Genomic DNA, 222,978 nt, shown 5'->3' on the forward strand with positions numbered 1-222,978 from the left:
GCCACTGGCCAGCGCGCACGCCAGCGCCAGGCCCCACCAGGCCCAGCGCCATCCGTGCAGGGCGCCCTGCGCCCACTCCAGCAGCCAGGGCACCAGGGCGGCCGACAGCACGATGCCCAGCCCCGTGCCGCCGTAGTACAGGCCAATCAGCAAGCCCCCGCGCGCCGGGTCCTGCGCGCCCAGGCGGGCCGCCAGCAGGCCACCGGCAATGAACACCAGCGCACTGGCCACGCCGGCCAGCAGGCGCTGCAGCAGCAGGGGCTCGGTGGCCGTGAAGAAGCCGCTCAAGGCCATGAAGACGCTGGCCAGCACGGCACCGCCCCACAGCAGGGTGGGCGCCCCCAGGCGCCGCATCAGCCAGGGCGTGGTCAGGGCACCCAGGAAATAGCCCATGGCATTGGCGGTGTTCATGGCGCCGGCCAGCGTGTACGACCAGCCCAGGTCGGTGCGCATGGCGGGCAGCAGCAGGCCGTAGGCAAACCGGGTAATGCCCAGGGACACGGCGGCCCCCAGTGAGAGCGCCAGGGCCAGCCCCCACAGATGTCGCAAAGGTGTCAAGAAACGCACTCCCGGCAAGATGAACGAGCTTGCATTTTGCGGCAGGGACACCAACTCCGGGCTACGCGGTGGACATACCCGTGCACCGCGCCCCCTTTTCATTCCCTTCACTGCAGCACTATCCCATGACCACTTTGTTCGATTCCCTCCAGACCGGCCAGCTATCCCTGGCCAACCGCGTCGTCATGGCGCCCCTCACCCGCAACCGCGCGCCCGGCGCCCTGCCCACCGCGCTGATGGCCACCTACTACACGCAGCGCGCCGACCCGCGCGACGGTGCCGGCCTGATCGTGACCGAGGCCGTGGCCATCAGCCACCAGGCCCAGGGCTACGCCGACGTGCCCGGCATCTGGAGTGAGGCCCAGGTGGCTGCCTGGAAGCCGGTCACGGCGGGCGTGCACGCCGCCGGCGGCAAGATCGTGATGCAGCTGTGGCACGTGGGCCGGGTCTCGCATGTGGACCTGCAGCCCGGTGGCCAGGCACCGGTGGCCCCGTCGGCCATCACCGCCAAGACCAAGACCGTGCTCATCAAGGACGGCGCGGCCCAGTTTGTGGACACTTCCGCCCCCCGCGCCCTGACACTGGACGAACTGCCCGGCATCGTGCAGGACTACCGCCGCGCCGCCCGCAACGCCATCGCCGCCGGATTTGACGGCGTGGAAGTGCACGGCGCCAACGGCTACCTGCTCGACCAGTTCCTGCGCAGCGGCTCCAACCACCGCACCGACGCCTACGGCGGCCCCATCGAGAACCGCGCCCGCCTGCTGCTGGAAGTGATGCGTGCCGTGTGCGAGGAAATCGGCGCCGGCAAGGTCGGGCTGCGCCTGTCACCCGTCACCCCGGCCAACGACGCCGCCGACCCCAACCCCACGCCCCTGTTCACCTACGTGGTGCAGCAGCTGGCACCGCTGCAGCTGGCCTACCTGCACCTGATCGAAGGCGCCACCGGGGGCCCGCGCGACTACCAGCAGGGCGATGCCCCGTTCGACTACGCCGCCCTGCGCCAGGCCTACCGCGCAGCCGGCGGCCAGGCCGCCTGGATGGTGAACAACGCCTACGACCGCGCGCTGGCCGACCAGGCGCTGGCCGCGGGCGCCGATCTGGTGGCCTTTGGCCGGCCCTTCATCGCCAACCCCGACCTGACCCGCCGCCTGCGCGAGGGGGCCGCGCTCACCGCGGGCGACCGCACGACCTACTACGGCGGCGGCGCCCAGGGCTACACCGACTACCCGGCGCTACCAAAGTAATAGCTGTTGACGCAGAAACCACGGGGGTTTACCCCCGATTTCACCCGCAAAAACGGAACCCTGCGCGGACGCGCCCGGCGCGAGCGGCCAGACTGCATACACTACGGGCTGGCCAGCTCACACAAGGACCTCTCATGCACAGCAACCGGCGTCGCGTCATCGGCATCATGGGCGCAGCAACCATGGCCCTCACCATGGCGTTTTCGGCCCAGGCCCAGTCGGGCCCGCCCCTGAAGATCGGTGTCATCGGCCCGCTCAGCGGCCCGTCGTCCGACTTCGGCACCCCCATGCTCGAAGGCGTGCAACTGGCCGTGGACGAGATCAACGCCGTGGGCGGCTACCTGGGGCGCCAGCTGACCCTGGTCATCAAGGACGACCAGGGCAACCCCGACGTGGGCCTCAAGGGTGCGCAGGAACTGGTGGCCGAGGGCGTTTCCGCCACCATCGGTTTCTGCAACACCGGCGTGGCGCAGAAGGCGCTGGACACCTTCCAGAACGCCAAGCTGCCGCTGATCATTCCCTGCGCCACCGGCACGCCGCTCACCACCAAGTTTGCGGCCCCCACCAGCTTCATCTTCCGCACTTCGGCGCGCGACGCCATCCAGGCCCCCTTCGTGGTGGATGACATCGTGGCACGTGGCTGGACCAAGGTAGCCATCTTTGCCGACACCACCGGCTACGGCGAGGCCGGCCTGAAGGACGTGGAGGCCGCGCTCGCCGCCAAGGGCCTGAAGGCCGTGCATGTGGCACGCTTCCCACTGGGCGTGAAGGACCTGCAAGGCGAGCTCAAGGCCGCGCGCGACGCCGGGGCCGACGTGGTGTTCAGCTACACCGTGGGTGTGGAAAACGCTGTCATCGCCAACGGCCGCAAGGAACTGAAGTGGAAAGTGCCGCAAGTGGGCGCCTGGACCCTGTCCTTCCCCTTCTTCATCAACGGCGCCCGGGACGCCGCCGAAGGCGCGCTGATGGCGCAGACCTTCATCGCCGAACCCAGCAACGAGCGCCGCGCCGCATTCCTGAGCGCCTACAAGCGAAAGTTCAACAAGGCCATGGCTGTGCCCATGTCGGCCGCCCAGGCCTACGACAGCACCTACCTGTTGACCTACGCGCTGCTGGGCATCCGTGACGGCAACGCGACCGGTCCGGCCATCAAGACGGCGCTCGAATCCATGTCCAAGGTGTACTACGGCATCGTGACCACCTACGACCACCCCTTCACCCGGGACGACAAGGACGCCATCTCGCAGAACATGCTGGTCATGGGCAAGGTCCGCAATGGCGCCGTCACCTTCGCCCACCCGGAAGACGCCCGGCGCAACCTGATCGTGCAGCGGAAAAAATAGCACTCGGCACCCGGTCGGGCCGGTTCAGGCCGCCCCGACCCCGATGGGCGCCGGCGCCTTCTGCACGATCCGCGTGAGCAGGCGCTCAAAGGCCGGGGGACCGGAAAACCGGCGAATCTGCTACGCTGTCTCCCCGATCCCTTTGTGTTGCGAAAGGTACGCCATGTCCACAGCCCAATCCGCCCCCCTGAGTTCCGAGGAAAAACTGGTGCACGACATCAAGTCCGTGATCGCCGACGCCGAAGACCTGCTCAACGCCACGGCCGACCAGACCGGTGACAAGATCGTCAGCCTGCGCGCGCGCATCCAGGAGCGCCTGAAAGACGCCCGCACCCGCCTGGTCGCCGCCGAAGCCGTGCTGCTGGAAAAGACCCGGGCCGCCGCCCGCGCCACCGACGCCTATGTGCACGAGTCGCCCTGGCAGGCCGTGGGCATCGGTGCCGGCATCGGCTTCCTGCTGGGCTTCATCCTGGGGCGCCGCTAGCCAGTGCCCGACCGCCCCACCATGAGCACCCCACCCGACACCAGCGCCTTCGAAACCGCCAAGGCCAAAGCCGCCACACTGCTGGCGCTGGGGCACACGCGGCTGGAACTGCTGGGCAACGAGCTGGAAATCGGCGGGCGCACCGCCCTGCGCCGGTTGATGCTGGCGCAAGCCCTGCTGTTCGGTGCCGGGCTGGCCATCGTGCTGACGGTGATTGCGCTGGCCCTGCTGTTCTGGGAGCAGCGCCTGCTGGTCGTGGTGCTGGCTGCCGGCCTGGCCTGGGCCCTGGCGGTCGGCTGCTACCTGGCCCTGCGCCAGGGCACCCGCAAGGCCGAACCCCTGTTTGCCGCCAGTCTGGCCGAACTGCAGGAAGACCTGCACCAACTCCGAGCCGCCACCGGCCATGGACCCCAGACTGACTGAGCTGTACGAGACCCGCGCCCGCCTGCGCGGGCGCATCGGCGCCCAGCGCGAGCAGCTGGCGCGTGACCTCGCGCCGCTGGCGCAGGCCCTGCACACCGTCGACCGCGCCCAGGGGCAGTACCGCAAGGCCCGGGACTGGCTGCGCGCGCACCCCGGCCTGGTCACGGCCGCCGTCGCGGCCCTGGCGGTGTGGCGCCCCCGCGGCGCCCTGCGCTCCATGCGCTGGGGCCTGACAGGCTGGCGGCAATGGCGGCGTGTGCAGGCGTGGGCCGGCACCGGCGCCAAGGCACCCTAGTTCAGTCCTGCGGCGGTACGCTGCTGGCCACCGGCGGCGTCCAGCGCTTGAGCAGCAGGGCGTTGCTCATCACACTCACCGAACTCAGGGCCATGGCGGCTCCGGCCACCACCGGGTTCAGGTAGCCCAGCGCCGCCAGCGGAATGCCCGCCACGTTGTAGGCAAAGGCCCAGAACAGGTTCTGCCGAATCTTGGCGACCGTGCGGTCCGAGATGTCGAGCGCCGCCGCCACCAGCGCCACCTCGCCGCGCATCAGCGTGATGCCCGCCGCGTGCATGGCCACATCCGTGCCGTTGCCCATGGCCAGGCCCACGTCGGCCGCCGCCAGCGCCGGCGCGTCGTTCACGCCGTCACCCACCATGGCCACCGTATGGGCGCCGCCCGCCTTCAGCTGCGTCACCTGCGCGGCCTTGTCGCCCGGCAGCACCTCGGCCAGCACTTCACCCTCTTCCGGCCGCAGTCCCAGGCGGCGCGCCATGGCTTCGGCGGCACCGCGGTTGTCGCCGGAAATCATCACGGTGCGGATGCCACGCGAGCGCAGCGCCGCCAGCGCCTCCTTGGCACCCGGCTTGGGTTCGTCGCCAAAGGCCATCAGGGCGCGCAATGTCAAGCCGGCAGTGGTGCGCTCGGCCATGGCCGACACCGTGGCGCCCTGGGCCTGCAAGGCCGCCGACCGCGCACCGAGGTCGCCCAGGGACACGCCCAGTTCCTCCATCCAGCGCAGGCTGCCGATGAGGTAGCTCTTCACCCCCACCTCGCCCTCGCTGCCGCGTCCGGGCACGGCACGCACGTTGTCCGGCGCCTCCACGGCCATGCCCTTTTCCGCCGCCGCTGCCAGCGTGGCGCGGGCCAGCGGGTGCTCGCTGCCGCTTTGCAGGCTGGCGGCCACGCGCAGGGCCTGCGCTTCATCCATGCCGCCGTCGGCACCGGGCGGCGCCACCACCAGGGCCGTCAGGCGCGGTTGGCCCACCGTCAGCGTGCCGGTCTTGTCAAAGGCCACCACGCCAACCTTGTGCGCCAGCTCCAGCGCCTGGGCGTCCTTGATCAGGATGCCGTGCTTGGCCGCCACGCCCGTGCCGGCCATGATGGCCGCCGGCGTGGCCAGCCCCAGCGCGCAGGGGCAGGCAATCACCAGTACCGCCACGGCGTTGATCACGGCGGCTTCGAACGCAGCGCCATGCCCCATCCAGCCCACCAGGGTGATGAGCGCCACCACCAGCACCACCGGCACGAACACCGCCGCCACCTGGTCCACCAGGCGCTGGATGGGCGCCTTGGCCGCTTGCGCGTCCTCCACCAGGCGGATGATGCGCGACAGCACCGTGTCCACGCCCACCGCCGTGACCTGCAGCACCACGCGGCCCTCGCCGTTGATGGAGCCGCCCGTCAGCTTGTCGCCCACGTCCTTGGCCACCGGCAGGGGCTCGCCGGTGAGCATGGACTCGTCCACCTGGGTGTGGCCTTCGCACAGCGTGCCGTCCACCGGGAAACGCTCGCCGGGCTTGACCACCAGGCGGTCCCCCACCAGCACCTCCATGACCGGCACGTCCACCTCGCCGTCGCCACCGATCCAGTGCGCCACATCGGGCCGCAGCGCGTGCAGGGCGCGGATGGCCGCCGTGGTCTGGCGCTTGGCGCGCGCTTCCAGCCACTTGCCCAGCAGCACCAGCGTCACCACCACCGCCGAGCCCTCGAAATACAGATGCACCATGGCGCCCGGCGCGGCGCTGAGCCACAGCCACACGGACAACGCCCAGCCGGCCGTGGTGCCAATGGCCACCAGCAGGTCCATGTTGCCGGTCAGGGCCTTGAGCGCGTGCCAGCCGGCCTTGTAGAAACGGGCGCCCAGGATGAACTGCACCGGCGTGGCCAGGGCGAACTGCATCCAGGCGCTGAGCATCCAGTGCTGGCCCAGCAGATCGCCCACCATGGGCAGCACCAACGGCGCCGACAGCAGCAGGCCCGCCGCCACCGGGCCAAAGCCGGCCCAGGGCGAGGCGTCGTCCACTGCGTCCATCTGCGCCGGCGTGCGCGGCTCGTAGCCGGCGTCCCGCACCGCGCGGCGCAGCCGGGCTTCCATCTGCTCGTCGCCCGAGAAGGTGATGCGCGCCGACTCGGTGGCCAGGTTCACGGTGGCGTCGGTCACGCCCGGCACCTTTTTCAGGGCCTTTTCCACCCGGGTCACACAGGAGGCGCAGGTCATGCCGCCGATGCCAATGTCGAGTTCGGGTTGCACAGCAGTCGTGGTGTTCATGGTGGGCTCGCAGTCAATTTGGGGCTAGCCTAAGGCTTGCCATGGTGGCAAGGTCAAGCCCGCTCGCTCCCGCAACCATACACCGGACAGGGTTGCTTGACTCTCCCATCATGGCAAGGTTCAGACTATGCTCCTGTACCACCCCATCAACAAGGATTTCCCATGAACCAGACTTTCACCGTTACCGGCATGACCTGCGGCCACTGCGAAAAGGCCGTTACCCGCGCCCTCAAGCAGGTGGACCCGCAGGCCGAGGTCCAGATCGACCGCGCGCAAAACCGCGTGCAGGTGCAGTCCACCCAGCCGCGCGAGGCCCTGGCGCACGCCATCGCCGAAGAAGGCTATGCCGTCGCGGACTGACACGCCGGACGCGCCGGTCGCCATCGGCGAGGCGGCTCGGCGCAGCGGCGTTTCGGCCAAGATGCTGCGCCACTACGAGTCGCTGGGGCTGCTGGGCCAGGTGCGCCGCACCGACAGCGGCTACCGCCAGTACAGCGCCGCCGACGTGCACACCCTGCGCTTCATCAAGCGCAGCCGCGACCTCGGTTTCTCCATGGCCGAGATCAGCGAACTCGTCAACCTGTGGCAAAACCGCCGCCGCGCCAGCGCCAGCGTCAAGCGCATCGCCCAGAAGCACCTGGACGACCTGGGGGCGCGCATCGAGTCCATGCAGGCGATGCAGCGCACGCTGCACCAGCTGCTGCACCACTGCCACGGCGATGAGCGCCCCGACTGCCCCATCCTGGACGACCTGGCCGGCACGCCATCCACCGGGGGCGCCACGGTCCCAAGTCCGCACCCGCAGTAGGGTTCATCAGGTTTGTAGCGCCTCCAGCGCGCCCCGATTGCTATTAATTCAGTAGCTATTCACGCATATTCCGCGGCGCATGGAGCCGGTTTTCATGCAAAAAACGGCGACTCCCTGCGTCCCGGAACCACCGGCCCGCCTCCGCGGCGCGGTTTGACAAACGCCGTGCGGGGTATAAGATTTATCTTAAATATATCTTTAACAAGGACACACACCATGGCCATCACCCTGACCGAAACCGCAGCCCGACAGATCAGCGCCCAGCTTGCCAAGCGCGGCAGCGGCCTGGGCCTGCGCGTAGGGGTCAAGCCCGTGGGCTGCTCGGGCCTGGCCTACACCTACGACATCGCCGACGCGCTGGAGGCCGGCGATCAGGTGTTTGAGCACTTCGGCGCCAAGCTGGTGGTCAATGCGCAAACCCTGGGAAGCCTGGACGGTTCCACGCTGGACTACGTGAGCGAAGGCATGAAGAAGACCTTCCAGTTCGACAACCCCAACGTCAGCAGCACCTGCGGCTGCGGCGAGAGCTTCAACCTGAAAAAGGCCGCACCATGAGCAGCACGCTGCAGGAGCTGGTCAACCAGCCCTACCCGTACGGTTTTGTCACCGACATCGCCTCGGATGTCGCCTCCAAGGGCCTGAACGAGGACACGGTGCGGCTGATCTCGGCCAAGAAGAACGAACCGCAGTGGCTGCTGGACTTCCGCCTGAAGGCGCTGCGCCACTGGCTCACCCTGCAGGAGCCGGACTGGGCCAACGTGAAACATCCGCCCATCGACTTCCAGGCCATCAGCTACTACGCCGCGCCCAAGCGCAAACCCAAGCTGGCCAGCATGGACGAGGTCGACCCCGAGCTGCTACGCACCTTCGAGAAGCTGGGCGTGCCGATGCACGAGCGTGCGGCGCTGGCCGGCGTGGCGGTGGACGTCATCTTCGACAGCGTCTCCGTCACCACCACCTACAAGGCCAAGCTGGCCGAGGTGGGCATCATCTTCGGCTCCATTTCCGAGGCCGTGCAGACCCACCCGGAGCTGGTGCAGAAATACCTGGGCACCGTCGTGCCACCGGGCGACAACTTCTACGCCGCGCTGAACTCGGCGGTGTTCACCGACGGCTCGTTCTGCTACATCCCCAAGGGCGTCAAATGTCCGATGGAGCTGTCCACCTATTTCCGCATCAACACCGAGGAAACCGGCCAGTTCGAGCGCACGCTGATCATTGCCGAGGAAGGGGCGTCGGTGTCGTACCTGGAAGGATGCACCGCGCCCAAGTTCGACACCAACCAGCTGCATGCCGCCGTGGTGGAGCTGGTGGCGCTGGACAACGCCGACATCAAGTACTCCACCGTGCAGAACTGGTACGCCGGCGACGAAGAAGGCCGCGGCGGCATCTACAACTTCGTCACCAAGCGCGGCCTGGCCAAGGGCGTCAACTCCCGCATCGCCTGGACCCAGGTCGAAACCGGCTCGGCCATCACCTGGAAGTACCCCTCCTGCGTGCTGGTGGGCGACAACTCGGTGGGCGAGTTCTACTCGGTGGCGGTGACCAACCACCACCAGCAGGCCGACACCGGCACCAAGATGATCCACATCGGCAAGAACACCCGCAGCACCATCGTCAGCAAAGGCATCTCGGCCGGGCAGTCCAACAACAGCTACCGCGGTCTGGTGAAGGTGCTGCCGACCGCCGCCAACGCCCGCAACCACTCGCAGTGCGACTCGCTGCTCATCGGGCAGCAGAGCGGCGCCCACACCTTCCCCTACATCCAGGTGCGCAACGCCAGCGCGACCGTGGAGCACGAGGCCTCCACCTCCAAGATCGGGGAAGACCAGCTGTTCTACCTGGCCCAGCGCGGCATCGCGCCGGAGGACGCCATCTCCATGATCATCAACGGCTTCTGCAAGGACGTGTTCCGCCAGCTGCCCATGGAATTCGCGGTCGAAGCGACCAAATTGCTGGGGTTCAAACTCGAAGGGAGCATCGGATGATTCTGCACAACAGCCCCACCCTGCTGGAGGTGCGCGACCTGCACACCAGCATCAGCGGCACCCCCATCCTCAAGGGCCTGGACCTCACCGTCAAGCGCGGCGAGGTGCACGCCATCATGGGACACAACGGCTCGGGCAAGAGCACCCTGGCCAAGGTACTGGCGGGCCACACGGCCTACACGGTCACGGCCGGAACGGTGCGCTTCGAAGACCGCGACCTGCTGGAACTGCCCCCCGAGCAGCGGGCGCGTGCCGGCGTGTTCCTGGGGTTCCAGTACCCCATCGAGATCCCCGGTGTGGCCAACAGCCAGTTCCTGCGTCTGGCCTACAACACGGTGCAGGCCGGACGCGGCAAGGAGGAACTCGACCCGCTGGAGTTTGACGACCTGGTGCGCGAAAAGATGCAGCTGCTGGAGATGAATCCCGACTTCCTGCAGCGCAGCGTGAACGAAGGTTTTTCCGGCGGCGAGAAGAAACGCAACGAGATCCTGCAGATGGCGCTGCTGGAACCCCGCCTGGCCATCCTGGATGAAACCGACTCCGGCCTGGACATCGACGCGCTGCGCGTGATCTCCCAGGGCATCAACCAGCTGGCCAACCCCGACAACGCGCTGGTACTGGTGACGCACTACCAGCGCCTGCTCAACTACATCGTGCCCGACTACGTGCACGTCATGGCCGATGGCCGCATCGTCAAGACCGGCGGCAAGGACCTGGCGCTGGAACTGGAGGAGCGGGGCTACGACTGGATCACCGCCGAAGCCCGGGCCGGGGGAGCGCTGGCATGAGCACCACCGCCACGTCCGCCTGGCTGGAGGCCCTGCTGCGCGACCAGCCCCCGTCCCCGGCCGCCTGGGACGCTGCGCTGGCCTGGCTGAAGCCGCTGCGTGCCCAGGCGCTGGAACGGGTCAACGCCCTGACGCTGCCCACCGTGCGCGAGGAAGCCTGGCGCTTCACCGATATCTCCCCGCTCACACGCCAGACCCTGCACCCGCTGCGCACGCCCACACCCCTGCGGGAAGCCGACATCGCACCGTTTCACATCCCCGAGGCCGGCACCCGCCTCGTCTTTGTCGACGGCGTCCACGCGCCCGCGCTTTCCTGCACGGCGCCGGACTCCGCCGCTACGGCAAGCACCCTGCAAACCGCACCGCCATCCCTCGCCGCCGGCCTGGCGCCACACCTCACCCGCCACGCCACCTTCCACAACGCCCTGTTCACGGCCTTGAACACGGCCTTCCTGCAAGACGCGGCCCTGCTCACCGTGCCGCGCAACACCGCGCTGGCAAGCCCGGTGCACCTGCTATACATCGCCACCCAGCCCGCGGTGGCCAGCCACCCGCGGCTGCTGCTGGTTGCCGCGCCGGGCAGCGCCGTGACCGTGGTGGAAGACTACGTCTCCCTGCACGCGGGCGCCGGCTTCACCAATGCCGTCGCCGAAATTGTGGTGGGGGCCAACGCCAAGGTAGAGCACATCCGCCTGCAGCGCGAAAGCCACCAGGCCATCCACATGGGACGCTGCGACGTGTCGCTGGCCCCGTCGGCCCGCTACCACGCCGTCAGCATTGCGCTGGGGGCGCACATTTCCCGCCAGGAACTCGCCGTGCAACAGACCGGCGAAGGCACCGAGTGCACCCTCGACGGTCTGGCCCTGCTCAGCGGCCAGCAACTCGCCGACACGCACACCTTCATCGACCACGCCCGCCCGCAGGGCCGCAGCCGCCAGCTGCACAAGACCATCGTCGACGGTACGGCGCACGCCGTGTTCAACGGCAAGGTCCGGGTGGCTCCGGGCGCCCAGGGCACCGACTCGGCCCAGACCAGTCGCAACCTGCTGCTGACCCCGCAGGCAGTGGTGGACACGCAGCCGCAGCTGGAAATTTTTGCCGATGACGTGAAATGCACGCACGGCGCCGCCGTCGGCCAGCTCGACAGTGAAGAAATCTTCTACCTGCAAAGCCGCGGCCTGTCCCGGGAAGCGGCGCGCAAGCTGCTGACCTACGCCTTCGCCGCCGACGTCATCGACCGCATTCCCGTGGCCTCCCTGCGCCAGCAGCTGGAAACCGCGGTGCTGGAACAAACCCGCCACCAGCCATGAACACCACCGCCCCCACCACGCCATCCACCCTCGACGTGGAACGCATCCGCGCCGACTTTCCCATCCTGCACCAGCGCGTGGCGGGCAAGCCGCTGGTGTACCTGGACAACGCGGCCTCCAGTCAGATGCCGCAGGCCGTCATCGACCGTCTGCTGCATTACCGCACGCACGAGCACGCCAACATCCACCGCGCGGTGCACACGCTGTCGGCGCGGGCCACCACCGCCTACGAGGGCGCGCGGCGCACGCTGCAGCACTTCCTCAATGCCCGCGAGGAGCGCGAGATCATCTTTACCAGCGGCACCACCGACAGCATCAACCTGGTGATGCAGGGCTGGGGACGCAAATTCATCGCCGCGGGCGACGAGATCATCCTGAGCGTGCTGGAACACCACTCCAACATCGTGCCGTGGCAGATGCTGGCCGCCGAAAAAGGCGCCACCCTGCGCGTGGTGCCCATGAACGACGCCGGGGAGCTGCTGCTGGACGACTACGCGGCGCTGTTCAACGCGCGCACACGCCTGGTCAGCGTGGGCCATGTCTCCAACGCACTGGGCAGCGTCAACCCGATCCAGCAGATGGTCGCCCTGGCGCATGCCCACGGTGTGCCGGTGCTGGTGGATGGGGCCCAGGCCGCGCCGCACCTCGCCGTGGACGTCCAGGCGCTGGACTGCGATTTCTATGCCTTCTCCGGCCACAAGATGTGCGGCCCCACCGGCATTGGCGTGCTCTATGGCCGCGCCGCTCTGCTGGAGCAGATGCAGCCGTTCAAGGGCGGTGGCGACATGATCCATACCGTCACGTTCGAAAAGACCACCTACAACACCATTCCGCACAAGTTTGAAGCCGGCACGCCACCCATTGCCGCGGCCATCGGTCTGGGGGCCGCGGTGGACTACCTGTCGGCCATCGGCATGCCGGCCATTGCGGCGCACGAGCATGCCCTGCTGCAGTACGCCACGCAGCAGCTGGGCGCGCTGCCTGGCGTGCGCCTGGTGGGTACGGCCGCGCAGAAGGCGGCAGTGCTGTCATTCACCGTGGCCGGCATCCATCCGCACGACGTGGGCACCCTGCTGAACCAGGAAGGCGTTGCCGTGCGCACCGGCCACCACTGTGCCCAGCCCCTGATGCAGCGGCTCGGCGTGGCCGCCACTTCGCGCGCCTCGTTTGCGTTCTACAACACGCAGGCCGAAGTCGACGCGCTGGCGGCAGGCATCCGCGCCGTCCAGAAAATCTTCGCCTAGGACCGCGCCATGAGCACCGACCCCAAAGCCCTGTACCAGGAAGTCATCCTGGACCACAACAAGAAGCCGCGCAACTACGGCGCGCTGGACCACGCCAGCCACCAGGCCGAAGGGCTCAACCCGCTGTGCGGCGACCACATCCACCTGGCGCTCCAGTTGGCAGGCGACACGGTGGCTGCCATTGCCTTCCACGGCGAGTCGTGCGCCATCTGCAAGGCGTCGGCCTCCATGATGACGGTGGCCGTCAAGGGCAAGCACCGCGACGAGGCACAGACCCTGATCCAGGAATTCGTCGACATGGCCACCGGCCGCCCCGACCCGGCCAGTGGCCAGGCCGTGGGTCCGCACATCGGCCGCCTGGCCGTGTTTTCCGGCATCAGCGAGCTGCCCATGCGCGTGAAGTGTGCCGTCCTGCCCTGGCACACGCTGCAGTCTGCGCTCAAGACCGGGGGCACAACGTCCACCGAAGCCGAAAACGACCCCATGCACACGCCGCTGGACGACGCCTGAGCCCGCACCCCATGCCGTGAGGAACCCGCCATGCCCAAGATCGCCGACATCGAGACCACGCCCAACCCCAACGCGGTGAAGTTCGTCCTGCGCGAGCCGCTCACCTGGGGCGTCACCCATTCGTACGAAAACGCCGAACAGGCGCAGGACGACGCGCTGGCGCGCGCGCTGTTCGCCATCCCGCATGTCACCAACGTCTTCTATGTGGACCGCTGGCTCACCGTCACCCAGGACGGTGCCGTGGAGTGGGAAGAGCTGGCGCGCGAAGTGGCCGTGCCGATACGTGCCGCGCCGGCCGCGGCCGACCAGTCAGCGGCGGCCGTGTTTGCCGCACGCGAAGCGTTCGATCACCTGAGCGCGGCCGACCAGCAACGCCTGGACGACATCAACCTGATGCTGGACCAGCAGATCCGCCCCTACCTGCAAAGCGATGGAGGCGACCTGCATGTGCTCAGTCTGGTGGGCAACCAGCTGGTCGTGCATTACCAGGGTGCCTGCGGCACCTGCCCGAGCTCCATATCGGGAACTCTGCAAAGCATCGAGAACCAGCTGCGCATGCTGGAACCCGATCTGGAAGTGATCGCGGCCTGAACATGACCCCCACGCTCACGCACTGCGTGTCGTTCGCTGCCCCCCAAAGGGGGCCGCGTTTCGCCTTGGGGCGGCCCGGCGGCGAAACCTAACCTAGCCGCCGCAGGCGCCGCAGCAATGGTCCACGCCGTGCTTGCCCTTGAGCTTGGTCACGGCAACGCGCCAGACCTCAGGGCCGCTTTCCAGGTATTCCCAGGAAAACAGGTTGGGCTTCTCCAGCTCGAACTGGCTGCGCAGCGTCAGGGGGTCATGGTCGCTGACCAACTCCATGGTCATGTCGACGCCGAGCTGCTCGAACGTCCAGAAGACCAGCGTGCGGCGGTCCTTGGCAGGCATGGGGCGGGTATCGACTTCAACAGCGTGGGTAACCTGGGTCATGGCAAGGGCTCCTTGAATAAATGGAAAACTTATTATAAGATGTATATAAAATGAATCTTATGAATATTTCCTGAAGCCACCATGCCAACACCGCCCATTCGCATCGCTGCCATCCCCTCGCCGCAAAAGCCTGCGCCCAAAGCCCCGGTCGCCCCCAGCATGAAGGCCTTTCTGGAACTGGCCTTCAGACCGCTGTACCTGGCAGGCGTCGCCTGGGCGTTGGTCGCCATCGCCTTGTGGATCTACGCACCCTCCGTGCTCACGGCTCCCTTGGGCGGCATTGCCTGGCACGCCCACGAGATGCTGTGGGGCTTCATCGCCACCATTGCTCTGGCGTTTCTGATGACCGCGGGCGCCAGCTGGACCGGCATCACCCCCATGACGGGCAAGGTGCTGGCGTTGGCGTGCGTGTTGTGGGCGGTGGCGCGCATAGGATTCCTGCTGCCGCTGGAGGCCGCCTTCTGGGTCGCCACCGTGTCGGAACTGGCGTTCTTCCTACTGGGCTCGGTGGCCATGCTGCGCGCCGTGGTGGTCTCCAAGAACAGCCGCAACTACGCCGTGCCGGGCCTGTTGGCGGGTCTGGGCGCCACCGACGGACTCTACCTGCTGACCGCGCGCGGCGGCGACTACCTGCTGCTGATGCAGCGCTTCAACGCCGGGCTGCTGGTCATGGCCCTGATTGCCTTGCTCATTGGCCGACGCGTGATCCCGTTCTTTGCCATGCGCGCGGTGCACGGCCTGAATATTCCCAAGCATCTGGAAACCGGCTGGGTGCAGCTGGGCGCGTGCGCGGTGGCCGTGGTGAGCCTGCTGGCGGGCGTGAACCTGCTCAGCGCCGCAGCGCTGGGACTGGCCGGTGTGCTGGCCCTGGTGCAGCTCATCAGCTGGAAGCCGCTGGCGGTGCGGGCCAACGCCCTCCTGTGGATTCTGTACGTGGGCTATGCCGCCATCGGCGCCGGCCTGCTGATGGCCGCCTTGCAATACGCCGGGGTGGACCTGCCGCGCGTCTTGCCGGTACACACCATCGCCATGGCGGGCTTCTCGGTCCTCATCATCGGCATGGTCACCCGCACCGCACTGGGCCACACCGGACGGCCGCTGGCCACGGACCGCACCATGCGCGCCAGCTACTGGCTCATGCTCATCGCCGTGGCGCTGCGCCTGGCCGCCATTGCCAGCACGCCCGCCACCGCCGCGCTGCTGCACATGGCCGGCGCTGCCTGGATTGCGTCGCTGGCGCTGTACCTGTGGCAGTTCACCCCTATCTTGATCCGCCCGCGGCAGTGAGCCACGGCCTGCCGCAGTAACTCGGAGTTCTCCATGCGCCTGACCACCATGACCGACTACGCCGTACGTCTGCTGATCTACGTGGCGCAGCAGCCGGACCGTCTGTGCACCATCGCCGAAGTGGCCAACGCCTATGCCATCTCGGAAGCACACCTGATGAAGATCACGCACCAGCTCAGCCTGTCGGGCTGGCTGGAAACGGTGCGCGGCAAAGGCGGCGGCATGCGGCTGGCGGCGGCGCCCTCAGCCATCAACCTGGGGGCGGTGGTGCGCAGCATGGAGCCCGACTTCTACCTCGTGGACTGTCTGGCCGGCAACACGGCCTGCACGCTCACGGGCAACTGCAAGCTCACCGGGATCATGAACGGGGCGCTGCAAAACCTCATGCAGTACTTCAACCGCTATACCCTGGCCGACCTGCTGCCCCAGGCGCCCCTCGGTGTCGTGGCCTGCGGCACCCTGCAGCCGCGCATGCCCATCACTCCATACGGACCCCTGCCATGACCCACCCCACGACCGACCGCCCCACGCCCAAGGCGGCTCTCAAAGCCGTGCTGCTCGAAGGCATTCACCCTTCGGCTGTGGACGCCTTGCACCACGCCGGCTACACCCAGGTCATCACCCACGCCAAGGCCCTGGCCGGCGACGCGCTGCAGGAGGCCCTGGCCGATGCGCACTTCGTGGGCATCCGCTCGCGCACCCAGCTCACCGCCGAGGTGCTGCAGCACGCACCGCAGCTCACCGCTATCGGCTGCTTCTGCATCGGCACCAACCAGGTGGACCTGAAAGCCGCCATGCGCCTGGGCATTCCGGTCTTCAACGCACCGTTTTCCAACACCCGCAGCGTGGCCGAACTGGTGCTGGCGCAGATCATCATGCTGATGCGCGGCATTCCGGAGAAAAATGCCGTCCTGCACCGGGGCGGCTGGGTCAAGAGCGCGGCGCATTCCTACGAAGTGCGCGGCAAGACGCTGGGCATCGTCGGCTACGGTCACATCGGCACCCAGATCGGCGTGCTGGCCGAGCAGCTGGGCATGCAGGTGCTCTTTCGCGACATCGAAGCCAAACTACCGCTGGGCAACGCGCGCGAAATGCCCAGCCTGGAAGCGCTGCTGGCCGCCGCCGACGTGGTCAGCCTGCATGTGCCCGAAACACCCCAGACGCAGAACCTGATGGGTGCCGCACAACTGGCTGCCATGAAGCCCGGCAGCCACCTGATCAATGCCTCACGCGGCACCGTGGTCGACATCGATGCGCTGGCCGCCGCCCTGGACCGCCACCACCTGCACGGCGCAGCCATCGACGTTTTCCCGGTCGAGCCGCAAGGCAACGACGCCGTCTTCACCTCGCCGCTCACGCGCTTTGACAACGTCATCCTGACGCCCCACATCGGCGGCTCCACGTCCGAGGCCCAGGTCAACATCGGCAAGGAGGTGGCGGCCAAGCTCATCCGCTACAGCAGCAACGGATCCACCACCTCGGCCGTCAACTTCCCGGAAGTGGCGCTGCCCGAACACACGGGCCGCAGCCGCCTGCTGCACATCCACAAGAACGTGCCCGGCGTGCTGGCCCACGTCAACGAGCGCCTGTCGGCCGCCGGCATCAACATTGCCGCGCAGTACCTGAGCACATCGGAAGAGGTGGGCTACGTGGTGATTGACGTCGACAGCGCCGCCAGCCAGTCGGCGCTGGCCGAACTGCGCGCCGTGCCGGCCACCATCCGCTGCCGCATCCTGTACTGACCCACCCCCCCATGCAACGCGCCGAAGCACTCCGCGACCTCTCGCGCGAGCACCATGAAGCCCTGGTGCTGGCGCGCCGTGCCCGCTCCACCGCCGTAGCCAGCGCAGAAGCGCACACGCAATGCGCCCACCTGCTGGAACGCTGGGCGGTGCAGTTCGAGCCGCACTTCGTGCGGGAAGAAAACACCCTGCTGCCGGCACTGGCCCAGGACGGGCAGACCGCACCCGTGGCCCTGGCACAGGAGCAGCACGCCACCCTGCGCGGCCTGGTGCAACGCCTGCGCAGCGGCGACCTGCAGGCCCTGGCGGCATGGGGCGACGCCATGGACGCCCACGTGCGCTTCGAGGAACGCACCCTGTTTCCCCTGGCCCAGACCGTACTCGACCCCTCTGTGCTGACCGACGTGATGAACCGGACAGCCCATAACCCTCCCTCATCTCCCAACCCAGAAAGGCAACAACCATGACCCAAGTCCACAACCACACCACGCCCGAAGCCATCTACCCGTTCGACGCTCGCGGCGTCGCCAAGCGCTTTCGCCACGCCGCCATCTTTGGCGCACTGGACGCGTTGACCCCCGGCGAAACCATGCGCTTCGTGAACGACCACGACCCGCTGCCCCTGCTGGGTCAGCTGCAGGCGCGCTACGGCGCCGCGGTGGACATCGAATACCGCCAGCGCGACCCCGGCGCAATCGTCATCGACTTCAGCAAGCGCTGAACGCGGCTGCCCGCGGTCCGACACCAGTCACCGACTCGGAGTAAGCTAGGGTGCCCTCGTGGCATCTTTGGCTTATTTCAGGAGGAACACCATGAAACTCAACGTTGGCGGCATGGACCGCGTCTTGCGCATCGTCGCCGGTCTGGTTTTGATCGGCTTGGCTGTTACCGGAACCATTGGCATGTGGGGCTGGTTGGGCATCGTGCCGCTCGCCACCGGCGCCATCGGCTGGTGCCCGGCCTATACCCTCTTCGGTTTCGGCACCTGTGCCGTCAAACCCAAGCCCTGAACGGCCACGTAACCCATAGCACCTGCCCCGCGGGTGCTACAAAATGATCCGCATGTAAGACCTTGTTACGGCGGTCGTCCCGGCACAGTAGGGACCGTTAAAGTCTGAGAAACCGCTACGTCTGGCGGTATGGGCTTTGACCCTCCCTACTGATGCAACCTACCCCTTTTTCCCAAAATGCATGCGCCACCCATACCGTGGCACGCTTGCGCGGGGGCGCCCTGGCGTCCCTGCTGGTCCTTTCTGCCTCCCTGCTGAGCCTGGCCCCCGCGGCCCGCGCCGATGACCTGGGAACCCTTCTGGGTGGCGGCGCCGGCGCGGCGGCCGGTGCCGTGCTGGGGCAATCCGTGGGTGGAAAGAACGGCTCCATCCTGGGTGGTGCCATTGGCGGCGCTACCGGCGCAGCAGTCAGCACCCGGGGTTCCGGGCAAAGCGGTGCCGTCATCGGCGGCGCGGTGGGCGGTGCTGCCGGCGCCGCGGTCGGCCACTCCATGGGGGGCTCCACCGGCGCCATCCTGGGCGCCGGAGCCGGAGGCGCCGCGGGCGCCAGCCTGGGCAAGGGCGTGTCGCAACGCCAGGGTCCGTATGCCGACAGACGCGGTCCCCGCTACGAAGCCAGCTACCGCCAACACGGACGCCACCATGGGCGCGAGCACTGGCGCGACGAGCGGGAGCACGACCGCGGTCACCACTACGGGCGGGATGACCGCCGGGACCGCGACTATGCCTACGGCCGCGGTGAATACCGGGACTAACACCCCACCCGGCACCGCAGCGTGCCGGTCAGGCTAGCGCTGCTTCACCTCCCAGGGCTTCCAGCAAGTCCGGAATCAGCTTTCGCAATTCGCCCGTGGCAATGGCCACGTCGGCGTCGAACGTGTCGTCCTTGCCGTCGCCCGGACTGGACGCTGCGTTCTCGAACACGGTGTCCAGAAAGGCCACTTTCTTCAGCTGCAGGGCCTCGGTCAGCACAAACGACACCCGGTCGTCCCAGGTCAGTGCCAGCCGCGTGGGCACCTTGCCCATGGCGATGTGCTGGCTCACTTCGTCGGTATCCAGGGCGTGGCGTGTGTAGCGCACCACGGCTTTCGACTCGTCTGCCGCCTTGAGCTCGCATTCCCGGTCCACGCTGAAGCCGGGAGGAGCCTCCTTGGTGGACAGCCACAGCGCCATGGCGGCGGCGGGCGAGGTCTCGGTGTTGATCAACTGCACCACCAGGCCGTCCATGGCCTTGATCAGGCAAGTCATCACCTCGTCGGCCTTGCCCTGGCTGCCGGCGTCGGTCACCAGCAGGCCGGAGGCCGGGTCCGCCCACACCAGCACGCTGGACTGTTTGGTAAACGCCATCGGCAACAGGGCCAGGCGGGCGTCGTCGCTGATCTCGCGCTTTTCCTTCTTGCCCGGCTTGCGGCCCGTGGTGGCCTCGATGTGGTCCAGTTGGTCCTGCACCTTGCGCTTGACCACGGACGACGGAATCACCTTCACTTCCATCATCAGCTTGAACAGCCACTGGCCGCCCACCACCTCCACCAGGGGGCCGTTGGCATGCCCGCGGGGCTCCAGCCAGCCGACCGACTTTTCCTGCGATGCGCCGCATTCCACAAAACGGTCCACTTCCAGCGCCTCTTCCACCGGGGCCACCGCAGCGGGCCAGCCGGACACAATGCGGTACATCATCAAATTCTTGAACACAAGCTACCTTTTTCCTGTTGAGGGTCTGTCATCGGAGGGCTATATTGTCAACGCAGTGTGTGCCCTCCTTCTTTCGCGTTACTTTACAAAGTCTTATCAGGGCGCAATGCGGCAGACACACGGGTACCCCACACTGGCTTCCAACCTGGCTGCGATTTCCGCGTCAGACCACTGAAAAAAAGGATGTCACCATGAAACCCGGAATCAAATCCCTTGTCGTCGCTGGCCTGCTGGCTTCTGCCGGTCTGGCCGCCTATTCGCAACCGGCCGACGCCGACTGCGGCTACCGCTCCATGATGGGCGGTGGCGGTTACGGCTCCATGATGGGTGGCTACGGCTATCAGCAGGGCGGCGGTCAATGGGGCCCGCGCGGTGGCCGGATGGACCCGGCGCGCATCGACGCCTATATGGCCCGACGCAATGCCGACCTGAAAACCAGGCTCAAGATCACGTCCGCCCAGGAAGGCGCCTGGACCGCCTACACCGCCGCCATGAAGCCGCCGGCCACCGCCTTCGACAAGCGCCCGGATCGTGCGGAGCTGGACAAACTCAGCACCCCCGAACGCATCGACAAGATGCACAGCCTGCGCACCCAGCAACTGGCCGACATGAATGCCGCCCTGGACCAGCGTGACGAGGCCACCAAGACCCTGTATGGAGCCCTGAGCGCCGAGCAGAAAAAGGTGTTTGACGCCGAGCACAACCGCATGGGGCGCCGCTTCAGCGAGCGCCGCGGACCGGCGCCTGATGCCGCCAGCGACAAGCCTGCCAAGAAATAGGCTCAGGCCAGCATCTTCCCGAGCTCGCCACTGGCAATCAGGGCCTCGACGTCGGTGGCTCCACCCACCAGGGTGCCCTTGACGAACACCATGGGAAATGTGGGCCAGCCGGTCCACATTTTCAGCGCGTTGCGCTTGCGCCAGGTGTTGAAATAGCTGCCGTATTCCAGGTAGGTGTAGGCCACGCCGGCTGCATCCAGCGCCTTGCGGGCGCGCTTGGGCATGGGGTTCATGGCCATGCCCACCACCACCACGGCATGGTTCGCCACCGCCGACTGCACCGCCTGCACGATGTCCTGGTGCAGCGTGGCGACCCGTTCACGGATGGCGGGGTGGATACTGGACTCGCTGAGAATGGGGCGCGGCATGGAAAGCTCCTGCGGGGTGGAAAGCGGCCATTATGCGCAGGCCCGGCCCAGGGTGCCTGACGGTCTACACTGTCACCCTCGCAACTGCCGCCAACCCATGTCTACAACCGCTGCTCCCCTCCCCCTGGTCCGCACCATCACCCCCATGCGCCCACTGGTCTGGCTGGTACTGGCGTGGCGCGACATGGCCCGTGTGGGCTGGATCAGTTTTGCCCACGGCCTGGCACTGGCGGTGTGCGGTGCCGTCATCGTCGCCATAGCGCACCAGCGTTTCTGGCTGCTGGCCGGCGCGCTGTCGGGTTTTCTGATCATTGCCCCGGTGCTGGCCACCAGCCTGTATGCCCTGAGCCGTGCCCTGGAGCGCCATGAACAGGCGAACGCCGGCGTCGTGTTCAAAACCTGGCTCAACTGGCAGAACAGCCACATCAACAAATGGGGCAACGACTACTGGTGCATGCTGCAGTTCGGTGGTCTGCTGGCACTGGCGGCCACGGGCTGGGTCGTTACTTCCGCCGCACTCATCACCCTGCTGGCACCGGCTCCCATCCAGACTCCGCTGGACTTTGTGCAGTATGTGGTGCTGGCACGGGACGGCTGGCTGTTCGAGTTGTGGCTGGCCCTGGGCGGGGTGCTGGCGGCACCGGTCTTCGCTTCCAGCGCAGTGGCCATTCCGCTGCTGCTGGACCGGCGCGTCACGCTGCTGCAGGCCGTGCTGACCAGCTGGCGCACGGTGCTGGCCAACCCGCTGACCATGGGGTTCTGGGCAGCCCTGATCATGGTCTTTACCCTGCTGGGCCTGGGTTCCTTGCTGATCGGACTGATTCCGGTGATTCCCATGCTGGGCCACGCCAGCTGGCATGCCTACCGCGATCTGGTGGACGCGTCGCAGTTGCCCGCACGCGAGCGGTCTGTCGCGCCTTCTGTTGAGCAGGGAGCACGCTGATGTTCGGCTACACGGAAGAACAGATTGCCGGTTTCGGCCTCACCTTCGGCGTGGGCGCCTTCATGCTCTACATGCTGTTCATCATTGGCCATCTGGCCTGGGAATCCAAGGCCGGCAAGTTCGGAACCTTCGTGATCTTCCTCGGTCTGGCCTTCGGCATGGTCGGCTTTGTCGCCAAGGGTATCATCCAGTGGTACATGACCCGCTGAGCCACTAACCCAGCGGCCGGATGCCGATGAGCCAGCCGTGCAGCACGAACGCAAAGGCCGCCCAGGCCACAAGCCCCACCACCAGGGTAAGAGTCGTGCCGGCACCCGTACCGCCGGGGTAGCGCGTGCCCGCCAGGCGGTCCCGCCGGCGTGCGGCCAGGAAACTCAGCACACCCCACAGCAGAAATGTCCCGAACAGCAGCACATGGGCCACGCTGCCCGTGGCCAGCAGATGGGCCAGGGCCCATGCCACGACGCCCAGCACCATGGGGTGATGCACGCGTGCCCGCACGGCATTGCGCGGCACATAGGCGGCCACTAATAGTACAAATGCCACCAGCGTCAGCAGGGACGCCGCATGGCGCATGCCCAGCGGGGGATTCCATAGCATCACCGGAGTCTCCCGCGCCACGCCAAAACCCCAGACGATGAGGGCAAAACCCAGCAAGGAAAGCACGGAATAGGTCGCCTTGTAGACGGCCTCGCCCACCCGCGCACGCACCTGGGTCCGCCAGGGATCGGCCACGATGCGCACCGAATGCACCCCCAGAAAAATGAACAACCCCAGAATCAGATAGCCCATGTTGCCACTCCCCAAAAAAAGTCCTCCGGGTGGCCCTGCGGCCATCAGGCCCCGATCACCCGGTTCTTGCCAGCCCGCTTGGCCAGGTACATGGCCTGGTCAGCCCGCTTGATGGCGGCTACACCGGTTTCATTGGCCGCCAGTTGCGCCACGCCGGCGCTGAAGGTGATCAGGATTTTTTCCGTTCCTGCCAGGAAAAACCGCTTGGTCAGTTCGCGCTGCAGACGGGTCATGGCCTCCACACCTTTGTCCAGCGGCGTGTCGGGCAACAAGATCACGAATTCCTCGCCACCGTAGCGGGCCAGGCTGTCCTGGGGCCGCATGCATTCGCGGGCAACAGTTGCCAGATGGGCCAGCGCCAGATCCCCGGTAGCGTGCCCCAGGGCATCGTTGAGCTTCTTGAAGTTGTCGATGTCCAGCAGGGCCATGCACAAGGGGGTGTCCTTGCGCCGCACGCTGGAGATTTCACGGTCAATGGCTTCGTCCAGCCCCTTGCGGTTGAGTGCGCCAGTCAGTGAATCGTGGCGTGCCTGGGCGCTGACGCGGTCCAGTTCCTGGTGCAGCTTGGCCAGCTCGGCATCGGTGTGGTTGGCGCGTTCGCGCATCTCCTGCAACTGGTCGCTGGCGGTCTTGCTCTCGCGGGCCATTTCGCGCGTGGCGCCCACCACTTCCTGCAGCACAGGCGCAATCTCGGCCAGGGACTTGGCCTGCTCGATCTGGCGCGCGTTTTCTTCCAGCTTTTCATGGAAATAACCGGTCGAGCGGGCCATTTCCGACAACCGGTCAATAAAGGTGGCCAGCATGCGGCGCATGTCGTCCTGCGCCTGCAGCGTGCGTTCCTTGGCGTCTTTCTGCTTGGCAATCACGTCCTTGAGCAATTGCTCCACATCATCCAGGCGCCGCAATGTCAAGGGAGGGCTGGCGGCGGCCATGAGCGCTTCCATCTGGCCCTTGAGCCACAGTTCGTCCTGGCTCAGCTCGGCAATATTTTCAAACACCAGGTGCAGCAGTTTGAGCAGGGTCTTCTTGATTTCCGCCTGGTCTTCCGCGGCAAAGGACAGGCGGTGGCTGTAGTGCACCAGCGCGGCCTTGATGGCCACCACGTCGGCCCCTGGTTCACGCATGGCGCTGAGCAGGGTCTGGGTTTGCTCGGCAAAGCGTGGGTCGTCATTGCCCAGTGCCGGCTGCGCGTATTCGATCAGACGGCCAATCTGCCCCAAAAACTCGGCCGTCAGGGCCGGTGCGGTCAGCGGCGCTGCGGGCACCGCCGCCTGAGGCGCCAGAACCGGGGGGCTGCTCTCGTTCCCCGGCGCCGGCACAAAACCACCGTACGCCACCAGAGCGGCTTTCACGCCATCCCAGTTCAGGCGGTCGATGGCGTACTCCAGCAAACCACGCTGTTTTTGCTGGCCCGGTGTCTTGGCAGGCAGCGCCTGGGCGATATCGCGCAGGGCATCCGCCGGAAACGGCGGCATCAACGGAATGCCAGCAATTTCGTTGTAAATCAGCTGGTAGTTGATAGGCGTCGGCGCCAGTTTGCGCAGCGTGAGTTGCTTGAGCGTTTCACGCGCAATTTCGAAAGGTTTTTTGTCGCTCATACGCCCTGCATTGCTATAAATTTAATAGCTATTCACGCATTATCTGCGGTGGCTACCACGCTATTTGACCACTAAAAAAGACCCGCACCCCAAATCCTCAATGCAGGGCCAGAAAGGTTTTCACGGCAGCAACCGTTTGCTGCGGGTCTTCTTCGTGGGGCACATGGCCCAGACCATCGAACACCACCAGCTGCGAGCCCGCAATATCAGATGCAAAGCGTCTGCCATTCTCCAGCGGAATCAGCCGGTCCTTGGCTCCCCAGAGAATGAGGGTGGGAAGCTTCAGCGCCGCAATCTGTTGCGCGTTTCCACTCAGATTGAGCGCCAACCGCTGGGCCAGGGCCTGGCGGTTACCCGCCCGCAGGGCCAGGTCGTAGTAGCGGTCCACCAAGGCCGGCGTTACCTTTACCGGGTCACCGTATACATTGCGCACGCTGCTTTCCACGATACCGCGCGGCAGCACATGCTCCATCAGCAGGCGCAACCCGGGCATGCGGGCCACCCGGAACCCCAGTGGCACCGATTCCGGGCGCATGGGGTACCCCGCCGCATCCACCAGTATCAGCTTGCCCACCCGTTGTGGCAGGGCCAGCGCCGTTTCCCAGGCAATCTGGCCACCCAGCGAATTGCCCGCCAGCACACAGGTTCGGACACCCAGAGCGTCCAGCATGGCCCCTACAAAACGCACATAGGCGCCAATGGAATAGTCGCCCTGCGGGTCGGGGCCCGTCAGGCCAAACCCGGGTAAATCGAACCGGATCACCCGTCGCTGGCCGCGCAGGCTCTGAACCCATCCGTCCCAGGTGTGCAGGCTGGCCGATGTGCCATGCAACAGCACAATGGGCATGGGGTCATCCCGCGGCCCTTCGTCGCGCACATGCACCTGCATGCCGTTGACCGCCAGGAATTGCGAGGGTGCCGTGGCCCAGCGGACGGATAAATCCTGCACCGACCGGTCCGGCGCCCAAGTCGCCAACACGCCAGCCAGGGCAAACACGCCGCACGCAACCAGCACCACACCGAGCAAACGCAAGATCAGTTTCATGGAGGAGAACTCTACACGTCTCTTTCACCATGCTGTCAAATAACAACCCTGTGCATAGTTTCTGCATAAAGCAGTGGTTATCCACAGCCTGGGCGCCACGGGCCAGGTTGTTCAGGAAACGGGTACAGCAACAAAGCGTGGTCACCCACAGGGGTCAAAACCCTGCAAGTCCTTGATCCCAAAGGATAAAAAGCCCTTATCCACAGTCCAGGGCGATCCTTATCTACTACTACTATCTTATAAATAAGAAAAGAGAGAGATAAAGGACAACCCCTGCGCCGCAAAATTTAGTTTTTCCCCATCTGTCGTCTTCGTGCACCCATTGGAAAAGAAGCCAGGACATTTGGACGTTTGCCGTGCGCAATCAAGTAAGATTTGCCGTCTTCGGAATCCGCGGTTGACCGCGTTGTCTTCTCTTTTCCAGCTTCCCATTTTCCATGTCCGTTTCGTCCGCAGGTAATCCAACTGGCCAAGGGCCTGCATCGTTTGAAATCAAGAGCGCCCAGTTGCCGCTGGTAGCCCTGTTGCTCAAAACCGCAGACTGGGACCTGCTGACGTCCGAATTGCTGCAGCAATTCGGCGCCAATGGAGAGAGCCCCGATTTTTTTGACCAGGATGCCCTGGTCATTGATTTTTCCCTTTTGCCGTCCGACCTGCCCGTGCAGGACCTGCTGCCCCTGATTGCCGCATTGCGCAACTGCCGTCTCATGCCGGTTGCGGTCCGCGGAGCCAATGCCGCCTGGGTGGAAGCAGCCCATGCGCTGGATCTGGCGCAGGCACCGGCCGAAGCACCCCGGGCGCGCCCGGCGGTGGCCGAGCCGGTTGCTACCGTGGTACAGGAAGTGGTGCGCGAGGTGGTACGGGAAGTGCCGGGCCCGGCCACCATGGTGGTGGACAAGCCCCTGCGGTCTGGGCAGAAAATCTATGCCCGGGGGGGGGATCTGGTGGTGCTGGCCATGGTCAACCAGGGGGCGGAAGTGGTGGCCGATGGCAATATCCACGTGTATGCACCTCTGCGCGGCAAGGCCATGGCGGGTGCGCGGGGCAACACCCAAGCCCGCATTTTTTCGCTGTGCCTGGAGCCCGAACTCATTTCCATTGCAGGTGTCTACCGCACCAGCGAAAACCCGCTCGCTCCCGATGTGCGCGGCAAACCGGCGCAGGTGCGCCTGAGCAACGATGGGCAGGACAAGCTGCTGATCGAAGCCCTGAAAAATTAACCAGAAAGACCTTTTACTATGGCAAAAATTGTTGTGGTTACCTCCGGCAAGGGCGGCGTGGGCAAGACGACCACCAGCGCCAGTTTTGCAACGGGTCTGGCCTTGCGCGGGCACAAGACGGCCGTCATCGACTTCGACGTCGGCCTGCGCAACCTGGACCTGATCATGGGTTGTGAACGCCGCGTGGTGTACGACCTGATCAACGTCATCCACGGTGAAGCCAACCTCAACCAGGCCCTCATCAAGGACAAGCAGTGCGACAACCTGTTCGTGCTGGCTGCCTCGCAGACCCGCGACAAGGACGCCCTGACACAGGAAGGCGTGGAAAAGGTCCTCAACGACCTGGCCGCCATGGATTTCGAATACATCGTGTGCGACTCTCCGGCCGGCATTGAAACCGGCGCCCTGATGGCCATGCATTTCGCCGATGAGGCTTTGGTGGTCACCAATCCCGAAGTGTCGTCCGTGCGGGACTCCGACCGCATCCTGGGCATGTTGGCCAGCAAGACCCGGCGGGCCATCGAGAAGCTCGAACCCATCAAGGAACACCTGCTGATCACCCGTTACAACCCGGCCCGGGTGGACCAGGGGCAGATGCTGTCACTGGAAGACATCCAGGACATCTTGCGCATCCCGCTCATTGGTGTGATTCCCGAGAGCGAATCGGTGCTGCAGGCGTCCAACCAGGGTGTGCCGGCGGTGCACATGCAGGGCAGTGATGTGTCCGAAGCCTACAAGGACGTGATTGACCGCTTTCTGGGTACCGAGAAGCCCATGCGTTTCATTGAAGCGCCAAAGCAGGGGCTTCTGAAGCGTATCTTTGGAGGGAAGTAAGACTATGTCCTTTCTCTCGTTTCTGATTGGCGAAAAAAAGAAGACCGCCAGTGTGGCCAAGGAACGGCTGCAGATCATCCTGGCGCACGAACGCAGTGGCCGCAACGCTGCAGAGCCCGATTACCTGCCGGCCTTGCAGGCCGAGCTGGTGGCCGTGATCAGCAAATACATCAAGATCAATCCCGCTGACATCAAGGTCAACCTGGAGCGCCAGGACAACCTGGAAGTGCTGGAAGTCAAGATCGAACTGCCCGACGCACGGTAAAGCCGTGCCCGCGTGCGCCTGCGGCGCTATCATCCGGTCATGTTGATAGAGACTCTGGGCGCGGCGCGCGACATGGGCCGCCTGCAGGAAATTGCAGGCGTTCTCATGCGCCATGGCTTTGGCGACAGCGTGCGTCGCCTGGGCCTGGCAGACCGGCTGGAACGGGCTGGCCGGGTTCTAAAATGGGAGCACGCGGCCGACCTGGCGCGCATCGAACCGCCCGAGCAGGTGCGCTTGGCCATGGAAGAGCTGGGCCCCACGTTTGTCAAACTGGGACAAATTCTGGCCGGCCGGGCCGACCTTTTCGGCCCGGAATGGATTGCCCAGTTCGAAAAACTCCACAGCCACGTGCCGGCCCTGCCCCTGGAGGTGCTGCGTCCGCAATTGCGCGAAGACCTGGGTGGCGAGCCTGAAGAAGTTTTTGCCCGGTTTGACGTGCAGCCCCTGGCAGGGGCGTCCATTGCCCAGGTGCACCGCGCACAACTGAAGGACGGCACCGAGGTCATCGTCAAGATTCGCCGGCCCGGCATCCGGGAGACGATTGAAGCGGACCTGCGCTTGCTGGGCCACCTGGCGGCTGTGGCGGAAGCGGAAATGCCGGTTCTCAAACCCTACCGTCCGCAGCAACTGGTGCGGGAGTTTGCCAAATCCCTGCGCCGGGAATTGGACCTGGCAACAGAATGCCACCACGCCGAACGCATTGCCGCCAACATGGCGCCGCTGCCGCACATCAGCATTCCGCGTGTCCACTGGGCCCATACGGGCGAGCGTGTGAACGTGCAGGACTACATCGACGGCATACCGGGTGGCCAGCTCGACCGCCTCACCCCACAGGCGGGGTTTGACCGGACCGTGCTGGCGCAGCGGGGCGCCCAGGCGGTGTTGAAGATGATTGTGGAAGACGGTTTCTTCCACGCCGATCCCCATCCGGGCAATGTGTTCTACCTGCCCGACAACCGGATTGCCTTTATTGATTTTGGCATGGTGGGTCGGCTCTCGGAGCGGCGGCGCGACGAATTGCTGCAGCTGTTGCTCGGTCTGGTGGAACGCCAGCCGCAGGCCGTGGCTGAAGTGCTGCTGGACTGGACGGGCGACGAGCAGGGTGTGAACCTGACGCAACTGGAAACCGAGATAGAGGCCTTTGTCGACCAGTACCACGGCACGCCGCTGGCACAACTCAGCCTGGGACAGATGCTGGCGGATGTCACCACCATCCTGCGCGAACACCACCTGGGCCTGCCGTCCGATCTGGCGTTGCTGATCAAGGCCTTTATCAGCCTGGAAGGCATGGGTCGGGGGCTGGACCCCGGCTTTCACATGGCGACGCAGGCTACGCCCATGCTGCACCAGGTGGTGCGGGCCCGTTACCAGCCCAAGGTGCTGGCAACCCGCGCATGGAAAACCCTGCGCCACGCCCTGGCGGTGGCGGAGCAGCTGCCGCACGATCTGTCCCTGCTGCTGCGCAACGCGCGCCGCGGGCGCGTGCATGTGGGCATCGAGCTGGCGCATCTCAAGCGCGTGGGGGACCAGATTGACCGCTCGGCCAACCGGCTGGCCATGGCGCTGGTGATTGCCGCGCTCATCATCGGTTCGTCCATCGTCATGACGGTGCAGGGTGGCCCCACTCTTCTGGGGCTGCCGACTTTCGGGCTGCTGGGCTTTGTGGGTGCGGTGCTGGGGGGCCTGTGGCTGGTGCGCGCCATCTGGCGCAGCAGCCGCGGACGCGGCGTGGACGGCGACGATTAAAACCGGAACGACTGCTGCGCCGTCGTCCGCAGGCCTGTGGCGTCAAAACTCTGCTCGGTGAATTCGGCGTGGTGCTGGTGGATCCGGACCACGCTGCTGGCCCGCGTGCCGTAACCGGGCGTGGCGATGAACGTGGCCGACAGGGCCCGCTCGAACTCCCGCGATACACCTGTTGCCGGCAGTGCGGCGTCGGGTGCCCGCGTCGGATCGTGCAGCAGGCCCAGCAGACGGGGGGTGTCGGTGGTGCCCTGCTCCATCTGCGCCTGCAGCCGGGTGGTGAGTTGGGTCAGCTTGGGCCAGGGGGTGTGGAAGTCGGCGTTGGACACGGCACCGATGCCGGCTTGCATGGGCACCAGGCGGGCGCTCCGGCTTTCCAGCCCGAGCAGCCGTTCACCATCAAATACCAGCAGGTTGAACGGGTTGTAGTCACCGGCGCGTTGTGCCAGGGCCTGCAGATAGGTTTCGGCGTCAGTCGCTTCTTCCAGGAAGGCCGCCACCAGCTCCCCGCGTGAAGGCGTGTCGGTGCGGGTGGGTTCGGGTGTGCGGTAGTTGGTGAGCGCAGCCAGCCGCCCGCTGCGGCTTACCCCCAGCCAGGTGCCACCGCCCTGCAGGTCTTTGCCGGCCAGAACCGTGGCGCGGTCTCGTGCAGGGTCATCGGCTTGCCACCAGTGCAGGGGTAGCGCCGGACGCGCGTAAAACTCGTCGCGGTTGGCCAGCAGCAACAGGGGTGTGTGGCTGGCGGGCTGCCAGTTCCAGGCGATCAGGCACATGCAGAGGGCTCCGGTTTCAGCGCACGGCCAGTGCGGTCTTGTCCACAACGCGGCGCAGCACAAAGCTGGAATGTACGCCGGTCACGCCCTCGATGCGGGTGAGTTTGTCGAGCAGCAGCGCCTGGTAGTGGTCCATGTCGCGCACCGCCACCTTGAGCTGGTAATCGGCGTCCTGCCCGGTGATCAACAGGCACTCCAGTACCTCGGGCAGCACGCCGACGGCCGCCTCAAAATTCGCAAACCGCTCGGGGGTGTGCAGGTCCATGGATATGTGGATCAACGCCCAGAGCGCGAGGCCCAGTTTCTTGGCGTCCAGCAAAGCGCGGTAGCCCACAATCAACCCCGACTCCTCCAGTGCCCGCACCCGCCGCAGGCAGGGCGACGGCGACAGGCCAATGCGGTCGGCCAGGTCCTGGTTGTTGATGCGGCCGTCGTGCTGCAGAATTTCGAGAATGTGCTGGTCGTAGCGGTCAAGCTGCATATATGTTCCGAGATTTGGAATAATTTTGGCAGTTTATGCCAAATAACAGCCATTCAAAGGTCATAACGCAATCGTCTGCCGGTGTGCAGGGCCTACACTGGAGCCATCTGTTACCCACAGACAACCGCAGCAAAAGCCACCCGCTTGCGCTGCGAAAGACCGGCTTCACAAGAGCCGGCGTTGCAAAACCAGGGCCCCGGGCAAACCATCTGTCTGGGGTCGCGTCTTTTCCATGCGCTCTGCGCGCAACACTTTGGCCGCATACTGCGTCCATGCCCGACGAACCCCACGAACCCCGCCTGACGCACGCCCTGCGTACCCTGTTGAGCACCCAGCGTATCGCCGCCCTAGGCACGTTGGGAGAGGACGGTGCACCCTTTGTTTCCATGGTGCCGTTTGCGGTGGAACCGGTTTCGGCTTCGCTGGTCATTCACGTCAGCGGTCTGGCGGCACACACCCGCAATTTGCAGGCCGCGCCCCGTGTATCCCTTCTGGTCATGCAGGCGGAGCGGGACGGGGAGCCGGTGCATGCCCTGCCCCGCGTCACGCTGGAAGGCCGGGCGGCCGTGCTGGCCGTGGACAGCGCGGCGTGGGTGGATGCCCGCCGGGTCTATCTGGCGCGCTTTCCCGAGGCTGAACCGATGACGCAACTGGGCGACTTCCGGTTTGTGGCGGTTGCGGTGCAGGGGGCCCGCCAGGTGGCCGGTTTTGGCGCGGCGCGCTCACTGGATGCCGATGCCGTGGCCCGGGCCCTGCGCCCGGCGGGCCAGGCGAGTGGCCGCTAGCCGCCTTCCAGGAACGCCACCACCATGCGGGCCACGTGCTCGCCTTCATGGCCCAGCGCCAGGCTTTCCATGCTGGAGGTGTACTGCTCTTCGCCCAGAAGATCGCGGCGCTTGTTGAGCAGGTAGGCGCTGACGTCCTCCTGGAACTCGGGGTGCGGTTGGATGCAAAACACCTCCTGCCCCACCGTGAAGGAGGCGACCGGGCAAAACGCGCTGCTGGCCACCAGCGCGGCACCGGGTGGCAGTTCAAACACCTGGTCCTGGTGGCTGGCCAGCAGGGAAATTTCGGTGCGGTCGGCACTGTGTGGCAGGTCGGGGCGATGCCAGTCGTAGGTCATGCGTCCGGCGCCCCAGCCCTGGGGAGCGCGCCCCACCGGGGCACCCAGGCACAGCGCGATCAGCTGGTGGCCAAAGCACACACCCACCATCTTCTTGCGCTGTTGCAGCAGCTGTGTCACCTGCCGGCGCAGCTCCACCACCCAGGGGTCGTCGGAGAACGAATCGGCCCGGCTGCCGGTGAGCAACACGGCGTCGTAGCCGTCGAACGAGGCCGGGTATTGACCCCGGGGCGTGCTGAAGACATCGGCGGTCCAGCGGGCTCCGACCCGTTCGAACAGGCGGATGAACATGACGCCAAAGCTGGCGTGCTGGTCTGCCAGGTGCCCTTCCAGGATGTCGTTGTCAAGAATGCAGAGCTTCATGGAAGGGTGGGACCGGGCCCGACGCCAAAGGTTCAAATTTTCGCGGCCCTGCGGGCCCGGACCGCCGCTGCCAGCTCCTGCAGCACAGGCACGGTTTGCACCATGCTGATGCAGGCATCGGTCACCGACACGCCGTGCTGCAGCGGAACGCCGGGCACGATGTCCTGGCGGCCTTCGTTCAGGTGGCTCTCGATCATGATGCCGGTGATGCGTGCGTCGCCCGCCGCAATCTGTGCGGCGACCTCGGAGGACACCACGATCTGGCGGGCGTGCTGCTTGCTGCTGTTGGCGTGGCTGACGTCGATCATCACCTGCTCGCGCAGGCCGGCGCCCTTGAGCAGCGCGCAGGCGGCGTCCACGTCGGCCTTGCTGTAGTTGGGCTGCTTGCCACCGCGCAGGATGACGTGGCAGTCGTCATTGCCGCGGGTCTCGAAAATGGCGGCCTGGCCCATCTTGGTCATGCCCATGAAAGCGTGCGCGGCCTGCGCGGCCTGGATGGCGTCGGTGGCGACCTTGATGCCGCCGTCGGTGCCGTTCTTGAAGCCCACCGGGCACGACAGGCCCGATGCCAGCTGCCGGTGGCTCTGGCTTTCGGTCGTGCGCGCGCCAATGGCCCCCCAGCTCACCAGTTCGCTGATGAATTGGGGCGACAGCAGGTCCAGGAATTCGGTGCCCACCGGCAAGCCCAGTGCCAGCACATCCAGCAGCAGGCGGCGTGCCATTTCCAGCCCTTCGTTGATGGCAAAGCTGCCGTCCAGGTGCGGGTCGTTGATGTAACCCTTCCAGCCCACCGTGGTGCGGGGTTTCTCGAAGTACACGCGCATCACCACCAGCAGGTCATCCTTCAGGGCGTCGGCCTGCACCTTGAGCTGCCGGGCGTATTCCATGGCCTGGTCGTGGTCGTGGATGGAGCACGGCCCCACCACCACGATCAAGCGGTCGTCCTGGCCATGCAGCACCCGGGAGATGGCGGCGCGGCTGCTCTCCACCAAAGCCAGTGCCGTATCGGGCACGGGCAGACGCTCTTCGAGCAGCGCAGGGGTGATCAGCGGACGCACGGCGCCGATGCGGGTGTCGTCAATGCGGGTGGTATCGAGGGTGGTGAGTTCGGTTTTCATTGCTATGAATTGTATAGCTGCTCGCGCAGCTTGTACGGGGGCCACATGCTAATCTGGCACTTTAAAAGCACGATCTCCTCGGGCGTGTTACATTAGCCCATCGCTTTTGGCGACTGGCCACGTTTTCGCAAGTATGCGTTGACGTACACGCTCCCGGCAGAGGAGCGGCCAGTCCGGCCCCTCAACGGCGCTCACGCTACCCATCTCACGGCGTAGTGGCTTTTCCCCTTCTGCTGACGACGCCCCTGCTATGGCGCGTACCCTGGTTGCCCGTCCGGTACGGACGGCTTGCCAGGAGGGTCAGATGGGTACCTCGGCATGAGGGCATGCCAACTTTGCTTTCGGGCGCCACGGACACACGGTTCTGCGCCCAGTTAATTTTTTGATGATTCTTACTACAACGACTCGAACGACCCCAATGCCCATTACCATGGGCAAATACCGGATTGCAGCCTGCCCCCGTCAACTTCCCTGTGGGCAGTATGCTGCGCAGGTTTCCATTGCCAGCGGCCGCGGCAGCGCGTCCACCGACCGCGTGATGCGGTTCCACGATGAATTTCCGTCGCATGACGCCGCTGCGCGTTATGCCATTGCGCAGGGTATTGACTGGGTGCGCGACGTCACGCGCCCCCACTGAAATTGTTTTTATAGGAGTACACCATGGCCAAAGAAGACCTGATTGAGATGATGGGTGTTGTCGATGAAGTGCTGCCCGACACGCGGTTTCGCGTGACGCTGGACAACGGCCATCAGTTGATTGCCTACTCCGCCGGCAAGATGCGCAAGAACCACATCCGCATTCTGGCCGGCGACAAGGTGTCGCTGGAACTCTCGCCGTACGACCTGAGCAAGGGTCGCATCAACTTCCGCCACATCGAAGGCCGCGGCCCGATGGTGCCACGCCGCACCAGCTAAGGCGCTGGCGCCTGCTCAGGCCTTCTTCAGGAAGCAGGCCTTGAGCATGAAACTGCCGGCGTCGAGCTTGCAGTCCACCTCATGGTCTCCTGCCCCTGCTGGCAGGCGGATGCTTTTGACCTTGGTGCCCTTCTTGAGCACGGTGGAAGAACCCTTGACCTTCAGGTCCTTGATCAGGATGACGGAGTCGCCTTCCGCCAGCGGATTGCCGTTGGCGTCGCGAATCACGCCATCGCCCGATCCCGCTTCGCCCTCGTCGGCTGTGGCCTGCATGGGCCACTCGAATCCGCAGTCCGGGCAGATGAAGTTGTCCCCATCGGGGTAGGTGTTCTCCAGGTTGCACTGGGGACAGGCGGGTACGGTTTGGGGCATGTGCAAGGGCTCGCTTGAAGAGAATAGGGGTAGGGTCTTTACAGCCAGACGCCGCTGTGGGGCATCTGGATGGTGGTTTCCGGGCTGCCACCGGCCACCCAGGCACCGATCACGATGCTGAGCAGGCTGATGAACATGCTGGCGAAGAATGCGGTCCAGAAACTCGACACCCTGAAACCTTTGACCAGCTTGGCCACCAGCTGCACCATCAGCGCATTGATGACCAGCACAAACAGGCCAAAGGTGAGCAGCGTTAGCGGCAGTGTCAGCAGGATCAGCAGCGGCTTGATGATGGCATTGACAAAGCCCAGCAGCAGCGCAGAAATGATGAGCGCAGCGGAGTTGTCAAACTTCAGCCCGCTGAAAATATGGCTGGCTACCCACAGGGAAACGGCCGTGATGGCCCAGTGCAGCAGAAAAGGTGGCAGATTGGCAAGCATGCCCGGATTCCTCACAATCGCGCTGGAGGTTATCACAGTGCCACGGCCTCGGAATAAAACGATATGCCGCGTGCGCGGCAACCGACGGCTGATCGCAACGCGCGTGCGCTGGGTTTGCAGGTTCAGGACGGCACGCGGGGTGCAGGCAAGGCCTTCGCTACGCCAAGGATTTCATCAGATTTCTTGATTTATGCAGTATGACTGTATATTATTTGGTGCGTGATCGGAGCTAAAGCCCGTGAACAACAACAGCGCAGCGGTTGTTCGGTGGCAGCTGAGCTGTACGAAACCGAAGCAGCCCACGCACCACTCCCAACACACCGAGATGAAGATATGCAAAAACGTTTATTTGTTCACGGATCCGCGGCGCTTGTCGCAGCCGTCGCCAGTCTGCCGGCGGCCTCCATTGCCGCCGTTGCCGAATCGACCCAGGCGGGCGCTGCTGGCAGCAGCGTTAGCAAATTGAAGGACCAAATGGAAACAGAAGCACTCAAAACCGTCGTACGGCGCTTCAACAAGGAAGTCATCGAGGGCGGCCGTCGCGCATCCTTTCAAGAACTGATGGATGACTCCTTCGTCAACCGTTCCGCTGCTGCTGGAGCTCCCAGCGGCCCCGAGAGCATGTGGAACACCTTTGAGAATGTGCTTCGCCCGGCACTGAGCGGGCTGAAGGTGGAAATCCACGATCAGCTCTGCGATGGCGACAAAGTGACGACCCGAAAGAGCATCACCGGTACGCACACCGGCACTCTCATGGGCATTGCAACGACTGGCAAGCCTGTGTCCATCGACGTGATTGATATCGTTCGCGTGCGCGCAGGGCGGTACGTCGAGCATTGGGGCATCAATACGCTTTCAGCGGTTCTGGCCCAGTTGCGGGCAGGGTGAAGCGAGGCCTGAGCGCGCTCGCAACCCACCATCCTGTCAGAAGAGGAGAGAGACAAATTGGCAAAACAGAGTCAGGCAGCCCGAGCCGCTTCAGAGGTCGAAGCCCTGGCGGACGACCTCCGCGACGTCATTGGAAAGTTTGTGCGGTCCGTGAGGGTCAAGGCGGGGACACCTTCGGATGCGCATGGGGAAACGCTGGCTTTTCTTGAGCGCGCAGGCCCCGTGAGCATTGCGGCACTTGCAGACGCTCGAGGCGTGAAGCACCAGAGCATGCGGCTGGTGACGGCGCGGCTGGAGGCAGAGGGATTGGTTGATCTCCTGCCCGACCCCAAGGACAAGCGGGGCTATCTCATTCATCTCACGAAAGCAGGGCTGCAGGAGACGGCTGCAGCCCGCAGGGCGAGGGCTCAGTGGATAGCAGAGGCATTGGCGACGACCCTAAGCGTGGACGAGATGGATATCCTCCGGCAAGCGGTTCCTCTGCTGAAGAAAATTGTTGAGCCACCATCACGCCCTGCCCCGCTTCCAGCAAGGGACAAGTCCTGACACGGAAAACCAAATTTCTCGAGCATCAGTCGCACTTGCTCTGACGCCCTACGTCCCCACGTCGCTCTGTAGGTTCTCAGATTTTCTGCAAAAGAAGTAGATGCGAAATCAACAACTTTTGCAGGAATTGTGCGAACGAAGAAATAGAACTTCTCAGAATCATTGAAAAAAACCTACCTTTTGCCACATTACCAAGCGTCGCCGAAACCGGAGAACTCAGAATTTGGATTTCCCGTGAAACGGGCCCCCTTTAGATCACCTTTCCCCACTACGAGAAGACTGCGTGGATCCCTCAACCCGGCGGCCACCTCTTCAGCGTCTTTACGCTGACGCTCCCTGAGCATCGGCAGGCCGCCGCCGTTGTCTGCTGCTACTCGCCCCAGGGCGACAGCAATGAACTTGTCAGCCCTAACACCATTGCCAAGTAAATCCATTGCCATGTTGGTCGAAATCCCAGCAGCATCAAGTGCGGCGCCCAATCTCGCCCAATATTCCATTTGCTGTGCAAGCGGACGCCCGAGCGCAAGGCTCACATTTTGAGCCATGGAGTACAGATCATCGGAGATGCGGATCGATTGGGCCATGCTTGATTGTATGTAGCAAAATGCCACATACAAGCGGTATTCTTCAGTAGTCAGATGGATATTCGCAACGAATCCACTACGTATTTGTATAACAAAGCCATCCGCATGCGGAAAGCCACTGTAATCTCCTCCGCTGTACTTGGCCCCGATGCTGCCGCAGTGCACAGCCCGCTCCATCTCGAGAAATAGCCTGAGCGGCCGGAACTGCAGGCCGCCTTCCAGCCGCTAGAGTGAAAGTCATCGCTGGATGCAAACGTGGTGGACGGCGGGCGATGCATCGAAGAATTCTCCTCGATATTGCATCGCTTATGAGCTTGGCGTCCGGGGCTAAACCGGTGAATTTGATATCAACAAAGAGGCGGTCCACTTATCGAATCCTCCTGATGGGTTCCATGAAGACCTTCCAAGCCCTGTAACCGGTCATCAGTCCCCGCGCATCAGCCAGTGCATGGTGGGGGGGCCAGTCATTGGAATACACGGTATTGAGCGCTTTTTCAAATACAGGATGAGTGATGGTGTGACTGGCAAGATGCAACTTGCCATCCACATTGGGTGGGGCTCGCCGATGGGATGCCCCCAACCAGGCGTCTGCCAATAGCAGCCAATCACCCTCAAAATCATAAATCAGCGTGGCGGGCGCAGGCAGGCACTCAAACCAGGTGCGCAGTCGTTTCGTCAATTCTGGTTGTGTGCACGCGGCACCGGGTACACGCCCCAGCAGCGGCAAAACTTCCTGGCGCACAAAGTCGCTGCAGTCCTCATGCCGGTAGTCGGTGCGCTCTGCATAGAACTCACACCCATCTTCTGCCACCAAGGCGAGGCTGATAAGGCCATGCTTCGCAAAGTCCGTGAACTCGGTGTCAAGGAAGACCAGCATTTTTAACCTTGGCTTACAGCGCCTGCCCTATAAGGGCATCTGTTGTGGAAGTTGTCCGTCAGGACGGTTCTTTCTTCAGATTTCCGATAAAGGGGAAGTCCAACGATCCGTCCTCATGGCCTTTGAGTATGAGCGTTCCCTCTGGGCGGATCAATTTGACGTCCTTTCCGTCAACCTCGTAAGGCCACTCAACAGCACCCAGATAGACCGCTTTGCCATCAGGCTTCAGGGTCAAGACAACTCCTTTCATACCGAGCGCGTCGCTGCGATAGGCGCCAGCTACATCACCTTTGCCGCAGGCGGTCAGGGCAAGTGCAAGTATTAGGGTCGATGCTGCAAAGATTCTCATGAGTCCTTCCTTTGGGTTGCGTTTTGGTGCCCGCCACATGGCGCCGTGGCTGCTGCAGTTAATTGTGCCTGCATTTTGTTATCTATAGACACGTGTCTTTAGACTACATAAAACAGATAGTGAAGGCGATGCGACCCAGCCGCAATGCACTTCTTCTACAGGCCTTGGGCACTACCCTCAAGGAGCGACGGGGCGAACTCAAGCTCACGCAGGAAGACGTGGCAGGCGCTGCGGAAATTGACCGCCCGTTCATTACGTTGATTGAGTCGGCCGCGAAGCAGCCGACCATTAGTGTGTTGTGGCGACTGGCGATGGCTGTGGAACTGACACCTGCAGAATTCATCGCCCGGGTGGATCAGCGATATCAGGACATCCGCGCGGTAGCCGTTTCGCCTGGTAAGGGTGCCCGCACAAAGAGCAACTGATCACCGCGTCGTGAACGCCAGTTGGGTTTTAGTGGGCAGGCCTGTCATTCTTCTATACCCTGGCGTCGCTGTTTGAAAGTCGTGAGTGTGTTTAGGCCACTCAGACAAGAGCTAGGTGAACAGCCGGATGCCGGTTCGTGTGAACCGAAATCTTCGACATCATGGGTGGCAATCCCTTTGCCGCATTTCAGATTTGCCACTTGTGTCAACAACTGGTTGGTCTATGACGAAAGTCTTACGGTCAATGTGATAGCTATAAAAGCACTCAGATTTGAATAAGATTTTCTGGTCACTAGCATTGACTGCCTCAATCTTCAGTACGTATTTGGGCTCGGATATGTAAGCTGCAGGGTGGGTGTTTACCGCGTCAGGGTGTGCTTCTAGCTTGAGCACGTGTCGATAAGCGCTTTTTCCGGCATCCAATTTACTCAAGCCAATAATTTGTGACCTGTACTCGCACGGATAGAACAGTGGGCGCTCACTTGTGCCGTTGATGCAACCAAGATTTGTGCTCGCCCGCAAAAAATATTGAAGATTGCTCTTACTAGTATTGAGAATTTCCAATTCGAATGAGGTTTGCCCTTCAGTTATTTCCAATACGGGCAAAGCACCTGGTTGAACCAGAACGGTCGGCTCGTAATCCACATTGCGTTGAGACCAAGAAAAAAAGAGTGAAACAGCGCTCATTGCGAGTGCCATCAGTGAGATCAGTGTTGTAACTACATTAAAAGCGCGCGTATTCATGGGTCAAATAGTTTCTTGATTTGGAAGGTTACCTGCACGCTAGCAGCTCAACGCCAGTTCCAGCATTTACTTCGTTTCCCGAATCAACGTGTTTGTCAAACCGGCGCCGGCGGTCTACACGGTGACAACAAATTTGATGTGCTGGTAGGTATAGGACAAGAAGTTTGGACGATCTGCACAACGCAGACCCAAATTTGTTGTCTAAGCTATTGATTGCGCAGGAGGTGTTGAGACAGCAACTTTAGATGCCTACATCGTTGGAATGATTCGGACGGAGCGGCGCTGCTGGCAAACGAAATCAGCGTGAGCAGGACACTAAAAACAACCGTTTATATCTTTTCATAGCACTTGATTCTGTCTCTTGATAATCAGGAAAACCTACGCCGTAGCAATATGCCACACCAAATCAAGATAGGGTTCAGTCAATCCGCATCTTTAATCATCTGCATTCCATGGCTTAGAGCACAAGTCTTGCGTTTGATCGTCCGCTTGCACAGCAAATAAGTATTGGCAAGATTGGGTGCCGCGCTTGATGCCGGTATGAAAGAGCCCGATCTTGTTAAGGGAGTCTGCCATCTCCGTCGCGCGCGACTCTCTGATATAAATAGAGCAAGCCTCTCGCTATGAATGACGGTCGTGATGGACTCGGCTCCCATACGCCTCAACGTATGGAGAGAACTGATGTCATCAAAGTTATGCGCATGCTGTGGATCACCTTTTCAGCCCGTGCCGCAGGTGCCGGATCAAACCTACTGTTCTGAACCCGCATGTCAGCGTGCACGGCGGCAACGCTGGTATCGACAAAAGCTTGAAAACGATCCGGACTACCGCGACAACAAACAACGCACGCAGCGTGGCTGGATGGACAGGAATCCCGGCTACTGGCGCCAGTACAGGGCGGACCATCCAGACTATGTGCAAGGAAATCGCCAACGAGCAAAGGGCCCTCCTACCAACCCAATCGTCCTTGCAAAGATAGACGAGTCAAATCGGCCACAGCTTCTCAAGGCCGGTATCTACCGAATTACCCCAGTTCAACCAGAAAGCGTTGGGAAATCTGGCACTTTGCTAGTGGAAATATTCCCCGTCTGTCTTGTCGGCAACTGCAATGGGGACTGCAAAGTTAACGCGTGCAAAGACAGGACGTGATAGTCAGCCAGTGTCACCCCCGTTACCGTCTATCCAACAAGCTCTCGGCTTTCTTCAATGGGATAACGCAGACGGTTTTGGGGAGTTCACCTGGATCGCCTGCGGTAAACGCATGCCAACTGTGGATGGAGTGAGAGTCCCCTAATCCTTCAACAGCGAGCGCGACCAGGGCCATGGCGAAAGAACAACCAGCGAACGAGATTTTTGATCCGCCCATTGCGTTGCGCGCCGCTGAATACGTCCGTATGTCGACGGAGCACCAGCAATATTCCACAGAGAACCAGGGTGACAAGATCCGGGAATATGCCGCTAAGCGTGGCATCCAGATAGTTCGCACCTATGCGGATGAGGGCAAGAGTGGGCTGAACATCGGCGGCCGGCTGTCCTTGCAGAAATTGATTAAGGATGTCGAGGCTGGTCCGGTGGACTTCCAGATGATCCTGGTCTATGACGTCAGCCGTTGGGGGCGCTTCCAGGATGCGGATGAAAGTGCCTATTACGAATACATCTGCCGGCGCGCAGGTATCCAGGTCACCTATTGCGCCGAGCAGTTCGAAAACGATGGTTCACCCGTCTCCACCATCGTCAAAGGCGTCAAGCGTGCCATGGCGGGCGAATACAGCCGGGAGCTGTCCGCCAAGGTGTTCGCAGGCCAGTGCCGCTTAATCGAACTGGGTTTTCGCCAAGGTGGCCCTGCAGGTTTCGGGCTGCGACGGGTCCTGATTGACCAGACTGGCTCCATAAAGAGTGAGCTGTCACGCGGTGAGCACAAGAGCCTGCAGACTGATCGCGTCATTCTGATGCCTGGGCCGGAGACGGAAGTCGCGATCGTGCACCAGATCTACGGATGGTTCATTGACGAGGGTCTTCCAGAGTCGGAAATCGCCACGCGACTTAACGACAAGGGTGTGCGCACCGATCTGGACCGCGACTGGACGCGGTCGACCGTGCGTGAGGTACTGACCAATGAGAAATACGTCGGCAACAACGTCTACAACCGGATTTCGTTCAAGCTCAAGAAGCATCGGATCATCAATCAGCCCGATATGTGGATCAAGAAAGAAGGCGCTTTCGAAGCACTGGTTTCTCCCGAGGTCTTCTATACGGCTCAGGGGATCATCCGGGCCAGGGCCTACCGATTCAGCAACGACGAACTGATCGAAAAGCTTCGCCACCTCTACCAGCACCGTGGCTTTCTGTCAGGGCTGGTCATCGACGAGGCGGACGGCATGCCGTCATCAGCGGCCTACATCCACCGCTTTGGCAGCTTGATCCGAGCCTACGAAGCCGTGGGCTTCACCCCGGACCGCGACTACCGGTTCCTGGAGGTCAACAAGTTCCTGCGCACATTGCACCCAGAAATCATCCGGCGCACTGAGCGTGAGATTGCCAACCTGGGCGGCATCGTCGAACGCGACCCAGCAACCGACCTGCTGCATATCAACCAGGAATTCAGTGTTTCCGTCGTTCTGGCGCGCTGCCAAACCCATGACAACGGCCGTCATCGCTGGAAAGTCCGCTTCGATACCGGTCTGGCACCGGATATCACGGTGGCTGTCCGACTGGATCAACCCAACCGGGAGCCACTGGATTACTACCTGTTGCCACGATTAGATTTCGGCGTTCCACGCATCAGTCTGGCAGAGCACAACGGCGTCGAATTAGAGAGTTTTCGGTTTGACAGCCTGGATTACCTCCATGGCATGGCAGAGCGCACCCGTGTCAGGAGGGCAGCATGAGCAAAGAGCACCCGGCCAGTGATTTGCAGATGATCCCAGTGGAGCTGATTGATGTTCTCAATCCGCGTGACCGCAATAGCCGCATTTTTAGCGACATCGTTGGCAATATCCAGAACATCGGTCTTAAAAAGCCGATCACCGTAACTCCACGCAAGGTTGCTGACGGACAGGAGCGGTATTTACTCATCTGCGGTGAGGGGCGGCTCCAAGCCTACAAGGCCTTGGCCGAAAAGACTATCCCCGCCATGGTTGTGCACGTCACAAATGAAGATGCCTTCATCATGAGCCTGGCGGAAAACATTGCACGTCGGCAGGCGCGCACCATGGAGCTGTTGGCGGGGATCGCCCAATTGCAGGACCAAGGCTATGACAAAAAAACCATTGCTAAAAAGACAGGACTGAGCCCTGAATACATCCACGGCATATTGCATCTCCTGAAAAACGGCGAGGAACGGCTGCTCATCGCGGTTGAGGGTGGTCGTATTCCTTTGAATGCTGCGTTGTCCATTGCAGGCGCCGGCAGCACCGATAAAGACGTTCAGGTCGCACTGCAGGAGGCCTATGAAAACGGCCAATTGCGTGGCAACCATCTGCTGAATGCCAGAAAGGTAATTGAAAAGCGTCGAACCTTGGGACGCTCGATCGCCAGAGGTGCACCGCGCAAGATCGCAGAGGTCACGTCGTCAAGCTTGATACGTACGTATCAAAACGAGGTCGGGCGACAAAAATTGATGGTCAAGAAGGCCGAGTTTGTGCAGCAGCGCCTGTTCTTTGTTGTGGAAGCGATGCGACAACTCCTTGCGGATGAGAATTTCACAAACCTGTTGCGAGCCGAAGGACTGGAGAGCCTGCCGAAGTACCTGGCCGATCGCATCGGCGCAGGGGGCCATGCGACATGAGTCAGTTGCCGTTGGGTTTTGTCCCAGAGCCCGTTACGATCACGTTCAACAAACTCTTGCCATCACGGAAACCACCCGACGGACTCGCGACATCCCGTAAGTTCAAGCAAATAGTGTCCTCTATTGGCGCGGTCGGACTGATTGAGCCTTTGACCATCAGCAAGGCAGACAAAGTCAGTGGTAAGCACCTCTTGCTTGATGGGCACCTTCGGATGATGGCGCTCCAGGAACTGGGATTCTCTGATGCGCCGTGCTTGACGGCTATCGATGATGAGACGTACACCTATAACAACCGGATCAATCGCCTGTCCACAATTCAGGAACATTTCATGATCCGCCGCGCGGTGGAGCGTGGAGTAACACCGGCCAAGCTGTCCAGCTCTCTCGACATTGATGTTGAGCACGTCATGAAGAAGCTCAATTTGCTGGCGGGAATCTGTGATGAAGCAGTCGGCCTTCTCAAGGACAAACACTTTTCTGCGAACCTCAGTCCCGTTCTTCGCAAGATGAAACCAACGCGCCAGGTTGAATGCGTCGAATTAATGCTGGCAACCAACAATGTCACCGTAGCCTATGCCAATGCGCTGCTTGCTGCAACTTCCACCACCATGCTTGTCGGTGAAGGGAAATCCAAAAAAATTCGTGGAGTAACGCCTGAGCAAATGGCCATCATGGAGCGCGAGATGTCCAATGTTGAAAATCAGTTCAAGCTGCTGGAGCAATCCTATGGTCAGGACATTCTGAACTTGGTGCTGGCCAAGGGCTATCTGACCAAGTTGATCGACAATGAGGCGGTGATCCGCTTCTTGACGCAGAAGCACGCAGATTTTCTGAATGAGTTTTCGAACATCGTCAATACGACGTCTTTAGACAAGTAAATGACATTCCGAATGGGGCTCACGCAGTGTCGTTGGAGCTCCAGTTCGACTTGGCACACCAAGCCCGTGAAGACGAAGATACTGGTCGACTGCATCTCGCTGAAAAACAATTTGTCTGCAATCGTCAACACCCGGACCTGCGACTGGCTGTACGCCGGAATCCTTCAAGAATTTGAGAATTGTGCGTGGAGAGCGCCCAAGTAGTCGCGCAATGTCTCGACCGAAGACGTACTGTTGAACGAATGCGTCAAGAATGGTCGCATTGACTCTTTGTTCCGAACGTCGGCCAACTTTGCGCACGACTGTTTGAAGCAGACCTGAACGCACAAGGGCATAAACGACTTCCTGCTTAACTCCAATATGAAGGGCCGTGTCGGGAAGGGTCCGCTCAGTGCACGGTACTTGCTGCTTTCCCGAAGACCATGCATTTAGTTGCGCAACGCAAAACACCAGGTCTCCAATACCATTGCCAGAACTATGAATGCCTGCAGGTTTCAACTCGCCATTCAAAATAGCCACCAGTAGCTGACCAATCTGTTCATTCGTCCAGGGCCAGTAGCGGATCAAGTGTCCCAGTGATACTGAATTGGTATTTGAGGCAAGGATCGGCGCCTGGGTTTGAACTAATACTTCCCAAAGACCTATCCAAGAGGCAGGTATCGCCCAAGGGTAACCATGCGCGCCAAGCTTCTTTGCTTGAGGGCAAATGATGGGAAGAAGGGCAAGCAGTCTTTGCTTCTTTAGTCCCAATCGGACGGATGCTTCTAAGAGAGGTATCCCATCGTCTAAGGTCAGAGCAATTTTTTCGACGTCTGAGCGCTTCACAACGGTAAATACCCGTTGAGTAGCTGTTCGTCGCTCCATACCTTGCATTCGTCCGTCTTCGATCAAACTGTTCAGGCGACGGCGAGAAATGTGAAGTGCACGGCAAGCATGGTTGGCAGGAATCCAGGTCATGGCCTTCAAAACTGCTTCATCGAGGCGCCGGTTACGTTTTCCAATCGCGCCTGTCCAATGTTCGACCAGATAGTTCTCGAAGGCAATTCGCAGAAAGTCAAATTCAAGATCCTTGAATCCTCTGTAAAGAGCGGAGTAAAAACCACGGAATGCCTTGGAGAGCTTTCCTGCGTCCGCATCACTGCCGTGCGTCCTCAAATCTTCGAGCAGCCGGGTGAATCCAACTGGCCAGGACGCAAGAATCTCTGCAGCCATGCTTGTAGTCGGCCAAGAGATCGCCAGCCGGTCGATGTCGTACATCTTTTGTGGCGAACCTTGACCATGGCTGTTTCCATATGTGCCCAACAGCCGGATCAGACGAACGCATTGACCCAGATTCAAACCTCGGAAAGCTGGGACTGCCATCGATTGCTCTCCCAGTGCGATGCTTTGCAAGGCTTGACTGAGATGGACAACGGAACTGGGCGCAGCGCTGGCATGCTCATTTGAGAAGCATTTTCCGCAGCTGCACCGCAGCAGATGACCGCGACTCCATGAGACTGCCGCCGAGCAACTACCGCATGTATCTACTAACCAGCACCCACACTCTGCACAGGCGTCTGCGAATTGGATTTCCCAACTAATCAGCCAGTATTGCCGGTTGCCTACACAATTTGGACAGAACCGCGACCACCTGCACACCCAAGGATTGAAGGTACCACCAGTGCGAAAGATGTGAACGGAGACATCATCAATGCCGGACGCGATCTCACTGCCAGTCTCAAGTTGTTCTAGATCACGAATGGACAGAAGATTCGCTGCTGCGAGACGAAAACGGAAACCCAGTGGACCCTCATCCGACACCCGCTCAGGGATAACAAGCAGTGTCATTGGCGCTTGTCATCGAACGCATGGGTGATGGCTGAGAGGAATGCGCTTGCCTGAAGCTCAAAATTATGCGATTCAGGCCGTTGCTCCCAGGGAACAAACCCGGGTCTGAGGCGCCTTCGTGAAACGACGTTATTCGGTTGCTTTTGATCCTGCTTTATCTCCATCAGACATTCATGAATAGAAATTTTTCTGAGGCATGGTTTGAAGAATTCAACCATCTCTTCACCCGAAACGTCAGATCGCAGTGTTCGCGCCAGTGTCATGGGGTCCTGAGCGGCGTGGAGAAAAATGACCTGACGCAGATGACGGCAGTACTCTTGATCACTTAACATTGCCAAGAGCAATCCAATGCAGTCACTCTCACTTCTTGGCTCTCGAATCCCAAGGTATTCTGCGTAGAAATTCGGTAGCAATACTGATTGGATGAAATTGCGAAAGATGTAAAACCAGTTGAGTGGCGTTAAAGCACCCGGTATGAACTCTCGCTCGTCCGATCGGGCCACCGTTTTAGACACCGCATCGGCAATGAGCCTGCAAAACAGCTTGCGGTTAGTGGAGGCGGCTTGCGTCTGTATGTCTGCAAATCGAACTCCACATGAGCAAACGCCAAAGGAGCTGCTCAGCCAACTGAGCGGACGATTACAACTATGGCAGTGACCCACTAAATGACATCCATGCGTATGGCATACGTCATAGTCGTGCAATTCCCAGCAGCAAGTTGATATGCCATCCTTCTTTTTTAGGCATAGCGGGCAGACCTTCCGAGACTGCATCCTGACTTGTTTAGTCGAGATAACACCACTACCGAAAACAACGCCAGCTCCCCCAACGATACAGCTTTGCGCATAGGAGCCGTGCTCTTGAAGAAGGTTGTCGTCGCATTCGGTCAACGCGGAGATCTCTGGAATCGCATGGGACGCGGTCTGCAGGGATTCGAGCATCGGCTTGAGAAGCGGTGATGAGCCGTTTCGGTCCGACACGCGTGAGATATAGCCACGCAAGCTTTCACCATCCAAATGTGTTGGGCGAATAAGTAGCTGCGTACCAATAGAGGCGTACTCATTCATACCGACACCCGCTTCGCTACTGTCTTACTGCGTCCAAACCGACCCAAGCTTTCAGCTTGCGTGTACTGTGTCACGTCATCCAAAATATCAAACGGCTCCAAAGTTTTGTTCAACAGACGCAGGGTTGCGTTTGGTGAGAAGGGATTTAGGTGGTTGGGGGCATTCAGCCAAACGGTTCGCCTGAACGCCGCTTCAAAAGATTCCTGCGTTAATTCCTCGCCATAGCCAGGCCGCGACACGGCGTCATCAATAATCTTGACCACGTAATCCAAGATGCCGTGACTTGCGTAGTAGAAACGCTGTGCCATATTGTTCTCGGATAGAGAAGTGCATGGCACAGGCAGGCGCGATTGAATGCCGTTCAAAACACCTCGAAACTCCAGCCGCTCATCCTGGTTGTCGAAGCCGAATGGCTGCATGTAGTGTGGGGCACCGAATCTGCGTCGCAATTGCGGATTGGCATTGACCACCGCGATCGAGCGCGGCAGTCCGGCAAGAATGACCGGAATTTGAACCTGATTGATTAAATTCTTTAACCAATCGGTGACCCGCCGTGATTCCGCCATGCGTCGGCCATCATTGAAATGTTGAAACTCATCAATGAACAGCAGCTCCACGCCACATTCTTTGAAGAAATGAATGATTCGGTTTGTTTTGGCAGAGGCGGTTCCCTTTGCCGCTGCAAGATCACCCATCGCAAAAAGAATAGCTTCGGCAAGCGTCTTCACGCTTGGATGCTCAGGGGTATCAACACGCAGCACCGGTATCCGTGTGCCCCCTTTAGACTGAATGCGTGGAAACCTACTCTCGTAGTATTTGAGTACCGTACTCTTTCCACTCCCTGTTTGCGCGATAAGTAGCATGCCTTCGGCTACTCCGGCCGCCTTGCCCCGTTCGTGCAGTCTTGCAATCTCCCTCACCGCAAGTGTGAACTTTGGATGTTCAATGATCTGCTTGCGTAAAGTGAAGTGCGAAAGAGACGCGGGCAGTTTGGGCGCGAATGTTGAGGCAGATTCCCCAGACAATCCGAGTTTCAGTAATTCATGTAGTGGATTTAACCTAGTCATGCGGTCACCTACATCTGAGCTGAAACAGTGAACGCAGGCAAATCGTCGCCATGTCCAGGGTCCAATGGCACAGGTGGCTTGGGGGCGGGATCCACGGATTTCCTGGCCGCATGTAGCGCCGCCTCTGGCTCTCCGTGAATCACTTGCTCGCTGTCGATCAGTGTTAGCGTGGCGACTTTTTTCCGCGTCTTTGTCTTCTTGGCTCGGATTGCCTCATCAACGATGGCTTGAATTTCTTCCTTTACAGACAGGAGTTGAGCGCGCGTCCAAGCGTCGGTGAACCGACGTCGCGTTTCCTCACACACGAGTCGATGAACATAGCGATTCATCCCGCAGGCATATTCTTGGTCGATGGCAGGTACGTCGATGAACTCCTTGAGATCAGGATGAAAGACGGCTATGTAACTAACATCGTGCTCAAAGGCACGGAGCTTTAGCCTCAGCTTCCCCTTGTATTTTTCGTTGAGAGTCTGGAGTTGGGGGGAGTTGTAATAAAGATTCTCATACTCCAAACCGTAGTGAAACAATGTGCGCGAGGCGTCAATGCCAACAATCGTGTCCAACTGTCGGGGGAAAGCAGGTAATTCGATGAGCGTGTTTTTTTCGCTCTCCTGCCATACCTGAAGAGGTGTCCGGCCCTTTAACCCTTTGTGCGGTTGCTTGTGATACTTGTCGACGATCCATTTCACCAAGAGGTGAGTAAGAACTTCAATATCAATGGCTGCGTGGGTCTCAGATTCGTAGTCACCACGCTGTTCTATATTTGAAAACGTGGTGCCTGGCAAGGTATGGATTAGCTGCCGGTTGACTGTCCCAATGAGTCGTTCAATTGCCCCTTTCATTTCTGGATCCGCCACCCCGCAGTAGTGAAAGCCAATCCCCATTTCAAGAGCGACGGACTCTACGGTATCACCATGCAACTCCATACCGTTGTCCGATACCACCGTGTCAGGCAGACCACGGGCAGGCCATGGGCCAATGACATCCGGGAACTTTGCAAGGATGTCGTCCTTGGGCATGATCATCATGCGCAAGGTGTACAGAACAGATGATTGGGATGGTGCATGGAAGCTGATGTAGAAGCCCACGACCATGCGGCTGAATCGATCGATAGCTAAAGTGATCCAAGGGCGACCCAGTATCAGTCGAGTTTCCTTGCAGATGACCATGATGTCGCATGGTGAATGGTCAATCTCGATGCGCTCAAGTATTTGGCTTACATTGACACTGCCAATAACACTGCGGAGCTCCCTGGCGGTAATAGTTTTTCCTTCACGGGCGTTCGAAACCACCTGGTGGTAGAGCTTATCTAGCCAACGGTAAATGCTGGCCACACTGGGCATACTGACCCGCTCTTTGTTTTCTGGGGATTGGTTGAAGCGAGCGACTTTTCTCTCTACTGCATCGATGACGGCTCTTCCTGGCCTCTTTTGTGGTGTCAAGAAAACCTCAGCAACAGCTTCATCAAAGATGCTGCGCTGAGTTGCATTAGTGCGGCGACCTGCGCGGTGATGCTGGGGGCATAGTTTGGTGATGCACTGGGTGCGTGAATATTTTCTCCACCAGCGCCACACAGTTTCAGGCGAGGGGGGATTCGTATCCTCTAATTCCAACGCAACGGCACTGATTTTTGGTTGCAGTTTTTCTGGTGTTGAAACGAATGTCGCTTGATCTGCGGCGAACAGCCCATTGATCCGTTTGAGGTATTCCATCCGTCGAATGGCGAGCTTCTGATCGCCTTCCGGTACCGTTCTGAGATCAGCAGGGGCGGTTAAGTAGAACGCGTTGCTTGACTGACCTAAGCTCTCTTCATCAATTTGCCATTCGCCTGTACTCCAATGGGTGTGTATTTCCGCTTCCGTGAGGTTGCATAGCTCACCAGCGTCATCCTCAAGTTGGAAGTTGCCGTTCGCAAGGCGGCGGAGCAGTGTGTAGGCCCGTGTTTTCTGCAAGAAGCGGAGACCCTTTTTAAATGCGAAACGAACCATGGGCTCCTCCTTCCGCAGTCGCAGAAAACACATCGCTGTCATCCGACATTTGTCTCTCAAGGTCCATGCGAAGATGGCCGGCCTGCACCAGGCGCATTACGTTGTTAATCCCCTTCAGTTGAGTGGAGAGATCTGACAGCTTCCATTGGGGGCCGCCGGTCAGTGTTTCGAAGAGTTGAGCGCAAGGCATTTTTTGCGCTGTGAGCTTGCTGCACGCATGGAGCGTTTTCAAATTGCTTAGCAGAGGTTGTCGACGGATGTCTCTTTCATCGATCACCCGGTACCGACGACCTTGCTCTTCGAATCGCTTCGCAATTGCGTCAAGCCGCTCGCGCACCTCTCTGGTAGCTAAATCGCGTGATGGCTTAACTTCCACGTACAGGTCGCTGTCGTTTTGAAAGGTCAACTTGAAATCGGGAAAGCACTTGTGCTGCTTGCCATATTTGTCGTAGTAAATCTCGACGGAAGGTTGCTCCTGGTAGCTGACCACAAAGGGGTGATATTCAAAGTGAAAGACTGCATCCCGCTCTAGGAGAGATTCCCACTCCACCATGCAATTACGCTTCAGAGACGGAAACTTGCCTCTGAATCGCTTGCCACTGCGCGTAACAACTTTTCTGACTCTCATGTGTGCATCACCTATCTCTTGGGGCACACAGGCGTAGGTAACCCTGGCCTGCGCGCCATTGTTTTGTTGCTTGAAATTGCCGATTTTTGGGTGTTAGAACACCCATCGCTTGAATTGAGTCAAGCGATCAGAGATGAAAATTGGTGGGGATTGTCTTGACCAGGGGATCGCATTGCGCGATACTGAATTTCTCAAGGTCAGTATCGATCGCTCTGGCGATCACGTAGACGGGACAAGCCGCAGGGTTTGTCCCGTTCTACATTGGAGTCTCCTGTTTGCTACGCCGTCTTAGGCGGGTTGGCTGATAGCGTGGGCGTTCCGCAACCTGATCCTCAACATTGAGCATCACGTGCATGGCATCTAGCAATGCGGGGTGTAGCCGTTCTAGCCTGTCCCACAGGTCGTTGCAGAACCTGTAAGTATTGGTTGATGATTCTGGCGGAAGCACAAACCGACGCCTGGATGCCTTTAGAGCAAGCTCCAGTTTCTGGCGATCATCGACGTTCAAATTCATCGCTATCACCAGCTTGTCCAAGAATTCACGGCTCGGACTTTTGATACCTAATTCGATTGATGAAACATATGCCTGCTCATACCCAATTGAATGCGCCAGATCTAGCTGCGTCATTCCCGCCTGCAGACGTAGGTCGCGCAAATAGATAGATACCGGGCTACTCATGGAGTGCTTGAAAAGGGAGTTAGAAGAGGGAGTTTTCGCCAGTGTAGATCGAGATGATCTTCTTGTCTTGATCATCATTTCATGCACTCGAAATTAATGCATCTCTCAATCATTCAACGATTTCTAAATCCCAAAAATTCGCGGAATTTCTTGGACAGATGACAACGCAATAACTGTCAATTTGATTCCAGCTAAGTCTCTGTACATGGCAACAAATTGGATGAAAAGGCGCGAGTTTTGCCGCAAAAGTTCCGTCCTGGCCACAAGAATGGTTCAACTCGTGACTCAGGCAATTTGAGTTGAGATGGTTTGACCGTCCGCTCAACTTGAATAGGGGCGTGGGGAAGCATGGCTGTCTGCCCATGTCGGTCACAACGTTCACAGTACCCGGGAAAGAACTCTTATCCCACCTAGAATGTGTTTCAGGGAACTGCGTGAGACAAGCAAGGTGAGGTTTGTTGCTTGCAATTAATGTTTTAAAAACCAACAACGCATATATGAATTCATCAATTGAGGTGAGTCAAAAACCATGTCTTCAACGACCAAGCGCAAGAGCTCGTCGCTTGCGGTCATTCAGTTCGGTGTCATACAACCAGCTATTGAGTCACAAATGTGTTGGTGTAAAGGTTGGATTGGATTCTCAAAAGGTGCGCTGCACTCTAGATTTCTACCGGGCGCATAGAACCACTTGTTCGGTTTCCAAGGGCGGTCAGGTCCGCCATTGCGACGCGTGCGTTGCAGCGAGAGGAAGAACGTGAGCCGAGAATCTATTTTCATTAGCCATGCAACGCCTGAAGACAACGGATTCGTCCGCTGGCTCGGCGCCCGCTTGGAACTCGCGGGCTACTCCGTCTGGCACGACCTCGGCCGGCTCAAGGGCGGCGACCAATTCTGGGACAAGATCGAAGGCGCAATCCGCAACGAGTCCTTCCGCTTCTTGGCCGTGGTGTCCACGGTCGCAGTGGACAAGCAGGGCGTCAAGGATGAATGGGCGGTTGCCCAGACCGTCGAGAAGTCCTTGCCGGGATTTGTGATCCCGCTGCGCTTGGACAAATACGATTTCTCGCTGCTGCCCATCGGCATTCATCGCAAGAACGTGATCGACTTCGCCAACGGCTGGCACGCGGGCTTGGCTGCGCTGCTCGACACCCTGACCGACGCCAATGCGCCCAAGGTCTCGGCTCCCGATCCACGCTCCGCCAGGCACTGGCTCGCCGAGATGAAGGAAGGCGCGATCCTACGCACCGAGACCAAGGAGTCGTTGGACTCGACATGGCTCAGCGTCGTCACGCTGCCGCCGATCGAGACCGCCCGCATCTTGGGAAGCGAGCGCGAGATCAAGGTTACCGACATCAACCGGCGCATGCCGTGGTTCGAGCACGAGGATCGCATCGTTGGATTTGCCAAGGCGCTCGATCTCGTTTCTCTGATGTCGAAGTCGGTCATGCTCAAAGCCTCCACTGGCGTGGACTCGACCATGTTCATTCAGAGCGGTGCCACCATCGGCGACAAGTACGTCGATGCGCGTGAGGCCCGCAAGCGCGTTGCCAATCTCGTGCGGCAGGCATGGGAGCTCGCGATGGAGGCCAAGGGCTTCGGCGTCTTCGAGCAGGCGGGTGGGCGCAAGGTCTTCTACGTCACGCCGGAGCTCACCAAGGGGCGCGGCGAGAAGGTCGTATTCATTGACGTCGATGGTCGGAAGCGCCGCAAAGGACTCAACGGCCGCAGCGAGAAGAAGAAGGCCAATTGGTGCTACGCCGTTGGCATGGTGCCCCAGTTCGACGAGCCGTGGCGGATCGAACTGCGCTCCACCATCGTCTTCACCGATGACGAAGGCAAGCCGTTCGACGTGCCGGCAAAGGCGCACCGCCTGCGCATGAGTTTTTGCCGCAGTTGGTGGAATGATCGTTGGCGTGGTTTCCTGCGGGCCTTCCTCGCCTTGGTCGCAGATGGCCAAGCGGAGATCAAGCTGCCGGTGGGTTCCCGGCGCGAGGTTGTCGTGTCCGCCACGCCGATCATTTTCAGCTCGCCAATGGGCCTTTCCGACTTGGCGCCATCAATCGATGACGATCCCGTCGATGAGCCCGACGACGATTTGGGCGAGATCGATGACTTTGACGACGAGGAGGTTTAGGCATGAGCCTCGAACTCAATCTGATCGAGATCGCCGAGCCCGAGCTGCTGTTCGGCTATGGGCAGTCCATGGAGCATCCCAAGGACGGCTTGCTGCTTTATGGCCCCAAGGAGAGCCCGCAGGCGGGATCGAAGCTGCGCATCGGCGTGGTCTCCACCAAGGAGGGCCTGCGCAGGTATTCGGCGTGCGTCGCCCGCTTGGCCAAGCCCATCGCCCCGGCGCTCGCCGACAACCCAAACCACACCCTGTTTCCGGGCTTCCAAGCCCTGTTCGGCGTGGAGTGGCCCGCTCAGCCCGCGACATGGCTGGAAATCGATGCTTCCGAGCTCGCCAACGCGATCCGCATCTCCGACCGTCATCAAGCGATCCACAAGGCCGTCTCGCTATATTCCGATGCCATCGCCAATCACTTGCGTGACGGCAGCGAATCGACCATCGACCTGTGGATGGCCGTGGTGCCCGAGGAGGTCCACAAGTATTGCCGCCCGCAGTCCAAGGTTGAGGCCAGCCAGAAGCAGCGCTCCGGCGTGTTGATGGATAAGGCGGCGGCGACCCGTCTGCTCAAGGCCCCGGGCCTTTTCGATGAAGACAACGTGTCGGCCGAGATTTACCTTTACGAACTCGACTTCCACAACCAACTCAAGGCGCGGCTGTTGGAGCACAAGGCGGCGGTGCAAGTGGTCCGCGAGACCACGCTCGCGCCCGAGGAGTTCGTCCGCGACAACGGCATGCCGGGCCGGGGCCTTCAAGACCCCGCCACGCTGGCGTGGAACCTCGCCACGACATGCTTCTTCAAGGCTGGCGGCAAGCCTTGGCAGCTCGCGGCTTCGCGCCCCGGCGTCTGCTATGTCGGCATTGTCTTCAAGAAGGATTCGTCGTCGGCCGAGCCGGGCAATGCCTGCTGCGGCGCTCAGATGTTCCTCGACTCCGGCGACGGAGTGGTGTTTCGCGGCGCGGTCGGCCCATGGCTCACCTCGACCAAGGACGACTTCCACCTCCCCAAGGAGAAGGCCAAGTCCCTGATGGCGATGGTCGTGGACGCGTATCGCAAGAACCACGGAGGCCTCGCCCCCAAGGAGCTCTTCATCCACGGCAAGACGCGCTTCTCGGCCGAAGAGTGGGAGGGCTTTAAGGAGACCGTGCCGCCCGAGACCAATGTGGTGTGCGTGCGCATCCGCCAGGACGCCGGGATGAAGCTCTACCGCCACGGCACGATGAACATCGCCCGTGGCGTGGGTTGGGTGAAGTCGCAGTGGATGGCGTATCTGTGGACCAAGGGCTTCGTGCCGAGGTTGCAGACTTATGCTGGCCGCGAGGTGCCCAATCCGCTCTCGATCGAGATATGCCGAGGGGTCGCGGACATCAAGCAAGTCATGGCCGACGTGCTTGCCCTGACCAAGCTCAACTACAACGCGTGCATCTTTGGAGATGGCGTCCCGGTGACGCTGCGCTTCGCCGACGCCGTGGGCGAAATATTGACGGCGGCGCCTCGCAAGAACGAGCTTCCACCTCTGCCGTTCCGCTACTACATATAACTCGAAGAAAACGAGACCGAGAATCAATGAACATCGCTGAAATCGAATCTGAATTGCGCGAGCTCGTCGAAAAGCCTTTCGATCCTCAAAGCTTTGCCTTCGAGTTCTTGCGCATTTATGACGCTCCAAAGGCGACCATCACCAAACTGCGACAGAGCCAAGCGGGCAACTTGCTGCAAAGCGGTGAGGTCATTTGGAAGAAGAAGCTCTGGTTCCAGCCGACGAACAAGGGGACGGCCGCAGCGATGATCGACGCCATGTCGGTCGATCCTGGCAAGCAGGCGCCGCGCTTCCTAATCGCCACCGATGGTGTCGAGTTCTACGCCCGCGACACCAAGTCCGACCTGAACATTGACACGGAGTTCGCCAAGCTCAACGACTCATTCGATTTCTTCCTTCCACTGGCTAACATCGAGCGCTATGAAGGGGTGGATGAGAACCCCGCCGACATCAAGGCGACCGCGCGGCTTGCCAAGCTCTATGACGCGATCTTGGAGGCCAACCCCGACTGGATCGGGGCCGACCGGACCCACGACCTCAACATCTTCATGACGCGGATGCTGTTTTGCTTCTTCGCGGAAGGCACATCCATTTTCGACAAGGGTTTGTTCACGTCTACGCTGATGAACGTCTCGCAAGAGGACGGATCAGACTTGGCGCACGTTCTCGGAACGCTTTTCGCAGCCATGAACGCAGACGGAAGCGACCGAGTAGGCATGCCCGAGTTCGCCAAACGCTTCCCGTACGTCAACGGAGGACTATTTCGCGACAAGACGCTGATCCCGACATTCAGCAAGCGCGCGCGCCGTCTGTTGCGCGAGTGCGGCGAGCTGGCGTGGAGCCACATTAATCCCGACATTTTCGGTTCGATGATTCAGGCGGTTGTCGAGCCGGGCATGCGCGGCGACATGGGCATGCACTACACGTCAGTGCCCAACATCATGAAGGTCTTGCAGCCGTTGTTCCTCCTGCCGCTTGAGGAGGAGTTCGAAGCGTCGCGGGACAGCGATGCCAAGCTCGTCAAGCTGCTGCGGCGCATCCAAAACATCCGCGTCTTCGACCCTGCGTGCGGTTCGGGAAACTTCCTGATCATTGCCTACCGCGAGCTGCGAAAGCTCGAAAACCGAATCTTCGAACGTCAGCGCGAGATCGGACAGCCGTCATTGCCGATGACTGGCGTCCACCTCTCGCAGTTCTTCGGCATCGAGCTGGCGGACTTCGCCGCCGAGACCGCCAAGCTGTCGCTGTGGATCGCTGAATACCAGATGAACGAGCAGTTCAAGGCCGAATTCGGAACTGCCCCACCCGCGCTGCCGCTGCGCGACAGCGGCAACATCGTCCACGCCAACGCCCTGCGCGCGAACTGGCTCAAAGTGTGCCCGCCCAAAGAAGGGGCGGAGACCTTCGTCGTCGGCAACCCGCCTTATCTTGGTAGCTCCAATCAGGACGAAGCGCAAAAATCAGACATGGACCGGATATTCGCGCCAGTGTCCAAGACATACAAAAATCTCGACTACGTGGCTGCCTGGTATCTCAAGGCCGCCGACTACGGTGCGACGGTGGAGTCCCAAGCTGCGTTTGTGGCAACCAATTCAATCTGCCAAGGCGAGCAGGTCGAGATGCTTTGGCCGTTGATCTATCAGCGAAACGCCGAGATCGGCTTCGCTCATCAATCGTTCAAGTGGCGCAACAACGCCGCGCATGTCGCTGGCGTCACTTGTGTGATCGTGGGCATCAGAAGGCGTGGACCTGGCCGTAAGACGCTCTATTCGGGCGACTTGGCCCGAACCGTTAAGAACATTGGCCCCTACCTGCTCGAAATGGACGACATCATCGTCAGCAAAGAGGCGTTTCCAGTCAACGGCTTGCCGAAGATGGATTGGGGCAACAAGCCAACCGACGATGGGCAGCTCATCTTGTCGCCCGAAGAGAGGGCCGAGCTCGTCATGAACTACCCGGAGGCATCCAAGCTTGTGCGGCGCTACTACGGCTCGCAAGAATTCATCAAGGGCATCGAGCGCTGGTGCCTTTGGATTTCCGATGATCAACGCGGTTTCGCAGAGTCCATCCCGCCGATCAAAGCTCGCATAGATGCGGTCGCGAAGTTTCGTTCTGAAAGCACAGCCGACAGCACAAGGGAATACGCGGCATGGCCGCACCGCTTCCGACAAATTCAAAACTTTGGCAGCGACGCCGTTTTGGTGCCAATCCACTTCTCGGAAGACCGCGAATACTTCACCATTGGTTTCTGCGAGGGCGAAACCTCAGTGGTCAGCAACGCCTGCTACGCCATCTACGACGCGCCGCCCCATGTGATGGCTATCCTGTCCACTAGGTTGCACGCGGTTTGGGTCTCAACGGTATGCGGTCAGCTCGAAACTCGAATCCGCTACTCGAACACGATGGGGTATCACACCTTCCCGGTGCCTGTGCTATCTGAGGAGCAGCGCCAAGAGCTCGAAGACCACGCGTGGACGATCATCGCCGCTCGCGAGGCTCATCCGGGGAAAACCATTGCGTGGCTCTATGACCCTGAGACCATGCCCGACAACATCTTGCAGGCGCATCGAGCCCTCGATGAGTCCTTGGAGCGGATTTGCATCGGCCGGCCCTTCAAGACCGACACCGAGCGTCTGGAACACCTGTTCAAACAGTATGCGGCGATGAAGAAGAAGGCCAAGGCCGGGGGCAATCGCGACCTGGCCTTCAAAGGGAGAAAGTAATGACTGATTTCGTGAAGGTGACATACGCCCAAACGGGGGCCAGCCAGAGCATTGACAAGCTGGGCATGCGGGCCATGCAGTCGCGCGCGTTTGGCGAACGCAATTCGCAGTTCTTGTTGGTCAAGGCGCCGCCAGCGTCGGGCAAATCGCGAGCGCTCATGTTCATCGCCCTCGACAAGCTTCTCAATCAAGGAATCAAGAAGGCGATTGTCGCCGTGCCCGAGCGTTCGATCGGCTCCTCTTTCCGCTCGACCGCTCTCACGGAAGGCGGCTTCTTCGCCGACTGGAAAGTGGATCCGCAGTGGAACTTGACCGATGCAGGTGGCGCTCAGAAAACGAAAGCCTTTGCTGATTTCATGGATTCGGCCGATCGGATCATGGTCTGCACGCATGCCACGCTGCGCTTCGCGTATGAGCAGCTCGGAACGCAGGCGTTTGACGAGTGCTTGGTGGCGATCGACGAGTTCCACCATGCCTCATCCGATGAAAACAGCCGGCTCGGTGAGCTCGTACGCGGGCTCATGGATCGTGGCCGCGTCCACTTGGTGGCCATGACGGGCTCTTTCTTTCGCGGCGATGCCGCTCCGGTGCTGCGACCTGAGGATGAAGCCCGTTTCAACCGCGTGACCTACACCTACTACGAGCAGCTCAACGGCTACAAGGACTTAAAGACGCTCGGCATCGGCTACCACTTCTACCGTGGTCGCTACGTCGAGGCGATCAAGGAAATCCTCGATCCCACACTCAAGACCATTCTGCATATCCCCAGCGTGCGCTCTACGGAGTCCACGACCGACAAATATAACGAGGTTGATCGCATCCTCGATCACTTGGGCACGGTTTTGGGCAAGGACCCACAAACCGGCTTCTACCGAGTGCAGCGAGCCGACGGCGTGGTGATCAAGGTGGCCGACCTCGTGGACGACGGGCCAGACCGCGAGACGGTGATGACTGCCTTGCGCGACATTAAGGGTCGCGATGACGTGGACATCATCATCGCCTTGGGCATGGCCAAGGAGGGCTTTGATTGGATTTGGTGCGAGCACGCCCTGACGGTTGGCTATCGGGGATCATTGACCGAGGTGATTCAGATCATCGGGCGGGCCACGCGGGACGCTCCCGGCAAGAGCCACGCTCAGTTCACCAACCTCATCGCCGAGCCAGACGCCACCGAAGATCGCGTGGTGGATGCGGTCAACAACATGCTCAAAGCGATCGCGTGCTCGCTGCTAATGGAGCAGGTCTTGGCGCCGAACTTCAAGTTCAAGACCAAGCCGGACGCCGACGAGCTCGACGGAACCCGTCGCGAATCGAGCATCGAATACACGGGCGAAGACACGGTCATCGCCATCAGGGGCTTCGCGGAGCCATCCACGGCGCGTTCGCGCCAGATCATCGAGACCGACATCGCAGATCTCACGGCGGCGATCTTCCAAGATGAGACGATCCTGCGCGCCAGCATGAGCCCGGAGGACTACGCCCCGGAGGTGGTTAGTCAAGTATTCATTCCCAAGGTCATCGCCACGAAGTATCCCGACCTGACCGACGAGGAGATCGAGGAGATTCGGCAGGCCGTCGTCGCTGGCGGCGCGTTCAAGAGCCCACAGATCAGTGTCGAGCAAGATGGGCGAGGCGACACCAAATTCCTGCGCATGGCGGAGAAGCTGATTAACATCGACGAGCTCACAATCGACCTCATCGACAGCATTAATCCGTTCCAACGCGCCTACGAGATCATGTCCAAGTCCGTGACGGCCGACGTGCTAAAAACCATCCATGGCGCCATCGCCTTGACGAAGGTGGCCATGTCCGAAGAGGAGGCCGTCGCTCTGTATCCGCGCATCAAGGCATTCAATGCTGAGCGTGGTCACGAGCCCAGCCTGACAAGCCCCAACCCGCTCGAGCGGCGCATGGGCGAGGCCTTGGCATGGCTGCGCGAAGCCAAGCGCAAGAAGATGGCCGGCCGGGAGTCCTGATGGCGACCAAGAAGACGCTCGCTGAACTCCTCGCCGAGGAGGACGACTCGGGCCTGCTCGACGTCAAGCCGCGCGCATCGACGACCATGACGGAGGATGCCCGGATCGTACAAGCCTTCGAGGAGATCAACGTCTTTTTCGATCGCATGGGCTTCGCGCCTGGGCAGGGGCCTAACGATAGAAAAATCGGCGTGTCCGAGCGAGCTTTGCAGTCTCGCATGAGGGCCTACTCGGACAATCCCGCGCTCGTTGAGGCGCTGCGCCCCCATGACCGCAATGGCATGTTGGCAGCGTCAGCGCCGTCAGCGCCAGCGAGCCTCGACGAACTGCTGGACTCCGATGACGATCTTTTAGTGGACCCCAACGAGTCCATCTTCGAAATGCGCATCGCCAAATCACCGGCGGCCAAGCCGGATATGGTCTCCGAACGTGTGCCATGTGCCGATTTCGAGAATTTCAAGCCACTGTTCGACAAGGCCGCTGCGGAGCTTGCAAGCGGCGAGCGAAAGAGCATGAAGTTCGCCAACGAGCAGGAGATCGAGGCTGGCGGTTTTTTCATCCTCAACGGTGTCACCGTCTACGTCGCCGAAGTGCGCGACCCCCACATCCGCAACGGCAAGCGCAACGCACGATTGCGTCTGATATTCGAGAATGGCACCGAGGGCCAAAATCTTCTGCGTTCGCTGGCCACGGAGCTTTACAAGGACCCCAACGGCCGCAGGCTTTCGGACCCGCATGCCGGCCCGCTCTTTGGCCCGTCCGCCACTGAGCTGGTGAGCGTGGCCTCCCAGATGGATCGTGTCACTGGATGCATTTACGTTGTGCGCAGCCTCTCGTCACTTCCCGACATCTCTCGCCTTGATGGCCAGCTCTTCAAGATTGGTTTCACCACAGGGACGCTGGAAGACCGCATTCGCGGCGCAGCAGACGATCCGACTTTCCTGATGGCTCCGGCGCGTCCCGTGCGCTCCTATGAAGCGATTAACCTCAATGCCAACAAGTTCGAGAACATCCTGCATCGCCTCTTCGCGGAGGCGCGCTTGGACATTGAGATCATGGATCGCTTTGGCAAGCCATTCCGGCCCCGCGAGTGGTTCCTGCTGCCGCTTCCCGTCATTGAGCAGGCCATCCCAATGATTCTCGACGGCTCGATCGTGCGCCATCGTTACGATCATCGCGCCTGCGCAATCGTCCCTGTATCAAACTAATGTAGCGAGCTATGCCGAACATCCGCTCCATCGATATGCTGTTTCTCGACCAGCTCTTTGATATGGGCGGCGGCTATGTCCTGAATTTCTCCGACCGGACTATGTCTCGGTTCTTCGCAGAGGAGCTCAACGTTGACATCGACGATCCCGTGTATGCCGAGCAAGGTGGCTCCAAGGGAAAGCGGCTGCGCTGCTTCCTCCAAAAGGTCGAAATCCAGACCGTGGTCAAGACGCTCAAGGCCCTATGGGAATACCGTGAAGCCATCAGGATGCGCGACGGGAAGGCGGAGGAGGTCGAGAACGCGCAAGGCCGGCTTCTGTCGCTGATCAATCGCCTTGAAGGCAAACCCGATGCCCCGTCTGCCGGGCAATCTCCCAAAGCCGCGTATGACCGTCCCAAGCTGCTTGCCTTGCGCACTGACCTCATCGCGTTCGCCCAACTTGCGCCGCAGGCGCGGGGCTATGCCTTCGAGACGCTGCTGCGCGAGCTCTTCAATGTCTTCGGGCTGCAAGCCCGCGAACCGTTTCGGCTCAAAGGTGAACAGATCGATGGGAGTTTTGTGCTCCAAGGCGAGACCTATTTGATCGAGGCCAAGTGGCAAGCGGCTCAGACGGGTGTGGCGGACCTGCACACATTCCACGGCAAGCTTGAACAGAAGGCCGCGTGGACGCGGGGCCTGTTCGTTAGCAACAGCGGCTTCACCGAGGACGGCCTCGCCGCCTTCGGCCGGGGCAAGCGTGTCATCTGCATGGATGGTCTCGACCTCTTCGACACGTTGAGCCGCGAGCTGCCGCTCAACCATGTCCTCGAAAGCAAGGTGCGCCGCGCCGCCGAGACCGGCTTGCCGTTCGCGCGTGTGCGAGATCTCTTTCCAACATAACAACCAAGGGTATCGACTATGGCCGAGCGGAAGGAGCGAGTTCAAGTGGAGCCAGAAGGTTCGATCCGTGTCGGGAGCGTTCGGACGTTCTTGACTGAGATGGAACGCTTCGAGCCGGAGAAGAGCTTCACGTATTTTTTTCGAGGACACTCACGGTTCAGCCATCGCCTTGTACCGAGTATCTACCGCGACCCCGGCTGGATCGCAAACGAGGATGTGCTCTTCAAGGAGTTAGTGCTCCGCTGTCCCAATGACTTCTCCGGCCAGGAATCAACATTCCAAGCTCTGGTGAAGATGCAGCACTATTCGCTGCCGACCCGCCTGCTCGATATCACCGCCAATCCCTTGGTCGCCCTCTATTTCGCCTGTGAGCACGAGGGACCGCAACGCGAGAGCGGCGAGGTTGTTGTATTCCGCATTCCCACCGCCGAGATCAAATACTTCGACAGCGATACGGTGAGCGTCATCGCCAACATCAGCAGGCGGCCTTCGAGCTTCGAGCTACCTGAAGAAGATCTCGAGCGTTTGGAGTTCAACGAGATCCCGCAAATCCACTACCTGCTGCATGAGGTGAAGAGGGAGAAGCCTTACTTCGAGCCATTTATCCTCCGACATCATTTGGAGTCTGTGGTGTGCGTCAAGCCCAAGCTCGACAACGCCCGCGTCATCAAACAGGACGGCGCGTTTCTCCTCTTCGGCATGAATGGGCGAAAGACTGAGCCGGCGACGGTTCCGGCCGGCTTTCTTGCGGCGGCGGCAGCGAAGCGATTGCTCGTCGAGCCAGGCAAGAAGGTCTTCATCCGAAAACAGTTGGAGTCGCTGGGGCTCACGCAAGCGTCGATCTTTCCAGAGATCGACAAGGTGGCCGAGTTCATCAAGCGGACATATGCCACTCCGACCTCAACGTCATCAGGTGAGGCGAAGCCTTGAGGGTATGAAACTAATGATCCACAAGACGTGAGTTAGGTGGACCACGTCAAAAGGCATGTACTGAGCGTTAGCCCGCTTTTACACGCAGATCGGAATACGTAAGTACCAAGGGAGTTTGCAACTATTGCAAGAAGCGGCAATTTGCATGATTTGAGAAAATTTGCAATCTTTCTGAGAACCTACACGCTCAAACGTCGATGTTGCCGGCGCGCAGTGCGTTGGTTTCGATGAAATCGCGGCGCGGCTCTACCTCATCGCCCATGAGCATGGTGAACACGCGGTCGGCTTCGATGGCATCGTCGATCTGCACGCGCAGCAGGCGGCGCACAGCGGGGTCCATGGTGGTTTCCCACAGTTGCTCGGGGTTCATCTCGCCCAGACCTTTGTAGCGCTGGCGGCTGGTGGAGTGCTCGGCCTGGGCAATCAGCCAGGCCATGGCTTCGCGGAAATCCGCCACTTTCTCTTCCTTGGCGCGCTCGCCTTCGCCGCGCATGACGCGGGCGCCTTCGCCGAGCAGACCCCGGAAGGTGTTGGCCGCCTCGGCCAGTGCGGCGTAGTCGGTGCCGTGCACAAAGTCTTGGGTGAGCACGCTGCTCTTGACGTTGCCGTGGTGGCGGCGGCTGATGCGCAAAATCGGCTTGTCGGTGCGCACGTCAAACTCGCCAGCCACTTCGGCATCGGGCAGCTTGGCTTGCAGGGCCGCGGCCGAGGCTTCGGCGTCGGCTACCGTGTCCAGGTTCAGCGCAACGCCATCGGCGACGGAGCGCAGGGCTTCGGCATCCATGAAGTTCGTCAGGCGGGCGATCACGCTTTGCGCGACCTGGTGCTTGCGTGCCAATTCGGCCAGGGTGTCGCCGGCAATGGTGGTGCCGTTGGGGCCGCCGGTGAACACCGACGCGTTGACCAGCGCGATGCGCATCAGGAAAGCGTCCAGTGCCGGTGCGTCTTTCAGGTACAACTCTTCCTTGCCGGCCTTGACCTTGTACAGCGGAGGCTGCGCAATGTAGATGTGGCCGCGCTCCACCAGCTCGGGCATCTGGCGGTAGAAGAAGGTCAGCAGCAGGGTGCGGATGTGGGCGCCGTCCACGTCGGCATCGGTCATGATGATGATGCGGTGGTAGCGCAGCTTGGCGACGTTGAAGTCGTCGTTGCCGGTGCTGCCGCCGGCCTTGCCGATGCCGGTGCCCAGGGCGGTGATCAGCGTCAGGATTTCGTTGCTGGTCAGCAGTTTTTCGTAGCGCGCCTTTTCCACGTTCAGGATCTTGCCGCGCAGGGGCAGGATGGCCTGGAACTTGCGGTCGCGGCCCTGCTTGGCGGAGCCGCCGGCGGAGTCACCCTCGACGATGTAGATTTCGCAACCGGCTGGGTCCTTCTCCTGGCAGTCGGCCAGCTTGCCGGGCAGGCCCATGCCGTCGAGCACGCCCTTGCGGCGCGTCATGTCGCGGGCCTTGCGCGCGGCTTCGCGGGCACGGGCGGCTTCGATGATCTTGCCGACGATGATCTTGGCGTCGTTGGGGCGCTCCTGCAGGTAGTCGGCCAGCAGTTTGCTCACGATGTCTTCCACCGGGCCGCGCACTTCGCTGGACACCAGCTTGTCCTTGGTCTGGCTGCTGAACTTGGGCTCGGGCACCTTTACGCTGAGCACGCAGGTCAGGCCTTCACGCATGTCGTCGCCGCTGACCTCGACCTTGGCTTTCTTCGCCAGCTCGGATTCGTCGATGTACTTGTTGATGACGCGGGTCATGGCCGCGCGCAGGCCGGTCAGGTGGGTGCCGCCGTCACGCTGGGGAATGTTGTTGGTGAAACAGAGGACCTGCTCGTTGTAGCCGCTGTTCCACTGCATGGCCACTTCCACGCCGATGTTGGTGCCCTGGTCGCTTTGGCGGTCACCCATGGCGTGGAACACGTTGGGGTGCAGAACGGTCTTGCCCTTGTTGATGAAGTTCACAAAACCCTGCACGCCACCGGCCCCGGCGAAGTCGTCTTCCTTGCCGCTGCGTTCGTCCTTCAGGCGGATGCGCACGCCGTTGTTCAGGAAACTGAGTTCGCGCAGGCGTTTGCTCAGGATTTCGTAGTGGAAATCGTTGTTTTCCTTGAAGATCTCGGTATCGGGCAGGAAGTGCACTTCGGTGCCGCGGCGCTCGGTTTCACCGATCACCTTCATGGGGGAAACCTCGACGCCGTCCACCTTCTCAATGATGCGATTCTGCACGAAGCCCTGGCTGAACTCCATCATGTGCACCTTGCCGTCGCGGCGGATGGTCAGGCGCAGCATCTTGGACAGTGCGTTCACGCAGCTCACACCCACGCCGTGCAGGCCGCCGGAAACCTTGTAGCTGTTCTGGTTGAATTTGCCGCCGGCGTGTAGTTCGGTGAGCGCAATCTCGGCCGCCGAGCGCTTGGGCTCGTGCTTGTCGTCCATCTTCACGCCGGTGGGGATGCCGCGGCCGTTGTCGACCACGCTGATGGAGTTGTCGGAGTGGATGGTGACCAGGATGTCGTCACAGTGGCCGGCCAGCGACTCGTCGATGGAGTTGTCCACCACCTCGAATACCAGGTGGTGCAGGCCGGTGCCGTCGGAGGTGTCGCCGATGTACATGCCGGGGCGTTTGCGCACGGCTTCCAGGCCTTCGAGAATCTGGATGGACCCTTCGCCATAGGCTTCGGTCGCGCCGGCCTGGTTGGTGTCGATGGTGGGCTGGAAGTTGGAGCTGTCCGCACTGCCCTCGCCGGTATGCACGGCTTCGCCGCTGGTTTCAGCGGACAGACTGGGTTTGTTGTCTTCGGTCATGGCTAACTTCTCTCACAAATTCGCAAAAAATATCAATCTCTGGAATGACCAAACCCCCGAAGGTCGGGGGTTTGCGTCATGCAGCGCGGCGGTCTGGCAGCCTTAAATTCGCATCGGCATCACCACGTATTTGAACGTGGCGTTGTCGGGGATGGTGAAGAGTGCCGAGCTGTTGCCGTCGGACAATTCCAGCTTCACCATTTCCTGGCTCATGTTGGCAAGCGCGTCGATCAGGTAGGTGACGTTGAACCCGATTTCGATGCTGTCACCGCTGTAGTCGATGTCGAGCTCGTCCACGGCCTCTTCCTGCTCGGCATTGTTGGATGCCACGCGCAGGCTGCCGGGATCGATGTTCAGGCGCACGCCCTTGAATTTGTCACTGGTCAGGATGGCGGTGCGCTGCAGCGTCTTGAGCAGGGCGTCGCGGCCCAGCGTGATGCTGTTCTTGTGGTTCTTGGGGATGACGCGGTTGTAGTCGGGGAATTTGCCCTCGACCAGCTTGGTCACGAATTCCATGCCGTCAAAAATGAATTTGGCCTGGTTGTTCGCAAACTGCATTTCAATGGCCCCTTCGGCGTCGCTCAGCAGGCGCTGTAGCTCGACCACGGTCTTGCGCGGCAGGATCACTTCCTGCTTGGGAACTTCCACGTCCAGTGTGGCAGAGGCGAAAGCCAGGCGGTGGCCGTCGGTAGCCACCAGGCTGAGCTGCTTGCCTTCGGCGACAAACAGGATGCCGTTGAGGTAGTAACGGATGTCGTGTACGGCCATGGCAAAGGACACCTGGTCGAGCAGGCCCTTGAGCGTCTTTTGCGGCACGCTGAAGGCGGGACCGAAATTGGCCGACTCCTGCACCAGCGGGAAGTCCTCTGCCGCCATGGTCTGCAGGGTGAACTTGCTCTTGCCGCCCTTGACGATGATCTTGCTCTGGCTGGACTCCAGTGACACGGTCTGGTCGGCAGGCATGGTGCGCAAGATGTCGATCAGCTTGCGCGCGCCAATGGTGGTGGTGAAGTTGCCCGTATCGCCACCCAGCTCGGCTGTGGTGCGGATCTGGATTTCAAGGTCGCTGGTGGTCACCTGCAGTGACGTTCCCGTTTTGCGCAGCAGTACGTTGGCCAGGATGGGCAGCGTGTGGCGGCGCTCAACAATACCGGCTACGGATTGCAGAACCGATAGGACTTTGTCTTGCGTTGCCTTCAATACGATCATGTCAACCTCTTCTTAAATAACTGTCGTTTCCCCCGGAAGTCGCCTCCCCCGGTCTTTTTCTAATAAATCCTGCCATTTTCCCTTTTTTTTATCGTGTACTTGGGGGCTCTGGCGTTTTATTCGCGGTCAGCCTTTCAGTGTCTGCTCCAGCACGTGCAACTGCTGGTTGAGTTCGGTCATCTGTTGGCGTTCGCCCCCGATTTTCCGCACGGCGTGCAACACGGTGGTGTGGTCGCGCCCGCCAAACAGTTCGCCAATTTCGGGCAGGCTCTTCTGGGTCAGCTCCTTGGCCAGGTACATGGCAATCTGGCGCGGCCGGGCAATGCTGGCCGGACGCTTCTTGCTGTACATGTCGGCGACCTTGATCTTGTAGTAGTCGGCCACCGTTTTCTGGATGTTTTCCACCGAAATCTGCCGGTTCTGGATGGACAGCAGGTCGCGCAGGGCTTCTCGGGCCAGCTGGATGGAGATCTCTTTCTGGTTGAAGCGGGAGTAGGCCAGGATCTTGCGCAGTGCGCCTTCCAGTTCCCGCACGTTGGAGCGCACGTTCTTGGCGACGAAGAAGGCCACCTCCTCGGGCATGTCGGAGCCCTCCATGCGCGCCTTGTTGATCAGGATGGCCACCCGCATCTCCAGTTCGGGCGGCTCGATGGCCACCGTCAGCCCGGAGTCGAAACGCGATACCAGGCGTTCGTGGATGTCGGTCAGCCCCTTGGGGTAGGTGTCGCTGGTCATCACAATGTGGGACTTCTTGGCCAGCAGCGCCTCAAAGGCGTTGAAGAACTCTTCCTGGGTACGGTCCTTGTTGGCAAAGAACTGCACATCGTCAATCAGCAGCAAATCCAGGGAGTGGTAGCGGTCCTTGAACTCGTCAAAAGTCTTGCGCTGGTAGGCCTTAACCACATCCGAGACAAACTGCTCGGCATGGATGTAGAGAACTTTGGCGTTGGGCTTGTCGGCCAGCAGCCGGTTGCCGATGGCGTGCATCAGGTGGGTCTTGCCCAGACCGACGCCACCGTAGATGAACAACGGGTTGTACAGATGCCCCGGCATGGAGGCCACGTGCATGGCTGCGGCACGCGCCATGCGGTTGGCAGTGCCTTCTACCAGGTTCTCAAAGGTCAGCATCCCATTGAGACGGTTCTTGGGCAGACCGGGGCTGGCGATTTCGCCGGGCACTGCGCTTTCTTCCACCGGGATCATTTCGGATGCCTGTTGCACAAAAGTAACCTTGGCGGCCGCATCACGCGGAGTGATTGCTAACTCCACTAATACTGGCTGGCCGTACAGCTTCTCCAGCATGGCCGCAATACGGCCGCTGTACTGGGCGCGTACCCAGTCGAGTTTGAAGCGGTTGGCAACAAAAATGGTGACCTTGGAGAAGTCGTCCAGTACCTGGGCGGTCAGGGGTTTGATCCAGGTGTTGAATTGCTGTTCGGGCAACTCCTGGGCCAGTTGGTCAACGCAGCTCTGCCACAGGCTCTGGCCGATATCGAGCCCCGCCGATGCGGCGGATTTGGATGGGTGTCCCTCTGGCATTATTCTTGTCAGCTTCTGTGGATAGTTATTAAATGCTGTGCCCCGAATTGTAATTTATCAAACTCTTATCCACAACCTGGCGGATTGCATGCGAGTTACAGCAGTACGCCGTGTTTCCGACGTAAGGTGTTGCCCTGCTTGAGAAAATTTGCGATAATCCGGGGTTCCCCTGATTGTGTTCGGGGCGATTTGACCGTGATCCGCCTTTTTGAAAGCTGTTGGATCGAAACTGAGCCTATTAGGAATTCCACATGAAACGCACATACCAGCCCTCCAAAATCCGTCGCGCACGCACCCATGGTTTCCTGGTGCGCATGAAGACCCGTGGCGGTCGCGCTGTCATCAACGCACGTCGCGCCAAGGGCCGCAAGCGTCTGGCTGTCTAAGCGCGGTCTGCGGGTAGCTTCCAGCACATGCCGATCCGTGCCCTGCCGGCTTGGTAGCCTAGGTGTGGTTCTGGCGTGCAACGACTGAAGACGCGGCCCCAGTTTCAGGCTGTTTTGGCTGGTAGTACACTCGCCCGAACGGCGCACTTCGCCTTGCATAGCTGTACTCTGGAGCAGCCCTCGGCGGCTCAGGGCTTGGTGTTGCCGGCCCTGTTCCCCGTGCGCGGGGTGTGGTTGGGTGCCATGGTGCCCAAGCGGTGGGCCAAGCGCGCCGTGACCCGCAATGCCATCAAACGCCAGATCTACCACGTGAGTGCTGAATTCGAATCGGTTTTGTCGGAACGTGCGCACCTCGTGAGGTTGCGTGCGGGGTTTGACCGTTCGCAATTCGTCAGTGCGACATCCGATGTGCTCAAGGCGGCTGTGCGCGCCGAGTTGCAGCAGCTGTTTGTCCGCGCCCAGTCGCCCCGGGCGGCGGCACCCTCGCCATGATGCGCCCTCTGCTCATCGGTATCGTCAAGGCCTACCGGTTGTTTCTCAGCCCGTGGCTGGGTTCGGCCTGCCGGTTTGAGCCGACCTGCTCAGCGTACGCCCTGCAGGCCCTGCAGATGCACGGTGCGGCGGCGGGCAGTTACCTGACGGCGTCCCGCATCCTGCGTTGCCACCCCTGGTGTGCGGGGGGGCACGACCCTGTTCCCGCAGAATCTCCCCGGCTGTTTACCCGGCTGCTCTCTTCTTCCTCTGAAAAGAAACCCTCATGAACGATATTCGCCGCACCATTTTGTGGGTGATCTTTGGTTTTTCCATGGTTTTGCTGTGGGACCAGTGGCAGGTGCATAACGGCAGGAAAGCCACGTTTTTCCCCAGCGCGACCCAGCAGACGGCGCCGGCGGCAGCCAACGCGCCCGAAACCAAGCCCGCCAGCGTGGAGGCGGGTGTGCCAGTTGCTGCCGGCCAGCCCGCAGTGGTGCCCGCTGCGCCGGTCTCGGCCCCCGCGGCGCCCAAGGAGCGCGTTGACGTGACGACGGATGTGTTGAAGCTGACGTTCGACACCGAGGGTGGTTCGCTGGTGCGCACCGAGTTCCTCAAGCATGCCGACATGGCCGACAAGTCTCGCAACTTTGTCCTGCTCGACGACACCAAGGACCGCGTCTACCTGGCGCAGACCGGTGTCATTGGCAGCAGCGCGGCCGCCGGGGCGTTCCCCACGCACAAGACGCCCATGTCGGTCACTGGTGAGCGCACCCTGAAAGACGGGCAGGACGAGCTGGTCATCAAGTTCACCTCGGCCGACGTCGGGGGCATCAAGCTGGTCAAGACCTACACCGTCCGCCGTGGCGCCTACGATATCGCCGTCAAGCATGAGCTGACCAACGTCTCGGCGGCGCCCATTGCCCCGCAGTTATACCTGCAGCTGGTGCGCGACGGCAACAAGCCGCCGGGTGAGTCGTCGTTCTATTCCACTTTCACCGGGCCCGCGGTGTACACCGACGCCAAGAAGTACCAGAAGGTTGAGTTCGCCAAGATCAAGAAGAACACCGCCGAGTACGAAAAGCAATCCAACAATGGCTACGTTGCCATGGTGCAGCACTATTTCGCCAGCGCCTGGATCTTGCCCGAAGGCGTGCAGCGCACCATTTCACTGGATGGCGTGGATATCGGGTCCCGGGTGGCCGACTGCTGCTACCGCGCCACCATGATGACGCCTGTGGAGTCCATTGCGCCGGGCGCCACCAAGGCGGTGGACGCCAAGTTCTTTGCCGGCCCGCAGGAAGAAAAAATGCTGGCGGCCCTGACCCCCGGCCTGGAGCTGGTCAAAGACTACGGCTGGCTGACCATTCTGGCCAAGCCGCTGTACTGGCTGCTCGACAAGCTGCACGGTTTCATCCAGAACTGGGGCTGGTCCATCGTGGCGCTGGTGGTGCTGCTCAAGGTGGCTTTCTACTGGCTCAATGCCAAGGCCTATGCCAGCATGGCCAAGATGAAGGCGGTCAACCCCAAGATCACGGAAATGCGCGCGCGCCTGAAGGACAACCCGCAGCAGATGCAGCAGGAGATGATGCGCATCTACCGGGAGGAGAAGGTCAACCCCATGGGAGGCTGCTTCCCCATCATGATCCAGATTCCGGTGTTCATTGCCTTGTACTGGGTGCTGCTCTCCAGCGTGGAGATGCGCAATACGCCCTGGATGCTGTGGATCAAGGATCTGTCCTCGCCGGACCCCTTCTACATCCTGCCGCTGATCATGACGGCCACCAGCCTGCTGCAGACGGCGCTGAACCCGACGCCACCGGACCCGATCCAGGCCAAGATGATGTGGTTCATGCCACTGATCTTCAGCGTGATGTTCTTCTTCTTCCCGGCAGGCCTGGTGCTGTACTGGATTACCAACAACACTTTGTCCATCCTGCAGCAGTGGGTCATCAACACCCGCATGGGTGTGCCGCCGCAGTTCAATCTGCCGAAGTTCCGCTAAACGAAACAAGGGCCGCTGATTGCGGCCCTTGACCTTTGGGCCTTGAACGCTTGCCATGCTGACCCGTAACAGCCAACCCATTGTGGCCATTGCCACCGCGCCGGGGCGCGGGGCGGTTGGCATGGTGCGCGTCAGCGGCAAGCGGCTGGACGCGCTGGTGCAGCAGCTGGTGGGCCGGGCGCTGCGGCCCCGTGAGGCCACCTACCTGCCTTTTTGTGACCGCGCCGGCGTTCCCATCGACCAGGGATTGGCGCTCTATTTCCCGGGGCCCCACTCCTTCACCGGGGAAGACGTGCTGGAGCTGCAGGCCCACGGCGGGCCGGTGGTGCTCCAGCTGCTGTTGGCGCGTTGCCTGGAAGCCGCAGCCCAGCCGGACCCGGCCACCGGGCTGGCCTGCCTGCCCGGCCTGCGCTTGGCCCAGCCGGGCGAGTTCACCGAGCGCGCGTTTCTGAACGACAAGATCGACCTGGCGCAGGCCGAAGCCATTGCCGACCTGATTGACGCCAGCACGGAGGCGGCGGCACGCAGCGCCACGCAGTCCTTGTCGGGGGCGTTCTCGCGCGAGATCCACGCCCTGCGGGATGCCCTCATCCACCTGCGCATGCTGGTCGAAGCCACGCTTGATTTTCCGGAGGAAGAAATCGACTTCCTGCAGCAATCGGACGCCTGGGGACAGCTGGACCGGCTGCAAGACCGTCTGCATGCGGTCATGCAAAAGGCTTCCCAGGGGGTGTTGCTGCGCGAGGGCATCAAAGTAGTGATTGCGGGCCAGCCCAATGCGGGCAAGTCGTCCCTGCTCAACGCGCTGGCCGGTGCCGAGCTGGCCATCGTGACGCCCATTGCCGGCACCACGCGCGACAAGGTGCAGGAAACCATCCAGATCGAAGGTGTGCCCATCCATATCGTGGACACGGCAGGGTTGCGTGAAAGCAACGATGCGGTGGAACAGATCGGTATTGCCCGTGCCTGGGAGGCCATCGAAGGTGCCGATGCCGTTGTCTTCCTGCACGATCTCACCCGTGCGAATGCTATCAATTACATAGCTGATGACGCAATCATTGCGGGCGTCCTGGCCGAAAAACTCCCTAAAAATGTGCCGGTCATCGATATCTGGAACAAGGCCGATGCCGTATCCGGCGCCGTGCCGGCGACGGGCCTGGCGCTGTCGGCCCGCACCGGTAGCGGGCTGGACGGGCTACGCCACCGTTTGCTGGAGGTCGCGGGTTGGCAGCAGGCGCCGGCGGGCGGGGTATTCATGGCCCGCGAGCGCCATTTGCAGGCCCTGCGCCGGGTGGATGCCCATCTGATGGAGGCGCAGGCGCACCTGGGCGCACAGGCCCAGGCACTGGATCTGCTGGCGGAAGAGCTGCGCCTGGCGCAGAACGCATTGAGTGAAATCACGGGCGAATTCACACCGGACGATTTGCTGGGCGTCATTTTTTCGAAATTCTGCATCGGCAAGTAAATCGCCTGCTTTACACTGTTTCCATCGTTGAATCAGGAAGTAAAGAACAATGGCGCTGATCCCGTGGTTTCGCAAGAAGGTGGAAGTCAAGCCGCACGATGGTGTCGACAGCTCGGGGCTGGGTCACACCGACGGGGTGCCGCCGTTTCATTCCTCATCCCGGGATCTGGCACATGGGGCGCAGCCGAGTGCCGCCGCCAGTCGCAAAAGCGAACGTCTGCAGCAGCGGGAGTTGCTGTACGCCGTGGTGCGCGACTCCATGACCAAGGCCGGAGTGTTGTCTTCGAGCTACAAATTCAAGGTGCTGTCGCTGGACTCGCGGGGACGCCAGTACATGATCATGATGGACCTCGCGGGCTCGCACGCCGGCGAGGTCAGCGGGCTGGCCGAAATGGAAGGGCTGATCGCCCAATACGCAAAAGCCCGCCACGACATTCTGGTCACGGCGGTGTACTGGCGCCTGAATCAGCAGGCCGCGGCGCCTGCGCGCGCAGCTGCGCCGGTGGCGTCTGATGCACATCCCAAGCCGGGCTACGAGCCGTTGCAGGCCGATGAGGTGGCGGCTTTCAAGCAGGCACTGGCTTCCGTTGCGCCTTCCGTGCCGCTGTCGGCTCCAGGTGAAATCATCCGCTCCAAGCGCCGCAATCCGGCACCCCAACCCGAGTTCCAGGAAACGCAGGTGGACGATCGCGCGTTGCCCCTGAGCAGCACCCAGTACGGCGACCTGAACTAGTCCGTCGGGGCGTTGCGGCCTGGCGGGGCTGCGTCAGTGGCCCTCGAAATCCACCAGGGTGAACAGGGGCAGCCCGCCGTCCCGGAGCTTTTGCGAGCCCCCCAGTTCGGGTAAATCCACAATGGCGGCGCCTTCCATTACATGGGCGCCCAGGCGCTCCAGCAGCTTCTTGCCGGCCATCATGGTGCCGCCGGTGGCAATCAGATCGTCAATCAGCAGGACCCGGTCACCGGCCTTGACGGCATCGGTGTGTAGTTCCACGGTGGCACTGCCGTATTCCAGCTCGTAGGTCTCCTCCACGGTGGTGAACGGCAGTTTGCCTTTCTTGCGGATGGGGACGAAGCCGATGTTGAGCTCGTAGGCCACGACGGCCCCAAGAATGAAGCCTCGGGCATCCAGACCGGCCACCACATCAGGGCGCCTGGCGGGGTCCATATACCGGTGCACAAAGGCATCTATCAGGACGCGGAACACCTTGGCATCCTGCAGCAGGGGCGTGATGTCGCGGAATTGCACGCCCGGCGTGGGCCAGTCCGGAACGGTGCGAATGTGGTCTCGTAGGTACTGATTAACGCTGAGGTGTTGCATGGGTCATCCGGAAAAAGTCGGCCACAAGGCCGCGCCCAGGCGCCATTGTGCCTCCACGGGATGGCCACACGCTGCCTAACTCCGGCCCAGATTCTGTTCGGCCACGGCCAGCGGCTCGGCCTTGCCGGAGAGCACCAGTGTGTCGCCTTCCTGCAGCACGGCGCTTTCCGGCGCAGCGACGGTCTTGCCATTGCTGCGCCGCAGGCTGATAACCCGCACTTCCAGGAGCTGCAGTTCCAGTTCCGCCAGGGTGCTGCCGATTGCCTGGGCGCCGGGCGTCAGCGTGACCGATGCCAGCCGTTCGTTCTGCAATTCGTCCAGGGAATTGTCATCGGCCCCGTGGAAGAAGCCCCGCAGCAGCTTGTAGCGGGCATCCCGCTGTTCCTGCACGATGCGGATCACCCGCCGCATGGGGACCCCGACCAGCGCCAGGGCGTGGCTGGCCAGCATCAGTGAACCTTCGATGGCTTCGGGAACGACCTCGGTGGCGCCCGCCGCCCGCAGGACCTTCAGACTGAAGTCGTCCTGCGTGCGCACGATCACCGGAACCTGGGGCGCGTGCGCGTGGGTGTGGCTCAGCACTTTCAGGGCACCCGGTACATCCAGGTAGGTGATGACCACCGCGCTGGCGCGCGCCAGGCCGGATGCCATCAGGGCCTGCAGGCGTGCGGCGTCGCCAAACACCACCGAATCGCCGGCGGCCGTGGCTTGGCGCACCCGGTCGGGGTCCAGGTCCAGCGCCATGTAGGGAATGCCTTCGCCCTCCAGCATGCGCGCCAGGTTTTGCCCGCAACGTCCGTAGCCACAGATGATGACGTGCCGGTTCGCGTTGATGGACTTGCGTGCGATGGTGGTCATCTGCAATGACTGTTGCAGCCATTCGCTGGCCACGAGTTTGAGGACGATGCGGTTGCTGTACATCACGATAAAAGGCGTGGCCAGCATGGACAGCACCATGCCCGCCAGAATGGGGTTCAACAACGCCGGCGGCAGCAGGGCATTTTCCTGGGCCAGCGTGAGCAGCACGAAACCGAACTCGCCGGCCTGCGCCAGGTACAGGCCGGTGCGCAGGGAGACGCCTGGACTGGCGCCCAGCACGCGGGAAAGCACGGCAATCAGCAGGCCCTTGAACAGGGTGGGCACCACCAGCAAGAGCAGCACCAGGGGCCAGTGCGCCAGCACCAGGCGCCAGTCCAGTAGCATGCCGATACTGATGAAAAAAAGGCCCAGCAGCACGTCATGGAACGGCCGGATGTCGGACTCCACCTGGTGCTTGTACTCGGTTTCCGAAATCAGCATGCCGGCAATGAAGGCGCCCAGCGCCAGGCTCAATCCCGCCAGTTCGGTCAGCCAGGCCAGTCCCAGGGTGATGAACAGCAGATTGAGCACAAACAGCTCTTCGCTCTTGCGCCGGGCCACCAGCGTCAGCCAGCGGCGCATCACGTGCTGCCCGCCCACCATCAGCACGGTAATGAGCACGACCGCCTTGAGCGCCGCCAGCGCCAGCGCGCCCACCAGCTGCTCGCCTGGCGCCCCCAAGGCCGGAATCAGCACCAGCAGCGGCACCACGGCCAGGTCCTGGAACAGCAAAATGCCCATGACCCGCTTGCCGTGCTCGGACTCCATTTCCAGCCGTTCCACCATGAGTTTGACCACGATGGCGGTGCTGCTCATGGCCAGGGCGGAAGACAGGGCCAGTGCAGCCTGCCAGGGCATGCCCCACTGCTGCGGCATCCAGACCGCCAGCCCCAGCGTGGCCAGGGTCGCTACCAGCATGGTCACAGAAACCTGCAGCAGGCCCAGCCCAAAGACGTGCCGGCGCATGGCCCGCAGCTTGGGCAGGTTGAATTCCAGGCCGATGACGAACATGAGAAACACCACGCCGAACTCACCCAGGTGCCGCACCCCCTCGGCGCTTTGGGACAGCGCAAGGGCATGCGGGCCGATGACGACGCCCACGGCCAGGTAACCCAGCATGGGCGGAAGCTTGAACGAGCGGCACACCACCACCCCCAGTACGGCGGCCAGCAGGTAGAGCAGTGTGATTTCGAGTCCGGTCATGGCACCATCCTAGCAAGACTTGCCGGGCTCTATAAAATGCACGGATGACCGATCACGTAGCGCAGCCTCCTGCATCACCGGCCCAGCGCGCCATTGCGCTGGCGCATGAAACCCTCGATATCGAGGCCGCCGCCGTCCTGGGCCTGAAGAGCCGGGTGGGCGCGGCGTTTGCGCAGGCCGTCGCCATGGTGCTTGCGGTGCAGGGGCGGGTCGTGGTCATGGGCATGGGCAAGAGCGGCCATGTGGGACGCAAGATCGCCGCCACACTGGCCTCTACCGGAACACCTGCCCTGTTTGTGCACCCGGCAGAAGCCAGCCACGGCGACCTGGGCATGATCACGGCCTCGGACCTGGTCTTGGCCATCTCCAACAGCGGCGAGTCCCAGGAAATGGCCGCCATCCTGCCGGTCCTCAAGCGCCTGGGGGCGCCGGTGGTGGCCATGACCGGGAATTCCCAGTCCACCATGGCCCGTCATGCCGATCTGTGGCTCGACAGTGCGGTTGACAAGGAAGCCTGTCCTCTGAATCTGGCCCCGACGGCCAGCACCACGGCGCAATTGGCCCTGGGAGATGCGCTGGCGGTGGCGTTGCTCGACGCACGAGGGTTTCGCGCCGAGGATTTCGCGCGCTCCCACCCCGGCGGTGCCCTGGGGCGCAAGTTGCTCACCCATGTGAACGATGTCATGCGCTCGGGTGGCGCGGTTCCCCGTGTGGCGCCCCAAGCCAGCTTCAGCGACCTGATGCGCGAGATGAGCGCCAAGGGGCTGGGGGCCACTGCCATCGTCGACGACGATGGCGCCGTGGTCGGTATCTTCACCGACGGTGATCTGCGTCGCCTGGTCGAGCAGGGCGTCGATCTGCGGGCCAAGACGGCGCAGGATGTGATGCACCGCTCGCCCTGCACGGTGGACGCACAGGCCCTGGCCGTGGATGCCGCCGACCTCATGGAACGCAAGCGCATCACCAGTGTGCTGGTGGTGGACCAAGAGGGGCGCCTGTGTGGCGCGCTCAACAGCAACGACCTGATGCGGGCGAAGGTCATCTGATGCGCCCCGCCATCCATTTCGATCCGGCGTTGCTGCTCAGGGCGCAGGGCGTGAAAGTGGCTTTCTTTGACGTGGACGGCGTGCTGACCGACGGCGGCCTGCTGTTTTCCGAAGCGGGCGAGGCCCTCAAGCGGTTCAACACGCTGGACGGCCACGGCCTGAAGATGCTGCAGCGGGCCGGCATTACGCCGGCGGTCATAACGGGGCGCGACTCGCCGGCGTTGCGGCTGCGGTTGCAGGCCCTGGGCGTTGTTCACGCCCATTTCGGGACGGAGGACAAGCGCCCGGCGGCAGAGCAGACGCTGGCGGCCCTGGGACTGGACTGGAGCCAGGCAGCCGCCATGGGTGATGACTGGCCGGATCTGGCGGTCATGCAGCGCAGCGGGTTTTCGTGCGCGCCGGCCAATGCACACGTGGAGGCCCGTGCCCTGGCGGACTATGTGACCGAGGCGCGGGGCGGCGATGGGGCCGCCCGGCAGTTCTGTGACCTGCTCATGGTGGCCAGTGGCCGTTATGTGGACTTGCTGGAACAGTACACACGGTGATTGCTGTACTCAAAGACGTCTGGGACCGGTTTTTGCTGTATTTGCCACTGGCATTCATGGCACTGCTGGCCTTGGGCACCTATTGGCTGGTCCGCAGCACGCCCCCTGTGGACGGCCCCGTGGTGCAGCGGGCCGCCGGCCATGATCCCGACTATTTCATGCAGGACTTTTCAGTCCGGACCTTTGACTCGGTGGGGCGCATCCGCACCGAAGTGCTGGGCGAGCAGGCGCGCCACTACCCCGATACGCTGTGGCTGGAGATCGACCGCATCCGCATCCGCTCCTTCGACGAAAAGGGCCGTCTGACGACTGCCACCGCCGCGCGTGGGTTGACCAACGAAGACAGCTCGGAAGTCCAGCTGCTGGGCAACGCAGTCGTGGTCCGTGAGGCGGAACCGGCTACCAAGGCGAACGCCGCCCCCCGCATGGAGTACCGCGGCGAGTTCCTGCACGCGTTCCTGAAAACGGAGCAGGTGAAGTCGCATAAACCGGTCGAGCTTCTGCGCGGCAACGACCGCTTCACGGCGAACAGTCTGGATTTCGACAACGTGGAACAGGTGCTGCAGCTGCACGGGCGTGTCCGGGGTACGCTGGTACCCGGCAACCCATAATCTTCCAGGGGAGACGATCCATGGCCAAGTTGGTCTTCATCACCGGTGCCTCCAGTGGTATCGGCCAGGCAATGGCGTGGCGCTTCTACCAGGCGGGATATTCCCTGGCACTGGTCGCCCGGCGCGCGCCGGAGATCCAGGCCTGGGCGGTCCAGCGCGGACTGGCCGCGGAGCGTTACCAGATCTATGGCGCGGATGTGGCGCAGACGGACAGCATTGTGGCCGCGGCACAGCAGTGCCTGCAGCGCCAGGGTGTGCCGGACGTGGTTGTTGCCAATGCCGGTATCAGCATCGGCGTGGATACGGCCGAGCGAAGCGACCTGGAGGTGATGGCCCGCACATTTGCCACCAACAACATTGGCATGGCCGCGACATTTCACGCATTCATCGAACCCATGGTGCAGCGGGGGGCGGGCGCACTGGTCGGAATCGGCAGCGTGGCGGGAATCCGTGGACTGCCGGGGCACGGCGCCTACTGCGCCAGCAAGGCGGCCGTCATCAGCTACTGCGAGAGTTTGCGGGGAGAACTGCGCTCCAGTGGTGTCCAGGTCGTCACCATTTGTCCGGGGTATATCGATACCCCGTTGACGCAAAAGAACCGGTACACCATGCCGTTCCTGATGACGGCTGAGGATTTTGCCGACCGGGCGTTCGCGGCCATCGAAGGCGGAGCCAGTTACCGTGTGATTCCCTGGCAGATGGGGTGGGTGGGCAAAGTGCTGCGCCTGTTGCCCAATGGGCTGTTTGACCGGGTCTTTGCTGGAAGGCCACGCAAGCACCGCAGCGGTGAAGGCGGATAACCGCTGAGCATTGCCCGCCCGCTTTCCGCGCCCGTTGCGGGCAACAAAAAAGGGCCTGACGGCCCTTTTTTGGAATGGGTTGATGAACCCGTTCTGTGCTTAGTAGCTGCTACGGCCACCGCCGTAACCGCCGCCGCCGCTACGGCCGCCGCCAGCGCCACCACCGTAGCCGCCGCCGCCGCTACGGCCACCGCCGAAGCCGCCGCCGCCAGTGCGGGGGGGACGTGCTTCCATGGGGCGTGCTTCGTTCACAACCAAACCGCGGCCGCCGAACTGCTGGCCATTCATGCCGTTGATCGCTGCTTGAGCTTCAGCATCGCTGCCCATTTCCACAAAGCCGAAGCCCTTGGAGCGGCCGGTGTCACGTTCCATCATGACCTTGGCGCTGGTAACGGTGCCGTGTGCGGAAAACGCTTGCTGCAGGTCTTCGTCACGGAAAGAATAGGGCAGGTTGCCCACGTAAAGTTTGTTGCCCATGTAAGGACTCCTCAAAATAACTCAAAACGCGATGGTGTCCAAAACCGCAATCAACAAACCAATGAAGACTTAAAGCAGACGCGAAACTGGTAAATCACCGCAAACTCGTACTGCCGGTTTTCCAGCAATACCGGGACATTATGGGGCCTTTTGAAAAAGTTGCCTAATTTTTGTTGGAGGGACCGGTTTCACCCCCCGATTTGTGGTTGAAACCCCTATTTGCGGCGGTACAGGTGCTCGATTTCGGCTGCAAAACGGGCCGCCAGGTTCTTGCGTTTGAGCTTGAGCGTCGGGGTCATCAGCGAGTTTTCGCTCGTCCATGGCTCCAGCGTCAGGGCGACCGCACGGGGCTGGGCATAGTAGGGAAACGCGTCGGTGAGGGTGCGGATGCGCTCCAGAACCGCCTCGCGTGCGCTGGGTGCCAGCAGGCTGTCTGCGGCATCCGCGTCCAGGTTCAGGCTGGGGGCCAGACGCGCCCAGCCGGAGCGGCTCAGCACCACAATGCAGCCGATGAAAGGCCGGTTGTCTCCGAAGGTGTAGGCCTGCTCAAACAGCGGGTCGCTGGTGATGGCGAGCTCCAGGTCGGCTGGTGCGATTTTTTCGCCGGTGGACGTCACAATGATCTCTTTCAGGCGGCCCAGGATGCGGATGCGCCCGTTCTCCAGGGCGGCCTGGTCTCCGGTATGCAGCCAGCCGTCGACGAAGGCTGCTGCCGTGTCGGCCTCGCGTTTCCAGTAACCGCGCATCACGCTGCGGCTGCGCACTTGCAGTTCCTGGTTTTCTCCGATGCGTACCTCCACTCCGGGCAATGGCCGCCCAATGGTGGCCGGGTCGTTGTCGTCCAGTCCGTTGGCCGCCACCACGGGGGACGTCTCCGTCATGCCATAGCCCTGCAGGATGGGCAGGCCCAGTCCGAGAAAACAGTGCGCAATGGGTTGCGACAGAGCCGCCCCGCCGCTCACCGCCACGCGCAGACGACCGCCGAACTGTGCCAGCAGCGGCTGGGCCACCAGCTTGTCCAGCATGGGCCATGCCAGCGCGTCCAGCGCTGCGGGCGTGCGGTCCGGCAGTGGCAGGTGTTGCGTGCGGCAAAAGCGCCGCCACCCCACCGTCTGCGCCCACTGGAACAGGCGCGACTTCAGCGCCGATCCAGCCAGTGTGCCCTTGACTACGGTGTACACCCGCTCATAGATGCGGGGCACCGAGATCAGGATGGTGGGCCGCACCGTCTTCATGTCCTCGGACAACAGGGCTACCGACCGTGCATGGGCCACGCAGCAGCCTGCGGCAATGGGCAGGTAGTAGCCGGCGGTGCGCTCAAACGTGTGGGAGAGCGGCAGGAACGAAAGGAATACGTCGTCCGGCGAAGGGACCACGCGCTGCAGCGTGGCCTTGACGTTCTCCAGGACGTTGTCGTGCGTGAGCATCACGCCCTTGGGCTTGCCCGTGGTGCCCGAGGTGTACACCAGGGTGGCCAGATCGCCGGGTTCGGGTGCATGCCGGGCCGGTTGGTCCGCAGAGGCGGCAGCCTGGGCCAGCCAGTCGCCAAGAGACACCACCAGGGGATCGCCGGGGGATGGGGGTTCGACAACGATGACCTGGCGCAGGGCAGGCAGCGCCACGCCGGTGGTGGCAATGGCCTGCCACTGGGCACCGGACTCCACCAGCAGTACCGACGCATCGCTGTCTGCCAGGATGTAGGCGATGCTGGCCGGGTTGTCCAGCGCGTGCAGCGGAACCGGGACACAGGCCAGGGCAAGCGCAGCCTGGTCGATGCAGACGGCGTCCAGCCCGTTGGGCAGCAGGGTTGCGATGCGGGCGCCGCGCGGCAGTGCCAGCCGGTCCAGCGCTGCGGCATAACGGGCCACCCGCTCGCCGGTGGCTTGCCAGGAGAGGGGGCGCCACTGGCGGGCGGTCCCGTCGTATTGCAGGTAGGCGGCTGCCTGGGGCGTTTGTGCCACGCGCCAGGCAAAGAGTTCTGCCAGTGTGCGAACCTGGTCCAGGGTCTGTGGCAGAGGGGAAAGCGGTAAAGAGTCCATAACGGGGCGCGATTCTGTTAGCTCGGAGAGGGGGCATATTGTCCCTCTTCCGCGCGCCCCATCAGCGGGCCGCGTCTTACCAGTTGGCTTCGCGCTCCGGCGAGGCGCTGATCTTGTGGATGGACAGGTCCGCGCCGTCGTATTCCTCTTCCTGGCTCAGGCGCAGGCCGGTGAGGCGTTTGAGCGTTCCGTACACCACGAATCCCCCCAGCGCCGCCCAGGCCACGCCCATGCCGGTGCCGATGAGTTGGGCGCCCAACGACACGCCGCCCAAACCGCCCAGCGCCTTGCTGCCGAAAATGCCGGCGGCCACACCGCCCAGGGTGCCGCACAGACCGTGCAGGGGCCACACGCCCAGCACGTCGTCGATCTTCCACTTGTTCTGCGTCAGCGTGAACATCACTACAAAAATGCTGCCCGCGGCCGCGCCCACCACCAAGGCACCCAGCGGGTGCATCAGGTCGGAGCCGGCACATACGGCCACCAGCCCGGCCAGCGGGCCGTTGTGCACAAAGCCGGGGTCGTTCTTGCCCGCCACCAGCGCCGCCAGCGTGCCGCCCACCATGGCCATCAGCGAGTTCACGGCTACCAGGCCCGAGATCTTGTCCAGGGTCTGCGCGCTCATGACGTTGAAGCCGAACCAGCCAACCGTCAAGATCCATGCACCTAGAGCCAGAAACGGGATGCTTGACGGCGGATGCGCGGAGATGGCTCCGTCTTTGCGGTAGCGGTTGCTGCGCGCACCAAGCAGGATGACGGCCGGCAGGGCGATCCAGCCGCCCACGGCGTGCACCACCACGGAGCCGGCAAAGTCGTGGAATTCCTCGCCGGTCAGTGCCTTGATCCAGGCCTGCACGCCAAAATGCTGGTTCCAGACAATGCCTTCATAAAAGGGGTACACAAAGCCGACGATGACGGCAGTAGCCATCAGTTGAGGCCAGAAACGGGCCCGTTCGGCAATTCCGCCGGAAATGATGGCGGGAATGGCGGCTGCAAAGGTGAGCAGGAAGAAGAACTTGACCAGTTCGTAGCCATTTTTCGCTGCCAAGACCTCGGCGCCCACGAAAAAGTGGGTTCCATACGCCACGCCGTAGCCGACGGCGAAGTACACCACGGTGGAGACGGAGAAATCCACCAGGATCTTCACCAGGGCGTTGACCTGGTTCTTGCGCCGTACGGTCCCCAGTTCCAAAAATGCAAAGCCGGCGTGCATGGCCAGCACCATGATGCCGCCAAGAAGAATGAACAAGGCATCTGCGCCCTGTTTGAGTGCTTCCATATAACCCTCTGTGTGTGAAACGCTGCGAAATGGTGCGTGTCGGGTGAAGTTTTAGCACCCGCACCAAAAATAAGCAATAAATGCGCCAGATGAGGGCGGAGCGAATGATGGGGCCCGAAACCGTGCACCCGGTACAATGGCGGCTGTCATTGGGGAGTAGCCGCCCTTCTTAGGTGAGAGGGGCTTGCGTCAACAGACTTGTCTTGCCAGCATGTGGCAGACATGGCGCAAGCGATGTCCATCCTGTGGACTTTGGCGAGACCTTTGGCTGCACGCCCCGTGTCAGGCCGGAGGTGTCGTGCAGTCATGGGTTCTTATCCGGCCGGAGACCACCATGGAAGCTTTCCTCGTTTCAACTGGCATCGTTGCCCTCGCGGAGATGGGTGACAAAACCCAGCTGCTCGCGCTCATTCTCGCCGCCCGTTTCCGCAAACCCTGGCCCATCGTGCTGGGCATCTTTGTCGCTACGGTGATCAACCACACGATTGCCGGCGCCATCGGCGCCTGGCTCACCAGCGTCGTCGGCCCGGACATGTTGCGCTGGGTGCTCGGCGGCTCCTTCATTGCCATGGCGGCATGGATGCTGGTCCCCGACACGGTGGACGACGAGGAAACGTCGGACGCACCGCGCTTTGGCGTGTTTGGCACCACCGTGGTGGCATTCTTTCTGGCGGAAATGGGTGACAAGACCCAGATTGCCACCGTCATGCTGGCGGCGCAGTACCACGCCTGGATCTGGGTGGTGGCCGGCACCACGACGGGCATGATGCTGGCCGATGCGCCGGTGGTCTGGCTGGGCGACAAAATCACCAAATTGGTGCCCATTCGCGTGGTCCACGTGGTCTCGGCGGCCATATTTGCCGTGCTGGGGGTGGTGGCGCTGTGGCCCCAGTCCTGACCGGCCCCACGCCTGCCGTGGCCATCGGATGGCCGGGCGCCCTGGCGGCCCGGTCCGTTGCTATACTTCCCCCAGCGCCAATTTGCTCCAGCTTGCGGGCGCTTAATAAATACAGCTAAAGACGGACCGATACCTGCACCCGGCCTCGTTTTTTGCGACGCCGGGTTTTTTATTGGGATTTGAGTTGGATATGACACTGATCGCGACGCCACAGTCACAGCATTTCTCGGAGGCCCTGCCGCTGCAAAGCGGCGCCGCGCTGCGCGACTACGCCCTGAGCTTTGAGACCTACGGCACCCTCAACGCCGAGCGCAGCAACGCCGTGCTGATCTGCCACGCGCTCAACGCCTCGCACCACGTGGCGGGCGTGTACGCCGGCCAGGACAAATCCGAAGGCTGGTGGGACAACATGATCGGCCCTGGCAAGCCGGTGGACACCAACCGCTTCTTCGTCATTGGCGTCAACAACCTGGGCTCCTGCTTCGGCTCCACCGGGCCGATGCACCCCAACCCGGACGCTGCCGATGGCCGCGTGTACGGTGCCGACTTTCCGGTGGTGACCGTGGAAGACTGGGTCAACGCCCAGGCCCGGCTGCTCGACACGCTGGGCATCCAGACACTGGCCGCCGTGATGGGAGGATCGCTGGGCGGCATGCAGGCCCTTTCCTGGACGCTGCAGTACCCGGACCGCGTGCGCCACGCCGTGGTGGTGGCCAGTGCCCCCAACCTCACGGCCGAGAACATTGCCTTCAATGAAGTGGCGCGCCGCGCCATCGTCACCGACCCCGACTTCCATGGCGGCCACTATTACGCCCACGGCACCGTGCCCAAGCGCGGCTTGCGCATCGCGCGCATGATTGGCCACATCACCTACCTCAGCGACGACGTCATGAACGAGAAGTTCGGTCGGCAACTGAAGGACGCGGTGCTGGGCAAAGACCCCTACCACTACACCACGCAGGATGTAGAGTTCCAGATCGAGAGCTACCTGCGCTACCAGGGCGACAAGTTCGCCGAGTACTTTGACGCCAACACCTACCTGCTGATCACCCGGGCGCTGGACTACTTCGACCCGGCGCTGGCCTTTGGCGGCGACCTCAGCCAGGCGCTGGCGCGGGCCCGCTGCAAGTTCCTGCTGGTGAGCTTCAGCACCGACTGGCGCTTCAGCCCCAAGCGCAGCCGCGAGATGGTGAAGGCGTTGCTCGACAACCGGCGCGACGTCAGCTACGCCGAAATCGATGCGCCCCATGGGCACGATGCCTTTTTGCTCGATGACCCCCGTTACATGGGCGTAGTCAGCTCTTATTTCGATAGCATTTCGCGTTCCCTGGAGGCCACAGCATGAGCGACACCACCACCATGGAAGCCCTGGCCCGGCTGGTGCCGCACGGCTCACGCGTGCTGGACCTGGGCTGCGGCGACGGCGCCATGCTGGCCCACCTGCAGGCCACGCGCGGCTGCACCGGCTACGGCGTGGAGATTGCCGACGCCAACGTGCTGGCGTGCGTGCAGCTTGGCGTCAACGTCATCCAGCTCAACCTCGACGAAGGGCTGGCCCTGTTCGACGACGCCAGCTTCGACGTGGTGCTGCAGATCGACACCCTGCAACACCTGCGCAACGCCGAAGTCATGTTGCGCGAGACCGCCCGCGTGGGCCGCATGGGCATCGTGGCTTTCCCCAATTTCGCCCACTGGCCCAACCGCCTGAGCGTGCTGCGGGGGCGCATGCCGGTGACCAAGCGCCTGCCCTACCAGTGGTACGACACGCCCAACATCCGCGTCGGCACCCACGCCGACCTGGCGACGCTGGCGCAGCGCAACGGCCTGCGCGTGCTCGACAGTTTCGGTCTGCAGAACGGCAAGACCGTGCGCTGGGCGCCCAACCTGCTGGCGGGCACGTCGGTGTACCAGCTGGCCAAGGGCGGATGAGCAACGGTTGACCTCGGTCAGACAAGACGCTCGTCCTAGGGAATAACCGCCGTATACAGGCGGTTGGACTGCCCCAACAATCAGCGATCGTTAAATCGAAATTCACCACCAAGGAGATGTGTGCGATGAAGCCCATGAGCATTGCATTGAAGATATGGATGCCCGCCATCCTTGTCAGTTTCGGACTGGTTGCCATGTCCATCGGCTCGGCGGTACGCACCGTCAAATCCCAGGCCGTCACGGCGGCTGAACAGTCGCAGCAGCAGAGCAAGCTGGAGTTGGCGGCACGCTGGAGCGGTCTGGGCGAGGCCCAGGCCCTGCGCGGCATTGGCAGCGCACTCAATGCCGATGCCGGCGCCACCCCGCTGCTGGAAGCCGGCCAGGCAGACGCGCAGCGCGAGATGGCCCGCATCGAGCAATCGCTGGAAGGCATGATGACGCAGGGTTCGGAGCAGACCGCCCTGCAGGCGGTCAAGGCCAAGGCACAAGGCCTGGCCGCCTCGCTGGACAAGGCCCAGAGCCTGAAGACGGCCGGTGACGCCGCCGCCGTGCAGGCGCACATCAAGACCGACACGCTGCCCCAGTTGGCCGCATTTCTGTCAGCCCAGCAGGGTCTGGTACACCTCGCGGAACAAGGTGCCACCGACCTGCGCGACAAGGCCGGGGCCGAACGCCTGAAAACCGTCTGGACCGTGGCCGGCATCATGGCGGTCATCATCGCGCTGGTGTGCATGGGCACGCGCGTGTTGCAGCGCAATGTGTGTGACCCGCTGAGCGACATCGTGCGGGTGACCCGCGCCATCGGGGACGGCGATCTGCGTGCGAGCACGCACAGCGATCGCCAGGACGAAATGGGCGACGTGCTGCGTGCATTGCAAAACATGACCCAGTCGCTGGCCAGCTTGCTGGGGCAGGTCCGCACGGCGGCCACCAGCATCGGTGCCGCCAGCACGGAAATCGCGCACGGCAACCACGACCTGTCCAACCGCACGGAACAGACCGCCGCCAACCTGCAGCGCGCAGCCGCCTCCATGGACAGCCTCAGCGGCTCCGTGCGCCAGTCTGCAGACGCCGCCCGCCAGGCCAATCAGCTGGCCGGCTCGGCCTTTACCGTGGCTGAAAGCGGTGGCCAGTCGGTCGCCAAGGTGGTGGAGACCATGCACCAGATTGATGGGTCGTCCAAGAAGATTGTGGACATCATCAGCGTGATCGACGGCATTGCCTTCCAGACCAACATCCTGGCCCTGAACGCGGCCGTGGAAGCGGCCCGTGCCGGCGAGCAGGGACGAGGTTTTGCCGTGGTGGCCAGCGAAGTGCGCAGTCTGGCCGGGCGTTCGGCCGCTGCGGCCAAGGAGGTCAAGGACTTGATCGGCGCCTCGGTTTCCAATGTGGAAGTGGGCACCCAACTGGTGGATCAGGCAGGCCAGACCATGCAGGACATCGTGCATTCGGTGCAGCGCGTGACCGGCATCATCGAACAGATCACGGCCACCAGTACCGCGCAAAGCAGCGACATGCACCAGGTGTCTGCCACCGTGGTCGAACTGGAGCAGATGACGCAGCAAAACGCCGCCCTGGTGGAGCAAAGCGCGGCCGCCGCATCGTCCATGCGGGAGCAGGCTGCGGTGCTGGAACAGCTGGTGGGCAGGTTCACCCTGCCGCCGTCCGCGGCGTTGACGCTGGCGCGCTGACCGGCGCCACGGGGTGGACGAGCCTGTGCGTGCGCAATCCGGCATGACCCACACCGTGTCCTTTGCCCAAGCCCTGCGCTTCTGGCTCAAGCTGGGCTTCATCAGCTTCGGCGGCCCGGCCGGGCAGATTGCCATCATGCACCGCGAACTGGTGGAGCAGCGGCGCTGGATTTCCGAGAGCCGTTTCCTGCACGCCCTGAACTACTGCATGTTGCTGCCAGGCCCCGAAGCGCAGCAGCTCGCCACCTACATCGGCTGGCTGATGCACCGCACCACCGGCGGCATCGTGGCCGGCGCACTGTTCGTGTTGCCCTCGCTGTTTCTACTGGTGGGGCTGAGCTGGGTGTATGTGGCGTTTGGCGCCGTCCCCTGGGTGGCCGCCGTGCTGTACGGCATCAAGCCGGCCGTGGCCGCGATCGTGCTGCAGGCGCTCCACCGCATCGGCTCCCGAACCCTGCGCAAACCCACGGATGCGCCCGTTTTGTGGGCCATTGCGGTGACCAGTTTCGTGGCCATCTATGTGCTGAACGTGCCGTTCCCGCTGATCGTGGCCGGCGCGGCGGTGGTGGGCTGGGGCGCCACCCGCCGGGTGCCGGCGCAGTTTGTCGGCCCTGCGGCCGGCCATGCCGCCACCGGGGCCACGCACCCGGGTGTGCCGCGCAGCGGGTACGTGATTGGCGACCACACGCCCCCGCCCGCACACGCCCGCTTCACTCCCGCCCGCCTGGCCCGGGTGCTGGGCGTGGGGCTGGCCCTGTGGCTGCTGCCCATGGGCGTGCTGATGGCCTGGCAGGGCTGGCACGGCGCGCTCACCCAAATGGGCTGGTTCTTCACCAAGGCCGCGCTGCTGACCTTTGGCGGCGCCTATGCCGTGCTGCCCTATGTCTACCAGGGCGCGGTGGAGCAGTTCCACTGGCTCACCGGGCTGCAGATGATCGACGGTCTGGCGCTGGGCGAGACCACGCCCGGGCCGCTGATCATGGTGGTGGCCTTCGTGGGGTTCGTCGGCGGCTGGACGCAGCGGGTGCTGGGGCCTGACGCCCTGTTCCTGGGGGCGGCGCTGGCGGCCGCCGTGGTGACCTGGTTCACGTTCCTGCCCTCGTTTGTCTTCATCCTGGCGGGCGGACCGCTGGTGGAGTCCACGCACGGCAAGCTGCAGTTCACGGCACCGCTGACGGCCATCACGGCCGCCGTGGTGGGCGTGATCGCCAGCCTCGCGCTGTTTTTCATGGCGCATATCGCCATCAGGACCGGGTCATCGGGCCCTTTTCTTGCCCGACTGGACCTGGTGGCCGTGGCGATTGCGGCCACCGCGGCCGTGGCCCTGATGCGTTACCGCCAGGGCGTGATTCCCGTGATCGCAGCGTGTGGGCTGGCCGGGCTGGTCGCCCACGTGCTGGGCTGGGCCTGAGGCGCAGAACCCCGCCTGCCCGGCTTGCACGTGCCGCCTACCAGGTGTCCACGCACCGCGTGCCCAGCGGCCCCACGCGGGCCGACGCCAGGCCGCGCGCGAGCCAGGCCCGCGTGTCGGCCGGGTCGATGACGGCATCGATCTCCAGCGTGGCGGCCATGTGCATGGCTTCGCCGTTGCGGTACTGCTGGGCCACGAGCTTCTTGAACAGCGCCTCGCGTTCGGGGCCATCGGCCACGGCCTCAAGCTCCTTGCGAAAGCCCAGGCGCACGGCGCCTTCGAGCCCCATGGCGCCGAATTCGCCGGTGGGCCAGGCAATGGTGAACACCGGCGCGTGCAGGCCGCCGGCGGCCATGCCCATGGCGCCCAGGCCGTAGCCCTTGCGCAGCACCACGCTGAAGTAGGGCACGCGCAGGCTGGCGGCGGTCACGAACAGGCGGCTGACATGGCGTACCTGCGCCTGTTCCTCCACGTCGGGGCCGACCATGAAGCCGGGAGTGTCGATCAGGCTGACCAGCGGCAGGCCGTGCGCGTTGCACAGCTGCATGAAGCGGGCGCCCTTGTCGGCGGCATCGGCGTCGATGGCGCCGCCCAGGTGCATGGGGTTGTTGGCCAGCACGCCCACGGGGCGGCCTTCGATGCGGGCCAGCGCCGTGTGGATGCCGCTGCCAAAGCCGGTGCGCAGCCACAGCACGCTGCCCTTGTCGAAGAGGCCGTCCACGGCCGCGCGCGTGTCGTACACGCGCAGGCGGTTTTCGGGGACCACGCTGCGCAGCGCCCGCGCATCGGGGGCGCTCCAGTCACGCGTGCGGCCCTGGAAGAACGACAGGTAATGGCGTGCCGCCGCCACGGCCTGGGCCTCGTCGTCAACCAGCACGTCGATCACGCCATTGGCGTGCTGCACGTGGCTGGGGCCGATCTGCTCGGGCTTGAACACGCCCAGCCCGCCGCCCTCCACCATGGCCGGGCCACCCATGCCGATGTTGCTGCGCCGGGTGGCGATGATCACGTCGCTGCAGCCCAGCAGCGCCGCGTTGCCGGCGAAGCAGCGCCCCGCCGCAATGCCCACCACCGGCACCTGGCCCGACAGCGCGGCGTAGCTGGCAAAGGTGTGCACATGCAGGCCGGCAACGATGGGCATGTCGGTGTCACCGGGGCGCCCGCCGCCGCCTTCGGCAAACAGCACCACCGGCAGCTGCTGCTCCAGGGCAATGCCCAGCATGCGGTCGGTCTTGGCGTGGTTGCGCATGCCCTGGGTGCCGGCCAGCACGGTGGCGTCGTAGGCCATGACCACGGTGCGGGCGTGTTCGGCGCCACACTGCGCGCCGTTGACGGCACCAATGCCGGTCACCATGCCGTCGGCCGGCGTGTTGGCTACCAAGTCTTCCAGCGTGCGCCTGCGCGCCTGCGCGGCCACGGCCAGCGCGCCGTATTCGATGAAGCTGTCCGCGTCGCACAGGTCGGCAATGTTTTCGCGCGCCGTGCGCTGGCCCTGCGCGTGGCGCTTGGCAACGGCGTCCGGGCGGCGGGTGTCCAGCGTGAAGGCGTGCCGGTCCAGCACGCGCTGCAGGTCGTCGCGGATGTGGTCCGGGTCCGTCGCCTGCGCCGCGGCGGCATCGGCCAGCTGGGCGTCGGCCACGGGCTCCAGCACCAGCAGCGCCTGCGCCTGTGCCATGTATTGCCCGGGGGCCACGGACAAGGCCCGCACGCGCCCGGCGTGGGGCGCCGCCAGCACATGCTCCATCTTCATGGATTCGAGCACGGCCAAGTCGGCGCCCGCGGCCACCACGTCGCCCACGGCGACGGTGAACTGCACCAGCCGCGCCGGCATGGGGGCGCACACGGCATGCGGGTCCACCGGGGCGTGGGCGGAGGGCGCATTTTCAGGGGCATTTGGGCTGTCAACCGGTGAAAAAACTGCGTCATCTGCTCTGTTTTTCATAGCATCGAGCAGTTCGGGCAGCGCCTGCTCCAGCCAGCGGGTGTGCACCTGCTGGCTGGCCATTTCGGGGCGCGCGGCCAGGGCGCGCAGCAGCGCCAGGTTGGTGGCGACGCCCGCGATGTGGCACTCGGCCAGCGCGCGCTGCGAGCGGCGCAGCACATCGGCAAAACGGGTGCTGCGCGAGGACACGATCAGCTTGGCCAGCAGCGTGTCGTAGTGCGGCGACGGCGCGGTGCCGGCCACCGCGTGCGTGTCCACCCGCACGCCGGGACCGGCGGGCAGGTCCAGGCGGCTGAGCGTGCCGCCGCCGGCGTGCGCGTTGCCCTGGGCATCCAGCGTTTCGGCGTTGATGCGCCACTGGATGGCAAAACCCTGTGGCCGCGGCGGCTGCGTGGCGTCCAGCCCCAGGTCGGCCAGCCGGCGCCCGCCGGCCACCTGGATCTGCAGTTGCACCAAGTCCAGCCCCGTCACCTCCTCGGTGACGGTGTGCTCCACCTGCAGACGGGGGTTGGCTTCGATGAAGACAAAGGGCAGGTCGTTGGAGGCCAGGTCGACCAGGAACTCGAAGGTGCCCAGGCCTTCGTAGCGCACCGCCTGCGCCATGCGCAGGGCGGCGTCGGTGAGCGCCTGGCGCAGCGCGTCGGGCAGCGACGGGCTGGGCGCGATCTCCACCAGTTTCTGGAAACGCCGCTGCAGCGTGCATTCCCGCTCGCCCAGCGCCACCACGGTGTGGCCGTCGCCCAGCACCTGCACCTCCACGTGGCGCGCGCCGGTCATCAGGCGCTCCACATACACGCCCTCCACGCCAAAGGCGGCCAGCGCCTCGGAGCGGCAGCGCGCATAGGCGGCCGGCAGGTCGGCGCTGGCGTGCACGGCCCGCATGCCGCGGCCGCCGCCGCCGCCAATGGCCTTGACCATCATGCCCGCACCGCCCTGCGCCGCCAGGAAGGCCTGCGCCTCCTCCAGCGTGACCGCGCCGGCGCTGCCGGGCATGAGCGGCACGCCGCACTGTTGCCCCAGCGCGCGGGCGCTGGCCTTGTCGCCAAAGCGCTGCAGCTGCTCGGGCGTGGGGCCAATGAAGCGCAGGCCCGCGGCGTGGCAGGCCTGGGCAAAGTCGGCGCGCTCGCTCAGGAAGCCGTAGCCCGGGTGCACCGCGTCGCAGCCGGTCTGGCGCGCAATGGCCAGCAACTGCGCGGCGTCCAGGTAGGCGGCGGGGCCACTGGCCGGCAGGGGCACGGCGGCATCGGCGGCGGCCACATGGGCCGACTGCGCGTCGTCCGGGGCGTACACGGCCACGCTGGCTATGCCCAGGTCGTGCAGTGCGCGCACGATGCGCAGCGCCACTTCGCCGCGGTTGGCGACCAGGACTTTGGTGAACAGGGAGGAGGAGGTCATGCCGTCGGTCTCTGCAAAAGGAAGAAGGGGTCGCTACAAAAGTCATAGCTGTCTGCGCAGGTAGTACCTGGGCAGACAGCTGTTCTCATTGCAATTTCAGTCGGCGTCGCGCAGCAGGCGGCGCAGCACCTTGCCGGCGCCGGTGGCCGGCAGCGCATCGATGACGCGCACCTCGCGCGGGGCCTTGTAGGGCGCCATGTTCTCGCGTGCCCACTGCACCAGCGCTTCGGGCGCCACGCTCTGGCCGGGTTTGCAGACGATGAAGGCGCGCACCACCTCGCCCTTGTCGGCATCGGGCACGCCGATCACTGCGGCCTGCGCCACGGCTGGGTGCTTGCACAGGATGCCTTCGACCTCTTCCGGGAACACGCTGTAGCCCGAGACTTTGATCATCTCCTTGAAGCGGCCGATGAAGCTCAGGTAGCCGTCGACGTCGACCTTGCCCATGTCGCCGGTGTGCACCCAGCCATTGCGCAGCGTCTGCGCGGTGGCCTCGGGCTTGTTCCAGTAGCCCTTGAAATTGCCGGGGCCCCGGATCGTGATTTCGCCGACCTCGCCCGCGGGCCGGGTGGCGCCGGTGTCGGGGTCGATGATGCGGATCTCGTTGCCGGGAACCGCCTTGCCCTGGGTGCCCCAGCGGATGGCGTCGTGCGGCATGTAGGTGTCTACCGTGTGCGTCTCCGACAGGCCGTAGGCCGCTTCGAAGCTGGTGCAGTGGGGCGCAAACGCGCGCCACTGCTGGGCCAGCGCCTCGGTCAGCGTGATGCCGAAGCTGGTGACCGGGTTCATGCGCAGGGCTGTGAGGTCCATCTCGCGCAGGCCGGGCACCTGCATCAGCGCCGCGTTCATGGGGGCGATGCTGTACCACCAGCTCACGCGGTGGCGCGCCAGCGCCTGCGCCACGCCCACGGGGTCGAAGCGGTACAGCAGTACGCCGGTGGCGCCGGTGAACACCGGCACGTTCACGCCCATCACCATGCCGGCGATGTGGTACAGCGGCGCCACGCTCAGCAGCACGTCGTTGCTGCGCACACCGTTGCACTGCGCCGCGGCGGCGGTCTTGAACAGGGCATTGCCGTAGCTCAGCATGGCGCCCTTGGGCAGGCCGGTCGTGCCGGAGGTGTAGGTCATCAGCGCCACGTCATCCAGCGACACGGCAACCGGAGCCGGGGTGCCGCCGGCGCACACGGTGGCCCAGAAGTCCTCGCAGTTCGCGGGCAGCGGTGCAGCGCTGGCGCGCAGGGCCAACAGTTCGGGCGGCACATCGATGCTGGGCGCTTCGGGCAGCAGCTCGCCGTAGCGCGCCACAAAGACGTGCTGCAGTGCGGTGCTGGCGCGTACCTTGTCCACCACGGGCAGCAGGGTGTCGGCAGTCACGATCACGCGCGCCTGCAGGTCGCCCAGCTGGTATTGCAGTTCGTGCTCCTTGTTCAGCGGGCCGCAGGGGCAGACGATGCCGCCCATCTTCTGGATGCCGTAGTGCGCCACCAGGTACTGCGGGCAGTTGTTCAGGAACAGCGCCACCGGGTCGCCCTTTTGCACGCCCAGTGCCTGCAGGCGGGCGGCGAAGGCATCGCTGGTGCGGTCCAGTTCTGCCCAGGTGATGGCGCGCCCGTACCATAGGCAGGCCACGTCGTTGGGGCGTGTGCGCGCATGCGCGCGCAGGGTTTCGTGCAGGGGTTGGGGCGCGGGCGCGGCGGCGTCCGCAGGGGTGGCGTGGGCCATGGACTTGTCTCCTGAGTGTCTTGAACCGCTGGTTCTCAGGGTTTGCGATAGGCATTTCCCCGTGCCAGCGTCTTGCCAATATATACCCGTCGGTAGAATAATGCTACCCATGGGTATAACCAAAGTGACACCACTGCCAAAGCAACCCCGCCAGCGCGCGGTGGCGGCGCCGGTCGCGGCGCGCGGCCGGCAGAAGGCCAGCACCGCCGCCACCGACGAGAAGCGCGAGCGCATCCTGCGGGCGGCACAGGAGCTGTTCGACCAGCAGGGCTACGCCAACACCACGATGGAACAGATCGTGCAGACGCTGGGCGTAACCAAGCCCTACGTCTACTACTACTTTCACAACAAGCAGGAAATCTTCGAGACGCTGTCATGGCGCCCCACCGTGGCCTGCTTCACGGCGATGGACTTTGCCCCCGACGATGCCCGCCCGGCGCACGAGAAAGTGACCGAGGGCATGGAGCGCCTGATCCGCGCCACCATCGCGCACTATCCGGCCAGTTGCTTTCCCTACCGGGAGCCGCAGGTGTACCGCCCTGAATACGTGGCGGCGCAGAAAGAACTGGCCAACCATTTCTACGCGCAGCTGTGCGCCTTGCTGGAGGTGGGGCGGCGCGACGGCATGTTCGACTTCAACGACACCCGCATCACCGCGCAGGCCGCATGCAGCCTGCCGGGCTTCCTCTACGCCTGGTACCGTCCGGATGGCCGTCTCTCGGCCGAGGCGGTGACGGCCGAGCTGGCGCAGCTGGCCTGGCGGGTGCTGGGCCTGCGCCGCACCCGCCGCCGGGCGTAGGCGCCTTACTGCGGCTGGAAGCCGCTGGACTTGATGATGCGCGCCCAGGTCTGGCTGTAGGCGTGCTCGCGGGCGGTGAGCTGCTGCGGCGTCATGTAAGCCACGGTCAGGCCCATGGCGGTGAGGCGTTCGCGCACATCGGGCAGGGCCACCACCTTGGCCAGGGCGGCCGAGAGGCGGTCGATAGCGGCCTGTGGCGTGCCGGCCGGGGCAAAGATGCCGTAGTAGGGCAGGTCTTCAAAGCCGGCCAGCCCCAGTTCGGCAAAGGTGGGCACGTCGGGCAGCAGGGCCTGGCGGGTCTTGCCCATGACCGCGACAACGCGGATCTTGCCGGCCTTCTGGTTCTCGATGAAATCGGGAATGGAGCCGGTGCCGGCGGCAATCTGGTTGCCCAGCATGTCGCCCATCATGGGGGCGCTGCCACGGTAGGGGGCCGATTGCAGGTCCAGCTTGTATTTCTCGCCGATCACCTTGACCAGGAACTCGGGCACCGAGGCCGGCGCCGGCACGCCCACGGTGCCTTTGCCCTTGCCCTGGGTCCGCACCCAGTTGACGTACTCGTTCAGCGATTTGGCCGGTGTGCCGCCGGAGACGGCCAGCGCGTTCACGAAGGTGGCAAAACCGCCGACCGCGACAAAGTCCCGCGCCGGATCAAAACCCGGGTTCTTCACCACCAGCGGCAGGATGGAGATGGTGTGGTCGTGCGACAGGAACAGCGTCATGCCGTCGGCGGGCGCAGCCTTCAAGGTCTGCGCCGCAATCTGGCCGCCGGCGCCGGCCCGGTTTTCCACGATCACGGGGGTGCCCAGCTGGTCCTTGAGCTTGTCGGCCAGGGTGCGGGCGATGGCGTCGGTGCCGCCACCGGCGGGAAAGCCCACCAGCAGCCGGACGGTGCCGCTCTGTGCCTGGGCCAGGCTGCACAGGGTGAGCGCACCCAGGGCCAAGGTGCCGATCAGGGCGCGGCGCAGGGGCGCGCGCAGGGAAACAGGAGAAGTCATGGTGAAATCCGTTGAATGAAAGTACAGTCGGGAACACCCTGCACTGTAGCAATCTATTCCATGCCCCAATTCGCCGCCAACCTGTCCATGCTGTACCCCGAGTACGCCTTTCTGGATCGCTTTGAGGCCGCCGCCCGCGACGGCTTCCGGGCCGTGGAATTCCTGTTCCCCTACGAATACCCCGCCGCCGAGATCCGCGCGCGGCTGGACGCCAACGGGCTGCAGCAGGTGCTGTTCAACGCCCCGCCGGCCGGACTGGATGCGCCGTCCATGGCCCAGGCCTGGGCGGGCGGGGCCCGTGGCACGGCCTGCCTGCCGGGACGCGAGGCGGAGTTTCTGCGCGGCATCGCGCAGGCCATCGACTATGCCGTGGCGCTGGCCTGCCCGCGCATCCATGTGATGGCGGGGCTGGCCCCCGCCGGCGTGGCGCCGCAGCGCCTGCAGGACACCTACGAAGACAACCTGCGCGCCGCCGCCACGCTGGCGGCCAAGGCCGGGTTGCAGCTGCTGATCGAGCCCATCAACACCCGGGACATGCCCGCCTACTACCTGAACCGGCAGGACCATGCGCACGCCACGGTGCTGGCCGTGGGGGCGGCCAACCTCCAGGTGCAGATGGACCTGTACCACTGCCAGATCATGGAGGGGGACCTGGCCACCAAGCTGCGCCACTACCTGCCGACCGGCCGCGTGGGGCACATCCAGATTGCCGGCGTGCCCGACCGCCACGAGCCCGACGCAGGCGAGCTGTATTACCCCTATCTGTTCGGCGTGCTGGACGCACTGGGCTACACCGGCTGGGTGGGGTGTGAATACCGCCCCCGCCGGGGCAGCCAACCCGGCGGCACGCGGGAGGGGCTGGCCTGGATGCGTCCCCGCGGCTGACGGGCGTTTTTTAGGCGTGGCATGATGCGCGATTGCCAGCTGCCGTGCAGCGCCAGGAGACCCGCGTGAATGCCCGTATCCCCCCCTCTGTGCTGAATGCGGCACAGACCCTCGACCAGGTCAGCGCCCTGTGGGACGACCAGATCGTCCCCTGCTTGGAAGACTACATCCGCATCCCGGCCAAGTCCCCCATGTTCGATGCCGACTGGGAGGCCCATGGCTACATCGAGACCGTGGTGCGCAGCACCGCCGCCTGGATTGCGGCCCAGAATGTTGCCGGCCTGACACTGGAAATCGTGCGCCTGCCCGGGCGCACGCCGGTGCTGTTCTTTGAGGTGGCGGCCACCCGGGCCGAGTCCACCCAGACCGTGCTGGTGTACGGCCATCTGGACAAGCAGCCCGAATTCTCCGGCTGGCGCAGCGACCTGGGCCCCTGGACCCCGCACTTGGAAGACGGCCGGCTGTATGGCCGCGGCGGCGCCGACGACGGCTACGCGGCCTACGCCGCCATTGCCGCCATCCAGGCGCTCAAGACCCAGAACGCGCCGCACCCCCGCATCGTGGGCCTGATCGAGACCTGCGAGGAAAGCGGCTCCTACGATCTGCTGCCGTACATCGACCTGCTGAAGCCCCGGCTGGGCGATGTGGGGCTGGTGGTGTGCCTGGATTCCGGCGCTGGCAACTACGACCAACTGTGGATCACCAGCAGCCTGCGCGGCATGGCCAGCGGTGTGCTGAAAGTGGAAGTCTTGACCGAGGGCGTGCACTCCGGTGACGCCAGCGGCCTGGTGCCCTCGAGCTTTCGCATCCTGCGCCAGGTGCTGGACCGCCTGGAAGACAGCGCCACCGGCCGCCTGCTGCCGGCCAGCTTCCACTGCGAAGTTCCGGCCGACCGCATGCAGCAGGCGCGGGCCACCGCCGGCATTCTGGGTGACGAGCTGTACAAGCGGTTTCCCTGGGCCCACTACGACTGCGGCGGTGCCACGGCCTTTACCCTGCCCACCACCACCGACCCGCTGCAGGCCCTGCTCAACCGCACCTGGAAACCCACGCTCAGCGTCACCGGGGCCGAGGGCTTTCCGGACCTGAACAACGCCGGCAACGTGCTGCGCCCCCACACCGCCTTCAAGCTCAGCCTGCGCCTGCCGCCGCTGGTGGAGGCCGACGTGGCGGTGCAGCAACTCAAGGCCCTGCTGGAAGACAACGCGCCCTATCAGGCGCGCGTCACCTTTGAAGGCGCCGCCGGCGCCACCGGATGGAACGCCCCCAGCACGGCGCCCTGGCTGGAAAGCGCCCTGCAGGCGGCCTCCCAGGCCCATTTCGGCGCCCCCTGCGGCTACATCGGCCAGGGCGGCACCATTCCGCTGATGGGCATGCTGGCCAGGGGTTTCCCGGCGGCACAGATGATGGTGTGCGGCGTGCTGGGACCCAAGAGCAACGCCCACGGCCCCAACGAGTTCCTGCATGTGCCCTACGCCAAGAAGCTGACGGCGGCCGTGGCCCATGTTATTTCCCAGTGCCCCTGACCGCGAGCGCCCGCACCATGACCGCTGAAACCACGCTTTCCACATTCACCGCCAAAGACGGCGACAACCTGGTGATACAGGACTGGCCGCTGGAGCCCGGCGTGGCCGCGCGCGGCACCGTGATCCTGGTGCACGGGCTGGGGGAGCATGCGGGACGCTACGAGCATGTGGCCCGCCAGCTCAACACCTGGGGCTTTGCGGTGCGGGGCTACGACCAGTGCGGCCACGGCGAATCGGGCGGTGCCCGCGGCAGCCTGCCCAGCGATACCCGCCTGCTTGACGACCTGGCCGACATCGTGGACAGCACCCGCCTGCGCATGGCTCCCGGCACCCCCCTGATCCTGCTGGGCCACAGCATGGGCGGGCTGGTGGTGGGGCGGTTTGTCTCGCTGGCCCTGCGGCCGGTGGATGGCCTGATCATGTCCTCCCCGGCGCTGGACCCGGGGCTCAGTGCTTTCCAGAAACTGCTGGTCGCGGTGCTGCCCGCGCTCGCCCCGAACTTGCGGGTTGGCAACGGCCTGAACCCCCAGCTCATCTCGCACGATCCAAAAGTGGTTGCCGCCTACCTGGGCGACCGCCTGGTACATGACCGCATCTCGGCCCGCCTGGCGCGCTTCATTGCCACGGCCGGCCCGGCCACCGTGGCGCTGGCCAGCCAGTGGACGGTGCCCACCCTGCTGATGTACGCGGGCGATGACCGGCTGCTCAACCCCGAGGGCAGCCGCCGCTTTGCGGCCGCCGCACCCCGGGCGGTGGTGCGCGCCGTGTGCTTCGACACGCTGTACCACGAGATCTTCAACGAGCTGGATGCCACGCCGGTGTTCGCCACCCTGCAGCAGTGGCTGGACACGAAGTTCTGAAGCCTAAGCCGCGGAGCGCCGCGCGCGCTGGTTGAGGCCCAGCCAGGCCAGCGCGGCGGCAGTCAGGCCCACGGGCCCCAGCGAACCCCAATTCAGCATGCTCCAGCCCTGTGTGGTGATGAGGGCGCCGGACGCGAACGAGGTCAGGGCCATGACGGCAAACACGCAGAAGTTGATGGCCGCCTGCGCCCGGTCTTTTTCCTCCGGCCGGTAGGCACCCAGCGACAGGGTGGTGCTGCCGGTGAACAGGAAATTCCAGCCCACGCCCAGCAGGAACAGCGCCAGGGCAAACTGGTGCAGCTCTACCCCCGACAGCGCGATGGCAATGCAGGCGCCGTTGAGCGCCACACCCGCGCCCATGACGGGCAGGGTGCCAAAGCGCTTGATCAGGTTGCCGGTGAAGAAGCCGGGCGCAAACATGCCGATGACGTGCCATTCCAGCACCAGGGCCGCGTCGTCGAAGGACAGGCCGCATTGCTGCATGGCCAGGGGGGTGGCGGCCATCAGCAGGTTCATCACGCCATAGCCCAGCGCGGCGCTGGCGCAGGCCACCATGAAGACGGGCTGGCGCAGGATCTGCCACAGGGGCCGGCCTTGGTGGCTGCCGCGTGGCGCCACTGTGTGTGGGGGAAACTGAATGAACGCCATCAGGACCATGGCCACCAGCGCCACCACGGCCAGTGCCACGTAGGCGCCGGCAAAGGGAATCTCCAGCAGGCCGCGGGAACGGGCTGCCAGATTAGGGCCGGCGATGGCGCCAATCAGGCCGCCCGCCAGCACCAGGGAGACGGCCTTTTCGCGGTAGGCGGGCTCGGCCAGCTCGGCGGCGGCAAAGCGGTACAGCTGCCCGTTGGCGCTGTAGTAGCCCGCCACCACCGTGGCGCCCACCAGCAGCCAGAAGTTGTGGCTCACCACGGCCCAGGCGCCGATGCCGGCCGAGACCAGCGCCACCGCCAGGCCGATCTGGAAGGACAGGCGCCGCCCGAAGCGCGACTGGGTCCGGGCCACCAGCGGCGTGCTCAGGGCGCCGCCCACCACGTAGCCCATGACCGGCAGGGTGGCCATCCAGCCGAAGGGCGCCAGGCTCAGGCCCACCAGGCCGTTGATGGCGATGAAGGTGACGTTGTTGGTGAGGAACAGTCCCTGGCACAGGGCCAGCAGCCAGAGGTTGCGTTTCATGCCAGCAGTGTAAGGGCGGCCAGCGCGGCGGTCTCGGCGCGCAGGACCCGCTGGCCCAGCGACACGGGGACAAAGCCGCGGGCCAGTGCGGCGTCTTCTTCGGCGGCGCTCAGGCCGCCCTCCGGTCCGGACAGAAAGGTGACCGGCTGGCCGGCACCAGACACCGCCGCGGGCAGCAGCGTGCGCAGGGGCCGTGAAGTCCCGCGCAGCGACAGCAGCATGCGTGCGGGCAGCGCGGGGTCCGCGTTCCCGCCCGGTGCCGGTGGAACGGCCTGTGGGTTGGAGGCGAGCCATTGCGCCAGGCCCATGACCGGGTGGACCACGGGCACCCGGTTGCCGCCGCACTGCTCGCAGGCTGCGACGGCCACACTGTGCCAGTGCGCCACTTTTTTCTCAGCCCGCTCGCCGGCCAGACGCAGCACGCTGCGCTCGGTCATCAATGGCTGGATGCTGGCCACGCCCAGCTCGGTGGCTTTTTCCACCAGCCAGTCCATGCGGTCGTTGGCGGGCATGCCCACCGCCAGATGCACGGGCCGGGCAGCCTCGCGTTCCACGGGGTGGTGGGCGCCGACCTGCACCCGCACGTCGCCGCGGCCCATGTGGGTGACGGTGGCCTCGAACTCGCCGCCGTCGTGGAACAGCGTGATGGCGTCGCCGGGTTGCAGGCGCAGCACCTGCACGTGGCGCGCGGCGCCCGCCGGCAGGTCCAGCAGGGCGCCGGTGGCCAGGGGCGCGGAGCAGTAGAAGCGGGGCATGGCAGTTTTGCTATTAAATCAGGAGCTATCTGCGCAATGTGGATGCCGTTTTGCGCAGGATTTTTGCCTCAAACGCGGCCAAATGCGTAGGCGTTGGGTATGGCGATGCCTTCCACGTTTTCGATCAGACGCAGCAGCGGCTTGAGTTCCATGTAGCGGCTGCAGGTGGCGCGCATGTAGGCAATGAAGCGGGGCGTGTCCGCCAGATACTGGGGCTTGCCGTCGCGCAGGGTGAGCCGCGCAAAGATGCCGGCCACCTTGAGGTGGCGCTGCAGGCCCATCCACTCCACGGCCTTGTAGAACGCGCCAAAGTCGTCACCGACCGGCAGGCCGGCCTTGCGGGCTTTTTCCCAGTAACGGATGGTCACGTCCAGGCAGAAATCCTCGTCCCAGCTCAGGAACGCGTCGCGCATCAGGCTGGCGATGTCGTAGGTGATGGGGCCGTAGACGGCGTCCTGGAAGTCCAGCACGCCCAGTTTCTCGTCGTGGACGCGGGCCACGCCGCCGGGACCGACCATCAGGTTGCGCGGCATGAAATCGCGGTGCACGTACACGCTGGGCCACGCCAGGTTGTTTTTGATGATGGCCGCAAAGGCGTCGTCGAGCACCTTGCGCTGGGCGGCATCCAGCGTGACCTGGCGGTATTGGCCGATGTACCAGTCGGGAAACAGCTGCAGCTCGCGCTGCAGCAATGCCTGGTCGTAGGGAGGCAGCACGCCCGGGCGCGAGGCGAGTTGCCACTGGACGAGGGTGTCCACCGCCTCCAGGTACAGCGGCAGCGGCGGCGGTGCGGCCGGGTCGATCACCTGCATCAGGGTTTGCGCCCCCAGGTCGGTCAGGAGCATGAAACCGTTGGCTTCGTCCCAGTCCAGGACTTCGGGGACCTTGAGGCCGGCGTCGGCCATCAGCCGGGCCACCTGCACAAAGGGGCGGCAGTTTTCCTTGTCGGGCGGCGCGTCCATGATGACCAGGCTGCGCGTGGGACTGTCCACGCGCAAATAACGGCGGAAACTGGCGTCGGCGGAGGCCAGGCGCAGGGAGGCAGCAGTGAGCTGGTGCGTACCCTGCACGCGGGCGAACCACGCGTCAAACAGGGCCTGGCGCCGGGGATCGGCCCACGGTACGGGGGGCACTGTGGGTAACGGGGCGGGGGTGGGGGTGAGGCTCATGGATAATCCATTCTACAAAGCCCCGTGACACCCTATTGGTGCGCGGCCTTCTTCCACCGTCCTTCAGCGCAGAACCGCCTTCCCTTGCCGACCTCGCCTTTCGCCCCTTGCGTGTTCCGATGCATGATGACCTGACCTTCCGGCCGCCCCGCTCTCGCGCTGTCCTGCCCGGCCTGACGCTGCTGGCCTGTGTGGTGGGGACGGTGACGCCGGTGTGCGCGCAAACGGCGCCGCCTGCGGCGGATCTGCCGGTGCCGGACGCCCTGGTCCTCCAGGCCAGCCCGATGCTGCAGGACCGCATTACCCCGGCCCAGCTGGAGCAGGCACCGGTGTTTCTGCAGGGCGACCGCATCTCCGGCCGCCCGGATCTGGAAACGGTGATCGAGGGCGACGCCGTGATGCGCAAGCCCGGCACCGTCATCCGGGCGGACCGCCTGGAGTATTTCCAGCCCACCGACCAGGCCAAGGCCACCGGCCATGTCCGCATCAACCGCGCCGGCAACATCTACGAGGGCCCGCTGCTGGAGCTGAAGGTGGAGGCGTTCGAGGGGTTCTTCAACGAGCCCCGTTACCAGTTCCTGCAGAACGATGCCCACGGCCAGGCGGACCGGGCCGACTTTCTGGACGAGGCGCATACCGTCGTCCACAACGCCACCTACACCACCTGCCGGCGCAAGCCCGGCCCCGACTGGTTGCCGGACTGGATTTTGCGGGCCACGACGATCAGTCTGGACAACGACGAGGAAGAAGGCATTGCGCACGGTGCCGTGCTGAGCTTCAAGGGTGTTCCCATCCTGCCGGTTCCGGCCATCAGCTTTCCGCTGACCGACAAGCGCAAGTCCGGCGTGCTGCCGCCCACGCTGGGTTTTGACAGCGTCAACGGCTCCCAGGTCACCGTGCCCTACTACTGGAACATCGCACCCAACCGCGATGCCACCATCACCCCGACGTTGATGACCGCCCGCGGGGTGGATGTGGGGGGCGAATTCCGCTACCTGGAGCCGTCCTATTCCGGTGTGCTGCGCGCCGACTACATGGCTGGCGACAAGCTGCGCGACGCGGACCGCTGGGGCCTGGCCTATACCCATACTGGCAGCATCGCGACGGGCGTGCCCCAGGTCGGCAGTGTGGCGGTGGCCGCCAACATCAACCGGGTCAGCGACGACAATTACTGGCGCGATTTCACTAGCGTCAACTATAGCGGCACGCTCATCCAGCGCCTGCTGCCCAGCACGGTGGGGGCGACCTGGGCGCGCGGGCCTTTCTCCAGCAGCCTGCAGGTGCTCAAATGGCAGACCCTGCAGGATGTCACGGCGCCCATCGCCCCGCCGTACGACCGGGCGCCCCAACTGACGGCGCGCTACGCGCTGAGCAATGTGGGGGGCTTTGACTGGTCGGTGGATGGCGACTTCACCCGGTTCGAGTCGGATTGGTCGCGCTCAACGCTGGTCAACCCGGACCCCAACGCCCAGCGCGCAGTGGCCCTGCTGCAGGTCAGCCGGCCCTGGCTGGCGCCGGCCGGTTTCATCACCCCCAAGCTGCAACTGCACGCCACCGGCTACCAGTTCGACGCGGCGCTGTCCAACGGCGCCCGCTCGGCCGACAGCGTCGTGCCCACGTTCAGCCTGGACAGCGGGTTGGTGTTCGAGCGGGAAACCAGCATGCTGGGGCACGGCCTGACGCAGACTCTGGAGCCGCGGGCGTTTTACGTCTATACGCCCTACCGCAACCAGAATCTGTTGCCCAACTACGACACGGGCGCCAACGATTTCAACTTCGCCACCATCTACACCGAAAACGCCTATGTGGGGCACGACAAGATTGCCGACAACAACCTGCTGACCCTGGGGTTGACCACGCGCTTTCTGGATGCCGACAGCGGTGCGCAACTGGCCCGCTTTGGCATCGCGCAGCGTCTGCGCTTCGAGGACCAACTGGTGACCCTGAACTCCAGCACGGCACCGGCGCAGGCCGGCGTCAGCGATGTGCTGCTGGGGGCCTCGCTCAACGTGCTGGAGCGCTGGGCGCTGGACTCCACGGTGCAGTACAACGCGGCGACCGAGAAGTCGATGCGCTCCACCATCGGGGCGCGCTACAGCCCGGGGCCCTACCGGGTCTTCAATGCGGCGTACCGTTTCCAGCGGGACGTCAGCGAGCTGATCGACGTCAGCTGGCAGTGGCCGCTGAACAACCCGTTTGACGGCACCGATTCGAACCCGGGGGCCGGCCGCGGACTGGGCGAAGGCCGCTATTACGGCGTGGGGCGCCTGAACTACAGCCTCAACGAACAGCGCTTGGTCGACACGATTCTGGGGGTCGAGTACGATGCGGGCTGCTGGTTGGGCCGCGTGGTGTTGCAGCGGATACAGACCAGTACCTCGACGGCGACGCAGAGCCTGATGTTCCAGCTGGAGTTCGTGGGCTTTACCCGCCTGGGCGTCAGCCCCCTGTCCACCTTGAAGCAGAATATTTCGCGTTACCAGAACTTGCGTGAATCCGGCACGGCCAATAGCCGCTTCAGCAACTACGATTGACAGACCATGAATTTTCGCGTGCGGGCCTTGGCCCTTGCCTGTTCTTGCAGCTTTCTGGTGGCCGGAGCCCTGGCCCAGACCGCGCGGCAGGCGGACTACATCGTGGCGGTGGTGAATTCCGAGCCGATCACGAACAACGAAGTGCGGGCCGAAGTGGCGCGCATGAATCAGGAGTTGGCGCGCATGAACCAGGCCGCGCCGGCACCGGACGAATTGCGCCGTCAGGTGCTCGAGCGTCTGATCAATGAGCGGGCTCAGTTGCAGATGGCGCGCGAGACCGGCATCCGTGTCGACGACGCGGCAATCGATTTGGCCGAGCAGGCCATTGCCCGCCAGAACCAGGTGGATGTGGCCGGGTTGCGCGCACGCATGGCCAAGGACGGCGTGGACGCGGTCCGTTTTCGCAGCCAGCTGCGCGACCAGATCCTGCTGTCGCGCCTGCACGAGCGGGAGATCGAGTCCCGCATCCGCGTGTCCGACACCGATGTGGACCATGCGCTGGAGGAACAGCAGGCCAACAACACCGATCCCTTTGCGCAGGAGATCAACCTGGCCAACCTGTTGGTGGCCGTGCCGGAGAAAGCCAGCGCCGAGCAGGTGAAGGAGCGCCAGCAGCAGGCGCAGCAGGTACTGGCCCGTATCCGCGGCGGGGAAGATTTCGCCCGGCTGGTGCAGGAAGTGTCGGCGGCAGACCGCAGCAAGGGCGGAGAACTGGGCCTGCGCCGTGCAGACCGCTACCCGCCCTCTTTCGTGCTGGCGACCCAGAACCTGGCCGTGGGCCAGGTGTCGGACATCGTGCGGTCCGGCGCCGGGTTTCACATCCTGAAGGTGATCGAAAAACGGGCACCGGCAACGCTCATCAAGACGGTGGTGCAAACCCATGCCCGGCACATCCTGCTGCGGACGGACGCCCAGCTGACGCAGGCCGCGGCCATTGCCCGCCTGGCGGAGTTCAAGAAACGCATCCAGGATGGCAAGGCCACCTTCCAGGAGCTGGCACGCCAGTACTCGCAGGATGGCAGCGCGACCCAGGGCGGTGACCTGGGTTGGGCCAACCCCGGCATGTTCGTGCCGGAATTTGAAGAACCCATGACCCGTCTGGCCGAGGGCCAGATCAGCGATCCGGTGGTCTCGCGCTTTGGGGTGCACCTGATCCAGATGATCGAGCGCCGCCGCGTGGACCTGAGCCCGCGCGAAGTCCGTGAACTGGTGCGCAACCAGCTGCGCGCGACGCGGGCCGAGGAAGCGTATGCCACCTGGGTCCGGGACGTGCGCGCCCGCTCCTTTGTGGAACTGCGCGAGCCGCCCCAATGAAGCACATCGCCCGCAAGCGCTTCGGGCAGCATTTCCTGACGGACGGCGGCATCATCGACGCCATCGTGCGGGCGATTGACCCCAAGCCCGGACAGCGCGTGGTGGAAATCGGGCCGGGCCTGGCGGCGCTGACGCAGCCGCTGGTGGAGCGCCTGGGCCGTCTCACGGTCATCGAACTCGACCGCGACCTGGCCCAGCGCCTGCGCGGCCATGGGCAGCTCATGGTGGTCGAATCCGATGTGCTGAAAGTGGATTTCACCCAGCTGCAGTCTGCGTGGAATGCTATAAATTCAATAGCGCCAGATGTACCGGCCAGCAAGCTGCGCGTGGTGGGCAACCTGCCCTACAACATTTCGACGCCCATCCTGTTTCACCTGCTGGGCCATGTGGACGCCATCGAAGACCAGCACTTCATGCTGCAGAAAGAGGTGATCGACCGCATGGTGGCGCAGCCCGCCACGTCCGATTACGGGCGCTTGAGCGTGATGCTGCAGTGGCGCTACGCCATGGAAAACGTGCTGTTCGTGCCGCCCGAGAGTTTCGATCCGCCCCCGCGTGTGGACAGCGCGGTGGTGCGCATGGTGCCACTGGCCCAGCCGCCGCGCCTGGCTGTCAGGCTGCTGGAGGAGCTGGTGCAGGTGGCGTTCAGCCAGCGCCGCAAGCTGCTGCGCCACACCCTGGGCCGCTGGCTCGAAGAGAAGGGCTTTGCCGGCACGTTTGACGTGCAGCGCCGGGCCGAAGAGGTGCCGGTTGCTGCCTATGTCGACCTGGCGCAGCAGCTTCAGCCACTGCCCTGACCCGCCGGCCGGCGCCGGCTGGCTTCAGATCAGCTTGGAGTAGGTCGAGGTCGTCGGCTGACCAAGGTAGCTGTCGAACACCATGCCGCTGGCCCGCACGAACAGGCGCCCTTTGGGCGTGATGCGGATGGCCGTGGGGTCGATGGTGATCAGGCCCGCATCCTCGTAGGGCTTGAGTCGTGCCAGTTCTGGCGCGAAGTAGGTGTTGAAATCAATGCCGTATTTGGCGTTGACCGCCGCCACCTCGACCGGTGCGCTGCACATCAGGGTCATGATGATGTCGCGGCGCAGCACGTCGTCCTGGCTCAGCTCAAACCCTTTCTCGATCGGCAGCATGCCCGCATCCAGATGCTGGTAGTAGGCATTGACGGTGCGCACCGCCTGGCTGTAAGAGTCGCCGACCTTGCTGATGGCCGAGACGCCAAAGCCGATCAGGTCGCACTCGGCGCGGGTGGTGTAGCCCTGGAAATTGCGGTGCAGGCTCTTGTCCAGCCGGGCCTTGTTGAGTTCGTCGTCGGGCTTGGAGAAGTGGTCCAGTCCGATGTACACGTAGCCGGCATCGAGCAGGCGGCGCATGGACATCAGGAAGATCTGCAGGCGTGCTTCGGCCGAGGGCAGGTCGCTGGCCACGATCAGGCGCTGCGCCTTGAAGCGCTGCGGCAGGTGGGCGTAGTTGTACAGTGCGATGCGGTCCGGCGACAGCGCAATGAGGCTGTCGAGCGTGCGGCCAAAGCTCTCCAGCGTCTGCTTGGGCAGGCCGTAAATCAGGTCGGCGTTGATGGACTGGAAGCCTGCCTTGCGGCTTTCCTGTACGGCCCGCTCCACCATGTCCAGCGGCTGGATGCGGTTGACGGCCTGCTGCACGGCCGGATCGAAGTCCTGCACGCCGAAGCTGTTGCGGTTAAAGCCCAGGCCGGCCAGCATGGTCAGGGTGCCGGGGTGGACGGTGCGCGGGTCGATCTCCACGCCCAGCTCGGCGTCCGGGGTGAAATCAAAGTGCCTGCGCAGCATGGCCATCAGTTGGCCCAGCTCGTCGGCATTGAAGAAGGTGGGTGTGCCGCCGCCCAGGTGCAGCTGCACCGTCTTGCGGTCCGTGCCCAGGCGGGACGCCACCAGGGCCATTTCCTTGTCGAGGTAGCGCAGGTACTCGGCGACCCGGGCATGGTCCTTGGTGATGATCTTGTTGCAGGCGCAGAAGTAGCACAGCGATTCGCAGAAGGGCAGGTGCACGTAGAGCGACAGCGGTGGGTTGCTGCTGTGGCCTGCGCGTTGCTCCAGGTAGCCCCGGTAGGTCTGCTCGGTAAACGCCGCGTGGAAACGGTCCGCTGTGGGGTACGAGGTGTAGCGTGGGCCGAGCTTGTCGAACTTGCGGACCAGTTCTTCGGAGATTTCGATATCGGTGGTGGGAGCGTTCATGGTCAATCCAGAGGGAAGTGTCGATTGTGCCGCGGGCGGTGCCGCGCTGCTGGGGTCGGGTGGATAGGGCGGTGCCGCGGCGGCGCTTTCAGCCGTCCATCAACGCGGGTTGGACCTGGCTGCTGCGTTCGGGTGCCGTGCGGGGAAGGTTCAGGATGAAGGTGGCCCCCTGGCCGGGCAGGCTGCGGGCTTCGATCTGGCCGCCCAGCACACCGGTCACGATGTTGTGCACGATGTGCAGGCCCAGGCCGGAGCCACCCTGGCCCAGGCGGGTGGTGAAAAACGGTTCAAAGACGTGGAGCAGGTCCTGGGCCTGGATGCCGCGGCCGCTGTCGCTGACCTGCACCACGATCCGGTCGGCATCCAGCGCCTGCGCGCCCAGCGTGATGGTGCCGGCCTCGCCGGGGCCGAAGCCGTGCACGATGGCGTTGTTGATCAGGTTGGTGAGCACCTGCCCCAACGGGCCGGGATAGCTGTCCAGCGACAGGCTGGCGTCGATGTCGGTGGTGACCACGCAGGCCGACGCACGGATCGCCGGACTGAGGGTGACCAGGATCTCCGAGACCACGGCGCTGAGCGAAAAGCGCCGGCGCTGCGAGCTGGTCTGGTCGATGGCGACCTGCTTGAAGCTGGCCACCAGCGCGCCGGCCCGCGTGAGGTTGCGCACCAGGATGTCGGCCGCCAGCCGTGCGTCGTCCACGAAGGTCTGCAGGTCGGAACGCTTCATCCCCGCGTCGAGCAGGGGCGCGAACTGCTGGACCCGGTGCTCCAGGGCGCTGGCCACGGTCAGGCCGTTGCCGATGGGTGTGTTCAGCTCGTGCGCCACGCCGGCGACCAAGGCGCCCAGGGCGGCCAGTTTCTCGGATTGCACCAGCTGGTTTTGGGCCATGCCCAAGGTTGCCAGCGTGTGCGAGAGCTCCTGATTGGAGTTCTGCAGTTCGGTGGTGCGCTGGGCCACCCGGGCTTCCAGCTGGGTGTTGAGCTCCAGGATTTCCTGCTGCGCGCGCCGGCGCTCCGTGATGTCGAAGTAGGTGAACAGAACCAGCGTGCGCTGCTGCTCCACCAGCGTGCGGCTGGACAGGGAGACCCAGCGCAAGGTGCCGTCCGCCCGCCGGAGCTGCAGTTCGGTGTCGGTGGTGTTCTTACCGGCGATCGCGTTGTCCAGCCAGTTGACGCGGTCTTGCGCCTGGACCCAGATGCCCAACTCCAGCCCGGGCTTGCCCTGCGAGGTTTCGGGGTCAAACCCAAACAGGTCGAACCACGCCTGGTTCCAGTGGACGGTCGCGAAGTTGTCGCTGTCGCTGGCGTAGCTCATGGGGATGGGCGACTGATCGAACAGGCTGGAAAAGCGGGCCTCGCTCTCCTGCAGAGCCCGAGCCGCGGCGCGGGCGTCGGTGACGTCGCGCAGCAGCGCGATCATGTAAGGCTCTCCGCGCGATTCGAAGATGGCCGCGTTGACCAGCGATTCGCGGACCTGCCCGTTGCGGCCGTTGGTTCGGATGCTGTAGCCACTGATGGTGCCGGCGGCCATGATCGCTTGTACCAGCGCATCGCGTTCCTGGGGATCGTGCCAGACGCCCACTTCGGTGGCTGTCTTGCCAATCACCTGGTCGCGGCTGAGGCCAGTCAGGCGTTCGAAGGCGGCATTGACTTCCACATACCGGCCATCGCGCAAGCGGGAGATCGACATGAAGTCCGGGGTCAGCTGAAAAGCGGCCTTGAACTGTTCGTTCAGCGCATTCTGGTCGGTGACGTCGCGGGAAACCCAGACGACGTGGGAGGCTGCCTCGCCCGGCCGGGCCAGCAGTGTGGCGTTGAGCACGCAATCGCGGATGCTTCCGTCACGGCGGCGCGCCTGCACCAGCGTGTCGCGGACGAAACCGGTGCGTTTCAGTTCTTCCACGATGCGGGCGCGCTGCTCGGGGTGCGCCCACACCTGGAAATCGGCCATGCGGCGTCCGATTACCTCTGAGGGGCTGTAGCCGCTGATGGTCTGGAAGCCCTGGTTGGCTTCCACGATCAGGCTGTCCTCCAGGCGGGTGATGACAATCCAGTCCGGGCTGGTGTGGAACACGCGCGCGAACCAGTCCTCGCTGGCACCCCCCAGGGATGTCAGTAGCCAGCGCCGTAGCGCCGTGGGTAAGAGCTTAGCCAGTGTGCCCATGCCAGCAGGGTGTCATTGAGGTGTGGGCATGATAGTACAGCGCGCGCCACAGGACCGCCTGCGCGGGGCGGTCTGTGGCAGGCTGTGGCGCAAAGCGTGAGGGGCCTTGCGCAGGGGGATCAGGCGGCTGCCAGCCAGTATCCTGCGTTGAAAGGACTGCTCATGCGCAGTGCCAGCGGGGACACGTCCAGGAGCTTGTCGGTCGGCATCTTCTCGCCGGTTTCCGTCACCATCTCGACGCCTGCGGGGGCTTCGCTGGGTGCGGATGTGTTGTTGGCCTCGTTCGCCCGTTCTGCTTGGCTGGTTTGTGCAGAACGGGCTACAGAAAAGAATAGAAGCACCGGAACGGTATTTTCCGGTCCCCCCAGTAGTCGGCGGTGTCGCGGAAGATGTCGAGCAGCTGCTCACGCGCTTCCTTGTCGAATTTCACGTTGGCCGGGATGTGCTCCAGCACGGCAATGAAGCCGGGCTGGGGGCCGGACTTGTGAACCGGATCGGTCAGGCTGTCGTACAGCGCGTCAAAGTTCTTGCCCACGTGGGCTGGCAGCATGAACTGCTGGCCAATCATGTCCAGCACATCCTGCTTGGTCTGTGCATTGGCCAGGTTGGCGTACAGGAAGTGGTGGCCCAGACCCTGGGCGGCCTCCTGCAGATCCGACACCCGGAAGGCGCGAATCGACTGAACGATATTCGTTCTGACTGTTCGAAGTGGCATATCCATTTCCGCTTCTCTTTCTTAAAGAATACAAATCCAAGTCACGGAACGATCTTGCGAAAACTCGCATAGTGATCGTCTGTGTAATAACAGGCATCCGGTGTGGTGGCCGGGCCACCACACACAATGCGCCGGGTTCCCCGGTCCCTAGCGGTGGGCGTCTTCACGGTGTACTCGTGGTAGTAACCCCGCTTGTGCGCTGGAAGCAGGCGCTCCCGGTTGGCAAACACCACGCCGTCTTTCTCATAGGGGAACGGCCCGCCCCGGCGAATCAACTGGTAGGTCTCAAGACCCTGTGGGGGCAAGCGATTCACAGCCACGGTCGCACCGGTTGTGGAACCGGTTTCCTCGCGGGCAGCGACTCCGCCACATGCAAGGGCAATGGACAAAATCGCGCCAGTGAGCGCTAACTTGAAGACACCACTCCGCACCATGAAACCTCTCAAGTCACCTAGGGTAAACCCGAAACTCAAGCGCTAGAGTGTCGCGTATCTGGCCAAAAAAAGCAAGGCCTTGCCTAAATTTTAGGCAAGGCCTTGCGGGTCTTTTTGTGAAGAAGTGTGTACTAACTGTGTTCAGCGGCTGACGTTCGCATCGGCCACGGTCAGTGCGGTCATGTTCACAATGCGGCGGACCGTGGTGCTGGCTGTCAGCACGTGCACCGGTTTTGCGGCACCCAGCAGGACCGGGCCAATGGCAATGTTGCCGCCGGCGGCGGTCTTGAGCAGGTTGTAGGCGATGTTGGCTGCGTCGATGTTGGGCAGCACCAGCAGGTTGGCGTCACCGTGCAGGGTGCCGTTGGGCATCAGGGCCTTGCGCGCGGCCCCGTCCAGCGCCACGTCGCCGTGCATTTCGCCATCCACTTCCAGCCAGGGAGCCTGCTGCTGCAGCAGTGCCAGGGTCTGGCGCATCTTGACCGCGCTGGGTTCGTTGCTGCTGCCGAAGTTGGAATGGCTCAGCAGGGCGGCCTTGGGTTTCAGGCCAAAGCGCACCATTTCCTCCGCAGCCATGATGGTGATCTTGGCCAGCTCGGCGGCGCTGGGGTCGTAGTTGACGTGGGTGTCGACCAGGAACACCTGGCGTCCCGGCAGCATCAGGCCATTCATGCAGGCATAGACTGCCACGTCTTGCATCGCCGGGGAGCCGACGGACGGGCGTCGGCCAATCACCTGGTCGATGTACTGCAGGTGCAGTGACGTGGTGCCCCAGGTGCCGCAGATCAGGCCGTCCACATCCCCCTTGTGCAGCAGCATGGAACCAATCAGCGTGAGCCGGCGGCGCATCTCGATCTTGGCCACGGGCACGGTCACGCCCTTGCGCTCGGTCATGCGGTGGTAGGTCTGCCAGAAGTCGCGGTAGCGGTGGTCCTGTTCCACGTTGACCACGTTGTAGTCCACGCCCTCCTTCAGGCGCAGGCCGAATTTCTCGATCCGTTCGGCGATGACCTTGGGCCGGCCGATGAGGGTGGGCAGGGCCAGGCGCTCGTCGACCACTATCTGCGCGGCGCGCAGCACGCGCTCGTCTTCGCCCTCCGCATAGGCCACGCGCTTCTTGAGCGCCTTCTTGGCCGCCGTGAAGATGGGCTTCATGGTGGTGCCGGAGGCGTACACAAAGCTCTGCAGGGTTTCGCGGTAGGCGTCCATGTCGGCAATGGGGCGCAGGGCCACGCCGCTGTCGAACGCGGCCTGGGCCACGGCCGGCGCGATCTTCATCATCAGCCGGGGGTCGAACGGCTTGGGAATCAGGTACTCCGGGCCAAAAGCGAGCTGTTCTCCGACATAGGCCGCGGCCACCACCTCGCTTTGCTCGGCCTGGGCCAGTTCGGCAATGGCGTGCACGGCGGCAATTTCCATCTCCAGCGTGATGGTGGACGCCCCGGCATCCAGCGCACCGCGGAAGATGTAGGGGAAGCACAGGACGTTGTTGACCTGGTTGGGGTAGTCGGTGCGGCCGGTGGCCATGATGGCGTCGTCGCGCACCGCGTGCACCTGCTCGGGCAGGATTTCCGGCGTGGGGTTGGCCAGGGCGAAGACCAGGGGCTTGGCCGCCATGGACTGCACCATCTCGGGCTTGAGCACGCCGCCGGCGGACAGCCCCAGGAAGATGTCGGCGCCCACAATGGCCTCGCGCAGGGTGCGCAGGTCCGTCTTCTGGGCGAACTGCGCCTTGTCATCGTCCATCAGCTCGGTGCGGCCTTCGTAGACCAGACCGGCCAGGTCGGTGACCCAGATGTTTTCGCGGGGAATGCCCAGCTTCACCAGCAGTCCCAGGCAGGCCAGCGCGGCCGCGCCGGCACCCGAGGTCACCAGCTTGACCTTCTTGGGGTCCTTGCCGGCCACTTTCAGGCCGTTGAGGATGGCCGCGCCAACGACGATGGCCGTGCCGTGCTGGTCGTCGTGGAAGACCGGGATCTTCATGCGCTCGCGCAGCTTGCGCTCCACGTAGAAGCAGTCAGGCGCCTTGATGTCTTCCAGGTTGATGCCGCCAAAGGTCGGCTCCATGGCCGCGATGATGTCGACCAGCTTGTCCAGGTCGTGCTTCTCGTTGATCTCGATGTCAAACACGTCGATGCCGGCAAACTTCTTGAACAGGACGCCCTTGCCTTCCATCACGGGCTTGGCGGCCAGCGGGCCGATGTCGCCCAGGCCCAGCACCGCGGTGCCGTTGGTGATGACGGCCACCAGGTTGCCGCGGCTGGTGTATTTGTAGGCGTTGTTCGGGTCCTTGACGATTTCTTCGCAGGGCGCGGCTACGCCGGGCGAGTAGGCCAGGGCCAAGTCGTGCTGGTTGACGAGCTGCTTGGTGGCGACAACGGCAATCTTGCCGGGGGTGGGGAACTCGTGGTACTCCAGCGCGGCGGTGCGCAACTGGGCCTGCTTTTCAGCAGAATTGGAAACGGGGGGCTTGGGGGTAAGGGGGGGCTGAATCGGCATCGTGCATCCTTGTCGGCGTTGGACCTGTTCGAAGGAGCATGGCCCATTGACCTGTCATGGGTCTTGCATTGTAGACCTCGCCTGCCGAGGGGGCCGGGCGCAGGCCGCGCACATTATGCGGATCCGGCATCACCGTATTCACGGCGCAGTGGCCTTCGAAAACGCTGCCCGCTGCGCCGTGTGCGGGCCGGTCAGCACAAAGCCGCGCTGCGTGCCGACGGTGTCCAGGAAGCGCCAGACGCCGTCGTCGCACCCAGGGTCGGCGACCCACTGGCCGGCCTGCGACGGGTGCGCAGCGGCCACCACGACGGGCAGTGCCGGCGTCTTGACGGACACCGGCATGAGCGCAAACACCAGCGGCGTGGGGGTGCCGGCCAGCGTTGCCGCCAGTGCCCGGGCGGCGGCCATGATGGGCATCACAAACGGCAGGGTGCGCCCGCCGGCCGAGGCGTACTGCGCGCAGTCGCCCAGGGCGTAGACATGGGGCGTAGAGGTCTGCAGCGTGGCATCCACCACAATGCCGCGCTCGCACGCCAACCCCGCCGCGTGGGCCAGGGTGGTGTCGGCCCGCAGGCCGATGGCGCTGAGCACCGCATCGGCGGCCAGTGTGCTGCCGTCGGCCAGGCGCACGCGCAGGGGCTGTGCTTCGGCGGGTGCGGGTGCCGCGGCGTCCACGGCCTGCACCGTGGTGCCCAGGTGCCAGTGCACCCCGGCCGCAGCCAGGGCCGCGCGCAGTTGCAGGCTGGCCGCCTCCGGCAGCAGCGCGGCCAGCGGGCGCTGTGCCGGGTCGGCTACGTGCACCTGGTGTCCGGCCAGCGCCAGGTCGTTGGCAAACTCGCAGCCAATCAGGCCCGCCCCCAGGATGACCACGGTTTTGCTATTGTTTTCGGAGCTGTCTGCGCTTGTTGCATGCGGGTTCAGGGCTGCATGGAAGCGTGAAAAGTCGGCCAGCGAGTTGACGGACTGCACCTGGTCGGCCGCATCCCCCTGCAGCGGCACGCGGATGGGTTGCGCGCCGGTGGCCAGCACCAGGCGGTGGTAGGCCAGCGTGTGCGTGGTGCCGTCCTGCGTGAATTGCATGGTGCGCCCGGCCACGTCCAGCGCGTCCACCCGGCTGTGGGCCATCAGCGTCAGGTTCAGGTTCTGCGCCAGGGTGGCGGCCGGGGTGCTGATGAGTTGCGCGGGCGTGCGGCGCTGCGCGAAGGCGTTGGACAGCGAAGGCTTGGCATAGAAGTCGCCGCTGTCGGCGGTGATGAGGACGACGGGCGTGCTGGCGTCGAGCTTGCGGAACTCGCGGGCCGTGGTCCAGCCCGCCAGCCCGGCGCCAATGATGATGAGAGGGTTCATGGGGTTCGTCCTTCGGTAGGGGCGCGCAGCGCAGCACGCGCCGTGGCGGGTGGGTTAAATCTCCACCGCTTCAAAGTCGGCCTTGGCCACGCCGCAGTCCGGGCAGGCCCAGCTGTCGGGCACGTCGGCCCAGCGGGTGCCAGGGGCAATGCCGTCTTCCGGGCGGCCGGCCGCCTCGTCGTAGATGAAGCCGCAAACGATGCAGAGGTAGGTTTTCATGGTGGTGTCCTTGTTCAAATAAATGGGGGTAGTGCGGGGCCGGACTCAGCCGGCAATCTTGGCCAGCTGGGCCTGGTAGTGGTTGGCGTGGCGCTCTTCCACCTTGGCCAGGGCGGCAAAGCGCTTCTGGGCCTTTTCCAGCGTGGCGCGGAACTGCGCCGCGTGCACCTTGCTCTCCTCAATCTGCTCGTCCATTTCGGCGACGGCGGCAGCATGGCCTTCGGCTTCGGCGGTAGCGCGAAAGCCGGGGTACATCTCGCTGTACTCGTAGGTCTCGCCGTCAATCGCAATCTGCAGGGCCTTGGCCGGCGTCATGGTGGCCTTGGGGTAGAGCAGGTCCAGGTGGCCAAAGGCGTGCATCACTTCCTGGTCGGCGGTGGCCTCGAAGGTGCGGGCGGTTTCCTCGTCGCCCATTTCGCGGGCCAGCTTGGCGAAGTAGCGGTACTTGATGTGGGCCATGGACTCGCCGGCGAAGGCGGCTTCCAGGTTGGCCAGGGTCTTGATCTCGGGGCGTTGCAGTGCGGGCATGGTGGACTCCTGTGGGTTAGAAAAATAGGTTGAATCAATCAACATGAGATGAATGATAAATACTATTAACTACTAATCCCAATTGGAAAAATCTAAACAAGGGATAGCCCACGCCCGCTGTATGCGCGCCATCTGGCGCTTGTTCAGATGATTTGGTTATTTGAAACTGAAAACTCAGTAGTTCCAGTTTTAACAAGCCGCTTCCAGAATCCATTGCATCGCCGTTCAACGGGATTTACCAAGGAAGCACACCATGACGCAACGCCGCCCCCTCATTCAACTGGCACTGGCCGCCGGGCTCGCCGGGCTGGGCCTGCTGGCCCAGGCCCAACCCGCCCTCACCCTGCTCAACGTGTCGTACGACCCGACGCGCGAGCTGTACGTCGAATACAACCAGGCCTTCGCCAAGCACTGGAAAGCCAAGACCGGCCAGGACGTGACCATCAAGCAGTCGCATGGCGGCTCGGGCAAGCAGGCCCGCTCCATCATCGACGGGCTGGACGCTGACGTAGCCACGCTGGCCCTGGCCGGCGATACCGATGCGCTGGTCAAGAACGGTGGCTGGCTGGCTGCGGACTGGCAAAAGCGCCTGCCGCACAACGCCTCGCCCTATACCTCCACCATCGTGCTGGTGGTGCGCCAGGGCAACCCCAAGGGCATCAAGGACTGGGATGATCTGGTCAGACCCGACGTCAAGGTCATCACCCCCAACCCCAAGACCTCGGGCGGCGCGCGCTGGAACTACCTGGCCGCGTGGGAGTTCGCCTTGCGCAAATACGGCGGCCCCAACAAAGACGCCAGCAAGGCCAAGGAATTCGTGGCCAAGCTCTACGGCAACGTGCCCGTGCTCGACACCGGTGCGCGCGGCTCCACCATCACCTTTGCCCAGCGCGGCCAGGGCGATGTGCTGGTGGCGTGGGAAAACGAGGCCTACTTGCTGGAAAAGGAATTCGGTGCCAAGTTCGACGTGGTGGCGCCGTCCCTGAGCATCCTGGCCGAGCCGGCCGTGGCCGTGGTGGACAAGAACGTGGACCGCAAGGGCACCCGCGCCGTGGCCGAGGAGTATCTGAAGTACCTGTATTCCGAAGAAGGCCAGGACATTGCGGGCAAGAACTTCTACCGCCCGGCCGTGTCGCAGAAGGCCCAGGCCAAGTACGCCAAGCAGTTCGCCAAGCTCAACCTGTTCACCATCGACCAGGCCTTCGGCGGCTGGGACAAGGCGGCCAAGGAACACTTCGCCGATGGCGCCGCCTTCGACCAGATCTACGCCAAGAAATAAGCCACGCTGTCACACACACCACTGACGCACCACGCCATCGGGGAGACACGGACCGTGCAACCCCCGGGCGCGGTCACAGGTCAACCGGCACGCCCCGCCGCCCACGGGTTTATCTATGCGTTGTGTTCGCTATTGATTTCATAGCTGCATGCGCAAGGACTACGGCGTCTGAAGGTCATTTATGCACAAAAAATACACCGCCACTTCGTGTCGCCAACGCCGGGCCTTGCGCAGCCATTCGGCTTCATATATTCAGAAAACCGCATAAATAAAGAGAAAAACAGTTGTTTGAGTTTGAAGCGTTGCTTCTGACAATGCAGCCGTATACGATTCAAAGGGAAGCCATGACAACGCTCATCATCGTGCCGGGCTGGCGCGACTCCGGTCCCGGCCATTGGCAAAGCCTGTGGGCCGACAGCCTGCCGGGTGCGCGCCGTGTGGTGCAGGACGACTGGATCACGCCCACGCGCCAGGCCTGGGTGGGGTCTCTGGCGCGCCAGATTCTGGCCGTCGACGGCCCGGTGGTGGTGGCCGCGCACAGCCTGGGTTGCATTGCCACGGTCCACCTGCCGCCGGAGGCGGCCGCGCGCATCCAGGGCGCGTTGCTGGTGGCGCCGGCCGACCCCGAGCGGCGTGGCGTGCTGGCGGACTTTGCGCCCGTGCCCTACCAGGTGCTGCCGTACCGCAGCGTGCTGGTGGCCAGCAGCAACGACCCCTACTGCCCGGTGCGCACGGCCGGGGCCTACGCCCGGGCCTGGGGCAGCGAGTTCGTGCGCCTGCAGAACGCCGGGCACATCAATGTGGAAGCAGGGTTTGGCCCATGGCCTCTGGGGCTGGCGCTGCTGCAGTCGTTTGGCGGGGCGGCCTTGGCCCTCCCCGTTGCGCAAGCGGCTTAAACTGCGGGGGATGGGGTGGCCGCGCGCCCGCTGACGCGCACGTCCAGACCGCCCAGTTCGGCCGCACGGGCCACCTGCAGCTCCAGCCGGTGCACGGCGGCAATGCGTTGCACGATGGACCAGCCCAGGCCGCTGCCGGTTTCGGCGTTGCCCGGTACCCGGAAAAACCGCTCGCCCAGCCGGTGTCGTTCACTGTCCGTCATGCCCGGCCCGCTGTCTTCCACGTGCAGCACCACCTGCCCGTCCTGGTGGCGCACGGTCACGCGCACCTGGGCCGAGGGCGGGCTGTAGCGCACCGCGTTGTCCACCAGGTTGCGCACCAGAACCGCCAGCAGAGTTTCGTTGCCGGGAATGGGACAGGGCTCGGAGGCCTCGAACTCCAGTGTCTGGCGTTTGCCAATGGCCTTGGGCGCCAGTTCGGCCACCACCCGCTGGCCCAGCGCGGCCAGGTCCACGGCGGCCATGGCAGGGACTGCCGTGGCCTCCAGCCGGGACAGGGTCAGCAGCTGTTCGACCAGGCGCACTGCACGGTCGCATCCTTCCAAGGTGGCGTTCAGCGCATGGCGGCGCTGGGCATCGTCGGTTTCCATCAACGCCACCTGGGCCTGCGCCCGGATGGCGGCAATGGGGGTGCGCAGTTCGTGGGCGGCGTCCGCCGTGAAGCGTCGCTCGGACTCCAACAGCGTGCCCATGCGCGCAAACAGGTCGTTCAGGGCCGTCACCATGGGCGCCATTTCACTGGGCAAGCCGTCTGGCACGATGGGGTCGAGTGCCTGCGGCTGACGCAAGGCCAGCGTGCGCCCGAGCTGGCGCAGGGGCAGCAGCCCACGGGACACGGCCCACCACATGGCCAGCGCCAGCAGGGGCAGCGCCACGGCCGTCGGCAACAGGGTGCTGCGCAGCACGGCCCACAGGATGGCCGCACGGGAATGGATTTCTTCGCCGACATAGACCTGCACGTCGGGCGCGGCACCGTGGGCGGCAAAGACCCGCCATTTGTCGCCGGCGACCAGGACCGTATCAAAGCCGGGCTTGAACGCCTGGCGTGCGCCCACCATGGGTTCCAGCGGCGCCGTGGCCGAGCGCAGCACAAGGTGCCCCTCGTGGAAGACCTGGAAGGCCACCTTGGGCGCGTAGCGGTGCAAGGTGGGGGCGTCGGCGCCGGTTTCGTCCCCATCGCCCATCTCCGGGGCCTGCTGGACGACCAGCACCGCCGCGGCCTGCGCCAGGTGGCCGTCGAGCAGTTCATCGAGCTCGTGGCGCACGTCCACCCAGGTCATGGCGGCCGTGCCCAGCCACACGCCCACCACCACGGTCAGCACCCATGCCATCAATCGGCCTTGCAGGGAGCGTGGCAGTCCGTTCATGGGGCGGTTGCCTCGCGCGGCAGCATGTAGCCGACGCCGCGCACGGTGTGAATCACGGTGGCCCCCAGCTTGCGTCGCAGGTTGTGGATGTGTACCTCGATGGCGTTGCTGTCGACCTCCTGGCCCCAGCTGTAGAGCTGCTGCTCCAGTTGTTCCCGCGACAGCACGCGGCCGGCGTTGAGCATGAAGGCCTGCAGCAGGTCGAACTCCCGCGTGGACAGGGCCACGGGTGCGCCCGCCTGCTGCACGGTGCGGGCGGCCGGGTCGAGCAGCACATCCTGTGCGGTCAGGGACTCCTGTGGCTGACCGTGGGCGCGGCGCACCAGCGCACGCAGGCGCGCGGCCAGCTCGTGCAGGTCCACAGGCTTGACCACGTAGTCGTCGGCGCCGGTGTCGAGTCCGCGGATGCGGTCGGGAACGGTATCGCGTGCGGTCAGGACCAGGATGGGCGTGGAAAGCCCCGAGCGGCGCAGGGCCGCCAGCACGTCCATGCCGTCCTTGCGGGGCAGGCCCAGGTCGAGCACGGCGGCGGTGTACGGCTGCGCGCGCAGCTCGCGCTCGGCGGCTTCGCCGTCGCGCACCCAGTCCACCTGGAAGCCCAACTGGCGCAGGCCGGCCCGCAGGCCATCACCAAGTAGCGGGTCGTCTTCGGCAAGCAGGATGCGCATGGCGGCAATTGTCGTATGAATCGGCGCTCAGTCGGTATCGCCGTCGTTACCGTGCTTCTGAGCGGCGACCGTGTCGGGGCTGGTCGTGCCGCCCGTGGGCGCGCCCTGCCATTGCAGCCACCAGAATCCCAGTACGCCGGCCAGCAACAGGACGGCCACGGTCCGCCAGGCGCTACGCACGCCGTCGGCGGGCAAACCGGGCTTGCGGCCGGTAACCATGGCGCGCACCAGATTCTCGCGGTGCAGCCAGCTGGCCACCACCACGCCGGCAATGTGCACGCCCACGACCAGCAGCATCAGGTTGGCAGCCACCTCGTGGGCCTCTGCCACCCATTCGCCGGCGAGGTCGTTGTACGTGGTCCAGCCCGATGCCGCGATGGCCACCGTCAGCCCCAGCAGGGCCAGGATGGCCAGCGCACCGGCCGGGTTGTGGCCGGTGTGGTGTTCTGGTTCGCCCCGCAGCATGGCGCCCACGTAGCGGGCAACGGCCCGGGGGCCGCGCACGAAGGTCGAGAAGCGCGCATAGCGCGTACCCAGCACGCCCCAGACGATGCGAAAGGCCACCAGGCCGGCCATGGTGTAGCCCAGGGTGACGTGCAGCAGGCGCCAGCGCTCGCTTTCGGCGCTCAGGTAGGCGCCGGCAAAGCTCAGCACCATGAGCCAGTGGAAGACGCGCACCGGCGCGTCCCAGACCAGGATCGGGCGGGTACCCGTCGCAGCTTCAGCGGGGGACACGGCGTTCTCAACGGGGGATGCGGACATTGTCTTCATTGAAGTCTCCCTTGTCGGCCGTGGTGTGGCAGGCGATGCAGTTCGAGGCGCTCTTGATGGAGGCACGCTTCCAGGTGGCGGCCGATACCTCGTCATGCTTGCGGATGAACCAGGCGGTGCGGGTGATGCGGTCCTCTGGCGGTTCTTCGCGCACGCGCTTGTAGGTTCCGGCGTGGGCGTTGATCCAACCCGACAGCTCCTTGACCGTGGCCGGGTCCAGCGAGGCGTCCGTGCCGAAGTGGTTGGGCAGGTTGTTCATGATCCGGTTCCATGACGCCGCCGGCATGAGGCTGGGCGGGTAGGCCACGTGGCAGGCCGAGCATTCTTCCTTGTACTTGGGTGTCAGCAGCACCATGCGGCCGTTGCCGTCCGCCAGGGCGGGCAGGGCAAAGCTGCTGGCGGCGACCAGCCCCAGGGCAAGTCGGCCCAGCCGGGTGGGTAGTGGGTGTGGCATGGGAAATCCTCCGTGCAGTGAATGGAAAGGCGGGTCTTCAGGGCTTGAGCGTCATCAGCCAGCTCAGCACGTCGGCTTTTTCGCCGGCGGTGCATTCACGGCTCAGCACGTCCTTGCAGTTGCGGCGGAACCATTTCTCGGTCTTGGCGGGATCGGTAAAGCGCTCCGGGTTGAAGGCCGGCGCCATGGCGCCGATGACCTTGCCGGTGGAAGCGTGCTTGCCGGCCTGGGTGGGGACGGCACCGTGGCACGAGGAGCAGCTCCATTCGCCGCCGTGCTTGTTGGTGAACAGCTGTTGCCCGCGGGCGGGCGAGGCGGGAGCCCCGGCCTGGGCGGTATAGGCGGCCAATTGCTCGGCCGGCGTGGCGGCGTGGGCGGTGGGCGCGAGGGCGGCAACGCCGAGCGTCAGGGCCGCGATCCAGCGCGGGGCAGTGGCGGACAGAGAGAACAGGTTCATGGCAACTCCTTTGTTTTGCCAATGGTGCCGCCGGGTTCTTAGGGTTTTCTTAAGCAACCCACAGCCTCCTCAGCGGCACTTAAGCCAGGAGGTCCACCATGCAGGCACTCACCCTCAACTTCAAGGAACGGAACATGCACCCTACCCTTCACCGCTTCATCCGCCAATATTTCAACGTCGTCTGCGCTGCGCTGGCGCCCGTGGTTCTCACGGCATTCCTGGCGATTCCGGTCAGCCTGGGCGGCCACCCGGACGCGTTTCCGGTGGCAGCCGCGCAGGGTGATCGCCACATGAGCTGATCGGCGACGTTGCGTCGCCACGCCCGCATGGCCGCGCCTTCATTTCTCTTTAAGATCGGGGGCGTAAGCTCGGCGGCCCGACCCGAGCAGCACTCCAACGCCTATTTTCTTGCCATGAATTTCATCGAACTTGCCGACGATCCCGAAGACACGCAACACAGCACCGCGGAGCGTATGGCCGCGGCCTCGCGCAGTACCTGGGTCAGTGTCGGTGTGAATCTGGTGTTGACCACCACGCAGATCGTGGTGGGCGTGTTCGCCAAGTCACAGGGTCTGATCGCCGACGGCATCCATTCGCTGTCCGACCTGGTGGCGGACTTCGTCGTGCTGTTTGCCGGGCACCACAGCAAGAAGGACGCCGACGAGGACCACCCCTACGGTCACCAGCGGTTTGAAACTGCCGCCTCGCTGGTGCTGGGCAGTCTGCTGCTGGCCGTGGGCGTGGGCATGCTGTGGTCGGCCTTCCGCAAGCTGGAGGCGCCAGAGACCGTGCAGCAGGTGCATATGGTCGCCCTGTGGGTGGCCGGCGGCGCCCTGGTGGCGAAGGAAACCCTGTTTCGCTACATGCTGGCCGTGGCCAAGCGGGTCAAGTCCAGCATGCTGGTGGCCAATGCGTGGCACGCTCGCTCCGACGCAGCCTCTTCACTGGTGGTGGGCGTGGGTATCGCCGGCAATCTGGCCGGCTACCCGATTCTGGACCCCATTGCGGCCCTGATCGTGGGCTTCATGGTGACCAAGATGGGTTGGGAGTTCGCCTGGGATGCTTTGCATGACCTGATGGACCGGGCGGTGGACGAGCAGGAAGTGCAGGCCATTCGCCAGACGCTGCTGGAGACCCCCGGGGTCAGTGGCGTGCACGATGTGCGCACCCGCAAGATGGGCGACATGATTGTGGTGGATGCCCACCTGGAGGTGGAGGCGTCCATCTCGGTCGAGGCCGGTCACGACATCGCGGTGGAGGCTCGCCAACGGGTGTTGCAGCGCCACCGGGTTCTCAACCTGATGACCCACGTGGACCCGTGGAAGCGTCCCGACCTGGACCACGCGGCGACAGCCCGCGCCCCGCAGTAGCCCGCGTCAGGGCTTGCGCTGGGGGTGAAAGCGGATCACCTGCGGAGCGGGTTGCGCCTGCAGGTCCACCACCTTGTCGCAGCCGCTGCAGTCGCACCCCGAGGGCTGCTTCACGGCACGCAGGAAGACGGCGGCCCACGCAGCGGGAAGCGGAAGCCGCAGCATCCGCTGGGCGATGAAGCGGCGCGCCACGGCGGGCATCAGCGTCCACAGGGCATACAGGCTGCAGCCCAGTACCAGCAGGACCACGATCAGGGATTGCGTTGCCATGGTGAATCAGCCTCCCAGCCAGAGTGTCAGGCGGTAGGTCGCAAATGATGCCAGATAGGCCAGGGCGAACATGTAGGCAGCCATCAGGATGGGGTAGCGCCAGGAGTTGGTCTCGCGCTTGACCACGGCCAGCGTGGAAATGCATTGGGGTGCGAACACGTACCAGGCCAGCAGGGAGAACGCGGTCGCCAGCGACCAGCCCTGGGCAATGACCGGTGCCAGCGAATCGGCGACCGAATCCCCGGCGGCCGAGAGCGAATACACGGTTCCCAGCGCGCCCACGGCAACCTCGCGGGCCGCCAGGCCGGGGACCAGTGCAATGGAAATCTGCCAGTTGAAACCGATGGGTGCGAACACGTGTTCCAACGCCTGCCCCAGCATGCCAGCCAGGCTGTACTGGATGGCCGGGCCGGTGGCGCCATCGGGCGGTCCGGGGTAGGTCGAGAGGAACCACAGCACCACCATCAGGGCAAAGATGATCGTGCCCACGCGCTGCAGGAAGATGCGCGCGCGCTCCCACAGGCCCAGCACCAGGTTGCGCAGGCCCGGGATGCGGTAAGGGGGCAGTTCCAGCATCAGCGGCTGGTAGCGGCTTTTCATCCACACCCGCTTGAAGACCCAGGCCACCCCCATGGCCGACACCACGCCGGCCACGTACAGGCCAAAGAGCGTGAGCCCGCGCAGGTTGAAGAAACCGATGCTGCGGTCCGGCACAAAGGCGCCGATCAGCAGGGCATACACCGGCAGGCGCGCCGAGCACGTCATGAGCGGCGCCACCATGATGGTGGCCAGCCGGTCCTGCCAGTTGGCGATGGTGCGGGTGGCCATGATGCCGGGAATGGCGCAGGCAAAGCTCGACAGCAGCGGAATGAAGGCACGGCCCGACAGGCCCACCTTGCCCATCAGGGTGTCGAGCAAAAACGCCGCACGGGGCAGGTAGCCCGAGTCTTCCAGCACCAGGATGAAGAAGAAGAGGATCAGGATCTGCGGCAGAAACACCACCACGCCGCCGGCCCCGGCAATCACGCCGTCGACCAGCAGGCTGCGCAGGGGACCTTCGGCCATGTGGGCGGTGGTCCATTCGGCCAGGAACGCCATGCCTTCCTTGATGGCGTCCATGGGCAGGTTGGCCCAGGAAAAGACGGCCTGGAACACCAGGAACAGCACAGCGGCCAGAATCACCAGGCCCCACACCGGATGCATGGTCCAGGCGTCTACGCGGTGGTGAAAGCGCTGGAACTGCGTGGCGTTGGGTGCCGCAATGGCGAGGATGCGCCGGACTTCCTGCTGCACCTCGGCGCTGCTGCGGGGCACCGGGCGGACGGCGCCGGCCGGCTTGGGCTGGGCCATGGCCGCCTGTGCCGCCAGGGAGTGCTCGATCTGCGCCAGCAGTTGCTGGTGACCGTTGTGCTGCACCGCGACCGTCTCGACCACCGGGCAGCCCAGTTCGGCGGCCAGTTGGGCGACGTCAATGGAGAGGCCGCGCGCGCGCGCCACGTCGGCCATGTTGAGCGCCACGATGACCGGGCGTCCCAGGCGTTGCAGCTCCAGCACCAAGCGCAGGTTCATGCGCAGGTTGGTGGCATCAACCACCGCCACGATGGCGTCCACGGCCGCTTCGCCGGTGCGGCGGCCCTCGATCACTTCCAGCGTGACCTCTTCGTCAGGCGTGGCCGGCTTCAGGCTGTAGACGCCGGGCAGGTCGATGACCGAGATGGCCTGGCCGCTGGCCAGGCGCAGGATGCCGATCTTGCGTTCCACGGTGACGCCGGCGTAGTTGGCCACCTTTTGGCGGGCACCGGTCAGCAGGTTGAACAGGGCGGTCTTGCCGCAGTTGGGGTTGCCCACCAGGGCCACGTTCCAGGCCTGGGAGAGTGTGGTGCTGGCGTTCATGCGGCGGCAACCTCAATACAGTGGGCCTCGACCCAGCGCAAGGCAAGCATGGTTTCACCCACCATCACCGCCAGCGGCTCGCGTCCGCCGGGTCCGCGGCGCAGCAATTGGACGGGCTCGCCGGGGATGAAGCCCAACTCTCCCAGGCGGTCCAGCGTGGCGGGATCGGTCTGGGGTGATCCTTCGGTCACGCGGGTGACCGTCGCGTGGGCGCCGTTGGGCAGGGTGGTTAATCGCATGGTGGCTTCCAGGATGGGTTGATCCAAATGATAGTGTATCTCATTTAGATTTGCATGAAAAGAGCCAAAATGCATAATGGTTTATCTGATTGAAGACTGGCTTCAAAGGAACTACACCATGGCTTTGAAACACGCACAACCTCTGGACGTCATTGACGTCGCGCCCCTGGGAGACCGGCTGCACGCCAGCGTGACCAGCAGCCTGCTGAAAACCGGTGCCCTGCAGCTGATGCGCGTGGTGCTGCTGGCCGGGCATGGCCTGCCCCAGCACCATGTGGCCGGTGAAATGACGGTGCAGTGCCTGGAAGGCGAAGCGGTCGTCACCACGCCGCACCGGACCTGCACGCTGAAGGCCGGCCAGCTGCTGACCCTGCCGGGTGGTGAGCCCCATGCGGTCACGGCACTTACCGACACCTCGCTGCTGGTGATGGTCCTGCTCACAGGGCAAGCATGACCCTGGCCGAGTGGTACCCACAGGTCCGCTGGACCCATATCAGCCTGGTGCTGACCAGCGGCGCCCTGTTTGCGGCGCGCGGCGTGGCGGTGCTCACGGGCGCGCAGTGGGCCATGCAGCCGGCCGTGCGCCGTCTGAGTTACACCATCGACACCGGCCTGCTGAGTGCGGCGCTGCTGTTGCTGCACATCCTTCAGCTCAACCCGTTCGCCGTGCCGTGGCTGAGCACCAAGATCGGCCTGCTGCTGCTGTACATCGTGCTCGGCACGCTGGCGCTCAAGCGGGCGCCCACCCCGCGTGCGCGCCTGGTGTTTTTTGTGGCCTCGCTGGCGTGCTACGGTTTCATGCTGACGGTTGCGCTGGCACACCACCCGCTGGGTTTCCTGGCGGCGCGCCTGGGCACGTAAGCCGGGCGGCGGCGGCTCTCGGCGCTGCAGGGCGCGTTGCCGGTCTGTATAGTGGAAACCATGCATTCCAGCCATACCCATCAGCGCTCCGACCTCGTACGCATCGCCAACAACGCCATGGCCGAACGCGGGCTTGAGCCCGAGTTTTCGTCCCGTGTCCAGCAGCAGCTGGCAGACATCACCGGGCCGGGTCGTGAATCCGACCCCGACATCCACGACCTCACCGCCCTGCTCTGGTGTTCCATCGACAACGATGATTCGCTGGACCTGGACCAGCTCACCGTCTGCGAGGCCCTGCCCGGTGGCGCCTTGCGGCTGTGGGTGGCCATTGCCGATGTGGACTGCCTGGTCCGCAAGGATTCCCCCATCGACAACCATGCCCTCATCAACACGACGTCCATCTACACCTCGGCGCGCATCTATCCGATGCTGCCCGAGCGCCTGTCCACGGATCTGACCTCGCTCAACCCGGGCGAAGACCGGTTGGCGCTGGTGACCGAAATGGTTTTCAACGCCGACGCCACGCTGGCCGGCTCGACGGTCTACCGGGCACAGGTGCGCAACCAGGCCAAGCTGGCGTACGACGCCGTGTCGGCCTGGATCGATGGCGAGGGCTCCTTGCCGACGGCTGCGGCGGCCGTCCCGGGCATGGAGGCGCAGCTGCGCATGCAAGACGCCATGGCGCAGCAACTGCGGGCGCGCCGACATGCAGAGGGTTCGCTGGAGTTTGAAACCTTCCAGCCGCGCGCCGTGTTTGACGGTGAAAAGGTGGTGGACATCCGCCAGCAGGTGCAGAACCGCGCACGTCAGCTGATCGAGGAAGTGATGATTGCCACCAACGGCTGCACGGCGCGTTACCTGACCGGGCGGGGTGGCGCATCGCTGCGCCGTGTGGTGCGTTCACCCGAGCGCTGGTTGCGCATCGTGGGCGTGGCCAAGGAATACGGCGAAACCCTGCCGGCCGAGCCCGATTCCCAGGCCCTGGCGGCCTTTCTGGCCAAACGCCACCGGGCCGATCCGCTGCGCTTTCCCGATCTGTCGCTGGTCATCGTCAAGCTGATGGGCTCGGGTGAGTATGTGGTGGAAACACCCGGCGGGCCGCCCATCGGCCACTTCGGCCTGGCCGTGCGCGATTACACCCATTCGACGGCGCCCAACCGGCGCTTCCCCGACCTCATCACCTCGCGGCTGCTCAAGGCGGCGCTGGCGGGCAAGGATGCGCCCTATTCCAACGAAGAGCTGGACGCACTGGCCCAGCACTGCACACACCAGGAGGACGCGGCCCAGAAGGTGGAGCGGCGCATGCGCAAGTCCGAGGCCGCCTTGCTGTTGGAGTCGCGTATCGGCGAGCGTTTCGATGCCGTTGTCACCGGCAGCGCGGCCGAAGGCGTGTGGGTGCGCATCTTCACGCCGCCCGCCGAGGGCAAGCTGGTGGGCGGCAATGGCAGCCTGAAGGTGGGCGACAAGGTCCGCGTCAAGCTGGTATTCACCAACGTGGAGCGCGGATTCATCGACTTTGTGGTCAAGGACTGAACGCGCACCGTACCGGCAGCGCAAACCTGGACAGGACATTCCCATGACGGTTCCCTCGAAAGCTGACGTAGCGGTAGCGGCCCCGGCCTCGCGCTGGCGCAAGCTGCACCCGGACATCCTCAAACTGGGAGTGGTCAGCTTTCTGACCGACCTCAGTTCCGAGATGATCTTCTCGGTGTTCGCGGTTTTCTTCACCACGGTCGCGGGGGCTTCGGCCTCGCTGCTGGGGCTGGTGGAAGGGCTGGCGGACTTTTCGGCCTCGTCCCTCAACTACCTGGCCGGCTGGCTGTCGGACCGCAGCGGCCGGCGCAAGTCGTTTGCCATCGCCGGTTACGGTTTCTCGACGCTGGCCAAGACCATTCTGCTGGTGAGTAATTCCATCATCGGCCTGGGCCTGTTTCGCGTCATCGAGCGGCTGGGCAAGGGTTTCCGCGGGCCGCCGCGTGACGCCTGGCTGTCGTCCATTGCCGACGCGAAAACGCGCGGCTTCTCCTTTGGCGTGCACAAGGCGCTGGACAAGTCGGGCGCCGTGCTGGGGCCGCTGGCCGCCTATGGCCTGCTGTCGTGGTTGGGAGAGTCCGCGCAGACCTACCAGACCCTGTTCTGGGTGGCCTTTGTTCCGGCCGTGCTCAGCGTGCTGGTGCTGGCGCGGATCGCGGACCAGCCGGGCGTGCCCCACGCACGCGAGAGCGTGGGGCAGAACTGGCGGCTGCTCAGTCCGGGGTTCAAGCGCTTCCTGGTTCCGGCCGGGGTCTTTGCCCTGGCCTATTTCAGCCTGGGCTTCCTGCTGCTCAAGGCGCACAGCGTGGGCTTCAGCGTGGCGGACATCGTGCTGCTCTACGCCCTGTTCAACATCACCTGCGTGATTGCGGCGCCGCTGGTGGGCCACCGGGGCGATACCGTGGGGCGCAGCCGCATCGTCGTGCTGGGCTACGCCCTGTACGGGGTGATCAGCCTCTGGCTGGTGTTTGCCAGCACGCGCTGGGAGATCATCCTGGCCTTTGTGTTCTATGGCGTGTTCTATGCGGTGGAAGAATCGCAAAGCAAGGCCTTCATTGCCGACCTGGAGCCCGAGCGCCGTGCCACCGCGGTGGGGGTCTACAACTTTGTCACCGGGGTGCTCTACCTGCCGGCGTCCCTGGTGGCGGGCGCCCTGTGGGCCATCTCGCCCCCGTGGGCCTTCGCCCTGTCGGCCTTCCTGTCGCTGGCGGCCATCGTGACCTTTTGGGTGCTGCGCCCGGCGTCGCACCGTTAAACCATGTGTTCGGGCCGCACCCAGTCGTCAAACTGGGCGGCGGTGACAAACCCCAGCGCCAGCGCGGCTTCGCGTAGGGAGAGCCCGGCGGTGTGCGCGTGCTTGGCAATGGTGGCGGCGCGGTCGTAGCCGATGTGGGGACTGAGCGCGGTGACCAGCATCAGTGAGTGTGCCAGCAGTGCCGCAATGCGCGTGCGGTCGGGTGCCATGCCGCGGGCGCAGTGCACATCAAAACTGGCGATGGCGTCGCCGAGCAGGCGGACACTTTGCAGGAAGTTGTGGGCGATAAGCGGCTTGAAGACGTTGAGCTCAAAGTTGCCCATGGCGCCCCCCACCCCCAACGCCACGTCGTTGCCCAGCACCTGGCAGCACACCATGGTGAGGGCCTCGCACTGCGTGGGGTTGACCTTGCCCGGCATGATGGAACTGCCGGGTTCGTTTTCCGGCAGTTGCAGCTCGCCCAGCCCGCAGCGCGGGCCCGATGCCAGCCAGCGCACGTCGTTGGCGATCTTCATCAGGGCCACCGCCAGGGTCTTGAGCGCGCCGTGTGACGCCACCAGCGCGTCGTGCGCGGCCAGTGCGGCAAAGCGGTTGCTGGCGCAGCGAAAAGGCTGGCCCGTCTCCTGCGCCAGCCGTGCGGCAACCCGGTCCCCAAACTGCGGATGCGTGTTGAGCCCGGTGCCCACCGCCGTGCCGCCCACGGCAAGCGCATGCAGTGCGTCCAGGCTGGCGGTGACCGTCTGCTCGGCGTGCTGGAGCTGGGCGACCCACCCTGAGATCTCCTGGCCCAGGGTCAGCGGCGTGGCGTCCTGCAGATGGGTGCGGCCGATTTTCACGATGTTGGCGAACGCGGCCGCCTTGTCGGCCAGCGTGGTGCGCAGCGTGCGCAGGGCGGGCAGCAGGTTCTGGCTGAGGCTGACGGCGGCGGCCACGTGCATGGCCGTTGGAAAGATGTCGTTGGACGACTGGCCCAGGTTGACGTGATCGTTGGGGTGCACCCGGCGCGCCGTGCCGCGCGCACCGCCCAGCAGTTCGGACGCGCGGTTGGCCAGCACCTCGTTCATGTTCATGTTGCTCTGCGTGCCCGAGCCGGTCTGCCACACGGCCAGGGGAAAGGCGTCCGGGTGGACGCCGGCCAGCACTTCGTTGGCGGCCTGCGCAATGGCCCCTGCCAGTGCGGGCTCCAGCAGGCCAAGCTCCGCGTTGACCTCGGCGGCGATGCGCTTGGTGCGCGCCAGTGCCATCAGCAGCGCCTCGGGCATGCGCTCGGTGGAAATGGCGAAGTGCAGCAGCGATCGCTGCGTCTGGGCGCCCCAGAGCGCATCAGCGGGGACGGCAATGTCGCCGAAGGAATCGTGTTCCAGGCGGAAGGCAGTGGTCATGGCAATACTCCTGCGTTGCTCGCTGCATTGTGCGCCTGGGCGCCATCGCCTGCACCGCGCCGGGTTGGCGGTGGGGTGCTACTCGTACCAGCCCTGCAGTGCGTCGGCATGCAGGCGCGCACGCGTGTCGGACGTGGGGGTCCAGCGTGCGTGGCTGCCGGCGGCGCGCGCCAGGAAGTCCAGCAGCGACAGGTGGCGGCGCAGCACGCGGTGCTGGCGGTGCGCAATCAGGGGGTTGAAGATGCCCTTGAGCGAAAACAGCTGACGCGGGTTCTTCTTGATCCACAGCCAGGAGCCCATCTCCAGCGTCAGCGGCAGAAAGACACGGTCTGCCTGCTGGCAGGCCTGCACGTACAGGTGGTCCCACACGTCGCCGTGCGCCAGGTACTGCAGGCTCTGCGGTTCGAAGACGTACGGGTGGTGGCTGTACGTCTGGAGGAACACTTCCTTGAGCGCTTGCATCTCCGCCAGGTGGGCAATGGGCTTGCGGGTGTGGGCGTAGGGAAACCACAGGCGGTCGCTCACGCCAAAGCCGGAGTGGCAATCCAGCGCCATGCTGAACGGACGCGTCAGCAGTTCGGACGCCACCACGCTGCACAGGGCCTGGTTCTCGGCCTCCATGGGCGCGCCGGATTTGCCGCGGTACCAGGGCAGTCCCGCGCTGATGCGCTGGCCACCCACCAGGAACGGCACCTGGTCGGTGGCTTCGATGGGCGCGTTGCGCATCAGGTCCACCCCGCCGGGGTTGGCGCGGGTGCCCAGCAGCATGCCGCCGGGGTTGACGATGGGCATGAAGACCAGGCGCATGGATTCGAGCTGGCGGTGCAAGGTGGCATCCCACTGCAGCCGCATGGCGGTGCTGTGCAGAAATGCAATCACCACCTCGGCGCCGATGCGCTCCAGGCCATGCACTCCGCCAAAGAAGCCGATGGCCGGAACCTCCGGGCTGGGGTTGCCCAGGCCGATGGTGTAGACGGGCAGGGCAGAGGCGCCGGCCGCGGCCACCTGGTGCACCACGGTGACGTCCAGATGTGCAGCGCCCAGGTCGAGGATGCGTTCCAGGGCGTCGAGCTCTGGCAGATGTTTTTCCTGCATGGCGGCGGTGGGGGCGGGCTGAGGGTGCGGGTAGTTGGTCAGCATAGCGTCGAAGGCGCCGCGCGGCGCCAATCCGCAGCGCGCGCCAGGGGTATCGGCCGTTGACGCGAAACTGTCACATCGGCGCGCTAGCCTGTGGGTTCATTTCACAACCAGGTGGGAGCGCGCCATGATCTGGAAACTCTTGGGCTTGCAGAAAATGCTGGATTCGCTGTTTGACGACGGCTGGCTCAGCCTGGGTCTGCCCCATGAATCGGCCCCCTGCCAGCCGCAGGACTGAGGCCATGCGGCATGTGTATGTGGTGAGCAGCGTGCTCTGGGGCGTGGTGGAGTTCGTGGCCCTGCAGCGTTCGCGCTACCAGGCCCGGCGCATCCGCGGCTAGGGGCAAGTCCGGGCCACGCGGCGTTCAGCCGCGCATCAGCGCCTCGATCTCGTCGGCGTTGACCGGCACGCCGCGCGAGATCAGCTCGCAGCCGGTCGGGGTGACGATGGCGTCGTCCTCGATGCGGATGCCGATGTTCCAGAACTCCTTGGGGATGTGGTCGCTCGGGCGCACGTACAGGCCGGGCTCGATGGTGAGCACCATGCCAGGGCGCAGGATGCGGCTGGGCCGGTTCTGGATGGTTTCTCCCGACAGCGGGTCCGTGCGCTCGCTGACCTGGCCCACCTCGGAGGGTTCGACATAGCTGCCGCAGTCGTGCACGTCCATGCCCAGCCAGTGGCTGGTGCGGTGCATGTAGTGGGCAAAGTAGTGGCGGTGGTGGATGGCGTCGTCCAGCGTGCCGACCTGGTCCTTGTCCAGCAGTTTCAAATCCAGCATGCCCTGGGTCAGCACCTTGACCGTGGCCTCGTGCGGATCGGTGAAGCGTGCGCCGGGTTGCGTGGCGGCAATGGCCGCCTCCTGGCTGGCCAGCACCAGGTCGTAGAGCGCGCGCTGCGGCCCGGTGAATTTTCCATTGGCGGGAAAGGTGCGGGTGATGTCGCTGGCGTAGCCGTCGAGCTCGCAACCGGCGTCAATCAGCACCAGCTCGCCATTGCGGATGGGGGCGTTGTCGGCCCGGTAATGCAGCACGCAGGCGTTCGCCCCGGCGGCCACGATGGAGCCGTAGGCCGGGTACTGTGAGCCGTGCTGGCGGAACTCGTGCAACAGCTCCGCGTCCAGGTGGTATTCGCGCACGTCCTGGCCCTGGCGCAGCATCTGGGCCGAGCGGCGCATGGCGCGGATGTGGGCGCCGGCGCTGATTTGCGCGGCGCGGCGCATGGTGGCCTGCTCCTGCGCGTCCTTGACCAGGCGCATCTCGTCCAGCGGGCCGCACAGGTCGCGCAGCTGGTCGGGGCACTGGGCGCCGAACCGCACGCGGGCGCGCACGGTCTGCAGCCAGCCGTCGACGCGGGTTTCCAGCGCCTTGTGGGTGGCAAAGGGGAACCAGACCACGGCCCGGTTCTCCAGCATCCGGGGCAGGCGGGTGTCGAGTTCGCTGACCGCATGGGCAGCGTCCACGCCCAGTGCGGCCGGTGCGGCGTCGGGCCCCAGGCGAAAACCGTCCCAGATTTCGCGCTCCAGGTCCTTGGGCTGGCAAAACAGGGTCGACTGGCCGTCGCCCGTGATCACCAACCAGGCGTGGGGCTCGGCAAAGCCGCACAGGTAGAAGAAGTAGCTGTCGGGGCGGAACAGGAAATCGTTGTCGCGGTTGCGCTGCTGCTCGGGTGCCGTGGGGATGATGGCAATGCCGTCTTTGCCCAGGGTGGCGGCCAGTGCGGCGCGGCGTTGCGCGTAAAGGGTGGTGTTCATGGCGGGGAGTGTGTTCAGGCGTTGAGCTGTGCCAGCCGTTGCGGGGTGCCCACATCGGTCCAGCGGCCAGTGTAAATCTCGGCGCTGATGCGCGCTTGCGCCATGGCCGCGCGCAGCAGCGGCGCCAGGGCGGCCGACGTGCCCTGCGGGTTGCCGGCGGGAATGTCGCACCAGGGCGGCGCAAACAGCGCCTTTCGGTACAGGCCGATGGTGCTGTAGGTGTAGCGGGGGCGCGGGTCGTCGGCCGGCAGGCTCAGGGCCAGGCCGGTGCCGTCGGCGTCCAGAGGGCCCAGGCCGAAGTCGCCGCGCGGGTTGTGCTCGGGGTTGGGCACCAGCCACAGATGGGCCAGTTTGCCGCTGGCCACAAAGCGCGCCACGGCGTCCTGGCGGAAGCTGAAGTCGGGGGCGAACACGTCGCCGGCCAGCACCCAGAACACCTCGGCCGCCGCGCCCGTGGCGTGGGGTGGGCACAACAGGGGCAGGGCCCGCGCAATGCCGCCGGCGGTTTCCAGCGCGCTGCCGAAATCGCGCCCCTCGTGCGAGTAGTGCAGGCGCAGGGAAGGGGTGGATTGCTCCTGATTTGATAGCTGCTCACGCAGATTGGATGGGCGTTCGGTGGCAAAAACGTTGCCAAATTGCGCGCTGATCTGCGCGCCCAGCCAGGCTGTGTTCACCACCACGTCCTGAAAGCCGCCCTGCGCCAGGGCTTCCAGGGGCCACTGCATCAGGGGCTTGCCCTGCACGGTGAGCAGCGGTTTGGGTGTGGTGTCGGTCAGCGGGCGCATGCGCTCGCCGCGGCCGGCGGCCAGCAGCATGGCGGCAATGGGAGATGGGTTCATGGAGGTCCGTGGTGTCGTGCGGGGGTGTCTACGCCAGGCGGCACCGGTACAGGGCCTGGCACAAGGCCAGCGCCCGCGGGGAGCGGATGCGCCAGTCGCAGCGGTTCAGGGTGTAGGCAAAGGCCAGTTGCGCGCTGGGGTCGCACCAGCCGAGCGCGCCGCCCATGCCGGGGTGGCCAAAGGAGGCGCGGTTGGGGGAAAACACGCCGTCGTCCTCCTTCAGGAATCCCTGTGCCCAGCCCAACGGCTTGCCCAGCACCAGATCCTGCGCGCTCCAGCCCTGGCGTTGCAGGAGGGGGGCAATGGTCTGCTCCGCCACGTAGCGCCGCCCCTGCCAGACACCGCCCAGCGACCAGGGCACGTAGGCGCGGGCCAGCCCGCGTGCCGTGGCCGTGGCCGAGGCCCAGGCCAGGTTGTGGCGGCGCACCGGGGGCTGGTTGTAGATGCCCATGCCGCCGGGGGTAGGCGGGTTCATGAATGCCTGCTTGGCGTGGCTGCCGCGCAGGAAGGAGCGCGCCACGCGGGCCTCGGTGCTGCCCCCGCGCAGGGCAGACCACAGCATCCGCCCCACGCGGCCGGCGGTGGAGCCGGGGTACAGCGTGGCGATGCGGTGGTCCTGCTCGGGCGGCGTGCCTAGGAATACGTCTGCCTCCAGCGGGTCCAGGTATTCGCGGTGCAGAAAGGTGTGCAGGGGTTCGCCGCAGGCCTGCTCGAAGAAGGCGCTGGCATACATGCCGTAGCTCAGGCCGTGGTAGCCCTGCTGGGTGTCGGCGTGCCAGGCCGGGGCCTGGGTTTCCAGGGCAGTGCGCACAGTGGCTGCCTGGGCGGGATCGCACAACTGCGCCAGTGTCAGCGGCATGCCGATGCCTGCCAGGCCGGCGCGGTGGTTGAATAGCTGGCGCACCGTGATGTGCGCCTTGCCCGCCTGACCAAATGCCGGCCAGTAGCGCGCCACCGGGGCATCCCAGTCAAAGGCGCCGCGCTCGGCAGCCAGGTTCAGCGCCATGGCAGCCAGGCCCTTGGTGACCGAGAACACCACCACCAGGCTGTCGGCCGTCCAGGGGGTGCGGGTGGCCGTGTCGGCCAGGCCACCCCACAGGTCCACCACCCGCTCGCCGCGGTAGTACACGCACAGGCTGGCGCCAATTTCCTCGCCGCGGGCAAACGCCTGGGCGAACTGCTGCGCCAGCGGCTCAAAGCCGGGGGCGACCTGGCCTTGCACGGCGGGACTCATCGCATGCCGACAGAGACTTTGCCGAACACCGCCTGGGCGTCGCGCGGCAGGCAGCGCCAGTAGGCTGGGTGGCCCTGCACGGTGCCACCCAGCGCGGCGGCGGCATGCCAGCCCCAGCGCGGCTCGTACAGGAAGGCGCGGGCCAGCGCAACCAGGTCGGCATCGCCGGCCTGCACAATGGCTTCGGCCTGCTGGGGCTGGGTGATCAGGCCCACGGCCATGGTGGGCAGGCCGCTGGCCTGGCGCACGGCGCGCGCGAACGGCACCTGGTAGTCGGGGCCCAGGGCAATCTTCTGTGCCGGCGAGACACCGCCGGACGAGACGTGGATGAAGTCGCAGCCCAGGGCCTTGAGTTGCCGGGCCATCTCGGCGCTTTGCGTCACGTCCCAGCCGCCGTCCACCCAGTCGCTGGCCGAAATGCGGATGCCCAGCACCCCCGGGTAGGCGGCGCGCAGGGCGGCAAACACCTCCAGCGGGAAACGGATGCGGTTCTCGAAACTGCCGCCATAGGCGTCGCTGCGCTGGTTGGCCAGGGGCGAGACGAATTCGTGCAGCAGGTAGCCGTGTGCGGCGTGCAGCTCGATGGCGTCCACCCCCGCGCGCTGGGCACGCTGCGCGGCGGCCACAAAGGCGTCGCGCACCCGGTCCATGTCAGCCCGAGTCATGGCGGTGGGGGGCGCTTCGCTGGGCAAGTGGGGCAGCGCCGAAGGGCCGAAGGTTTCCCAGCCGCCCTGCGCGGGGGACAGCAGCTGCGCGCCTTCCCAGGGCAGCGCGCTGGAGGCCTTGCGCCCGGCGTGGGCGAGCTGGATGCTCACGGCCGTGTGGGGCGCCAGCTGGCGGGCGCGTTGCAGGGTGTCGGTGAGCGCGGCTTCGGTGCGCGCGTCCCACAGGCCCAGGCAGGCCGGGGTGATACGGCCTTCGGGCAGCACGGCTGTGGCCTCGATGGTGAACAGGGCCGCGCCGCTGTTGAGCAGGCTGCCCCAGTGCATGAGATGCCAGTCGGTGGCGCAGCCGTCTCGGGCGGCGTACTGGCACATGGGCGCGACCACGATGCGGTTGGGCAGCGTCAAACCGCCGCGGGGCGATGGCAGGTGAAAGGGCGAGAAGAGTGGGCTCATGGGAGTTAGCATAGCCCAAGCCATGCCGGGGGCTATGACTACACTCTGGCTATCCCCCCAACCACCACGACCGCGCTGCACCATGCAAATTCTTGTCCTGCTGATCCTGTTCGCCGTGGGGGCCTACCTGCTCAAATCCCGGGACGAAAGGCAGCGCATTGCCTTGCTGGGCAGCCACCTGGGGCAGTACCAGATCGAGAAGCTGATGGAGAACCTGACCGAAGGCTACCTGCGGGCGCTGGGCGAGGAAGACCCGCAGCGCCGCGAACAGATCTGGAACCTGCTGCACATCTCGGAAGTGCAGCTGGCCGAACAGTTCACCCGGTTTGCCGCCGAATTCGCCACCGTGGACGCTGCGCAGGCCCGCGTGAGCACGCTGGCCATCGGCCTGCCCTACGCGGCGCAGTGGTTTCCGGCGGCCACGTTTGACCTGCGCAAGGTTCTGAGCGTGCACGCCAACGGGATTGCCAATGTGGTGGCCAACCGCGCGCAGCGTTCGATCAAGGACAAGGCCTTTACCCTGACCGCCGAGCTGTACCTGATGCAGCACAGCTGCCACTGGTTCTGCAAGTCCCGGGCCCTGGCCTCGGCCCGTCTGCTGGCGCGGCACAAGACGGCGTACGAGCAGGTTCTGGCCGCCGTCTCGCCGCAGACGCGCCAGGCCTACGGCACGCTGGTCGGGGTCTGATGGCGGGGCGCCGGCGCGCGCCTTTGCCAGGTGGGGATTGCGGGGTATTTGGCCCCCGCAGCGCGCGCCGGTAAAATACCGGGTTTACCCCCAGCCCCACCCTATTCCGGAGTCGCCCCTTCATGGCCAACACACAACAGATGGCAAGCGCAATTCGCGCGCTTGCGATGGACGCAGTTCAAGCAGCCAACTCCGGACACCCCGGCGCCCCCATGGGCATGGCCGACATGGCGGTCGCCCTGTGGGGCCAGCACCTGAGCCACAACCCGGCCAACCCCAACTGGCTCAACCGCGACCGTTTCGTGCTGTCCAACGGCCACGGCTCCATGCTGATCTACGCGCTGCTGCACCTCACCGGCTACAAGCTGCCCATGAGCGAGCTCAAGGCCTTCCGCCAGCTGCACAGCAAGACCGCCGGCCACCCCGAAGTCGGGCACACCCCCGGCGTGGAAACCACCACCGGCCCGCTGGGCCAGGGCATCACCAATGCCGTGGGCATGGCGCTGGCTGAGAAGCTGCTCGCTTCCGAGTTCAACCGCGAAGGCCATGCCGTCGTGGACCACCATACCTATGTGTTCATGGGTGACGGTTGCCTGATGGAAGGCATCAGCCACGAAGCAGCCGCCCTGGCCGGCGCCTGGAAGCTCAACAAGCTGATCGCGCTGTACGACGACAACGGCATCTCCATCGACGGCCAGGTGGCGCCCTGGTTCATCGACAACACCGCGCAGCGTTTCGTGGCCTACGGCTGGAACGTGATCGGCCCGGTCAACGGCAACGACGCTGCCGCGGTTTCGGCTGCCATTGCCGAGGCCAAGAAGTCTGCCGACCGCCCCACGCTGGTGATCTGCAAGACCGCCATCGGCTTTGGTTCCCCCAACCGCGCCAACACCGCCAAGGCGCACGGCGAGCCGCTGGGTGCCGAGGAAATCGCGCTCACCCGCGCCGCCATCGGCTGGAACCATGCCCCCTTCGTGGTGCCCAAGGAGGTCTATGCCGACTGGGACGCCAAGGCTGCGGGCGCCGCTGCCGAAAAGGCCTGGGATGACCGGTTTGCCGCCTACAAGGCCGCCTACCCCGAACTGGCCAAGGAATTGCTGCGCCGCATGAAGGGCGACCTGCCCAAGCACTTTGTGCAGACCGCCGTCGACACCGTCATCGCCGCCCATACCAAGGCCGAGACGGTCGCTTCGCGCAAGGCCTCGCAGCTGGCGCTGGAATCGTTCACGGCCGCCCTGCCCGAACTGCTGGGCGGTTCGGCCGACCTGACCGGCTCCAACCTCACCAACACCAAGAGCACGCCCAACCTGCGCTTTGACATGCACGGTGCCGTGGTCAAGACGGCCGAAGGCCAGGGCGGACGCCACATCAACTACGGCGTGCGCGAGTTCGGCATGGCCGCCATCATGAACGGCGTGGCGCTACATGGCGGCTTCATTCCCTACGGTGGCACCTTCCTCACCTTCAGCGACTACAGCCGCAACGCCGTGCGCATGGCGGCCCTGATGAAGCAGCGCGTGATCCATGTCTTCACCCACGACTCCATCGGCCTGGGTGAAGACGGCCCCACGCACCAGTCCATCGAGCACGCGGCCTCCCTACGCCTGATCCCCAACCTGGACGTGTGGCGCCCGGGCGATACGGCCGAGACCGCCGTGGCCTGGACCGTGGCCCTGCAAAACAGGACCAAGCCGACGGCGCTGCTGCTGTCGCGCCAGAACATCAGCTACGCCCCCAAGGCCGAATCGGCTGCTGCGCCCGAGGCCTGTGGCCTGGACGCCATCAGCAAGGGTGCCTACGTGCTGGCTGAGCCGGCGCAAGTGGGCCTGAAGAAGAAGGCCCAGGCCGTTCTCATCGCCACCGGTTCCGAAGTGCAACTGGCGCTCAAGGCCCAGGAGCTGCTGGCCCAGCGCAAGATTGCCGTGCGCGTGGTCTCCATGCCCTCGAACACCACGTTTGACACGCAGAGCGCTGCCTACAAGGCGGCCGTGCTGCCCGCCGGAATCCCCCGCGTGGCGGTGGAAATGGGCGTGAGCGACGGCTGGTGGAAATACGGCGTGGCGGCGGTGGTCGGTATCGACACCTACGGCGAATCCGCCCCCGCACCGGTGCTGTTCAAGCACTTTGGTTTCACGCCCGAGAATGTGGCCGATACGGTGCAGACCGTGCTGGCGAAGAAGTAATCCGTTCAGTTTTTTTATAGGAAATCACCATGACTATCAAAATCGGCATCAACGGCTTCGGCCGCATCGGACGCAACGTCCTGCGCTCGGCACTGCAGAATTTCAGCGACATCGAAGTCGTTGGCATCAACGACCTGCTGGAGCCGGAGTACCTGGCCTACATGCTGCAGTACGACAGCGTGCACGGCCGCTTCAAGGGCGAAGTCTCGGTCGAGGGCAACACCCTGGTCATCAACGGCAAGAAGATCCGCCTGACGCAGGAGCGCGATCCCGCCAACCTGAAGTGGAACGAAGTCGGCGCCGACGTCGTGATCGAATCCACCGGCCTGTTCCTGGACAAGGCTTCGGCCCAGAAACACATTGACGCAGGCGCCAAGAAGGTCATCATGTCGGCCCCCTCCAAGGACGACACCCCCATGTTCGTGTTCGGTGTGAACCACGCGAAGTACCAGGGCGAGGCCATCATCTCCAACGCCTCCTGCACCACCAACTGCCTGGCTCCCCTGGCCATGGTGGTCCACAACAAGTGGGGCATCAAGCGCGGCCTGATGACCACCGTGCACGCGGCCACCGCCACGCAGAAGACCGTGGACGGCCCCTCCAACAAGGACTGGCGCGGCGGCCGCGGCATCCTGGAAAACATCATTCCGTCGAGCACCGGTGCTGCCAAGGCCGTGGGTGTGGTCATTCCCGAGCTGAACAAGAAGCTTACCGGCATGTCCTTCCGCGTGCCGACCTCCGACGTGTCGGTGGTGGACCTGACCGTGGAACTGAACAAGGAAGCCACCCTGAAGGACATCTGCGCCGAGATCAAGGCCCAGTCCGAAGGCGCGCTGAAAGGCATCCTGGGCTATACCGAAGACAAGGTGGTGGCCACTGACTTCCGTGGCGACACCCGCACGTCCATCTTCGACGCCGATGCCTCCATCGCCCTGGATGGCACCTTCCTCAAGCTGGTGAGCTGGTACGACAACGAGTGGGGCTACTCCAACAAGTGCCTGGAAATGGTGCGCGTGGTCGCCAAGTAAAGGCCGCAACCACTTCGCCAAGAAGCGCCTTCGGGCGCTTTTTTCATGTCTTCAGATGTGTGGGCCGCGGCACGATGTCCTGCGGCAGTGCCGCCCGCATGATCTCGACAAAGCGCCGCAGCTTGGCGGGGTAGTAGTGGGCGTAGGGGTACAGCAGGTAGATGGGCAGAGGTGCGGCGTGCCATTCGGGCAGCAGGTGGATGAGCTTGCCCTGGGCCACATCGTCCGTCACCGCCCAGGCTGACACCACTCCGACGCCCAGGCCCAGCAGCGCCGCATTGCGCAGCGCAAACAAACTGTCGGTGCTCATTCTGGGCTGCAGTGCCAGATTGTGCTGCTCTCCTTGGGTGTGAATCAGCGTGATGTCGTTGCGGTAGAACGTGCGCAATGCCAGCCAAGGCAGCGGGGCCAAGTCGGCGGGCTGCCGTGGCAACGGGGTCTGCGCCAGCAGCGCGGGCGAGGCCACCACGATGCGCGGTATCTCGGCAATCTTGAGTGCCACCACCGATGGATCTTCTACGGGTCCCACGTGGATGGCGCAGTCGACGCCATCGGTAATGAATTCCGGTGTCCGGTCATGCAGCAGCCATTCCACGGACACGCGCGGGTGGCGTTGCAGGTATTCGGCCAGTTGCACCACCAGTTCCTGCTGGCCGATGGCATGCGGCACAACGACCCGCAGCGTGCCTTTGGGAACCTCCGCGCTGCCGCGCAGATCGGCTTCAAACTCGTCCCAATTGCCCAGCAGTTCCTTGGCGCGGGCAAAGCAGCGCTCACCCTCTTCGGTCAGCTTCATGGCGTGGGTAGAGCGCTGCAGCAGGCGCAGGCCCAGCGAGCGCTCCAGCGCCTGCAGGCGCCGGCTCACCGTGGGCTGGGTGGCGCCCATTTGCAGCGCCGCCGCCGACAGGCTGCCCGCCTCCACAATGCGCACAAAAGTCTGCATGAGTTCGATACGGTCGGGCGCAGTTTTCATGCGCTTAGCGTATAACAATTCTGCCTAAAGCGGGCCTTCTCAGGAGATTTCGTCTGAAAGACACTTGCGCATCGCCCAAAAACAGGAGTTTTTCATGTCTTCCGTATCCATTGCGCATAAACCAGTACAGACCGGCATTCCCGCCATCCTGGTGCTCTTGCTGGCCACCGGTGCCGGCCTGGGCGCCGCCACGCTGTACTACGCCCAGCCCATGCTGGGCGTGCTGGGTAGTGAATTTCAGGCCACACCCGGTGCGATCGGTCTGGTGCCCACGCTGACCCAACTGGGTTACGCGCTGGGCATTCTGCTGCTGGCGCCACTGGGCGACCGCTATGACCGCCGCCGCATCATCCTGGGCAAGGCCGTTGCGCTGACAACGGCCCTCCTGGCGGCCGCTGCGGCACCGAGCTTGGGCGTTCTGCTGGCCGCCAGTCTGGCCATTGGCCTGGCCGCTACCTTGGCACAGGACATCGTGCCCGCCATGGCGACACTGGCGCCCGACGCCCACCGCGGCAAGATGGTCGGCACGGTCATGACCGGGCTGCTCCTCGGTATCCTGCTGTCACGCGTGGTCAGTGGCTGGGTGGCCGAGCAGTGGGGTTGGCGCACCATGTTTGTGGCGGCGGCCACCAGCATTGCGCTGCTGGGTGTGGCGGTGTGGTACCGGTTGCCCCGTTTTGTGCCCACCACCACCATGCGCTATGGGGCCTTGCTGGGTTCGCTGGTGACCTTGTGGCGCCGCCATGCAGAACTGCGCCGTGCTGCCGTGGCACAGGGCCTGCTGAGTGTGGGCTTCAGCGCCTTCTGGTCCACGCTGGCGGTGATGTTGCACGCCGCGCCGTTTCATTTGGGCAGTGGCGCAGCGGGTGCCTTTGGTCTGGCCGGTGCTGCGGGCGCTTTGGCCGCGCCGCTGGCAGGTCGCATGGCCGACCGCAAAGGCCCCGAGCGGGTCACCCGCATCGGTGCGGTACTGGTGGCTGCCGCGTTTCTGGCCATGGCGCTGGGTACCGACCGGCTGTGGCTGATTGCGGTCGGTGCCGTGGTGTTCGACCTGGGTGCGCAGGCCGCGCTGATTGCGCACCAGTCCATCGTCTACAGCATCGAGCCCGACGCGCGCAGCCGTTTGAACGCGGTGCTGTTTGTCGGCATGTTCACCGGCATGTCCAGTGGCGCGTTCTTGGGCAGTGTGGCGCTTGGCCAGTGGGGGTGGATAGGGGTGTGCATCCTGGCGATGGGCTCCGCGCTTGCGGCGTTGGCGGTGCGTTTGCGCTGGTTGTTTTAGACAGGGGACGCACGCAGCGCTGTCACGCCCGGTACCCGCAGACCAACGCGGGGAAGGGCCGCCGGGTAAGCTCACTACCCATCTGCTCTCCCTCTGTTTATCGCCCACCATGAATCCTGGCATTTTTTACGCGGCTCTGGCCTACACGGCCTGGGGACTGTTCCCCTTGTTCTTCAAGCAACTGCTGGGAGTGAACGCCCTGGAGGTGGTGATGCACCGCACCGTGTGGTCGCTGGTGTTCGTGCTCTGCCTGCTGCTGGTGCTGCGCCGCTGGGCCTGGTTGCGTCTGCTGCGACAACAGCCCCGGGTGCTGGGCGCGTTCGCGCTGTCGGCCACGCTGCTGGTGGCCAACTGGACGGTGTATGTCTGGGCGGTGCAGAACGACCATGTGCTCGATGCCAGCCTGGGTTACTTCATCCTGCCGCTGGTCAACGTGGCGCTGGGTTTTGTGTTCCTGCACGAGCGCCCGCGTCCGGGCCAGTGGGTGGCCGTGGCCGTGGCGGCGGCCGGTGTGCTGTGGCTTACCGTGCAGGCCGGCCGCCTGCCCTGGGTGGCGGTGCTGCTGGCGCTGACCTTCGGCTTTTACGGCCTGCTGCGCAAGGTGGCGCCGCTGGGCGCGCTGGAGGGTCTGGCGCTGGAGACCCTGCTGCTGGCCCCCTTTGCGGCCGGCCTGCTGGCCTGGTGGGCCTGGCAGGGCCAGGGCGCCCTGGTGCAGGGCGACGCCGCCACACTGGGCTGGCTGGTGCTGGCCGGGCCCATTACCGCCATTCCCTTGCTGCTGTTTGCCGCCGGTGCGCGCCGGGTTTCCATGGCCACGCTGGGGTTGCTGCAGTACATCGCACCCAGCATGCTGCTGCTGCTGGGCGTGTGGCTGTATGGCGAGGCCTTTGATGCCCGCCGTGCCGTGGGGTTTGTGCTGATCTGGGTGGCGCTGCTGGTGTACAGCGCCGAGGGCTGGTGGGCCAGCACGCAGCGTCGGTAACCACAAGAAACAAACCGTACTATTCAGCTATGAATTCAAGTGAATCTGCACGCTACAGCCCGCGCACAGCGATTGAGTGGGTGTCTGTAATTCTTGTTCTTTTTGCCCTCGCGCTATTACTGGGCCAGCACTGGGGAATGATGCTATCCAATTCCGATGACCCGTGGATCATTCGATCTACATGGGATATGAATTTACAAACCGCATCAGCCCAAGGACGATTTTGGCTGATTCCGATTAACACTTTGGCAACCATTCCGTATCGCTTGGGTAGCTGGGAAGCTGCCAATGTCATCAAAATTTTGGTGAATGGAAGCGTGTTCCTGTCGTTCGTATTCTTTTGCGTCTGTCTGGTCAATTTACCGACAGGCTTGTTTGCGGGCTTGGTGTGGCTGGCTTTAATCGATGTAAGCCCTGGTTATTACAGTCCATTTCACGGTTATTTGATGATGTTCAATCTGCAGTTTGCAGTGATGTTCATGAGCTTTGTCTGGTACCTGAAAATCCTTGATGGTGATCGATCCAAGCGGACCATCATTGGCCCATATGTGCTATTTGCTTTCTCGCTATTGGCGTACGAGCCCATGCTGTTTTACGCGGGTGTGTATCCGGCGCTGTTTTTATTTCGGTATTTTTCTGAGTCACGCAGTCATTTGCAGCTGAGAGATTGGTGGCAATTGCTATTGTTGTTTCTGCGACGCAATTGGATGCTTCTCGTGGTCGTCGCGGCTTACATAGTGACGTACTTTATCTATCGACGTTCTCAGCCAACCTCCGGACGCGGGTTGGATAGTTCAGGGAGCGCTATTGATATCGCAATTACAGTCTATAAATTTTCCGTTAATGGGTTCCACTTCCAGATTAAAGCGTTAACCAATTATTTCGAAGGTATTTCTGCCCCTCATAATTTGGTGTTGGCGCTCGTCTATGCGACCTGCATTTTTGTTGCAAGCTTTTTGCTCCTGCCAGCTATTCGAGACAAAAAATATCCAAATCTTCTCTACAGGAAGTGGAGCCTGACAGTTTTAATTTTCTATGTTTTTTGTCCGAATTTGTTGCATGGTTTCGTGGAAGGATACCGGCAGTGGGCAGCCGAAGATCCTCATTACGTCGGTAACTATTTCAGCGCGTTTCCTTTAGCAATTGTCGTGAGTTTGGGTGTGCTATCTTTGGTGGGTGGTCGCAAGGCTATGCAAGAAAAAGCATTGTTCTTTTTGGTGCTTTCGGTACTCGCTACGTCGGCGTGTGATAACTACCTTCGCTGGGGAAATCTGGCCGAAACTAATCGGTTAGACAGCAAGTTGTGGGTTCAGGCGATTGCTGATTTGCACAAGCAACCGATGGGTGTAAGCGGAACAACGGTTGTGTGCGGTGTACATGCTCCCGAAAAAGTTTCCGGGGATGAGGGGTACTGGTCAGGGTATCTGAGTGAGTTGTTGGGCAAGTCCATCACCTACCGCTATAAGAATCTCAGTTCCGTTCCCTGTGATATCCGTTTGGATTTCAACCAGTATCGATTTACAGTGACGCAGTCTTAAGCTGCTCGCGCTTATTCTTTTGCTGTTAACTTGGCCAGGCGGTCTTTGTAGCGTTTGAGCACAGTCGCATCAGCATTGTGCATTTCGAGCAAGCCGATAGCCAGTCGCATTTCTCGGATGGCAAAATCGTAGCGTTTTTCGTTTTCCCAAATCTCGCTAACCATGTAGAGACCTTCGGGATTCTGAATAAATGAAAGCAGAAATAGCTGATTGACGGGGGTATCAAAGCGCTTCAAACCGTCTGTGTTCGGTGTCAGAAAAGAGACCAAGGCGCCAATGGCAACAACCACGACGATAACTTTGGTTACAAAACTCGTTTCCACGCGTGCTGGATCACTCATGATTTATTATCTGTTGATGGATTGAGGTGTCGTCGTAAGCGACTCGGTAAGTCCAGAAATTGTGCAGAACGAAGTTTACAGGTGGCAGTAAACATACTACGGCAGCAATCCCATACACGTAACTATATCCGAGCCAGTCCACTACCGCAGCGATGCCCGCTGACAGCGGAAGTCCAAGTAGTGCAACGACAAAGAACCTAATAAAAACGACCCTATCTAAGGGCTGCGAAAAGCTCCAAAGTGTATTGACAGTGAATGAAAATAGGGTGGCAACCGTGAAAGCTACGCCATTGGCGACGCTGGAGTTGGGGTGCACCGCATGAATCCACAGACTGGCTGTGACAGCGTGTACGACCGTATTCAAAATACCCGTCAGGCCGAAACGTATTGCACGCCTAGTGATCATTTTTACTCTAGGTGCTGAACTGGTTCACGATACGTCTTGCGTACAATGTAAAGCGGACGTTGTTTGCTCTCCATATATATGCGACCAACGTACTCCCCTAGCATGCCAATACCCAAGAGTTGCACGCTGCCAAAGAAGATAACTGAAACTAACAATGAAGCATAACCCGGTAGGTCAATGCCGTGTATTAGCGTGCGTGCCACAATAAACAACGCATAAACCAAACTGCAGAGTGCACCTAGACCGCCCAAATAGGACCAAATTTTGAGCGGTGAGGTGCTGAAACTGGTAATGCCTTCTAAAGCAAAATTCCACAGCTTCCATCCTGAAAATTTGGAATTCCCTGCAGACCGTGCCTCGCGAATGTAATCAAGTGTGACCGTTTTAAATCCTACCCATGCGAACAGTCCCTTCATAAACCGTTGCCGCTCTGGCAAGCGCTGCAGGGCCTGCACTACTGTTCGATCTATTAAACGAAAGTCCCCTACATTAGCTGGAATTTTGACGCTGGAGAAGTGATTGTGAATTTTGTAGAAAAATTCGGCACTTTTGCGTTTAAGAAAAGTATCCGAGCTGCGGTCCACCCGTCGAGCCAATACTACTTCCGCGCCTTTTGCCCACGCTTCAAGCATTTGCTTAATCAGTTCAGGAGGATCTTGCAGGTCAGCGTCGATCGGAATAACCGCGTCGCCCGTTGCTGCATCAAGGCCAGCTGTTAGTGCAGCCTCTTTCCCGAAATTTCTTGTTAATTCCACCACGCGAATACGGCTGTCAATAGCAGCATGCTGTATTAACAATGACAACGTAGCGTCGTCACTGCCGTCGTCAACGCACACAAATTCAAAATTGAAATCTATCAAACTCTTTACGACGTTATCAAGTCGAGAAAAGTACAGTCCAACTCCTTCTGCCTCGTTGAAGAATGGGGCAACGATCGAGACAAGTTTTTTCATTTTTTAAAATACACGAATGTCATCATTTTGGGCACTCAGCCCAGGTGCTTGCCGGCCAGGCCGGCGAGTTCAAACATGGTGACCTGCGGCTTGCCAAACACGGCCAGCAGCTTGGCATCGGCGTTGATGGCGCGCTTGTTGGTGGCGTCCTGCAGGCCGTTGGCCTTGATGTAGTCCCACAACTTCTTGATGACCTGGGTGCGGGCCACCGGTTCGTTGCCAATGACCGCTGCCAGCGCCGCGCTGGGTTGCAGGCCGGCGGCGGTGCTGGCCTTGCGCGGGGCCTTGGGTTTGGCCGTCTTGGCAGCGGCCGCCTTGGTTCCTGCTGTCTTCTTTGCAGGTGCTTTCTTGGCTGCAGCGCCCGTCTTTGCTGCGCGTGCAGCTCCTGTTTTGGTAGCGGTTGCCGGCTTGCCGGCTGTCTTGCGAGGCGGGAACTTGGAGGGTGCGAACTCGAAATTCACCTTGCCAGCCTCCGCGTCCCACGCCAGCATGGCCTTGAAGGCGCGCCGGGTGCGCATGGAGACAAACTTGTCCAGCAGATCGGTCTTGCCGGTGGCCAGCAGCTTTTGCATCTGCGCGCGTTCAATGGGTTGCTGCAGGATGATCTGGCCGCTCTTGAAGTCACAGGTGGGCGTGGGGTGGGCATGGGTGGGCACCGAACGGTCGCAAACGTAGTTCTTGCCGTGCTCGAACACCGAGCCGCCGCACTTGGGGCAGGTACCCAGGGATTCCTGGCCCGAGAAGTCGATGATCTCGCCGCTGTCCTCGCCGGCCTTGTCGTCGCCGAAGTCGAATTCGAGCTTGTAGTTCTTGGTCTCGTCGTCGTACTTGATGACCATCTCGGCCACGAAGGGCCAGCCGGCCTTGGAGCGGAAGCCGTCCAGCGGTCCGATGTGCTTGTCGCGCAGGAACTGCTCGACCTCGGCCACCTCGAAGGTGCGCCCGGCGGGGGACTTGCCGAAGGAGAAGCCGCAACCCTCGGTGTCACCGCTCTTGCCAGTGCAGGTGTAGCGGCGGTAGTTTTCCTTGACCACGCCGCCGCAGTTGGGGCAGGGGGCGGTCAGGGTGGCGTAGTCGCCGGGGATGGTGTCGCGGTCGTATTCCTTGGCCTTCTTCACCATGCGCTCGGTCATGGAGGCGATCTCGGCCATGAAGGCTGCGCGGCTCATCTTGCCGTGCTCCATCTGGGCCAGCTTGTATTCCCATTCGCCGGTGAGTTCGGCCTTGGAGAGTTCTTCCACACCCAGGCCCCGCAGCAGCGTCATGAGCTGGAAGGCCTTGGCGGTGGGAATCAGCTCGCGGCCTTCGCGCAGCATGTACTTCTCGGCGATCAGACCTTCAATGATGGAAGAGCGCGTGGCTGGCGTGCCCAGGCCTTTTTCCTGCATGGCTTCGCGCAGCTCGTCGTCTTCCACGGTCTTGCCCGCGCCTTCCATGGCGCCCAGCAAGGTGGCTTCGGAGTAGCGTGCGGGGGGGCGGGTCTTGAGGCCCTTGGGGTCCACCGGGTCGCCCTTGACCTTTTCACCGGGTGCCACGGGCACCAGGTTCTGGCCCTTGTCGCCTTCCTTGGCGTCCTCCACCTCTTCAGCCGCTTCCCTGCCGTAGATGGCCAGCCAGCCCGGCTTGACCAGCACCTTGCCTTCGGTCCTGAAGGCGTGGCTGGCGGCGGTCGTGATGCGCGTCGTCACCTGGTATTCGGCACTGGGGAAGAAGATGGCCATGAAGCGGCGCACCACCAGGTCGTAAATCTTCTGCTCGGCTTCCGACAGGCCGCTGGGCGCCTGCAGCGTGGGGATGATGGCAAAGTGATCCGACACCTTGGCGTTGTCGAAAATACGCTTGCTGGGTTTGACGTAGCTGCCCTTGACGGCCTGGGCGGCGAACGGGGCCAGGTGCTTCATGCCGCTGTCGGCCAGCATGGCAAACGTGTCCTTGACCACCGGCACATAGTCTTCGGGCAGGTGGCGTGAGTCGGTACGCGGGTAGGTCAGCGCCTTGTGGCGCTCGTACAGGCTTTGCGCGATGGACAGCGTGGTCTTGGCCGAGTAGCCAAACTTGCCATTGGCCTCGCGCTGCAGGCTGGTCAGGTCGAACAGCATGGGGCTGGCTTGCGTGGTGGGCTTGCTCTCTTCGGTGACGGTGGCCGGCTGGCCGCGCACGGCGTCGGCAATGGCCTGGGCTTCGTGCTGGGACCAGACTCGGTCGGCTTTTTTCTCGGCGTCGTCGGCGTCTTTCTTGTGCGCGGGGTTGAACCACTTGGCGGGGTATTCGCCGGCAGCCGCGTGGAAGCTGGCATGGATTTCCCAGTAGTCACGGCTGATGAACTTGCGGATTTGCTCTTCGCGTTCCACCACCACCGACAGCGTGGGCGTCTGCACCCGGCCCACCGTCGTCAGGAAGAAGCCGCCATCGCGCGAGTTGAACGCGGTCATGGCGCGCGTGCCGTTGATGCCCACCAGCCAGTCGGCCTCGGAGCGGCAACGGGCGGCATCGGCCAGCGGCTGCATCTGCTCGTTGCTGCGCAGGTTCTCGAAACCGTCGCGGATGGCCTGTGGTGTCATGGACTGCAGCCACAGGCGGCTGACCGGCTTGCCCAGGGGTTTTGCACCACCGGCGTACTGCTCGATCAGGCGGAAGATCAGCTCCCCTTCGCGGCCCGCGTCGCAGGCGTTCACCAGCTGGCCCACGTCCTTGCGCTTGGCCAGCTTCACCACGGCGTTCAGGCGCGTCTTGGTCTTGTCCACCGGCTTCAGGTCAAAGTGCGGGGGAATCACCGGCAGGTTGGCAAAACTCCACTTGCCGCGCTTGACGTCAAATTCCTCGGGGGCCTGGATCTCCACCAGGTGGCCCACGGCGCTGGAGACCACGTAGGTGTCGCTCTCGAAATATTCGTCGTGCTTCTCGAATTTGCCAGCGGTGGGTGTGAGCGCCCGCACGATGTCTTGGGCGACCGATGGCTTTTCTGCAATGACCAATGTTTTCATCTGACTACAATCCAGTTCTCGCGTGCGCGCAGGTGCGCGCCCACACACGCAGGCGCGCCCATGCGCGCCCATACGATTCACCATACCAAATTTTTGAGCCGTGGCAAAAAAACCCGAGATTTCCGCCAGCCCCTCTTCCAACCGCCGCATCCAGGCCCGGCGCTCTGGTGTGCATGGCAAGGGGGTGTTTGCCGTGCAGGACATTGCCGAAGGCGAAACCATCATCGAGTACGTGGGCGAGGTCATCAGCTGGGAGGAAGCCCAGCACCGCCATCCGCATGACCCCAAGGACCCCAACCACACGTTCTACTTTTCCCTGGAAAACGGCGATGTCATCGACGCGCTGTATGGCGGCAACTCCTCGCGCTGGATCAACCATTCCTGCGACGGCAACTGTGAGGCCGACGAGGTCGACGGCCGCGTCTTCATCAAGGCGTTGCGCAACATCCGGGCCGGTGAGGAGCTGAACTACGACTACGGCCTGATCATCGACGAGCGCTACACCCCCAAGCTCAAGGCAGAGTACCCCTGCTGGTGCGGCTCTAAGAACTGCCGCGGCACGCTGCTGGCGCCCAAGCGGCGCGCCAAGGACTGAGCCAGGATGAGCACCGCAGGGTCGTCCCAAGGTGCGAAGGCCCCCCCGGGGGGCAGCGCCGCACGCGCGGCGACAGGCGTGGGGACTGTCTGGCCTGCCGAGGCGATCTGGGAGGCCGTGGAGCCCCGGCTGCCAGGCTTCACCGTGGAGGTGCTGCCCGAGATCGATTCGACCAACACCGAGCTGATGCGCCGTGCCCGTGCCGGCCGGCTGGAGCCGATCCTGCTGGTGGCCGAGCGCCAGAGCGCGGGCCGGGGGCGCCTGGGGCGCACCTGGGTCAGCGGCGAGGCTGCCTCCGGGGCACTACCGTCCCTGACCTTCTCGCTGGGCTTGCCGCTCGCGCCGACGGACTGGTCCGGCCTATCGCTGGCCGTCGGGCTGGCGGTGGTGGAAAGCCTGCACCCGGCGCTGCAGCTCAAGTGGCCCAACGACGTGTGGCTGCAGGACCGCAAGCTGGCCGGCATCCTGATCGAGACCGCCAGTGTGGGCGACGCGCGGTATGCCGTCATCGGTGTGGGCATCAACATCGCCGCACGGGACGCCGAGGGCTTGCGAACGCCGCCGGCCGCACTGACCGAGGTGCTGCCCGGGGTGGATGCGCCGGCTGCGCTGGAGCGCGTGGCAGCGCCCCTGGTGCGCGCGATCCAGCGTTTCGCGGCCCAGGGCTTTGCGCCGCTGCGCCCGGCGTACCACGCACGCGACCTGCTCTACGGTCGTGAGGTGGAATGCAGCGACGGCCTGACCGGCACGGCGCGCGGCGTGGATGCCAGTGGCGCCCTGCTGGTGCACACTGCGGCCGGGCTGAAGAAAATCACCAGTGCGGAGGTCAGCGTGCGTCCTGCCGCCCCACCCACCGCCTCCGCGCCTTGAACCTATGCTGCGACTGCTTGTACTGGCCCTGATCCTTGCCAACGGTGCGTACTTCGCCTGGAGCGGGGGCTGGATGCGCGCCTACGGGTTTGCGCCGACCCAGCAACGGGAACCGCAGCGCCTAGCGCAGCAGATCAAGCCCGACGCGCTGCGGGTGCTGTCCGCCACAGAGTCCAAGCGGGCGGAAGTCCAGGCGCAGGCCGATCTGGCGCCCCGGGAGTGCTGGCAGGCCGGTCCCTTTGACGAGGAGCAGACCGCGACCCTGCGCCGCGCGCTGGAGTCCACGCTGGCGCCCGGTGCCTGGCAGTTTGACCCGGTGGTGGAGCCGGCCCGCTGGATTGTGTACATGGGCAAGTTTCCCCAGGCGGAGGCACTGGCCAAAAAACGCAACGAGCTGACGGGTCTAGGCCTCAAGCCGCAGCCCCTGCTCAACCCGGCGCTGGAGCCGGGCCTGTCGCTGGGCAATTTCTCCACCCAGGCGGCGGCGACGGCCGAGCTCGGCCGGCTGGGCAAGCGCGGCATCCGCACGGCGCGGGTGGTGCAGGAGCGTGCGGAAGGCCGGGCCAATCAGCTCCGCTTGCCCGCGCTGACCGAGGCCATGAAGACGCGGCTGGGTGACATCAAGCCCGCGCTGGCAGGCAAGTCGCTGCACAGCTGCAACGGCTAGCGCCGCTGGGCGTCAGGCCGATTCCAGCGCTTGCGCAAAGCGCACCGTGAAACAGGTGCCCGGCGGCGACTGACCGGGGCGGCTGTCTTCCACGGTCACCGTGGCCCGGTGCTGGCGCGCGATTTCCAGCACGATGGGCAGGCCCAGCCCTGAGCCATCCGCCTCGGTGCCCAGCACCCGGTAGAAGGGCTGGAAAATCAGTTCCCGCTCCGCCGCCGGTATGCCGGGGCCGGAGTCTTCCACCTGGAGCACCAGCACCTTGCTGAAGGGGTCGGTCAGCACGCGGGCCGTGATCATGCCGGGCCGGCCGGCGTTGGACGGCGTGTAGTTGATGGCGTTGTCCATCAGGTTGCGCACCATTTCCTTGAGCAGGGTGGGGTTGCCCGGCAGGGTGACCCCCTCGCTGCCGGGCTGGGCCCCTTCGTAGCCCACGTCGATGTGTTTCTCCATGGCGCGGGGGACGCAGTCGCGCACCACCTCCATGGTCAGCCGCGCCAGGTCGCAGGGCTGTTGGCTCATCACCGTGCCGCTGCTTTCCGCCCGGGCCAGGGCCAGCAGCTGGTTGACGGTGTGGGTGGCACGGATGCTGGAGCGGCCAATCTGGCGCAGGGACAGTTTCAGGTCCTCGGCGTTGGCGCCTTCGCGCTGGGCCAGGTCGGCCTGCATGCGCAGCCCGGCCAGCGGGGTCTTGAGCTGGTGCGCGGCGTCCGCCAGAAAACGCTTTTGCGTGGAAATGGATTCCTTCAGGCGCATCAGCAGATCGTTGACGGCCGAGACCAGCGGCGCCACTTCGAGCGGAACTGCTTCCACGTCCAGCGGGCTCAGGTCGTCGGGGCTGCGTGCGCGGATGCGCTCCTCCAGGCGGTTGAGCGGCTTGATGGCCTGCACCAGCGCCAGCCAGACCAGCAGCACCGCCAGCGGCAGAATGACAAACTGCGGCAGCATCACACCCTTGACGATCTCGGTCGCCAGCATGGAGCGCTTGTCCATGGTCTCGGCCACCTGCACCAGTGCCGGGCGGCTGCCCGGCAGGTCCAGCTTGACCCACATGTAGGCGACCTTGAGGTCGGTGCCGCGGAACTGGTCGTCGCGCATGCGCATTTCGCCCACCGTCACTTTCTCGTCTTCCGGGGGCAGGGGCAGGTTCTTTTCGCCGCTTAGGTGCTCGCCGGAGGGGCCCAGCACCTGGTAGTACACGGTGTCGTTGTCGTCGGCCCGCAGCAGTTCGCGCACGGGCAGCGGCAGCACGAAGCGGGGGTGGTTGTGGTCGATGGTGATGAGCTGCGCCAGGGCCTCGACGTTGTACTCCAACGCCCGGTCAAAGGGCTTGCCGGCAATGCTTTGCGCCACCAGCCAGGTCAGCACCAGGCTCACCGGCCACAGCAGGAGCAGGGGCGTGAGCATCCAGTCCAGAATTTCTCCGAACAGGGACCGTTGCTCGCGTTGGAAGATATTCACGTTGCCGGGCCGTCCCAATGCATGCAAGCCCCTCCGGGGGAAAGCGCCTTACACGCCATGACACGCGTGGGGGCCATATTCAGGGAACGATTTTTTCCAGGCAATAGCCCAGGCCGCGCACGGTAGCAATGCGGATGGGCCCCTTCTCGATCTTCTTGCGCAGCCGGTGGATGTAGACCTCGATGGCGTTGTTGCTCACCTCTTCGCCCCACTCGCACAGGCGCTCGACCAGCTGGTCCTTGCTCACCAGGCGACCGGCGCGCTGCAGTAGCACTTCCAGCAGGCCCAGTTCGCGCGCCGACAGCTCCACCATCTTGCCGTCGATGGTGGCTACGCGCCCGGCCTGGTCGTACACCAGCGGGCCGTGCTTGATGCTGCTGGTGGTGGCGCCCATGCCGCGGCGCACCAGGGCGCGCACGCGGGCTTCGAGTTCCTGCAGGCTGAAAGGCTTGGCCATGTAGTCGTCGGCGCCGTAGTCCAGCCCCTTGACGCGCTCGTCCACGGCGTCGGCGGCCGTCAGGATCAGCACGGGCAGCGAGGAGCCACGCCCGCGCAGCTTCTTGAGCACTTCCAGGCCGTGCATTTTCGGCAGACCCAGGTCGAGGATGAGCAGGTCAAACTCGGTGTTGGTCATCAGGGCCGCATCGGCCTCGGTACCGCTGGCCACGTGGTCGACGGCGGCCCCGGCACTGCGCAGGGCGCGCAACAATCCATCGGCCAGTACCTGGTCGTCTTCCGCGATCAAAATCCGCATGTCTGTCTCCTCGTTGAACGCAACCCCTGTCTCGGCCGGACTTGTGGGAGGGGCACCGGATGCCATTCTAGGCGGGACCCATCGCGGGCAGGAGCCGGGCTGCCCGCGGCACCGGGGTATTTACTGCCCACTGTAGACCTCCAGTCCGATGGCCACGACGGTGGCCACCTCGGGGCCGACGGCCTGGCGCATTTCGGCTTCGGCCTGGACGGCGGCCTCCTGGTAGGCGTCCAGCCAGGCTCGCCCGGTGGCGGTGAAGCAGACCCGCCGGGCCCGCGCGTCGGTGGGATCGCTCTCGCGGGTCACCATGCCCCAAGCCTCACACTGGTTGACCAACGTGCCCATGGCCTGCTTGCTCATGCCGGCACGCTGGGCCAGATCGGTCAGGCGGGAGCCTTCCAGTGCCAGGTGGCGGGTGATGTGCAGATGCGCCGCGCCGACCTGGCCGCGCTCCGCGAGGTTGGACAGGCCCAGCGGTACGCCCGGGTGGCGGGCCATCAGCGCCATGACCCGCGCATCGAACCGCTCCAGCGCCAGGCGCAACCAGTGCCCTACGTGGGTGGTGCGCCAGTGGTCGGCGGAAGGGAGGGGGACCATGGCGCAGATGGTAATGCAAACTGACTAAAAAATGTATTTACGGATTCTGGCGCGTGCCGCTAAACTACTGTTCAAGCATCCAGCCTGTAATTAATACCACTGACTGTTTTGCACCCCTTATCCGATTTTTTTAGGAGACTTCCATGGACGCACCCGTCAAGAGCCCCGCCGCCAACAGCGAAAAAGCCAAAGCCCTGCAAGTGGCCCTGGCCCAGATTGAAAAGCAGTTTGGCAAGGGCACTATCATGCGCTTGGGCGAGGGTGAGGTGATCGAGGACATCCAGGTGGTCTCCACCGGCTCCCTGGGGCTGGACATCGCCCTGGGCGTAGGCGGCCTGCCGCGCGGCCGGGTGGTCGAAATCTATGGCCCTGAGTCGTCTGGCAAGACCACGCTGACGCTGCAGGTGATTGCCGAGATGCAAAAACAGGGCGGTCAATGCGCCTTTGTCGATGCCGAGCACGCGCTGGACATCCAGTACGCGCAGAAGTTGGGCGTCAACCTGCAGGACCTGCTGATCAGCCAGCCCGACACCGGCGAGCAGGCGCTGGAAATCGTCGACAGCCTGGTGCGCTCCGGTGCGGTCGATCTGATCGTGGTCGACTCGGTGGCGGCGCTCACACCCAAGGCCGAACTGGAAGGCGAAATGGGCGACTCCCTGCCCGGCCTGCAGGCCCGTCTGATGAGCCAGGCCCTGCGCAAGCTCACCGCCCACATCAAGAAGACCAACTGCATGGTCATCTTCATCAACCAGATCCGCATGAAGATCGGCGTGATGTTCGGCTCGCCCGAAACCACCACCGGCGGCAATGCGCTCAAGTTCTACGCCTCGGTGCGCCTGGACATCCGTCGCACGGGCACCATCAAGAAGGGCGACGAGGCCATCGGCAACGAGACCAAGGTCAAGGTGGTCAAGAACAAGGTCAGCCCCCCGTTCAAGACGGCCGAATTCGACATCCTGTTCGGCGAAGGCATCAGCCGCCAGGGCGAGATCATCGACATGGGTGTCAACGCCAACATCCTGGACAAATCCGGTGCCTGGTACGCCTACAACGGTGAAAAGATTGGCCAGGGCCGTGACAACGCCCGTGAATTCCTGCGCGAAAACCCGGCGCTGTCCGCCGAGATTGAAAACAAGGTGCGTGCATCGCTGGGCATTCCTCTGCTGCCAGGCGCGGCAGAACCCGAAGGGAAGGCGAAATCGGCATCCAAGAAGGCTGCAAACCCCGCAGACATTGCGTAAACAGCTATACAAACAATAGCAAAAACACGCTCGCATCCGGTTCTGGCGCATGGCGACCTCCCCCATTTCCCTCAAAGGCCGGGCCTTGCGCCTGCTCAGCAGCCGGGAGCATTCCCGGGCTGAGCTGGAGCGCAAGCTGGCCCGTTACGAGGAGGTGGCGGGGACGCTGGCGCAGGCGCTGGACGAGCTGCAGGCCAAGGACTTCATCAACGAGCAGCGGGTGGTGGAGTCCGTGGTCCACCGCCGGGCGGGCAAGCTGGGGAGCGCGCGCATTCGCCAGGAGTTGAACGACAAGGGGCTGGACCCGGAAGCGGTGGCGCACGCCGTGGAACAGCTGCGGGCCACCGAGGTGGAGCGGGCCCGTGCCATCTGGCGCAAGAAGTTTGCAGCGCCGCCGGCCGATGCGGCCGAGCGGGGCAAGCAGATGCGGTTTCTGGCCAGCAGGGGGTTTGGCGGTGACGCCATCCGCCGCGTGGTGGCCGGCGCCGCGGATGATGAATAGTGCCGCCAGATGCCGCAGAATCTGCGTAGACAGCTATTAAAACAGTAGCGCGTTCAAAGCCCCAGCATCAGTTTGAGATTTTGCACGGCCGCGCCGGAGGCGCCCTTGCCCAGGTTGTCCAGCCGCGCCACCAGCACCGCATGGGCGAAGCCGTCCTGGGCAGCGTCGTTGGCAAACACGCGCAACTCCATCTTGTTGGTGTTGGCCAGCGCCACGGCGTCGAGCTTCTGGTCGGGCGTCGCCGGCTCCACGGTCACCCATTCGCTGCCGGCGTAGTGCCGCTGCAAGGCGGCATGCAAGTCCTGCGCGGTGGGCTTGCCGGGCAGGGTGTCCAGGTGCAGGGGCAGTTGCACCAACATGCCCTGGCGGAAGTTGCCGACCGACGGAACGAACAAGGGGCGGCGGCGCAGGCCGGTGTAGCGCATGATTTCCGGGATGTGCTTGTGCTTGAGGCCCAGCGCATACAGCTCCATGGCGGGGGCTGTGCCGGCCTCGTACGCCTCGATCATGCTGCGTCCGCCGCCGGAATAGCCGCTGATGGATGGCAGACAGACCGGAAAGTCGGTGGGCAGCAGGCCCGCGTCCACCAGCGGGCGTATCAGGGCAATGGCACCGGTGGCATAACAGCCGGGGTTGGCCACGCGGCGTGCCTGGGCCACGGCGGCACGTTGCTCCGCGGCCAGCTCCGGAAAGCCGTAGACCCAGTCGGGGGCGGTGCGGTGGGCGGTGGAGGCGTCAATGATGCGCGGCCCGGGGCGGCCGGTTTCCCGCTCGATGGCGTCCACCATGGCGACCGATTCGATGGCCGCGTCGTCGTGCAAGCACAGGATCACCAGATCGGCCTGCGCCATCAGGGCCTGCTTGGCGCGGATGTCCTTGCGCAGGGCGGGGTCTATGCTCAGGAGCGTAATGCCGGGCATGGTCTGCAGGCGTTCGCGGATTTGCAGACCGGTGGTGCCGGCTTCGCCGTCGATAAAAATCTTCTTCATGGGACAGGGCGCTTCTAGCGGTCTTTGGCTGGGGGGATGAAAGCGGTCAATTTACCGTTGTAAGTTAGTCACAAGTTTGACGCGTTGCAACATGATACATTTCGAAATTGATGTGTCCAGTGCCATGGGCTGCGCAAATACGTGTGGTCGCATGGCGAATCCTTCCCAGCTCCACGAGAGACGTCATGAAAATTCACGAATACCAAGGCAAGGAAATCTTGCGCCAATTCGGTGTGCCGGTGCCCCGCGGCATCCCCGCCTTTACCGTTCAAGAGGCTGTTGAAGCCGCGCAGAAGCTGGGCGGCCCAGTCTGGGTGGTCAAGGCCCAGATTCACGCCGGTGGTCGCGGCAAGGGCGGCGGCGTCAAGGTGGCCAAGTCCATTGACGACGTGAAGCGTCTGGCAGGCGAGATCCTGGGCATGCAGCTCAAGACCCACCAGACCGGCCCCGAAGGCCAGAAGGTGCGTCGCCTCTACATCGAAGACGGCGCCGACATCAAGAACGAACTGTATGTATCGCTGGTGACCGACCGCGCGACGCAGAAGGTGGCCCTGATCGCTTCGAGCGAAGGCGGCATGGACATCGAGGAAGTGGCCCACTCCACGCCCGAGAAGATCGTCACCGAAATGATTGATCCCCTGACCGGCATCACCGCCGAGCAGAGCAAGAAGGTTGCCGCAGCCATCGGCCTGACCGGCGCCTCCATTGACCAGGCCGTAGACATCTTCTCCAAGATCTACAAGTGCTACATGGACACGGATGCCTCGCTGGTTGAAATCAACCCGCTGAACTGCGACTCCAAGGGCAACCTCATCGCCCTGGACGCCAAGTTCAACTTCGACGCCAACGCCCTGTTCCGCCATCCCGAAATCGTGGCCTACCGCGATCTGGACGAAGAAGATCCGGCCGAAGTGGAAGCCTCCAAGTTCGACCTGGCCTACATCAGCCTGGACGGCAACATCGGCTGCCTGGTCAACGGTGCCGGTCTGGCCATGGCCACCATGGACACCATCAAGCTGTTCGGCGGCGAGCCGGCCAACTTCCTGGACGTGGGCGGCGGTGCCACCCCCGAGAAGGTGACCGAAGCCTTCAAGATCATGCTCAAGAACCCCAAGGTCAAGGGCATTCTGGTCAACATCTTCGGCGGCATCATGAAGTGCGACACCATTGCCACCGGTGTGATCACCGCCTGCAAGGCCGTGAACCTGTCCGTGCCGCTGGTCGTGCGCATGAAGGGCACCAATGAAGACCTCGGCAAGAAGATGCTTGCCGAGAGCGGACTGCCCATCATCTCGGCCGCCACCATGGCCGAAGCTGCGACCAAGATCGTGGCTGCCGTCAAGTAAGAAGCCCGGAGAAGAACCATGTCTATCTACATCAACAAAGACACCAAAGTCATCACCCAGGGCATTACCGGCAAGACCGGTCAGTTCCACACCGAGAAGTGCCAGGAATACGCCAACGGCAAGAACTGCTTCGTCGCCGGCGTGAACCCCAAGAAGGCGGGCGAGTCCATCTTCAACATCCCGATCTACGCCTCCGTCAAGGAAGCTGCCCACCAGACCGGCGCGACCGTGAGCGTGATCTACGTGCCGCCGGCGGGTGCTGCCGACGCCATCTGGGAAGCCGTCGAGGCCGACCTGGATCTGGCGATCTGCATTACCGAAGGCATCCCGGTGCGCGATATGCTGATGGTGCGCAACAAGATGAAGGCCAAGGAACTGGCCGGCGGCAAGAAAACCCTGCTGCTGGGCCCCAACTGCCCAGGCCTGATCACGCCCGACGAGATCAAGATCGGCATCATGCCCGGCCACATCCACCGCAAGGGCCGCATCGGCGTGGTGAGCCGTTCCGGCACGCTGACGTACGAAGCTGTGGCTATGCTGACCGAAGTCGGCCTGGGCCAGTCGTCTGCCGTGGGCATTGGTGGCGACCCCATCAACGGCCTCAAGCACATCGACGTGATGCAGGCTTTCAATGACGATCCCGACACCGACGCCGTCATCATGATCGGTGAAATTGGCGGACCGGACGAAGCCGAAGCGGCCCGCTGGTGCAAGGCCAACATGAAGAAGCCCATTGTTGGTTTCATCGCCGGCGTGACCGCTCCTCCCGGAAAGCGCATGGGCCACGCAGGTGCCCTGATTTCTGGCGGTGCTGACACGGCTGATGCCAAGCTGGCCGTAATGGAGGAGTGTGGTTTCACCATCACTCGCAACCCGTCCGAACTGGGCAAGCTGCTCAAGTCCCTGCTGTAAGGCCTGACCTTTCCCTTGGGCGGCCTTTCGGGGCCCCCGTACGCAAAAACCGGATTTCCTGAGGGACAATCCGGTTTTTGTTTTTGGCGCGACGCCATTGCACCGCATCGCGACCTTTTGAAAGACCCGCATGGAAGAATTGCTCACGACCCATTTCTGGGTGGCAGTTGGCCAGATCATCATGATTGACATCCTGCTGGGTGGGGACAACGCCGTGGTGATCGCGCTGGCGTGCCGGCAGTTGCCGGCGCATTTGCGCACCAAGGGGATCTTGTGGGGAACGGCGGGTGCCATCGTGCTGCGGGTCATCCTGATAGCGTTTGCGCTGACCTTGCTGCAGGTGCCGTTCCTCAAGCTGGTGGGCGCCGCCCTGCTGCTGTGGATCGGGGTCAAGCTGCTGGCACCACAGGACGAAGAGGACCACGCCCATATCCAGGGCAGCGACAAGTTGTGGGCCGCGGTCAAGACCGTGATCGTTGCGGATCTGGTCATGAGTATTGACAACGTCATTGCCATCGCCGGCGCGGCCACGGGTGCGGGCGGCGGGCGGCACCAGCTGCCGCTGGTGGTGTTCGGCCTGCTGGTCAGCATCCCCATCATCATCTGGGGCAGTCAACTGGTGCTCAAGCTGATGGACCGCTTTCCGGTGATCATCACGCTGGGCGGGATGCTGCTGGGTTGGATTGCCGGAAGCATGGCGCACAGCGATCCGGCGGTGCAGGGCTGGCTTCCGCAGACGCCCGCCTGGAGTTATGGCTTGGGCGTGGCGGGTGCGCTGGTGGTGCTGGCCATGGGCATGCTTATCCGGGGACGATCGCCGCCCGCGGTTTGATGCCCTCCGGCCGGTGTGCGGCGTGAAAGTCAGCGTTTGTGAGAACAAGTGCCTGGTGGGGTGTGGTTACATCTGCTAACGTGCCCATAGCGTCCGGTCTGTCCGGATCGGGTATGGTTGCACGTGAACGCTGCCTCTAGCATGCAGCGGCACAGAGGGACGGGATCGTTCGGTGGCGAAATCTTTTGTATCTAAATCGGTCGCCGTCTGGCGAGCCGATTGGTTCGCCGGACTGGTGGTGGTGATCGCCGTCATTGGACTTCACCTGGCAAGCGGCGCCATCGACAGACTGGAGCGTCGCTACTACGACTTCGTCAGCGCCCACACCACGCACCAGCCTTCCGAACGCATTGGCGTTATTGTCATTGATGAGCAGAGCGTGGTCCAATTGGGCCGCTGGCCCTGGTCCGGCGACATCCATGCCCGTCTGATTGATCAGCTGGCGGCGGCCAAGGCCAAGACACTGGTGTACGCCGTTCCCTTCTTTGAACCCAGGTCCGACCCCGGCCTGGGAGTTATCCGCAAGATGAAGGCGGCGCTGGAGACGTTACCCGACACTGCGCTACCCCATCCGCAGTGGCGGCAGATGCTGGCAGAGGCGGAGCTGGCGCTGGACACGGATGCGGTGCTGGCAACCAGCATAAAAAACGCCGGCAACGTGTTGCTGCCGTCCGTCTATACCTTGGGTGCGTTACAGGGCGAGGCTGATCGCTCCCTGCCACCGTATGCCCTGAAAAGTGCTATCGACGACCCCACCGGGTTTTCCATGCCGGCGTCGCACGGGCAGCCGCCCATCGAATCCATCGGCCGCGCGGCGGCTGGCCTAGGACACATGCAATGGCTCCCGGATGCCGGGGGCTCGCCGCGCCGGGAGCTCTTGCTGCTGCACGCCGGTGAGAAAGCCGTGCCTTCCATGGCCCTGCTGGCAGCGGCCCACAGCCTGGGCCTGAAGGCAACCGATATCCGTCTCCAGGCGGGCGACGCGGTGCAACTGGGTTCACTGCGCATTCCGACTGACGGTGCGGCGCGCATGTTGCCCCAGTTCTATCCGGGGCGGGACGGCAAGCCGGCATTTGCGTCGGATTCGTTTTATGACGTGCTGAGCGGGAAGATTCCTGCCGCCCGCTATGCGGGCAAGATCGTCATCATTGGCGTGACGGCGCAGGGTGCAGGAGGGTCACCCGGAGTGCCCGGCACGTTGGCGCTGTCTCCGGCGGAGCGGATTGCCCACGCCACCTCCAGCATTCTCAACGGACATGCCATCACCCAGCCGCGATGGGGCGGGTGGGTGACGTGGGGTCTGTGCTTGCTGATGGCCGTCTGCGTGGCAGGGGTGTTGCCCCGGCTGGCGACGGGCGTGGCGGCTGTTGCCGCGCTGGTGCTCTTGGCAGCCTTGCTGGCGCTGGAGTGGGGCGGGCTGGTGCTGGCTGCGACCTGGCTTGCGCTGGTGCTGCCGGCCACGGTGCTGTTGCTGGGGTCTCTGGCCGTCATCGGCCGGCGGTTGCTGAAGGTGGGCAACGCTGACGCCGGGGTGCCCGAGTCCCATCACATGATGGGTCTGGCTTTGCAGGGGCAGGGGCAGCTTGACATGGCATTTGACCGCTTGCGCCGCGTGCCCTTGACGGACGCGGTGATGGGGGACTTGTACAGCCTGGCGACCGACTTTGAACACAAGCACCAACCGGGAAAAGCACGCGCCGTTTACGCGTACATGGCGGCTTTTGATGGCACATACAAAGATATCCAGTCCAAACTGGACCGTGCCGCAAGTCCTGCAGCGGCGGCCAGACCAGGTGATCCTTTGGACGGAATGTCGCCGCCGCAGGGTGGCGTGGAGAGGCCCATGCTGGGGCGTTACCAGATCGAGCGGGAACTGGGTAAAGGGGCTATGGGTGTGGTGTACCAGGGGCGGGACCCAAAGATCGGACGGATGGTGGCGATCAAGACTCTGGCATTGAGCCAAGAGTTTGGAGGTGATGACCTGGTGGATGCCCGCGCCCGCTTTTTCCGGGAAGCCGAGACGGCGGGGCGCTTGCAGCACCCGCATATCGTGACCATTTTTGATGCCGGGGAAGAACACGACCTGGCCTACATCGCCATGGAGTTCCTCAAGGGGCGGGACCTTGCAGCGTATTGCAAGGCGGGACAGCTGCTTGCGGTTCCGGTGGTGCTGGGCATTGTGGCGCGCGTGGCCGAAGCGTTGGCCTATGCCCACGAACACCATGTGGTGCACCGCGACATCAAGCCGGCCAACATCATGTACGAGCCGGAAAGTGACACGGTCAAGGTAACCGACTTCGGCATTGCGCGCATTACCGGCTTGAACAAGACCCGGACCGGACTGGTATTGGGAACCCCCAGTTTCATGTCGCCCGAGCAGTTGGCCGGGAAGCAGGTGGATGGGCGCACCGACCTTTACTCGCTGGGGGTCATGCTGTTCCAGATGCTGACAGGCGAGTTGCCGTTTCGGGGTGACTCGATGGGGAGCTTGATGTACGCCATTGCCAATGCAGAGGCTCCGGACGTGCGCCAGATGCGGCCGGAACTGCCGCCGGCGCTGGCCGACGTGGTGGCACGGGCGCTGGGTAAACGCCCCGAAACGCGCTACCAGAACGGCCGCCAGTTTGCAGCGGATTTGCGCAGCGTGATGGGACAAATTCCGGGCAGCATGGTGCCGTTGGCGGCAACGCAGGCGGTCACCACGGAGCCTGTCCGTGACGAGGTGGTGGCATTTGCGGCGACGATCCCGGCAACGCAGGTCGCATTCGAGAAAACGGTTATTCAAACAGCCGCCCGGTCGGACCCCGCTTCGGGCGGAGATACCGCGAAGGCGGGGCACTAAACTTCCATGATGTATCAATTTTGCGCAAAGACGGATGCCGGTCGCGTCCGGGAGAACAACGAAGATTCGGTGGCTTTTGACGAGGCCACCAACCTGGCGGTGCTGGCAGATGGCATGGGGGGGTACAACGCGGGCGAGATTGCCAGCGGCATGGCCACAGTGTTCATCAAAACCGAGCTGGGTCGCTGGCTGTCCGAAGCCGGTCAGGATGCGCGGGCCCGGGAGGTGCGCCGGGCCATGGAAATCTGCGTGGACAACGCCAACCTAGCCATCTTCAATGCGGCCAGTTCCAATGCACACTATGCCGGGATGGGCACCACCCTGGTGGTGGGGGTTTTCCGGGAAGATACGCTGCTGGTCGGCCATATCGGCGATTCGCGCTGCTACCGCCTGCGGGGCGGTGTGCTGGAGCAAATTACCCGGGACCACTCCCTGTTGCAGGAGCAGATCGATGCCGGTTTGATCAGTCCCGAGCAGGCGATGACCTCGTCCATCCGGAATCTGGTGACGCGCGCGCTGGGCGTAGACGATACGGTGCTGCTGGATATCCATGAACATTTGGTGGCGGCCGGGGATATCTACCTGATGTGTTCTGACGGCCTCTCCGACATGGTGGACGACGCGGCAATCGCTAGAATTGTTGCGGCTCCGATGGAGCTAGATCAAAAGGCCAGCCAGTTGATCGACGCGGCCAATGAAAACGGGGGCCGCGACAATATTTCCGTGCTGATGGTAGAAGTGGGCGAGTCAGCGGAAAAGCGGGGTTTAATCGCAAGATTGCTCGGGAAGTAGGGCGTGGACGCGTTGTCCAGAAACAAATTACAGGAAAAGGAGTCGATCATGCCGAAAATGATCGTTTCGATCGATGAGGTCGTGATCAAGGAAGTCCAGCTCACCAAGGACCGTACCACCTTGGGGCGCAGGCCGTACAACGATATCGTGATTGACAATCTGGCCGTGAGCGGGGAGCACGCGGTGCTGCAGATGAATGGTGACGAGGTGATTCTGGAAGACCTCAACAGCACCAATGGCACGTACGTGAACGGCAAGGCGATCAAGAAACAGCAGCTGCACAACGGCGATGGTATTGAGATCGGGAAGTACAAAATCAAGTTTGTGGGCGACGGTGCGGCAGACAATTTTGACAAGACCATGGTGTTCAAGCCGCAACCCGCAGCGGCAGCCACCCCTTCGGGTTTTCCCACGGTAGCCGGAGATTCCACGGGCCTGGGGGCGTTTCAGGCTGCGATCAAGGTGCTGTCGGGCGCGGCGTCTGGTCGGGAAGTTCCGCTGACCAAGGTGGTGACCACGATCGGGAAACCGGGTGTCGCGGTGGCGGCCATCACGCGCCGCCACCACGGGTTTGTGGTCCACCATGTGGAGGGCGCTGGCAACCCCACGCTCAACGGCTCCCCGATCAGGTCGGAACCGGTGGCCCTGAAAAACGGAGACCTGATCGAATTGGCGGGCACGCAGATGCAGTTCGTGCAACACTGATTGCCGCTGGCGCGCATGGCAGGAGTTTGAAATATGAATGCAGTCACCTCTGCCGGATCTGCGGAAAAATCTGCGGAGCAGGCGTTTTTCGAGTCGCAGAAGCTGCCGTCCCAGAAGCGGGGCATGACGTTTGAAGCGCTTTTTTATCGGCAGTTGCACCAGGTCACGGCGCGCATTCATGCCACCGAGAACCTGGAGCAGATCATGCTCGAGGCCAGCCAGGACATTTGCAAGCTCCTCAATGCCGACCGGCTGACCTTGTACGCCGTGACGGAAGACCAGACGGCGATCATCTCCAAGATCAAAACCGGATTGAACAGCAGCCGCGATCTCAAGCTGCCGATTTCGCCGCAGAGCATTGCAGGATATGCCGCCTTCAGCAAGAAGCCGTTGAACCTGGCGGACGTGTATGACGATGACGCCTTGAAGCGCATCCACCCGGCCTTGACCTTTCTGAAGGAGGTGGACAAGCGCTCGGGCTACCGGACCCGTCAAATGCTGGTGGCCCCTATTCTGGAAGGCGACACCTTGCACGGGGTGCTGCAGGTGATCAACAACAAGAGCGATGAGCCCTTTGGCGAACTGGAAGTGGACGGGGTCAACGAGCTCTGCAAGACGCTGGCGACCGCCATCCGCCAGCGCGTCAAGGAAGCCAGTACCACGCCGCGCAAGAAGGCGACCAAGTACGATGCGCTGGTCGCCGATGGGCTGTTGACGGACGACGAACTGAACCAGTGTATTCTGGATGCACGCAATGACGGGCAATCGGTTGAGCATTTGCTCATGGCCCAATACAAGATCAAGCCGGCGCAAATCGGCCCTTCGTTGTCGAAGTTTTTCGGTGTGCCCTACGAGGCGTTCAATCCTGGGCGCATTCGTTCCGAAATGCTGCACGGTGCCCTCAAGCGCGAGTTCATCGGGGAGCAAGGCTGGATTCCGCTGGAGGAGTCTCCCGAGGGGCTGGTCATCATGTGCATGGACCCGGAAGCCGTGCGCGGTTCGCGGGTGGTGCCGCAGGTGTTTCCCCGCATCAGCAAGTTCGCGTACCGGGTCACCACACAAACCGAATTCCAGGAGACACTGGCGCAGTTGTTTGGTACGGCGGCCGATACCAGCACCATTGACCAGTTGCTGGCCGACATGGATGGGGGCCCCATTGATGATGGCACCAATGACGACTCGTTGGAGTCTGCTGCCGCCGACAACGAACTGGTGAAGTTCGTCAACAAGGTCATCATCGATGCCTACAACCAGAAGGTATCGGACATCCACATCGAGCCTATGCCGGGCAAGTTCAAGACGGGTATCCGGTTTCGCATCGATGGCAGTCTGGTTCCCTACGTGGAAGTGCCGGCGCATTTCCGGCAAGCCATGGTCACGCGACTCAAGATCATGTGCGACCTGGATATTTCAGAACGCCGCAAGCCGCAGGACGGCAAGATTAAGTTCAAGAAGTACGGGCCGCTGGACATCGAACTGCGGGTGGCGACCATTCCGTCGGCTGGCGGAGTGGAAGACGTGGTCATGCGGATTCTGGCTGCCGGGGAGCCCATTCCGCTGGAAAAGCTGGGCCTGACGCCCAGCAACAAGACCCGGCTGGAAGCTACGGTCAGCAAACCCTATGGCCTGTTTTACGTCTGCGGCCCCACCGGCTCGGGCAAGACGACCACGTTGCATTCCATTCTCAAGTTCCTGAATACGCCGGATACCAAGATCTGGACGGCAGAAGATCCGGTTGAAATTACCCAAAAGGGCCTGCGGCAGGTGCAGATCAACCGCAAGGCGGGGATCGACTTTGCCCTCATCATGCGTGCCTTCCTGCGTGCGGACCCCGACATCATCATGGTGGGGGAGTCGCGCGACAAAGAGACCGTGTCCATGGGCGTGGAAGCGTCACTGACGGGCCACCTGGTGTTTTCCACGCTGCACACCAACTCCGCACCTGAGTCCATCACCCGTTTGATGGACATGGGCATGGACCCATTCAACTTTGCGGACGCGTTGTTGGGGATTCTGGCGCAGCGGTTGGCCAAGAAATTGTGCGATTGCAAGGTTGCCTATGTGCCCGACGCGGAGGAGCTCCGCTTGTTTGTGGCGGAATATGCCGAGGAATTGCGCCACTCGAAAGCCTGGAAGGAAGACTATGCCGGCGAAAGCAAGAAATTGCTGGACAGCTGGTTGGAAACCTACGGTGAAGACGGGCACATCAAGCTGTACAAAGCGGTAGGCTGCGATAAATGCAACAAGACCGGCTACAAAGGCCGGGTCGGTTTGCATGAATTGCTGGTTGCCGATGACAGTGTCAAGAAGCTCATCCAGGAACGCGCCCGGGTTGCCGAGCTCTTTGCCACGGCCGTTGAAGGGGGCATGCGGACCCTGAAGATGGACGGCATGGAGAAGGTCATGATGGGGTTGACCGATTTGAAGATGGTTCGGTCGGTGTGTATCAAGTGACGAGAGATGTGACAAAAATGTCGTGCAGAAGCTCTTATGTCAAAAAAAGGCAGTGAACTTGCCAGCGCATGTCAGGAAATGGCCGGTTAGGTGCTCTTTTCGTTGTTTTTTGGATGAGAAGACGCTGGCACGGAACCTGCTGATTATTGGGGTCTAGTTTTTTAACCAAGGAGTTTCAAATGAAGCGTTCTATGCAAAAGGGTTTTACCCTGATCGAATTGATGATCGTCGTGGCGATCATCGGCATTTTGGCTGCGGTGGCATTGCCTGCGTACCAAGACTACACGCTCCGCGCGAAGATGTCTGAAGTGGTTTTGGCTGCTTCCGCCTGCCGTACCAGCGTTACTGAATCCTACCAGAGCAATAATGCGGCATCCGTGCCCGCTGCAGGCGCTTGGGGCTGTGAGGTTTCGGGCACCGGTTCTACGAAGTACGTTCAGTTGGTCTCCACCAATCAAGCGGGCGCCATCCAAGTTACCGCGCAAGGTACGGGCAACCTAAAGATCGACCAGAAAACCGTGCTTTTGGCCCCTGTGCTCGTAAATGGCCAAGTTACTCAATGGCTCTGCGGACCTGGCACGATCGATCCTAAGTACCTGCCCGGATCGTGCCGCGACCCTGTTGCTGCAACGACCCCTAGTACCGTGGCAGGAGCTTTCCAGCCGTGATGGTTGCGAATGTTGTATCTCCCTTATGAAAGGGATACACGCAGCAAAAGAAACGCCCGGAAACGGGCGTTTCTTTTATGCATTGTCCGTTTTTGCAAGCCTGACTTTACTTGGTGCGGGCTGGTTATTGCCGTTGCATTTCCCGCCTTGGTTAAGCTGGCATAGCGAAACACTGGCGTTTGCCGCAGTGCTGATGCTGTCGGGCACGCTGCTAATTAAAAATTACTGCGGTGATGGTCGCCGTCCAGTTCTCATTCCAAGGATGGGGTGGCCCATAGGCTTGCTGTGTGTGGTCGTTGCAATACAGACCATGACCGGAGATATCGAGTTCAAAGGCGATGCGGTAATACTGTTCTTTTATTTGTGGCTGTGCGTACTTGCGTTGACCATAGGCTACTCGTTTGCGGTTGAAAAAGCACAAGAACCCACGTCGACCGCTCAGTTTAGTGAGCAATTAGCCGTGTTGCTCGTGTTGGGTGGGCTGCTTTCGGTCATTGTGGCGCTGGTGCAAGCTTTAGACATTTGGGATTCGGTGAGTTGGGTTGCCCGTCCGTACCTGTTGCGTCGACCCGGAGGTAATCTGAGCCAACCCAATCAGCTGGCCACATTGGTATTGTTCTCTCTTGCCAGTGTCATCTATCTATTTGAATCTCGACGTATGCGAGTGGCTACGGCGTTGCCTACAGTCGCGATATTGGTACTGGGTTTGGCTATAACGGAGTCGCGCACCGGCGCTTTGGGGTTGCTATTAATGGCGCTATGGTGGATGGTGAAGCGTCGCAGAGTAGGTTTTTTCCTGTCTGCTCGTGCCATAATTTTCTGGCTTGTTTTTTTTGTGTGTTGTTTCGTATTTTGGCCTGTGTGTTTCAACTTCATCCAGGACAGTGGGTGGGCTGAAGCTAAGGTGGCGCAAGTAAATACCAGCGCTGGAACCCGTTTTGTAGTTTGGCCCCAGCTCTGGCAGGCGGTATCAATGCGCCCCTGGTTTGGTTGGGGATTGCGCGAAGTGTCCACCGCACATAACGCGGTCTTGGGCGCCTACACGGAGAGCGAGGCCTTCACCTATGCGCACAATATTGTTCTGGATTTAGCGGTAGGTGTTGGATTACCGTTGACGCTTTTGCTAGTAGGCGTCACCGCAGTATGGCTATGGCGCAGGTCACGCGCGGTGGATGACCTGCTGACTTGGTATTGCTTGGCCGTCGCGCTGCCCTTTGGAGTGCATTCCATGCTGGAATATCCCTTCGCGTACGCCTACCTTTTGGTGCCGACCATGTTCTTATTAGGCACTTTGGAGGCCCGTACGACTCTTGGGGGGGGGGTGCGCATACCGTGGAGCGCGGCTGCAATTGCATGGATGTTTGTTTCCGCGGCAATGGTATGGAGCGCTGTCGAATATATAAAAATTGAAGAAGATTTTCGCATCGCCCGGTTTGAGGCAATGAGGATGGGTCAAACGCCGAGTGATTATGAGCGCCCTCATATTGTTCTGTTGACACAGTTAGACGCCCTTTTGGAAGGGGCACGGATTACTCCAGCACCCAATATGACACCTGAGCGCATTGAACTCGCCCGAAAGGTGGCCATGCGTTTCCCGTGGCCAGCAACACAAAATCGTTATGCCCTTTCGCTGGCCTTGAATGGCAACTCCGAAGAAGCCATCCGGCAACTCAAGGTCATGCGCGCCATGCACGGTGAAAAGACCTACGCAGGCATACGCGCCAGTTGGGAAGCGTTGGCAGAAAGCAAATACCCAGAACTGAGCAAGCTGAAGTTGCCATGAAACCTGCGGGTCCATTGGCGGGCTGCATGGGGCTATTGGCGATATTGGTCCTGCCCTGGCTGACCCCCTTCACCAACGGCCCAACTCCGTCCGTAATCCCCTGGCTGGTAGCTGCTGCGTGTGCCATCCTCGTGTGGCTACTTAGATCGCAGCTAACGGCCAAAATGATCGCTGCAGGCTGGCTGATGGCAGCATTGGTTAGCGCTGGGATGGCGCTGCTGCAATACTTTGATCTAGCAGCAGCGTTCAACCCCTGGGTGAACAACGCGGGCGTGGGCGAAGCGTTTGCCAACCTGCGCCAACGCAACCAGTTTGCTACGCTCACCAGCATTGGGTTGCTGGCCCTGCTCTGGCAGGCGGCGCAGTGGCAGTTGCCATTTCGGCAGGGAACGCAATCTGTGCAATGGTCCTTTCTGAGTGTCGGAGCATGTGCTGTGCTGCTGGCGCTGGGTAACGCGGCTAGCGGCTCCCGCACCGGCTTGTTGCAATGGCTGTTGGTGTTTGCGCTGATGGTCGTTTGGCGTTCGAGAGGGCAATGGCGCCTGGTCGTGGTGAGTGCGGGGGCATTGCTTGCATACCTTGTTGCCGCGCTGGCGTTACCCCGGTTGCTGGAATTGACAACCGGTGTCGACAGTGGCGGCTTGCTCGGACGCTTCACCGAAGAAGCGGGTTGCGGCAGCCGACGGGTGCTGTGGTCCAACGTGCTGTATTTGATCGCCCAAAAACCCTGGACTGGCTGGGGCTGGGGGGAGTTGGGCTACGCCCATTTTGTAACGCTGTACCCTGGCGCGCGCTTTTGCGACATTTTGGACAATGCGCACAATCTGCCCTTGCACTTGGCGGTGGAGCTGGGTGTGCCACTGGCGTTGACCGTGTGTGGCGTGGGGCTTTGGTGGGTATGGCGAGCCCGGCCCTGGAGCGAGCAGGACGCCACACGCCAACTGGCATGGGGGGTACTGGCGGTCATTGTGCTGCACAGCATGTTGGAGTATCCATTGTGGTACGGACCGTTTCAGATGGCGACAGGCTTGAGTATCTGGATGCTGTGGCGCGCGCCAGAATCGATGCGTTTGAAGGCCTTCGGCCGTACCGCATCTGCGTGTGTTGCTATGCTGTTTGTAGCGACAATAGGCTTTTCCTCCTGGGATTACTGGCGCATCAGCCAGTTGTACCTGCCTGTGGCCGAGCGGACCAGCGCCTACCAGGAGGGTACGCTGGAAAAGGTCCGGAATTCCTGGCTATTCCGGGATCAGGTGCGTTTTGCGGAACTCACCACCACACCCCTCACGCCGGACACCGCGGTGCAGATCAACACCCTGGCGCACCAGTTGCTGCATTTTTCGGCCGAGCCGCGCGTGATTGAAAAACTGGTTGAGAGCGCCGTAATGCTGGGGCGCGATGAGGAGGCGCTGTATTTTCTGCAGCGCTTCAAGGCGGCATTCCCCGAAGCGCAGGCCCGCTGGGCGGCGGCATCAACGGGCGATAAAGCTCCCTGACTTGCCACCATGCTTTTCCCGCAGCTTCACGTCGGTGATGGTCATGCCGCGGTCCACGGCCTTGCACATGTCGTAGATGGTGAGCAGTGCCACCTGGACAGCGGTCAGGGCTTCCATTTCCACGCCGGTGGGGCCTACGGTTTCCGCTGTAGCTTGGCACAGCACATGGGCCGTCTGCGTGGGGCTGGCGGGCACCACCTGAAAGTCCAGGGCCACGCGGGTCAGGGCAAGAGGGTGGCACAGCGGGATCAGGTCGCCCGTTTTCTTGGCACCCTGGATGCCGGCAATGCGCGCGATCCCCAGCACATCGCCTTTCTTGGCGTTGCCGGCCTCAACCATGGCCAACGTGGCGGGAAGCATTTCAATGCGGCCACTGGCGATGGCGATACGATGGGTTGCAGGCTTGGCGGCCACGTCTACCATATGGGCTTGGCCTTGGGCGTCAAAATGGGTGAGGGTGTTCATATTGCTAGACTTTACCTGACCTTCATCTGGGCGGCTCCCTCTGCGATTACCCTGAAGCAACTACGAATATGGTTCTGATTACTTCCGCATTCTGGCGTGACCGGCTTAAAGCCAGCGCCATCCATCTGGGCCTGAGCCTGGCCATCGCCGCCCTGGCGGCATTCCTGGTTTTTGGTATCTGGTACCCCTATCCCTACCGCGAGCTGTCGGGGGGGCGCGAGCTGTTTCTGTTGGTGGTGACGGTGGATGTCATTTTGGGACCGCTGATCACGCTGGCGGTTTTCAACCGGGCCAAACCCCTGCCTGAATTACGTCGGGATCTGGTGACCGTGGTGCTGATCCAGCTGGCGGCCCTGGGATACGGGTTGTGGACGGTGAGTGCCGCGCGTCCGGTGCACCTGGTGTTTGAATACGACCGCTTCCGCGTGGCCCACGCTATCGACGTGCCCCCGGAACTGCTGGACAAGACCCCGCCCGGCATAGAGGCGTTGCCCTGGACGGGCCCGACCCTGCTGGCCTTGCGCGAATTCAAGGATGGTCGGGAAAAAACGGATGCCACCCTGGCCGCCATGCAAGGCGTCTCGCTGTCGTCCCGTCCGGACCTGTGGCGTCCCTATGCCCCAGCCGTCCCCGACATCCTCCTGGCGGCCCGACCCGTACCCGAACTCCAGGCCCGGTTCCCGGCCCGGGCACAGGAGATCAACCAGCTGCTGGCGGCCACCGGGCGCAACCCGCAAACGCTGCGCTACCTTCCCCTGGTGGGGCGCAAGGAATTCTGGACCGTGTTTCTGGACCCGGTGACGGCCGAAATCGTGGCGACCCTGCCATTGGATCCTTATTGAACGCGGATGTTTCCAAACAAAGCGATAACTTCTGTGGAGTCATAGTGCGGTTAGCCATTATTTGTATCGCATGCAGTGTGCTGCTGGGCGCGGGCGTGCCGACGGCGGGCGCCCAGGGGGTCTCTGCCAGCGCGGCATTGCCCAATCTGGGTGATGGCAGCGACATGACACCCAGCGCCGAGCGGCGTCTGGGCGACCGCATTGCCCGCGAGCTCTACCGCGATCCGGACTATGTGGACGACCCCGTCACCATGGAATTTGTGCAGGGTATCTGGCAACCGCTGCTGGCGGCTGCCCGCTTGCGCGGAGACTTGCCGCCCGAACTGGATGCGGCCTATGCGTGGGAGATCCTGTTGGGGCGTGACCGCACGATGAATGCCTTTGCCCTGCCCGGCGCCTATTTGGGCCTGCACCTGGGGCTGGTGGGTGCCGTGGCCAGCCGGGGTGAACTGGCTTCGGTTCTGGCGCACGAACTCAGCCACGTGACGCAGCGGCATGTGGCCCGTATGCTCACCCGGCAAAGCGGGCAGGCCCCCTGGATTCTGGGGGCCATGATTCTGGGTGCGCTGGCGGCCAGCAAGGACACGAATGCGGCCAATGCCATGATCGTCGGCGGCCAGGCGGTGTCAGCGCAAACCCAGCTCAATTTTTCACGCGACATGGAGCGCGAGGCTGACCGCATGGGGTTTGGTGTGATGACCCAGGCGGGCTATGCGCCCCAGGGTTTTGTGTCGATGTTTGAGAAGCTGCAGCAGGCAGCCCGTCTGAACGATTCGGGCAGCTACCCCTATCTGCGCAGCCATCCGCTCACCACCGAGCGCATGGCCGACATGCAGGCCCGCATCCCGCGGCCAGAAGTCGGCGCGCCGGTTGCAGCGCCCGAGTGGGACCAGGCCATGGTTGCCGCCCGTGCCCGGGTGTTGTCCAATTCGGCGGTGGATGCCCTACGCACCTGGTCGGTTGAAACGCAGGCCACCACGCTGGCGCGCCTGGCGCCGGCGCAGCAGGCTGGCGCCCTGTACGGCGCCACGCTGGCCGCCATCAAGCTGCGCGAATTCGCCGCGGCCCAGGCCCTGTGGGTGCGCTTGACGGAGCGGACGCGGGGCGATGCCGCCGCTGCCCGTCTGGCCCGTCTGCTGGGGGTCGAGATGTGGCTGGCCCAAGGGGATGGCAGCCGTGCGCTCAGCCTGCTGCAGGCCTCCGCCGGGAAACCTGCAGCGCCCAGCCGGGCCGAACTGTTCCTCGCTGCCCAGGCGGCGGTGCTGGCCAAGCAGCCAGCACCGCTGGCCCAGTCCACGCAAGCGCTGCAGACCTGGGTGGCCGGGCACCCGCGGGACGCCCAGGCCTGGCAATTGCTGGCCAGTGTGGATACCGCCCAGGGCCGCACGCTGGGTGCCATCCGGGCCCAGGCAGAAGTCAGCGCCGCCCAACTCGACTTCCCGGCTGCGCTCACCCGCTTCAAGGTTGCGCAGGACTGGGCCCGCAAAGGGGGGGCGGGGTCGGATTACATCGAGGCATCCATTGTCGACACCCGCACGCGCCAGATGGAATCAGTGGTTCGGGAACAGGCGCTGGAGCGCTGAGTCAATGACGATGCCCAGTGCCGAGTAAATCAGCGAGCCGATCAATGCGGCGCCAAAGCCCTGCACGTGAAAGCCGTCCAGGATGCTGGCCGCGGACCAGAACATCAGGGCATTGATCACGAAGAGGAACAGGCCCACGGTCAGCACCGTCACCGGCAGCGTCAGCACCACCAGGATAGGGCGCAGGACGGCGTTGAACAGCCCAATGACAAAGGCGGCAATCATGGCCGCCGAAAAGCTCTTGATTTCCACACCGCTGTACAGGTAGGCGACAGCCAGCAGGGCGGTGGCACTGAGCAACCATTTGGCAAGGAGTTTCATGCCCACAGAATAGCACTTTGCACGGGTCACCTGCCGGGTGGCGGGCTATGATGCCTCTTCCCACCGCAACCGACCGGCAGACGCATTTGGCAGGTATCCACATCACCGACATTGAATCGGCCATCAACTACTGGCGCGCGCACGAACCCTCGCCCGACGGCATTGCCCTGCCGGCCCGCACCCGGGCGCTGGCGGAGGTGTACGCGCAGATGGTGTACGCGCACGCCGTGTTGCTGGAAGAGAGCGCGTTTCCGCCCGAGGCCTACGCAGCCTGGCTGGGTTGGTATGCCAGCACACCCGATACGCCCTGCATTGCCATCTGTTCCACCAGCCAGGGGGATGCCTGGTGCAAAGGGTGCGGCCGCAGTTTTGACGAAGTTCAGCGGTGGCCCGCCATGAGCGCCGCCGAGAAGCGGCTGATCTGGCAGCGCATCACGGCGCAGGGCACGGCTTGGCGGTTCAACAAGTATGCCGAGCGGGCGGCTGAGAATTCCGCATCATTGCTACCAAATTCATAGCTGTCTGCGCAGGTTTTCCGGTGCTCTGGGGCTGATTCGAGCCTTATTTCCAGCGCAGGGGTTCAATATCGACGTTGTGCTTGCCGTCGCCCAGCATCAGTGCGCCTTCCTGGATCGTGGCCTGCAACTGCATGCTGCGCTGGGCCAACTGGGCCAGTGCCTGCGAACTCTCGGTGGGCACGCGCCACACCTGAAGCTTGTCGAGCCGGGTCAGTTTGTTTTCAATGCCCTTCCACCAGACCTCGGCCGCGTGGTGAAAGGCGTAGACCACGACAGCGTCCGCCTTCTGGCAGGCTTTGGTCAGCGGCTTGTCTTCGGGCTGACCGACCTCGATCCACAGGCGCTTGTGGCCGGTGAAGTCGGTGAGCGACACGTCCGGGTTGTCCGGGTCGGACAGCCCGGCACCAAAGGCCAGGGTGCCGTCACCGGCGCAGACGTCTTGCAGTTGGTGCGCCTGCAGCGCCAGGGCGACCAGCCGCACCATCATCCGCTCATCGGTCTCGCTGGGGTGACGGGCCAGGGTGAGCGTGTGGTCGGCGTAATAGCCGTGGTCGATGTCCGCAATTTGCAGACTGGCCTTGAAGATGGTGGCTTTGAGTGCCATCAGACCCGCTTGGCCAGTTCAGCCGCCTTGCCGGTGTAGCTGGCTGGCGTCATGGCCAGCAGGCGCTGCTTGTCCTCTTCGGGAATCTCCAGCTTGGCGATGAAGCCTTGCATCAGCTCGCGGGTCATGGGCTCACCGCGGGTGAACTTCTTGAGCTGCTCGTACGGCTGGGGCAGGCCGTAGCGGCGCATCACGGTCTGGATGGGTTCGGCCAGCACTTCCCAGGAGGCGTCAAGATCGGCTGCAATCGCGGCTTCGTTGAGTTCCAGCTTGCCCAGACCCGTACTCAGCGACTGGTAGGCCAGCACGGCGTAGCCCAGTGCTACGCCCATGTTGCGCAGCACGGTGGAGTCGGTCAGGTCGCGCTGCCAGCGGCTGATGGGCAGCTTCTCGCTCAGGTGCTTGAGCAGGGCGTTGGCCAGACCCAGATTGCCTTCGGCGTTCTCGAAGTCGATCGGGTTGACCTTGTGCGGCATGGTGGAAGAACCCACTTCGCCGTCCTTGAGCTTCTGCTTGAAATAGCCCAGCGACACGTATCCCCAGACATCGCGCGACCAGTCGATCAGGATGGCATTGGTGCGGGCCACCGCGTCGAAGAACTCGGCCATGTAGTCATGGGGCTCGATCTGGATGCTGTAGGGCTGGAAGGTCAGGCCCAGGCCCAGGGGCTCGGGTGTTTCCACCACGGTGCGGCTGAAGGCTTCCCAGTCGAAGTCGGGCCAGGCGGACAGGTGGGCGTTGTAGTTGCCTACGGCACCATTCATCTTGGCCATGATGGGAATGGCGGCAATTTTCTCCCGGGCGGTGCTCAGGCGCATGACCACATTGGCGATTTCCTTGCCCACGGTGGTGGGGCTGGCAGTCTGGCCGTGGGTGCGGCTGAGCATGGACACGTCGGAAAAAGCGTGGGCCATGCTGCGCAGCTTGGCAATCACGGCGTCCAGTGTCGGCAGCACCACCAGGTCGCGTGCACCCTTGAGCTGCAGCGCGTGGCTGGTGTTGTTGATGTCCTCGCTGGTGCAGGCAAAGTGCACGAACTCTTGCGCGGCCAGCAGCTCGGGGCGGGCTTCGAATTTGGATTTGATCCAGTATTCCACCGCCTTCACGTCGTGGTTGGTGGTTTTCTCGATGGCCTTGATCGCCTCGCCATCGGCGACGGAGAAGTTCTTGACCAACCCGAGTAAGTAAGTGCGTGCTCCGGGGGTGAGTGGCTTGAATTCGGCAAAACCGGCATCGCTCAGGCGAATGAACCAGGCCACTTCCACCTGCACCCGGCGGTGCATGTAGCCCTGTTCACTCATCAGGGGACGCAGGGTGGCCAGCTTGGCGGCGTAGCGGCCGTCCAGGGGAGAGAGTGCGGAAATAGTGGAGAAAGTCATAGGTCGATTGTAGGTTGAGTGCCATGATTCGCCTATCGACGGACCCGGGAAATCCCCTACTGGATAGAATCATCCCTCCTGTAACAGTAAAGCATCCATGAAATTACTCGGCTCCACCTCCAGCCCCTATGTCCGCAAAGTGCGCATTGTGATGGCAGAGAAAAAATTGGATTACGCCTTTGTGATCGAGGATGTCTGGGCGGCAGACACCCGGATTGCCGAGGCCAATCCTCTGGGAAAAATTCCCTGTCTGATCATGGAAGGGGCCGAAGCCCTGTTCGATTCGCGCGTGATTGTGGAATACCTCGATACCCTGTCCCCCGTCGGCAAGCTGATTCCCGCCGTGGGCCGTGAACGGGCCGAGACCAAGACCTGGGAAGCACTGGCCGACGGCCTGCTCGATGCCTCCGTCTTGGCGCGGCTGGAAGCCACCTGGCCTGGGCGTACCAAGGCCCAGCGCAGCCAGGCCTGGATTGACCGCCAGCTGAGCAAAGTGCAAGCGACCGTAACCGCCATGAGCCGCGGCCTGGGTGAGAAGCCGTTTTGCGGTGGTATCCACCTGAGCCTTGCCGATATTGCCGTGGGCTGTGCCTTGGGCTATCTGGACTTCCGCTTTCCGCAATTGGACTGGCGCACCGACAACCCCAACCTGGTTCGCCTGTACGACAAGCTGATGCAACGCCCCAGCTTTGCCGACACCATGCCGCACTGAACCCGTCTGGGATTTATTACCAGCCTTCGTACGGTCTGGGGGCTGTTGTTACATCGGTTTACATATTTTTTTGCCCTGGATGCGACGCCTGCCATTAGAGTGTGCGCACGATGGCTACGTACAAAACGATCTACAAATGCCGCGAATGCGGCGCCACCAGCTACCAGCGGGTTATTGACCGTACAGAAAGTGGCACGCTGGAGCCCACGGGGCAGTACCGTTGCACGGGTTGCCGCAACGTGTTCGCCAATGTGCAGGCGTGGTGCGAACCCCGCCGCACGATAGATTCCCAGCCCAGCCCCTTGTCCGCGTGATGTTCGCGTGACGCGCGGCGGTCCTGCCCGTCCGTATCACGGGAACCGATTGGTCGCGGGTGCAGCGGTCAGCGGCAGCAACCGCTCCAGGTTGATCTGAACCTTGACGTCGCGGTGGGCCACACTGGCCACAATTCGGTATTCCGGCAGGCTGGTGTCGCGCACCGTAGGCTCCACCGTGGGAATGCCCTGGCGGTTGATCAGCACGGCCACGCGCGGCGTCGTGGTGTTAGTACCCCGTTTGACAACGATGGCCACCTCGTCGGTTGCCAGGCGCACAAAGGCCCCCGGCTGGTAAATGCCCACGGCCTTGATCAGTGCCGCGCCCGCCTCGTCAATTTGGCGGTTTTCATCGAAATAACAGGCCTGCATGGCCGCAGCCGGAGCGGTGGGGACCCGTGAGGCGCGGGGGGCCAGCCGGGCGCCAAACATGTCCGCCCGCTGGATCAGCCGGGCAATCCGTTGCGCTGGCGTCTTGTTCTGCAGGGAGCCGGGTTCCGGGTTGTGGTGTTCGTGCACGGCCTGCAGCCAGATGGGGTCGGTGACACCCATGGCGACGAGCATGTCGACCGAGCGGGCCGCGTGGGCCTTGATGGCTGCGCGCTGCTCGGCCGAGGGCGCCTCGATCTGGCGGGCCAGCCGGTCCTGCAAATCGGTCATGCCCAGGTTCATGGTCAGTGCGGCCTTGCACAGCTGTGTTTCCATCTCGATGGGCCAGTTCAGGACTTCCCGGGCCGCCAGCTCGCAGATCACGCGGACCAGCATGGCGTGCGTGGCGCTGTAGAGCTGGATTTCGCTGGCCGAGAGGTGAATCAGCGCGAACAGCGTGCCGTCCGGGTTGCGCTGGCAAAGCTGGCTCAGCTGCCCGTTCAGGCGTTCCAGCCGATCCATGAACAGCGCCGGGGTTTTTTCCCGCAGCAAGGCGTTGCTTTGCACCTGCAGGTCCAGCCAGTCGGGTGCCTTGTGGTCCTGGACGCTGCGCGCGCCCGGGGCGCTGGCAGAGAGTTGGGTGCTGGCGATTTCCCCCAGTGACTTCTCGTCGCGCACCAGCCCGTGCAGGCGTTCCACATAGGCCCGGTGGTGGACGTCCGAGTCCGCCACGTCGATGAACAGGCCGCCGCCCCGCTCGGCGATTTCCACCAGGTCTTCCCGCGACTCGATGACAAAATCCTTTTTGGCCAGCAGCACACCGTCCTTGTCCATCAAAGGAAAAGGCAGGGGTTGGCGAACGCGGATGGAATCTACGCTGACGGGAACGAGCTGCATGGGGTGGAGGGGGATTATGCATGTCATATCGGCCAAAACGGGCCCGTCTTGAGCCGGCTGCCACACTGCTAGCATTCCGGTCATGCATTCCCAAGACCTGCCTCCCGCGTTTTTGTCCAAGATTTGCGCCCGCACCGACCTGGCGCGCCAGCTGGACCGGTTGCCCCGGCCCTGGGTGTTCACGAACGGCGTGTTCGATGTGCTGCACCGGGGCCATGTGATGTACCTGGCCCATGCGCGCGACCTTGGGGGGAGCCTGATCGTGGCCCTCAACACCGATGCCTCGGTACGCCGCCTGGGCAAGGGTGACGACCGGCCACTCAACAACGAAGCCGACCGGGCCGTGGTCATGGCCAGCCAGCAGGCGGTCAGTCTGGTCACCTGGTTTGACGAAGACACGCCCGTGCAGCTGATTGCCGAAATCCGCCCCGACATCCTGGTCAAGGGCGGCGACTACGACATGGCCAAACTGCCGGAAACGGCCCTGGTGCAGTCCTGGGGCGGGCGGGCCCTGGCCTTGCCGTTTGTGCAGGGCTACTCCACGACGCGTCTACTGGAGCGCATCCGCGCCGGCTAAGACCGGTTCCGGGTTGGCGAACACCGCCGTCCACAGGGCCAGGCCGGCTGCACGCTCCTGCTGCGCGTGCTCCATGCTGACCTGGGTGGGCTCTTCGTTCAAGCGCGCGCGGTGCTGGATCTGGCGCAGTGTGCGGTAGGCGCGTGCAGCGTCTTCCCCCACCTGGCCCGGCAGCAGCCCGCACGCCTGGGCGCGCAGCAGCAGTGCAATATTGCCCACGTTGGCCAGCAACTCCGGGTGGCGGCAACCCTGCGACAACACCAGGAACTGCACGGCGAACTCGATGTCGACCATGCCTCCCGGGCTGTGCTTGACGTCAAATTGCTCGCCTTTCACCGGGTGGCTCGCGCGCACCCGTTCGCGCATGGTGCCAATTTCGGCGCGCAGGCCAGCACTGTCCCGCTCCGCCCCGATAACGGCCTCGCGCACGGCATCGAAACGCGCAGGCAGGGGCGCGACACCCAGCACGCAGCGCGCGCGGGTCATGGCCTGGTGCTCCCAGGTCCAGGCGGTGTTGCTGCCGCGCTGTTGCTGGTAGTTGGCGTAGGACTCGAAGCTGGTGATCAGCAGCCCCGAGTTGCCGTTGGGTCGCAGGGCGGTGTCGATTTCGTACAGGTCGCCCTCGCCGGTCTTCACGGTCAGCCAGTTGATGAGCTTGCGCACCAGTGCACCGTAGACCTCGGGGGCGCGTTCGTCATCATCGTCGTACACGAAGACGATGTCCAGATCGCTGCCATAGCCCAGTTCCTTGCCGCCCAGTTTGCCGTAGGCAATGATGCCCAGGCGGTGCTCTGCGCGGTGCCGGTTCTTCAACCGGTCCCAGCACCAGCGGGTGGTGATGCGCAGCACGGCTTCGGCCAGCGCACTCAGGTCATCCGCCACCTGCTCCACGGTCAGCCGGCCTTCCACGTCGCGCGCCAGGATGCGAAATACCTCCGCATGGTGGGCGCGGCGCAGCAGGTTCAGCAGGGTCTCGTCGTCGTCCTCGGCGCTGCCTTGCAGGGCGGTGCGCCGGCGTTCCAGTTCCTGCTCGAAGTCGGCAGGGTCAAAGCGCTCTTCCAGCATGGCATTGCCCGCCAGTTCGTCAATCACACCGGGGTGTTTGAGCAGGTAGCGCGCCGGCCAGCGTGCGGCCCCCAGCATGTGCAGCAGGCGTTCGTGCACATTAGGGCGCTCCAGCAGCAGGGCCAGGTAGCTTTCGCGCCGCAGCAGCGGCTCGATCCAGTCGGCCAGCCGTACCGCGGCCTCTTCGTCCACCTTGCCCTGGGCCACCCACTGCCCAGTGCGCCGTATCAGCCGCACCAGCCGCTCGCGGGAGGCCTCACGCAGTGCCAGCACGCGGGGGTGCTCACGCCAGCTGGCCACCCGTTCACGGAAGCGGCCGTTGAGCTGGGTCAGCAGTTCGTCGAAGTCGGTGGTTTCCGGTCCGTTGCCCGAGGAGCCGCAGCCCTTGCATTCCTTGCCGGAGCCGCCCAGCAGGGCGTCGAATTCCTGGGCCACCAGTTCCCGGTGGGTATCGAGCTCGCCCAGGAAGGCGCCGCTGTCGGCAAACCCCAGGGTCTGGGCAATCCAGTGCAGGTCGGCATCCGTGGTCGGCAGCACATGGGTCTGCTGGTCATCCAGGTACTGGATGCGGTGCTCCACCTGGCGCAAGAACACATAGGCCCGCGCCAGCGCTTCGGCCGTGGCCGGGGGCATCAGCCCCGCGGTGGCCAGCCGTTGCAGGGCGCTGAGTGTGGGTCGGGTGCGCAGTTCGGGGAACTGGCCGCCGCGCACCACCTGCAGCAACTGCACGGTGAATTCGATCTCCCGGATGCCGCCGCGCGAGAGCTTGACGTCGTTGCTGCGCTCCGGTTTGCCGGCGCTGCGTTTGGTGGCGTGGTCACGGATCTGGCGGTGCAGGACCCGCAGGGAGTCGAACACGTTGTAGTCCAGGTAGCGCCGGAACACGAACGGCACGACCAGGCTGCGCAGGGTCTGCGCGCAGGGGGAGCCAATGGCCTGCGCGGGGGCCACCACCCGGCTCTTGAGCCAGGCAAAACGCTCCCATTCCCGACCCTGCACGTGGAAGTATTCCTCCAGGCCGCCCAGCGACACCGCGGGGGGGCCGGAGTTGCCGTTGGGGCGCAACGCCAAATCCACCCGGAACACGAAACCGTGTTCCGTGGTGTCGCCCACCAGCGCGTAGATGGCACGCACCATCTTGCCGAAATACTCCTGGTTGGAAATGCGTCCCCGCCCGTCGGCGTCACCCGCCGTTTCCCCGTCCTGGTCGTAGACGTAGATCAGGTCGATGTCGCTGGAGACGTTGAGTTCGCGGGCCCCCAGCTTGCCCATGCCCACCACGCACAGCTCGGCGCGCGTTCCCTGCGGCGTCCGGGGCGCACCGTGCATCTGGTCCAGCGCCTGCGCGCTTTCCCGGCAGGCGACATCGAGCGCAAATTCGGCCAGCTCCGTCATGGTGGCGGTGACGGCTTGCAGGCTGGCTTGCTGCTGGCAGTCCAGCGTCACCAGCCGCTCCAGCACCAGCTGGCGGGTGGTGCGCAGGGCGTGGGCCGTGTCCATAGGCGTGGCACGCAGGGCGTCAAAGAGCTGTTCGATGGTGGACCGTGTGGGGGCCCCTGGCGGGAGCAGCGGCAACTGCTGGGCATAACGACGCCGGATTCGCTGGCCGAAGCGGGAGCCCTCGGACAGGTCTGGGAGGCCATTGGAGGTCATAATTCCTGACATGGTTTCACTATCGCGATGACTGAATTTCCGCCCATTCCCCCGTTCTGGATCAAGGCCGGAGCCACTGCTGTGCGGGTGGCCTTGTGGCTGCTCGTTTCAGCGTGGGTGGTACTGGCCATGGTCTGGGGCGGGCTGCATTTTCTGATTGTGCCGCGAATCGCGGAGTTCCGCCCGCTGCTGGAGCAGCAGGCATCGAGCCGGCTGGGCGTGACGGTGCAGGTCGGGGCCATCACGGCCCGCTCCAATGGACTGATTCCGGCGTTTGAACTGCATGATGTGCGCCTGCTGAACGCCCAGGGCCAGGAGGCTTTGCGCCTGCCATCCGTGCTGGCCGCCCTGTCGCCGCGTTCGGTGCTGGGCTTGGGGTTTGAGCAGCTGTACATCGACAGCCCGGTGCTGGACGTGCGGCGCGACGCCAGCGGACAGATCTGGATTGCCGGCTTTGCGCTGCCCAGCGGGGACACGGGCGACAGCGCGGGTGCGGATTGGGTGTTCTCGCAAGCCGAGCTGGTCATCCGCCACGGCACCGTGAGCTGGACCGATGCATTGCGCGGCGCCCCGCCTCTGGACTTGACCGCGGTGGACGTGGTGCTGCGCAACCAGCACCGCAGCCATGCCCTGCGGGTGGATGCCACACCGCCAGCCGAATGGGGTACGCGGTTTAGCGTGTCGGGTGTTTTCAAGCAGCCCTTGCTGTCCCGCCGCGCCGGCGCGTGGCGTGCCTGGGAAGGTCAGCTTTTCGCCGATTTTTCCCAGGTGGATCTGGCGCAAATGCGCCGCCATGCCGATCTGGGCGTGGATGTCACGCGCGGTGCAGGCGCCGTGCGGGCCTGGGTCGACGTGGACCGCGGTGCGCTGACCGGCGTAACCACCGACCTCGCGCTCAACGGGGTCCACGTCACCGTCAGTCCCCGCCTGGAGGCGCTGGCCTTGCGCTCGGTGACGGGACGTCTGGGCGCCCGGATGGTGGACGGTGGCCAGGAATTTGCCACCCAGGCGCTGCAGTTCGACACCGAGGATGGCTTGCACTGGCCGGGCGGCAATGTCCGCGTGGGCGTGTTTCCGGGTGATGCCCGTACGCCTGCCCACGGGGAGCTGCTGGCCGACCGGCTGGACCTGGCCGCCATGGCGCAGATTGCCGATCGTCTGCCCCTGGGGGACGGTGTGCATGCCACGCTGGCCGGGCTGGCGCCCCGGGGGCTGGTCGAGCAGGTGCAAGGCAGCTGGCAAGGGCCCGTGGAAGCCCCCACCCGCTTTGCCGCCAAGGGCCGCGTGAGCGGGCTGGCACTGGCGGCACAGACCGTGGAGCAGGGCACCCGTCCGGGCGTCCGGGGGGCGGACATCGATTTTGACCTCACCCAGTCGGGGGGCAAGGCAACCCTGGCCCTGCGCGATGGTGGCATCGACTTGCCGGGCCTGTTTGAGGACCCGGCGCTCCATTTCGACCAGCTCGGCGCGGAGGTGCAATGGAAACACGAGGGCGCGTACACCAGCCTGAACGTGTCCAGCCTGCGCTTCAGCAATGCCGATGCCCAGGGGGAAGCCCAGGTCAAGTGGCAGACCGCCGACACCGGCCCCGGCTTTCCTGGAGTACTCGATCTGCAGGGCAGCATGAGCCGGGCGGCCGGGACTCAGGTGCACCGCTACCTGCCGCTGGCCCTGCCGCAGGACGTGCGCAACTACGTGCGCGATGCCGTGGTGGCCGGCACCGCATCGGACGTGAAATTCAAGGTCAAGGGCAATCTGCAGGACTTCCCCTTTACCACCGCCAAGCAGGGCGACTTCCGCATCTCGGCCAACGTCGCGGATGCCACCTACGCCTACGCGCCGGCGGGTTTGTTGCCCAAGGACAGCCTGCCCTGGCCGGCGCTGACCCGGCTTTCGGGCGAGCTGGTGATCGACCGCGCCACGTTGCAGGTCAAGGGCGCGCATGGCGCGCTGACGGGGGCTGCCGGTTTGCGCATCACCAAGGTCGACGGTGTGGTGGACCACCTGTACGGCGGGGCAACCGTGGCGGTGACGGCGGAAGTGCAGGGCCCGCTGGGGGATGTGCTGGGCGTGGTCAACGCCTCTCCGCTGGGAACGATGACCGGCAAGGCGCTGGCGCGGGCGACCGCAGGTGGCAACGCCGACTACCGTTTCAAGCTCGGCTTTCCCATTGCCGCCGTGGAGCGCGCCACCGTGCAGGGCACGATTGCGCTGGCCGGCAATGAGCTGCAGATGAGCCCGGACACGCCGCGCCTGACCCGCGCCCGCGGCACGGTGGCGTTTTCCGAAACCGGTTTTTCGGTCACCGGCGGGCAAGCCCGCGCACTGGGCGGCGACGTGCGGATCGAGGGGGGCCTGAGCACCCGCAGCGACGCGACCCCCATCGTCGCAGGCAAGGCCGCGCCCCAGGTGCTGCGCCTGCAGGGCACGGCCACGGCCGAAGGGCTGCGCCAGGCCCGCGAGCTGGGGTTTGCGGCCCGGCTGGCCCAGTACGCCAGCGGTTCTGCGGCGTATACCGCGGTGCTGGGTCTGCGCGGCGGCGTGTCCGAGCTGGCCATTGCCAGCAACCTGACCGGCCTGGCCCTGAAGCTGCCGGCACCGTTTGCCAAGACAGCCGACGCCCCCCTGCCCCTGCGGCTGGAAACGTCGGCCGTGCGCACGGCACTGCCCGCCAGCACGGCCGGCGGGGCCAAGCTGCAGGACCAGCTGCAGCTGGACGTGGGGCGCCTGGCCCGCATCGTGTACGTGCGCGATGTGTCCGGGCCCGACGCCCGGGTGTTGCGGGGTTCCATTGGGGTGGGGCTGGCGGCCGACGAAACCGCCCCCCTGCCCGCCGAGGGGGTGGTGGCCAACGTGAACATGGCCAGCGCGGACCTGGATGCCTGGAGCGAGGTGTTGTCGCGGGCGTCCGGGGTGGACCTGTCGGTCGGTACCCTGGCGGCGCAGGGCAGCAACGTCGGCATGGGCTACCTGCCCACCAGCCTGGCGGTGCGTGCCCGCGAGCTCACCCTGGCCGGGCACAAGCTCAACAACGTGGTGGTGGGGGCCGGACGCGAGGGCCTGCTGTGGCGGGCCAACCTGGATGCCTCCGAACTCAATGGCTATGTCGAGTACCGCCAGTCGTCCGGGCCGGCGGCAGGGCGGCTGTACGGTCGGCTGTCGCGGCTGGCCATCGGCCCGAGCACGGCGCAGGACGTGGAGAGCCTGCTCGACCAGCAACCCACCAGCATTCCTGCGCTGGATGTGGTGGTGGAAAACTTCGAGCTCAAAGGCAAGAAACTCGGTCGCGTCGAGATTGACGCCGTCAACCTGGGCGCAGGCACGGCCGGTGCGGCGCGCGACGCCGCCCGCGAGTGGCGCCTGAACCGGTTCAACATCATCACGCCCGAGGCCGTGCTCACCGCCAGCGGTAACTGGACCAACATCAATGCCCAGGGCGCACCGGCTGCCGGGCGTAGCATCAAGGAGCGGCGGCGCACGGTGATGAATTTCAAGCTCGACCTCAATGATGCGGGCGAGTTGCTGCAGCGCTTTGGCATGATCGGCGTGGTGCGCAAGGGGCGCGGAAAAATCGAAGGCCAGGTGGCCTGGCTGGGGTCGCCCATCACGCTGGACTATCCCAGCCTGAGCGGCAACCTCAACGTGAACGTGGAGAACGGCCAGTTCCTCAAGGCCGATCCCGGCATTGCGAAGCTGCTGGGCGTGCTCAGCCTGCAGTCCCTGCCGCGGCGCCTCACGCTCGACTTCCGCGATGTGTTCAGTGAGGGTTTCGCCTTTGACTTCCTGCGTGGCGACGCCACCATTGCCCAGGGCATCGCCCGCACCAACAACCTGCAGATGAAGGGCGTCAATGCCGCCGTGCTGATGGAAGGGCAAGCCGACATCGCCAAGGAAACCCAGAACCTCAAGGTCGTGGTGGTACCGGAAATCAACGCCGGCAGCGCCTCGCTGATTGCCACCTACATCAACCCGGTCGTCGGGCTGAGCACCTTTCTGGCCCAGCTGCTGCTGCGCAAACCCTTGATCGAGGCCGCCACGCAGGAGTTCCTGGTGGACGGCACCTGGGTCGACCCCCGCGTCACCCGGGTCGAACACCGTTCCGGCACCGCCGTCAAACCCGAGGAGTCCAAATGAAGGTCGCAGCCATCCAGATGGTGTCCACCGCCAGCGTGGCCCACAACCTGCAGCAGGCCCGCACGCTGCTGGAGCAGGCCGCACAGGCCGGGGCCGAGCTGGCCGTGCTGCCGGAGTATTTCTGCCTGATCGGCCAGCACGATGCCGACAAGCTGGCCATCCGCGAGGCCTATGGCAGCGGCCCCCTGCAGGCCTTTCTGGCAGCTGCCGCCCGCGAACTGGGCCTGTGGCTGGTGGGAGGCACCTTGCCGCTGGCCGCGCCCGAGCCCGACCGGGTCTACAACAGCTCCCTGGTCTACAACCCGCAGGGCGACTGCGTGGCGCGCTACGACAAGATCCACCTGTTCCGTTTTGACAATGGCGTCGAGTCGTATGACGAATCGCGGGTGCTGAGCCGCGGCTCCCTGCCCACCCGGTTCGAGTTGCCGTCCCGCGACGGCCACCGCTGGCAGGTGGGCTTGAGCGTGTGCTACGACCTGCGTTTTCCCGAGCTGTACCGCAGCTATGCCCAGCAGGGTGTGGACCTGATCCTGGTGCCCAGCGCCTTCACCCACACCACTGGCCAGGCGCACTGGGAGGTGCTGCTGCGGGCCCGCGCCATCGAAAACCTGGCCTTTGTGGCCGCCGCCGCGCAGGGCGGCGTGCACCCCAACGGGCGCCACACCTGGGGCCAGTCCCTGCTGATCGACCCCTGGGGTCAGGTGCTGGCGCAGCAGGCGCAGGAGGCCGGCGTGGTCTGCGCCGAACTCCGTCCGGACACCCTGGCGCAGCGGCGGGCCCAGTTGCCCGCCCTGCAGCACCGGGTGCTGTGACCGGCAAGGTGCCGTCGGGTATTTTTTTGCTATGAATTCAGAAGCTATCCGCGCAGGTTTCACAATGGCCGGAGCCATTATTTGTTCTGATTTTCCCCCGCCGGCCGTGTGGCCGCGTCGTCCTGCGTGTGTGGCAACTCGCCATTTTTACGGCCCGAGAACATGGTCCACCAAATGATTCCAATGAGTATCAACCCTGCGCCCAGGGCTTCCAGAAATAGCAATGTCATGAACCGGCTCCTGGCCTGTGGATGGATGGCCCTGATTGTAGGAACGCTGGCCGCCTGCGGCAGCGCGCCGCGCCTATCGCCCCCGCGGGTTGAGGGGGTACGTGCCGCGCCGCCGCTGGAGGTGCCGGGCACCGTCAGCCAGGCCCGCAGCCGTTGGGTCCCGGTGCCCTGGAGCGATCTGCCGGGCTTTGCCGACGACACGCTGTTTGAAGCCTGGAATGCCTGGCTCAAGGGCTGCGAGCGCCCGGTGGCGCCGCAGGCGGCCCTGTGCGGCGAGGTGCGCCGGCTGAGCATCGGCAGCGCCGACGAGCAGCGTGCCTGGATGCAGCAGCGCCTGCGCCCCTACCGGGTGGAATCCACGCAGGGCGATGCCAATGGCCTGCTCACCGCCTATTACGAACCGGTGCTGGAAGCCAGCCGGGAACCTAGCGCCCGCTTCAGCGTGCCCCTGTACCAGCCCCCTGCCGGCCTGCTCCAGCGCAAGCCCTGGTTCACACGGCAGGAAATGGACACCTTGCCCGAGGCCCAGGCCGCCCTTAGGGGCCGGGTGATTGCCTACCTGGCCGACCCGATCGATGCCCTGGTGCTGCAGATCCAGGGCTCCGGGCGCCTGCGCGTGACGCAGCCCGACGGCAGCCAGCACTGGGTGCGGCTGGCGTATGCCGGCACCAACGACCACCCCTACCGCAGTGTGGGGCGCTGGCTGGTGGACCAAGGGCTGGTCAAGGATGCCTCCTGGCCCGGCATCAAGGCCTGGCTGGCACAGAACCCGCAGCGCCAGCAGGAGCTGCTGTGGAGCAACCCGCGCATGACCTTCTTCAAGGAGGAGCCCCTGGCCGACATGGACGCCGCCGGCGGCCCGCGGGGTGCTCAGGGCGTGGCACTCACGCCGGGGCGCTCGATCGCCGTGGACCCCGGCAGCATTCCCTACGGCACCCCGGTGTGGCTGGCGTCCCAGGGCGCGCAGGTGAACCTGCAAAAGCTGGTGCTGGCGCAGGACACGGGCAGTGCCATCACCGGCGCGGTGCGCGCCGACTACTTTGCCGGCTGGGGCGCCGAGGCCGGGGAACTGGCCGGGCGGCTGCGCCAACCCCTGCAGCTGTGGGCGTTGTGGCCAAAGTAGACCAGACCACGTTACTATCGGGGTTTTGGGGGTTGCAGCCCCTTCACGGCGCCAATAACGGGAAAAGCCCATGAACACATCCATACGGGACATTGACGAGCGGACCAACCTGGCGGGCAACAGCATGTTCGAGCTGTTGCTGTTCCGTCTGGGCGAAGCCCCCGGTACCGAGCGGCGGGAGCTGTTCGGCATCAACGTGTTCAAGGTGCGCGAGATCCTGGTCATGCCCGAGATCACCGCCATGGTCAACATGCCGCCCACCGTCATGGGCGTGGCCAACATCCGCGGCCAGATGATTCCCGTGATCAACCTGCCCGCCGTGGTGGGTTGCAAGCCCACCAAGGGCCTGGGCATCTTGCTGGTGACCGAGTTCGCCCGCACCACCCAGGCGTTTGCGGTGGAAGAGGTGAATGAAATCGTGCGCCTGGAATGGAAGCACGTGCTGTCCGCCGAGGGCAGCGGCGGCGGCTTGGTGACCAGCATTGCGCGGTTGGACGGCGCTGCCGAGAACACCCGCCTGGCGCAGGTGCTCGATGTGGAGCAAATCCTGCGCGACGTGATGCCGCAGGAACCCAAGGCGAGCGCCAGCAACCACGACATGGCACCGGTGCGCCTGCCACCCGGCACCGTGGTGCTGGCGGCCGACGACTCGGCCGTGGCCCGCATGATGGTCGAGCAGGGCCTGCAGGCCATGGGCGTGCCCTACATCATGACCAAGACCGGCAAGGAAGCCTGGGACATGCTGGAGTCCATTGCCGCCAAGGCGGCGGCCGAAGGCAAGACCGCCCACGACAAGGTGGCCGTAGTGCTGACCGATTTGGAAATGCCGGTGATGGATGGCTTCACCCTGACGCGCAATATCAAGCAGGATCCGCGTTTCAACACCATTCCGGTCATCATCCACTCGTCGTTGACGGGCACTGCCAACGAAGGCCATGTGAAGAGCGTGGGCGCCGACGCCTACATTGCCAAGTTTGTGGCGGAAGAGCTGGGCACCACGATTCGCCAGGTGCTGGCGCGCTAGCGCGGTCGCTTACCTAGCGCACCGTCAGTCGCACCTGCAGCGCGCTGGCGCGCTGATCCGTCTCGCTGGCGCTGCCGCCCAGGCTGGAGCCGGTACTGCGGCTGTCCTGGTCGGACTCGGCCACCGTCACCCATTCACCCAAGGGCAGTACCAGTGTGCTGGCCGCGCTGGACACCGGGGTGGCGCCTGCGGGCATGCCGGGGGTGGGCGGCGTCGCCTGGCTGGCGGCCAGTTCCAGTTCGGCCTGGTTGGAGCCGTCCCAGCGTGGGGTGGCCAGAAAGCCGGTGGTGGCGTCCAGCAGCACGGTGCCGCGGGTGACGATGCGCGTGCCGTTGCGCACCAGGGTCTGCACCACGCGCAGGGGGGTGCTGGTGCGCAGGGCAATGCGGGCGCTACGGCCGTTGAGCACCATAACCTGCTGGCTGGCGGTGGCCGATTGCTGCGTCTGCTGCTGGCGCAGCTGCAGACGGGCCTGCGCGTCCAGTTGGCCGTCGCTCCCCAGCTGCAGGGCGCCGCGGGTCTGCACATCGGCCTGCTGGCGGTCGTTGCGCAGCACCTGGCGCACTTCAATCTGGATATTGCGCATCGGCAGCCCACTGGTGTTTGCTATTGAATTAATAGCAGTCTGCGCAATGCCTGCGGGCGCTGCAAGCCAAAAAAAGGTCAAAAGTGCGGCGGCGGCATGTGCGCGCCGGCTCCGGTGCGGGGTGGGCTGGGCGGTGGTCATGGGCATCGGGTTTCGCAGGCGACAGGGGGTGCGCACATTGTGACGCAATCACCACTACACTTTGTGTCTGGTTGCGTTGCTTGTCCTACCCGGATGGGTGCGCCGAGTCGCCGCCCACAAGGCGGCAGTTAAACCCACAGGAGACTTCAAACAATGAACGCCCCGCTGAACCCCCAGGTTCTACACGATCTGCCCGAGCCCGCCCGCCCCGACCCGCAGGCCGTCACGCTCGACGACAAATATGCCCTCGACCACGGCCACGCCTTCATGAGCGGTGTGCAGGCCCTGGTGAAGCTGCCCATGTTGCAGCGTGTGCGCGACCTGCGTGTGGGCAAGAACACCGCCGGCTTCATCAGCGGCTACCGCGGCTCGCCCCTGGGCACCTACGACCAGTCGCTGCAGAAGGCCGAGAAATACCTCAAGGCCCACCACGTGGTGTTCCAGCCCGGCGTGAACGAAGAGCTGGCGGCCACCGCCTTGTGGGGCACCCAGCAACTGGGTTTTGCGCCGCCCGGCAGCAACAAGTACGACGGCGTGTTCGGCATCTGGTACGGCAAGGGTCCCGGCGTGGACCGCTGCTCCGACGTGTTCAAGCATGCCAACATGGCGGGCACCACGCCCTGGGGGGGCGTGATTGCCGTGGCGGGGGACGACCACGTGGCTAAGAGCTCGACCGCCGCGCACCAGAGCGACCATATCTTCAAGGCCTGCGGCACGCCGGTGTTCTTTCCGGCTAACGTGCAGGAAATCCTGGACCTGGGCATCCATGCCTTTGCCATGAGCCGCTTCTCCGGCGTGTGGGCCGGCATGAAGACGATTCAGGAAATCGTGGAGTCCAGCGCCACGGCCATCATCGATCCGGACCGCGTGCAGATCGTCACGCCGACCGACTTCGTGATGCCGCCCGGTGGCGTGCACATCCGCTGGCCCGATGCCGCGCTGGAGCAGGAGGCGCGCCTGTTTGACACCAAGTGGTACGCCGCGCTGGCCTACATCCGCGCCAACCGCCTGAACTACAACGTGATCGAGGGACCGAACGACCGCTTCGGCATCATTGCCAGCGGCAAGGCCTACAACGACACGCGCCAGGCCCTGCTCGACCTGGGGCTGGACGACGCGACCTGCCGGCGCATCGGCATCCGCCTGCACAAGGTGGGCGTGGTGTGGCCGCTGGAGGCGCAGCTCACGCGCGAGTTCGCCACCGGCTTGCAGGAGATTCTGGTGGTGGAGGAGAAACGCCAGGTCATCGAATACCAGCTCAAAGAAGAGCTGTACAACTGGCGCGCCGATGTGCGGCCCACCGTGCTGGGCAAGTTCAACGAGGTGGAGACCGCCGACCACTACGGCGGTGGCGGCGAGTGGTCCATGCCCAACCCGAGTGCCAACACCCTGTTGCGCGCCAACGCCGACCTGTCGCCGGCCATCATCGCCCGGGCCATTGCCCAGCGCATCAAGAAGCTGGGGGTCGATGGCGACACCGCCGCCCGCATCGACGCGCAGCTGGCCATCCTGGCGGCCAAGGAAAGCGCCATGCAGGTGCTGGAGTTGGGTGCCGTCAAGGGCGCCGATCGCCAGCCCTGGTTCTGCTCGGGCTGCCCGCACAACACCAGTACCAAGGTTCCCGAAGGTTCGCGCGCCATGGCCGGCATCGGCTGCCATTTCATGAGCATCTGGATGGACCGCGCCACCGTGGGCTTTACCCAGATGGGTGGAGAGGGTGTGCCCTGGGTAGGCCAGCAGCCCTTCAGCCACGACCAGCACATGTTCGCCAACCTGGGCGACGGCACCTACTTTCACAGTGGCCTGCTGGCGGTGCGCCAGGCCATTGCCGCGGGCGTGAACATCACCTACAAGATCCTCTACAACGACGCCGTGGCCATGACCGGAGGCCAGCAGGTGGGCGAGCGCCCCGAAGGCCATTCGGTGGTGCAGATTGCGCAAAGCATGCGGGCCGAGGGCGCCGTCAAGATCGTGGTGGTGACCGACGAGCCCGAGAAGTACGCGCACGTCACCGGGCTGCCCGAGGGCATCGCGATCGAACACCGCGACGGGCTCGACCGCATCCAGCGCGAGTTCCGCGAGATCAAGGGCACCACCGTCATCATCTACGACCAGACCTGTGCCACCGAAAAGCGCCGCCGCCGCAAACGCGGCACGCTGGTGGACCCGGCCAAGCGCGTGGTCATCAACGAACTGGTGTGCGAAGGCTGCGGCGACTGCAGCGTGCAGAGCAACTGCATCAGCGTGGAGCCACTGGAGACCCCATTCGGGCGCAAGCGCCAGATCAACCAGAGCACCTGCAACAAGGACTTCTCCTGCGTGAAGGGGTTCTGCCCCAGCTTTGTCACCGTGGAAGGGGGCCAGTTGCGCAAGAAGGCCAAGGGCGCGGCGGCCTCGCCGCTGGAGCTGGGGGCGCTGCCAGACCCCGTGCTGCCGCCCCTGGGCGCCGGGGGCGCCTGGGGCATCGTGGTGGCGGGCGTGGGCGGCACCGGCGTCATCACCATCGGCCAGCTGCTGGGTGTGGCGGCGCACCTGGAAGGCAAGGGCATCGTCACGCAGGACGCCGGGGGGCTGGCACAAAAGGGCGGCGCGACCTGGAGTCATGTGCTGATTGCCGCCACGCAGGACGACATCCGCACCACCCGCGTGGGGATGGCGTCGGCCGACCTGGTCATCGGCTGCGATCCGGTGGTGGTGGCCGGCAAGGAGACCACCTTGCGCATGCGCGCCGGGCGCACCCACGTGGCGCTCAATGCCCACAGTGCGCCGACGGCGGCGTTTGTCAAGAATGCCGACTGGATCAATCCCGGCCCGGATTGCCTGGCCGACATCACCCGGGCGGTGGGCGAGGCGGGCGTGGGCACGCTGGACGCCGACGCCATTGCCACCCGCTTCATGGGCGACAGCATCTACACCAACCCGGTCATGCTGGGTTTTGCCTGGCAAAAGGGCTGGATTCCGCTGGCGTTGTCGTCCCTGCTGCGGGCCATTGAGCTCAATGCCGTGGCCGTGGAGGCCAACAAGGCGGCCTTTGCCTGGGGCCGGCAGGCCGCGCACGACGGGGCTGCGGTGCGCCAGTTGCTCGACCCCGGGCAGGTGATTGCCTTCACGCCGCGCACCACGCAGTCGCTGGACGACATGGTGACCCAGCGGGTCGCTTTCCTGACCGGGTACCAGAACGCGGCCTACGCCGCGCGCTACGCGACGTTTGTGGACCAGGTGCGCCGCGTGGAAGAGGCTTTGCCGGCATCCGGGGCGGTGGCCCTGCCGCTGACGCAGGCCGTGGCCCGCTACCTGTTCAAGCTCATGGCCTACAAGGATGAGTACGAGGTGGCGCGCCTGCACACCGACGCGGCTTTCCTGGCCCAGGTGAACGCCCAGTTTGAAGGCGACTTCAAGTTGCACTACCACCTGGCGCCCCCCCTGCTGGCACCCCGCAATGCAGCCGGGGAACTGCAGAAGCGCCCGTTCGGCCCGTGGATGCAGGTGGCGTTTCGCGTGCTGGCGCCGCTCAAGGTCCTGCGGGGCACGGCACTCGACGTGTTCGGCTATTCGGACGAGCGCCGCCAGGAGCGGGCGCTGGTGGAGGAATACCGCCGCGCCATTGAAGACATGCTGCCGCTGCTGAACCCGTCCAACCGCGACGCGGCACTGGCGTTCGCCCGCGTGCCGGAGCAGATTCGCGGATTTGGCCATGTCAAGGCACGGCATTTGCTTGCGGCCCGCCAGCAGTGGACGACGCTGCTGGAGCGCTTCCACCAACCGGTTGCCCGGGTCGCGTAGAGTCGGGGTGGCCGGCAGGGCGGCTAGCGCCCTGCCGGCTTACAATCCCCGGTTGCCTGCCTGCATGCGCCTGACCTGGCGTGCGGGTGGGGAGATTTCCTCTTGTCATCCCTTTTGTGGAGTTTTGCCGTGTTCATTTCTTCTGCCTTTGCCCAAACTGCCCCTGTTGCCGCTGCCGGAGGCGACATGCAGTCCTCCCTGATGAGCATGCTGCCGCTGGTGCTGATGTTTGTGGTGCTGTATTTCGTGATGATCCGCCCCCAGATGAAGAAGCAGAAGGAGCACAAGGCCATGATCGACGCCATCGCCAAGGGCGATGAAGTCGTGACCTCGGGCGGCATGCTGGGCAAGGTCAGCAAGCTCGGCGAAGGCTTCATCAGCCTGGAAGTGGCCAACGGTGTCGAGGTGCAGGTCCAGCGCGCCGCCGTGGTGCAGGTGCTGCCCAAGGGCACCATCAAGTAATTCCGCAAGCTCTCCCAACTGTTCCAGGCGCGATCATGAACCGTTACCCGGTATGGAAATACGCGATCATCCTGATCGCGCTCGTGGTGGGGGGGCTGTACGCCCTGCCCAATCTGTTTGGTGAGGCACCGGCCGTTCAGGTCTCGGTTGCCAAGGCGTCCATGAAGCTCGACGCGGCGGCCCTGGCCCGGGTCGAAGAGGTGCTCAAAACGGCCGGAATTGCCGCCGACGCGGTATCCCTGGACAACACGTCCATCAAGGCCCGTTTTGCCAGCACCGATGTGCAGCTGCAGGCCAAGGACGCGTTGCAGAAGGCACTCAATCCGGATGCGGCCGACCCCGTGTACGTGGTGGCGCTCAACCTGTTGTCGCGCTCGCCGGCCTGGCTGACGGCGCTGCATGCCTCGCCCATGTACCTGGGGCTGGACTTGCGCGGTGGCGTGCACTTCATGCTGCAGGTGGACATGCAGGCGGCACTGTCCAAGAAGGCGGAATCGCTGGCCGGCGATATCCGCACCACCCTGCGCGAAAAGAATGTGCGCCACAGCGGCATCAACCGCAACGGGCAGACCATTGAAATCCGCTTCCGTGACAGTCAGACGCTGGAGGCCGCCAAGCGCGTCATCCAGGACCAGTTCACTGATCTGGTGACCGCTGAATCGCCCGAAGGGGCCGAGTTCAAGATGGTGGCCAGCATCAAGCCGGCGTCGGCCCGCGCGGTGCAGGATCAGGCGCTCAAGCAAAATATCACTACCCTGCACAACCGCATCAACGAGCTGGGCGTGGCCGAGCCGGTGATCCAGCAGCAGGGCCTGGACCGCATCGTGGTGCAGCTGCCTGGCGTGCAGGACACGGCCAAGGCCAAGGACATTCTGGGCCGCACGGCCACGCTGGAAATCCGCATGGTGGATGAGGGCACCGAAGCCCGCGCGGCCGAGCAGGGCTCCGGTCCGGTGCCCTTCGGTTCCGAGCGTTACCTGGAACGCAATGGCACACCGGTGATCGTGAAGAAGCAGGTCATCCTGACCGGCGACAACTTGACCGACGCCCAGCCCGGCTTTGACAGCCAGACGCAGGAACCCACGGTCAATCTCACGCTGGATGCCAAAGGTGCCCGCATTTTCCGCGATGTGACGCGGGAGAACATCAACAAGCGCATGGCCATCGTTCTGTTTGAAAAGGGCAAAGGCGAAGTGGTGACGGCGCCGGTGATCCGCTCCGAGATCGGTGGCGGCCGGGTGCAGATTTCCGGTCGCATGACGACCATGGAAGCCAACGACACGGCCCTGCTGTTGCGCGCCGGCTCGCTGGCTGCGCCCATGGAAATCATCGAGGAACGCACCATTGGCCCCAGCCTGGGTGCCGAGAACATCTCCAAGGGCTTCCACAGTGTGGCCTGGGGCTTCAGCGCTGTGGTCGTCTTCATGTGCCTGTACTACATGCTGTTTGGCGTGTTTTCCAGCGTGGCCCTGGCCTTCAATCTCTTGATGCTGGTGGCGGTGCTGTCCATGCTGCAGGCCACGCTCACCCTGCCTGGCATGGCCGCCATGGCGCTGGTGCTGGGTATGGCGATCGACTCCAACGTGCTGATCAACGAACGGGTGCGCGAAGAGTTGCGCAACGGCGCCTCGGCGCAGGCGGCCATCCATGCCGGCTACGACCGTGCCTGGGCCACCATCATCGACTCCAACGTCACCACCCTGATCGCCGGCCTGGCCTTGCTGGCCTTTGGTTCCGGGCCCGTGCGCGGTTTTGCTGTGGTGCACTGCCTGGGTATCCTGACCAGCATGTTCTCGGGGGTGTTCTTCTCGCGGGGGCTGGTCAACCTGTGGTACGGCCGCCAGAAGAAGCTGAAAACAGTGTCCATCGGGACGGTCTGGCGCCCGGATGCCGGTCACCAGACCACGGCAGACTAAAGGGGAAACGGTATGGAATTTTTCAAGATCCACCGCGACATTCCGTTCATGCGGCATGCGCTGGTGTTCAACCTGGTCTCGCTCGTCACCTTCCTGGCGGCTGTGTTCTTCCTGTTTTCCCGCGGGCTGCATTTGTCGGTGGAGTTCACCGGCGGCACGCTGATGGAGGTGAGCTATTCCCAGCCGGCGGACCTCAACGCCATCCGTTCCAGTGTCGCGGCCCTGGGCATCAACGACGTGCAGGTGCAGAACTTCGGTACCGCACGGGATGTGCTGATCCGCATGCCGGTGCAAAAAGGCAGCAGTTCGGGCCAGCAAAGCGAGCGTGTCATGGCCACCCTCCAGACAGCGGATGGCTCGGCCACCTTGCGCCGCACCGAGTTTGTCGGTCCTCAGGTGGGCGATGAGCTGGCGGCCGACGGCCTCAAGGCACTGGCCTCCGTGGTGGTGGGCATCATGCTGTATCTGGCATTGCGCTTCGAGTGGAAGTTTGCCGTGGCAGCCATCATCGCCAACTTGCACGACGTGATCATCATCCTGGGCTTCTTTGCCTTTTTCCAGTGGGAGTTTTCCCTGCCGGTGCTGGCGGCCGTGCTGGCGGTGCTGGGTTATTCGGTGAATGAATCGGTGGTGATCTTCGACCGGATCCGCGAGAACTTCCGCCGCTACCGCAAGATGAGCACCCCGCAGATCATCGACAACGCCATCACGTCCACCATCAGCCGCACCATCATCACCCACGGTGCCACGCAGATGATGGTGCTGTCCATGCTGTTGTTTGGCGGCGCCACCCTGCATTACTTTGCGCTGGCGCTGACGATCGGCATCCTGTTCGGCATTTACTCCTCGGTGTTCGTGGCGGCTGCCATTGCCATGTGGCTGGGCATCCAGCGCGAAGACCTGATCAAGGGACCGGTCAAGAAGGAAGAGGATCCCAGCGATCCCAACGCGGGCGCGGCCGTCTGAGGTTTTCCTGAACCATGGCGATCGCGTCCGGACCTTCCCCCAGCCTGTCTCCCAGGCTGCAGCTCGCCCGGGCGGTGCGTGAGCGCTTTCTGGCCGAGGCGGGCAAGGCCATGGTCGAGATCGGTACGGCGGTGGGGGACCAGCTCTCCACCTTGATGGATGAATCGGCCAGCGCGCGGGAAAACCAGTCCCGCCGCGATGCCTGGACGGCCTACCGGCAAAGCCGTCCCCTCTGGCTGGACAGCACCATGAAAGTCTGGCGCGCGAGTCTGGAGCCGCCGAAGAAGAACACGTCTGCCAACGCGGACGGGACCGGGCTGGAGCTGGTGGGCACCGACGTGGTCGAGAACAAGATACTGGCCTCGCGCATGGTGCTGGCGGTCATGGAGAAAGTCGGCGAGCAACTGGAAGACCTGCGCGTGCGCATCCAGTTTCTGGAAGGCACACAGGAGTTGCCGGGGCACGATGTGCTGCGCCCGGAAGTGCTGGTGCTGCTGATGGTGGAGCAATGGACGACTGCGGGCATGCCCGGGGATTCCTGGCCCCTGGTCAACGACGTGGTCCAGAAGCTCCTGGTGGAGCGCTTGAAAACGGCGTACACCAACGCCAACGACGTGCTCGTCAAGAAGGGCGTCCTGCCCACCATTGAACTCAAGGACCGCGTCAAGATCCCGGTGCGCAGTGCCGGGTCGCGCGGTGCGGGTATCTCCGGTCCTTCGGCGCCGGGCGCACCGTCTGCTCCGGCGACGGGCGGTAGCCCCCCCGAAGAGCACCGGCAAGAGGTCGCGGCCCACCCCCGGGGTCGACCAACGGGTGCCGTGCACGGTGCCGGGCCGGCCGGGATGACACCGGCGCCCGGCGAGCCCTCGGCGTCTGCGGACGGCGGCTTGTTCGGTGGCCGTCTGGGCTGGGGAGCGCATGGGGCGCAGGCGGTAGGGGGCGATTCCGTTCCCCCCGGCGCGGGCACGCCCTCCACATCGTCACCGGCGCCCTTCTGGCGGCAGCCGTCGTCCATGCAGAGCAGTCTGAACCCCGGGTATGGGGCGGCCGATGAAACCCGCATGATGACCGCCACAACGCCGCTGGCGCGCGCGCGCAGCCGTGCGCAGGGTGTCATTGGGCAGATCCGGCGCCTGTTCGTGAGCCACGGCGGCGGCGATTTTGTCGGCACCGCGCACCATGTGCCCTCGCCGGCGCTGGCGGCTGCCATGGCGCCCATGCCAGCGGGGCAGGTGGCTGCCTACGCAACCGGGGGCACGCTGTACGAAGATTACAGCCCGGCCGGAGTGGCCCGCGTGGCCGGAGATTTGCGCGAGAAGACCGCCGACCTGAAAAAGAAGGCCGAGACCAAGGGTGAAAAGGCCACGATTGAAATCGTGGCGCTGATGTTCCAGGCGATCCTGTCCGAAGACCGCATTCCCCCCGGCATCCGGGTGTGGTTTGCCCGGCTGCAGATGCCGGTGCTGCGGGTGGCTTTGGAGGACCCGGACTTTCTGGGAACAACCACGCACCCGGCACGCTTGCTGATCGACCGCATGGGGTCGTGCGTCATGGGTTTTGATTCGGCCGGTGTGCACGGCAAGGCCATGGAGGCCGAAATCAAGCGCATCGTGCAGGTGGTGGAGCAATACCCCGAGACCGGCAAGAAGGTCTACCAGATCGTGTACGACGAGTTCCAGAAATTCCTGGACAAGTTCCTGACAGAAAAAGGGCCGGCCCAGAAAGTGGTGAGCGTGGCGCAGCAGGTGGAGCAGAAGGAAACGCTCGCCATCCAGTACACCATCGAGCTGCGCAACGTGCTCAAGGACATGCCGGTGCGCAGCGAGATCCGCAATTTCCTGTTCAAGGTGTGGGCCGAGGTGCTGGCCGTGGCGGCCGTGCGCAAGGGGCCGCAACACGCCGATACGCTCTCGCTCAAGAAATCGGCCACGGATCTGGTGTGGGCCGCCAGCGCCAAGCCCAACCGCGCCGACCGCGCCCGCGTCATCCAGGATCTACCCAACCTGCTGCTGCGTCTGCGTTCGGGCATGTCCTTGCTGTCCATGGCCCCGTCCGAGCAGGAAGCACATATCAAGACGCTCAGCGACACCCTGGCCGACGCCTTCCTGTCCAAGACCCAGGCGATTTCGCAGGAAAAGATTGATGCCATGGCCCAGCGCCTGGGCAATCTGGAAGATTTCGTGAGTGAAGACGGCATGGGAGACCTGCCCCTGGATGCAGAGAGCATCGAGATGATGCTGGGCATCGAGGCTTCCGCCATTGAAGTGGTTGCCAGCGGCGGCTCCAAGCCGACCGCTGCCATGCTGGCCTGGGCGCAGGAACTGCAACCCGGCGCCTGGTTCACACTGGATCACAACAGCCAGATCACGCAGGTGCAGTTTGCCTGGCGCAGCGACCGCAAGCACCTGAACCTGTTTGCCGCGCCGTCGGGGCGGTGTTTCCTGATTCAGGGCGGACGTCTGGCGGCCTATTTGCAGGCGGGTCTGCTGTTGCCGCAGGAAGAGGAAACTCTCACCGTGCGCGCCACCCGCAATGCACTGACCAAGCTGGAAGCCAATCCCGAGCGCTTGCTGGCCTGAGAGTGACCGGCGTGGCGTAGGGGCTGTTTCACCGCCGGACCGCCCCAAGGTGAAACGCGGCCCCCTTGGGGGGGAGCGACCCACACGCAGTGGGGACGCGTGGGGACTAGTTTCTAATGCGCGACGCGCGCGCTGGTGTCCTCGCACAGCTCGTCGAGCACCAGTGCATCGGGTTCCTGGCCGAAACTCCAGTAAACCATCAGGATGATGATCTTGAGGTCGTCCAGCGAGACGGGCGCTCCCGGTGCGGCCATGGCCCGGTCGATGACCACTTCGCGCATGTGGGCCGGCAGTACGCCCGCCGATTCCAGAAAGCTGATGAACCCCAGGCATTGCGCGCCCAGGTGGAGCTGCTCGGCGGCCGGGTAAATGCGCACGCTGGTGGGGCTGGGTTCCCGCAGCCAGGGCTCCGGCAGTGTCCGCGGGCTGGTGTCCGCCAGGGGAGCGGACCCGCTGGCGGCAGTGTTCAGGCCCTTGAGCCAGGTCATTGCGTCGTCGATTTCATCTGACGCGAACCCGACGGCATTGAGCTTGCGCTCCAGATGGGCAGGTTCGGGGCAGCTGTCGCCGGTGTAATAGTTTTCGTAAACGAAGACAAGAACTTCAAACATGGCGCCAATATAGCGCAGAAAAACGAGCCGGACGGCGCGGGTCGGACTTGCCCTGCTTTTCCGCGTTTAGCCGCGTGCCACGCGCTGAAACAGGCCCCCGGGCAGGCGACCCAGCTGGCCTTGCAGCTCCAGTTCCAGCAGCCGCACCTGCAGCGTCGGGGTGTCCAGTCCGGTGCGGGCCAGGAGCGCGTCCAGCCCGACGGGATCAAAGCCCAGTGCCTGCAGCAGGCTGTTTTCAGATTCTTTTTCCGCGTTGACACCCGTGTCATCTGCGTGGGCAGCTATGGAATTGCTAGCACTTTCGGATGGCGGATCGGTCTGCAGTTCTTCCAGTATGTCCTGGGCGCATTCCACCAGCTTGGCGCCCTGACGGATGAGGGCATGGCAACCCCGGGCCTGGGTGGAGTGGATGGAGCCGGGAATGGCGAACACTTCCTTGCCCTGCTCGGCCGCCAGACGCGCCGTGATCAGGGAGCCCGACTGCAGGGCCGCCTCGACCACCAGGGTGCCGCGCGCCAACCCGGCAATGATGCGGTTGCGCCGGGGGAAGTTGGCGGCGTGGGGCGGGGTGCCCAGCGGGTATTCGCTGAGCAGCACGCCGTGCTGGGCAATACGGTGGGCGAGGTCCCGGTGCTGCTTCGGGTAGACCCGGTCCAGCCCGGTGCCCACCACGGCCACGGTGGCGAGCGGGGTGGCGCTGGCGCCGTCCAGCGCGCCGGCGTGGGCAGCACCATCCACGCCCAATGCCAGCCCCGATACCACCGTCCAGCCGGCCTGGGCCAAGGCCAGGGAAAACTGCCGCGCGTTGGCGATCCCTTGCGGGGTCGGGTTGCGGCTGCCCACCACGGCAATGCAGTGCGCCAGCGTGGCGTTCAACCCGCCCGCCTGCCAGGCCGACGGGGCACCCATGCCATACAGCAGCAGCGGGGGATCTTCCATCTGCAGCAAGGACTGCGGGTAGGCTGCATCACCCAGTGTCAGGACCCGGTGCCTCTGCGGGTCGGATTGCAGCCAGGCCCACGTGGTCTCCAGCAGGGCCGGCAGTTCGACCGGCTCCTGCAGCAGGGCTGCGGTTTGCTGCACGCCGGCCACCTGGCCCAGGGCCGCGGCTGTTTGCGCAAAAATCTGCGCTGGCAGGCCAAAGGCCGCCAGCAGCCGCCTGGCGGTGCTGTTGCCGATGCCGGGTGTCAGGTGCAGCCGCAGCCAGCCGGCAAGTTCGTCACGCTCCATGGGGCGGTGGTGGGGCGGCGGGAGTCTGGCCGCGCCGTGTCAGCGCGGGTTGGTCAGGCGGTCGCCCACCCGGACGCCGTCGGTGATCTCCAGGACCAGCGCATACGACACGCGGTCGAAGGTGCGAAACACCATCAGCAGGCCGTTGCGTTCGTCGGGCAGCTTCAGCAGGGGGCGGCTGTCGTCGGACTTGTCCACCACGCGGGCACCATCCTTGAGGATGGCCATGACATGCCCGACTTCCATGCCGTCCCGCGTTCCGCGGTTGATGACCACCACCTGGTTCTGGGCGGCGTTGACCACGGCGCTGCCATAGACCGAGACGATGCGCCCGTCCATCTTGCTGACCGGTGCGTGGGGGGTGTAGGCCAACAGCTGGCGTGGGGGCTCGGGCAGCATGCGGTCGCCGACGCGCATTTCTTCCTTGGCCCCCACGATGTCGATGGTGGCCGGCACGAGGGCGGTGCTCAGGCTGCCGTCCCGGTTCTCGACTTCTGTCGTGGTTTCGCCGCGCACCAGTGTGGCCTTGCCCACGTACTGGGCTTCGTAACCCAGCACCTCACCCGTGACGGGGTCCTTGAGTGGAGTGGCTTCGCGGAACACGCGGAACTGTTTCTCCAGCCGCTGGTCGTCCAGCAGGGGCATGTCCTTGGGTCCCCGGGCGTAGGCACGGTCACCCTGGGTGAGCAGCACGCGGCTTTCCGGAGCGGAGACGATGCGCGGGGCGGACTTGAGGCCGGCTTCGTCTACCACCACGGGTTCGGCCAGGAAGGGTTCAATGACGCTGGGGCGCAGCGTGGGCAGGGCGGCATCGGCCAGCGATTCATAGCGGGTGCGGGGCGATATGCGTACCGTGTCGGGCTGGGACGCGTCGTTCGCGCCATCCACGCGCAGGGTGGCCATGCCGTTCTTGCGCTCCAGCACCAGCACCTGCCCCGGGTAAATGCGGTGCGGGTTCTTGATGTCATCCAGGTTCATGCCCCACAGCTCGGGCCAGTGCCAGGCGCGCTTGAGGAACAGGCCCGAAATGGCCCACAGCGTGTCGCCGCTTTTGATGGTGTAGCGCTCGGGCGCGTTGGCGGCCAGCTCGCTCAAGGGGACGCCCTTCTGGGCCACCTGGCTGGCAGTTTCCCTTTGTGCGGGCGTGATGGGAAAGTTCTGGGCGTGGGCGGGAGCGGCAACCAGTGCACTGGCCAGTGCGCTCAGGAGGGCCGTGGCCAGAGTGGATTTCGCCATAAGGTGTGTCGTCATGTGGTGCTGCAATCCCGAGGGATAACTTGATAATTCACGCACGATTTTGCGCTCAAGCCCTTGATTCGGCAACGTTTTTTGCCCGGCGCTTACACTCGATTACGGAAAAGTGGCGAAAATAGCGACATCTTTGAAGAGACCCCATGGCTTTACTTCCCATACTTTGTTATCCCGATCCCCGCCTGCACACGGTTGCCAAGCCGGTTGCCGCCGTGGACGACCGCATCCGCACCCTGGTGGCCGACATGCTTGACACCATGTACGACGCCAAGGGCATTGGCCTGGCGGCCACGCAGATCGACGTGCATGAACGCGTGATCGTGATCGATGTCTCCGAGGAACGCGACGACCCCATCGTGCTGATCAACCCCGAACTGGTCTGGACCAGCCCCGGCACCCACCTCAACGAAGAGGGCTGCCTGTCGGTGCCCGGCATCTACGACGGTGTGGAGCGGTTTGACGCTGTGCATGTGCGCGCCATGGACCTTTCCGGGCAGGTGCGCACCATTGAAGCCGAAGAGCTGCTGGCGGTGTGCATCCAGCATGAAATGGACCACCTGATGGGCAAGGTGTTCGTCGAATACCTTTCGCCGCTCAAGCGCAACCGCATCAAGACCAAGCTGCGCAAGGCCCAGCGCGAGGACGCGCGGTGAGGGCGAGGCGGTGAACGTCATCTTTGCCGGCACGCCCGAGTTTGCCCGGGTGGCGTTGGAGCGGCTGCACGCCAGCGGCCACACCATCCGTCTGGTGTTGACCCAGCCCGACCGGCCCGCGGGGCGCGGCATGAAGCTGCAGGCCTCGGCGGTCAAGCAGTTCGCGCTGGACCATGCCATGGCCGTGGCCCAGCCGCGCAGCCTGCGGCTCGACGGCAAATACCCCGAGGACGCCGCGGCGGCGCGCCAGGCCATTGCGCAGGCCGACGCCGATGTGATGGTGGTGGCCGCCTACGGTCTGATCCTGCCGCAGTGGGTGCTGGACGACATGGCCCAGGCCGGCAAGCTCGGTTGCCTCAACATCCACGGCTCCCTGTTGCCGCGCTGGCGCGGCGCGGCGCCCATCCACCGGGCCATCGAAGCGGGCGATGCCGAGACAGGCGTCACCATCATGCAGATGGATGCCGGGCTGGATACCGGCGACATGCTGCTGGTGCACAGCGTGCCCATTGGCGAACACGACACCACGGCCACCCTGCATGACCGGCTGGCCGATCTGGGCGCCGACCTGGTGGTGCAGGCGCTGGACCGCGCCGCTGCCGGGTATCTGCAGCCGCAACGCCAGCCGCAACGCCAGCCGCAAGCCGGCGTCACGTACGCCCACAAGATCGAAAAGCATGAAGCCGCCATTGACTGGCACCTCGACGCGTCGATCATTGCGCGGCGGGTGCGGGCGTTCAACCCCTTTCCGGGCGCCACCACCACCCTGCAGGGCGAAGTGCTCAAGATCTGGGCGGCGCAGCCGGCCCCGGCCGCCGCCGCAAACCCGCTTCCAGGCACGATTGTGGCCGTAGGGGCCGAAGGTATTGCGGTGGCCGCTATGAATTCAGTAGTGATCCTGACCGAGCTGCAGCGCCCCGGCGGCAAGCGTCTGGCGGCGGCGGACTTCCTGCGCGGTGTCCCCCTGCAGGTGGGGCAGGTCTTGGCGTGATTGCGCGCTGGCGCCATTGGTGGCGGCATCCCGAGTTCCAGCGGGGGTTGCGGGAAATGGCGGCTACCTCGCCCGGGCTGGCCGCCTGGGGGTTGATGACGGGGGTAGCCATGGTCAACTCCGGCATGAGCACCTTCGAAGCCGCTGCCATGAGTCTGCTGGTGTTTGCCGGCAGCGCACAGCTGGCGTCCATGCCCCTGATCGCGGCCGGTGCCCCGGTATGGGTGATCCTGGCAACCGCTTTTTGCGTGAACCTGCGCTTTGTGGTGTTCAGCGCCCACATGCGGGCCTACCTGATGCACCTGCCGCTGCGCTGGCGCCTATTCCAGGGGTACCTGACCGCAGACCTGAGTTATGTGATGTTCACCCGGCGCTTCACCCACCCGGCTACCGATGAGGCAGGGCGCACGGCCGAGCTGGTCTATTTGTCGGGCGGCAGTTTTTTCAACTGGGTCAGCTGGCAGGCCATGAGTTTGTTGGGCATTGCGCTGGCGCACTCCATTCCCGCGAATTGGGGGTTGGGGTTCGCAGGCATCCTGGCGCTGCTGGGCGTGGGCTGTTCCCTGGCCACCAGTGCGCTGCGCCGGGTGTCTGCCGGGGTGGCCGCCATGGCCGCGGTGGCGGCGTTTGCGCTGCCCTTCAAGCTCAACATCGTGGCCGCCATCGCGGCAGCCGTGGCGCTGTGTCTGGTGCTGGAACACCTGCGGCCTGACGCACCGACCACTCCGGGAAGTCCGGCATGAACGAGACCGATGGCTGGACCCTGGGGGTGATTGTCGGGCTGGGACTGGTGACCGTGGTGACGCGCTGTTTCTTTTTTCTCAGCGCCAAACCCTGGCACCTGCCGCACTGGGCGCAGCGCGGCCTGCAATACGCACCGATTGCGGCCCTTTCGGCCGTGGTGCTGCCCGAAGTCCTGATGACCCAGGGGCATCTCATCACGACCTGGCAGGACGCACGCTTGTTTGCAGCGCTGGCGGGAGCCGCGTACTACTTCGGCACCCACGGGCGGGGTCAGGCCGTGCTGGGCACGATTGTGAGTGGCATGGCGGTCTACCTGCCTTTGCATCTGGGACTGGGCTGGTGAAATAGCTTCCCCACTGCGCTGCTGTGTGGGTTGCTGCCTCCCGTACAGGGGTTGGGGCGCCTTGGGGCGGCCCGGTGGCGAACGGGGTGGCTTTTACAATGGCGACCGAGCCCGCACGCGCGGCGCATGGCTTTCCTCCATTCTTCAAAGGTGTCCCCATGAACGTTATCCGTTTTTCTGATCTGTGTGCCCGTGGCCAAGTGGCCGGCAAGCGGGTTTTCATCCGTGCCGACCTGAATGTGCCGCAGGATGGCACAGGCCGCATTACCGAAGACACCCGCATCCGCGCCAGCGTGCCTTGCATCCAGATGGCGCTGGACGCTGGTGCCGCCGTCATGGTCACCTCGCACCTGGGCCGCCCCACCGAAGGTGAGTTCAAGCCCGAAGATTCCCTGGCCCCCGTGGCCGCGCGCATGGGTGAACTCATGGGCCGCAGCGTGCCCGTGGTGGCCAACTGGGTCGACGGCGTGCAGGTGCAGCCCGGCCAGCTGGTGCTGCTGGAAAATTGCCGCGTCAACAAGGGCGAGAAGAAGAACAGCGAAGAACTGGCGAAAAAAATGGCCGCGCTGTGCGACATCTTCGTGCACGACGCCTTCGGCACCGCCCACCGCGCCGAGGCGTCCACCTACGGCATCGCACAGTTCGCGCCCGTCGCCTGCGCCGGCCCCTTGCTGGCCGCCGAGATGGACGCCATCTCCAAGGCACTGCTGGCCCCCAAGCGCCCGCTGGTGGCCATCGTGGCCGGCTCCAAGGTCTCGACCAAGCTGACCATCCTGAAGAGCCTGGCCGCCAATGTGGACCAGTTGATCGTAGGTGGCGGCATTGCCAACACCTTCATGCTGGCCGCCGGCCTAAAGATCGGCAAGAGCCTGGCCGAGCCGGACCTGCTGGCAGAAGCCAAGGCCGTCATTGAGGCGATGAAGGCCCGTGGCGCCGCGGTGCCCATTCCCACCGACGTGGTGACGGCCAAGACCTTTGCCGCCGATGCGCCGGCAACGATCAAGGCCGCCACCGACGTGGCCGACGATGACCTGATCCTGGACATTGGCCCGCAGACCGCACAGGCCCTGGCGCAGCAGCTCAAGGCGGCCGGCACCATCGTCTGGAACGGCCCCGTAGGCGTGTTCGAGTTCGCCGCCTTCGAGAACGGCACCAAGGTGATTGCCCAGGCCATTGCCGCGTCCAGCGCGTTCTCGATTGCCGGCGGCGGCGACACGCTGGCGGCCATTGCCAAGTACGGCATCGAAGACCAGGTGGGTTACATCAGCACCGGTGGTGGCGCGTTTCTGGAAGTGCTCGAAGGCAAGACGCTGCCGGCGTTTGAAGTGCTGACACGCCGGGCCACCAGCTAAGGCGCTCTGCTTTTCATAGCTGTTGACGAAGTGTTGGCGGGCGCTGGGGGCCAATAAGGCACCTGGCTGCGCAAGCGCTGTGTCAGAACAGCTCCACCTCGCCGGTTTTGAGGTGTGCCTGCAGCAGGCCGCGGCGCACCAAGTCGGCGTCGCTGCACACCTGGTTGCGGCCGTGGTGCTTGGCGTAGTACACCGCCTGGTCGGCGCGTTCGCAGGCCGCCAGCGGGGAGTCGCCGGCCACGATCTCGGTGAGCCCCACGCTGGCCGTGATGTGGCCGACCTGGGGAAACTCGTGGGCGGCCATGCTGGAGCGGAAACGCTCCGCCGCCGCCACGGCCGCCTCGTGGCCGCTGCACCGCAGGACCACCACAAACTCCTCGCCGCCAAAGCGGTAGATCCGGTCGTACACCCGGAACGACGATTTCAGGATGCGGGCGACCAGCAGCAGCACCTCGTCGCCGATCAGGTGGCCGTAGGTGTCGTTGACCTGCTTGAAGTGGTCAATGTCAATCATGACCAGCCAGAAACTCGCCGTCGGCGCCGCGCGGTGCTCCACATCCGTCGGCGCCAGCGTGGCGGCTTCCACCAGTGGCATGGTCTTGTAGAACAGATCGTCAAAAGGCTTGCGGTTCCACAGGCCCGTCAGGGCGTCGCACTCGCTGTAATCGAGCATGTCGAGCATGTTGCCGTACATGGAGATCAGCCGGGTGGTTGCCGTGACCTCGGCGTGGCATAGCGGGGCGCTGGAATGCATCTCGACCACACCCCAGGGGTGGCTGCCGCCGGTCAGCATCACGGGGAAGCGGGTCAGGTGGCCCGGCTGGCCCATGTCCGGGGTTGCCTGCACCATTTTTCCCTGGTCCAGGCAGGCCAGCCGGTCGGGCTCGTGGTGGACCGGGGTCATGGTTTCCCAGTCGGAGCGCAGCGGGTCGGACAGGAAGCGAACCCCGGAACCCGCCAGGGCCCGGGTGAGCGGCAGCCAGAAGCTGCGGTCTTCGTCCTGCACCAGGCTGTGGATTTCGACCTGGTGCACGCTGACCGTGTCGGCCAGTGCCTGGGTCACGCAGTGCAGGAGGGAGTCACGGTCCCGAACGCTGCTCAGGCGTATCAGGTGGTCGATCAGTTCGACTGATCGCGTGGTGGGAAGGTGCTCCATAACCTTCCATTACACAATATCCCCCCTTTTCGTGGGGGATATTGGTAGCAAGAGATCTGCACTATTTGGCAATAACGACGTTTTTTTGCTGCCGGGTGCGTCGGGCGCCCATGGGCAGGGCTCGCACCCATCCATGTGAAAATGGCAGTCTCACCACTAGGAGACTGTTGCATGCCACGTCGCGCCACCAAGATTGTTGCCACCCTGGGCCCGGCGTCCAGTGCCCCGGAGCTGCTGGAGCAGATGATTCGCGCGGGGGTCAACGTCGTGCGCCTGAACTTCAGCCACGGCAAGGCGCAAGACCATATCGACCGCGCCCGCCTGGTGCGCGAGGCGGCGCAGCGTGCGGGCCGCGAGGTGGCCATCATGGCGGACCTGCAGGGCCCCAAGATCCGTGTCGGCAAGTTTGCCGAGGGCAAGGTGGTGCTGGAGCCGGGACAGAAATTCGTGCTGGATGCCGCCCGGGTCGAGCTCGGCGACAACAACGGCGTGGGGCTTGATTACAAGGCGCTACCGCGCGAAGTCAAGGCCGGCGACGTGCTGCTGCTCAACGACGGCCTGATCGTCATCACGGTGGACGCCGTCAAGGGCGAGGCCGTGCACACCACCGTCAAGATCGGCGGCGAGCTGTCCAACAACAAGGGCATCAACAAGCAGGGCGGCGGCTTGAGCGCGCCGGCGCTCACCGCCAAGGACATGGACGACATCCGCACCGCCATGAGCTTCCAGGCCGATTACGTGGCGGTGAGTTTCCCGAAGAATGCCACCGACATGGAAATGGCGCGCCAGCTGTGCAACGTGGCGGCAGCCGAGTACAACCACAAGCCCGGCCTGATCGCCAAGATCGAACGGGCCGAGGCCATTCCGAAACTGCTGGAGATCCTGCTGGCCAGCGACGGCATCATGGTCGCCCGCGGCGATCTGGCCGTCGAGGTGGGCAATGCCATCGTGCCGGGCCTGCAAAAGCGCATGATCAAGCTCGCCCGCGAGCACGACCGGGTGGTCATCACCGCCACCCAGATGATGGAATCCATGATCACCAACCCGGTGCCCACCCGCGCCGAGGTCAGCGATGTGGCCAACGCCGTGCTCGACGGCACCGACGCCGTCATGCTGTCGGCCGAAACGGCTGCAGGCAAGTACCCGCTGGAAACCATCGTGGAAATGGCCAAGATCTGCCATGCCGCCGAAGGCCACGAAGACTTCGAGCTGGAGGCTGACTTCACCGGCAAGACCTTCCACCGCATCGACCAGACCATTGCCATGGGCGCACTGTTCACCGCCCACCACCTGGGGGCCAAGGCCATTGTCGCCATGACCGACAGCGGCTCCACCGCCCTGTGGATGAGCCGCCACCTGATCCGCGTACCCATCTATGCCCTGACGACCAAGGTGGCCACGCAGCGCAAGATGGCCCTGTACCGCAACGTGCGCCCCCTGTTTGCCGACACCAGCGCCGACCGCGACACCGCGCTGAAAGAGGCCGAAAACCACTTGAAATCCCGCGGCATCGTGCAAAGCGGCGACGTGTACGCCATCACCTGCGGCGAGCCCATGGGCTCGCCCGGTGGCACCAACATGCTGAAAATCTGCGCCGTGGGCTGAGCGGCGGCGCCGGCGTAAGGTCCGGGTGTGCCCCGGACGTTTAAAATCCTCGCTTTTGGTACCAGTTACCAAGTGGTTACCAAGCCGGTAACGCAAGCGGTTTTCAACTTCCCTGGGGATTCAAAATGGCACTCGTCTCAATGCGCGAACTGCTGGACCACGCAGCCGCCAACGGCTACGGCATTCCGGCCTTCAACGTCAACAACCTGGAGCAGGTGCAGGCCGTCATGGCCGCTGCCGACGAGGTGGGCGCGCCCGTCATCCTGCAAGCCAGTGCCGGCGCCCGCAAGTACGCGGGTGAGCCTTTCATCAAGCACCTGATCCAGGCCGCGGCCGAGATGTATCCGCACATTCCCCTGGTCATGCACCAGGATCACGGCACCAGCCCCAAGGTCTGCGAAGGCGCCATTGGCCTGGGCTTTGGCTCCGTCATGATGGACGGCTCGCTCATGGAAGACGGCAAGACCCCTTCCAGCTTTGACTACAACGTGGAAGTGACGCGCAAGGTCGTCGCCATGGCGCACCAGAGCGGCGTCACCGTCGAAGGCGAACTCGGTTGCCTGGGCAACCTGGAAACCGGCGATGCCGGCGAGGAAGACGGCATCGGCGCCGTGGGCAAGCTCGACCACAGCCAGATGCTGACCGACCCCGAAGAAGCGGCCACCTTCGTCAAGGCCACCCAGCTGGATGCCTTGGCCATTGCCATCGGCACCAGCCACGGCGCCTACAAGTTCAGCCGCAAGCCCACCGGCGACATCCTGGCCATCAGCCGCGTCAAGGAAATCCACGCCCGCATCCCCAACACCCACCTGGTGATGCACGGCTCCAGCTCGGTGCCGCAGGAGCTGCTGGCCATCATCAACCAGTACGGCGGCAAGATGAAGGAAACCTACGGCGTGCCGGTCGAGGAAATCCAGGAAGCCATCAAATACGGTGTGCGCAAGATCAACATCGACACCGACATCCGCCTGGCCATGACCGGCGCGGTGCGCAAGTTCCTGGCCGAGAACCCCGACAAGTTCGACGCCCGCGAGTGGCTCAAGCCCGCCCGCGAAGCCGCCAAGGCCGTCTGCAAGCAGCGCTACCTGGAGTTCGGCTGCGAAGGCCAGGGCGCCAAGATCAAGGGCGACAGCCTCTCGGTCATGGCCACCCGGTACGCCAAGGGCGAGTTGGCCCAGACAGTGCAGTAAGCGATAATTCGCCGGAATAGTTCCAGGCCCGTTGACTGTTCAGCGGGCCTTTTTCTTTTGTTGTCTCTCTTTGCGTCCGACCATGAGTTCCACCGTACACACCTCCGCCCTGACCTCCTTGCCGTTGCTTGCCCGTGGCAAGGTGCGCGACAACTACGCCGTGGGCGACGACCGCATCCTCATGGTGGCCAGCGACCGCCTCAGTGCCTTTGATGTGATCATGGGCGAGCCCATTCCGGGCAAGGGCAAGCTGCTCACCCAGATGGCCCTTTTCTGGTTCGACAAGCTCGGCCCCAAGGGCCTGAACCTGTGCCCCATCCACCTGACCGGCGACGCGCCCGAGAGCGTGGTGACACCGGCCGAGGTGCCCCAGGTCGAAGGCCGCTCCATGCTGGTCAAGCGCCTCAAACCCATTCCCGTGGAAGCCGTGGTGCGCGGCTACCTGGCCGGTAGCGGCTGGAAGGAATACCAGGAGAACAGCGCGGTCTGCGGCGTCAAGCTGCCCGCCGGCCTGAAGAACGCCAGCAAACTGCCTGCGCCCATCTACACCCCGGCTGCCAAGGCCGCCGTGGGCGACCACGACGAGAACATCACCTTCGAAAAAACCGTGGAGATGATCGGCCTGGACCTGGCCACCCGCATCCGCGACATCTCTATCGCTATCTACCAGGCCGCGGCTGAATTTGCGCTGACCAAGGGCATCATCATTGCCGACACCAAGTTCGAATTCGGTCTGGACAAGGACGGCACCCTGACGCTGATGGACGAAGTGCTCACCCCCGACTCCTCCCGTTACTGGCCGGTGGAAAGCTACGTGGAGGGCAGCAACCCGCCCAGCTACGACAAGCAGTTCGTGCGCGACTGGCTGGAGCAGGCCCAGGTGGACGGCAAGCCCTGGAGCAAGACGCCCCCGGCGCCGCGCGTGCCCGACGCGGTGATTGCCAAGACCGCCGCCAAATACCAGGAAGCGCTGGAACGGCTCACGGGCTGAACCCCGGGGCGGGCCCCATGTAACAGCCCAGTACCACCACAAGCGCCGCCTTGCGCTCAAGAATGGCTCTCCGTACAACAACCAGGAGACCAGCATGGCGGCGAAAAAGATTCTGATGATCTGTGGCGACTACTGTGAAGACTACGAAACCATGGTGCCCTTCCAGACCCTGCTGGCCGTCGGCCACACGGTGCACGCGGTCTGCCCGGACAAGAAGAGCGGCGACCAGATCAAGACGGCCATCCACGACTTCGAGGGCGCGCAGACCTACAGCGAAAAGCCCGGGCACAACTTTGCGCTCAACGCCACGTTTGCCGACATCCAGGTCGCCAGCTACGACGCGCTGGTGCTGCCTGGCGGGCGCGGCCCCGAATACCTGCGCACCTACCCGGCCGTGGTGGCCATGGTCGAGCATTTCTTCACCGCCAACAAGCCGGTTGCGGCCATCTGCCACGCTGCCCAGCTGCTCGCCGGGGCCAACGTGCTCAAGGGCCGCAGCTGCTCGGCCTACCCGGCCTGCCGGGTGGAGGTGGAGCGTGCCGGGGGTACCTATGCCGACATCGCCATCGACGGCGCCCACACCGACGGCAACCTGGTGAGTGCCCCGGCCTGGCCGGCACATCCGGCCTGGATGGCCCAGTTCCTGGCAGTTCTGGGAACCCGCATCACGCATTGACGCGCACCGGCGGGCGCTGCATCATCGCGCCCAGTACCAACCGGATGGAGACGCACCATGTGCCAGGTATTCATCAACGCCGATCCGCACCAGTACGAATGCCGTGTCCGCTCCGTGCGCCTGCACGGGGTGGCCACCAGCATCCGGCTGGAGAACCTGTTCTGGAATGTGCTGGGCGACATTGCCGCGCGTGACGGCATGTCGGTTCCGCAACTGTGCACCAAGCTCTACGACGAGCTGGTGCAGGCGCGCGGGGCGGTGGACAACTTCGCGTCGTTCTTGCGCGTGAGCTGTGGGCGCTACCTGGCGCTGCAACTCTCAGGGGGCATTCCGCAGGATGCCAGCATCCCCATCAGCAGCCTCAACGCCCAGCGCGTGCTGGCTACCGAGCGCCTCCCGGTGCGCACCGCGGGCCTGCACGCCCGCGCCGCCTGAGCGGCGTCAGTTCAGCGCCATGCTGAGCTTGCGCCGGTAGGCGGACACCAGCTGGGCTTGCGGGTCTTCCACGGCCACAGCCTTGCCGGCCAGTTCGATGCCGCCGGCAGTCTTGCCCGCTGCCTGCGGGTCGGCCTTGGGTTTGGGCGGCGTGAGCAGCTCCAGAATGGCCACGTAGGTCTTGCGCGGCACTGCGTCGCCCCAGGCCTTGTCGCGCATGATGATTTCCAGCAGCTCGTCCATGGCGGCAGTCCAGTTGCCGCCCACCATCAGCACCCGGGCCTTGGCCAGGCGGGTGTCGAAGTCGCGCTTGTTGGTGGCGATCAGGGCGTCGAACTGCTCGGGCGTCCAGGCGCCGCGGTCGTCGTGCACCACGAACTGGATGGCATCCAGGAACTGGCCCAGGGCCTCAAAGCGCAGCTGGCGGGGAATCTCGGTGAGCTTGGGCGCCAGTGCCGCCGCGGCGTCGTCCAGCAGGTCGCTCTCGATGAGCAGCTTCACGTAGTCGTAGCGCGCGTCGTCGTTGCCGGGGTTGATGGACAGCGCCTCGTGCAGCTTGTGCAGCGCGGCCTGCGGGTCGCCGGCGGCAATCAGGGCTTGGGCGTCCTCGGCGTCCGATTGCGCCTCCAGCGCCTCGGGCGAGGGCAGGTGCTTGTCCAGGAAGGCCTTGATTTCGCTTTCGGGCTTGGCACCCATGAAGCCGTCCACCGGTTTGCCGCCCACCATCAGCACGCAGGTGGGGATGCTGCGGATGCCGAACGCCTGGGCCAACTCCTGCTGTTCGTCGGAGTCGATCTTGACCAGCTTGAAACGGCCTTCATATTCGGTTTCCACCTTTTCCAGCAGGGGTCCGATGACCTTGCAGGGGCCGCACCATGGGGCCCAGAAGTCCACCAGAACAGGGACGGAAGCGGAGGCGGCAACGACCTCGGCGTCGAAGTTTTCAATGGTGACGTTGATCATTTTGGGTAGCTCTAGGCGAAAAAGTAAAATTCAAGGATGACAAACATCCAAATCGGCGTCGTCATGGGCTCCAGCTCCGACTGGGACACCATGCAACATGCAGTCCAGATTCTCCAACAGTTTGGCATCAGTCACGAGGCCAAGGTGGTTTCCGCCCACCGCATGCCCGACGACATGTTCGCGTATGCCGAGGCCGCCGTCGGGCGGGGCCTGCGCGCCATCATTGCCGGAGCGGGGGGCGCCGCCCACCTGCCGGGCATGCTGGCGGCCAAGACCACGGTGCCGGTGCTGGGTGTGCCGGTGGCCAGCAAGCACCTGTCGGGCGTCGATTCGCTGCACAGCATCGTGCAGATGCCCAAGGGCGTTCCGGTGGCCACCTTTGCCATTGGCGCCGCCGGCGCCGCCAATGCGGCCCTGTTCGCCGTGGCCATGCTGGCCGCCGACCATCCCGCCTTGCGCGCCAAGCTGGACGAATTCCGCGCCCACCAGACCGAAGTGGCCCGCGGCATGACGGTGCCGCCGGCGCTATGAGCCAATCGGTCCTGCTTCCCGGCGCCGGTGGCGCCCACAGCGAGCTCACCCTGGGCGTCATGGGCGGGGGCCAGCTCGGGCGCATGTTCGTACACGCCGCCCAGCGCATGGGCTACTTCACCGCCGTGCTCGACCCGGACCCGCTGAGCCCGGCCGGGCGCGTGAGCCACCACCATATCCAGACCGCGTATACCGACCCTGCCGGCCTGCAGGCGCTGGCCGAGCGCTGCGTGGCCATCACCACCGAATTCGAGAACGTGCCCGCGCCTGCCCTGGCGCAACTGGCCCAGACCGTGCGGGTCGCCCCGGGCGCTGATGCCGTGGCCATCGCGCAGGACCGCGCCGAGGAAAAAGCCCACTTTGCCGGCTGCGGCGTGCCCGTGGCGCCCTATGCCGTGATCGAGACGGCTGCGCAGCTGGCGGCGGTTGCCGACGATCTGCTGCCCGGCATTCTGAAAACCGCCCGCATGGGCTACGACGGCAAGGGCCAGGTCCGCGTGACCGACCGCGCCGGACTGGCCGCCGCCTGGGCCGACCTCAAGGGCGTGCCCTGCGTGCTGGAAAAGCTGCTGCCCCTGCAACTGGAGTGCTCGGTCATCGTGGCGCGCGGCGCGGACGGCAGCTGTGTGAACCTGCCCGTGCAGCGCAACCTGCACCGCGCCGGCATTCTGGCGGTGACCGAGGTTTACGAAGGCAATCTGCCGCCAGCCTTGGTGGAACGTGCGGTGTCTGCTGCCAAATCCATAGCAACCGACCTGCGCTATGTGGGCGTGCTGTGCGTGGAGTTCTTTGTGCTGGACCCCGCCAGCCCCGCCGCCCAGGCCCTGGGTGGCCTGGTTGTCAACGAAATGGCGCCGCGCCCGCACAACAGCGGCCACTACAGCCTGGACGCCTGCGACGTCTCGCAGTTCGAGCTGCAGGTGCGCACCCTGGCCGGCCTGCCGCTGACGCAGCCGCGCCAGCACAGCCCGGCCATCATGCTCAACCTGCTGGGCGACCTGTGGCCCGGCGTGCGCCAGGGGGGCACTGCCACCGGCGTGCCGCCGTGGGACCAGGTGCTGGCCCTGCCCGGAACCTTCCTGCACCTGTATGGCAAGGCCCAGGCCAGCAAGGGCCGCAAGATGGGCCACCTGACCATCACCGGCGCCAGCGTGGCGCAGGTGCGCGCCACGGCGCTGCAAGCCGCGGCCCTGCTGGGCATCGAGGCGTTCTGAGCATGATCCTGCCAGGCTCTGCTCCTGAATCCATAGCTGTCTGCGCAGACACCATAAGGGCTGGCGGCCTGATTGGCATGCCAACCGAGACCGTCTACGGCCTGGGGGCCGATGCCGACAACGCCACCGCCGTGGCGCAGATCTATGCCGCCAAGGGCCGCCCGGCCGACCACCCGCTGATCGTGCACGTGTCGGCCCACGACGGCGGCATGGCCGGCGTGGCGCATTTTGCCGCCCAGGTGCCGGCGTTTGCCCGGCAACTCATGTCGGCGTTCTGGCCCGGCCCGCTCACCCTGATCCTGCCGCGGCGCGACGGCGTGGGCACGGCGGCTGCGGGCGGACAGGCGTCCATCGGCCTGCGCTGCCCGGCACACCCGGCGGCGCAGGCCGTGCTGCGCGCCCTGCGCGATGCCCCGGCCGGCCAGGAGCCGGTGTGGGGTGTGGCCGCACCCAGCGCCAACCGCTTTGGCCGCGTCAGCCCCACCACCGCCGCCCACGTACAAAGCGAGCTGGGGCCGGACCTCTTGATTCTGGACGGCGGCCCCTGCGACCTGGGCATCGAGTCCACCATCATCGACTGCACCCGCGGTGCGCCGGTGCTGCTGCGCCCCGGCTCCATCAGCCGGGCGCAGGTGGAGGAGGCTTGCGGTCGCAAGCTGCTATCGAAAGAAGAGCAGGTTGCGCAGGAAGAACAAGGGCTTTCAGCCCCAAAGGCATCGGGAACGCTGGAGTCGCACTACGCGCCCAACGCCACGGTGCGCCTGATGGACGCCAAGGCCCTGCAGACCGCGCTCGACCTGCTGCAGGGCACCCTGGACGGCGCCACGGAAACGTCGATTGCCGTGTACGCCCGCACGCCCCTGAAGAACGTGCCACGTCCGATTCTGCTGCGCCCCATGCCCAGCGCCGCGGCGGTGGCGGCGCACGAGCTGTTCTCGGTGCTGCGCGAGTTCGACGCCAAGGGCGTCAAGCTGATCTGGGTGGAAACCCCGCCCGACACCCTGGAGTGGGAAGGCGTGCGCGACCGGTTGCAGCGGGCCAGTGCGTAATTTGGGTAGCCCCAAAAGATAGCAAGAATGAAGCGTGGGGCTTGGATGTGTCCACGCTTGGGCTGATTGTCGTCAAGGCAGCGATAGCGGTCCTACAGGTAGCTCCCAGTGTGTCGCCTGATACATTCAGGATTCTTGAAAAATAGCGTTTAAAACTCCCATACGTTGGAGATCGCCTCATGATCCTCGTCGGCCAATATGACAGCCCCGTCACCCGCCGCGTCGCAATCGCGCTGCATCACTACGGCATACCCTTTACCCGTGACACCCGCTCGATCTTTGGCGATGCGGCGGCGGTCGGGAAGATCAGCCCCCTGACCCGCATCCCAGCCCTCGTCCTCGACGAGGGCGAAGTGTTGATCGACAGCGCCGCTATCCTTGATTATCTCGACGAACAGGCGGACGACGCGGCGCTGATCCCCGCCTCCGGCCCCGCACGTCGGCGTGTTCTCCAGATGACGGCACTAGCTCAAGGCACTCTCGAAAAGGTCGCGGCTGTGGTCTACGAGAGGCACTTTCATTCCTCCGAGCATCGAAGTACCGACTGGCTTGATCGCTGCCTTGGCCAGGCCCGCGCTGGTCTCGACGAACTGTCCCGCCGCGTTGCCACACCCTATGCCTGCGGGGCAGCACTCACCCATGCCGATGTCATGATCACCACGCTGATCTGGTACATGCAGGACCGGATGGATGAAGTGCTGTCACCCACCGCCCACGCCACTCTGATCACCTTGGCCCAACACTGTGAAACCCTGCCCGCATTCCGCGCTGCCGCCCTGAGCGATTTCGAGAAGATGCCGCGAAGCGCTGATGATTCCAAACGTTAAAGACTGCTTTGGAATGTGATGTAAGTCAACTAGCAGCCCTTTCCTGCTATCCCTAGGAGCGACCGCTTTAGATCGCAGGGAATGTCACTAAACAGTCTTTTGCGGTCGCACCGCCGCCACCCTCACGCGCCCTATTCCCCGCTTTCAGAAATCCCGCCCAAATTGGCAGGCTTATCCCGCCGCGCTAATCCCTAGTCCTCGTGGTAGCGTAGCTTCATGACCAGAATGGTCGCCGCCAGTGACAGGGTCACCGCGTTGGCAATCACGATGGGCCAGGCGCCCAGCAGCAGGCCATACACCAGCCACAGCGCCACGCCCAGCGTGAAGGCGCTGTACATGCCCAGCGAGATGCCGCGCACGTCCTTGGTCTGGAAGGTGTGCAGGGCCTGCGGCACAAAGGCGGCGGTGGTCAGGAAGGCGGCGGCATAGCCTACCCAGTCGGAAATGTGCATGGCGGACTTTCTGCGGTTTCAGCGCGGGCTGGCGGCCCATTCCACCAGGGCCTCGAGGGCGGGGCGGGCGGCCTTGGCGTTGGGGTGGTTGATGAGGGCGACCAGCACCTGGCGCTTGCCGCCAGCGCCGTGCACATAGCCCGCCACCGCGACCACGTCGCTGAGCGAGCCGGTCTTCAGGTGGGCACTGCCGGTGGCGCGCGACTTGACGCGGCGCAGCGTGCCGTCGACGCCGGTAATGGGCAGCGAGGCCATCAGCTCGGGCATCAGCGGTGAGGCGTAGGCAGACTGCAGCAGGCGGGCCAGGCCCTGGGCGCTGATGCGCTCGCTGCGCGAGAGGCCCGAGCCGTTGTCCAGCACCGGCGCGTCCTGCGGGCCCATGCGCTCCTGCCACCAGCCCAGCACCACGTTGCGGGCGGTGTCAAAGCGGCCGGAGCCCAAGGTGAGGTAGACCTGCTGGGCCATCACGTTGTTGCTGTACTTGTTGATGTCGCGGATCACTTCGGCCAGTGGCGCCGAGCCCACGGTGAAGGCCGGCTTGCCGACGGCCACGGCGGGTGGGACCACGCCCATGCGCACGCTGCCCTGCAGCTTGCCCCCCAGTTCCTGCCACAGGCCCTGCACCGCGCGCACGGCGTAGCTGCCCGGGTCAGCGTAGGCCACCGGCCACACCTTCTCGCCACAGCTGGCGGGATAGGCCCCGGTGAAGCGGATGCGGTTGGGGTCGCTGAAATCGGCCTTCAGGGCGCCGCGGTAGTCGCCGCAGTCGCCCGCCACCAGGGGCACGCTGGGCTGCAGCTGCACGCCGGCCAGCGGCGGGTCGTACTGGATGCGCGCCGTGCTGCCGCCCGGCTCAGGCGCCAGCGTCATGACCACCGACTTGAAGTTGATCAGCAGCGCGTCCGGCGCGGCGTTGTAGGGGCGCAGGGGTTCGCCGTCGAAACTGGCCGGGTCGACCGCGGCCACCTCAAAGGCGCTGCGGTCCAGCACCACGTCGCCGGCGATGCTGCGGATGCCCAGGCCCTGCACCCGGCGCAGCAGCAGCCACAGGCGCTCGAGCACCAGCTTGGGGTCGCCCTGGCCCTGGATGTAGAGGTTGCCATACAGCGTGCCGTCGCGCACCGCGCCCTCCACGAACACGGGGGTGTTCCAGGTGTAGGCGGGCCCCAGCAGGTCCAGCGCTGCATAGGTGGTGACCAGCTTCATGACCGAGGCCGGGTTCATGGGCACGCTGGCGCGGTAGCTCAGGCGCGGCGCGCCCTGGCCCTGGGCGTCCACCAGCAGCACGGACACGGCTTCGCGCGGGACCTTGGCGCGGGCCAGGGCTGCCTCCATTTCGGGGGGCAGTTTTTGTGCCGGGGCCGTGGCGGCCAGGGCGCAGAGCAGGGCGCCGAGCGCGGCCCCCAGAACGGTCCGCCGGGCGGCCAGTGAGAAAACACGAAAAGGCATGGGTGGATTATCCCGCCGGCGGGCGCCGGATGGATGCCTTCCCCGATAATCCCCGGATGCCCGCCGCCTCCCGCAACCCCCTTGCCGCCCTGTCGCCCCGCACCGTGGGGCTGGTGGCGGCTGTGGTCACGGTGCTGATCTGGACGGCCTTCATCGTCATCGCCCGCGCCTCGGCCGACCCGGCGCGCGGCGGCGTGCTCAACCCGTTTGACATCGTGTACGCCCGCATCTTGGGCGCCAGCCTGGTCCTGCTGCCCTGGGGCTGGTGGCTGGTGCGGCGCGACCGGCGCACCCAACCGTGGGCCGGTTCGCTCTTCGGCCTGTCACCCCTGCCCCTGCGCCAGACGCTGCTGGTGGGCGTGTTTGGTGGCCTGCTGTACGCCATGCTGGCCTACAGCGGCTTCGTCTTCGCTCCAGCGGCCCATGCCTCGGTGCTCATGCCCGGCAGCCTGCCGCTGTGGACGGCGCTGCTGGCGGTGGTGATTTTGGGTGACCGCATCACGCCGACCCGCGCGCTGGGGCTGGCCCTGATCGTGGGCGGCGACCTGCTGGTGGGCGGCACCAGCCTGCTGCACGCGCTGGACGGCAGCGGCATCTGGCGGGGCGACGTGCTGTTCATCCTCGCCTCCGTGGTGTGGTCCACCTACAGCGTGCTGGTGCGCCGCTTCGCACTGGACGCGGTGCGCGCCACCATTGCCATTACTGCGCTGGCCTTTGTGGTCTATGTGCCGGTGTACACCCTCCTGTTGCTGCTGCACTGGGTGCCCGGCCAGGCGCTGGAGGCGCCCTGGCGCGACGTGGCGTTCCAGATGCTGTTCCAGGGCGTGGGCTCGGTGGCCATTTCGGGCATCACCTTCACCAAGATGATCCAGCACTTTGGGCCGGTGCGCTCCACCATGATCACGGCGCTGGTGCCGGGGCTGTCGGCTGTCTCGGCGGCGATCTTCCTGGGCGAGCCGCTGGTGTGGAACCTGCTCGCCGGCCTGGCGTTGGTAACGGCCGGCATCGTGTTCGGCGTGCGCAAGGGGGCGGCTGTTGCTATCAAACCCATAGCTGTCGACGCAGTGAATACAAGGGCTTGAAGCCTGTTTGATGCTCAATTTATGAACCTTCTGGCTTTTGATACCGGTACCGACGTCATGTCCATCGCCGCGGCGCGTACGCTGGACGGCCACGTGCAGCAGTGGCAGCACACCGGCGCCGGCGGCGCGCAGGCGTCCAGCGCCCTGATTCCTGCCGTGCTGGATCTGCTGCAGCAGGCGGGTCTGCGCCTGGACGCGCTGGACGCCATCTGTTTTGGCAGCGGGCCGGGCTCGTTCACCGGCTTGCGCACCGCCTGCTCGGTGGCCCAGGGGCTGGCCTTCGGTGCCGGGGTGCCGGTGCTGCCGGTGGACTCGCTGCTGGCCGTGGCCGAAGACGCACGCCACACCGGCTGGGCCGATCAGGCGCAGGTGCGGGTCACGGCCCTGCTGGACGCCCGCATGGACGAGTTGTACGCCGCCACCTACGCCTATGCGGCCGGGCAGTGGACCGAGGTGCAGGGCAGCTGCCTGGTGCGCCCGGAAGCAGTTGCCGCGCACCTGCAGGCGCTGCGGCAGACCGCTGCGCTGCCGGCGGGCGCGTCCGCACCATGGGCCGTGGCCGGCAATGTGTTTGCCGAGTACGGCGCCCGTCTGGGCCTGGCCGAGGCGGGCTTTGCGGCAACCTCTTGTCTCCAGGCCCTGCCCACGGCCGCGGCGATGCTGCGCCTGGCGCCCCAGCTGCTGGCCGCCGGCCACGCGGTACCGGCGGAGCAGGCCCTGCCCCGCTATATCCGCGACAAGGTCGCCAAGACCACGCTGGAGCGCGCCGCCGAAAAAGCCGCCAGCCTGGCCGCCACCGGAAACTGAAACCATGCGCGAACCGGGTGCCGCCATCGAAGTGCAGTTCGAGCCCATGCTGGAGCACCGGCTGGACGCCGTGCTGCAGGTGGAGCAGCGCGCCTATGCCCACCCCTGGAACCACACCAATTTTGTGGATGCCCTGCAGTCGGGCTACCAGGCCCAGATGCTGGTGGCCGGGGACATCGTGCTGGGCTACTTCGTCGCCATGCAGGGCGTGGATGAAGTGCACCTGCTCAACATCACCGTGGCACCCGAGTACCAGGGCCAGGGCTGGGCCCGCGTGATGCTCGACGCCCTGACGTTGTGGGCACGTGGCCAGGGCGCCCAGTCGCTGTGGCTGGAGGTGCGCGTGGGCAACCTGCGCGCCATGCACGTGTACGAGAGCCACGGTTACCGGCGCGTCGGGCTGCGCAAGCAGTACTACCCGGCGGGCCATGGCCAGCGCGAAGACGCGGTGGTCATGGGCCTGCACCTGTAGGCCCGACAATACGCCATGGACCTTGAACTGGACGACCGCCAACGCGCCATGCTGCAGGAGATGGGCGTGCGCGTCTGGCTGCCCGCCGAGGCCGTGGCCGGCGTAGCCCTGCCCGTGCCGCCAACGCCCGTTGCGCCCGCTGCATCCACCCCGCGCCCGGCGGTCGCACCGCCCGAGCCGCCCTCCGTTCCGGCC

General features: G+C 64.1%; 212 protein-coding genes, 1 pseudogene and 1 riboswitch (1 of these 214 running past the window's edge). Of the genes and pseudogenes, 128 read left to right on the plus strand and 85 right to left on the minus strand.

Features of this window, described 5'->3' with window-relative positions:
- Window positions 1-549, minus strand: partial view of a YbfB/YjiJ family MFS transporter gene (locus AC1Q5W_RS11190; protein ID WP_492646146.1) — the start only. Its footprint begins 624 nt before the window's first position; the window shows 549 of its 1,173 coding nt (coding positions 1-549); its start codon is at window positions 547-549; its stop codon lies off the left edge, out of view.
- A 134-nt stretch (window positions 550-683) separates the two neighbouring features.
- Here AC1Q5W_RS11190 and AC1Q5W_RS11195 point away from each other — a divergent pair, with 134 nt between their 5' ends.
- From AC1Q5W_RS11195 to AC1Q5W_RS11215, 5 genes are all read left to right on the plus strand, one after another.
- The gene (locus tag AC1Q5W_RS11195; RefSeq protein ID WP_492644565.1) at window positions 684-1,805 is read left to right on the plus strand and encodes an alkene reductase; all 1,122 of its coding nucleotides are present in this window, start codon (window positions 684-686) and stop codon (window positions 1,803-1,805) included.
- Between the two features lie 167 nt (window positions 1,806-1,972).
- Entirely contained in the window at window positions 1,973-3,148 is a 1,176-nt protein-coding gene (locus AC1Q5W_RS11200) for an ABC transporter substrate-binding protein (protein WP_492646145.1), read from the plus strand.
- Between the two features lie 163 nt (window positions 3,149-3,311).
- Window positions 3,312-3,632, plus strand: a complete 321-nt coding sequence (locus AC1Q5W_RS11205) for an ElaB/YgaM/YqjD family protein (protein ID WP_492644564.1) — start codon at window positions 3,312-3,314, stop codon at window positions 3,630-3,632.
- A gap of 21 nt (window positions 3,633-3,653) precedes the next feature.
- Complete coding sequence (locus AC1Q5W_RS11210; RefSeq protein WP_492644563.1) at window positions 3,654-4,055, plus strand: phage holin family protein; 402 nt, start codon at window positions 3,654-3,656, stop codon at window positions 4,053-4,055.
- Entirely contained in the window at window positions 4,036-4,350 is a 315-nt protein-coding gene (locus AC1Q5W_RS11215; protein WP_492644562.1) for a YqjK family protein, read from the plus strand. The genes AC1Q5W_RS11210 and AC1Q5W_RS11215 overlap by 20 nt, the downstream gene beginning before the upstream one ends.
- Window position 4,351: 1 nt before the next feature.
- On the opposite strand, the gene AC1Q5W_RS11220 is transcribed toward AC1Q5W_RS11215, so the two are convergent.
- On the minus strand, window positions 4,352-6,604 hold the full coding sequence (locus AC1Q5W_RS11220; RefSeq protein WP_492644561.1) for a heavy metal translocating P-type ATPase: 2,253 nt from the start codon (window positions 6,602-6,604) through the stop codon (window positions 4,352-4,354).
- 162 nt (window positions 6,605-6,766) lie between these two features.
- On the opposite strand from AC1Q5W_RS11220, the gene AC1Q5W_RS11225 reads away from it, so the two are divergent.
- From AC1Q5W_RS11225 to AC1Q5W_RS11265, 9 genes are all read left to right on the plus strand, one after another.
- A complete protein-coding gene (locus AC1Q5W_RS11225; RefSeq protein ID WP_492644560.1) occupies window positions 6,767-6,964 on the plus strand; it encodes a heavy-metal-associated domain-containing protein in 198 nt (65 codons plus the stop codon).
- Window positions 6,948-7,412: a Cu(I)-responsive transcriptional regulator gene (cueR, locus tag AC1Q5W_RS11230; RefSeq protein ID WP_492644559.1), complete on the plus strand. Its 465-nt coding sequence runs from the start codon at window positions 6,948-6,950 to the stop codon at window positions 7,410-7,412. The genes AC1Q5W_RS11225 and cueR overlap by 17 nt, the downstream gene beginning before the upstream one ends.
- 216 nt (window positions 7,413-7,628) lie before the next feature.
- Complete coding sequence (locus AC1Q5W_RS11235) at window positions 7,629-7,967, plus strand: HesB/IscA family protein (protein ID WP_492644558.1); 339 nt, start codon at window positions 7,629-7,631, stop codon at window positions 7,965-7,967.
- Entirely contained in the window at window positions 7,964-9,400 is a 1,437-nt protein-coding gene (sufB, locus tag AC1Q5W_RS11240; protein WP_492644557.1) for a Fe-S cluster assembly protein SufB, read from the plus strand. Before AC1Q5W_RS11235 ends, sufB begins: the two co-directional genes overlap by 4 nt.
- A gap of 20 nt (window positions 9,401-9,420) precedes the next feature.
- Window positions 9,421-10,188 carry a Fe-S cluster assembly ATPase SufC gene (gene sufC, locus AC1Q5W_RS11245; protein WP_492646144.1) on the plus strand — a complete coding sequence of 256 codons (768 nt, stop codon included), beginning with the start codon at window positions 9,421-9,423 and terminating at the stop codon, window positions 10,186-10,188.
- Window positions 10,185-11,498 carry a Fe-S cluster assembly protein SufD gene (sufD, locus tag AC1Q5W_RS11250; protein WP_492644556.1) on the plus strand — a complete coding sequence of 438 codons (1,314 nt, stop codon included), beginning with the start codon at window positions 10,185-10,187 and terminating at the stop codon, window positions 11,496-11,498. The genes sufC and sufD overlap by 4 nt, the downstream gene beginning before the upstream one ends.
- Window positions 11,495-12,742: a SufS family cysteine desulfurase gene (locus AC1Q5W_RS11255; RefSeq protein ID WP_492644555.1), complete on the plus strand. Its 1,248-nt coding sequence runs from the start codon at window positions 11,495-11,497 to the stop codon at window positions 12,740-12,742. The genes sufD and AC1Q5W_RS11255 overlap by 4 nt, the downstream gene beginning before the upstream one ends.
- A gap of 9 nt (window positions 12,743-12,751) precedes the next feature.
- The gene (gene sufU / locus AC1Q5W_RS11260) at window positions 12,752-13,252 is read left to right on the plus strand and encodes a Fe-S cluster assembly sulfur transfer protein SufU (protein ID WP_492644554.1); all 501 of its coding nucleotides are present in this window, start codon (window positions 12,752-12,754) and stop codon (window positions 13,250-13,252) included.
- A gap of 30 nt (window positions 13,253-13,282) precedes the next feature.
- Window positions 13,283-13,843 (plus strand): NifU family protein, encoded by a 561-nt coding sequence (locus AC1Q5W_RS11265; protein ID WP_492644553.1) that lies wholly within the window; start codon window positions 13,283-13,285, stop codon window positions 13,841-13,843.
- A 93-nt stretch (window positions 13,844-13,936) separates the two neighbouring features.
- Here the strand turns inward: AC1Q5W_RS11265 and AC1Q5W_RS11270 are convergent, their stop codons facing one another.
- Complete coding sequence (locus tag AC1Q5W_RS11270) at window positions 13,937-14,221, minus strand: DUF2249 domain-containing protein (RefSeq protein ID WP_492644552.1); 285 nt, start codon at window positions 14,219-14,221, stop codon at window positions 13,937-13,939.
- Between the two features lie 81 nt (window positions 14,222-14,302).
- On the opposite strand from AC1Q5W_RS11270, the gene AC1Q5W_RS11275 reads away from it, so the two are divergent.
- The 7 genes from AC1Q5W_RS11275 to AC1Q5W_RS11305 all read left to right on the plus strand — a co-directional run bounded on the left by AC1Q5W_RS11275 (window position 14,303) and on the right by AC1Q5W_RS11305 (window position 19,015).
- Complete coding sequence (locus AC1Q5W_RS11275) at window positions 14,303-15,508, plus strand: NnrS family protein (RefSeq protein ID WP_492644551.1); 1,206 nt, start codon at window positions 14,303-14,305, stop codon at window positions 15,506-15,508.
- 33 nt (window positions 15,509-15,541) lie between these two features.
- Window positions 15,542-16,012 carry an RrF2 family transcriptional regulator gene (locus AC1Q5W_RS11280; RefSeq protein WP_492644550.1) on the plus strand — a complete coding sequence of 157 codons (471 nt, stop codon included), beginning with the start codon at window positions 15,542-15,544 and terminating at the stop codon, window positions 16,010-16,012.
- Entirely contained in the window at window positions 16,009-17,250 is a 1,242-nt protein-coding gene (gene serA / locus AC1Q5W_RS11285; RefSeq protein ID WP_492644549.1) for a phosphoglycerate dehydrogenase, read from the plus strand. The genes AC1Q5W_RS11280 and serA overlap by 4 nt, the downstream gene beginning before the upstream one ends.
- A gap of 11 nt (window positions 17,251-17,261) precedes the next feature.
- Window positions 17,262-17,717, plus strand: coding sequence for a hemerythrin domain-containing protein (locus tag AC1Q5W_RS11290; RefSeq protein WP_492644548.1), 456 nt, complete (start codon window positions 17,262-17,264; stop codon window positions 17,715-17,717).
- Entirely contained in the window at window positions 17,714-17,971 is a 258-nt protein-coding gene (locus AC1Q5W_RS11295) for a DUF2249 domain-containing protein (protein WP_492644547.1), read from the plus strand. Before AC1Q5W_RS11290 ends, AC1Q5W_RS11295 begins: the two co-directional genes overlap by 4 nt.
- 91 nt (window positions 17,972-18,062) lie before the next feature.
- Window positions 18,063-18,260 carry a YgaP family membrane protein gene (locus tag AC1Q5W_RS11300; protein WP_492644546.1) on the plus strand — a complete coding sequence of 66 codons (198 nt, stop codon included), beginning with the start codon at window positions 18,063-18,065 and terminating at the stop codon, window positions 18,258-18,260.
- 152 nt (window positions 18,261-18,412) lie between these two features.
- Window positions 18,413-19,015 (plus strand): glycine zipper 2TM domain-containing protein, encoded by a 603-nt coding sequence (locus AC1Q5W_RS11305; protein ID WP_492704175.1) that lies wholly within the window; start codon window positions 18,413-18,415, stop codon window positions 19,013-19,015.
- Between the two features lie 28 nt (window positions 19,016-19,043).
- On the opposite strand, the gene AC1Q5W_RS11310 is transcribed toward AC1Q5W_RS11305, so the two are convergent.
- Window positions 19,044-19,952 (minus strand): recombination-associated protein RdgC, encoded by a 909-nt coding sequence (locus AC1Q5W_RS11310; RefSeq protein ID WP_492644544.1) that lies wholly within the window; start codon window positions 19,950-19,952, stop codon window positions 19,044-19,046.
- 191 nt (window positions 19,953-20,143) lie between these two features.
- On the opposite strand from AC1Q5W_RS11310, the gene AC1Q5W_RS11315 reads away from it, so the two are divergent.
- Window positions 20,144-20,731 (plus strand): Spy/CpxP family protein refolding chaperone, encoded by a 588-nt coding sequence (locus tag AC1Q5W_RS11315; RefSeq protein ID WP_492644543.1) that lies wholly within the window; start codon window positions 20,144-20,146, stop codon window positions 20,729-20,731.
- Between the two features lie 2 nt (window positions 20,732-20,733).
- Here the strand turns inward: AC1Q5W_RS11315 and AC1Q5W_RS11320 are convergent, their stop codons facing one another.
- Entirely contained in the window at window positions 20,734-21,099 is a 366-nt protein-coding gene (locus tag AC1Q5W_RS11320) for a glutaredoxin (protein ID WP_492644542.1), read from the minus strand.
- Window positions 21,100-21,196: 97 nt separating this feature from the next.
- Here AC1Q5W_RS11320 and AC1Q5W_RS11325 point away from each other — a divergent pair, with 97 nt between their 5' ends.
- Window positions 21,197-22,042, plus strand: a complete 846-nt coding sequence (locus AC1Q5W_RS11325; RefSeq protein WP_492644541.1) for a DUF2189 domain-containing protein — start codon at window positions 21,197-21,199, stop codon at window positions 22,040-22,042.
- Complete coding sequence (locus AC1Q5W_RS11330) at window positions 22,042-22,251, plus strand: DUF2788 domain-containing protein (protein ID WP_492644540.1); 210 nt, start codon at window positions 22,042-22,044, stop codon at window positions 22,249-22,251. The genes AC1Q5W_RS11325 and AC1Q5W_RS11330 overlap by 1 nt, the downstream gene beginning before the upstream one ends.
- A gap of 4 nt (window positions 22,252-22,255) precedes the next feature.
- On the opposite strand, the gene AC1Q5W_RS11335 is transcribed toward AC1Q5W_RS11330, so the two are convergent.
- From AC1Q5W_RS11335 to AC1Q5W_RS11345, 3 genes are all read right to left on the minus strand, one after another.
- The gene (locus tag AC1Q5W_RS11335) at window positions 22,256-22,834 is read right to left on the minus strand and encodes an NnrU family protein (RefSeq protein WP_492644539.1); all 579 of its coding nucleotides are present in this window, start codon (window positions 22,832-22,834) and stop codon (window positions 22,256-22,258) included.
- A 44-nt stretch (window positions 22,835-22,878) separates the two neighbouring features.
- Window positions 22,879-24,432, minus strand: a complete 1,554-nt coding sequence (locus AC1Q5W_RS11340; protein WP_492644538.1) for a GGDEF domain-containing protein — start codon at window positions 24,430-24,432, stop codon at window positions 22,879-22,881.
- Between the two features lie 97 nt (window positions 24,433-24,529).
- On the minus strand, window positions 24,530-25,477 hold the full coding sequence (locus AC1Q5W_RS11345; RefSeq protein WP_492644537.1) for an alpha/beta fold hydrolase: 948 nt from the start codon (window positions 25,475-25,477) through the stop codon (window positions 24,530-24,532).
- Between the two features lie 437 nt (window positions 25,478-25,914).
- On the opposite strand from AC1Q5W_RS11345, the gene minC reads away from it, so the two are divergent.
- From minC to AC1Q5W_RS11365, 4 genes are read left to right on the plus strand one after another with little or no spacing between them, the layout of a single operon-like run.
- Window positions 25,915-26,697, plus strand: coding sequence for a septum site-determining protein MinC (gene minC, locus AC1Q5W_RS11350; RefSeq protein WP_492644536.1), 783 nt, complete (start codon window positions 25,915-25,917; stop codon window positions 26,695-26,697).
- Between the two features lie 18 nt (window positions 26,698-26,715).
- A complete protein-coding gene (minD, locus tag AC1Q5W_RS11355; protein ID WP_492644535.1) occupies window positions 26,716-27,531 on the plus strand; it encodes a septum site-determining protein MinD in 816 nt (271 codons plus the stop codon).
- A gap of 4 nt (window positions 27,532-27,535) precedes the next feature.
- On the plus strand, window positions 27,536-27,796 hold the full coding sequence (gene minE / locus AC1Q5W_RS11360; RefSeq protein WP_492644534.1) for a cell division topological specificity factor MinE: 261 nt from the start codon (window positions 27,536-27,538) through the stop codon (window positions 27,794-27,796).
- Between the two features lie 39 nt (window positions 27,797-27,835).
- Complete coding sequence (locus AC1Q5W_RS11365) at window positions 27,836-29,542, plus strand: ABC1 kinase family protein (protein WP_492644533.1); 1,707 nt, start codon at window positions 27,836-27,838, stop codon at window positions 29,540-29,542.
- Here AC1Q5W_RS11365 and AC1Q5W_RS11370 read toward each other — a convergent pair.
- Window positions 29,539-30,312, minus strand: a complete 774-nt coding sequence (locus tag AC1Q5W_RS11370; RefSeq protein ID WP_492644532.1) for an NRDE family protein — start codon at window positions 30,310-30,312, stop codon at window positions 29,539-29,541. The two genes, AC1Q5W_RS11365 and AC1Q5W_RS11370, sit on opposite strands and share 4 nt — an antisense overlap.
- A 16-nt stretch (window positions 30,313-30,328) precedes the next feature.
- Complete coding sequence (locus tag AC1Q5W_RS11375) at window positions 30,329-30,793, minus strand: Lrp/AsnC family transcriptional regulator (RefSeq protein ID WP_492644531.1); 465 nt, start codon at window positions 30,791-30,793, stop codon at window positions 30,329-30,331.
- A gap of 272 nt (window positions 30,794-31,065) precedes the next feature.
- Here AC1Q5W_RS11375 and AC1Q5W_RS11380 point away from each other — a divergent pair, with 272 nt between their 5' ends.
- Window positions 31,066-31,578 (plus strand): HugZ family pyridoxamine 5'-phosphate oxidase, encoded by a 513-nt coding sequence (locus AC1Q5W_RS11380; protein WP_492644530.1) that lies wholly within the window; start codon window positions 31,066-31,068, stop codon window positions 31,576-31,578.
- On the opposite strand, the gene AC1Q5W_RS11385 is transcribed toward AC1Q5W_RS11380, so the two are convergent.
- Both AC1Q5W_RS11385 and AC1Q5W_RS11390 read right to left on the minus strand, forming a co-directional pair.
- Window positions 31,575-32,279, minus strand: coding sequence for a glutamine amidotransferase-related protein (locus AC1Q5W_RS11385; RefSeq protein WP_492644529.1), 705 nt, complete (start codon window positions 32,277-32,279; stop codon window positions 31,575-31,577). The two genes, AC1Q5W_RS11380 and AC1Q5W_RS11385, sit on opposite strands and share 4 nt — an antisense overlap.
- Before the next feature lie 32 nt (window positions 32,280-32,311).
- Window positions 32,312-33,397, minus strand: a complete 1,086-nt coding sequence (locus AC1Q5W_RS11390) for a 3-deoxy-7-phosphoheptulonate synthase (protein ID WP_492644528.1) — start codon at window positions 33,395-33,397, stop codon at window positions 32,312-32,314.
- A gap of 418 nt (window positions 33,398-33,815) precedes the next feature.
- On the opposite strand from AC1Q5W_RS11390, the gene AC1Q5W_RS11395 reads away from it, so the two are divergent.
- Both AC1Q5W_RS11395 and infA read left to right on the plus strand, forming a co-directional pair.
- Window positions 33,816-34,034, plus strand: a complete 219-nt coding sequence (locus AC1Q5W_RS11395) for a DUF6566 family protein (protein ID WP_492644527.1) — start codon at window positions 33,816-33,818, stop codon at window positions 34,032-34,034.
- A 23-nt stretch (window positions 34,035-34,057) separates the two neighbouring features.
- Complete coding sequence (infA, locus tag AC1Q5W_RS11400) at window positions 34,058-34,312, plus strand: translation initiation factor IF-1 (RefSeq protein ID WP_492644526.1); 255 nt, start codon at window positions 34,058-34,060, stop codon at window positions 34,310-34,312.
- Window positions 34,313-34,327: 15 nt separating this feature from the next.
- On the opposite strand, the gene AC1Q5W_RS11405 is transcribed toward infA, so the two are convergent.
- Window positions 34,328-34,684: a zinc ribbon domain-containing protein YjdM gene (locus AC1Q5W_RS11405; protein ID WP_492644525.1), complete on the minus strand. Its 357-nt coding sequence runs from the start codon at window positions 34,682-34,684 to the stop codon at window positions 34,328-34,330.
- A 38-nt stretch (window positions 34,685-34,722) separates the two neighbouring features.
- A complete protein-coding gene (locus AC1Q5W_RS11410; protein WP_492644524.1) occupies window positions 34,723-35,124 on the minus strand; it encodes a phage holin family protein in 402 nt (133 codons plus the stop codon).
- Window positions 35,125-35,457: 333 nt separating this feature from the next.
- Here AC1Q5W_RS11410 and AC1Q5W_RS11415 point away from each other — a divergent pair, with 333 nt between their 5' ends.
- The gene (locus AC1Q5W_RS11415; RefSeq protein WP_492644523.1) at window positions 35,458-36,012 is read left to right on the plus strand and encodes an ester cyclase; all 555 of its coding nucleotides are present in this window, start codon (window positions 35,458-35,460) and stop codon (window positions 36,010-36,012) included.
- A gap of 57 nt (window positions 36,013-36,069) precedes the next feature.
- Entirely contained in the window at window positions 36,070-36,558 is a 489-nt protein-coding gene (locus tag AC1Q5W_RS11420; protein ID WP_492644522.1) for a MarR family winged helix-turn-helix transcriptional regulator, read from the plus strand.
- A gap of 188 nt (window positions 36,559-36,746) precedes the next feature.
- Here the strand turns inward: AC1Q5W_RS11420 and AC1Q5W_RS11425 are convergent, their stop codons facing one another.
- From AC1Q5W_RS11425 to AC1Q5W_RS11435, 3 genes are all read right to left on the minus strand, one after another.
- Window positions 36,747-37,319 carry a TA system antitoxin ParD family protein gene (locus AC1Q5W_RS11425; protein WP_492644521.1) on the minus strand — a complete coding sequence of 191 codons (573 nt, stop codon included), beginning with the start codon at window positions 37,317-37,319 and terminating at the stop codon, window positions 36,747-36,749.
- A 190-nt stretch (window positions 37,320-37,509) separates the two neighbouring features.
- Entirely contained in the window at window positions 37,510-38,019 is a 510-nt protein-coding gene (locus AC1Q5W_RS11430; RefSeq protein WP_492644520.1) for a hypothetical protein, read from the minus strand.
- A gap of 58 nt (window positions 38,020-38,077) precedes the next feature.
- Entirely contained in the window at window positions 38,078-38,368 is a 291-nt protein-coding gene (locus AC1Q5W_RS11435; protein WP_492644519.1) for a hypothetical protein, read from the minus strand.
- Window positions 38,369-38,460: 92 nt separating this feature from the next.
- Between AC1Q5W_RS11435 and AC1Q5W_RS11440 the strand changes: the two genes are divergently transcribed.
- Window positions 38,461-38,793 (plus strand): helix-turn-helix domain-containing protein, encoded by a 333-nt coding sequence (locus AC1Q5W_RS11440; RefSeq protein ID WP_492644518.1) that lies wholly within the window; start codon window positions 38,461-38,463, stop codon window positions 38,791-38,793.
- 159 nt (window positions 38,794-38,952) lie between these two features.
- Here AC1Q5W_RS11440 and AC1Q5W_RS11445 read toward each other — a convergent pair whose 3' ends face one another.
- Window positions 38,953-39,537, minus strand: coding sequence for a hypothetical protein (locus tag AC1Q5W_RS11445; protein WP_492644517.1), 585 nt, complete (start codon window positions 39,535-39,537; stop codon window positions 38,953-38,955).
- A gap of 1,322 nt (window positions 39,538-40,859) precedes the next feature.
- On the opposite strand from AC1Q5W_RS11445, the gene AC1Q5W_RS11450 reads away from it, so the two are divergent.
- The 3 genes from AC1Q5W_RS11450 to AC1Q5W_RS11460 are packed head-to-tail and all read left to right on the plus strand — an operon-like array spanning window position 40,860 to window position 44,202.
- Window positions 40,860-42,425 carry a recombinase family protein gene (locus AC1Q5W_RS11450; protein ID WP_492644516.1) on the plus strand — a complete coding sequence of 522 codons (1,566 nt, stop codon included), beginning with the start codon at window positions 40,860-40,862 and terminating at the stop codon, window positions 42,423-42,425.
- Window positions 42,422-43,324 (plus strand): plasmid partitioning protein RepB C-terminal domain-containing protein, encoded by a 903-nt coding sequence (locus AC1Q5W_RS11455; RefSeq protein ID WP_492644515.1) that lies wholly within the window; start codon window positions 42,422-42,424, stop codon window positions 43,322-43,324. Before AC1Q5W_RS11450 ends, AC1Q5W_RS11455 begins: the two co-directional genes overlap by 4 nt.
- Window positions 43,321-44,202, plus strand: a complete 882-nt coding sequence (locus AC1Q5W_RS11460; RefSeq protein ID WP_492644514.1) for a plasmid partitioning protein RepB C-terminal domain-containing protein — start codon at window positions 43,321-43,323, stop codon at window positions 44,200-44,202. The genes AC1Q5W_RS11455 and AC1Q5W_RS11460 overlap by 4 nt, the downstream gene beginning before the upstream one ends.
- Here AC1Q5W_RS11460 and AC1Q5W_RS11465 read toward each other — a convergent pair.
- The 6 genes from AC1Q5W_RS11465 to AC1Q5W_RS11490 all read right to left on the minus strand — a co-directional run bounded on the left by AC1Q5W_RS11465 (window position 44,191) and on the right by AC1Q5W_RS11490 (window position 51,458).
- On the minus strand, window positions 44,191-45,564 hold the full coding sequence (locus AC1Q5W_RS11465; protein WP_492704177.1) for a hypothetical protein: 1,374 nt from the start codon (window positions 45,562-45,564) through the stop codon (window positions 44,191-44,193). The genes AC1Q5W_RS11460 and AC1Q5W_RS11465 overlap by 12 nt on opposite strands.
- Window positions 45,565-46,025: 461 nt before the next feature.
- Window positions 46,026-47,096 carry a TniQ family protein gene (locus AC1Q5W_RS11470; RefSeq protein ID WP_492644512.1) on the minus strand — a complete coding sequence of 357 codons (1,071 nt, stop codon included), beginning with the start codon at window positions 47,094-47,096 and terminating at the stop codon, window positions 46,026-46,028.
- Window positions 47,093-48,163, minus strand: a complete 1,071-nt coding sequence (locus AC1Q5W_RS11475) for a TniB family NTP-binding protein (protein ID WP_492644511.1) — start codon at window positions 48,161-48,163, stop codon at window positions 47,093-47,095. Before AC1Q5W_RS11475 ends, AC1Q5W_RS11470 begins: the two co-directional genes overlap by 4 nt.
- 8 nt (window positions 48,164-48,171) lie before the next feature.
- Window positions 48,172-50,151 carry a TnsB C-terminal domain-containing protein gene (locus tag AC1Q5W_RS11480; protein ID WP_492644510.1) on the minus strand — a complete coding sequence of 660 codons (1,980 nt, stop codon included), beginning with the start codon at window positions 50,149-50,151 and terminating at the stop codon, window positions 48,172-48,174.
- Window positions 50,132-50,779 carry a TnsA endonuclease N-terminal domain-containing protein gene (locus tag AC1Q5W_RS11485; protein ID WP_492644509.1) on the minus strand — a complete coding sequence of 216 codons (648 nt, stop codon included), beginning with the start codon at window positions 50,777-50,779 and terminating at the stop codon, window positions 50,132-50,134. The genes AC1Q5W_RS11480 and AC1Q5W_RS11485 overlap by 20 nt, the downstream gene beginning before the upstream one ends.
- A gap of 256 nt (window positions 50,780-51,035) precedes the next feature.
- Window positions 51,036-51,458, minus strand: coding sequence for a helix-turn-helix transcriptional regulator (locus AC1Q5W_RS11490; RefSeq protein WP_492704179.1), 423 nt, complete (start codon window positions 51,456-51,458; stop codon window positions 51,036-51,038).
- Between the two features lie 754 nt (window positions 51,459-52,212).
- On the opposite strand from AC1Q5W_RS11490, the gene AC1Q5W_RS11495 reads away from it, so the two are divergent.
- The 7 genes from AC1Q5W_RS11495 to AC1Q5W_RS11525 are packed head-to-tail and all read left to right on the plus strand — an operon-like array spanning window position 52,213 to window position 62,845.
- On the plus strand, window positions 52,213-53,592 hold the full coding sequence (locus tag AC1Q5W_RS11495; RefSeq protein WP_492644506.1) for a toll/interleukin-1 receptor domain-containing protein: 1,380 nt from the start codon (window positions 52,213-52,215) through the stop codon (window positions 53,590-53,592).
- A 2-nt stretch (window positions 53,593-53,594) separates the two neighbouring features.
- Window positions 53,595-55,127, plus strand: coding sequence for an argonaute/piwi family protein (locus AC1Q5W_RS11500; RefSeq protein ID WP_492644505.1), 1,533 nt, complete (start codon window positions 53,595-53,597; stop codon window positions 55,125-55,127).
- 26 nt (window positions 55,128-55,153) lie between these two features.
- Entirely contained in the window at window positions 55,154-57,850 is a 2,697-nt protein-coding gene (locus tag AC1Q5W_RS11505; protein WP_492644504.1) for a class I SAM-dependent DNA methyltransferase, read from the plus strand.
- Window positions 57,850-59,826 (plus strand): DEAD/DEAH box helicase, encoded by a 1,977-nt coding sequence (locus tag AC1Q5W_RS11510; protein ID WP_492644503.1) that lies wholly within the window; start codon window positions 57,850-57,852, stop codon window positions 59,824-59,826. The genes AC1Q5W_RS11505 and AC1Q5W_RS11510 overlap by 1 nt, the downstream gene beginning before the upstream one ends.
- A complete protein-coding gene (locus tag AC1Q5W_RS11515) occupies window positions 59,826-61,034 on the plus strand; it encodes a GIY-YIG nuclease family protein (protein WP_492644502.1) in 1,209 nt (402 codons plus the stop codon). The genes AC1Q5W_RS11510 and AC1Q5W_RS11515 overlap by 1 nt, the downstream gene beginning before the upstream one ends.
- Before the next feature lie 11 nt (window positions 61,035-61,045).
- Entirely contained in the window at window positions 61,046-61,915 is an 870-nt protein-coding gene (locus AC1Q5W_RS11520; RefSeq protein WP_492644501.1) for a restriction endonuclease, read from the plus strand.
- 18 nt (window positions 61,916-61,933) lie between these two features.
- Window positions 61,934-62,845: an FRG domain-containing protein gene (locus AC1Q5W_RS11525; RefSeq protein WP_492644500.1), complete on the plus strand. Its 912-nt coding sequence runs from the start codon at window positions 61,934-61,936 to the stop codon at window positions 62,843-62,845.
- Window positions 62,846-63,032: 187 nt separating this feature from the next.
- Here the strand turns inward: AC1Q5W_RS11525 and gyrB are convergent, their stop codons facing one another.
- The 3 genes from gyrB to dnaA all read right to left on the minus strand — a co-directional run bounded on the left by gyrB (window position 63,033) and on the right by dnaA (window position 68,384).
- The gene (gene gyrB, locus AC1Q5W_RS11530; RefSeq protein WP_492644499.1) at window positions 63,033-65,636 is read right to left on the minus strand and encodes a DNA topoisomerase (ATP-hydrolyzing) subunit B; all 2,604 of its coding nucleotides are present in this window, start codon (window positions 65,634-65,636) and stop codon (window positions 63,033-63,035) included.
- A 102-nt stretch (window positions 65,637-65,738) separates the two neighbouring features.
- Window positions 65,739-66,845, minus strand: a complete 1,107-nt coding sequence (gene dnaN, locus AC1Q5W_RS11535) for a DNA polymerase III subunit beta (protein WP_492644498.1) — start codon at window positions 66,843-66,845, stop codon at window positions 65,739-65,741.
- 126 nt (window positions 66,846-66,971) lie between these two features.
- Complete coding sequence (gene dnaA / locus AC1Q5W_RS11540; protein ID WP_492644497.1) at window positions 66,972-68,384, minus strand: chromosomal replication initiator protein DnaA; 1,413 nt, start codon at window positions 68,382-68,384, stop codon at window positions 66,972-66,974.
- A gap of 251 nt (window positions 68,385-68,635) precedes the next feature.
- Here dnaA and rpmH point away from each other — a divergent pair, with 251 nt between their 5' ends.
- The 6 genes from rpmH to AC1Q5W_RS11570 all read left to right on the plus strand — a co-directional run bounded on the left by rpmH (window position 68,636) and on the right by AC1Q5W_RS11570 (window position 73,444).
- Window positions 68,636-68,770 carry a 50S ribosomal protein L34 gene (gene rpmH / locus AC1Q5W_RS11545; protein WP_006299042.1) on the plus strand — a complete coding sequence of 45 codons (135 nt, stop codon included), beginning with the start codon at window positions 68,636-68,638 and terminating at the stop codon, window positions 68,768-68,770.
- Window positions 68,771-68,845: 75 nt separating this feature from the next.
- Complete coding sequence (locus tag AC1Q5W_RS11550) at window positions 68,846-69,262, plus strand: ribonuclease P protein component (protein WP_492644496.1); 417 nt, start codon at window positions 68,846-68,848, stop codon at window positions 69,260-69,262.
- Window positions 69,259-69,531, plus strand: coding sequence for a membrane protein insertion efficiency factor YidD (yidD, locus tag AC1Q5W_RS11555; RefSeq protein WP_492644495.1), 273 nt, complete (start codon window positions 69,259-69,261; stop codon window positions 69,529-69,531). The genes AC1Q5W_RS11550 and yidD overlap by 4 nt, the downstream gene beginning before the upstream one ends.
- A complete protein-coding gene (gene yidC / locus AC1Q5W_RS11560) occupies window positions 69,528-71,246 on the plus strand; it encodes a membrane protein insertase YidC (RefSeq protein ID WP_492644494.1) in 1,719 nt (572 codons plus the stop codon). The genes yidD and yidC overlap by 4 nt, the downstream gene beginning before the upstream one ends.
- A 55-nt stretch (window positions 71,247-71,301) precedes the next feature.
- Window positions 71,302-72,711, plus strand: coding sequence for a tRNA uridine-5-carboxymethylaminomethyl(34) synthesis GTPase MnmE (gene mnmE, locus AC1Q5W_RS11565; protein ID WP_492644493.1), 1,410 nt, complete (start codon window positions 71,302-71,304; stop codon window positions 72,709-72,711).
- A gap of 49 nt (window positions 72,712-72,760) precedes the next feature.
- A complete protein-coding gene (locus AC1Q5W_RS11570) occupies window positions 72,761-73,444 on the plus strand; it encodes a hypothetical protein (RefSeq protein ID WP_492644492.1) in 684 nt (227 codons plus the stop codon).
- Between the two features lie 33 nt (window positions 73,445-73,477).
- Here AC1Q5W_RS11570 and AC1Q5W_RS11575 read toward each other — a convergent pair whose 3' ends face one another.
- Together AC1Q5W_RS11575 and AC1Q5W_RS11580 are read right to left on the minus strand one after the other, a co-directional pair.
- Window positions 73,478-74,032 (minus strand): adenine phosphoribosyltransferase, encoded by a 555-nt coding sequence (locus AC1Q5W_RS11575; protein ID WP_492644491.1) that lies wholly within the window; start codon window positions 74,030-74,032, stop codon window positions 73,478-73,480.
- A 75-nt stretch (window positions 74,033-74,107) separates the two neighbouring features.
- Window positions 74,108-76,093 (minus strand): monovalent cation:proton antiporter-2 (CPA2) family protein, encoded by a 1,986-nt coding sequence (locus AC1Q5W_RS11580; RefSeq protein WP_492644490.1) that lies wholly within the window; start codon window positions 76,091-76,093, stop codon window positions 74,108-74,110.
- A 44-nt stretch (window positions 76,094-76,137) separates the two neighbouring features.
- Between AC1Q5W_RS11580 and AC1Q5W_RS11585 the strand changes: the two genes are divergently transcribed.
- Genes AC1Q5W_RS11585 through AC1Q5W_RS11600 form a run of 4 tightly spaced genes read left to right on the plus strand, consistent with a single transcriptional unit; the run spans window position 76,138 to window position 79,095 of the window.
- On the plus strand, window positions 76,138-77,139 hold the full coding sequence (locus AC1Q5W_RS11585) for a KpsF/GutQ family sugar-phosphate isomerase (protein ID WP_492644489.1): 1,002 nt from the start codon (window positions 76,138-76,140) through the stop codon (window positions 77,137-77,139).
- Complete coding sequence (locus tag AC1Q5W_RS11590) at window positions 77,139-77,684, plus strand: KdsC family phosphatase (RefSeq protein ID WP_492644488.1); 546 nt, start codon at window positions 77,139-77,141, stop codon at window positions 77,682-77,684. Before AC1Q5W_RS11585 ends, AC1Q5W_RS11590 begins: the two co-directional genes overlap by 1 nt.
- Window positions 77,681-78,295 (plus strand): LPS export ABC transporter periplasmic protein LptC, encoded by a 615-nt coding sequence (gene lptC / locus AC1Q5W_RS11595; RefSeq protein WP_492644487.1) that lies wholly within the window; start codon window positions 77,681-77,683, stop codon window positions 78,293-78,295. Before AC1Q5W_RS11590 ends, lptC begins: the two co-directional genes overlap by 4 nt.
- 20 nt (window positions 78,296-78,315) lie before the next feature.
- The gene (locus AC1Q5W_RS11600) at window positions 78,316-79,095 is read left to right on the plus strand and encodes an SDR family oxidoreductase (protein WP_492644486.1); all 780 of its coding nucleotides are present in this window, start codon (window positions 78,316-78,318) and stop codon (window positions 79,093-79,095) included.
- Window positions 79,096-79,194: 99 nt separating this feature from the next.
- On the opposite strand, the gene rbp is transcribed toward AC1Q5W_RS11600, so the two are convergent.
- The 3 genes from rbp to AC1Q5W_RS11615 form a co-directional block, all read right to left on the minus strand.
- Window positions 79,195-79,572, minus strand: coding sequence for an RNA-binding regulator (gene rbp, locus AC1Q5W_RS11605; protein WP_492704182.1), 378 nt, complete (start codon window positions 79,570-79,572; stop codon window positions 79,195-79,197).
- A 215-nt stretch (window positions 79,573-79,787) separates the two neighbouring features.
- Window positions 79,788-81,611, minus strand: coding sequence for an AMP-dependent synthetase/ligase (locus AC1Q5W_RS11610; protein ID WP_492644484.1), 1,824 nt, complete (start codon window positions 81,609-81,611; stop codon window positions 79,788-79,790).
- A gap of 76 nt (window positions 81,612-81,687) precedes the next feature.
- Entirely contained in the window at window positions 81,688-82,890 is a 1,203-nt protein-coding gene (locus AC1Q5W_RS11615) for an ammonium transporter (protein ID WP_492644483.1), read from the minus strand.
- Window positions 82,891-83,029: 139 nt separating this feature from the next.
- Window positions 83,030-83,224: riboswitch (yybP-ykoY riboswitch) on the plus strand.
- Between AC1Q5W_RS11615 and AC1Q5W_RS11620 the strand changes: the two genes are divergently transcribed.
- The 5 genes from AC1Q5W_RS11620 to chrA all read left to right on the plus strand — a co-directional run bounded on the left by AC1Q5W_RS11620 (window position 83,225) and on the right by chrA (window position 88,819).
- Window positions 83,225-83,788 (plus strand): TMEM165/GDT1 family protein, encoded by a 564-nt coding sequence (locus AC1Q5W_RS11620; RefSeq protein WP_492644482.1) that lies wholly within the window; start codon window positions 83,225-83,227, stop codon window positions 83,786-83,788.
- Window positions 83,789-83,978: 190 nt separating this feature from the next.
- Window positions 83,979-85,133 (plus strand): homoserine O-succinyltransferase MetX, encoded by a 1,155-nt coding sequence (gene metX / locus AC1Q5W_RS11625; protein WP_492644481.1) that lies wholly within the window; start codon window positions 83,979-83,981, stop codon window positions 85,131-85,133.
- On the plus strand, window positions 85,130-85,717 hold the full coding sequence (gene metW / locus AC1Q5W_RS11630) for a methionine biosynthesis protein MetW (RefSeq protein ID WP_492644480.1): 588 nt from the start codon (window positions 85,130-85,132) through the stop codon (window positions 85,715-85,717). Before metX ends, metW begins: the two co-directional genes overlap by 4 nt.
- Window positions 85,718-85,851: 134 nt before the next feature.
- Window positions 85,852-87,408 (plus strand): methyl-accepting chemotaxis protein, encoded by a 1,557-nt coding sequence (locus AC1Q5W_RS11635; RefSeq protein WP_492644479.1) that lies wholly within the window; start codon window positions 85,852-85,854, stop codon window positions 87,406-87,408.
- A 43-nt stretch (window positions 87,409-87,451) separates the two neighbouring features.
- Entirely contained in the window at window positions 87,452-88,819 is a 1,368-nt protein-coding gene (chrA, locus tag AC1Q5W_RS11640; protein ID WP_492644478.1) for a chromate efflux transporter, read from the plus strand.
- Between the two features lie 37 nt (window positions 88,820-88,856).
- Here the strand turns inward: chrA and AC1Q5W_RS11645 are convergent, their stop codons facing one another.
- Window positions 88,857-92,141, minus strand: a complete 3,285-nt coding sequence (locus AC1Q5W_RS11645) for an acetyl-CoA carboxylase family protein (RefSeq protein ID WP_492646143.1) — start codon at window positions 92,139-92,141, stop codon at window positions 88,857-88,859.
- Window positions 92,142-92,252: 111 nt separating this feature from the next.
- Entirely contained in the window at window positions 92,253-93,881 is a 1,629-nt protein-coding gene (locus AC1Q5W_RS11650; RefSeq protein WP_492644477.1) for an AMP-binding protein, read from the minus strand.
- Window positions 93,882-93,990: 109 nt separating this feature from the next.
- Here AC1Q5W_RS11650 and AC1Q5W_RS11655 point away from each other — a divergent pair, with 109 nt between their 5' ends.
- Window positions 93,991-94,680 carry a TetR/AcrR family transcriptional regulator gene (locus tag AC1Q5W_RS11655; RefSeq protein ID WP_492644476.1) on the plus strand — a complete coding sequence of 230 codons (690 nt, stop codon included), beginning with the start codon at window positions 93,991-93,993 and terminating at the stop codon, window positions 94,678-94,680.
- A gap of 5 nt (window positions 94,681-94,685) precedes the next feature.
- Here AC1Q5W_RS11655 and AC1Q5W_RS11660 read toward each other — a convergent pair whose 3' ends face one another.
- Window positions 94,686-95,678: a Bug family tripartite tricarboxylate transporter substrate binding protein gene (locus tag AC1Q5W_RS11660; protein ID WP_492644475.1), complete on the minus strand. Its 993-nt coding sequence runs from the start codon at window positions 95,676-95,678 to the stop codon at window positions 94,686-94,688.
- A 60-nt stretch (window positions 95,679-95,738) separates the two neighbouring features.
- On the opposite strand from AC1Q5W_RS11660, the gene otnI reads away from it, so the two are divergent.
- The 3 genes from otnI to AC1Q5W_RS11675 all read left to right on the plus strand — a co-directional run bounded on the left by otnI (window position 95,739) and on the right by AC1Q5W_RS11675 (window position 98,949).
- Window positions 95,739-96,563, plus strand: a complete 825-nt coding sequence (otnI, locus tag AC1Q5W_RS11665; RefSeq protein ID WP_492644474.1) for a 2-oxo-tetronate isomerase — start codon at window positions 95,739-95,741, stop codon at window positions 96,561-96,563.
- A 65-nt stretch (window positions 96,564-96,628) separates the two neighbouring features.
- Window positions 96,629-98,089 (plus strand): M20/M25/M40 family metallo-hydrolase, encoded by a 1,461-nt coding sequence (locus AC1Q5W_RS11670; protein ID WP_492644473.1) that lies wholly within the window; start codon window positions 96,629-96,631, stop codon window positions 98,087-98,089.
- A gap of 17 nt (window positions 98,090-98,106) precedes the next feature.
- Window positions 98,107-98,949 carry an alpha/beta hydrolase gene (locus AC1Q5W_RS11675; protein ID WP_492644472.1) on the plus strand — a complete coding sequence of 281 codons (843 nt, stop codon included), beginning with the start codon at window positions 98,107-98,109 and terminating at the stop codon, window positions 98,947-98,949.
- 3 nt (window positions 98,950-98,952) lie between these two features.
- On the opposite strand, the gene AC1Q5W_RS11680 is transcribed toward AC1Q5W_RS11675, so the two are convergent.
- From AC1Q5W_RS11680 to AC1Q5W_RS11690, 3 genes are all read right to left on the minus strand, one after another.
- Window positions 98,953-100,128, minus strand: coding sequence for an MFS transporter (locus tag AC1Q5W_RS11680; RefSeq protein WP_492644471.1), 1,176 nt, complete (start codon window positions 100,126-100,128; stop codon window positions 98,953-98,955).
- On the minus strand, window positions 100,125-100,883 hold the full coding sequence (locus AC1Q5W_RS11685) for a 16S rRNA (uracil(1498)-N(3))-methyltransferase (protein WP_492644470.1): 759 nt from the start codon (window positions 100,881-100,883) through the stop codon (window positions 100,125-100,127). The genes AC1Q5W_RS11680 and AC1Q5W_RS11685 overlap by 4 nt, the downstream gene beginning before the upstream one ends.
- 68 nt (window positions 100,884-100,951) lie before the next feature.
- Window positions 100,952-102,052, minus strand: a complete 1,101-nt coding sequence (locus AC1Q5W_RS11690) for an aminoglycoside phosphotransferase family protein (protein WP_492644469.1) — start codon at window positions 102,050-102,052, stop codon at window positions 100,952-100,954.
- A 119-nt stretch (window positions 102,053-102,171) separates the two neighbouring features.
- Here AC1Q5W_RS11690 and AC1Q5W_RS11695 point away from each other — a divergent pair, with 119 nt between their 5' ends.
- From AC1Q5W_RS11695 to rsmA, 3 genes are read left to right on the plus strand one after another with little or no spacing between them, the layout of a single operon-like run.
- Window positions 102,172-104,586 carry an LPS-assembly protein LptD gene (locus AC1Q5W_RS11695; RefSeq protein ID WP_492644468.1) on the plus strand — a complete coding sequence of 805 codons (2,415 nt, stop codon included), beginning with the start codon at window positions 102,172-102,174 and terminating at the stop codon, window positions 104,584-104,586.
- A 6-nt stretch (window positions 104,587-104,592) separates the two neighbouring features.
- Window positions 104,593-105,900, plus strand: coding sequence for a peptidylprolyl isomerase (locus AC1Q5W_RS11700; protein ID WP_492644467.1), 1,308 nt, complete (start codon window positions 104,593-104,595; stop codon window positions 105,898-105,900).
- Window positions 105,897-106,697, plus strand: coding sequence for a 16S rRNA (adenine(1518)-N(6)/adenine(1519)-N(6))-dimethyltransferase RsmA (rsmA, locus tag AC1Q5W_RS11705; RefSeq protein ID WP_492644466.1), 801 nt, complete (start codon window positions 105,897-105,899; stop codon window positions 106,695-106,697). The genes AC1Q5W_RS11700 and rsmA overlap by 4 nt, the downstream gene beginning before the upstream one ends.
- Window positions 106,698-106,721: 24 nt before the next feature.
- Here the strand turns inward: rsmA and hemN are convergent, their stop codons facing one another.
- The 9 genes from hemN to AC1Q5W_RS11750 form a co-directional block, all read right to left on the minus strand.
- On the minus strand, window positions 106,722-108,113 hold the full coding sequence (gene hemN / locus AC1Q5W_RS11710) for an oxygen-independent coproporphyrinogen III oxidase (protein ID WP_492644465.1): 1,392 nt from the start codon (window positions 108,111-108,113) through the stop codon (window positions 106,722-106,724).
- Window positions 108,114-108,201: 88 nt separating this feature from the next.
- Window positions 108,202-110,277: a PAS domain-containing sensor histidine kinase gene (locus AC1Q5W_RS11715; RefSeq protein WP_492644464.1), complete on the minus strand. Its 2,076-nt coding sequence runs from the start codon at window positions 110,275-110,277 to the stop codon at window positions 108,202-108,204.
- A gap of 319 nt (window positions 110,278-110,596) precedes the next feature.
- A complete protein-coding gene (locus AC1Q5W_RS11720) occupies window positions 110,597-110,998 on the minus strand; it encodes a barstar family protein (RefSeq protein WP_492644463.1) in 402 nt (133 codons plus the stop codon).
- A gap of 35 nt (window positions 110,999-111,033) precedes the next feature.
- Window positions 111,034-111,426, minus strand: a complete 393-nt coding sequence (locus tag AC1Q5W_RS11725) for a guanyl-specific ribonuclease (RefSeq protein ID WP_492646142.1) — start codon at window positions 111,424-111,426, stop codon at window positions 111,034-111,036.
- Window positions 111,427-111,567: 141 nt separating this feature from the next.
- A complete protein-coding gene (locus AC1Q5W_RS11730) occupies window positions 111,568-113,925 on the minus strand; it encodes an NADP-dependent malic enzyme (RefSeq protein WP_492644462.1) in 2,358 nt (785 codons plus the stop codon).
- Between the two features lie 138 nt (window positions 113,926-114,063).
- Entirely contained in the window at window positions 114,064-115,272 is a 1,209-nt protein-coding gene (locus AC1Q5W_RS11735) for an FAD-dependent oxidoreductase (RefSeq protein ID WP_492644461.1), read from the minus strand.
- Window positions 115,273-115,326: 54 nt separating this feature from the next.
- Window positions 115,327-115,491 (minus strand): rubredoxin, encoded by a 165-nt coding sequence (locus tag AC1Q5W_RS11740; protein WP_492644460.1) that lies wholly within the window; start codon window positions 115,489-115,491, stop codon window positions 115,327-115,329.
- Between the two features lie 45 nt (window positions 115,492-115,536).
- Complete coding sequence (locus AC1Q5W_RS11745) at window positions 115,537-116,019, minus strand: rubrerythrin family protein (RefSeq protein WP_492644459.1); 483 nt, start codon at window positions 116,017-116,019, stop codon at window positions 115,537-115,539.
- 34 nt (window positions 116,020-116,053) lie between these two features.
- Window positions 116,054-116,248, minus strand: a complete 195-nt coding sequence (locus AC1Q5W_RS11750; protein ID WP_492704185.1) for a hypothetical protein — start codon at window positions 116,246-116,248, stop codon at window positions 116,054-116,056.
- 24 nt (window positions 116,249-116,272) lie between these two features.
- Between AC1Q5W_RS11750 and AC1Q5W_RS11755 the strand changes: the two genes are divergently transcribed.
- Window positions 116,273-117,298 carry a sulfate ABC transporter substrate-binding protein gene (locus AC1Q5W_RS11755; RefSeq protein ID WP_492644458.1) on the plus strand — a complete coding sequence of 342 codons (1,026 nt, stop codon included), beginning with the start codon at window positions 116,273-116,275 and terminating at the stop codon, window positions 117,296-117,298.
- A gap of 344 nt (window positions 117,299-117,642) precedes the next feature.
- Window positions 117,643-118,194 carry an RBBP9/YdeN family alpha/beta hydrolase gene (locus tag AC1Q5W_RS11760; protein ID WP_492644457.1) on the plus strand — a complete coding sequence of 184 codons (552 nt, stop codon included), beginning with the start codon at window positions 117,643-117,645 and terminating at the stop codon, window positions 118,192-118,194.
- Here AC1Q5W_RS11760 and AC1Q5W_RS11765 read toward each other — a convergent pair.
- The 5 genes from AC1Q5W_RS11765 to AC1Q5W_RS11785 are packed head-to-tail and all read right to left on the minus strand — an operon-like array spanning window position 118,191 to window position 121,911.
- Window positions 118,191-119,561 (minus strand): ATP-binding protein, encoded by a 1,371-nt coding sequence (locus AC1Q5W_RS11765; protein ID WP_492644456.1) that lies wholly within the window; start codon window positions 119,559-119,561, stop codon window positions 118,191-118,193. The genes AC1Q5W_RS11760 and AC1Q5W_RS11765 overlap by 4 nt on opposite strands.
- Window positions 119,558-120,229 (minus strand): response regulator, encoded by a 672-nt coding sequence (locus AC1Q5W_RS11770; RefSeq protein ID WP_492644455.1) that lies wholly within the window; start codon window positions 120,227-120,229, stop codon window positions 119,558-119,560. Before AC1Q5W_RS11770 ends, AC1Q5W_RS11765 begins: the two co-directional genes overlap by 4 nt.
- 27 nt (window positions 120,230-120,256) lie before the next feature.
- Window positions 120,257-121,000, minus strand: coding sequence for a cytochrome b/b6 domain-containing protein (locus AC1Q5W_RS11775; RefSeq protein ID WP_492644454.1), 744 nt, complete (start codon window positions 120,998-121,000; stop codon window positions 120,257-120,259).
- The gene (locus AC1Q5W_RS11780; RefSeq protein WP_492644453.1) at window positions 120,972-121,454 is read right to left on the minus strand and encodes a diheme cytochrome c; all 483 of its coding nucleotides are present in this window, start codon (window positions 121,452-121,454) and stop codon (window positions 120,972-120,974) included. Before AC1Q5W_RS11780 ends, AC1Q5W_RS11775 begins: the two co-directional genes overlap by 29 nt.
- A gap of 37 nt (window positions 121,455-121,491) precedes the next feature.
- Window positions 121,492-121,911, minus strand: a complete 420-nt coding sequence (locus tag AC1Q5W_RS11785; RefSeq protein WP_492644452.1) for a DUF1924 domain-containing protein — start codon at window positions 121,909-121,911, stop codon at window positions 121,492-121,494.
- Window positions 121,912-122,009: 98 nt separating this feature from the next.
- Here AC1Q5W_RS11785 and AC1Q5W_RS11790 point away from each other — a divergent pair, with 98 nt between their 5' ends.
- Window positions 122,010-122,210 (plus strand): hypothetical protein, encoded by a 201-nt coding sequence (locus AC1Q5W_RS11790; protein ID WP_492644451.1) that lies wholly within the window; start codon window positions 122,010-122,012, stop codon window positions 122,208-122,210.
- Between the two features lie 114 nt (window positions 122,211-122,324).
- Window positions 122,325-123,281, plus strand: coding sequence for a cation diffusion facilitator family transporter (locus tag AC1Q5W_RS11795; protein ID WP_492644450.1), 957 nt, complete (start codon window positions 122,325-122,327; stop codon window positions 123,279-123,281).
- A 6-nt stretch (window positions 123,282-123,287) separates the two neighbouring features.
- On the opposite strand, the gene AC1Q5W_RS11800 is transcribed toward AC1Q5W_RS11795, so the two are convergent.
- Genes AC1Q5W_RS11800 through AC1Q5W_RS11810 form a run of 3 tightly spaced genes read right to left on the minus strand, consistent with a single transcriptional unit; the run spans window position 123,288 to window position 125,683 of the window.
- Window positions 123,288-123,551 (minus strand): hypothetical protein, encoded by a 264-nt coding sequence (locus AC1Q5W_RS11800; protein WP_492644449.1) that lies wholly within the window; start codon window positions 123,549-123,551, stop codon window positions 123,288-123,290.
- Window positions 123,552-123,557: 6 nt separating this feature from the next.
- Window positions 123,558-125,444 (minus strand): ferrous iron transporter B, encoded by a 1,887-nt coding sequence (gene feoB, locus AC1Q5W_RS11805; RefSeq protein WP_492644448.1) that lies wholly within the window; start codon window positions 125,442-125,444, stop codon window positions 123,558-123,560.
- Window positions 125,441-125,683 (minus strand): FeoA family protein, encoded by a 243-nt coding sequence (locus AC1Q5W_RS11810; protein ID WP_492644447.1) that lies wholly within the window; start codon window positions 125,681-125,683, stop codon window positions 125,441-125,443. Before AC1Q5W_RS11810 ends, feoB begins: the two co-directional genes overlap by 4 nt.
- A gap of 118 nt (window positions 125,684-125,801) precedes the next feature.
- Here AC1Q5W_RS11810 and AC1Q5W_RS11815 point away from each other — a divergent pair, with 118 nt between their 5' ends.
- From AC1Q5W_RS11815 to AC1Q5W_RS11830, 4 genes are read left to right on the plus strand one after another with little or no spacing between them, the layout of a single operon-like run.
- Window positions 125,802-126,137, plus strand: coding sequence for a cupin domain-containing protein (locus tag AC1Q5W_RS11815; protein WP_492644446.1), 336 nt, complete (start codon window positions 125,802-125,804; stop codon window positions 126,135-126,137).
- Window positions 126,134-126,544, plus strand: a complete 411-nt coding sequence (locus AC1Q5W_RS11820) for a SirB2 family protein (protein WP_492644445.1) — start codon at window positions 126,134-126,136, stop codon at window positions 126,542-126,544. The genes AC1Q5W_RS11815 and AC1Q5W_RS11820 overlap by 4 nt, the downstream gene beginning before the upstream one ends.
- Window positions 126,545-126,604: 60 nt before the next feature.
- Entirely contained in the window at window positions 126,605-128,077 is a 1,473-nt protein-coding gene (locus AC1Q5W_RS11825) for an RNB domain-containing ribonuclease (RefSeq protein WP_492644444.1), read from the plus strand.
- Window positions 128,078-128,120: 43 nt separating this feature from the next.
- Window positions 128,121-129,332 (plus strand): MFS transporter, encoded by a 1,212-nt coding sequence (locus AC1Q5W_RS11830; protein ID WP_492644443.1) that lies wholly within the window; start codon window positions 128,121-128,123, stop codon window positions 129,330-129,332.
- On the opposite strand, the gene fumC is transcribed toward AC1Q5W_RS11830, so the two are convergent.
- The 6 genes from fumC to AC1Q5W_RS11860 form a co-directional block, all read right to left on the minus strand.
- Window positions 129,329-130,714, minus strand: coding sequence for a class II fumarate hydratase (fumC, locus tag AC1Q5W_RS11835; protein ID WP_492644442.1), 1,386 nt, complete (start codon window positions 130,712-130,714; stop codon window positions 129,329-129,331). The two genes, AC1Q5W_RS11830 and fumC, sit on opposite strands and share 4 nt — an antisense overlap.
- A 78-nt stretch (window positions 130,715-130,792) precedes the next feature.
- A complete protein-coding gene (locus AC1Q5W_RS11840) occupies window positions 130,793-131,854 on the minus strand; it encodes a M14 family zinc carboxypeptidase (protein ID WP_492644441.1) in 1,062 nt (353 codons plus the stop codon).
- Between the two features lie 362 nt (window positions 131,855-132,216).
- On the minus strand, window positions 132,217-133,602 hold the full coding sequence (locus tag AC1Q5W_RS11845) for an aminopeptidase P N-terminal domain-containing protein (protein WP_492644439.1): 1,386 nt from the start codon (window positions 133,600-133,602) through the stop codon (window positions 132,217-132,219).
- Window positions 133,603-133,616: 14 nt separating this feature from the next.
- Window positions 133,617-134,441: a nucleotidyltransferase family protein gene (locus AC1Q5W_RS11850; protein WP_492644438.1), complete on the minus strand. Its 825-nt coding sequence runs from the start codon at window positions 134,439-134,441 to the stop codon at window positions 133,617-133,619.
- A gap of 28 nt (window positions 134,442-134,469) precedes the next feature.
- Complete coding sequence (locus AC1Q5W_RS11855) at window positions 134,470-135,663, minus strand: serine hydrolase domain-containing protein (RefSeq protein ID WP_492644437.1); 1,194 nt, start codon at window positions 135,661-135,663, stop codon at window positions 134,470-134,472.
- An 8-nt stretch (window positions 135,664-135,671) separates the two neighbouring features.
- A complete protein-coding gene (locus AC1Q5W_RS11860; RefSeq protein WP_492644436.1) occupies window positions 135,672-136,793 on the minus strand; it encodes an NADH:flavin oxidoreductase/NADH oxidase in 1,122 nt (373 codons plus the stop codon).
- Window positions 136,794-136,875: 82 nt separating this feature from the next.
- On the opposite strand from AC1Q5W_RS11860, the gene AC1Q5W_RS11865 reads away from it, so the two are divergent.
- From AC1Q5W_RS11865 to gap, 3 genes are all read left to right on the plus strand, one after another.
- On the plus strand, window positions 136,876-137,481 hold the full coding sequence (locus AC1Q5W_RS11865; RefSeq protein ID WP_492644435.1) for a hypothetical protein: 606 nt from the start codon (window positions 136,876-136,878) through the stop codon (window positions 137,479-137,481).
- A gap of 122 nt (window positions 137,482-137,603) precedes the next feature.
- Window positions 137,604-139,664, plus strand: coding sequence for a transketolase (tkt, locus tag AC1Q5W_RS11870; RefSeq protein ID WP_492644434.1), 2,061 nt, complete (start codon window positions 137,604-137,606; stop codon window positions 139,662-139,664).
- 29 nt (window positions 139,665-139,693) lie between these two features.
- The gene (gene gap, locus AC1Q5W_RS11875) at window positions 139,694-140,692 is read left to right on the plus strand and encodes a type I glyceraldehyde-3-phosphate dehydrogenase (RefSeq protein WP_492644433.1); all 999 of its coding nucleotides are present in this window, start codon (window positions 139,694-139,696) and stop codon (window positions 140,690-140,692) included.
- Between the two features lie 43 nt (window positions 140,693-140,735).
- On the opposite strand, the gene AC1Q5W_RS11880 is transcribed toward gap, so the two are convergent.
- Window positions 140,736-141,665, minus strand: coding sequence for a LysR family transcriptional regulator (locus AC1Q5W_RS11880; RefSeq protein WP_492644432.1), 930 nt, complete (start codon window positions 141,663-141,665; stop codon window positions 140,736-140,738).
- 94 nt (window positions 141,666-141,759) lie between these two features.
- On the opposite strand from AC1Q5W_RS11880, the gene AC1Q5W_RS11885 reads away from it, so the two are divergent.
- The 3 genes from AC1Q5W_RS11885 (at window position 141,760) to AC1Q5W_RS11895 (ending at window position 145,467) form a co-directional block, all read left to right on the plus strand.
- The gene (locus tag AC1Q5W_RS11885) at window positions 141,760-142,947 is read left to right on the plus strand and encodes an MFS transporter (protein ID WP_492644431.1); all 1,188 of its coding nucleotides are present in this window, start codon (window positions 141,760-141,762) and stop codon (window positions 142,945-142,947) included.
- Window positions 142,948-143,056: 109 nt separating this feature from the next.
- Entirely contained in the window at window positions 143,057-143,929 is an 873-nt protein-coding gene (gene rarD, locus AC1Q5W_RS11890) for an EamA family transporter RarD (RefSeq protein WP_492644430.1), read from the plus strand.
- Window positions 143,930-143,958: 29 nt separating this feature from the next.
- On the plus strand, window positions 143,959-145,467 hold the full coding sequence (locus AC1Q5W_RS11895) for a hypothetical protein (protein ID WP_492644429.1): 1,509 nt from the start codon (window positions 143,959-143,961) through the stop codon (window positions 145,465-145,467).
- Window positions 145,468-145,478: 11 nt separating this feature from the next.
- On the opposite strand, the gene AC1Q5W_RS11900 is transcribed toward AC1Q5W_RS11895, so the two are convergent.
- From AC1Q5W_RS11900 to AC1Q5W_RS11915, 4 genes are read right to left on the minus strand one after another with little or no spacing between them, the layout of a single operon-like run.
- On the minus strand, window positions 145,479-145,808 hold the full coding sequence (locus tag AC1Q5W_RS11900; protein ID WP_492644428.1) for a hypothetical protein: 330 nt from the start codon (window positions 145,806-145,808) through the stop codon (window positions 145,479-145,481).
- A complete protein-coding gene (locus AC1Q5W_RS11905; protein WP_492644427.1) occupies window positions 145,801-146,214 on the minus strand; it encodes a GtrA family protein in 414 nt (137 codons plus the stop codon). Before AC1Q5W_RS11905 ends, AC1Q5W_RS11900 begins: the two co-directional genes overlap by 8 nt.
- Window positions 146,215-146,216: 2 nt before the next feature.
- On the minus strand, window positions 146,217-147,167 hold the full coding sequence (locus tag AC1Q5W_RS11910) for a glycosyltransferase family 2 protein (RefSeq protein ID WP_492644426.1): 951 nt from the start codon (window positions 147,165-147,167) through the stop codon (window positions 146,217-146,219).
- Between the two features lie 35 nt (window positions 147,168-147,202).
- Window positions 147,203-150,151 carry a DNA topoisomerase III gene (locus tag AC1Q5W_RS11915; RefSeq protein ID WP_492644425.1) on the minus strand — a complete coding sequence of 983 codons (2,949 nt, stop codon included), beginning with the start codon at window positions 150,149-150,151 and terminating at the stop codon, window positions 147,203-147,205.
- Window positions 150,152-150,251: 100 nt separating this feature from the next.
- On the opposite strand from AC1Q5W_RS11915, the gene AC1Q5W_RS11920 reads away from it, so the two are divergent.
- The 3 genes from AC1Q5W_RS11920 to AC1Q5W_RS11930 all read left to right on the plus strand — a co-directional run bounded on the left by AC1Q5W_RS11920 (window position 150,252) and on the right by AC1Q5W_RS11930 (window position 152,283).
- A complete protein-coding gene (locus tag AC1Q5W_RS11920) occupies window positions 150,252-150,746 on the plus strand; it encodes an SET domain-containing protein (RefSeq protein ID WP_492644424.1) in 495 nt (164 codons plus the stop codon).
- Window positions 150,747-150,824: 78 nt separating this feature from the next.
- The gene (locus AC1Q5W_RS11925; protein ID WP_492644423.1) at window positions 150,825-151,616 is read left to right on the plus strand and encodes a biotin--[acetyl-CoA-carboxylase] ligase; all 792 of its coding nucleotides are present in this window, start codon (window positions 150,825-150,827) and stop codon (window positions 151,614-151,616) included.
- Window positions 151,617-151,620: 4 nt separating this feature from the next.
- Window positions 151,621-152,283 carry an SPOR domain-containing protein gene (locus tag AC1Q5W_RS11930; protein WP_492644422.1) on the plus strand — a complete coding sequence of 221 codons (663 nt, stop codon included), beginning with the start codon at window positions 151,621-151,623 and terminating at the stop codon, window positions 152,281-152,283.
- 12 nt (window positions 152,284-152,295) lie between these two features.
- Here AC1Q5W_RS11930 and AC1Q5W_RS11935 read toward each other — a convergent pair whose 3' ends face one another.
- The 3 genes from AC1Q5W_RS11935 to AC1Q5W_RS11945 form a co-directional block, all read right to left on the minus strand.
- Entirely contained in the window at window positions 152,296-153,741 is a 1,446-nt protein-coding gene (locus tag AC1Q5W_RS11935; RefSeq protein WP_492644421.1) for a sensor histidine kinase N-terminal domain-containing protein, read from the minus strand.
- 79 nt (window positions 153,742-153,820) lie between these two features.
- On the minus strand, window positions 153,821-154,495 hold the full coding sequence (locus tag AC1Q5W_RS11940; protein WP_492644420.1) for a response regulator: 675 nt from the start codon (window positions 154,493-154,495) through the stop codon (window positions 153,821-153,823).
- 120 nt (window positions 154,496-154,615) lie between these two features.
- Window positions 154,616-155,092 carry a MarR family winged helix-turn-helix transcriptional regulator gene (locus tag AC1Q5W_RS11945; RefSeq protein ID WP_492644419.1) on the minus strand — a complete coding sequence of 159 codons (477 nt, stop codon included), beginning with the start codon at window positions 155,090-155,092 and terminating at the stop codon, window positions 154,616-154,618.
- A gap of 143 nt (window positions 155,093-155,235) precedes the next feature.
- Between AC1Q5W_RS11945 and recA the strand changes: the two genes are divergently transcribed.
- A complete protein-coding gene (recA, locus tag AC1Q5W_RS11950) occupies window positions 155,236-156,333 on the plus strand; it encodes a recombinase RecA (protein WP_492644418.1) in 1,098 nt (365 codons plus the stop codon).
- A 49-nt stretch (window positions 156,334-156,382) separates the two neighbouring features.
- Window positions 156,383-156,835 carry a recombination regulator RecX gene (gene recX / locus AC1Q5W_RS11955; protein ID WP_492644417.1) on the plus strand — a complete coding sequence of 151 codons (453 nt, stop codon included), beginning with the start codon at window positions 156,383-156,385 and terminating at the stop codon, window positions 156,833-156,835.
- A 53-nt stretch (window positions 156,836-156,888) separates the two neighbouring features.
- On the opposite strand, the gene argC is transcribed toward recX, so the two are convergent.
- Window positions 156,889-157,824 carry an N-acetyl-gamma-glutamyl-phosphate reductase gene (gene argC / locus AC1Q5W_RS11960; RefSeq protein WP_492644416.1) on the minus strand — a complete coding sequence of 312 codons (936 nt, stop codon included), beginning with the start codon at window positions 157,822-157,824 and terminating at the stop codon, window positions 156,889-156,891.
- A 185-nt stretch (window positions 157,825-158,009) separates the two neighbouring features.
- Here argC and sucC point away from each other — a divergent pair, with 185 nt between their 5' ends.
- The 10 genes from sucC to AC1Q5W_RS12010 all read left to right on the plus strand — a co-directional run bounded on the left by sucC (window position 158,010) and on the right by AC1Q5W_RS12010 (window position 171,654).
- Window positions 158,010-159,170 carry an ADP-forming succinate--CoA ligase subunit beta gene (gene sucC, locus AC1Q5W_RS11965; RefSeq protein ID WP_492644415.1) on the plus strand — a complete coding sequence of 387 codons (1,161 nt, stop codon included), beginning with the start codon at window positions 158,010-158,012 and terminating at the stop codon, window positions 159,168-159,170.
- Between the two features lie 18 nt (window positions 159,171-159,188).
- Window positions 159,189-160,082 (plus strand): succinate--CoA ligase subunit alpha, encoded by an 894-nt coding sequence (sucD, locus tag AC1Q5W_RS11970; RefSeq protein WP_492644414.1) that lies wholly within the window; start codon window positions 159,189-159,191, stop codon window positions 160,080-160,082.
- 130 nt (window positions 160,083-160,212) lie between these two features.
- Window positions 160,213-160,914: a TerC family protein gene (locus tag AC1Q5W_RS11975; protein WP_492644413.1), complete on the plus strand. Its 702-nt coding sequence runs from the start codon at window positions 160,213-160,215 to the stop codon at window positions 160,912-160,914.
- A 172-nt stretch (window positions 160,915-161,086) separates the two neighbouring features.
- Window positions 161,087-163,756, plus strand: coding sequence for a CHASE2 domain-containing serine/threonine-protein kinase (locus tag AC1Q5W_RS11980; protein ID WP_492644412.1), 2,670 nt, complete (start codon window positions 161,087-161,089; stop codon window positions 163,754-163,756).
- A 6-nt stretch (window positions 163,757-163,762) separates the two neighbouring features.
- A complete protein-coding gene (locus tag AC1Q5W_RS11985) occupies window positions 163,763-164,548 on the plus strand; it encodes a Stp1/IreP family PP2C-type Ser/Thr phosphatase (RefSeq protein WP_492644411.1) in 786 nt (261 codons plus the stop codon).
- A gap of 48 nt (window positions 164,549-164,596) precedes the next feature.
- On the plus strand, window positions 164,597-165,253 hold the full coding sequence (locus tag AC1Q5W_RS11990; RefSeq protein WP_492644410.1) for an FHA domain-containing protein: 657 nt from the start codon (window positions 164,597-164,599) through the stop codon (window positions 165,251-165,253).
- A gap of 33 nt (window positions 165,254-165,286) precedes the next feature.
- Entirely contained in the window at window positions 165,287-167,707 is a 2,421-nt protein-coding gene (locus AC1Q5W_RS11995; RefSeq protein ID WP_492644409.1) for a GspE/PulE family protein, read from the plus strand.
- A 179-nt stretch (window positions 167,708-167,886) separates the two neighbouring features.
- Window positions 167,887-168,375, plus strand: a complete 489-nt coding sequence (locus tag AC1Q5W_RS12000; RefSeq protein ID WP_492644408.1) for a pilin — start codon at window positions 167,887-167,889, stop codon at window positions 168,373-168,375.
- Window positions 168,376-168,400: 25 nt separating this feature from the next.
- A complete protein-coding gene (locus tag AC1Q5W_RS12005) occupies window positions 168,401-170,158 on the plus strand; it encodes a PglL family O-oligosaccharyltransferase (protein ID WP_492644407.1) in 1,758 nt (585 codons plus the stop codon).
- A complete protein-coding gene (locus AC1Q5W_RS12010) occupies window positions 170,101-171,654 on the plus strand; it encodes a PglL family O-oligosaccharyltransferase (protein WP_492644406.1) in 1,554 nt (517 codons plus the stop codon). Before AC1Q5W_RS12005 ends, AC1Q5W_RS12010 begins: the two co-directional genes overlap by 58 nt.
- On the opposite strand, the gene moaC is transcribed toward AC1Q5W_RS12010, so the two are convergent.
- Complete coding sequence (gene moaC, locus AC1Q5W_RS12015; protein ID WP_492644405.1) at window positions 171,631-172,119, minus strand: cyclic pyranopterin monophosphate synthase MoaC; 489 nt, start codon at window positions 172,117-172,119, stop codon at window positions 171,631-171,633. The genes AC1Q5W_RS12010 and moaC overlap by 24 nt on opposite strands.
- A gap of 68 nt (window positions 172,120-172,187) precedes the next feature.
- On the opposite strand from moaC, the gene tfpZ reads away from it, so the two are divergent.
- Together tfpZ and AC1Q5W_RS12025 are read left to right on the plus strand one after the other, a co-directional pair.
- Window positions 172,188-172,961, plus strand: a complete 774-nt coding sequence (gene tfpZ / locus AC1Q5W_RS12020; RefSeq protein WP_492644404.1) for a TfpX/TfpZ family type IV pilin accessory protein — start codon at window positions 172,188-172,190, stop codon at window positions 172,959-172,961.
- A gap of 44 nt (window positions 172,962-173,005) precedes the next feature.
- On the plus strand, window positions 173,006-174,544 hold the full coding sequence (locus tag AC1Q5W_RS12025) for a M48 family metalloprotease (RefSeq protein WP_492644403.1): 1,539 nt from the start codon (window positions 173,006-173,008) through the stop codon (window positions 174,542-174,544).
- Here the strand turns inward: AC1Q5W_RS12025 and AC1Q5W_RS12030 are convergent.
- Complete coding sequence (locus tag AC1Q5W_RS12030) at window positions 174,512-174,865, minus strand: phage holin family protein (protein ID WP_492644402.1); 354 nt, start codon at window positions 174,863-174,865, stop codon at window positions 174,512-174,514. The genes AC1Q5W_RS12025 and AC1Q5W_RS12030 overlap by 33 nt on opposite strands.
- A gap of 86 nt (window positions 174,866-174,951) precedes the next feature.
- On the opposite strand from AC1Q5W_RS12030, the gene AC1Q5W_RS12035 reads away from it, so the two are divergent.
- The gene (locus tag AC1Q5W_RS12035; protein ID WP_492646141.1) at window positions 174,952-175,383 is read left to right on the plus strand and encodes a DUF3717 domain-containing protein; all 432 of its coding nucleotides are present in this window, start codon (window positions 174,952-174,954) and stop codon (window positions 175,381-175,383) included.
- 43 nt (window positions 175,384-175,426) lie between these two features.
- Here the strand turns inward: AC1Q5W_RS12035 and AC1Q5W_RS12040 are convergent, their stop codons facing one another.
- Together AC1Q5W_RS12040 and purB are read right to left on the minus strand one after the other, a co-directional pair.
- Window positions 175,427-175,987 carry a YaeQ family protein gene (locus AC1Q5W_RS12040; RefSeq protein WP_492644401.1) on the minus strand — a complete coding sequence of 187 codons (561 nt, stop codon included), beginning with the start codon at window positions 175,985-175,987 and terminating at the stop codon, window positions 175,427-175,429.
- Complete coding sequence (gene purB, locus AC1Q5W_RS12045; protein WP_492644400.1) at window positions 175,987-177,366, minus strand: adenylosuccinate lyase; 1,380 nt, start codon at window positions 177,364-177,366, stop codon at window positions 175,987-175,989. Before purB ends, AC1Q5W_RS12040 begins: the two co-directional genes overlap by 1 nt.
- A gap of 97 nt (window positions 177,367-177,463) precedes the next feature.
- Here purB and AC1Q5W_RS12050 point away from each other — a divergent pair, with 97 nt between their 5' ends.
- Both AC1Q5W_RS12050 and AC1Q5W_RS12055 read left to right on the plus strand, forming a co-directional pair.
- The gene (locus tag AC1Q5W_RS12050; RefSeq protein ID WP_492644399.1) at window positions 177,464-178,078 is read left to right on the plus strand and encodes a glutathione S-transferase C-terminal domain-containing protein; all 615 of its coding nucleotides are present in this window, start codon (window positions 177,464-177,466) and stop codon (window positions 178,076-178,078) included.
- A gap of 110 nt (window positions 178,079-178,188) precedes the next feature.
- A complete protein-coding gene (locus AC1Q5W_RS12055; RefSeq protein ID WP_492644398.1) occupies window positions 178,189-178,392 on the plus strand; it encodes a hypothetical protein in 204 nt (67 codons plus the stop codon).
- 36 nt (window positions 178,393-178,428) lie between these two features.
- Here the strand turns inward: AC1Q5W_RS12055 and AC1Q5W_RS12060 are convergent, their stop codons facing one another.
- Window positions 178,429-179,658, minus strand: coding sequence for an HD-GYP domain-containing protein (locus tag AC1Q5W_RS12060; protein ID WP_492644397.1), 1,230 nt, complete (start codon window positions 179,656-179,658; stop codon window positions 178,429-178,431).
- An 82-nt stretch (window positions 179,659-179,740) separates the two neighbouring features.
- Between AC1Q5W_RS12060 and rfaE2 the strand changes: the two genes are divergently transcribed.
- The gene (gene rfaE2, locus AC1Q5W_RS12065) at window positions 179,741-180,235 is read left to right on the plus strand and encodes a D-glycero-beta-D-manno-heptose 1-phosphate adenylyltransferase (RefSeq protein WP_492644396.1); all 495 of its coding nucleotides are present in this window, start codon (window positions 179,741-179,743) and stop codon (window positions 180,233-180,235) included.
- Here the strand turns inward: rfaE2 and glnE are convergent.
- Complete coding sequence (glnE, locus tag AC1Q5W_RS12070) at window positions 180,209-182,965, minus strand: bifunctional [glutamate--ammonia ligase]-adenylyl-L-tyrosine phosphorylase/[glutamate--ammonia-ligase] adenylyltransferase (RefSeq protein WP_492644395.1); 2,757 nt, start codon at window positions 182,963-182,965, stop codon at window positions 180,209-180,211. The two genes, rfaE2 and glnE, sit on opposite strands and share 27 nt — an antisense overlap.
- A gap of 15 nt (window positions 182,966-182,980) precedes the next feature.
- Here glnE and AC1Q5W_RS12075 point away from each other — a divergent pair, with 15 nt between their 5' ends.
- Both AC1Q5W_RS12075 and AC1Q5W_RS12080 read left to right on the plus strand, forming a co-directional pair.
- Complete coding sequence (locus AC1Q5W_RS12075) at window positions 182,981-187,087, plus strand: YhdP family protein (protein WP_492644394.1); 4,107 nt, start codon at window positions 182,981-182,983, stop codon at window positions 187,085-187,087.
- Window positions 187,084-187,899, plus strand: coding sequence for a carbon-nitrogen hydrolase family protein (locus tag AC1Q5W_RS12080; RefSeq protein WP_492644393.1), 816 nt, complete (start codon window positions 187,084-187,086; stop codon window positions 187,897-187,899). Before AC1Q5W_RS12075 ends, AC1Q5W_RS12080 begins: the two co-directional genes overlap by 4 nt.
- Window positions 187,900-187,976: 77 nt before the next feature.
- Here AC1Q5W_RS12080 and AC1Q5W_RS12085 read toward each other — a convergent pair whose 3' ends face one another.
- Window positions 187,977-188,129 (minus strand): hypothetical protein, encoded by a 153-nt coding sequence (locus AC1Q5W_RS12085; protein WP_492644392.1) that lies wholly within the window; start codon window positions 188,127-188,129, stop codon window positions 187,977-187,979.
- Here AC1Q5W_RS12085 and mltA point away from each other — a divergent pair.
- Both mltA and AC1Q5W_RS12095 read left to right on the plus strand, forming a co-directional pair.
- A complete protein-coding gene (gene mltA / locus AC1Q5W_RS12090) occupies window positions 188,062-189,252 on the plus strand; it encodes a murein transglycosylase A (protein ID WP_492644391.1) in 1,191 nt (396 codons plus the stop codon). The two genes, AC1Q5W_RS12085 and mltA, sit on opposite strands and share 68 nt — an antisense overlap.
- Window positions 189,253-189,322: 70 nt before the next feature.
- Entirely contained in the window at window positions 189,323-190,276 is a 954-nt protein-coding gene (locus tag AC1Q5W_RS12095; protein ID WP_492644390.1) for a chemotaxis protein, read from the plus strand.
- Window positions 190,277-190,289: 13 nt separating this feature from the next.
- Here AC1Q5W_RS12095 and AC1Q5W_RS12100 read toward each other — a convergent pair whose 3' ends face one another.
- Window positions 190,290-190,862, minus strand: coding sequence for a hypothetical protein (locus AC1Q5W_RS12100; RefSeq protein WP_492644389.1), 573 nt, complete (start codon window positions 190,860-190,862; stop codon window positions 190,290-190,292).
- Between the two features lie 294 nt (window positions 190,863-191,156).
- Between AC1Q5W_RS12100 and AC1Q5W_RS12105 the strand changes: the two genes are divergently transcribed.
- The 5 genes from AC1Q5W_RS12105 (at window position 191,157) to AC1Q5W_RS12125 (ending at window position 200,709) form a co-directional block, all read left to right on the plus strand.
- Complete coding sequence (locus AC1Q5W_RS12105) at window positions 191,157-194,786, plus strand: indolepyruvate ferredoxin oxidoreductase family protein (protein ID WP_492644388.1); 3,630 nt, start codon at window positions 191,157-191,159, stop codon at window positions 194,784-194,786.
- 129 nt (window positions 194,787-194,915) lie between these two features.
- Window positions 194,916-195,248, plus strand: coding sequence for a preprotein translocase subunit YajC (yajC, locus tag AC1Q5W_RS12110; protein ID WP_492644387.1), 333 nt, complete (start codon window positions 194,916-194,918; stop codon window positions 195,246-195,248).
- Between the two features lie 35 nt (window positions 195,249-195,283).
- Window positions 195,284-197,164, plus strand: coding sequence for a protein translocase subunit SecD (secD, locus tag AC1Q5W_RS12115; RefSeq protein WP_492644386.1), 1,881 nt, complete (start codon window positions 195,284-195,286; stop codon window positions 197,162-197,164).
- A gap of 12 nt (window positions 197,165-197,176) precedes the next feature.
- The gene (gene secF, locus AC1Q5W_RS12120) at window positions 197,177-198,130 is read left to right on the plus strand and encodes a protein translocase subunit SecF (protein ID WP_492644385.1); all 954 of its coding nucleotides are present in this window, start codon (window positions 197,177-197,179) and stop codon (window positions 198,128-198,130) included.
- Window positions 198,131-198,144: 14 nt separating this feature from the next.
- On the plus strand, window positions 198,145-200,709 hold the full coding sequence (locus AC1Q5W_RS12125) for a DUF1631 family protein (RefSeq protein WP_492644384.1): 2,565 nt from the start codon (window positions 198,145-198,147) through the stop codon (window positions 200,707-200,709).
- A gap of 113 nt (window positions 200,710-200,822) precedes the next feature.
- On the opposite strand, the gene AC1Q5W_RS12130 is transcribed toward AC1Q5W_RS12125, so the two are convergent.
- The 3 genes from AC1Q5W_RS12130 to AC1Q5W_RS12140 all read right to left on the minus strand — a co-directional run bounded on the left by AC1Q5W_RS12130 (window position 200,823) and on the right by AC1Q5W_RS12140 (window position 203,801).
- A complete protein-coding gene (locus AC1Q5W_RS12130) occupies window positions 200,823-201,320 on the minus strand; it encodes a Smg family protein (RefSeq protein ID WP_492644383.1) in 498 nt (165 codons plus the stop codon).
- A gap of 66 nt (window positions 201,321-201,386) precedes the next feature.
- Window positions 201,387-202,550 (minus strand): DNA-processing protein DprA, encoded by a 1,164-nt coding sequence (gene dprA, locus AC1Q5W_RS12135; protein ID WP_492644382.1) that lies wholly within the window; start codon window positions 202,548-202,550, stop codon window positions 201,387-201,389.
- Window positions 202,551-202,589: 39 nt separating this feature from the next.
- Window positions 202,590-203,801, minus strand: a complete 1,212-nt coding sequence (locus tag AC1Q5W_RS12140) for a LysM peptidoglycan-binding domain-containing protein (RefSeq protein ID WP_492644381.1) — start codon at window positions 203,799-203,801, stop codon at window positions 202,590-202,592.
- A gap of 143 nt (window positions 203,802-203,944) precedes the next feature.
- On the opposite strand from AC1Q5W_RS12140, the gene def reads away from it, so the two are divergent.
- The 5 genes from def to AC1Q5W_RS12165 all read left to right on the plus strand — a co-directional run bounded on the left by def (window position 203,945) and on the right by AC1Q5W_RS12165 (window position 207,884).
- Window positions 203,945-204,454 (plus strand): peptide deformylase, encoded by a 510-nt coding sequence (gene def / locus AC1Q5W_RS12145; protein ID WP_492644380.1) that lies wholly within the window; start codon window positions 203,945-203,947, stop codon window positions 204,452-204,454.
- A 10-nt stretch (window positions 204,455-204,464) separates the two neighbouring features.
- Window positions 204,465-205,445, plus strand: a complete 981-nt coding sequence (fmt, locus tag AC1Q5W_RS12150) for a methionyl-tRNA formyltransferase (RefSeq protein WP_492644379.1) — start codon at window positions 204,465-204,467, stop codon at window positions 205,443-205,445.
- 56 nt (window positions 205,446-205,501) lie between these two features.
- The gene (locus AC1Q5W_RS12155) at window positions 205,502-206,188 is read left to right on the plus strand and encodes an AzlC family ABC transporter permease (protein ID WP_492646140.1); all 687 of its coding nucleotides are present in this window, start codon (window positions 205,502-205,504) and stop codon (window positions 206,186-206,188) included.
- A complete protein-coding gene (locus AC1Q5W_RS12160; RefSeq protein WP_492644378.1) occupies window positions 206,185-206,532 on the plus strand; it encodes an AzlD domain-containing protein in 348 nt (115 codons plus the stop codon). Before AC1Q5W_RS12155 ends, AC1Q5W_RS12160 begins: the two co-directional genes overlap by 4 nt.
- 158 nt (window positions 206,533-206,690) lie before the next feature.
- Window positions 206,691-207,884 (plus strand): phosphoglycerate kinase, encoded by a 1,194-nt coding sequence (locus AC1Q5W_RS12165; protein ID WP_492644377.1) that lies wholly within the window; start codon window positions 206,691-206,693, stop codon window positions 207,882-207,884.
- 82 nt (window positions 207,885-207,966) lie between these two features.
- Here the strand turns inward: AC1Q5W_RS12165 and AC1Q5W_RS12170 are convergent, their stop codons facing one another.
- Window positions 207,967-209,040, minus strand: a complete 1,074-nt coding sequence (locus tag AC1Q5W_RS12170; RefSeq protein ID WP_492644376.1) for a GGDEF domain-containing protein — start codon at window positions 209,038-209,040, stop codon at window positions 207,967-207,969.
- Between the two features lie 171 nt (window positions 209,041-209,211).
- Here AC1Q5W_RS12170 and pyk point away from each other — a divergent pair, with 171 nt between their 5' ends.
- The 5 genes from pyk (at window position 209,212) to AC1Q5W_RS12195 (ending at window position 213,937) form a co-directional block, all read left to right on the plus strand.
- Window positions 209,212-210,645 (plus strand): pyruvate kinase, encoded by a 1,434-nt coding sequence (gene pyk, locus AC1Q5W_RS12175; protein WP_492644375.1) that lies wholly within the window; start codon window positions 209,212-209,214, stop codon window positions 210,643-210,645.
- Window positions 210,646-210,770: 125 nt separating this feature from the next.
- A complete protein-coding gene (gene fba, locus AC1Q5W_RS12180) occupies window positions 210,771-211,835 on the plus strand; it encodes a class II fructose-bisphosphate aldolase (RefSeq protein WP_492644374.1) in 1,065 nt (354 codons plus the stop codon).
- An 82-nt stretch (window positions 211,836-211,917) separates the two neighbouring features.
- Window positions 211,918-212,826 carry a phosphoribosylaminoimidazolesuccinocarboxamide synthase gene (locus tag AC1Q5W_RS12185; RefSeq protein ID WP_492644373.1) on the plus strand — a complete coding sequence of 303 codons (909 nt, stop codon included), beginning with the start codon at window positions 211,918-211,920 and terminating at the stop codon, window positions 212,824-212,826.
- 94 nt (window positions 212,827-212,920) lie between these two features.
- Complete coding sequence (locus AC1Q5W_RS12190; protein WP_492644372.1) at window positions 212,921-213,502, plus strand: DJ-1/PfpI family protein; 582 nt, start codon at window positions 212,921-212,923, stop codon at window positions 213,500-213,502.
- 57 nt (window positions 213,503-213,559) lie between these two features.
- Window positions 213,560-213,937, plus strand: a complete 378-nt coding sequence (locus tag AC1Q5W_RS12195) for a ribbon-helix-helix domain-containing protein (RefSeq protein WP_492644371.1) — start codon at window positions 213,560-213,562, stop codon at window positions 213,935-213,937.
- Between the two features lie 6 nt (window positions 213,938-213,943).
- Here AC1Q5W_RS12195 and trxA read toward each other — a convergent pair whose 3' ends face one another.
- A complete protein-coding gene (trxA, locus tag AC1Q5W_RS12200) occupies window positions 213,944-214,900 on the minus strand; it encodes a thioredoxin (protein ID WP_492644370.1) in 957 nt (318 codons plus the stop codon).
- Window positions 214,901-214,936: 36 nt separating this feature from the next.
- Here trxA and purE point away from each other — a divergent pair, with 36 nt between their 5' ends.
- The 4 genes from purE to AC1Q5W_RS12220 all read left to right on the plus strand — a co-directional run bounded on the left by purE (window position 214,937) and on the right by AC1Q5W_RS12220 (window position 218,521).
- The gene (gene purE, locus AC1Q5W_RS12205; protein ID WP_492644369.1) at window positions 214,937-215,431 is read left to right on the plus strand and encodes a 5-(carboxyamino)imidazole ribonucleotide mutase; all 495 of its coding nucleotides are present in this window, start codon (window positions 214,937-214,939) and stop codon (window positions 215,429-215,431) included.
- Window positions 215,428-216,645 carry a 5-(carboxyamino)imidazole ribonucleotide synthase gene (locus tag AC1Q5W_RS12210; RefSeq protein ID WP_492644368.1) on the plus strand — a complete coding sequence of 406 codons (1,218 nt, stop codon included), beginning with the start codon at window positions 215,428-215,430 and terminating at the stop codon, window positions 216,643-216,645. Before purE ends, AC1Q5W_RS12210 begins: the two co-directional genes overlap by 4 nt.
- 2 nt (window positions 216,646-216,647) lie before the next feature.
- A complete protein-coding gene (locus AC1Q5W_RS12215; RefSeq protein ID WP_492644367.1) occupies window positions 216,648-217,694 on the plus strand; it encodes an L-threonylcarbamoyladenylate synthase in 1,047 nt (348 codons plus the stop codon).
- Window positions 217,695-217,873: 179 nt separating this feature from the next.
- Window positions 217,874-218,521 (plus strand): glutathione S-transferase family protein, encoded by a 648-nt coding sequence (locus AC1Q5W_RS12220; RefSeq protein ID WP_492644366.1) that lies wholly within the window; start codon window positions 217,874-217,876, stop codon window positions 218,519-218,521.
- Window positions 218,522-218,712: 191 nt separating this feature from the next.
- On the opposite strand, the gene AC1Q5W_RS12225 is transcribed toward AC1Q5W_RS12220, so the two are convergent.
- Both AC1Q5W_RS12225 and dacB read right to left on the minus strand, forming a co-directional pair.
- A complete protein-coding gene (locus AC1Q5W_RS12225; RefSeq protein WP_492644365.1) occupies window positions 218,713-218,973 on the minus strand; it encodes a SemiSWEET transporter in 261 nt (86 codons plus the stop codon).
- Between the two features lie 18 nt (window positions 218,974-218,991).
- On the minus strand, window positions 218,992-220,422 hold the full coding sequence (gene dacB / locus AC1Q5W_RS12230; RefSeq protein ID WP_492644364.1) for a D-alanyl-D-alanine carboxypeptidase/D-alanyl-D-alanine endopeptidase: 1,431 nt from the start codon (window positions 220,420-220,422) through the stop codon (window positions 218,992-218,994).
- Window positions 220,423-220,478: 56 nt separating this feature from the next.
- Between dacB and AC1Q5W_RS12235 the strand changes: the two genes are divergently transcribed.
- From AC1Q5W_RS12235 to AC1Q5W_RS12250, 4 genes and pseudogenes are all read left to right on the plus strand, one after another.
- Complete coding sequence (locus AC1Q5W_RS12235; protein ID WP_492644363.1) at window positions 220,479-221,504, plus strand: DMT family transporter; 1,026 nt, start codon at window positions 220,479-220,481, stop codon at window positions 221,502-221,504.
- A 21-nt stretch (window positions 221,505-221,525) separates the two neighbouring features.
- Window positions 221,526-222,311: a tRNA (adenosine(37)-N6)-threonylcarbamoyltransferase complex dimerization subunit type 1 TsaB gene (tsaB, locus tag AC1Q5W_RS12240; RefSeq protein WP_492644362.1), complete on the plus strand. Its 786-nt coding sequence runs from the start codon at window positions 221,526-221,528 to the stop codon at window positions 222,309-222,311.
- Between the two features lie 4 nt (window positions 222,312-222,315).
- Entirely contained in the window at window positions 222,316-222,783 is a 468-nt protein-coding gene (gene rimI, locus AC1Q5W_RS12245) for a ribosomal protein S18-alanine N-acetyltransferase (RefSeq protein ID WP_492644361.1), read from the plus strand.
- 15 nt (window positions 222,784-222,798) lie between these two features.
- Window positions 222,799-222,978: pseudogene (locus tag AC1Q5W_RS12250) on the plus strand (uracil-DNA glycosylase family protein); the annotation flags it as partial.

The sequence above is a fragment of the Rhodoferax sp. MLSD5-FHT05B10 genome, from assembly GCF_058793415.1.

Bases quoted from the DNA above. Each gene is read 5' to 3' on its own strand.
- AC1Q5W_RS11195 (WP_492644565.1), top strand. From the start codon at position 684: ATGACCACTTTGTTCGATTCCCTCCAGACCGGCCAGCTATCCCTGGCC.
- AC1Q5W_RS11200 (WP_492646145.1), top strand. From the start codon at position 1,973: ATGGGCGCAGCAACCATGGCCCTCACCATGGCGTTTTCGGCCCAGGCC.
- AC1Q5W_RS11205 (WP_492644564.1), top strand. From the start codon at position 3,312: ATGTCCACAGCCCAATCCGCCCCCCTGAGTTCCGAGGAAAAACTGGTG.
- AC1Q5W_RS11210 (WP_492644563.1), top strand. From the start codon at position 3,654: ATGAGCACCCCACCCGACACCAGCGCCTTCGAAACCGCCAAGGCCAAA.
- AC1Q5W_RS11215 (WP_492644562.1), top strand. From the start codon at position 4,036: ATGGACCCCAGACTGACTGAGCTGTACGAGACCCGCGCCCGCCTGCGC.
- AC1Q5W_RS11220 (WP_492644561.1), bottom strand. From the start codon at position 6,604: ATGAACACCACGACTGCTGTGCAACCCGAACTCGACATTGGCATCGGC.
- AC1Q5W_RS11225 (WP_492644560.1), top strand. From the start codon at position 6,767: ATGAACCAGACTTTCACCGTTACCGGCATGACCTGCGGCCACTGCGAA.
- cueR (WP_492644559.1), top strand. From the start codon at position 6,948: ATGCCGTCGCGGACTGACACGCCGGACGCGCCGGTCGCCATCGGCGAG.
- AC1Q5W_RS11235 (WP_492644558.1), top strand. From the start codon at position 7,629: ATGGCCATCACCCTGACCGAAACCGCAGCCCGACAGATCAGCGCCCAG.
- sufB (WP_492644557.1), top strand. From the start codon at position 7,964: ATGAGCAGCACGCTGCAGGAGCTGGTCAACCAGCCCTACCCGTACGGT.
- sufD (WP_492644556.1), top strand. From the start codon at position 10,185: ATGAGCACCACCGCCACGTCCGCCTGGCTGGAGGCCCTGCTGCGCGAC.
- AC1Q5W_RS11255 (WP_492644555.1), top strand. From the start codon at position 11,495: ATGAACACCACCGCCCCCACCACGCCATCCACCCTCGACGTGGAACGC.
- sufU (WP_492644554.1), top strand. From the start codon at position 12,752: ATGAGCACCGACCCCAAAGCCCTGTACCAGGAAGTCATCCTGGACCAC.
- AC1Q5W_RS11265 (WP_492644553.1), top strand. From the start codon at position 13,283: ATGCCCAAGATCGCCGACATCGAGACCACGCCCAACCCCAACGCGGTG.
- AC1Q5W_RS11270 (WP_492644552.1), bottom strand. From the start codon at position 14,221: ATGACCCAGGTTACCCACGCTGTTGAAGTCGATACCCGCCCCATGCCT.
- AC1Q5W_RS11275 (WP_492644551.1), top strand. From the start codon at position 14,303: ATGCCAACACCGCCCATTCGCATCGCTGCCATCCCCTCGCCGCAAAAG.
- AC1Q5W_RS11280 (WP_492644550.1), top strand. From the start codon at position 15,542: ATGCGCCTGACCACCATGACCGACTACGCCGTACGTCTGCTGATCTAC.
- serA (WP_492644549.1), top strand. From the start codon at position 16,009: ATGACCCACCCCACGACCGACCGCCCCACGCCCAAGGCGGCTCTCAAA.
- AC1Q5W_RS11290 (WP_492644548.1), top strand. From the start codon at position 17,262: ATGCAACGCGCCGAAGCACTCCGCGACCTCTCGCGCGAGCACCATGAA.
- AC1Q5W_RS11295 (WP_492644547.1), top strand. From the start codon at position 17,714: ATGACCCAAGTCCACAACCACACCACGCCCGAAGCCATCTACCCGTTC.
- AC1Q5W_RS11300 (WP_492644546.1), top strand. From the start codon at position 18,063: ATGAAACTCAACGTTGGCGGCATGGACCGCGTCTTGCGCATCGTCGCC.
- AC1Q5W_RS11305 (WP_492704175.1), top strand. From the start codon at position 18,413: ATGCAACCTACCCCTTTTTCCCAAAATGCATGCGCCACCCATACCGTG.
- AC1Q5W_RS11315 (WP_492644543.1), top strand. From the start codon at position 20,144: ATGAAACCCGGAATCAAATCCCTTGTCGTCGCTGGCCTGCTGGCTTCT.
- AC1Q5W_RS11320 (WP_492644542.1), bottom strand. From the start codon at position 21,099: ATGCCGCGCCCCATTCTCAGCGAGTCCAGTATCCACCCCGCCATCCGT.
- AC1Q5W_RS11325 (WP_492644541.1), top strand. From the start codon at position 21,197: ATGTCTACAACCGCTGCTCCCCTCCCCCTGGTCCGCACCATCACCCCC.
- AC1Q5W_RS11330 (WP_492644540.1), top strand. From the start codon at position 22,042: ATGTTCGGCTACACGGAAGAACAGATTGCCGGTTTCGGCCTCACCTTC.
- AC1Q5W_RS11335 (WP_492644539.1), bottom strand. From the start codon at position 22,834: ATGGGCTATCTGATTCTGGGGTTGTTCATTTTTCTGGGGGTGCATTCG.
- AC1Q5W_RS11340 (WP_492644538.1), bottom strand. From the start codon at position 24,432: ATGAGCGACAAAAAACCTTTCGAAATTGCGCGTGAAACGCTCAAGCAA.
- AC1Q5W_RS11345 (WP_492644537.1), bottom strand. From the start codon at position 25,477: ATGAAACTGATCTTGCGTTTGCTCGGTGTGGTGCTGGTTGCGTGCGGC.
- minC (WP_492644536.1), top strand. From the start codon at position 25,915: ATGTCCGTTTCGTCCGCAGGTAATCCAACTGGCCAAGGGCCTGCATCG.
- minD (WP_492644535.1), top strand. From the start codon at position 26,716: ATGGCAAAAATTGTTGTGGTTACCTCCGGCAAGGGCGGCGTGGGCAAG.
- minE (WP_492644534.1), top strand. From the start codon at position 27,536: ATGTCCTTTCTCTCGTTTCTGATTGGCGAAAAAAAGAAGACCGCCAGT.
- AC1Q5W_RS11365 (WP_492644533.1), top strand. From the start codon at position 27,836: ATGTTGATAGAGACTCTGGGCGCGGCGCGCGACATGGGCCGCCTGCAG.
- AC1Q5W_RS11370 (WP_492644532.1), bottom strand. From the start codon at position 30,312: ATGTGCCTGATCGCCTGGAACTGGCAGCCCGCCAGCCACACACCCCTG.
- AC1Q5W_RS11375 (WP_492644531.1), bottom strand. From the start codon at position 30,793: ATGCAGCTTGACCGCTACGACCAGCACATTCTCGAAATTCTGCAGCAC.
- AC1Q5W_RS11380 (WP_492644530.1), top strand. From the start codon at position 31,066: ATGCCCGACGAACCCCACGAACCCCGCCTGACGCACGCCCTGCGTACC.
- AC1Q5W_RS11385 (WP_492644529.1), bottom strand. From the start codon at position 32,279: ATGAAGCTCTGCATTCTTGACAACGACATCCTGGAAGGGCACCTGGCA.
- AC1Q5W_RS11390 (WP_492644528.1), bottom strand. From the start codon at position 33,397: ATGAAAACCGAACTCACCACCCTCGATACCACCCGCATTGACGACACC.
- AC1Q5W_RS11395 (WP_492644527.1), top strand. From the start codon at position 33,816: ATGCCCATTACCATGGGCAAATACCGGATTGCAGCCTGCCCCCGTCAA.
- infA (WP_492644526.1), top strand. From the start codon at position 34,058: ATGGCCAAAGAAGACCTGATTGAGATGATGGGTGTTGTCGATGAAGTG.
- AC1Q5W_RS11405 (WP_492644525.1), bottom strand. From the start codon at position 34,684: ATGCCCCAAACCGTACCCGCCTGTCCCCAGTGCAACCTGGAGAACACC.
- AC1Q5W_RS11410 (WP_492644524.1), bottom strand. From the start codon at position 35,124: ATGCTTGCCAATCTGCCACCTTTTCTGCTGCACTGGGCCATCACGGCC.
- AC1Q5W_RS11415 (WP_492644523.1), top strand. From the start codon at position 35,458: ATGCAAAAACGTTTATTTGTTCACGGATCCGCGGCGCTTGTCGCAGCC.
- AC1Q5W_RS11425 (WP_492644521.1), bottom strand. From the start codon at position 37,319: ATGGAGCGGGCTGTGCACTGCGGCAGCATCGGGGCCAAGTACAGCGGA.
- AC1Q5W_RS11430 (WP_492644520.1), bottom strand. From the start codon at position 38,019: ATGCTGGTCTTCCTTGACACCGAGTTCACGGACTTTGCGAAGCATGGC.
- AC1Q5W_RS11435 (WP_492644519.1), bottom strand. From the start codon at position 38,368: ATGAGAATCTTTGCAGCATCGACCCTAATACTTGCACTTGCCCTGACC.
- AC1Q5W_RS11445 (WP_492644517.1), bottom strand. From the start codon at position 39,537: ATGAATACGCGCGCTTTTAATGTAGTTACAACACTGATCTCACTGATG.
- AC1Q5W_RS11450 (WP_492644516.1), top strand. From the start codon at position 40,860: ATGGCGAAAGAACAACCAGCGAACGAGATTTTTGATCCGCCCATTGCG.
- AC1Q5W_RS11455 (WP_492644515.1), top strand. From the start codon at position 42,422: ATGAGCAAAGAGCACCCGGCCAGTGATTTGCAGATGATCCCAGTGGAG.
- AC1Q5W_RS11460 (WP_492644514.1), top strand. From the start codon at position 43,321: ATGAGTCAGTTGCCGTTGGGTTTTGTCCCAGAGCCCGTTACGATCACG.
- AC1Q5W_RS11465 (WP_492704177.1), bottom strand. From the start codon at position 45,564: ATGGCAGTCCCAGCTTTCCGAGGTTTGAATCTGGGTCAATGCGTTCGT.
- AC1Q5W_RS11470 (WP_492644512.1), bottom strand. From the start codon at position 47,096: ATGAATGAGTACGCCTCTATTGGTACGCAGCTACTTATTCGCCCAACA.
- AC1Q5W_RS11475 (WP_492644511.1), bottom strand. From the start codon at position 48,163: ATGACTAGGTTAAATCCACTACATGAATTACTGAAACTCGGATTGTCT.
- AC1Q5W_RS11480 (WP_492644510.1), bottom strand. From the start codon at position 50,151: ATGGTTCGTTTCGCATTTAAAAAGGGTCTCCGCTTCTTGCAGAAAACA.
- AC1Q5W_RS11485 (WP_492644509.1), bottom strand. From the start codon at position 50,779: ATGAGAGTCAGAAAAGTTGTTACGCGCAGTGGCAAGCGATTCAGAGGC.
- AC1Q5W_RS11490 (WP_492704179.1), bottom strand. From the start codon at position 51,458: ATGAGTAGCCCGGTATCTATCTATTTGCGCGACCTACGTCTGCAGGCG.
- AC1Q5W_RS11500 (WP_492644505.1), top strand. From the start codon at position 53,595: ATGAGCCTCGAACTCAATCTGATCGAGATCGCCGAGCCCGAGCTGCTG.
- AC1Q5W_RS11505 (WP_492644504.1), top strand. From the start codon at position 55,154: ATGAACATCGCTGAAATCGAATCTGAATTGCGCGAGCTCGTCGAAAAG.
- AC1Q5W_RS11510 (WP_492644503.1), top strand. From the start codon at position 57,850: ATGACTGATTTCGTGAAGGTGACATACGCCCAAACGGGGGCCAGCCAG.
- AC1Q5W_RS11515 (WP_492644502.1), top strand. From the start codon at position 59,826: ATGGCGACCAAGAAGACGCTCGCTGAACTCCTCGCCGAGGAGGACGAC.
- AC1Q5W_RS11520 (WP_492644501.1), top strand. From the start codon at position 61,046: ATGCCGAACATCCGCTCCATCGATATGCTGTTTCTCGACCAGCTCTTT.
- AC1Q5W_RS11525 (WP_492644500.1), top strand. From the start codon at position 61,934: ATGGCCGAGCGGAAGGAGCGAGTTCAAGTGGAGCCAGAAGGTTCGATC.
- gyrB (WP_492644499.1), bottom strand. From the start codon at position 65,636: ATGACCGAAGACAACAAACCCAGTCTGTCCGCTGAAACCAGCGGCGAA.
- dnaN (WP_492644498.1), bottom strand. From the start codon at position 66,845: ATGATCGTATTGAAGGCAACGCAAGACAAAGTCCTATCGGTTCTGCAA.
- dnaA (WP_492644497.1), bottom strand. From the start codon at position 68,384: ATGCCAGAGGGACACCCATCCAAATCCGCCGCATCGGCGGGGCTCGAT.
- rpmH (WP_006299042.1), top strand. From the start codon at position 68,636: ATGAAACGCACATACCAGCCCTCCAAAATCCGTCGCGCACGCACCCAT.
- yidD (WP_492644495.1), top strand. From the start codon at position 69,259: ATGATGCGCCCTCTGCTCATCGGTATCGTCAAGGCCTACCGGTTGTTT.
- yidC (WP_492644494.1), top strand. From the start codon at position 69,528: ATGAACGATATTCGCCGCACCATTTTGTGGGTGATCTTTGGTTTTTCC.
- mnmE (WP_492644493.1), top strand. From the start codon at position 71,302: ATGCTGACCCGTAACAGCCAACCCATTGTGGCCATTGCCACCGCGCCG.
- AC1Q5W_RS11570 (WP_492644492.1), top strand. From the start codon at position 72,761: ATGGCGCTGATCCCGTGGTTTCGCAAGAAGGTGGAAGTCAAGCCGCAC.
- AC1Q5W_RS11575 (WP_492644491.1), bottom strand. From the start codon at position 74,032: ATGCAACACCTCAGCGTTAATCAGTACCTACGAGACCACATTCGCACC.
- AC1Q5W_RS11580 (WP_492644490.1), bottom strand. From the start codon at position 76,093: ATGACCGGACTCGAAATCACACTGCTCTACCTGCTGGCCGCCGTACTG.
- AC1Q5W_RS11585 (WP_492644489.1), top strand. From the start codon at position 76,138: ATGACCGATCACGTAGCGCAGCCTCCTGCATCACCGGCCCAGCGCGCC.
- AC1Q5W_RS11590 (WP_492644488.1), top strand. From the start codon at position 77,139: ATGCGCCCCGCCATCCATTTCGATCCGGCGTTGCTGCTCAGGGCGCAG.
- AC1Q5W_RS11600 (WP_492644486.1), top strand. From the start codon at position 78,316: ATGGCCAAGTTGGTCTTCATCACCGGTGCCTCCAGTGGTATCGGCCAG.
- rbp (WP_492704182.1), bottom strand. From the start codon at position 79,572: ATGGGCAACAAACTTTACGTGGGCAACCTGCCCTATTCTTTCCGTGAC.
- AC1Q5W_RS11610 (WP_492644484.1), bottom strand. From the start codon at position 81,611: ATGGACTCTTTACCGCTTTCCCCTCTGCCACAGACCCTGGACCAGGTT.
- AC1Q5W_RS11615 (WP_492644483.1), bottom strand. From the start codon at position 82,890: ATGGAAGCACTCAAACAGGGCGCAGATGCCTTGTTCATTCTTCTTGGC.
- AC1Q5W_RS11620 (WP_492644482.1), top strand. From the start codon at position 83,225: ATGGAAGCTTTCCTCGTTTCAACTGGCATCGTTGCCCTCGCGGAGATG.
- metX (WP_492644481.1), top strand. From the start codon at position 83,979: ATGACACTGATCGCGACGCCACAGTCACAGCATTTCTCGGAGGCCCTG.
- metW (WP_492644480.1), top strand. From the start codon at position 85,130: ATGAGCGACACCACCACCATGGAAGCCCTGGCCCGGCTGGTGCCGCAC.
- AC1Q5W_RS11635 (WP_492644479.1), top strand. From the start codon at position 85,852: ATGAGCATTGCATTGAAGATATGGATGCCCGCCATCCTTGTCAGTTTC.
- chrA (WP_492644478.1), top strand. From the start codon at position 87,452: ATGACCCACACCGTGTCCTTTGCCCAAGCCCTGCGCTTCTGGCTCAAG.
- AC1Q5W_RS11650 (WP_492644477.1), bottom strand. From the start codon at position 93,881: ATGGCCCACGCCACCCCTGCGGACGCCGCCGCGCCCGCGCCCCAACCC.
- AC1Q5W_RS11655 (WP_492644476.1), top strand. From the start codon at position 93,991: ATGGGTATAACCAAAGTGACACCACTGCCAAAGCAACCCCGCCAGCGC.
- AC1Q5W_RS11660 (WP_492644475.1), bottom strand. From the start codon at position 95,678: ATGACTTCTCCTGTTTCCCTGCGCGCGCCCCTGCGCCGCGCCCTGATC.
- otnI (WP_492644474.1), top strand. From the start codon at position 95,739: ATGCCCCAATTCGCCGCCAACCTGTCCATGCTGTACCCCGAGTACGCC.
- AC1Q5W_RS11675 (WP_492644472.1), top strand. From the start codon at position 98,107: ATGACCGCTGAAACCACGCTTTCCACATTCACCGCCAAAGACGGCGAC.
- AC1Q5W_RS11680 (WP_492644471.1), bottom strand. From the start codon at position 100,128: ATGAAACGCAACCTCTGGCTGCTGGCCCTGTGCCAGGGACTGTTCCTC.
- AC1Q5W_RS11685 (WP_492644470.1), bottom strand. From the start codon at position 100,883: ATGCCCCGCTTCTACTGCTCCGCGCCCCTGGCCACCGGCGCCCTGCTG.
- AC1Q5W_RS11690 (WP_492644469.1), bottom strand. From the start codon at position 102,052: ATGAGCCTCACCCCCACCCCCGCCCCGTTACCCACAGTGCCCCCCGTA.
- AC1Q5W_RS11695 (WP_492644468.1), top strand. From the start codon at position 102,172: ATGCATGATGACCTGACCTTCCGGCCGCCCCGCTCTCGCGCTGTCCTG.
- AC1Q5W_RS11700 (WP_492644467.1), top strand. From the start codon at position 104,593: ATGAATTTTCGCGTGCGGGCCTTGGCCCTTGCCTGTTCTTGCAGCTTT.
- rsmA (WP_492644466.1), top strand. From the start codon at position 105,897: ATGAAGCACATCGCCCGCAAGCGCTTCGGGCAGCATTTCCTGACGGAC.
- hemN (WP_492644465.1), bottom strand. From the start codon at position 108,113: ATGAACGCTCCCACCACCGATATCGAAATCTCCGAAGAACTGGTCCGC.
- AC1Q5W_RS11715 (WP_492644464.1), bottom strand. From the start codon at position 110,277: ATGGGCACACTGGCTAAGCTCTTACCCACGGCGCTACGGCGCTGGCTA.
- AC1Q5W_RS11720 (WP_492644463.1), bottom strand. From the start codon at position 110,998: ATGGATATGCCACTTCGAACAGTCAGAACGAATATCGTTCAGTCGATT.
- AC1Q5W_RS11725 (WP_492646142.1), bottom strand. From the start codon at position 111,426: ATGGTGCGGAGTGGTGTCTTCAAGTTAGCGCTCACTGGCGCGATTTTG.
- AC1Q5W_RS11730 (WP_492644462.1), bottom strand. From the start codon at position 113,925: ATGCCGATTCAGCCCCCCCTTACCCCCAAGCCCCCCGTTTCCAATTCT.
- AC1Q5W_RS11735 (WP_492644461.1), bottom strand. From the start codon at position 115,272: ATGAACCCTCTCATCATCATTGGCGCCGGGCTGGCGGGCTGGACCACG.
- AC1Q5W_RS11740 (WP_492644460.1), bottom strand. From the start codon at position 115,491: ATGAAAACCTACCTCTGCATCGTTTGCGGCTTCATCTACGACGAGGCG.
- AC1Q5W_RS11745 (WP_492644459.1), bottom strand. From the start codon at position 116,019: ATGCCCGCACTGCAACGCCCCGAGATCAAGACCCTGGCCAACCTGGAA.
- AC1Q5W_RS11755 (WP_492644458.1), top strand. From the start codon at position 116,273: ATGACGCAACGCCGCCCCCTCATTCAACTGGCACTGGCCGCCGGGCTC.
- AC1Q5W_RS11760 (WP_492644457.1), top strand. From the start codon at position 117,643: ATGACAACGCTCATCATCGTGCCGGGCTGGCGCGACTCCGGTCCCGGC.
- AC1Q5W_RS11765 (WP_492644456.1), bottom strand. From the start codon at position 119,561: ATGAACGGACTGCCACGCTCCCTGCAAGGCCGATTGATGGCATGGGTG.
- AC1Q5W_RS11770 (WP_492644455.1), bottom strand. From the start codon at position 120,229: ATGCGCATCCTGCTTGCCGAAGACGACCCGCTACTTGGTGATGGCCTG.
- AC1Q5W_RS11775 (WP_492644454.1), bottom strand. From the start codon at position 121,000: ATGAAGACAATGTCCGCATCCCCCGTTGAGAACGCCGTGTCCCCCGCT.
- AC1Q5W_RS11780 (WP_492644453.1), bottom strand. From the start codon at position 121,454: ATGCCACACCCACTACCCACCCGGCTGGGCCGACTTGCCCTGGGGCTG.
- AC1Q5W_RS11785 (WP_492644452.1), bottom strand. From the start codon at position 121,911: ATGAACCTGTTCTCTCTGTCCGCCACTGCCCCGCGCTGGATCGCGGCC.
- AC1Q5W_RS11790 (WP_492644451.1), top strand. From the start codon at position 122,010: ATGCAGGCACTCACCCTCAACTTCAAGGAACGGAACATGCACCCTACC.
- AC1Q5W_RS11795 (WP_492644450.1), top strand. From the start codon at position 122,325: ATGAATTTCATCGAACTTGCCGACGATCCCGAAGACACGCAACACAGC.
- AC1Q5W_RS11800 (WP_492644449.1), bottom strand. From the start codon at position 123,551: ATGGCAACGCAATCCCTGATCGTGGTCCTGCTGGTACTGGGCTGCAGC.
- feoB (WP_492644448.1), bottom strand. From the start codon at position 125,444: ATGAACGCCAGCACCACACTCTCCCAGGCCTGGAACGTGGCCCTGGTG.
- AC1Q5W_RS11810 (WP_492644447.1), bottom strand. From the start codon at position 125,683: ATGCGATTAACCACCCTGCCCAACGGCGCCCACGCGACGGTCACCCGC.
- AC1Q5W_RS11815 (WP_492644446.1), top strand. From the start codon at position 125,802: ATGGCTTTGAAACACGCACAACCTCTGGACGTCATTGACGTCGCGCCC.
- AC1Q5W_RS11820 (WP_492644445.1), top strand. From the start codon at position 126,134: ATGACCCTGGCCGAGTGGTACCCACAGGTCCGCTGGACCCATATCAGC.
- AC1Q5W_RS11825 (WP_492644444.1), top strand. From the start codon at position 126,605: ATGCATTCCAGCCATACCCATCAGCGCTCCGACCTCGTACGCATCGCC.
- AC1Q5W_RS11830 (WP_492644443.1), top strand. From the start codon at position 128,121: ATGACGGTTCCCTCGAAAGCTGACGTAGCGGTAGCGGCCCCGGCCTCG.
- fumC (WP_492644442.1), bottom strand. From the start codon at position 130,714: ATGACCACTGCCTTCCGCCTGGAACACGATTCCTTCGGCGACATTGCC.
- AC1Q5W_RS11840 (WP_492644441.1), bottom strand. From the start codon at position 131,854: ATGCTGACCAACTACCCGCACCCTCAGCCCGCCCCCACCGCCGCCATG.
- AC1Q5W_RS11845 (WP_492644439.1), bottom strand. From the start codon at position 133,602: ATGAACACCACCCTTTACGCGCAACGCCGCGCCGCACTGGCCGCCACC.
- AC1Q5W_RS11850 (WP_492644438.1), bottom strand. From the start codon at position 134,441: ATGAACCCATCTCCCATTGCCGCCATGCTGCTGGCCGCCGGCCGCGGC.
- AC1Q5W_RS11860 (WP_492644436.1), bottom strand. From the start codon at position 136,793: ATGAGCCCACTCTTCTCGCCCTTTCACCTGCCATCGCCCCGCGGCGGT.
- AC1Q5W_RS11865 (WP_492644435.1), top strand. From the start codon at position 136,876: ATGCAAATTCTTGTCCTGCTGATCCTGTTCGCCGTGGGGGCCTACCTG.
- tkt (WP_492644434.1), top strand. From the start codon at position 137,604: ATGGCCAACACACAACAGATGGCAAGCGCAATTCGCGCGCTTGCGATG.
- gap (WP_492644433.1), top strand. From the start codon at position 139,694: ATGACTATCAAAATCGGCATCAACGGCTTCGGCCGCATCGGACGCAAC.
- AC1Q5W_RS11880 (WP_492644432.1), bottom strand. From the start codon at position 141,665: ATGAAAACTGCGCCCGACCGTATCGAACTCATGCAGACTTTTGTGCGC.
- AC1Q5W_RS11885 (WP_492644431.1), top strand. From the start codon at position 141,760: ATGTCTTCCGTATCCATTGCGCATAAACCAGTACAGACCGGCATTCCC.
- rarD (WP_492644430.1), top strand. From the start codon at position 143,057: ATGAATCCTGGCATTTTTTACGCGGCTCTGGCCTACACGGCCTGGGGA.
- AC1Q5W_RS11895 (WP_492644429.1), top strand. From the start codon at position 143,959: ATGAATTCAAGTGAATCTGCACGCTACAGCCCGCGCACAGCGATTGAG.
- AC1Q5W_RS11900 (WP_492644428.1), bottom strand. From the start codon at position 145,808: ATGAGTGATCCAGCACGCGTGGAAACGAGTTTTGTAACCAAAGTTATC.
- AC1Q5W_RS11905 (WP_492644427.1), bottom strand. From the start codon at position 146,214: ATGATCACTAGGCGTGCAATACGTTTCGGCCTGACGGGTATTTTGAAT.
- AC1Q5W_RS11910 (WP_492644426.1), bottom strand. From the start codon at position 147,167: ATGAAAAAACTTGTCTCGATCGTTGCCCCATTCTTCAACGAGGCAGAA.
- AC1Q5W_RS11915 (WP_492644425.1), bottom strand. From the start codon at position 150,151: ATGAAAACATTGGTCATTGCAGAAAAGCCATCGGTCGCCCAAGACATC.
- AC1Q5W_RS11930 (WP_492644422.1), top strand. From the start codon at position 151,621: ATGCTGCGACTGCTTGTACTGGCCCTGATCCTTGCCAACGGTGCGTAC.
- AC1Q5W_RS11940 (WP_492644420.1), bottom strand. From the start codon at position 154,495: ATGCGGATTTTGATCGCGGAAGACGACCAGGTACTGGCCGATGGATTG.
- AC1Q5W_RS11945 (WP_492644419.1), bottom strand. From the start codon at position 155,092: ATGGTCCCCCTCCCTTCCGCCGACCACTGGCGCACCACCCACGTAGGG.
- recA (WP_492644418.1), top strand. From the start codon at position 155,236: ATGGACGCACCCGTCAAGAGCCCCGCCGCCAACAGCGAAAAAGCCAAA.
- recX (WP_492644417.1), top strand. From the start codon at position 156,383: ATGGCGACCTCCCCCATTTCCCTCAAAGGCCGGGCCTTGCGCCTGCTC.
- argC (WP_492644416.1), bottom strand. From the start codon at position 157,824: ATGAAGAAGATTTTTATCGACGGCGAAGCCGGCACCACCGGTCTGCAA.
- sucC (WP_492644415.1), top strand. From the start codon at position 158,010: ATGAAAATTCACGAATACCAAGGCAAGGAAATCTTGCGCCAATTCGGT.
- sucD (WP_492644414.1), top strand. From the start codon at position 159,189: ATGTCTATCTACATCAACAAAGACACCAAAGTCATCACCCAGGGCATT.
- AC1Q5W_RS11975 (WP_492644413.1), top strand. From the start codon at position 160,213: ATGGAAGAATTGCTCACGACCCATTTCTGGGTGGCAGTTGGCCAGATC.
- AC1Q5W_RS11985 (WP_492644411.1), top strand. From the start codon at position 163,763: ATGATGTATCAATTTTGCGCAAAGACGGATGCCGGTCGCGTCCGGGAG.
- AC1Q5W_RS11990 (WP_492644410.1), top strand. From the start codon at position 164,597: ATGCCGAAAATGATCGTTTCGATCGATGAGGTCGTGATCAAGGAAGTC.
- AC1Q5W_RS11995 (WP_492644409.1), top strand. From the start codon at position 165,287: ATGAATGCAGTCACCTCTGCCGGATCTGCGGAAAAATCTGCGGAGCAG.
- AC1Q5W_RS12000 (WP_492644408.1), top strand. From the start codon at position 167,887: ATGAAGCGTTCTATGCAAAAGGGTTTTACCCTGATCGAATTGATGATC.
- AC1Q5W_RS12005 (WP_492644407.1), top strand. From the start codon at position 168,401: ATGAAAGGGATACACGCAGCAAAAGAAACGCCCGGAAACGGGCGTTTC.
- moaC (WP_492644405.1), bottom strand. From the start codon at position 172,119: ATGAACACCCTCACCCATTTTGACGCCCAAGGCCAAGCCCATATGGTA.
- tfpZ (WP_492644404.1), top strand. From the start codon at position 172,188: ATGGTTCTGATTACTTCCGCATTCTGGCGTGACCGGCTTAAAGCCAGC.
- AC1Q5W_RS12030 (WP_492644402.1), bottom strand. From the start codon at position 174,865: ATGAAACTCCTTGCCAAATGGTTGCTCAGTGCCACCGCCCTGCTGGCT.
- AC1Q5W_RS12040 (WP_492644401.1), bottom strand. From the start codon at position 175,987: ATGGCACTCAAAGCCACCATCTTCAAGGCCAGTCTGCAAATTGCGGAC.
- purB (WP_492644400.1), bottom strand. From the start codon at position 177,366: ATGACTTTCTCCACTATTTCCGCACTCTCTCCCCTGGACGGCCGCTAC.
- AC1Q5W_RS12050 (WP_492644399.1), top strand. From the start codon at position 177,464: ATGAAATTACTCGGCTCCACCTCCAGCCCCTATGTCCGCAAAGTGCGC.
- AC1Q5W_RS12055 (WP_492644398.1), top strand. From the start codon at position 178,189: ATGGCTACGTACAAAACGATCTACAAATGCCGCGAATGCGGCGCCACC.
- AC1Q5W_RS12060 (WP_492644397.1), bottom strand. From the start codon at position 179,658: ATGCAGCTCGTTCCCGTCAGCGTAGATTCCATCCGCGTTCGCCAACCC.
- rfaE2 (WP_492644396.1), top strand. From the start codon at position 179,741: ATGCATTCCCAAGACCTGCCTCCCGCGTTTTTGTCCAAGATTTGCGCC.
- glnE (WP_492644395.1), bottom strand. From the start codon at position 182,965: ATGTCAGGAATTATGACCTCCAATGGCCTCCCAGACCTGTCCGAGGGC.
- AC1Q5W_RS12075 (WP_492644394.1), top strand. From the start codon at position 182,981: ATGACTGAATTTCCGCCCATTCCCCCGTTCTGGATCAAGGCCGGAGCC.
- AC1Q5W_RS12080 (WP_492644393.1), top strand. From the start codon at position 187,084: ATGAAGGTCGCAGCCATCCAGATGGTGTCCACCGCCAGCGTGGCCCAC.
- mltA (WP_492644391.1), top strand. From the start codon at position 188,062: ATGGTCCACCAAATGATTCCAATGAGTATCAACCCTGCGCCCAGGGCT.
- AC1Q5W_RS12085 (WP_492644392.1), bottom strand. From the start codon at position 188,129: ATGACATTGCTATTTCTGGAAGCCCTGGGCGCAGGGTTGATACTCATT.
- AC1Q5W_RS12095 (WP_492644390.1), top strand. From the start codon at position 189,323: ATGAACACATCCATACGGGACATTGACGAGCGGACCAACCTGGCGGGC.
- AC1Q5W_RS12100 (WP_492644389.1), bottom strand. From the start codon at position 190,862: ATGCGCAATATCCAGATTGAAGTGCGCCAGGTGCTGCGCAACGACCGC.
- AC1Q5W_RS12105 (WP_492644388.1), top strand. From the start codon at position 191,157: ATGAACGCCCCGCTGAACCCCCAGGTTCTACACGATCTGCCCGAGCCC.
- secD (WP_492644386.1), top strand. From the start codon at position 195,284: ATGAACCGTTACCCGGTATGGAAATACGCGATCATCCTGATCGCGCTC.
- secF (WP_492644385.1), top strand. From the start codon at position 197,177: ATGGAATTTTTCAAGATCCACCGCGACATTCCGTTCATGCGGCATGCG.
- AC1Q5W_RS12125 (WP_492644384.1), top strand. From the start codon at position 198,145: ATGGCGATCGCGTCCGGACCTTCCCCCAGCCTGTCTCCCAGGCTGCAG.
- AC1Q5W_RS12130 (WP_492644383.1), bottom strand. From the start codon at position 201,320: ATGTTTGAAGTTCTTGTCTTCGTTTACGAAAACTATTACACCGGCGAC.
- dprA (WP_492644382.1), bottom strand. From the start codon at position 202,550: ATGGAGCGTGACGAACTTGCCGGCTGGCTGCGGCTGCACCTGACACCC.
- AC1Q5W_RS12140 (WP_492644381.1), bottom strand. From the start codon at position 203,801: ATGACGACACACCTTATGGCGAAATCCACTCTGGCCACGGCCCTCCTG.
- def (WP_492644380.1), top strand. From the start codon at position 203,945: ATGGCTTTACTTCCCATACTTTGTTATCCCGATCCCCGCCTGCACACG.
- AC1Q5W_RS12155 (WP_492646140.1), top strand. From the start codon at position 205,502: ATGGCGGCTACCTCGCCCGGGCTGGCCGCCTGGGGGTTGATGACGGGG.
- AC1Q5W_RS12160 (WP_492644378.1), top strand. From the start codon at position 206,185: ATGAACGAGACCGATGGCTGGACCCTGGGGGTGATTGTCGGGCTGGGA.
- AC1Q5W_RS12165 (WP_492644377.1), top strand. From the start codon at position 206,691: ATGAACGTTATCCGTTTTTCTGATCTGTGTGCCCGTGGCCAAGTGGCC.
- AC1Q5W_RS12170 (WP_492644376.1), bottom strand. From the start codon at position 209,040: ATGGAGCACCTTCCCACCACGCGATCAGTCGAACTGATCGACCACCTG.
- pyk (WP_492644375.1), top strand. From the start codon at position 209,212: ATGCCACGTCGCGCCACCAAGATTGTTGCCACCCTGGGCCCGGCGTCC.
- fba (WP_492644374.1), top strand. From the start codon at position 210,771: ATGGCACTCGTCTCAATGCGCGAACTGCTGGACCACGCAGCCGCCAAC.
- AC1Q5W_RS12185 (WP_492644373.1), top strand. From the start codon at position 211,918: ATGAGTTCCACCGTACACACCTCCGCCCTGACCTCCTTGCCGTTGCTT.
- AC1Q5W_RS12190 (WP_492644372.1), top strand. From the start codon at position 212,921: ATGGCGGCGAAAAAGATTCTGATGATCTGTGGCGACTACTGTGAAGAC.
- AC1Q5W_RS12195 (WP_492644371.1), top strand. From the start codon at position 213,560: ATGTGCCAGGTATTCATCAACGCCGATCCGCACCAGTACGAATGCCGT.
- trxA (WP_492644370.1), bottom strand. From the start codon at position 214,900: ATGATCAACGTCACCATTGAAAACTTCGACGCCGAGGTCGTTGCCGCC.
- purE (WP_492644369.1), top strand. From the start codon at position 214,937: ATGACAAACATCCAAATCGGCGTCGTCATGGGCTCCAGCTCCGACTGG.
- AC1Q5W_RS12210 (WP_492644368.1), top strand. From the start codon at position 215,428: ATGAGCCAATCGGTCCTGCTTCCCGGCGCCGGTGGCGCCCACAGCGAG.
- AC1Q5W_RS12215 (WP_492644367.1), top strand. From the start codon at position 216,648: ATGATCCTGCCAGGCTCTGCTCCTGAATCCATAGCTGTCTGCGCAGAC.
- AC1Q5W_RS12220 (WP_492644366.1), top strand. From the start codon at position 217,874: ATGATCCTCGTCGGCCAATATGACAGCCCCGTCACCCGCCGCGTCGCA.
- AC1Q5W_RS12225 (WP_492644365.1), bottom strand. From the start codon at position 218,973: ATGCACATTTCCGACTGGGTAGGCTATGCCGCCGCCTTCCTGACCACC.
- dacB (WP_492644364.1), bottom strand. From the start codon at position 220,422: ATGCCTTTTCGTGTTTTCTCACTGGCCGCCCGGCGGACCGTTCTGGGG.
- AC1Q5W_RS12235 (WP_492644363.1), top strand. From the start codon at position 220,479: ATGCCCGCCGCCTCCCGCAACCCCCTTGCCGCCCTGTCGCCCCGCACC.
- tsaB (WP_492644362.1), top strand. From the start codon at position 221,526: ATGAACCTTCTGGCTTTTGATACCGGTACCGACGTCATGTCCATCGCC.
- rimI (WP_492644361.1), top strand. From the start codon at position 222,316: ATGCGCGAACCGGGTGCCGCCATCGAAGTGCAGTTCGAGCCCATGCTG.